This window comes from Staphylococcus sp. Marseille-Q1834 (assembly GCF_916858875.1).
Lineage (GTDB): Bacteria > Bacillota > Bacilli > Staphylococcales > Staphylococcaceae > Staphylococcus > Staphylococcus pragensis.
Genome location: NZ_CAKASN010000001.1, coordinates 1,557,129 through 1,787,814, shown reverse-complemented (window position 1 = coordinate 1,787,814; position 230,686 = coordinate 1,557,129). Strand labels below are relative to the sequence as shown.

242 protein-coding genes, 8 tRNA genes, 6 rRNA genes, 1 pseudogene and 1 riboswitch (2 of these 258 only partly in view) are annotated in these 230,686 nt (G+C 33.7%); of the genes and pseudogenes, 49 read left to right on the top strand and 208 right to left on the bottom strand.

Features of this window, described 5'->3' with window-relative positions; all coding sequences use genetic code 11:
* On the top strand, positions 1 to 690 hold the 3' portion of the coding sequence (locus LIX58_RS08895) for a C45 family autoproteolytic acyltransferase/hydolase (RefSeq protein ID WP_154838297.1). The gene continues 351 nt to the left of window position 1, outside the view; only the last 690 of its 1,041 coding nucleotides appear in the window; its start codon lies beyond the left edge, outside the window; its stop codon occupies positions 688 to 690.
* 53 nt (positions 691 to 743) lie between these two features.
* Here LIX58_RS08895 and LIX58_RS08890 read toward each other — a convergent pair whose 3' ends face one another.
* Genes LIX58_RS08890 through LIX58_RS08880 form a run of 3 tightly spaced genes read right to left on the bottom strand, consistent with a single transcriptional unit; the run spans position 744 to position 2,683 of the window.
* Positions 744 to 1,586, bottom strand: coding sequence for a DUF4097 family beta strand repeat-containing protein (locus tag LIX58_RS08890; protein WP_226386260.1), 843 nt, complete (start codon positions 1,584 to 1,586; stop codon positions 744 to 746).
* A complete protein-coding gene (locus LIX58_RS08885; protein WP_126565891.1) occupies positions 1,583 to 2,140 on the bottom strand; it encodes an HAAS signaling domain-containing protein in 558 nt (185 codons plus the stop codon). The genes LIX58_RS08890 and LIX58_RS08885 overlap by 4 nt, the downstream gene beginning before the upstream one ends.
* Positions 2,141 to 2,197: 57 nt before the next feature.
* A complete protein-coding gene (locus LIX58_RS08880; RefSeq protein WP_126565892.1) occupies positions 2,198 to 2,683 on the bottom strand; it encodes a hypothetical protein in 486 nt (161 codons plus the stop codon).
* A 199-nt stretch (positions 2,684 to 2,882) separates the two neighbouring features.
* Here LIX58_RS08880 and LIX58_RS08875 point away from each other — a divergent pair, with 199 nt between their 5' ends.
* Complete coding sequence (locus tag LIX58_RS08875) at positions 2,883 to 3,443, top strand: thioredoxin family protein (protein ID WP_154838356.1); 561 nt, start codon at positions 2,883 to 2,885, stop codon at positions 3,441 to 3,443.
* A gap of 44 nt (positions 3,444 to 3,487) precedes the next feature.
* On the opposite strand, the gene pmtD is transcribed toward LIX58_RS08875, so the two are convergent.
* The 7 genes from pmtD to LIX58_RS08840 form a co-directional block, all read right to left on the bottom strand.
* Complete coding sequence (pmtD, locus tag LIX58_RS08870; protein ID WP_154838357.1) at positions 3,488 to 4,216, bottom strand: phenol-soluble modulin export ABC transporter permease subunit PmtD; 729 nt, start codon at positions 4,214 to 4,216, stop codon at positions 3,488 to 3,490.
* On the bottom strand, positions 4,217 to 5,089 hold the full coding sequence (gene pmtC, locus LIX58_RS08865) for a phenol-soluble modulin export ABC transporter ATP-binding protein PmtC (protein ID WP_126565895.1): 873 nt from the start codon (positions 5,087 to 5,089) through the stop codon (positions 4,217 to 4,219).
* Complete coding sequence (pmtB, locus tag LIX58_RS08860; protein WP_154838358.1) at positions 5,067 to 5,768, bottom strand: phenol-soluble modulin export ABC transporter permease subunit PmtB; 702 nt, start codon at positions 5,766 to 5,768, stop codon at positions 5,067 to 5,069. The genes pmtC and pmtB overlap by 23 nt, the downstream gene beginning before the upstream one ends.
* Positions 5,765 to 6,664, bottom strand: a complete 900-nt coding sequence (gene pmtA, locus LIX58_RS08855; RefSeq protein ID WP_154838359.1) for a phenol-soluble modulin export ABC transporter ATP-binding protein PmtA — start codon at positions 6,662 to 6,664, stop codon at positions 5,765 to 5,767. Before pmtA ends, pmtB begins: the two co-directional genes overlap by 4 nt.
* Complete coding sequence (gene pmtR / locus LIX58_RS08850; RefSeq protein ID WP_103328231.1) at positions 6,661 to 7,041, bottom strand: PSM export ABC transporter transcriptional regulator PmtR; 381 nt, start codon at positions 7,039 to 7,041, stop codon at positions 6,661 to 6,663. Before pmtR ends, pmtA begins: the two co-directional genes overlap by 4 nt.
* A gap of 241 nt (positions 7,042 to 7,282) precedes the next feature.
* Entirely contained in the window at positions 7,283 to 7,459 is a 177-nt protein-coding gene (locus tag LIX58_RS08845) for an SE1626 family protein (RefSeq protein ID WP_154838360.1), read from the bottom strand.
* A 178-nt stretch (positions 7,460 to 7,637) separates the two neighbouring features.
* Positions 7,638 to 7,733 carry a Trp-rich small protein gene (locus LIX58_RS08840; RefSeq protein WP_226386259.1) on the bottom strand — a complete coding sequence of 32 codons (96 nt, stop codon included), beginning with the start codon at positions 7,731 to 7,733 and terminating at the stop codon, positions 7,638 to 7,640.
* Positions 7,734 to 7,928: 195 nt separating this feature from the next.
* Between LIX58_RS08840 and LIX58_RS08835 the strand changes: the two genes are divergently transcribed.
* Positions 7,929 to 9,215 carry an aminotransferase class I/II-fold pyridoxal phosphate-dependent enzyme gene (locus tag LIX58_RS08835; RefSeq protein WP_154838361.1) on the top strand — a complete coding sequence of 429 codons (1,287 nt, stop codon included), beginning with the start codon at positions 7,929 to 7,931 and terminating at the stop codon, positions 9,213 to 9,215.
* A gap of 603 nt (positions 9,216 to 9,818) precedes the next feature.
* Here LIX58_RS08835 and groL read toward each other — a convergent pair.
* Both groL and groES read right to left on the bottom strand, forming a co-directional pair.
* Positions 9,819 to 11,435 (bottom strand): chaperonin GroEL, encoded by a 1,617-nt coding sequence (gene groL, locus LIX58_RS08830; RefSeq protein WP_226386258.1) that lies wholly within the window; start codon positions 11,433 to 11,435, stop codon positions 9,819 to 9,821.
* A 49-nt stretch (positions 11,436 to 11,484) separates the two neighbouring features.
* Positions 11,485 to 11,772, bottom strand: coding sequence for a co-chaperone GroES (gene groES, locus LIX58_RS08825; protein WP_126565901.1), 288 nt, complete (start codon positions 11,770 to 11,772; stop codon positions 11,485 to 11,487).
* A 176-nt stretch (positions 11,773 to 11,948) separates the two neighbouring features.
* On the opposite strand from groES, the gene mroQ reads away from it, so the two are divergent.
* Positions 11,949 to 12,689: an intramembrane glutamic endopeptidase MroQ gene (gene mroQ / locus LIX58_RS08820; RefSeq protein WP_154838373.1), complete on the top strand. Its 741-nt coding sequence runs from the start codon at positions 11,949 to 11,951 to the stop codon at positions 12,687 to 12,689.
* Between the two features lie 78 nt (positions 12,690 to 12,767).
* Here mroQ and LIX58_RS08815 read toward each other — a convergent pair whose 3' ends face one another.
* Positions 12,768 to 14,621 carry an SdrH family protein gene (locus LIX58_RS08815; RefSeq protein ID WP_226386257.1) on the bottom strand — a complete coding sequence of 618 codons (1,854 nt, stop codon included), beginning with the start codon at positions 14,619 to 14,621 and terminating at the stop codon, positions 12,768 to 12,770.
* Positions 14,622 to 14,806: 185 nt separating this feature from the next.
* On the opposite strand from LIX58_RS08815, the gene LIX58_RS08810 reads away from it, so the two are divergent.
* From LIX58_RS08810 to agrA, 6 genes are all read left to right on the top strand, one after another.
* The gene (locus LIX58_RS08810) at positions 14,807 to 15,430 is read left to right on the top strand and encodes a nitroreductase family protein (protein ID WP_126565904.1); all 624 of its coding nucleotides are present in this window, start codon (positions 14,807 to 14,809) and stop codon (positions 15,428 to 15,430) included.
* A gap of 109 nt (positions 15,431 to 15,539) precedes the next feature.
* Positions 15,540 to 16,325: a carbon-nitrogen family hydrolase gene (locus tag LIX58_RS08805; RefSeq protein ID WP_154838375.1), complete on the top strand. Its 786-nt coding sequence runs from the start codon at positions 15,540 to 15,542 to the stop codon at positions 16,323 to 16,325.
* 739 nt (positions 16,326 to 17,064) lie between these two features.
* Complete coding sequence (locus tag LIX58_RS08800) at positions 17,065 to 17,637, top strand: accessory gene regulator AgrB (RefSeq protein WP_154838376.1); 573 nt, start codon at positions 17,065 to 17,067, stop codon at positions 17,635 to 17,637.
* The gene (gene agrD, locus LIX58_RS08795; RefSeq protein WP_126565907.1) at positions 17,634 to 17,774 is read left to right on the top strand and encodes a cyclic lactone autoinducer peptide AgrD; all 141 of its coding nucleotides are present in this window, start codon (positions 17,634 to 17,636) and stop codon (positions 17,772 to 17,774) included. Before LIX58_RS08800 ends, agrD begins: the two co-directional genes overlap by 4 nt.
* 53 nt (positions 17,775 to 17,827) lie before the next feature.
* Positions 17,828 to 19,117 carry a quorum-sensing sensor histidine kinase AgrC gene (gene agrC, locus LIX58_RS08790; protein WP_154838377.1) on the top strand — a complete coding sequence of 430 codons (1,290 nt, stop codon included), beginning with the start codon at positions 17,828 to 17,830 and terminating at the stop codon, positions 19,115 to 19,117.
* Between the two features lie 12 nt (positions 19,118 to 19,129).
* The gene (gene agrA / locus LIX58_RS08785) at positions 19,130 to 19,846 is read left to right on the top strand and encodes a quorum-sensing response regulator AgrA (protein WP_126565909.1); all 717 of its coding nucleotides are present in this window, start codon (positions 19,130 to 19,132) and stop codon (positions 19,844 to 19,846) included.
* Between the two features lie 54 nt (positions 19,847 to 19,900).
* Here the strand turns inward: agrA and LIX58_RS08780 are convergent, their stop codons facing one another.
* From LIX58_RS08780 to LIX58_RS08750, 7 genes are all read right to left on the bottom strand, one after another.
* Positions 19,901 to 20,863, bottom strand: coding sequence for a carbohydrate kinase family protein (locus LIX58_RS08780; protein WP_154838378.1), 963 nt, complete (start codon positions 20,861 to 20,863; stop codon positions 19,901 to 19,903).
* Positions 20,864 to 22,351: a sucrose-6-phosphate hydrolase gene (locus LIX58_RS08775; protein ID WP_154838379.1), complete on the bottom strand. Its 1,488-nt coding sequence runs from the start codon at positions 22,349 to 22,351 to the stop codon at positions 20,864 to 20,866. It lies immediately after the preceding gene.
* A gap of 82 nt (positions 22,352 to 22,433) precedes the next feature.
* The gene (locus LIX58_RS08770; protein ID WP_154838380.1) at positions 22,434 to 23,384 is read right to left on the bottom strand and encodes a LacI family DNA-binding transcriptional regulator; all 951 of its coding nucleotides are present in this window, start codon (positions 23,382 to 23,384) and stop codon (positions 22,434 to 22,436) included.
* A 107-nt stretch (positions 23,385 to 23,491) separates the two neighbouring features.
* Positions 23,492 to 24,736, bottom strand: coding sequence for an ammonium transporter (locus tag LIX58_RS08765; protein ID WP_154838381.1), 1,245 nt, complete (start codon positions 24,734 to 24,736; stop codon positions 23,492 to 23,494).
* Positions 24,737 to 24,879: 143 nt separating this feature from the next.
* Positions 24,880 to 25,104 (bottom strand): sulfurtransferase TusA family protein, encoded by a 225-nt coding sequence (locus LIX58_RS08760; protein ID WP_103296997.1) that lies wholly within the window; start codon positions 25,102 to 25,104, stop codon positions 24,880 to 24,882.
* 24 nt (positions 25,105 to 25,128) lie between these two features.
* Positions 25,129 to 26,223: a YeeE/YedE family protein gene (locus tag LIX58_RS08755; RefSeq protein WP_186805212.1), complete on the bottom strand. Its 1,095-nt coding sequence runs from the start codon at positions 26,221 to 26,223 to the stop codon at positions 25,129 to 25,131.
* Positions 26,224 to 26,375: 152 nt separating this feature from the next.
* Positions 26,376 to 27,017 (bottom strand): redox-sensing transcriptional repressor Rex, encoded by a 642-nt coding sequence (locus LIX58_RS08750; RefSeq protein ID WP_154838383.1) that lies wholly within the window; start codon positions 27,015 to 27,017, stop codon positions 26,376 to 26,378.
* A 245-nt stretch (positions 27,018 to 27,262) separates the two neighbouring features.
* Between LIX58_RS08750 and abc-f the strand changes: the two genes are divergently transcribed.
* Positions 27,263 to 29,200: a ribosomal protection-like ABC-F family protein gene (gene abc-f / locus LIX58_RS08745; protein WP_154838384.1), complete on the top strand. Its 1,938-nt coding sequence runs from the start codon at positions 27,263 to 27,265 to the stop codon at positions 29,198 to 29,200.
* Positions 29,201 to 29,557: 357 nt separating this feature from the next.
* Here abc-f and tsaD read toward each other — a convergent pair whose 3' ends face one another.
* Genes tsaD through tsaE form a run of 4 tightly spaced genes read right to left on the bottom strand, consistent with a single transcriptional unit; the run spans position 29,558 to position 32,126 of the window.
* On the bottom strand, positions 29,558 to 30,583 hold the full coding sequence (tsaD, locus tag LIX58_RS08740) for a tRNA (adenosine(37)-N6)-threonylcarbamoyltransferase complex transferase subunit TsaD (protein WP_154838385.1): 1,026 nt from the start codon (positions 30,581 to 30,583) through the stop codon (positions 29,558 to 29,560).
* Positions 30,576 to 31,040 carry a ribosomal protein S18-alanine N-acetyltransferase gene (gene rimI / locus LIX58_RS08735; protein ID WP_154838386.1) on the bottom strand — a complete coding sequence of 155 codons (465 nt, stop codon included), beginning with the start codon at positions 31,038 to 31,040 and terminating at the stop codon, positions 30,576 to 30,578. Before rimI ends, tsaD begins: the two co-directional genes overlap by 8 nt.
* A complete protein-coding gene (gene tsaB, locus LIX58_RS08730; protein ID WP_154838387.1) occupies positions 31,013 to 31,684 on the bottom strand; it encodes a tRNA (adenosine(37)-N6)-threonylcarbamoyltransferase complex dimerization subunit type 1 TsaB in 672 nt (223 codons plus the stop codon). Before tsaB ends, rimI begins: the two co-directional genes overlap by 28 nt.
* Positions 31,665 to 32,126: a tRNA (adenosine(37)-N6)-threonylcarbamoyltransferase complex ATPase subunit type 1 TsaE gene (gene tsaE, locus LIX58_RS08725; RefSeq protein WP_154838388.1), complete on the bottom strand. Its 462-nt coding sequence runs from the start codon at positions 32,124 to 32,126 to the stop codon at positions 31,665 to 31,667. The genes tsaB and tsaE overlap by 20 nt, the downstream gene beginning before the upstream one ends.
* A 488-nt stretch (positions 32,127 to 32,614) precedes the next feature.
* On the opposite strand from tsaE, the pseudogene ilvD reads away from it, so the two are divergent.
* The 9 genes and pseudogenes from ilvD to ilvA all read left to right on the top strand — a co-directional run bounded on the left by ilvD (position 32,615) and on the right by ilvA (position 43,287).
* A pseudogene (gene ilvD, locus LIX58_RS08720) lies at positions 32,615 to 34,302 on the top strand (dihydroxy-acid dehydratase).
* 18 nt (positions 34,303 to 34,320) lie between these two features.
* Positions 34,321 to 36,063 carry a biosynthetic-type acetolactate synthase large subunit gene (gene ilvB, locus LIX58_RS08715; RefSeq protein WP_226386256.1) on the top strand — a complete coding sequence of 581 codons (1,743 nt, stop codon included), beginning with the start codon at positions 34,321 to 34,323 and terminating at the stop codon, positions 36,061 to 36,063.
* Positions 36,060 to 36,299: an ACT domain-containing protein gene (locus LIX58_RS08710; protein ID WP_126565939.1), complete on the top strand. Its 240-nt coding sequence runs from the start codon at positions 36,060 to 36,062 to the stop codon at positions 36,297 to 36,299. Before ilvB ends, LIX58_RS08710 begins: the two co-directional genes overlap by 4 nt.
* Positions 36,300 to 36,444: 145 nt before the next feature.
* Positions 36,445 to 37,449 (top strand): ketol-acid reductoisomerase, encoded by a 1,005-nt coding sequence (gene ilvC / locus LIX58_RS08705; RefSeq protein WP_226386255.1) that lies wholly within the window; start codon positions 36,445 to 36,447, stop codon positions 37,447 to 37,449.
* A gap of 20 nt (positions 37,450 to 37,469) precedes the next feature.
* On the top strand, positions 37,470 to 39,005 hold the full coding sequence (locus LIX58_RS08700) for a 2-isopropylmalate synthase (protein ID WP_154838390.1): 1,536 nt from the start codon (positions 37,470 to 37,472) through the stop codon (positions 39,003 to 39,005).
* Positions 39,002 to 40,045, top strand: a complete 1,044-nt coding sequence (leuB, locus tag LIX58_RS08695; protein WP_226386254.1) for a 3-isopropylmalate dehydrogenase — start codon at positions 39,002 to 39,004, stop codon at positions 40,043 to 40,045. The genes LIX58_RS08700 and leuB overlap by 4 nt, the downstream gene beginning before the upstream one ends.
* An 18-nt stretch (positions 40,046 to 40,063) precedes the next feature.
* Positions 40,064 to 41,434 (top strand): 3-isopropylmalate dehydratase large subunit, encoded by a 1,371-nt coding sequence (gene leuC / locus LIX58_RS08690; protein ID WP_226386253.1) that lies wholly within the window; start codon positions 40,064 to 40,066, stop codon positions 41,432 to 41,434.
* 2 nt (positions 41,435 to 41,436) lie between these two features.
* A complete protein-coding gene (gene leuD / locus LIX58_RS08685) occupies positions 41,437 to 42,012 on the top strand; it encodes a 3-isopropylmalate dehydratase small subunit (RefSeq protein ID WP_413470807.1) in 576 nt (191 codons plus the stop codon).
* A gap of 6 nt (positions 42,013 to 42,018) precedes the next feature.
* Positions 42,019 to 43,287 carry a threonine ammonia-lyase IlvA gene (gene ilvA / locus LIX58_RS08680; protein WP_154838394.1) on the top strand — a complete coding sequence of 423 codons (1,269 nt, stop codon included), beginning with the start codon at positions 42,019 to 42,021 and terminating at the stop codon, positions 43,285 to 43,287.
* 423 nt (positions 43,288 to 43,710) lie between these two features.
* Here the strand turns inward: ilvA and LIX58_RS08675 are convergent, their stop codons facing one another.
* The 22 genes from LIX58_RS08675 to LIX58_RS08570 all read right to left on the bottom strand — a co-directional run bounded on the left by LIX58_RS08675 (position 43,711) and on the right by LIX58_RS08570 (position 64,513).
* Positions 43,711 to 43,866 carry a hypothetical protein gene (locus LIX58_RS08675; RefSeq protein WP_226386252.1) on the bottom strand — a complete coding sequence of 52 codons (156 nt, stop codon included), beginning with the start codon at positions 43,864 to 43,866 and terminating at the stop codon, positions 43,711 to 43,713.
* A 166-nt stretch (positions 43,867 to 44,032) separates the two neighbouring features.
* Positions 44,033 to 44,147, bottom strand: a 5S ribosomal RNA gene (gene rrf / locus LIX58_RS08670).
* A 71-nt stretch (positions 44,148 to 44,218) separates the two neighbouring features.
* Positions 44,219 to 47,140 (bottom strand): 23S ribosomal RNA (locus tag LIX58_RS08665).
* A gap of 419 nt (positions 47,141 to 47,559) precedes the next feature.
* A 16S ribosomal RNA gene (locus LIX58_RS08660) occupies positions 47,560 to 49,110 on the bottom strand.
* The 16S, 23S and 5S rRNA genes sit together here with 2 tRNA genes alongside, the layout of an rRNA operon.
* A 120-nt stretch (positions 49,111 to 49,230) precedes the next feature.
* Positions 49,231 to 49,304 (bottom strand) — tRNA-Gly (locus tag LIX58_RS08655).
* A gap of 17 nt (positions 49,305 to 49,321) precedes the next feature.
* Positions 49,322 to 49,407 (bottom strand) — tRNA-Leu (locus LIX58_RS08650).
* 304 nt (positions 49,408 to 49,711) lie between these two features.
* Positions 49,712 to 50,170: a SprT family protein gene (locus LIX58_RS08645; protein ID WP_154838253.1), complete on the bottom strand. Its 459-nt coding sequence runs from the start codon at positions 50,168 to 50,170 to the stop codon at positions 49,712 to 49,714.
* On the bottom strand, positions 50,163 to 52,310 hold the full coding sequence (locus LIX58_RS08640; protein ID WP_154838252.1) for a Tex family protein: 2,148 nt from the start codon (positions 52,308 to 52,310) through the stop codon (positions 50,163 to 50,165). The genes LIX58_RS08645 and LIX58_RS08640 overlap by 8 nt, the downstream gene beginning before the upstream one ends.
* A gap of 159 nt (positions 52,311 to 52,469) precedes the next feature.
* Positions 52,470 to 53,240, bottom strand: a complete 771-nt coding sequence (sigB, locus tag LIX58_RS08635) for an RNA polymerase sigma factor SigB (RefSeq protein ID WP_126564905.1) — start codon at positions 53,238 to 53,240, stop codon at positions 52,470 to 52,472.
* Complete coding sequence (rsbW, locus tag LIX58_RS08630) at positions 53,215 to 53,667, bottom strand: anti-sigma B factor RsbW (RefSeq protein WP_229716423.1); 453 nt, start codon at positions 53,665 to 53,667, stop codon at positions 53,215 to 53,217. The genes sigB and rsbW overlap by 26 nt, the downstream gene beginning before the upstream one ends.
* A gap of 25 nt (positions 53,668 to 53,692) precedes the next feature.
* Positions 53,693 to 54,019, bottom strand: a complete 327-nt coding sequence (locus tag LIX58_RS08625) for an anti-sigma factor antagonist (RefSeq protein WP_126564904.1) — start codon at positions 54,017 to 54,019, stop codon at positions 53,693 to 53,695.
* Positions 54,020 to 54,110: 91 nt separating this feature from the next.
* On the bottom strand, positions 54,111 to 55,112 hold the full coding sequence (locus tag LIX58_RS08620) for a SpoIIE family protein phosphatase (protein WP_126564903.1): 1,002 nt from the start codon (positions 55,110 to 55,112) through the stop codon (positions 54,111 to 54,113).
* A gap of 313 nt (positions 55,113 to 55,425) precedes the next feature.
* Positions 55,426 to 55,788 carry a type II toxin-antitoxin system PemK/MazF family toxin gene (locus tag LIX58_RS08615; RefSeq protein ID WP_103298027.1) on the bottom strand — a complete coding sequence of 121 codons (363 nt, stop codon included), beginning with the start codon at positions 55,786 to 55,788 and terminating at the stop codon, positions 55,426 to 55,428.
* Positions 55,785 to 55,955, bottom strand: a complete 171-nt coding sequence (mazE, locus tag LIX58_RS08610; RefSeq protein WP_126564902.1) for a type II toxin-antitoxin system antitoxin MazE — start codon at positions 55,953 to 55,955, stop codon at positions 55,785 to 55,787. Before mazE ends, LIX58_RS08615 begins: the two co-directional genes overlap by 4 nt.
* A gap of 86 nt (positions 55,956 to 56,041) precedes the next feature.
* On the bottom strand, positions 56,042 to 57,190 hold the full coding sequence (alr, locus tag LIX58_RS08605; RefSeq protein WP_226386251.1) for an alanine racemase: 1,149 nt from the start codon (positions 57,188 to 57,190) through the stop codon (positions 56,042 to 56,044).
* 94 nt (positions 57,191 to 57,284) lie between these two features.
* Positions 57,285 to 57,644 (bottom strand): holo-ACP synthase, encoded by a 360-nt coding sequence (acpS, locus tag LIX58_RS08600; RefSeq protein ID WP_126564900.1) that lies wholly within the window; start codon positions 57,642 to 57,644, stop codon positions 57,285 to 57,287.
* Positions 57,645 to 57,665: 21 nt separating this feature from the next.
* A complete protein-coding gene (locus tag LIX58_RS08595; RefSeq protein WP_154838250.1) occupies positions 57,666 to 58,169 on the bottom strand; it encodes a PH domain-containing protein in 504 nt (167 codons plus the stop codon).
* On the bottom strand, positions 58,162 to 59,688 hold the full coding sequence (locus LIX58_RS08590) for a PH domain-containing protein (RefSeq protein ID WP_154838249.1): 1,527 nt from the start codon (positions 59,686 to 59,688) through the stop codon (positions 58,162 to 58,164). The genes LIX58_RS08595 and LIX58_RS08590 overlap by 8 nt, the downstream gene beginning before the upstream one ends.
* Positions 59,681 to 60,160: a PH domain-containing protein gene (locus LIX58_RS08585; protein WP_126564897.1), complete on the bottom strand. Its 480-nt coding sequence runs from the start codon at positions 60,158 to 60,160 to the stop codon at positions 59,681 to 59,683. Before LIX58_RS08585 ends, LIX58_RS08590 begins: the two co-directional genes overlap by 8 nt.
* A 131-nt stretch (positions 60,161 to 60,291) precedes the next feature.
* A complete protein-coding gene (gene cshA, locus LIX58_RS08580) occupies positions 60,292 to 61,803 on the bottom strand; it encodes a degradosome RNA helicase CshA (protein ID WP_126564896.1) in 1,512 nt (503 codons plus the stop codon).
* A gap of 268 nt (positions 61,804 to 62,071) precedes the next feature.
* Entirely contained in the window at positions 62,072 to 63,427 is a 1,356-nt protein-coding gene (locus LIX58_RS08575) for a UDP-N-acetylmuramoyl-tripeptide--D-alanyl-D-alanine ligase (protein WP_154838248.1), read from the bottom strand.
* A 15-nt stretch (positions 63,428 to 63,442) separates the two neighbouring features.
* Complete coding sequence (locus LIX58_RS08570) at positions 63,443 to 64,513, bottom strand: D-alanine--D-alanine ligase (protein ID WP_226386250.1); 1,071 nt, start codon at positions 64,511 to 64,513, stop codon at positions 63,443 to 63,445.
* Between the two features lie 469 nt (positions 64,514 to 64,982).
* Here LIX58_RS08570 and rodA point away from each other — a divergent pair, with 469 nt between their 5' ends.
* On the top strand, positions 64,983 to 66,167 hold the full coding sequence (rodA, locus tag LIX58_RS08565) for a rod shape-determining protein RodA (RefSeq protein ID WP_226386249.1): 1,185 nt from the start codon (positions 64,983 to 64,985) through the stop codon (positions 66,165 to 66,167).
* 59 nt (positions 66,168 to 66,226) lie between these two features.
* Here the strand turns inward: rodA and LIX58_RS08560 are convergent, their stop codons facing one another.
* The 3 genes from LIX58_RS08560 to csoR all read right to left on the bottom strand — a co-directional run bounded on the left by LIX58_RS08560 (position 66,227) and on the right by csoR (position 66,972).
* Positions 66,227 to 66,364: an Lmo0850 family protein gene (locus LIX58_RS08560; RefSeq protein ID WP_103298016.1), complete on the bottom strand. Its 138-nt coding sequence runs from the start codon at positions 66,362 to 66,364 to the stop codon at positions 66,227 to 66,229.
* Positions 66,365 to 66,473: 109 nt separating this feature from the next.
* Complete coding sequence (csoZ, locus tag LIX58_RS08555; protein ID WP_154838246.1) at positions 66,474 to 66,680, bottom strand: putative copper chaperone CsoZ; 207 nt, start codon at positions 66,678 to 66,680, stop codon at positions 66,474 to 66,476.
* A 10-nt stretch (positions 66,681 to 66,690) separates the two neighbouring features.
* Entirely contained in the window at positions 66,691 to 66,972 is a 282-nt protein-coding gene (gene csoR / locus LIX58_RS08550; protein WP_380493284.1) for a copper-sensing transcriptional repressor CsoR, read from the bottom strand.
* Between the two features lie 201 nt (positions 66,973 to 67,173).
* Here csoR and cls point away from each other — a divergent pair, with 201 nt between their 5' ends.
* Both cls and LIX58_RS08540 read left to right on the top strand, forming a co-directional pair.
* A complete protein-coding gene (cls, locus tag LIX58_RS08545; protein ID WP_226386248.1) occupies positions 67,174 to 68,658 on the top strand; it encodes a cardiolipin synthase in 1,485 nt (494 codons plus the stop codon).
* Positions 68,659 to 68,724: 66 nt separating this feature from the next.
* Positions 68,725 to 69,375, top strand: a complete 651-nt coding sequence (locus LIX58_RS08540) for an HD domain-containing protein (RefSeq protein ID WP_154838244.1) — start codon at positions 68,725 to 68,727, stop codon at positions 69,373 to 69,375.
* 61 nt (positions 69,376 to 69,436) lie between these two features.
* Here the strand turns inward: LIX58_RS08540 and yidC are convergent, their stop codons facing one another.
* The 7 genes from yidC to LIX58_RS08505 form a co-directional block, all read right to left on the bottom strand.
* The gene (yidC, locus tag LIX58_RS08535) at positions 69,437 to 70,309 is read right to left on the bottom strand and encodes a membrane protein insertase YidC (RefSeq protein ID WP_154838243.1); all 873 of its coding nucleotides are present in this window, start codon (positions 70,307 to 70,309) and stop codon (positions 69,437 to 69,439) included.
* Between the two features lie 88 nt (positions 70,310 to 70,397).
* Positions 70,398 to 71,036 (bottom strand): thiamine phosphate synthase, encoded by a 639-nt coding sequence (thiE, locus tag LIX58_RS08530; RefSeq protein WP_154838242.1) that lies wholly within the window; start codon positions 71,034 to 71,036, stop codon positions 70,398 to 70,400.
* Positions 71,037 to 71,828, bottom strand: a complete 792-nt coding sequence (gene thiM, locus LIX58_RS08525) for a hydroxyethylthiazole kinase (RefSeq protein ID WP_126564886.1) — start codon at positions 71,826 to 71,828, stop codon at positions 71,037 to 71,039. It abuts the gene before it with no gap.
* Complete coding sequence (gene thiD, locus LIX58_RS08520) at positions 71,821 to 72,642, bottom strand: bifunctional hydroxymethylpyrimidine kinase/phosphomethylpyrimidine kinase (protein WP_154838240.1); 822 nt, start codon at positions 72,640 to 72,642, stop codon at positions 71,821 to 71,823. Before thiD ends, thiM begins: the two co-directional genes overlap by 8 nt.
* Positions 72,635 to 73,324 (bottom strand): thiaminase II, encoded by a 690-nt coding sequence (gene tenA / locus LIX58_RS08515; RefSeq protein WP_154838239.1) that lies wholly within the window; start codon positions 73,322 to 73,324, stop codon positions 72,635 to 72,637. Before tenA ends, thiD begins: the two co-directional genes overlap by 8 nt.
* Positions 73,325 to 73,404: 80 nt before the next feature.
* Positions 73,405 to 73,507: riboswitch (TPP riboswitch) on the bottom strand.
* Positions 73,508 to 73,599: 92 nt separating this feature from the next.
* Positions 73,600 to 74,343, bottom strand: coding sequence for a transglycosylase family protein (locus LIX58_RS08510; protein WP_226386247.1), 744 nt, complete (start codon positions 74,341 to 74,343; stop codon positions 73,600 to 73,602).
* A 370-nt stretch (positions 74,344 to 74,713) separates the two neighbouring features.
* The gene (locus LIX58_RS08505) at positions 74,714 to 75,112 is read right to left on the bottom strand and encodes a single-stranded DNA-binding protein (protein ID WP_103366337.1); all 399 of its coding nucleotides are present in this window, start codon (positions 75,110 to 75,112) and stop codon (positions 74,714 to 74,716) included.
* 185 nt (positions 75,113 to 75,297) lie between these two features.
* Between LIX58_RS08505 and LIX58_RS08500 the strand changes: the two genes are divergently transcribed.
* Positions 75,298 to 75,744: a YwpF-like family protein gene (locus tag LIX58_RS08500; protein ID WP_126564882.1), complete on the top strand. Its 447-nt coding sequence runs from the start codon at positions 75,298 to 75,300 to the stop codon at positions 75,742 to 75,744.
* Between the two features lie 439 nt (positions 75,745 to 76,183).
* On the opposite strand, the gene fabZ is transcribed toward LIX58_RS08500, so the two are convergent.
* The 27 genes from fabZ to fdaB all read right to left on the bottom strand — a co-directional run bounded on the left by fabZ (position 76,184) and on the right by fdaB (position 99,770).
* Positions 76,184 to 76,621, bottom strand: a complete 438-nt coding sequence (fabZ, locus tag LIX58_RS08495; protein ID WP_103298003.1) for a 3-hydroxyacyl-ACP dehydratase FabZ — start codon at positions 76,619 to 76,621, stop codon at positions 76,184 to 76,186.
* A gap of 43 nt (positions 76,622 to 76,664) precedes the next feature.
* The gene (murA, locus tag LIX58_RS08490) at positions 76,665 to 77,930 is read right to left on the bottom strand and encodes a UDP-N-acetylglucosamine 1-carboxyvinyltransferase (RefSeq protein WP_126564881.1); all 1,266 of its coding nucleotides are present in this window, start codon (positions 77,928 to 77,930) and stop codon (positions 76,665 to 76,667) included.
* 108 nt (positions 77,931 to 78,038) lie between these two features.
* Positions 78,039 to 78,269: a DUF1146 family protein gene (locus LIX58_RS08485; RefSeq protein ID WP_126564880.1), complete on the bottom strand. Its 231-nt coding sequence runs from the start codon at positions 78,267 to 78,269 to the stop codon at positions 78,039 to 78,041.
* Between the two features lie 128 nt (positions 78,270 to 78,397).
* A complete protein-coding gene (locus tag LIX58_RS08480; protein ID WP_103298000.1) occupies positions 78,398 to 78,799 on the bottom strand; it encodes a F0F1 ATP synthase subunit epsilon in 402 nt (133 codons plus the stop codon).
* A 21-nt stretch (positions 78,800 to 78,820) separates the two neighbouring features.
* Positions 78,821 to 80,233, bottom strand: a complete 1,413-nt coding sequence (gene atpD, locus LIX58_RS08475; protein ID WP_154838237.1) for a F0F1 ATP synthase subunit beta — start codon at positions 80,231 to 80,233, stop codon at positions 78,821 to 78,823.
* 21 nt (positions 80,234 to 80,254) lie between these two features.
* Positions 80,255 to 81,121: an ATP synthase F1 subunit gamma gene (gene atpG / locus LIX58_RS08470; protein WP_126564878.1), complete on the bottom strand. Its 867-nt coding sequence runs from the start codon at positions 81,119 to 81,121 to the stop codon at positions 80,255 to 80,257.
* 31 nt (positions 81,122 to 81,152) lie between these two features.
* Positions 81,153 to 82,661 carry a F0F1 ATP synthase subunit alpha gene (atpA, locus tag LIX58_RS08465; protein WP_126564877.1) on the bottom strand — a complete coding sequence of 503 codons (1,509 nt, stop codon included), beginning with the start codon at positions 82,659 to 82,661 and terminating at the stop codon, positions 81,153 to 81,155.
* A gap of 19 nt (positions 82,662 to 82,680) precedes the next feature.
* On the bottom strand, positions 82,681 to 83,220 hold the full coding sequence (locus LIX58_RS08460) for a F0F1 ATP synthase subunit delta (protein ID WP_126564876.1): 540 nt from the start codon (positions 83,218 to 83,220) through the stop codon (positions 82,681 to 82,683).
* A complete protein-coding gene (locus LIX58_RS08455; protein WP_371869282.1) occupies positions 83,220 to 83,750 on the bottom strand; it encodes a F0F1 ATP synthase subunit B in 531 nt (176 codons plus the stop codon). The genes LIX58_RS08460 and LIX58_RS08455 overlap by 1 nt, the downstream gene beginning before the upstream one ends.
* 87 nt (positions 83,751 to 83,837) lie before the next feature.
* Entirely contained in the window at positions 83,838 to 84,050 is a 213-nt protein-coding gene (gene atpE, locus LIX58_RS08450; RefSeq protein ID WP_002448651.1) for a F0F1 ATP synthase subunit C, read from the bottom strand.
* A 32-nt stretch (positions 84,051 to 84,082) separates the two neighbouring features.
* Entirely contained in the window at positions 84,083 to 84,808 is a 726-nt protein-coding gene (atpB, locus tag LIX58_RS08445; protein ID WP_154838235.1) for a F0F1 ATP synthase subunit A, read from the bottom strand.
* Positions 84,809 to 84,835: 27 nt separating this feature from the next.
* Complete coding sequence (locus tag LIX58_RS08440) at positions 84,836 to 85,186, bottom strand: ATP synthase subunit I (RefSeq protein ID WP_126564874.1); 351 nt, start codon at positions 85,184 to 85,186, stop codon at positions 84,836 to 84,838.
* Positions 85,187 to 85,325: 139 nt separating this feature from the next.
* Positions 85,326 to 86,459, bottom strand: a complete 1,134-nt coding sequence (wecB, locus tag LIX58_RS08435) for a non-hydrolyzing UDP-N-acetylglucosamine 2-epimerase (protein ID WP_154838234.1) — start codon at positions 86,457 to 86,459, stop codon at positions 85,326 to 85,328.
* A 40-nt stretch (positions 86,460 to 86,499) separates the two neighbouring features.
* A complete protein-coding gene (gene upp / locus LIX58_RS08430) occupies positions 86,500 to 87,129 on the bottom strand; it encodes a uracil phosphoribosyltransferase (RefSeq protein ID WP_154838233.1) in 630 nt (209 codons plus the stop codon).
* A 28-nt stretch (positions 87,130 to 87,157) separates the two neighbouring features.
* Entirely contained in the window at positions 87,158 to 88,396 is a 1,239-nt protein-coding gene (gene glyA / locus LIX58_RS08425) for a serine hydroxymethyltransferase (RefSeq protein ID WP_126564871.1), read from the bottom strand.
* A 24-nt stretch (positions 88,397 to 88,420) separates the two neighbouring features.
* Positions 88,421 to 88,945 carry a TIGR01440 family protein gene (locus LIX58_RS08420; protein WP_126564870.1) on the bottom strand — a complete coding sequence of 175 codons (525 nt, stop codon included), beginning with the start codon at positions 88,943 to 88,945 and terminating at the stop codon, positions 88,421 to 88,423.
* A gap of 109 nt (positions 88,946 to 89,054) precedes the next feature.
* Positions 89,055 to 89,471, bottom strand: coding sequence for a low molecular weight protein arginine phosphatase (locus tag LIX58_RS08415; RefSeq protein ID WP_126564869.1), 417 nt, complete (start codon positions 89,469 to 89,471; stop codon positions 89,055 to 89,057).
* Positions 89,468 to 90,511: an L-threonylcarbamoyladenylate synthase gene (locus LIX58_RS08410; protein WP_126564868.1), complete on the bottom strand. Its 1,044-nt coding sequence runs from the start codon at positions 90,509 to 90,511 to the stop codon at positions 89,468 to 89,470. The genes LIX58_RS08415 and LIX58_RS08410 overlap by 4 nt, the downstream gene beginning before the upstream one ends.
* An 86-nt stretch (positions 90,512 to 90,597) precedes the next feature.
* The gene (gene prmC, locus LIX58_RS08405) at positions 90,598 to 91,437 is read right to left on the bottom strand and encodes a peptide chain release factor N(5)-glutamine methyltransferase (RefSeq protein WP_154838232.1); all 840 of its coding nucleotides are present in this window, start codon (positions 91,435 to 91,437) and stop codon (positions 90,598 to 90,600) included.
* Positions 91,424 to 92,500, bottom strand: coding sequence for a peptide chain release factor 1 (gene prfA / locus LIX58_RS08400; RefSeq protein ID WP_126564866.1), 1,077 nt, complete (start codon positions 92,498 to 92,500; stop codon positions 91,424 to 91,426). The genes prmC and prfA overlap by 14 nt, the downstream gene beginning before the upstream one ends.
* Positions 92,500 to 93,099 (bottom strand): thymidine kinase, encoded by a 600-nt coding sequence (locus LIX58_RS08395; protein WP_126564865.1) that lies wholly within the window; start codon positions 93,097 to 93,099, stop codon positions 92,500 to 92,502. Before LIX58_RS08395 ends, prfA begins: the two co-directional genes overlap by 1 nt.
* A 214-nt stretch (positions 93,100 to 93,313) precedes the next feature.
* Positions 93,314 to 93,574: a type B 50S ribosomal protein L31 gene (locus LIX58_RS08390; protein ID WP_103298956.1), complete on the bottom strand. Its 261-nt coding sequence runs from the start codon at positions 93,572 to 93,574 to the stop codon at positions 93,314 to 93,316.
* 117 nt (positions 93,575 to 93,691) lie between these two features.
* The gene (gene rho, locus LIX58_RS08385; protein WP_126564864.1) at positions 93,692 to 95,008 is read right to left on the bottom strand and encodes a transcription termination factor Rho; all 1,317 of its coding nucleotides are present in this window, start codon (positions 95,006 to 95,008) and stop codon (positions 93,692 to 93,694) included.
* Between the two features lie 271 nt (positions 95,009 to 95,279).
* Complete coding sequence (locus LIX58_RS08380; protein WP_226386246.1) at positions 95,280 to 96,707, bottom strand: aldehyde dehydrogenase family protein; 1,428 nt, start codon at positions 96,705 to 96,707, stop codon at positions 95,280 to 95,282.
* 146 nt (positions 96,708 to 96,853) lie between these two features.
* Positions 96,854 to 97,189: a winged helix-turn-helix transcriptional regulator gene (locus LIX58_RS08375; protein ID WP_126564862.1), complete on the bottom strand. Its 336-nt coding sequence runs from the start codon at positions 97,187 to 97,189 to the stop codon at positions 96,854 to 96,856.
* A 147-nt stretch (positions 97,190 to 97,336) separates the two neighbouring features.
* Positions 97,337 to 98,608, bottom strand: coding sequence for a UDP-N-acetylglucosamine 1-carboxyvinyltransferase (locus LIX58_RS08370; RefSeq protein WP_226386245.1), 1,272 nt, complete (start codon positions 98,606 to 98,608; stop codon positions 97,337 to 97,339).
* Between the two features lie 304 nt (positions 98,609 to 98,912).
* Positions 98,913 to 99,770, bottom strand: a complete 858-nt coding sequence (fdaB, locus tag LIX58_RS08365; RefSeq protein ID WP_126564860.1) for a class IIb fructose-bisphosphate aldolase FdaB — start codon at positions 99,768 to 99,770, stop codon at positions 98,913 to 98,915.
* Between the two features lie 194 nt (positions 99,771 to 99,964).
* On the opposite strand from fdaB, the gene LIX58_RS08360 reads away from it, so the two are divergent.
* Positions 99,965 to 100,486: a DUF2529 family protein gene (locus LIX58_RS08360; RefSeq protein WP_154838229.1), complete on the top strand. Its 522-nt coding sequence runs from the start codon at positions 99,965 to 99,967 to the stop codon at positions 100,484 to 100,486.
* A 64-nt stretch (positions 100,487 to 100,550) separates the two neighbouring features.
* Here the strand turns inward: LIX58_RS08360 and LIX58_RS08355 are convergent, their stop codons facing one another.
* The 3 genes from LIX58_RS08355 to LIX58_RS08345 all read right to left on the bottom strand — a co-directional run bounded on the left by LIX58_RS08355 (position 100,551) and on the right by LIX58_RS08345 (position 103,868).
* Positions 100,551 to 102,161 carry a CTP synthase gene (locus tag LIX58_RS08355; RefSeq protein ID WP_126564858.1) on the bottom strand — a complete coding sequence of 537 codons (1,611 nt, stop codon included), beginning with the start codon at positions 102,159 to 102,161 and terminating at the stop codon, positions 100,551 to 100,553.
* Between the two features lie 196 nt (positions 102,162 to 102,357).
* Positions 102,358 to 102,894, bottom strand: coding sequence for a DNA-directed RNA polymerase subunit delta (gene rpoE / locus LIX58_RS08350; protein ID WP_126564857.1), 537 nt, complete (start codon positions 102,892 to 102,894; stop codon positions 102,358 to 102,360).
* Positions 102,895 to 103,007: 113 nt separating this feature from the next.
* Positions 103,008 to 103,868, bottom strand: coding sequence for a GNAT family N-acetyltransferase (locus LIX58_RS08345; RefSeq protein WP_154838228.1), 861 nt, complete (start codon positions 103,866 to 103,868; stop codon positions 103,008 to 103,010).
* Between the two features lie 187 nt (positions 103,869 to 104,055).
* On the opposite strand from LIX58_RS08345, the gene coaW reads away from it, so the two are divergent.
* On the top strand, positions 104,056 to 104,859 hold the full coding sequence (gene coaW / locus LIX58_RS08340) for a type II pantothenate kinase (RefSeq protein ID WP_154838227.1): 804 nt from the start codon (positions 104,056 to 104,058) through the stop codon (positions 104,857 to 104,859).
* A gap of 71 nt (positions 104,860 to 104,930) precedes the next feature.
* Here the strand turns inward: coaW and ldmS are convergent, their stop codons facing one another.
* Positions 104,931 to 106,130: an L-aspartate--L-methionine ligase LdmS gene (gene ldmS, locus LIX58_RS08335; RefSeq protein WP_226386244.1), complete on the bottom strand. Its 1,200-nt coding sequence runs from the start codon at positions 106,128 to 106,130 to the stop codon at positions 104,931 to 104,933.
* On the bottom strand, positions 106,130 to 107,314 hold the full coding sequence (locus LIX58_RS08330; RefSeq protein ID WP_226386243.1) for a M20 family metallopeptidase: 1,185 nt from the start codon (positions 107,312 to 107,314) through the stop codon (positions 106,130 to 106,132). The genes ldmS and LIX58_RS08330 overlap by 1 nt, the downstream gene beginning before the upstream one ends.
* Before the next feature lie 276 nt (positions 107,315 to 107,590).
* Between LIX58_RS08330 and LIX58_RS08325 the strand changes: the two genes are divergently transcribed.
* Positions 107,591 to 108,061, top strand: a complete 471-nt coding sequence (locus LIX58_RS08325) for an S-ribosylhomocysteine lyase (RefSeq protein ID WP_126564852.1) — start codon at positions 107,591 to 107,593, stop codon at positions 108,059 to 108,061.
* Between the two features lie 417 nt (positions 108,062 to 108,478).
* On the opposite strand, the gene LIX58_RS08320 is transcribed toward LIX58_RS08325, so the two are convergent.
* The 4 genes from LIX58_RS08320 to deoC are packed head-to-tail and all read right to left on the bottom strand — an operon-like array spanning position 108,479 to position 112,051.
* A complete protein-coding gene (locus LIX58_RS08320; RefSeq protein WP_126564851.1) occupies positions 108,479 to 108,829 on the bottom strand; it encodes a hypothetical protein in 351 nt (116 codons plus the stop codon).
* Positions 108,829 to 110,016, bottom strand: coding sequence for a phosphopentomutase (deoB, locus tag LIX58_RS08315; protein WP_126564850.1), 1,188 nt, complete (start codon positions 110,014 to 110,016; stop codon positions 108,829 to 108,831). The genes LIX58_RS08320 and deoB overlap by 1 nt, the downstream gene beginning before the upstream one ends.
* A 12-nt stretch (positions 110,017 to 110,028) precedes the next feature.
* Positions 110,029 to 111,330 (bottom strand): pyrimidine-nucleoside phosphorylase, encoded by a 1,302-nt coding sequence (locus LIX58_RS08310; RefSeq protein WP_154838223.1) that lies wholly within the window; start codon positions 111,328 to 111,330, stop codon positions 110,029 to 110,031.
* Between the two features lie 58 nt (positions 111,331 to 111,388).
* Positions 111,389 to 112,051 (bottom strand): deoxyribose-phosphate aldolase, encoded by a 663-nt coding sequence (deoC, locus tag LIX58_RS08305; RefSeq protein WP_126564848.1) that lies wholly within the window; start codon positions 112,049 to 112,051, stop codon positions 111,389 to 111,391.
* Between the two features lie 146 nt (positions 112,052 to 112,197).
* On the opposite strand from deoC, the gene deoD reads away from it, so the two are divergent.
* Positions 112,198 to 112,908: a purine-nucleoside phosphorylase gene (gene deoD, locus LIX58_RS08300; RefSeq protein ID WP_126564847.1), complete on the top strand. Its 711-nt coding sequence runs from the start codon at positions 112,198 to 112,200 to the stop codon at positions 112,906 to 112,908.
* Positions 112,909 to 113,154: 246 nt separating this feature from the next.
* On the opposite strand, the gene LIX58_RS08295 is transcribed toward deoD, so the two are convergent.
* The 6 genes from LIX58_RS08295 to LIX58_RS08270 all read right to left on the bottom strand — a co-directional run bounded on the left by LIX58_RS08295 (position 113,155) and on the right by LIX58_RS08270 (position 118,175).
* A complete protein-coding gene (locus tag LIX58_RS08295) occupies positions 113,155 to 113,595 on the bottom strand; it encodes a Dps family protein (protein WP_226386242.1) in 441 nt (146 codons plus the stop codon).
* A gap of 227 nt (positions 113,596 to 113,822) precedes the next feature.
* Positions 113,823 to 114,218, bottom strand: a complete 396-nt coding sequence (locus LIX58_RS08290; RefSeq protein WP_126565737.1) for a thiol-disulfide oxidoreductase DCC family protein — start codon at positions 114,216 to 114,218, stop codon at positions 113,823 to 113,825.
* Positions 114,219 to 114,337: 119 nt separating this feature from the next.
* Complete coding sequence (locus LIX58_RS08285) at positions 114,338 to 115,711, bottom strand: EVE domain-containing protein (RefSeq protein WP_154838222.1); 1,374 nt, start codon at positions 115,709 to 115,711, stop codon at positions 114,338 to 114,340.
* A gap of 307 nt (positions 115,712 to 116,018) precedes the next feature.
* The gene (locus tag LIX58_RS08280; RefSeq protein ID WP_126565739.1) at positions 116,019 to 116,249 is read right to left on the bottom strand and encodes a hypothetical protein; all 231 of its coding nucleotides are present in this window, start codon (positions 116,247 to 116,249) and stop codon (positions 116,019 to 116,021) included.
* Positions 116,250 to 116,273: 24 nt separating this feature from the next.
* Complete coding sequence (locus tag LIX58_RS08275; protein ID WP_126565740.1) at positions 116,274 to 117,206, bottom strand: type I phosphomannose isomerase catalytic subunit; 933 nt, start codon at positions 117,204 to 117,206, stop codon at positions 116,274 to 116,276.
* A gap of 312 nt (positions 117,207 to 117,518) precedes the next feature.
* The gene (locus LIX58_RS08270) at positions 117,519 to 118,175 is read right to left on the bottom strand and encodes an SDR family oxidoreductase (RefSeq protein ID WP_154838220.1); all 657 of its coding nucleotides are present in this window, start codon (positions 118,173 to 118,175) and stop codon (positions 117,519 to 117,521) included.
* A 156-nt stretch (positions 118,176 to 118,331) separates the two neighbouring features.
* Between LIX58_RS08270 and LIX58_RS08265 the strand changes: the two genes are divergently transcribed.
* Complete coding sequence (locus tag LIX58_RS08265; RefSeq protein ID WP_154838219.1) at positions 118,332 to 118,667, top strand: ArsR/SmtB family transcription factor; 336 nt, start codon at positions 118,332 to 118,334, stop codon at positions 118,665 to 118,667.
* Positions 118,667 to 119,635: a CDF family zinc efflux transporter CzrB gene (gene czrB, locus LIX58_RS08260; protein ID WP_154838218.1), complete on the top strand. Its 969-nt coding sequence runs from the start codon at positions 118,667 to 118,669 to the stop codon at positions 119,633 to 119,635. The genes LIX58_RS08265 and czrB overlap by 1 nt, the downstream gene beginning before the upstream one ends.
* Before the next feature lie 63 nt (positions 119,636 to 119,698).
* Here czrB and LIX58_RS08255 read toward each other — a convergent pair whose 3' ends face one another.
* Positions 119,699 to 120,430 carry a metallophosphoesterase family protein gene (locus tag LIX58_RS08255; RefSeq protein ID WP_126565744.1) on the bottom strand — a complete coding sequence of 244 codons (732 nt, stop codon included), beginning with the start codon at positions 120,428 to 120,430 and terminating at the stop codon, positions 119,699 to 119,701.
* Between the two features lie 129 nt (positions 120,431 to 120,559).
* On the opposite strand from LIX58_RS08255, the gene LIX58_RS08250 reads away from it, so the two are divergent.
* On the top strand, positions 120,560 to 121,630 hold the full coding sequence (locus LIX58_RS08250) for an EscU/YscU/HrcU family type III secretion system export apparatus switch protein (protein WP_226386241.1): 1,071 nt from the start codon (positions 120,560 to 120,562) through the stop codon (positions 121,628 to 121,630).
* A 54-nt stretch (positions 121,631 to 121,684) separates the two neighbouring features.
* Here LIX58_RS08250 and LIX58_RS08245 read toward each other — a convergent pair whose 3' ends face one another.
* From LIX58_RS08245 to LIX58_RS08135, 23 genes are all read right to left on the bottom strand, one after another.
* Positions 121,685 to 122,542, bottom strand: coding sequence for an HAD family hydrolase (locus LIX58_RS08245; protein WP_154838216.1), 858 nt, complete (start codon positions 122,540 to 122,542; stop codon positions 121,685 to 121,687).
* 26 nt (positions 122,543 to 122,568) lie between these two features.
* Positions 122,569 to 123,357 (bottom strand): ABC transporter ATP-binding protein, encoded by a 789-nt coding sequence (locus tag LIX58_RS08240; RefSeq protein ID WP_154838215.1) that lies wholly within the window; start codon positions 123,355 to 123,357, stop codon positions 122,569 to 122,571.
* Positions 123,358 to 123,513: 156 nt separating this feature from the next.
* Positions 123,514 to 125,319, bottom strand: a complete 1,806-nt coding sequence (gene glmS, locus LIX58_RS08235; RefSeq protein ID WP_226386240.1) for a glutamine--fructose-6-phosphate transaminase (isomerizing) — start codon at positions 125,317 to 125,319, stop codon at positions 123,514 to 123,516.
* Between the two features lie 796 nt (positions 125,320 to 126,115).
* On the bottom strand, positions 126,116 to 127,471 hold the full coding sequence (glmM, locus tag LIX58_RS08230) for a phosphoglucosamine mutase (protein WP_126566078.1): 1,356 nt from the start codon (positions 127,469 to 127,471) through the stop codon (positions 126,116 to 126,118).
* A 33-nt stretch (positions 127,472 to 127,504) separates the two neighbouring features.
* The gene (locus LIX58_RS08225) at positions 127,505 to 128,437 is read right to left on the bottom strand and encodes a YbbR-like domain-containing protein (protein WP_154838214.1); all 933 of its coding nucleotides are present in this window, start codon (positions 128,435 to 128,437) and stop codon (positions 127,505 to 127,507) included.
* Position 128,438: 1 nt separating this feature from the next.
* On the bottom strand, positions 128,439 to 129,245 hold the full coding sequence (gene cdaA, locus LIX58_RS08220) for a diadenylate cyclase CdaA (protein WP_126566073.1): 807 nt from the start codon (positions 129,243 to 129,245) through the stop codon (positions 128,439 to 128,441).
* Between the two features lie 125 nt (positions 129,246 to 129,370).
* A complete protein-coding gene (locus LIX58_RS08215) occupies positions 129,371 to 130,687 on the bottom strand; it encodes an ISL3 family transposase (protein ID WP_226386239.1) in 1,317 nt (438 codons plus the stop codon).
* A gap of 201 nt (positions 130,688 to 130,888) precedes the next feature.
* Positions 130,889 to 130,961 (bottom strand) — tRNA-Lys (locus tag LIX58_RS08210).
* A 3-nt stretch (positions 130,962 to 130,964) separates the two neighbouring features.
* A tRNA-Gln gene (locus tag LIX58_RS08205) sits at positions 130,965 to 131,039 on the bottom strand.
* 6 nt (positions 131,040 to 131,045) lie between these two features.
* Positions 131,046 to 131,129 (bottom strand) — tRNA-Tyr (locus LIX58_RS08200).
* 10 nt (positions 131,130 to 131,139) lie between these two features.
* Positions 131,140 to 131,215: transfer RNA gene (locus LIX58_RS08195), tRNA-Val, on the bottom strand.
* 7 nt (positions 131,216 to 131,222) lie between these two features.
* Positions 131,223 to 131,297 (bottom strand) — tRNA-Glu (locus tag LIX58_RS08190).
* A 1-nt stretch (position 131,298) separates the two neighbouring features.
* Positions 131,299 to 131,373, bottom strand: a tRNA-Asn gene (locus LIX58_RS08185).
* 12 nt (positions 131,374 to 131,385) lie between these two features.
* Positions 131,386 to 131,500: ribosomal RNA gene (rrf, locus tag LIX58_RS08180) — 5S ribosomal RNA — on the bottom strand.
* Between the two features lie 69 nt (positions 131,501 to 131,569).
* A 23S ribosomal RNA gene (locus LIX58_RS08175) occupies positions 131,570 to 134,491 on the bottom strand.
* 419 nt (positions 134,492 to 134,910) lie between these two features.
* Positions 134,911 to 136,460, bottom strand: a 16S ribosomal RNA gene (locus LIX58_RS08170).
* 449 nt (positions 136,461 to 136,909) lie between these two features.
* Positions 136,910 to 137,977: an Mrp/NBP35 family ATP-binding protein gene (locus tag LIX58_RS08165; RefSeq protein WP_126565749.1), complete on the bottom strand. Its 1,068-nt coding sequence runs from the start codon at positions 137,975 to 137,977 to the stop codon at positions 136,910 to 136,912.
* A 145-nt stretch (positions 137,978 to 138,122) separates the two neighbouring features.
* The gene (locus LIX58_RS08160; RefSeq protein ID WP_226386238.1) at positions 138,123 to 139,574 is read right to left on the bottom strand and encodes an MDR family MFS transporter; all 1,452 of its coding nucleotides are present in this window, start codon (positions 139,572 to 139,574) and stop codon (positions 138,123 to 138,125) included.
* 81 nt (positions 139,575 to 139,655) lie between these two features.
* A complete protein-coding gene (locus LIX58_RS08155; protein ID WP_154838490.1) occupies positions 139,656 to 140,123 on the bottom strand; it encodes a SepA family multidrug efflux transporter in 468 nt (155 codons plus the stop codon).
* Between the two features lie 256 nt (positions 140,124 to 140,379).
* A complete protein-coding gene (gene sdrM / locus LIX58_RS08150) occupies positions 140,380 to 141,720 on the bottom strand; it encodes a multidrug efflux MFS transporter SdrM (RefSeq protein ID WP_126565752.1) in 1,341 nt (446 codons plus the stop codon).
* A gap of 194 nt (positions 141,721 to 141,914) precedes the next feature.
* Positions 141,915 to 142,598: a PAQR family membrane homeostasis protein TrhA gene (gene trhA / locus LIX58_RS08145; RefSeq protein ID WP_154838492.1), complete on the bottom strand. Its 684-nt coding sequence runs from the start codon at positions 142,596 to 142,598 to the stop codon at positions 141,915 to 141,917.
* A gap of 18 nt (positions 142,599 to 142,616) precedes the next feature.
* A complete protein-coding gene (locus tag LIX58_RS08140; protein WP_126565754.1) occupies positions 142,617 to 143,804 on the bottom strand; it encodes a UTP--glucose-1-phosphate uridylyltransferase in 1,188 nt (395 codons plus the stop codon).
* A 157-nt stretch (positions 143,805 to 143,961) separates the two neighbouring features.
* A complete protein-coding gene (locus tag LIX58_RS08135) occupies positions 143,962 to 144,480 on the bottom strand; it encodes a metal-dependent hydrolase (protein ID WP_154838493.1) in 519 nt (172 codons plus the stop codon).
* Between the two features lie 175 nt (positions 144,481 to 144,655).
* On the opposite strand from LIX58_RS08135, the gene LIX58_RS08130 reads away from it, so the two are divergent.
* Together LIX58_RS08130 and LIX58_RS08125 are read left to right on the top strand one after the other, a co-directional pair.
* Positions 144,656 to 144,916 carry a hypothetical protein gene (locus tag LIX58_RS08130; protein ID WP_126565756.1) on the top strand — a complete coding sequence of 87 codons (261 nt, stop codon included), beginning with the start codon at positions 144,656 to 144,658 and terminating at the stop codon, positions 144,914 to 144,916.
* 157 nt (positions 144,917 to 145,073) lie between these two features.
* Complete coding sequence (locus LIX58_RS08125) at positions 145,074 to 145,388, top strand: heme oxygenase (protein ID WP_154838494.1); 315 nt, start codon at positions 145,074 to 145,076, stop codon at positions 145,386 to 145,388.
* Positions 145,389 to 145,441: 53 nt separating this feature from the next.
* Here the strand turns inward: LIX58_RS08125 and LIX58_RS08120 are convergent, their stop codons facing one another.
* The 7 genes from LIX58_RS08120 to LIX58_RS08090 form a co-directional block, all read right to left on the bottom strand.
* Positions 145,442 to 146,758, bottom strand: coding sequence for a YjiH family protein (locus LIX58_RS08120; RefSeq protein WP_371869273.1), 1,317 nt, complete (start codon positions 146,756 to 146,758; stop codon positions 145,442 to 145,444).
* 267 nt (positions 146,759 to 147,025) lie between these two features.
* Positions 147,026 to 147,991 (bottom strand): FecCD family ABC transporter permease, encoded by a 966-nt coding sequence (locus LIX58_RS08115; protein WP_126565759.1) that lies wholly within the window; start codon positions 147,989 to 147,991, stop codon positions 147,026 to 147,028.
* Positions 147,988 to 149,019 carry a FecCD family ABC transporter permease gene (locus LIX58_RS08110; RefSeq protein WP_154837620.1) on the bottom strand — a complete coding sequence of 344 codons (1,032 nt, stop codon included), beginning with the start codon at positions 149,017 to 149,019 and terminating at the stop codon, positions 147,988 to 147,990. Before LIX58_RS08110 ends, LIX58_RS08115 begins: the two co-directional genes overlap by 4 nt.
* 12 nt (positions 149,020 to 149,031) lie before the next feature.
* On the bottom strand, positions 149,032 to 150,033 hold the full coding sequence (locus LIX58_RS08105; protein WP_154837622.1) for an ABC transporter substrate-binding protein: 1,002 nt from the start codon (positions 150,031 to 150,033) through the stop codon (positions 149,032 to 149,034).
* 250 nt (positions 150,034 to 150,283) lie between these two features.
* Positions 150,284 to 151,342, bottom strand: a complete 1,059-nt coding sequence (locus LIX58_RS08100) for an alanine racemase (RefSeq protein ID WP_126565762.1) — start codon at positions 151,340 to 151,342, stop codon at positions 150,284 to 150,286.
* Positions 151,343 to 153,100, bottom strand: a complete 1,758-nt coding sequence (locus LIX58_RS08095; RefSeq protein ID WP_154837624.1) for an IucA/IucC family protein — start codon at positions 153,098 to 153,100, stop codon at positions 151,343 to 151,345.
* Entirely contained in the window at positions 153,087 to 154,271 is a 1,185-nt protein-coding gene (locus tag LIX58_RS08090) for an MFS transporter (RefSeq protein WP_154837626.1), read from the bottom strand. Before LIX58_RS08090 ends, LIX58_RS08095 begins: the two co-directional genes overlap by 14 nt.
* Before the next feature lie 114 nt (positions 154,272 to 154,385).
* Here LIX58_RS08090 and LIX58_RS08085 point away from each other — a divergent pair, with 114 nt between their 5' ends.
* Positions 154,386 to 156,323: an IucA/IucC family protein gene (locus LIX58_RS08085; protein ID WP_413470817.1), complete on the top strand. Its 1,938-nt coding sequence runs from the start codon at positions 154,386 to 154,388 to the stop codon at positions 156,321 to 156,323.
* Positions 156,324 to 156,423: 100 nt separating this feature from the next.
* Here LIX58_RS08085 and LIX58_RS08080 read toward each other — a convergent pair whose 3' ends face one another.
* The 6 genes from LIX58_RS08080 to LIX58_RS08055 form a co-directional block, all read right to left on the bottom strand.
* Positions 156,424 to 156,954, bottom strand: a complete 531-nt coding sequence (locus tag LIX58_RS08080; protein ID WP_126565766.1) for an Asp23/Gls24 family envelope stress response protein — start codon at positions 156,952 to 156,954, stop codon at positions 156,424 to 156,426.
* Between the two features lie 84 nt (positions 156,955 to 157,038).
* Positions 157,039 to 157,278: a DUF2273 domain-containing protein gene (locus tag LIX58_RS08075; RefSeq protein WP_103329012.1), complete on the bottom strand. Its 240-nt coding sequence runs from the start codon at positions 157,276 to 157,278 to the stop codon at positions 157,039 to 157,041.
* Positions 157,279 to 157,290: 12 nt separating this feature from the next.
* Complete coding sequence (gene amaP / locus LIX58_RS08070; protein ID WP_126565767.1) at positions 157,291 to 157,827, bottom strand: alkaline shock response membrane anchor protein AmaP; 537 nt, start codon at positions 157,825 to 157,827, stop codon at positions 157,291 to 157,293.
* A gap of 183 nt (positions 157,828 to 158,010) precedes the next feature.
* On the bottom strand, positions 158,011 to 159,555 hold the full coding sequence (locus LIX58_RS08065) for a BCCT family transporter (protein ID WP_154837630.1): 1,545 nt from the start codon (positions 159,553 to 159,555) through the stop codon (positions 158,011 to 158,013).
* A gap of 142 nt (positions 159,556 to 159,697) precedes the next feature.
* Positions 159,698 to 160,711 carry a zinc-binding alcohol dehydrogenase family protein gene (locus LIX58_RS08060; protein WP_154837632.1) on the bottom strand — a complete coding sequence of 338 codons (1,014 nt, stop codon included), beginning with the start codon at positions 160,709 to 160,711 and terminating at the stop codon, positions 159,698 to 159,700.
* 57 nt (positions 160,712 to 160,768) lie between these two features.
* Positions 160,769 to 161,776: an NADP-dependent oxidoreductase gene (locus tag LIX58_RS08055; protein ID WP_226386237.1), complete on the bottom strand. Its 1,008-nt coding sequence runs from the start codon at positions 161,774 to 161,776 to the stop codon at positions 160,769 to 160,771.
* Positions 161,777 to 161,906: 130 nt separating this feature from the next.
* On the opposite strand from LIX58_RS08055, the gene LIX58_RS08050 reads away from it, so the two are divergent.
* Positions 161,907 to 162,908 carry an LLM class flavin-dependent oxidoreductase gene (locus tag LIX58_RS08050; protein ID WP_154837636.1) on the top strand — a complete coding sequence of 334 codons (1,002 nt, stop codon included), beginning with the start codon at positions 161,907 to 161,909 and terminating at the stop codon, positions 162,906 to 162,908.
* A gap of 69 nt (positions 162,909 to 162,977) precedes the next feature.
* Here LIX58_RS08050 and LIX58_RS08045 read toward each other — a convergent pair whose 3' ends face one another.
* From LIX58_RS08045 to LIX58_RS08005, 9 genes are all read right to left on the bottom strand, one after another.
* Positions 162,978 to 163,832 carry an alpha/beta hydrolase gene (locus LIX58_RS08045; RefSeq protein WP_413470806.1) on the bottom strand — a complete coding sequence of 285 codons (855 nt, stop codon included), beginning with the start codon at positions 163,830 to 163,832 and terminating at the stop codon, positions 162,978 to 162,980.
* A 127-nt stretch (positions 163,833 to 163,959) separates the two neighbouring features.
* A complete protein-coding gene (gene lacG, locus LIX58_RS08040; protein WP_154837829.1) occupies positions 163,960 to 165,372 on the bottom strand; it encodes a 6-phospho-beta-galactosidase in 1,413 nt (470 codons plus the stop codon).
* A 16-nt stretch (positions 165,373 to 165,388) separates the two neighbouring features.
* On the bottom strand, positions 165,389 to 167,128 hold the full coding sequence (locus LIX58_RS08035) for a lactose-specific PTS transporter subunit EIIC (protein ID WP_226386280.1): 1,740 nt from the start codon (positions 167,126 to 167,128) through the stop codon (positions 165,389 to 165,391).
* 2 nt (positions 167,129 to 167,130) lie between these two features.
* Positions 167,131 to 167,445: a PTS lactose/cellobiose transporter subunit IIA gene (locus LIX58_RS08030; RefSeq protein ID WP_103297703.1), complete on the bottom strand. Its 315-nt coding sequence runs from the start codon at positions 167,443 to 167,445 to the stop codon at positions 167,131 to 167,133.
* A gap of 18 nt (positions 167,446 to 167,463) precedes the next feature.
* Positions 167,464 to 168,441 carry a tagatose-bisphosphate aldolase gene (gene lacD, locus LIX58_RS08025; protein WP_126565787.1) on the bottom strand — a complete coding sequence of 326 codons (978 nt, stop codon included), beginning with the start codon at positions 168,439 to 168,441 and terminating at the stop codon, positions 167,464 to 167,466.
* A 3-nt stretch (positions 168,442 to 168,444) separates the two neighbouring features.
* The gene (locus LIX58_RS08020) at positions 168,445 to 169,377 is read right to left on the bottom strand and encodes a tagatose-6-phosphate kinase (RefSeq protein ID WP_154837663.1); all 933 of its coding nucleotides are present in this window, start codon (positions 169,375 to 169,377) and stop codon (positions 168,445 to 168,447) included.
* Positions 169,378 to 169,389: 12 nt separating this feature from the next.
* The gene (gene lacB / locus LIX58_RS08015) at positions 169,390 to 169,905 is read right to left on the bottom strand and encodes a galactose-6-phosphate isomerase subunit LacB (RefSeq protein WP_103329023.1); all 516 of its coding nucleotides are present in this window, start codon (positions 169,903 to 169,905) and stop codon (positions 169,390 to 169,392) included.
* Between the two features lie 16 nt (positions 169,906 to 169,921).
* Positions 169,922 to 170,350, bottom strand: a complete 429-nt coding sequence (gene lacA, locus LIX58_RS08010) for a galactose-6-phosphate isomerase subunit LacA (protein ID WP_154837665.1) — start codon at positions 170,348 to 170,350, stop codon at positions 169,922 to 169,924.
* Between the two features lie 246 nt (positions 170,351 to 170,596).
* Positions 170,597 to 171,352: a DeoR/GlpR family DNA-binding transcription regulator gene (locus tag LIX58_RS08005; protein ID WP_154837667.1), complete on the bottom strand. Its 756-nt coding sequence runs from the start codon at positions 171,350 to 171,352 to the stop codon at positions 170,597 to 170,599.
* A gap of 248 nt (positions 171,353 to 171,600) precedes the next feature.
* Between LIX58_RS08005 and LIX58_RS08000 the strand changes: the two genes are divergently transcribed.
* Entirely contained in the window at positions 171,601 to 172,332 is a 732-nt protein-coding gene (locus LIX58_RS08000; protein ID WP_154837669.1) for an NAD-dependent protein deacylase, read from the top strand.
* Between the two features lie 108 nt (positions 172,333 to 172,440).
* Here the strand turns inward: LIX58_RS08000 and rpsI are convergent, their stop codons facing one another.
* From rpsI to rpsJ, 35 genes are all read right to left on the bottom strand, one after another.
* Positions 172,441 to 172,833 carry a 30S ribosomal protein S9 gene (rpsI, locus tag LIX58_RS07995; RefSeq protein ID WP_011275150.1) on the bottom strand — a complete coding sequence of 131 codons (393 nt, stop codon included), beginning with the start codon at positions 172,831 to 172,833 and terminating at the stop codon, positions 172,441 to 172,443.
* Between the two features lie 19 nt (positions 172,834 to 172,852).
* The gene (gene rplM / locus LIX58_RS07990; protein WP_103329027.1) at positions 172,853 to 173,290 is read right to left on the bottom strand and encodes a 50S ribosomal protein L13; all 438 of its coding nucleotides are present in this window, start codon (positions 173,288 to 173,290) and stop codon (positions 172,853 to 172,855) included.
* Between the two features lie 250 nt (positions 173,291 to 173,540).
* Positions 173,541 to 174,344 (bottom strand): tRNA pseudouridine(38-40) synthase TruA, encoded by an 804-nt coding sequence (gene truA, locus LIX58_RS07985; RefSeq protein WP_154837671.1) that lies wholly within the window; start codon positions 174,342 to 174,344, stop codon positions 173,541 to 173,543.
* 4 nt (positions 174,345 to 174,348) lie between these two features.
* Entirely contained in the window at positions 174,349 to 175,155 is an 807-nt protein-coding gene (locus tag LIX58_RS07980) for an energy-coupling factor transporter transmembrane component T family protein (protein WP_154837673.1), read from the bottom strand.
* Positions 175,145 to 176,008 carry an energy-coupling factor transporter ATPase gene (locus LIX58_RS07975; protein WP_154837675.1) on the bottom strand — a complete coding sequence of 288 codons (864 nt, stop codon included), beginning with the start codon at positions 176,006 to 176,008 and terminating at the stop codon, positions 175,145 to 175,147. Before LIX58_RS07975 ends, LIX58_RS07980 begins: the two co-directional genes overlap by 11 nt.
* A complete protein-coding gene (locus tag LIX58_RS07970) occupies positions 176,005 to 176,817 on the bottom strand; it encodes an energy-coupling factor transporter ATPase (RefSeq protein ID WP_154837677.1) in 813 nt (270 codons plus the stop codon). The genes LIX58_RS07975 and LIX58_RS07970 overlap by 4 nt, the downstream gene beginning before the upstream one ends.
* A gap of 296 nt (positions 176,818 to 177,113) precedes the next feature.
* A complete protein-coding gene (rplQ, locus tag LIX58_RS07965) occupies positions 177,114 to 177,485 on the bottom strand; it encodes a 50S ribosomal protein L17 (RefSeq protein WP_011275144.1) in 372 nt (123 codons plus the stop codon).
* Between the two features lie 21 nt (positions 177,486 to 177,506).
* The gene (locus LIX58_RS07960; RefSeq protein WP_002448356.1) at positions 177,507 to 178,451 is read right to left on the bottom strand and encodes a DNA-directed RNA polymerase subunit alpha; all 945 of its coding nucleotides are present in this window, start codon (positions 178,449 to 178,451) and stop codon (positions 177,507 to 177,509) included.
* Between the two features lie 83 nt (positions 178,452 to 178,534).
* Positions 178,535 to 178,924: a 30S ribosomal protein S11 gene (gene rpsK / locus LIX58_RS07955; protein ID WP_000101625.1), complete on the bottom strand. Its 390-nt coding sequence runs from the start codon at positions 178,922 to 178,924 to the stop codon at positions 178,535 to 178,537.
* 23 nt (positions 178,925 to 178,947) lie between these two features.
* Complete coding sequence (rpsM, locus tag LIX58_RS07950) at positions 178,948 to 179,313, bottom strand: 30S ribosomal protein S13 (protein ID WP_126565798.1); 366 nt, start codon at positions 179,311 to 179,313, stop codon at positions 178,948 to 178,950.
* Between the two features lie 22 nt (positions 179,314 to 179,335).
* Positions 179,336 to 179,449, bottom strand: coding sequence for a 50S ribosomal protein L36 (rpmJ, locus tag LIX58_RS07945; RefSeq protein WP_001829709.1), 114 nt, complete (start codon positions 179,447 to 179,449; stop codon positions 179,336 to 179,338).
* Between the two features lie 31 nt (positions 179,450 to 179,480).
* Positions 179,481 to 179,699, bottom strand: coding sequence for a translation initiation factor IF-1 (infA, locus tag LIX58_RS07940; RefSeq protein WP_001829792.1), 219 nt, complete (start codon positions 179,697 to 179,699; stop codon positions 179,481 to 179,483).
* Positions 179,700 to 179,897: 198 nt separating this feature from the next.
* Positions 179,898 to 180,548 (bottom strand): adenylate kinase, encoded by a 651-nt coding sequence (locus tag LIX58_RS07935; RefSeq protein ID WP_154837679.1) that lies wholly within the window; start codon positions 180,546 to 180,548, stop codon positions 179,898 to 179,900.
* 18 nt (positions 180,549 to 180,566) lie between these two features.
* On the bottom strand, positions 180,567 to 181,859 hold the full coding sequence (gene secY, locus LIX58_RS07930; protein ID WP_126565800.1) for a preprotein translocase subunit SecY: 1,293 nt from the start codon (positions 181,857 to 181,859) through the stop codon (positions 180,567 to 180,569).
* Positions 181,859 to 182,299 (bottom strand): 50S ribosomal protein L15, encoded by a 441-nt coding sequence (gene rplO, locus LIX58_RS07925; RefSeq protein ID WP_126565801.1) that lies wholly within the window; start codon positions 182,297 to 182,299, stop codon positions 181,859 to 181,861. The genes secY and rplO overlap by 1 nt, the downstream gene beginning before the upstream one ends.
* Positions 182,300 to 182,318: 19 nt before the next feature.
* Positions 182,319 to 182,498: a 50S ribosomal protein L30 gene (gene rpmD / locus LIX58_RS07920; RefSeq protein WP_001096576.1), complete on the bottom strand. Its 180-nt coding sequence runs from the start codon at positions 182,496 to 182,498 to the stop codon at positions 182,319 to 182,321.
* A gap of 16 nt (positions 182,499 to 182,514) precedes the next feature.
* Positions 182,515 to 183,015 carry a 30S ribosomal protein S5 gene (gene rpsE / locus LIX58_RS07915; RefSeq protein ID WP_011275137.1) on the bottom strand — a complete coding sequence of 167 codons (501 nt, stop codon included), beginning with the start codon at positions 183,013 to 183,015 and terminating at the stop codon, positions 182,515 to 182,517.
* A 20-nt stretch (positions 183,016 to 183,035) separates the two neighbouring features.
* Positions 183,036 to 183,398 carry a 50S ribosomal protein L18 gene (gene rplR / locus LIX58_RS07910; protein WP_103297690.1) on the bottom strand — a complete coding sequence of 121 codons (363 nt, stop codon included), beginning with the start codon at positions 183,396 to 183,398 and terminating at the stop codon, positions 183,036 to 183,038.
* A gap of 31 nt (positions 183,399 to 183,429) precedes the next feature.
* On the bottom strand, positions 183,430 to 183,966 hold the full coding sequence (gene rplF / locus LIX58_RS07905; protein WP_126565802.1) for a 50S ribosomal protein L6: 537 nt from the start codon (positions 183,964 to 183,966) through the stop codon (positions 183,430 to 183,432).
* A gap of 24 nt (positions 183,967 to 183,990) precedes the next feature.
* A complete protein-coding gene (rpsH, locus tag LIX58_RS07900; RefSeq protein ID WP_002448514.1) occupies positions 183,991 to 184,389 on the bottom strand; it encodes a 30S ribosomal protein S8 in 399 nt (132 codons plus the stop codon).
* Between the two features lie 30 nt (positions 184,390 to 184,419).
* The gene (locus LIX58_RS07895; protein WP_001140799.1) at positions 184,420 to 184,605 is read right to left on the bottom strand and encodes a type Z 30S ribosomal protein S14; all 186 of its coding nucleotides are present in this window, start codon (positions 184,603 to 184,605) and stop codon (positions 184,420 to 184,422) included.
* 23 nt (positions 184,606 to 184,628) lie between these two features.
* Complete coding sequence (gene rplE, locus LIX58_RS07890) at positions 184,629 to 185,168, bottom strand: 50S ribosomal protein L5 (RefSeq protein ID WP_103329033.1); 540 nt, start codon at positions 185,166 to 185,168, stop codon at positions 184,629 to 184,631.
* A gap of 25 nt (positions 185,169 to 185,193) precedes the next feature.
* Positions 185,194 to 185,511: a 50S ribosomal protein L24 gene (rplX, locus tag LIX58_RS07885; protein ID WP_033079619.1), complete on the bottom strand. Its 318-nt coding sequence runs from the start codon at positions 185,509 to 185,511 to the stop codon at positions 185,194 to 185,196.
* Positions 185,512 to 185,546: 35 nt separating this feature from the next.
* Entirely contained in the window at positions 185,547 to 185,915 is a 369-nt protein-coding gene (gene rplN, locus LIX58_RS07880; RefSeq protein ID WP_002466492.1) for a 50S ribosomal protein L14, read from the bottom strand.
* A 31-nt stretch (positions 185,916 to 185,946) separates the two neighbouring features.
* Entirely contained in the window at positions 185,947 to 186,210 is a 264-nt protein-coding gene (rpsQ, locus tag LIX58_RS07875; RefSeq protein WP_011275131.1) for a 30S ribosomal protein S17, read from the bottom strand.
* A gap of 26 nt (positions 186,211 to 186,236) precedes the next feature.
* Positions 186,237 to 186,446, bottom strand: coding sequence for a 50S ribosomal protein L29 (gene rpmC / locus LIX58_RS07870; protein ID WP_000644737.1), 210 nt, complete (start codon positions 186,444 to 186,446; stop codon positions 186,237 to 186,239).
* Positions 186,436 to 186,870 carry a 50S ribosomal protein L16 gene (gene rplP / locus LIX58_RS07865; protein WP_103329034.1) on the bottom strand — a complete coding sequence of 145 codons (435 nt, stop codon included), beginning with the start codon at positions 186,868 to 186,870 and terminating at the stop codon, positions 186,436 to 186,438. The genes rpmC and rplP overlap by 11 nt, the downstream gene beginning before the upstream one ends.
* 2 nt (positions 186,871 to 186,872) lie before the next feature.
* The gene (gene rpsC, locus LIX58_RS07860) at positions 186,873 to 187,526 is read right to left on the bottom strand and encodes a 30S ribosomal protein S3 (RefSeq protein ID WP_103297686.1); all 654 of its coding nucleotides are present in this window, start codon (positions 187,524 to 187,526) and stop codon (positions 186,873 to 186,875) included.
* Positions 187,527 to 187,549: 23 nt separating this feature from the next.
* Entirely contained in the window at positions 187,550 to 187,903 is a 354-nt protein-coding gene (rplV, locus tag LIX58_RS07855) for a 50S ribosomal protein L22 (RefSeq protein ID WP_103297685.1), read from the bottom strand.
* Positions 187,904 to 187,930: 27 nt separating this feature from the next.
* Complete coding sequence (gene rpsS, locus LIX58_RS07850) at positions 187,931 to 188,209, bottom strand: 30S ribosomal protein S19 (RefSeq protein ID WP_001829710.1); 279 nt, start codon at positions 188,207 to 188,209, stop codon at positions 187,931 to 187,933.
* A 64-nt stretch (positions 188,210 to 188,273) separates the two neighbouring features.
* Positions 188,274 to 189,107 carry a 50S ribosomal protein L2 gene (rplB, locus tag LIX58_RS07845; RefSeq protein WP_103297684.1) on the bottom strand — a complete coding sequence of 278 codons (834 nt, stop codon included), beginning with the start codon at positions 189,105 to 189,107 and terminating at the stop codon, positions 188,274 to 188,276.
* A gap of 39 nt (positions 189,108 to 189,146) precedes the next feature.
* A complete protein-coding gene (gene rplW / locus LIX58_RS07840; RefSeq protein WP_002448403.1) occupies positions 189,147 to 189,422 on the bottom strand; it encodes a 50S ribosomal protein L23 in 276 nt (91 codons plus the stop codon).
* A complete protein-coding gene (rplD, locus tag LIX58_RS07835) occupies positions 189,422 to 190,045 on the bottom strand; it encodes a 50S ribosomal protein L4 (protein ID WP_126565803.1) in 624 nt (207 codons plus the stop codon). Before rplD ends, rplW begins: the two co-directional genes overlap by 1 nt.
* A gap of 26 nt (positions 190,046 to 190,071) precedes the next feature.
* Positions 190,072 to 190,734, bottom strand: coding sequence for a 50S ribosomal protein L3 (gene rplC, locus LIX58_RS07830; protein WP_053028556.1), 663 nt, complete (start codon positions 190,732 to 190,734; stop codon positions 190,072 to 190,074).
* Between the two features lie 28 nt (positions 190,735 to 190,762).
* Complete coding sequence (rpsJ, locus tag LIX58_RS07825) at positions 190,763 to 191,071, bottom strand: 30S ribosomal protein S10 (RefSeq protein ID WP_001118667.1); 309 nt, start codon at positions 191,069 to 191,071, stop codon at positions 190,763 to 190,765.
* A gap of 397 nt (positions 191,072 to 191,468) precedes the next feature.
* Between rpsJ and LIX58_RS07820 the strand changes: the two genes are divergently transcribed.
* Complete coding sequence (locus tag LIX58_RS07820) at positions 191,469 to 191,864, top strand: hypothetical protein (RefSeq protein ID WP_226386236.1); 396 nt, start codon at positions 191,469 to 191,471, stop codon at positions 191,862 to 191,864.
* A gap of 60 nt (positions 191,865 to 191,924) precedes the next feature.
* Here LIX58_RS07820 and LIX58_RS07815 read toward each other — a convergent pair whose 3' ends face one another.
* Together LIX58_RS07815 and LIX58_RS07810 are read right to left on the bottom strand one after the other, a co-directional pair.
* The gene (locus LIX58_RS07815; RefSeq protein WP_226386235.1) at positions 191,925 to 193,259 is read right to left on the bottom strand and encodes an NCS2 family permease; all 1,335 of its coding nucleotides are present in this window, start codon (positions 193,257 to 193,259) and stop codon (positions 191,925 to 191,927) included.
* 112 nt (positions 193,260 to 193,371) lie between these two features.
* Positions 193,372 to 195,507, bottom strand: coding sequence for a DNA topoisomerase III (locus LIX58_RS07810; RefSeq protein WP_226386234.1), 2,136 nt, complete (start codon positions 195,505 to 195,507; stop codon positions 193,372 to 193,374).
* A gap of 151 nt (positions 195,508 to 195,658) precedes the next feature.
* Between LIX58_RS07810 and LIX58_RS07805 the strand changes: the two genes are divergently transcribed.
* The 3 genes from LIX58_RS07805 (at position 195,659) to LIX58_RS07795 (ending at position 198,398) form a co-directional block, all read left to right on the top strand.
* Positions 195,659 to 196,528 carry a GNAT family N-acetyltransferase gene (locus LIX58_RS07805; RefSeq protein ID WP_154837687.1) on the top strand — a complete coding sequence of 290 codons (870 nt, stop codon included), beginning with the start codon at positions 195,659 to 195,661 and terminating at the stop codon, positions 196,526 to 196,528.
* Between the two features lie 185 nt (positions 196,529 to 196,713).
* Positions 196,714 to 197,577: a GRP family sugar transporter gene (locus LIX58_RS07800; protein WP_226386233.1), complete on the top strand. Its 864-nt coding sequence runs from the start codon at positions 196,714 to 196,716 to the stop codon at positions 197,575 to 197,577.
* 29 nt (positions 197,578 to 197,606) lie between these two features.
* Complete coding sequence (locus LIX58_RS07795) at positions 197,607 to 198,398, top strand: glucose 1-dehydrogenase (RefSeq protein WP_126565809.1); 792 nt, start codon at positions 197,607 to 197,609, stop codon at positions 198,396 to 198,398.
* 124 nt (positions 198,399 to 198,522) lie between these two features.
* On the opposite strand, the gene LIX58_RS07790 is transcribed toward LIX58_RS07795, so the two are convergent.
* The gene (locus tag LIX58_RS07790) at positions 198,523 to 199,431 is read right to left on the bottom strand and encodes an AEC family transporter (protein WP_154837689.1); all 909 of its coding nucleotides are present in this window, start codon (positions 199,429 to 199,431) and stop codon (positions 198,523 to 198,525) included.
* A 139-nt stretch (positions 199,432 to 199,570) separates the two neighbouring features.
* On the opposite strand from LIX58_RS07790, the gene LIX58_RS07785 reads away from it, so the two are divergent.
* Positions 199,571 to 199,738, top strand: coding sequence for an SE1832 family protein (locus LIX58_RS07785; protein WP_126565811.1), 168 nt, complete (start codon positions 199,571 to 199,573; stop codon positions 199,736 to 199,738).
* 72 nt (positions 199,739 to 199,810) lie between these two features.
* Entirely contained in the window at positions 199,811 to 200,128 is a 318-nt protein-coding gene (gene mspA / locus LIX58_RS07780) for a membrane stabilizing protein MspA (RefSeq protein ID WP_126565812.1), read from the top strand.
* Positions 200,129 to 200,213: 85 nt separating this feature from the next.
* Here mspA and LIX58_RS07775 read toward each other — a convergent pair whose 3' ends face one another.
* Complete coding sequence (locus LIX58_RS07775) at positions 200,214 to 203,408, bottom strand: efflux RND transporter permease subunit (protein ID WP_226386232.1); 3,195 nt, start codon at positions 203,406 to 203,408, stop codon at positions 200,214 to 200,216.
* Positions 203,409 to 203,533: 125 nt separating this feature from the next.
* Positions 203,534 to 204,796: a lipid II:glycine glycyltransferase FemX gene (locus LIX58_RS07770; RefSeq protein WP_126565814.1), complete on the bottom strand. Its 1,263-nt coding sequence runs from the start codon at positions 204,794 to 204,796 to the stop codon at positions 203,534 to 203,536.
* A 174-nt stretch (positions 204,797 to 204,970) separates the two neighbouring features.
* Between LIX58_RS07770 and LIX58_RS07765 the strand changes: the two genes are divergently transcribed.
* Positions 204,971 to 205,222, top strand: a complete 252-nt coding sequence (locus LIX58_RS07765) for a hypothetical protein (protein WP_126565815.1) — start codon at positions 204,971 to 204,973, stop codon at positions 205,220 to 205,222.
* Positions 205,223 to 205,225: 3 nt separating this feature from the next.
* On the opposite strand, the gene LIX58_RS07760 is transcribed toward LIX58_RS07765, so the two are convergent.
* Positions 205,226 to 205,987 (bottom strand): VOC family protein, encoded by a 762-nt coding sequence (locus tag LIX58_RS07760; RefSeq protein WP_126565816.1) that lies wholly within the window; start codon positions 205,985 to 205,987, stop codon positions 205,226 to 205,228.
* 173 nt (positions 205,988 to 206,160) lie between these two features.
* Here LIX58_RS07760 and LIX58_RS07755 point away from each other — a divergent pair, with 173 nt between their 5' ends.
* Positions 206,161 to 206,598, top strand: a complete 438-nt coding sequence (locus LIX58_RS07755) for a MarR family winged helix-turn-helix transcriptional regulator (RefSeq protein WP_154837693.1) — start codon at positions 206,161 to 206,163, stop codon at positions 206,596 to 206,598.
* Positions 206,595 to 207,800 (top strand): MFS transporter, encoded by a 1,206-nt coding sequence (locus tag LIX58_RS07750; RefSeq protein ID WP_126565818.1) that lies wholly within the window; start codon positions 206,595 to 206,597, stop codon positions 207,798 to 207,800. The genes LIX58_RS07755 and LIX58_RS07750 overlap by 4 nt, the downstream gene beginning before the upstream one ends.
* Positions 207,801 to 207,862: 62 nt before the next feature.
* On the opposite strand, the gene LIX58_RS07745 is transcribed toward LIX58_RS07750, so the two are convergent.
* From LIX58_RS07745 to glp, 7 genes are all read right to left on the bottom strand, one after another.
* A complete protein-coding gene (locus LIX58_RS07745) occupies positions 207,863 to 208,213 on the bottom strand; it encodes a SarA family transcriptional regulator (RefSeq protein ID WP_103329052.1) in 351 nt (116 codons plus the stop codon).
* Positions 208,214 to 208,499: 286 nt separating this feature from the next.
* Positions 208,500 to 209,522, bottom strand: coding sequence for a GTP 3',8-cyclase MoaA (gene moaA, locus LIX58_RS07740; RefSeq protein ID WP_154837695.1), 1,023 nt, complete (start codon positions 209,520 to 209,522; stop codon positions 208,500 to 208,502).
* Between the two features lie 13 nt (positions 209,523 to 209,535).
* Positions 209,536 to 210,141: a molybdenum cofactor guanylyltransferase MobA gene (gene mobA, locus LIX58_RS07735; protein WP_154837697.1), complete on the bottom strand. Its 606-nt coding sequence runs from the start codon at positions 210,139 to 210,141 to the stop codon at positions 209,536 to 209,538.
* Positions 210,142 to 210,147: 6 nt separating this feature from the next.
* The gene (gene moaD, locus LIX58_RS07730) at positions 210,148 to 210,381 is read right to left on the bottom strand and encodes a molybdopterin converting factor subunit 1 (RefSeq protein ID WP_154837699.1); all 234 of its coding nucleotides are present in this window, start codon (positions 210,379 to 210,381) and stop codon (positions 210,148 to 210,150) included.
* A 1-nt stretch (position 210,382) separates the two neighbouring features.
* Positions 210,383 to 210,832 carry a molybdenum cofactor biosynthesis protein MoaE gene (locus LIX58_RS07725; RefSeq protein ID WP_126565822.1) on the bottom strand — a complete coding sequence of 150 codons (450 nt, stop codon included), beginning with the start codon at positions 210,830 to 210,832 and terminating at the stop codon, positions 210,383 to 210,385.
* Between the two features lie 8 nt (positions 210,833 to 210,840).
* Positions 210,841 to 211,311 (bottom strand): molybdopterin-guanine dinucleotide biosynthesis protein B, encoded by a 471-nt coding sequence (mobB, locus tag LIX58_RS07720; protein ID WP_126565823.1) that lies wholly within the window; start codon positions 211,309 to 211,311, stop codon positions 210,841 to 210,843.
* Entirely contained in the window at positions 211,308 to 212,567 is a 1,260-nt protein-coding gene (gene glp / locus LIX58_RS07715) for a gephyrin-like molybdotransferase Glp (RefSeq protein ID WP_154837701.1), read from the bottom strand. The genes mobB and glp overlap by 4 nt, the downstream gene beginning before the upstream one ends.
* Before the next feature lie 61 nt (positions 212,568 to 212,628).
* Here glp and moaC point away from each other — a divergent pair, with 61 nt between their 5' ends.
* Positions 212,629 to 213,111, top strand: coding sequence for a cyclic pyranopterin monophosphate synthase MoaC (gene moaC / locus LIX58_RS07710; RefSeq protein ID WP_126565825.1), 483 nt, complete (start codon positions 212,629 to 212,631; stop codon positions 213,109 to 213,111).
* A 79-nt stretch (positions 213,112 to 213,190) separates the two neighbouring features.
* Here the strand turns inward: moaC and LIX58_RS07705 are convergent, their stop codons facing one another.
* The 5 genes from LIX58_RS07705 to modA all read right to left on the bottom strand — a co-directional run bounded on the left by LIX58_RS07705 (position 213,191) and on the right by modA (position 216,878).
* Complete coding sequence (locus LIX58_RS07705; RefSeq protein ID WP_126565826.1) at positions 213,191 to 213,697, bottom strand: molybdenum cofactor biosynthesis protein B; 507 nt, start codon at positions 213,695 to 213,697, stop codon at positions 213,191 to 213,193.
* Positions 213,698 to 213,710: 13 nt separating this feature from the next.
* Positions 213,711 to 214,715 (bottom strand): ThiF family adenylyltransferase, encoded by a 1,005-nt coding sequence (locus LIX58_RS07700; RefSeq protein ID WP_154837703.1) that lies wholly within the window; start codon positions 214,713 to 214,715, stop codon positions 213,711 to 213,713.
* 83 nt (positions 214,716 to 214,798) lie between these two features.
* Complete coding sequence (locus LIX58_RS07695) at positions 214,799 to 215,404, bottom strand: ATP-binding cassette domain-containing protein (RefSeq protein WP_126565828.1); 606 nt, start codon at positions 215,402 to 215,404, stop codon at positions 214,799 to 214,801.
* Positions 215,405 to 216,076, bottom strand: a complete 672-nt coding sequence (modB, locus tag LIX58_RS07690) for a molybdate ABC transporter permease subunit (protein ID WP_126565829.1) — start codon at positions 216,074 to 216,076, stop codon at positions 215,405 to 215,407.
* Positions 216,077 to 216,089: 13 nt separating this feature from the next.
* Positions 216,090 to 216,878, bottom strand: coding sequence for a molybdate ABC transporter substrate-binding protein (gene modA, locus LIX58_RS07685; RefSeq protein WP_154837705.1), 789 nt, complete (start codon positions 216,876 to 216,878; stop codon positions 216,090 to 216,092).
* Positions 216,879 to 217,086: 208 nt separating this feature from the next.
* Between modA and fdhD the strand changes: the two genes are divergently transcribed.
* On the top strand, positions 217,087 to 217,887 hold the full coding sequence (fdhD, locus tag LIX58_RS07680; RefSeq protein WP_154837707.1) for a formate dehydrogenase accessory sulfurtransferase FdhD: 801 nt from the start codon (positions 217,087 to 217,089) through the stop codon (positions 217,885 to 217,887).
* Positions 217,888 to 217,916: 29 nt separating this feature from the next.
* Here fdhD and LIX58_RS07675 read toward each other — a convergent pair whose 3' ends face one another.
* The 9 genes from LIX58_RS07675 to LIX58_RS07635 all read right to left on the bottom strand — a co-directional run bounded on the left by LIX58_RS07675 (position 217,917) and on the right by LIX58_RS07635 (position 225,630).
* The gene (locus LIX58_RS07675) at positions 217,917 to 218,681 is read right to left on the bottom strand and encodes a GNAT family N-acetyltransferase (RefSeq protein WP_154837709.1); all 765 of its coding nucleotides are present in this window, start codon (positions 218,679 to 218,681) and stop codon (positions 217,917 to 217,919) included.
* 38 nt (positions 218,682 to 218,719) lie between these two features.
* Positions 218,720 to 219,268, bottom strand: coding sequence for a biotin transporter BioY (locus LIX58_RS07670; RefSeq protein WP_154837711.1), 549 nt, complete (start codon positions 219,266 to 219,268; stop codon positions 218,720 to 218,722).
* A 73-nt stretch (positions 219,269 to 219,341) separates the two neighbouring features.
* Positions 219,342 to 220,286 carry a nucleoside hydrolase gene (locus LIX58_RS07665; protein ID WP_226386231.1) on the bottom strand — a complete coding sequence of 315 codons (945 nt, stop codon included), beginning with the start codon at positions 220,284 to 220,286 and terminating at the stop codon, positions 219,342 to 219,344.
* Between the two features lie 296 nt (positions 220,287 to 220,582).
* Positions 220,583 to 221,506: an ABC transporter substrate-binding protein gene (locus tag LIX58_RS07660; protein ID WP_154837715.1), complete on the bottom strand. Its 924-nt coding sequence runs from the start codon at positions 221,504 to 221,506 to the stop codon at positions 220,583 to 220,585.
* A gap of 156 nt (positions 221,507 to 221,662) precedes the next feature.
* On the bottom strand, positions 221,663 to 222,808 hold the full coding sequence (locus LIX58_RS07655) for an acyl-CoA dehydrogenase family protein (RefSeq protein ID WP_226386230.1): 1,146 nt from the start codon (positions 222,806 to 222,808) through the stop codon (positions 221,663 to 221,665).
* A gap of 171 nt (positions 222,809 to 222,979) precedes the next feature.
* On the bottom strand, positions 222,980 to 223,324 hold the full coding sequence (locus tag LIX58_RS07650; RefSeq protein WP_103298870.1) for a transcriptional regulator, SarA/Rot family: 345 nt from the start codon (positions 223,322 to 223,324) through the stop codon (positions 222,980 to 222,982).
* Positions 223,325 to 223,608: 284 nt separating this feature from the next.
* Positions 223,609 to 223,932 (bottom strand): PH domain-containing protein, encoded by a 324-nt coding sequence (locus tag LIX58_RS07645; RefSeq protein ID WP_126565837.1) that lies wholly within the window; start codon positions 223,930 to 223,932, stop codon positions 223,609 to 223,611.
* Between the two features lie 21 nt (positions 223,933 to 223,953).
* Positions 223,954 to 224,694, bottom strand: coding sequence for a transcriptional regulator, SarA/Rot family (locus LIX58_RS07640; RefSeq protein ID WP_226386229.1), 741 nt, complete (start codon positions 224,692 to 224,694; stop codon positions 223,954 to 223,956).
* Positions 224,695 to 224,907: 213 nt separating this feature from the next.
* Positions 224,908 to 225,630, bottom strand: a complete 723-nt coding sequence (locus LIX58_RS07635) for an AraC family transcriptional regulator (protein ID WP_226386228.1) — start codon at positions 225,628 to 225,630, stop codon at positions 224,908 to 224,910.
* A gap of 809 nt (positions 225,631 to 226,439) precedes the next feature.
* On the opposite strand from LIX58_RS07635, the gene LIX58_RS07630 reads away from it, so the two are divergent.
* A complete protein-coding gene (locus tag LIX58_RS07630; RefSeq protein WP_154837721.1) occupies positions 226,440 to 227,279 on the top strand; it encodes a CHAP domain-containing protein in 840 nt (279 codons plus the stop codon).
* A gap of 320 nt (positions 227,280 to 227,599) precedes the next feature.
* Here LIX58_RS07630 and nhaC read toward each other — a convergent pair whose 3' ends face one another.
* Together nhaC and LIX58_RS07620 are read right to left on the bottom strand one after the other, a co-directional pair.
* On the bottom strand, positions 227,600 to 229,009 hold the full coding sequence (gene nhaC / locus LIX58_RS07625; protein ID WP_186805198.1) for a Na+/H+ antiporter NhaC: 1,410 nt from the start codon (positions 229,007 to 229,009) through the stop codon (positions 227,600 to 227,602).
* A gap of 67 nt (positions 229,010 to 229,076) precedes the next feature.
* Positions 229,077 to 230,147: an NAD/NADP-dependent octopine/nopaline dehydrogenase family protein gene (locus tag LIX58_RS07620; RefSeq protein WP_154837725.1), complete on the bottom strand. Its 1,071-nt coding sequence runs from the start codon at positions 230,145 to 230,147 to the stop codon at positions 229,077 to 229,079.
* 250 nt (positions 230,148 to 230,397) lie between these two features.
* Here LIX58_RS07620 and LIX58_RS07615 point away from each other — a divergent pair, with 250 nt between their 5' ends.
* A protein-coding gene (locus LIX58_RS07615) for a DUF4870 domain-containing protein (protein ID WP_126565843.1) crosses the window boundary here: on the top strand, positions 230,398 to 230,686 show its 5' portion. Its footprint extends 140 nt past the window's final position; the window shows 289 of its 429 coding nt (coding positions 1-289); it begins with the start codon at positions 230,398 to 230,400; its stop codon lies off the right edge, out of view.

Below are 230,686 nucleotides of genomic sequence, written 5' to 3'. Positions count from 1 at the left end.
ACCTATGATGGTAGATATTTGTTATACCAACCTAATGATGGCGGATTAGCGCAAATTGGTCCTACTTCCCGTGTTACAGGTCGTATGGATGGGATGAATGAAGCTGGACTTTGTATGGGCTATAATTTTATGCATCGTAAAAAACCTGCTAATGGGTTTGTCTGTTATATGATTGGTCGTTTAGTCTTAGAACATTGTAAAGATGTTGAAGAAGCGATTCAGTTTTTAAAAGAATTGCCTCATAGAAGTTCATTTAGTTATATTTTAATGGATAAATCTTTAAATCACGCTATTGTAGAAGTCACACCTCATTCATTCGATGTTAGATACAATAAAGTGTGTACCAATCATTTTGAATTGTTAACACATGAGAATCGTAATTATACGACAGAATCACGCGAGCGTTTAGAACGCACCGTTAATCAAGTGTCACAAGACTTAGATAAATTCACTGCTTTTAAACTTTTCAATAATCCTCAGTATGAAATTTATAGTAAATTGTTTAGAAGTTGGTCAGGTACGATACATACTTCTATGTACGAACCGCAAAGTTTAACGGCTTGGATGACGTTAGGTGAAAATCAAGCACCAGCCTCAATTGATTTTCAATCATGGCTTGATGGTAATGAATTAGAGATGCAACAATTTACTGGCCAAATTGATACAGACTTAACATTCGCTAATTATTAAACAAAAAAGTCGACGAACTTTTGAATAGTTCGTCGACACTTTTATGTACACTATTATTTTATTATAATATCTTTTTTTACAGTATAAATTTCAACAATGTTCTTACTTTTTCCAACTTTTCCATCTTGGAAAGCTTTATTTTTCACTTTAACTTCTCCTGTTCCAGGATGTAATTTTAAAAGTGTGTTTTTAGGTTTATCTTTATAACTCATAGTGATAGATCTATGTCTACTTGATGCTTTCAAATCTGATTCACTATCCATATCTGTAAATTTAGGCGCTCCACCATCACAGATAAATACAGAATCTTTAACTTTCGAATTACTTACTATAACGTTACCAAGATGCGTTTTTGATTTGATATTACTAGTCAGACTATTTTCAATAAATATATCACTAGAGTCGCCCTCTATATTAAAGTTTTTTAGTTCTGACTGATTAATATAAACATTTTCACCCTCTTTATGTATGGAACCCTCATTTATTTTTAGGTCATCAAGTCTTACTTTACCCATTTCTGCATCAATCTCGAGTTTATTCAACCCTTTTTCAGGAATAGTAATATAAATGATAGATTTACTTGAATTAAAAGGATTAACATTAAAACTATAGCCTCTATTTTTTGCACGACGTTCTTTAATGTTGATTCCATTCTTTTCAGGGAAAACTTTAATATCATTATCGCCATAATATTTCACTCTAAATTGTTTACCTTTTTGGATAACTATGTCAGAAGAATTGCTATCAATATTAAGGGAATTTAGGTTCTTATTAGTCAATTCTTTATTATATTTTAATTTCTTATACACGTCCTTATCATGGACGAACCATACTAATGTTCCAGCTATGAAAAAACCTATAAAAATAACTAGACCTGTAATTATCGTCTTCTTCATTGTTTAACTCTTCCTTTAATCGTTTGAATATACCATGATAAATACTTTAATACGAGTTTATATAGATTTCGTGTGATAATCATTGTTATCGCGAAAAGTAAGATTCCTATGCCACAATAAGAAACACTAAAAAGGAAGTTACTAAAAGAATCTTGAATACCTTTTAAAATGCTTGAAATAATTAATATTAATGGAAGAAATATTAGAAAGATTGAAAATAAGAATACTAAAAATAAAATTCCTAGAAAGATTATGATTGGAATTACAACAAAAACAAATGAAATGACGCCCAAACTTAAGGACGCCATGATTGCTCTAATAATGTTACGTAAATTTGGCGTAACTTTCGCATGTGTGATTGCTTCTTTAGCTTTTAATTCTTTGCCAATTGCATGTGGTTCTCTTAAATGAGATATGATTTCCTTTTCTGATTTACCTTGCGTTTCTTGCTTAAAAAAATGGTTTTCATAGTCATCCATCAATTTATCTTTTTCTTTTGTTGGTAATTCTTTTAGTTCCATTTCTAATTCAGTTAAAAAAGTAATTTTATCCATTTTTTCTTTCACATACTTTCTTAATTTGTTTATCTTTTTATTAATATTATGCAAAAGTTAGCGACTAAAGAATTCAATACGTTTCACAATATCATCTTTATAAAGTATAGATAATTTCATATGATTTTCCTTATCTACATAAATAATCGCGTCATACCCTTTACCAACTTTATCTTTACGATAATTATCGCCTAAATAGTTAATGGCCTCGTCTACATGATCGCCTATATGAACACCAAAGTTTGTATCAACTTTTGTATCATTCACTACGACAATACCTTTAACTTTATTATGTTTCTTTTTAACTTTAACTGTCACATTTTTATGATTTTTATCATTATAAAATTCATATCTGTCTAATTTAATATGATGATTCACAGTATAATTAGATTTATCGAATTGTTGATTGAGTTGTATATTATTTATCTTCACATCTGTTAAATCCACTGTCTTCTCATTTTTATAAATGGTAAGACCAACGACTACCGCAAACGCTAAAATAGCAAAGATAACTGATACAACCCATCTATTCTGAATGCGCAAAATAATCACCACTCTAATAGTATTAAATTAAATATATCATAATAATTCATTTTCCTACAAAGATATCCCAGGAATTATAAGGATAAATTTTTTTAATTTTAAAATTATTATATTTTTATCAAAAGTATTAAAAATATCAATTTTTCAAAAAACTTGATATAATTATAATAATGTAAATTTATTTTAGGAGGTTTTACTTATGTCTAATTTAGAAACGTATTACAAAAAAAGCCAACCACTTGAAGATTATATTGCAGACATGACAACAAATAAAAATAATGTCTTAGCAATATACGATGCATTTAGTATTCCTTCCAATGACAGTAAAATCGAGAGCTTAAAAAATGCTTCATTCTCAAAGGTCTTAGTGATTACAGAAGACTGGTGCGGTGATGCAATGATGAATCTTCCTATATTAACGCGTATTAGTGAATATTTAAATCTTGAAGTGCGCGTATTTCACAGAGATGAAGACACTGATTTGATTGATCGTTATTTAACTAATGGTACAGCTCGTTCAATTCCTATCTTTATCTTCTTAAATGATAACTTTGAACAAGTTAACGTTTGGGGACCAAGAGCGCGTGAAGCTCAAGAGTTCGTCACTAATTTAAGAGCAGAGAAATTACCTGCGAAAGACGATCCAACTTACGAAGAGAAAGAAAAAGAAGTACATCAAGAGATTGTGTCAAAATATATCAATGACACTGAATTGTGGAATCGAGTGTATGATTCAATTGTTACTAAGCTGTCATTATAGATATTAAAAAAAGTCTGGGTGATTGCCCAGACTTTTTCACTAGCTTAAATATCTCGTTTTGCAGCGTAAACCACATTAGCAATGAATAAAACAACAATTGACGCAATTGAAATGAACCATTGCCAATTTGAAAACTTAATTTTATCAGAATTTGATTTCTCTGTTAAATAGCTGAATGGGATATATTTAAGTGATTTCTGGATGTTATCGCCCCACTCTGGAATTAAACCAATGAATGGTTGAACGAAAGGTACAATAAATACTAAGAAGATACCTAAAGTAAAGATGACTGCTGGTTTTTGTACGATTAATGTTACTAAGAATAGTAATAAACCAAAGAATAGTAAGAAGATAAGATAGAACCAAATATTTGTTAAGAATTTATCTCCATCTAAATTTTTACCATCTGTAGCTGCTTCGATAATTAACATTGTTAAATACGTAATTAAAGTGAAAATGAATGAAATAATAATGATAGAAATTGTTTTCGCAACGACATAACCAATTCTATTTTTTACTTTATTCATGTAAAGCTGTATTGTGCCTTGAGAATAGTCACGTGTAATTGTTTTGATGACTACTAATAAACCAAAGAATAAGAACATCCAATTGGCCATTGGTAAAATCATTGTGTAATCTACTTTATCGTTATTACGAGCCATTAATATTGTAATTAACCCTAATACTGCCCAAATAAGTAATAAAGCAATATATGTTAAATAGCTTTTAAAGATACTAATAATATCATATTTTACTAATTGTAAACTTCTCATTTATTTGTCACCTCTCTGATTAATATTAAAGTACGTATCTCGAAGCGAACTTTTGCGTGTTTCAATAAACTTAGGATAAATATTCTTCTCAGCAAGTGCTTTAATTAATGCTTGATAATCTTGTTGCGCTTTAATATTAATTTCGCCACTCTCTTTATGAGATTGTAAAACATTGAAGTGCGTAGTTAAGTATTCAAGCGCCGTATTGAAATCATCGGGACTCACTTTAACTGATGTATGATCTTGTGGACCGCCATCTTTCATATTTACGTCTTGTACGAAATGGCCATCTCTTAAGAAGACTGCTCTATCACAAATCAATTCAATATCTTCCAATTTGTGACTTGAAATTAAAATCTTCATACCTAAATCATTCACTAATGCTTGAATAGTTTCTAAGACATCGATTGAACCATCAGGGTCCATACCATTTGTAGGTTCATCAAGAATTAAGTATTTAGGTTTATTCATTAGTGATACTGCAATGGCTAGCTTTTGTTTCATACCCATTGAATATTTTTTAACTTTTTTCTTAATGTAAGGTCTCATACCGAATGCATCGATAATCTTATCTGAATACTCCTTATCGAAACCTTTACCTAACACTTGTGCGAATAACTTTAGATTATATAATCCACTTTTATTATCATAAAGTTTAGGATGTTCGATTAAGTAGCCAACGTTTTCGTCGTCTTTTAGACCTACTTTTCCTTTAAAATTAATTATATTACCGTTCATTACTTTCATTAATGTTGTTTTACCAACACCATTTTTACCTATTAAACCAACAATTTGGCTATCTCCAAAATCAAAGTCAATATTATCTAAAACGTTGTTAGAACCATACGTTTTAGTGATATTCTCTAGCTTCATAAAAGCCCTCCTTTTTAATACGACGATTAATATGTCTCCATTGGATAATGTAATTAATTATCATCCATATCACACTTAATAGTAGTAAGCCATAATTGATATATTTCGCATATAGCTGTGTATTTAATGCATTATTTAATAAAAATGTATTTGATGCTGTAAACACCAATGCAATCGTAAACGGTATCACTAACATCATTGAAATAATGTAAACTGCATATGATATATGTTCACGTTTTCGTTCAGTATTTTTCTGAAAAGCAATTGGAATACTGAAGAAATTGACATATACAAATGAAATAGCGGTTGAATAGCGTAAATCATTAATATCAATATTCGTAGCTTGAAAATTATATAATCCTATAATAAGTGCCCCAAATAATGTTAAGACAATACATGTAATATAGTTTGCATTTAACATATCTTTTTTAGAAACTGGTAAGCTTTCATAAAATAGATAAGATGATTTCCCACCTATTCTTCTATGAATTCTAAATAAATGTCCTGAATCTAAGATACTGACTAACATTAGGACTATAGCAACAGGAATGTATATCATAAAGCTCCACGTTGTATTAGCCATTATGATGGCATAAATAGGATTAATCACAAGCAATAGAATGTATAAAGCAATTGTCCAACTACGTAATTTGAGATTTCTAATTAATAGCTGTTTCATTGTATCAACTCACTTTGATGTTGTTCTTGATGTAAATGCATGCGATCAGATTTTTCTAAGTAAATCATCAACTCTTCTATGGAAGGCTGTTTAATATCTACTTTGTTACCAAACAATTCTTTAAATACATGTGCTTGTTGGGTAAACCCTAGATAACCCGTAGACTTTTCTTCCTTATATAGAAATAATTGATTCAATTCCTCATCTAAATCTTCAGTATCGCCTCTTACAATGAAATAATGCTCTTGCAACTCATTACGATAGCCTTGAATTTTTACTTGACCATCTTTTAAATAAACAAGATAATCTGCAATTTTTTCTAAATCTGAAATGATGTGCGTTGAGATAAACACCGTTTTATTCTCATCAATTAATTCTTGCTGTAAAATTTCAAGCACTTCATTGCGAACGATAGGATCTAAACCCGCTGTTGGCTCATCGAATATGAATAACTCGGCGTGATGACTTAATGCGATAGCAAGTGAGAGTTTCATCTTCATCCCAGTTGAAAAGTGTTTAATTTTACCTTTATATGGCAAGTTAAATCTTGCTAAATAATCGTGAAACTTTTTGGTATCCCAGTCGGTATAAAAAGGAGAAATAAAACTTTCTAACTTTTTGACTGACCACTGCTGATTAAAATAAATTTCAGAATAAACAAAACCTATTTTATTTTTAATCCATTGTGGTTCGTGAATCATCTTTTTATCGAAAACTTTAATCTCACCATTATTAGCTTCTAATAAATCCATAATCAATCGAATGACTGTTGTTTTTCCTGCGCCGTTACCGCCAATGAACCCTGTAACAAAACCTTGAGGAACATCGAATGAAATATCTCTAAGCTCAAAAGACTTATTACTATAATTTACATTTCTAAGTTCGATTGCATTCATTCTTCTTCCTCCTCATAAATTAAAGTTAATATTTCCTTTAATTCTTTTAGAGGCATGCCAATAGTCTTAGCTTCTTTAATCATTGAACGGGCTAGATTCTCAATTACAAAGAATTGTTTCTCCTTTAAAATTGAACTATCTTGTTCTTTCACAAATGTTCCTTTACCTCTAATCGTTGTGACGAAGCCTTCTTTTTCTAAATCTTCATAAGCACGTTTGGTAGTAATTAAACTCACTTGCAAATCTTTAGCTAATTCTCTCATCGATGGTAAATGACTACCCGCTTCAACATATCCTTTTAAAATATTCTCTTTAATTTGTTGCTTAATTTGTTCATAAATGGGTTGTTCACTGGTGTTTTTTAAAATTATCTTCATCGCTGTCCCCCTTTAATAACTGTATATACATAATATATACAGTATATACAGATTTGTAAAGTGTTTTTACTGATTTTCTTGAAAATTAAGGATTCTTTAAGGTTTAAGTGTATATATTGTATAGATACACTTTGTGTATAAAAAAGTAGCAAGACTGAAATCGCTTTGATAAAAAGTGAATTTCATCATCTTGCTTCTAATTTAAATTAACTAATTTGATTGTTACTATTTAGAAAATAATTCATTTACGATTTTTACGTCTATCATTACTTCTATTAATAAAAGCACATATCATAAACATAATAGCTGCTAATAATAGTTTAACACCTTGACTTTCATGTCCTGTAGCTTGTAAATAATAGCCAACAACAAATAAGACGATGGCTAAACCAACAAATATTTTGGTTAAGTGTTTCATCATTTTGTGTCACCTCATTAACACAATTATAACAAATTCAATGTTTTATATGTAAACCTTCATAGAGATTGTAAATTGAAATTTATTTATCATATGTTAAAATTATATTGTATCCACGTATTACATTACACAACCCCTAACTTGTACCGGCAAGTTAGGGGTTTCTGTGTAAGGTCATCTATTTATTCTTCCACTTTGATTCCAACCAAACTCGAAAAATAACTAGTATGCCTCCTGTAATTAGAGTCACCATACCTTCTAATAACCACGACATTACACTACACCTCCACAATGAAAAGTGTCATATCTTATGATGACCTGTCATCATTTTAACATAAAAAGCGAACAAATGTTCCCTTTCGAAGAAATAACTAAAAATTCCAGTCCTCTTCCCATAACTAGGCTTTATCTTTATTTAAAATCAAGTTAATATAAGAATGAATGATAAAATTAAAGCGAGGTTATAACTATGAACCCTTTAGCACAAAATTTAAATGATCAACTCGTAGATGAACGTCCTGAAATTTTAAGTATGCTTTCAAATTTAGGCCAAGCAATGTACTATCCTAAAGGTATTCTGTCTCAATCAGCAGAAGCGAAATCAACAAAGTATAATGCAACTATTGGTATGGCTACAAATAAAGATGGCAAAATGTATGCCCAAGCTTTATATGACGTCTATAACCATTTATCTCCAGACGAAGTCTTTCCATATGCTCCACCACAAGGTATCGAAAGCTTAAGAGACTTATGGCAACAAAAAATGTTAAAAGAAAATCCTGATTTAACTGAAGAATCTATTAGTCGTCCTATCGTAACTAATGCGTTAACTCATGGATTGTCATTAGTAGCTGATCTATTTGTAGATAGTGGTGACACTTTATTATTACCGACACACAACTGGGGTAACTATAAATTAATTTTTGATACAAAACATGGCGCTAATATTGAGACTTATTCAATCTTTGATCAAGACGGTCACTATACAACAAACTCATTAGTTTCTACATTAGAAAATTGTAATCAAGATAAAGTGTTATTAATTTTAAATTATCCGAACAACCCTACTGGTTATACGCCTACTAAAGAAGAAGTAAAAACTATTGTTTCAGCTATTGAACAATTAGCTAATAAAGGTACAAAAGTCATTGTCGTTGTTGATGATGCTTACTATGGATTATTCTATGAAGATGTTTATACACAATCTGTTTTCACAGCAATTACGCAATTAGATTCTAAAAACATTTTACCTATCCGTTTAGATGGTGCTACTAAAGAATTCTTTGCATGGGGCTTACGTGTAGGATTTATTACATTCGGTTTAAATAATGACACTGCTAAAGAAGTGATTGAGGCTAAAGTGAAAGGTTTAATTAGAAGTAATATTTCAAGTGGGCCAATGCCTTCTCAAAGCGCGATTCAATATGTACTTGAACATCATGAGCAATTTGATAAAGAGATTCAAGAAAATATTGATACTTTACAAGCACGTTATGAAGTGACTAAAGAAGTCGTTTATGATGATAAATATAAAGATCACTGGACACCATATGACTTCAATTCTGGATATTTCATGGCAGTTAAAGTGAAAGACGTCAACCCAGAAGAATTACGTAAACATTTAATCGATAAATATTCAATCGGTATTATTGCACTAAATGATACAGATATTCGTATTGCTTTTAGTTGCGTTGAAAAAGAAGATATTCCACATGTCTTCGATTCAATTGCACAAGCAATTGACGATTTAAAATAATATATTAAGAGGAACTAAGCTAGTTTAGTTCCTCTTTTTTACTGTTCTACTCATACAAATATATAGGAGTGATAGTATGATTTTTATTTTCTCACTTTTACTAGTAATATCATTTATATCTGCAATTTATCATCTATATTTATATGCGTTTACTACCCCAGGCCATGTGACTAAAAATTTGTACTGGTTTATTGGTTCTCTGGTGGTATTCATTTTAATGGGGGTCTGGTTGATAGAATTGCTTTAAAATGTAGTATTAGTAAATACATAAAAACGCTTTTCTAAAGAATTATCTCTAGAAAAGCGTTTTTTAATTATTTTACAATTTGTTATTTTTACTTTTACTATTTTTTATATCTCTGAATAAATCACTACTACCTAACCAATTAGAAATTGTTTCCATAATGAAACTTATCATTTTCCCTATTAACTCCATAATAAAGACCTCCATTGGCTTTACTTTATATTTACCCCTAATTGAATCTCATTAACTTATTATTGCTTCAACTTTTAATATGAAAATAAAAAGGTCTGTTTCCTATTTTTAAATAGAAAACAAACCTTCGATTTAATCAATAAATATACAAGTTGATAATGATGATTTTACATCATGCCTGGCATGCCGCCCATACCTGGATCATTTTTCTCAGGTTCTGGGATTGTCGCAACAACCGCTTCAGTTGTTAAGAACATAGCAGCTACACTTGCCGCATGTTGTAATGCTGAACGTGTTACTTTAGTAGGGTCTACGATACCTTCTTCAAGCATATTTACCCATTCGTTTGTAGCAGCGTTGAAACCAACACCAGTATCAGCATTTTTAAGTCTTTCCACAATTACTGAACCTTCAAGTCCAGCATTTTCAGCGATTTGACGAACTGGCGCTGATAAAGCTTTAAGCACAATGTTGACACCTGTAGCAACATCGCCTTCAGCTTCAATTTCTTCTACTTTATTATAAATGTTTACTAAAGCAGTACCACCACCTGCTACGATACCTTCTTCTACAGCGGCACGTGTAGAGTTTAATGCATCTTCAATGCGTAATTTACGCTCTTTTAATTCAGTTTCAGAAGCTGCGCCTACTTTAATGACAGCAACACCACCAGCTAATTTAGCTAAGCGTTCTTGTAATTTCTCTCTATCAAAGTCTGAATCAGTTTCTTCAATTTGTGCTTTAATTTGGCTGACACGTGCATCGATGCTGTTATCATCACCGTCACCATCAACAACAGTTGTGTTATCTTTAGTCACTTCAACTTTATTTGCACTACCTAACATATCGATAGAAGCATCTTTTAATTCTAAACCTAAGTCGTCAGTAATAACTGTAGCACCAGTTAAAATGGCTAAGTCTTCTAACATTGCTTTACGACGATCACCGAAACCAGGTGCTTTAACTGCCACTGCAGTAAATGTACCACGCATACGGTTTAATACGATATTAGTTAACGCATCGCCTTCTACTTCATCAGCAACGATTAAAATTGGGCGACTTGATTGAACTACTTGTTCTAATAAAGGTAAAATGTCTTGGAATGATGAGATCTTTTTATCAGTCACTAAGATATATGGTCTTTCTAATTCAGCAATCATTTTATCTGAATCAGTTACCATGTATGGAGATTGATAACCTCTATCAAATTGCATACCTTCTACTACTTCTAATTCAGTGTCTAAACCATTTGATTCTTCAATAGTGATAACACCATCGTTACCTACTTTATCCATTGCTTCAGAAATGTATTTACCAATTTCTTCATCAGCTGCTGAAATAGCACCTACTTGCGCAATTTCATTTTTATTTTCAACTTTTTGAGAAATATCATGTAACGCTTCAACAGCTACTCTAACTGCTTTATCAATACCTTCACGTAAACCTACAGGGTTAGCGCCGCTTGTCACGTTTTTAAGTCCTTCTTGAATCATCGCTTGTGCTAGAACAGTTGCTGTAGTCGTACCGTCACCAGCAATTTCATTTGTTTTATTCGCTACTTCTTGTACTAATTTAGCACCCATATTTTCATAAGGATCTTCTAATTCAATTTCTTTAGCGATTGTCACACCATCATTTGTAATTAAAGGTGCTACATATTCTTTATCTAATACAACGTTACGGCCTTTTGGACCAATAGTTACTTTAACTGCGTTTGCTAATTTATCTACACCACGTAACATTGCTTGACGTGCGTCTTCTGAGAATTTAAGATCTTTAGCCATTATTTGACCTCCGTAAAATTTTAATTTTTATCATTAATATTATTGATTTTTATTTTTCAATGATTGCTAGTAAATCTTCTTCATTTAAAATTAAATATGTTTCGTCTCCACGTTTAACTTCTGTGCCAGTATATTCTTGGAATACAACTGTGTCGCCTTCTTTAACCTCTGGAGCAATCTTTTCACCATTGTCAAGGACACGGCCTGAGCCTACAGCGATTACTACGCCTTCATTTGACTTTTCTTTTGCGCTATCTGTTAACACAATTCCACTTTTAGTTGTTTGTTCTTGTTCTTTTCTTTCGATAATCACACGACTTCCTAATGGTTTAAGCATGATTGTTCCTCCCTTAATAGGTCTCTTTTTAGCACTTAAATAAGCTGAGTGCTAATCTAATTTTTATAATAATCAAAGTTGGTCAATTTTTCAAGTAATATGATTTTTCTAATTTTTGTACATCCCTTATATTTACGATAGAATAGTAATTACTGATAATTATATGGAGGTTTAACATGGCAAGAATTTGGGTGGCATTTTTAACACTACTGATTTATGCATTGGCACAGTTTTTACCACTTTTCTTGGAAAAGACGCCAATGTTTAGTCATCTATCTGGAATGGCTTTAGCCAGAGCAGGCGTATATACACAAGTCATTCTATTTATCATAGCAGCCGTGCTAATTATATGGTTAAATTCAATCATTAAAAATCCTAACACGATAGAACAAGGTCATAAAGAATATAAACGCTATATTATTCCTTGGGCGCTATTAGGATTCTGTATCGTAATGATTTATCAAGTTATTGCTGGCATCATCAATATGTGGATCTTCGGCAAACCACAACAAAGCCCTAACACAGAGAGAATAATGGCGATTGCTAAACAACTTCCTGTGTTTATCGTATTGATTTCTATTGTCGGACCTATCCTCGAAGAATACGTATTCCGTAAAGTTATATTTGGAGAACTATATAGTAAAATTAAAGGTAACCGTATCGTTGCCTTTCTAATAGCATCTATTATAAGTTCATTATTATTTGCAATTGCACATAATGACATTAAATTTTTATTAATATACTTTGGTATGGGTATGATTTTTTCATTAGCTTATGTATTCACTAAGCGTATTGCTGTACCAATCATTATTCATATGATGCAAAATGGCTTTGTTGTATTCATGCAATTCTTCTTTAGTGATGCAGTTAAAGACATACAACATCAAACTAATTTTATTTTACAGTTTTTATTTTAATCTAATTTAAAACGCATCTAATACTCAAATCTTTATTTAATTAAAAGACGAGTGATTAGATGCGTTAATTTGTATTATTTAATTTTTTAGAAGCTTAAATAAATAGCGACCTATTACGCCTAAAAAAATAACAATGATACTACTAATTAAAGTAATATTTATTTTATCAAAATTATATTTCTCTTTTGTTTCACTTTTTTCATCGTCATTAGATTCAATTATCTTTTTATGACTATGAATATCCGCTTCATCTTCATTTGAATGTTTATCACTTGGTTTTTTCAAATCAGGCATTGAACCAATTTCACCTGTAATTAATGCTAATACTTGTTCATCTAGATTTTTATAATAATCTTTGGCATTAAGAGGATTAAAATATTCAAATCTAAAATAATTTGATTTTCGTTGCAAGTTATTTAAATATTCATTGTTAAATGTTTGTTTTCGAAAGAGCCTATAAAAATCTTGATCCGTGACGGTCCCCTCATTTTCACCTAAGCGATTAACACGATTAATAATAAATGGATTATATTTATATGAACCTGTCGCAAGGGTATCGAATCTGTGTAACAATGATGTCCACTTATTATTTCGACTAGTATAATTATTATCATCGTTTACATATTGCTCATCGAAATGATGCTCATTATAGTGGCGGTCATTAATCGTAGACTCGCCGTAATGCCATTGACGATGCATATTCGACTGACTAGATGAAGTATAGTGATCATCTGTTTGAGAACTATGCTTAGTATTCTTATTAGGATATATCTGGTGAATCATCGCATCAGAGACATTTTGATGATTAGGTTCTCCTTTGCGCTTATCATTGTCTTGATAGTTATAGCCCTCATTTCTATTAGACGATTGATGCGGTTTTGATTGTGAATCATTACTATTACTAGACGATTGATGAGACGCATTTTGAGTAGACTGTCCCGAATGTGCCTGATTATTATTCCAGTTTGAATCATGTTTATGACTATTGCCATAGTCCCCTTTATGTTGACCATTCGTTTCGCGAGATGAGTCTGAAGAATCCGATTGACCTTTATCATTATTATTAGAAGGTTTCGATTGATGTTGGTTTTCTTGCGAATCGTCATCTTGATTTGACGGTGTTACATGTGAATTCTCGTTGTGATTTGATGGTGAGTCCTGTGAGTCTTCATCTTGATGTGAGGGCGCTTCGCTTTGATCTTCATTATTAGAATCCTCATTAGAATCGTCCGTTTGATCATGTTCTGATGAAGAGTGAGAGGAATCATCTTTATCCTCATTATCATCTTTACTAGAATTATCTTCAGAACTTTCGCTATCATTATCTTCATCGTGAGGTTTTTCAGTGCTTCCATTATCACCGTCATCATCATGAGGTTTCTCATCGCTACCATCCTCATCGGTATCTGGAATATCCTCTTTTGAATCCTCACTTTGATTATCTTGATTATTCCCATCGTTTACATCATTATTACCATCATCGGCCTCTGAATGTTCATTAGTATTCGCTGTTTCATCTTCATTAGATTGATCAACATTTTCTTCTGATGATGACTGATTTGAATCATCTTCAGATTTAGGGGGCTCCTCAGACGATTCCGAATGAGATGATGACTCTTCTTTTGAATCCACTTCATCCGACTTCTCTTCGACTGGAACTTCTTCACTTTCTGTATGATTTAATTCATCATGATTTTTAGCTTCATCAGTTTCTTTTTCTTGAAAAGGCGGTTCCGAATGACTACCACTATTATCATTATTTGAAGCATTTCCATTTTTAGAATCTGCATCTGATTGTGAAGTGTTTACATCTTCTTGTGTATTCTCGGTTTCTACTGTTTCATTAGATGTTTCCTCTGCATGAACGTGCGGGCCAACTAACGACGTCCCTAAAGTTAGAAGTATAGTTACATGGGCTAATTTCTTTTTCACCAATCGTCACCTCCTTCTTTCTCTTATCACTTCTAGTATAAGGAATATGATTGTCTTATGCATGGAAATAAGAAGAATGATAAAGAATATTAATACTTTTGAAATTTTTTGTTATATTTATTTTACTTATTGAAGTATAATATTTATACTAAACTTGTATTACTTAAAACAAAGGAGACATGGATATGGGTTTATTTGATAAAGAAAATACAAAGCCATTTTTAAAAGAAATCGAAAACCGACGTACAATTTATAAAACAGAAACGTCAATTTCTATTAGCGACGAAGAATTAGAAGAATTAATTGAACATATTATTAAATATATGCCTTCAGCATTTAACTCTCAATCAACTCGTATTGTATTATTATTAAACGATAATCACAGAAAATTCTGGGATAATACAAAAACTGTATTAAAAGATACTATGGGTCCAGACCGTGACTTTGAACCTACAAATCAAAGAATTGAAGGTTTCAAACATTCTTACGGCACAATTCTTTATTTCGAAGATGAAGATGTAGTTAAAGCATTACAAGAAAAAATGCCAAGTTACGCTGATAACTTTGCAAACTGGTCAGTACAAACTAATGCCATGCATCAATTCGCAATTTGGACTGCATTAAGTTCAAAAGGTATCGGCGCATCATTACAACACTATAATCCATTAGTTGATCAAATTACTACACAAGAATTTGATATCCCAGCTTCATGGAAATTAGTTGCTCAAATGCCATTTGGCGATATTCGTGAAGAAGCAGCTGATAAAGAAATACAACCAACTGATCAACGTTTTATCGTTAAAAAATAATTACCATTTTGGGAGCAAGTTAGACAATATTATTCTAACTTGCTCTTTTTTGATTTTCCTTAATTATTTTAGTACATTAAAAATAATCACAGGGATGAGGAGCGATATAATGAAAATTCAATTATTTCAATTTTATGTTGAATACGGAAATGCTGAGAAAAATGAACAGAAAATAAAACAATGGTTCGAGAAAGAATTAAACGAAGATACCGAAGTCGTTGTCTTACCTGAAATGTGGAATAATGGATATGCTTTAGATGAATTATCAAATAAAGCGGATAAAGAATTAGCTAGAAGTTTCCCTTTTATTCAAACACTTGCTAAAACCTATAATGTAGATATTGTAGCTGGGTCAGTATCAAATAGTCGAAATGGCAAAGTATATAACACAGCTTTCACAGTTTCAAAAGAAGGTCAAAGAATTAATAAATACGACAAAGTTCATCTAGTACCTATGTTAAATGAACCAGAATTCTTAGAAAGCGGAAAAACAGTTCCTGAACCATTCACACTTTCTTCAGGTGTTATCGCAACTCAAATCATTTGTTATGATTTACGCTTTCCTGAACTGCTTAGATACCCAGCACGTGAAGGCGCACAAATTGGCTTTTATGTAGCACAATGGCCTACTCCACGTTTAAATCATTGGAGAGCTTTATTACAAGCACGCGCTATTGAAAATGATATGTTTATTATTGCCTGCAATGGTACGGGTAATGATGGAAACACAGACTATGCCGGTCACTCAATAGTAATTAATCCTAATGGAGAAATACTAGCAGAACTTGGTCAAGAAGAAGAAAGTATTGAAATAGATATTGATTTAGATGAAGTAGAACAACAACGTAAGAATATTCCAGTCTTTGGAAATTTAAGATTAGAACTATATAAATAATTTTGTGTTATAACAACATAAAAAGCCGTGAGCTTGGGAGAGACTCACGGCTTATGTTTTATTAAGGGAATGTTTTTTACAGTTATTTTTCAATCTTTTTGGGGATGTTATTAATTATGAAAAATTATCATTTTATACAAATGATGTTACGATAGCTTTTATCGTTGAGAATCATTACCTTCTATTACATTTAATAGCTAAGTTAATCATTCTCGACTGAGTCTAACACTTCAGTCACTTTTTAATAAATATTCATTAATAAGTTGGGATGGCTTACTAATGAATAAATTAACTACACGAAGAAAACAAAGTTAAATTACTTCTACTAAGAGAATTTACTAAATTGACAATGTAGATTCTGCCATTATCAATTATGAAGCTTAACTACAGCTACACAAACACTCCTTCCAACTTGGGGCAAGATAAATGATTTCGCAACTACAAACAAAATCATCATCCTTTACTGCCAATAAAACAATAACTATTAAATTTAAAGACTAAGATTATTAAGTTGTTATCACATCTCTGTGATATGACTATATTAAAACACATACTCCACACATTTTTTCGAAAACTTCTTAACTTGCAATTTTTTATACTAAACTGTATCTTTTTATATGTTAAAATATTACATGTATTTTAAATACAACAGTTAAGTATTAATTTTGAACAGTTAAGCAATGAATTACAGACTGGTTGCACAAAATTGTATAATTGATTTAAGGAGAGTGGCACAATATTGAAAGCAATTGACAAACAAATTGAGCGCTTTGCTTCATACTTACAACGAAAGAATAACCTTGATCATATACAGTTTTTAAAAGTACGATTAGGGTTACAAGTTGTAGTAAGTAATCTAGCAAAGACAATTGTGACATATGGTGCTGCAATCATATTCCATACATTTCTATACACTTTAATTACACACGTTAGTTATTTTTTAATTAGACATTATGCACATGGTGCACATGCTAAATCATCATTGCTGTGTCATGTTCAAAATTTAATTTTATTTGTTGGTTTACCTTGGCTCGTTGTCTATTTTTCAATAAATTTGGGTATAATGTATACGGTTGCCTTAATTGCACTTTTACTGATTATTTATTATGCTCCAGCTGCAACTAAGAAACAACCTATACCATCTCATCTAATAAAACGAAAAAAATTATTATCAATCTTTCTTACAATACTATTGATAATTATTTCGTTAATAGTTTCTGAGCCATATAAGCAACTTATTTTATTAGGTGTAACACTTGAAAGTCTTACCCTATTACCATTCTTTTTTCCTAAGGAGGACAAAAAATTATGACATTGATTACTAGTTTAGTTATTAAACTCTTCACAATCATTTTAGAAACAATCGGTACTATTGCAACATATACACCATGTGCTTCATATTTTGATGAACCTGAAGTTCCTGAAGAATTAACTAAAATAAATGACTAAATTTATCTTTTGAAGTGTGTTAGTTTATTTCTTTTTAGAAAGTGTGAAATGAAATGGATATATTAACTAATGTACCCTTAGCATTTTTTCAGGGATTTCTTTTATTTTTGACAGCTAAAATAATTTTAAATATTAAATTTACTTTAAGGGATTATTCCATTATTTTATTGGTTATGATCCCTTCGAGTTTTTTATTTTACTTTTTTGGAAGTATATCAATATTATATTTACTAATCGGTTGCGGAATTTTTTTATATACTAAAGTAAAACTTTATTCACTTATAACTGTTTTAAGTAGTGCTATTTTAATGTTTTTAAGTAATTTTATAGGCTTTTTCCTAGTTGTTGTAGTTGAGAATTTGACTAATAATTCTTTAATTATTTCTTTTTCATATTTATTGATATTTCTTCTTATCACATTAATATTAGCTTATTCAGTTAGGTTTTTAATTAATAAGTTGATGCAATCATACTTATCAATAAATAAGACTTATTTAACAGTAATTTCAATAGTACTCATACTTTCATGTATAATCTTATATATTTATTCGCACACTTCTAATCTAAGCGATGCTTCTTTAAAAATGTATGGTTTGATATTTATCGGTATTATATTCTTTTTCTCATTATTAATAGTGTTAATATCAAATTACACTATCAAAGAACTTCGCTACAAGCGTAATATGGAGGAAATTGAAACGTATTATGAATACACGTTACAAATTGAATCGATTAACAATGAGATGCGTAAGTTTCGACATGATTACGTTAATATTTTAACGACGATGTCTGAGTATATTCGTGAAGATGATATGACTGGTTTACGACAATACTTTAATGAAAATATTGTGCCAATGAAGGATAATCTTCAAATGAAATCGATTAAAATTAATGGCACAGAGAACTTAAAGGTTCGTGCTATTAAAGGTTTAGTAACTACTAAAATTCTTCAAGCTCAAGAGAAGAATATTCCTATTAGTATTGAAGTGCCTGAATTAGTAGAACATATTGAAATGAATACGATTGATTTAAGCCGAATTATTGGAATTATTATTGATAATGCCATTGAAGCTTCTGAGGATTTAGAGGATGCTTTAATTCGAATTGCTTTCATAAACACTGAAAGTTCGGTTATGTTTATTGTGATGAATAAATGTAAAGAAGATATGCCTCGTATTCATGAATTGTTCCAAGAACGCTTTTCAACTAAGGGAGAGAATCGAGGTTTAGGTTTATCAACATTAAAAGAAATTACGGATTCTACTGAAAATGTGTTACTTGATACAACCATTGAAAATGGCTACTTCATTCAAAAAGTAGAAATTATAAATAATATGTCATAAGGATGTGTAATGATGAAAATATTCATTTGTGAAGATGATGAAAAACAACGTGAAAATATGGTTTCAATTATTAACAATTATATAATGATTGAGGAAAAACCAATGGAAATTGCGTTAGCTACAGATGATCCTTATGAGGTTATAGAGCAATCGAAAGAAATGAATGATGTAGGTTGCTATTTCTTAGATATTCAATTAGAAGCCGATATGAACGGTATTAAATTAGGTAGTGAAATCCGTAAATATGACCCGATTGGCAATATCATTTTTGTGACAAGTCATAGCGAATTAACCTATTTAACATTTGTTTATAAAGTATCTGCGATGGATTTTATTTTCAAAGATGACCCTAGTCAGTTAAAAACAAGAATTATCGATTGTTTAGAAACTGCGCATACACGCTTAAAGTTACTTTCAAAAGAAAGTAATGTAGAAACGATCGAATTAAAACGTGGTAGCAATTCTATTTATGTACAATATGATGATGTGATGTTCTTTGAATCATCAACTAAGTCACATCGCTTAATTGCACATCTAGATAACCGTCAAATTGAATTTTATGGCAATCTTAAAGAACTTGCTCAGTTAGATGACCGCTTCTTTAGATGTCATAACAGTTTTGTCGTCAATCGCCACAATATCGAATCAATCGATTCAAAAGAACGTATCGTTAACTTTAAAAATGGTGAACATTGTTACGCTTCCGTTCGTAATGTAAAAAAAATATAGACATACAAAAGCACCAACTGATGACATTTGTCATAGTTGGTGCTTATATATTATCTACTTAAGATCTTTCGTTACTTCTTCTAGTGTAGGGATACTTTCAATCGCACCATATTGAGTCGTCACTTTAGCTGCTACTAAGTTACTGAATTTAAGTATGTTGTGACCTTCCTGTTCAAATAGTGCCGTAATATCAGTTGTTGAACTATTTAACATTCTACTAATTACCGCTCCTATAAAGGCATCTCCTGCACCAGTTGTATCAATTGCTTTCACTTTATAACCGTCGTGATGAATAGTTTCCCCATTTTTCAAGAAAATGGTAGCTCCTTTAGGACCTTGTGTATAAATGACTGCTTCAACATTACCTGTAAATAATGATTGAATCGCTTCTGATTCATCTGCTTTACCAGTAATGAACTCGATTTCTTCATCAGAGACTTTAATAACGTGTGCTTTAGGAATAAATTCTTGAATCGCCGCTTTACATGCCTCTGCACTATCCCATAATGGTAATCTTACGTTTGGATCAAAAACAACGATACCATTGGCAGCTTCGAATTTATCAATCATTACTTTGTGAGACGCTTTCATCTCACTTTCTACTAAATCGACTGAACAAAAATGTAAAATATCATGTTCTGAAATTGTAATTTCGTCTAAGTAAGATGGTTGATATAACATATCTGCTGAGGGCTTACGATAAAATGAAAAATCACGTTGCCCGTCTTCTTTTAGACTTACAAATGCTAGTGCCGTATTCGCCTCGTTAGTTCTTCTAATATACTGTGTACCTACGCCAAGTTGGTCTAACGTTTCTACAATAATATCGCCAAATGCATCGTGACCAAGTTGTGTTACCATTTCAGCATTAGCGCCTAGTTTTTGAGTCACACTCGCAACATTCGCGGGTGCGCCCCCTACTTGACGACTAAATTGAGTGACGTCTTTCAATTCAGAGTTAGTGACATTAGGAATAAAATCTATTAATGCTTCGCCTAGTGCATATAATTTTCTCATTTATCTCTCACCTTTAAGTTCATATTTCGTAAATTGTAAATATACTTGTCCTGACATAGTAGATGTTTTAATTCCTGTTGCTGCTTCATCTGGAAAAATTCGCGATGTAAGTACACGTTCGCCATCGTTACAGAATATTTCTACACTCGATGTGTCTACAAAAATTTGTAAATTTGTAAGTGGCGTATCTAAAATAGTGCTACGCGTCATATCTGTTACATTATCCGGTAACAAACCACTTTCTGAACGATCTAATGTGATTTTTTGTTCTCTCGTATTGTATGTAATCAGAGTTGAACATTTTTTGGAAGTACGTAATTCAAAATAGATTTCTGATGCTTCATTTTCCAAAATTTCAATATTTAATTCATAATGCGTGCCTTCATAAGGATGTAACATACGGGAAAATTTATCAGCATAACCTAATGCAGTTTCTTTGTTCGTGCGTAACTTCTCAAGCGCTTGATGAGGACGTTGTCTCAACTTACCCTCTTCAACAGATAATTCACGAGGAATCGTTAAACAATGTGCCCATCCTTCTGAATCAGTTGGATAATTAATTTCTGGCAAGCCCATCCATCCAATTAATATGCGTTTGCCATGTTCATCAACAAATGTTTGTGGCGCATAAAAATCAAATCCATTATCTAATTCAATAAATTCATTATGTTCAAAACTTAGAGAATCAAAATCTAATTCGCCAATCATATAACCGGACTGATAAATATTTCTAAATTTATCTCCTTTGGCATCTAGACCTTGAGGACTAAATAAAATGACATCTTCCCCATCTAATTTGAAGTAATCAGGGCATTCCCACATGTAGCCGAAATCTTCCAAACTAGTGTGAAGCTCACCTACAAATTCCCAATGCTCCAGTTGACGTTCTACTGTTCTATATAGTAAAAACCGACCTAATTCATTGTTATTTTGGACGCCAATGATAGCATAGAACTCACCATCATGTTCAAATACTTTAGGGTCTCTAAAATGACTTGTATAGCCCTCAGGTTGGTGTGCAATGACAGGCTTTTCAAATTTGTGAACTGTACCATCCTTATCTACTTTGGCTATCATTTGACTAGCATAGCGCTCCCAATGCTCATCGCGATGATTACCAGTATACATATAATATAACTGCCCCTCATGTTCAAAGGCACTCCCACTATAAACACCATGACTATCATATACCGTATCAGGCTTAAGTACTGGGCCTTGAGGCTCGAAAGTTACTAGGTCATTACTAGTATAATTAAACCAGTATTTCAAACCATGAACAGCACCTAAAGGAAACCACTGATGAGAAATATAATACTTGCCATCCAAATAGATTAAACCGTTTGGATCGTTAAGCAGTCCTGTCTCAGGTTGAATATGAAATGTTTGACGGTATTTAGATGATGCGACTTGATGTTTTAAGTCTTCTAATTGTGTTGATTCAACGTCCTCTAAACGACGATAACGTTCTTCTCTTGACCATTCAGCCATGTTATCCCTCCAATGATAGAGATTATTGTTTATTTCATTTTATCATTTCTATTGGTATCGGTCCCACATTTAAATATTTATTTTATAATTCGACAGAAATGAGCGTTTTTGATGCTTCCTTTTCCGAAAAAATTAAATCATGTAACTGTTTCATAGCTTGTGTTCCCGCTTCAAAATAATTAAATTTAACTGTGATAATCTCTGGGGATACCAATTGCGTCATCGGATCACCACCAAATCCATAGATAGATGGCATTTGTTTAGCATAATCGGTTTGGACACAATAATTATGTATCGCTAAAGCAATCGAATCAGTCGCACCAATAAGTGCATCCATCCGAGGCATAGTTTGAAGCATTTCTGCAACATCACGTTTCGCTTCTTCATACTTAAATGAAGTCTCAAATATTTGAGGATGAATATGATATTGCTTAAGCGCCTCAATTAAGCCCTGTTTACGTTCTATCCCCACAGCAATATCATCTTCCGTAACACCAAAGAAACAAAGATTTTGAAGTTGCTGTTGACCAATCATTTCCCCCACTAAGTATCCTGCTTGATAATCATCGTGAACGATACTATGCATGTGTTTATGCGACTGTCCCACAAGAATAATAGGCACATCGATTTTTTGTATTACTTCAAGATGTTGAGCAGTTAACGTTGTAGCCATGAGTATAATGCCATCCACCTTGCTTCTTGAAAAGGTTTCAAGTGCTGCAATCTCAGCATTAATATCTAATCCTGTATAATTTAACAGTAATTGATACTGGTGCTGCTGACACACACTTACAATGCCTTTAACGGTTTCATCTACTGCATGAGAGTTCATGCGTGGAATGATTGCTCCAATAATATTTGTATGTTTCGCACGTAAACTTTGAGCGAATTGATTAGGTTGATAATCATGTTCTGCAATAATACGACTCAATTTATCTTTTGTTTTTGCACTTACAGACCCATTATTTAAAAAGCGGGAGACTGTGCTTTTAGAGACTCCCGCTAATTTTGCGATATCTGATATATTTTTCATTAATTTAATCACCTAAATTTGTAGCCATTTAAGATATATTTTATCACAATTGTAATCGCTTAAAATACTAATTTTCAACTTAGGGATAGGCTGTTTCAAAATATATATTAATATCTTTTATTTAATTTATTAAGCTCACCGTAAAAGTATGCTTTCTCACCGTGAACAATTTCATCTAATCCTGTTTCGTCTTCTTCTTCAGTAGTTGCTAATGGCATCAGGTGTTGTAACACTTTTCCAATAACCCAAGTTACAAAAATGGTATAAATAACAACCACTACTACTGCAATAAATTGCACGAACACTGCATGGATATTACCAGTGTATACAAGACCATTGTCTATATCTCCATTAACAGCGTGAGATTGGAATACGCCGGTAAGCACTGCTCCAACTACACCGCCTACACCGTGAATACCAAACGCATCTAATGTGTCATTATATTTGAACTTCTCTTTAATAATGTTAATAACAAAGTAGCATGCGATACCACCGCAATTTGAAATGATATATGCATTTAAATAGCTTACATATCCTGCCGCAGGAGTAATAGCTACTAATCCTGCAAGGACCCCTGATAATAATCCAAGGAGGCTAAGTTTTTTCGTTACTATGTATTCTAGAACTAACCAACTGAAAGCACCGCCGCTAGCTGCAATTACAGTGTTTACAAATGAAGCTAATGCAACATCATTAAATGCATAGGCACTACCAGTATTGAATCCATACCATCCCATCCAAACGAGAATACCACCAATTAATGTGATTAATAAATTATGGGGCTGAATTTTTTCGATTTTTTTACCATTACCAATCATAATGGCTAAGATAAGTCCTGATACCCCTGAAGTAATATGTACAACAGTTCCTCCGGCGTAATCTAATGCGCCTAACTTACCTATCCAACCGCCACCCCAAACCCAGTGTGCCACTGGACTATAAATAACGATAACCCATATAATGATGAAAATTGTAAACGGAATAAATCTCATACGTTCCGCAATGGAACCAGATAAAATTGAGACCGCAATAGTACAAAACATCATTTGAAATAACATAAATAAGGCAAACGGAACATGCGGACTTAAATCTTGATTAATCGCAAAACCTACATGTTGTAAACCTATAAAATCAAAGTTTCCTATTAAGTCATTTCCAGATCCAAAACTTAATGTAAAACCGAATGTTATCCATGTGAAAGTTACGATAATCATCGCTGCCATACTTTGCATTACTGTGTTCAGTACGTTTTTAGATTGTACGAGACCACCGTAGAATAAACTTAATCCCGGTGTCATTACCCACACGAGTAAAGTACAAAGAAATAAAAAAATTGTGTCATCCATCTTCATAATTACCACTTCCTTTGAAAACATCATAATGTTAGTTTTTCAATATGGCAAAAATTCGTAAGATAAAATGACACAATATGTTACATAATATAACAAAAGAGGTTGATCTGTATGAGTTAAAAGCCTATTCTATTTGAATTTACTTATGCTTTTTGTACTGTAATTGTCCATGAAGCATCATCCAATTGTTCATAGTTTGTTACTGGATAACCTTGTTCTGCTGCCCAGTTTGGAATGGCTTCAGTCGCTTGGGTACAATCGAAATCTATTTTTAATTCATCACCATTTTCAAGTGTTTGCATTTTCTTTTGAGCTTCAATTAATGGGAATGGACATACCATGCCCACTGTACCTAATTCGTATAACATTATTATTCCTCCAATCCATTCTTTTTACGTTGTTTGAGGCTGTTTAGAAGTAGAAGCAGATTTTGTTTGCTTCGGTGTAGTTTGTTGTTGTAATTTCTTCATCGGTCTTACAAAAATGAAATAACTCATGAACCATACACCAAAGATCATAGATGCTAATGCTATCCAGCCTTTCCAAGACATAACTGCAGTTTCTACTAAGCCGTTACCAATTGAGCAACCGCCTGCAACTGAGGCACCGAATCCCATGCAAATACCACCAATTGCACTATTTCTGATAGTACGTTTATCTGGTAAACGCCATTTAAATTCATGGGAACCTCTTGCAGCAATATATGATCCTAAGAAGATACCTAATATTAATAGAACGCCCCAATCTACTAATTTTGTATCACCTGTAATTAAGAATGTAATTAAATTAGCAGAAGGTGTTGTAATGCCTAATCCATGATTACGTCCCGTTGACATACTCATTGGCCAAGCGATAAATGCTATAAGACCAACCGCGATACCCGCTACAAACGGATGGTAACGTTTCTCAAATAAATAGTGTCTAATACCTGTATATTTTTGTTTAAGTTTCGGTACAGCCATTTTAGGTTTAGGCTTACGTAACGTTTTCACTACGACAAATAATGTAATACCAGTTAAAACAATCGTTAACACCCACATTGGAATACCTGTAGTTTGAGCCATACTTGTATTCACTTTCGTAGGTTTGTTAATCCAATTCATCACTGGAAGTAAGACACCTGTTTTAGTGACTGCAGCAGTAACTGCGTACATAACGAGAGCAATCCAGCTTCCAATTAATCCTTCTCCAGCTCGGTACCAAGTTCCAGTTGCACATCCGCCTGCTAGAACGATACCTATTCCAAAAATGAAGGAACCAATAATAGTCCCTAAAATAGGAAATGTATCATAAGGAATTGCGATTAATCCTAAACTTGTTAATATTACAAGTCCAATACTTTGGACAGTGATTGCTACTAATAAAGCATAAAACATTTTATTATTTTTTTGCACATACATATCTCTAAAACCACCTGTTAAGCAGAAACGTGTACGTTGCATGACAAAGCCTAATAAAATCCCAACGATTAGGCCACTAATAATCATCCAAACCAAATTCAATTACATCCTTTCCCGATTGATTTACTAAGGTATTATAATAGATTAACAATTAATTATCAATAACATTTTTTTGAAATTAATTTTATTGAAATTAAAAAATCATTCTTCTGCACAAAAGAATGATTTCTGAATAATATTTATTGATTTGAATAGTTTTTCATGAAGAATAAAAGTGATTGTAATTCAATACCTAAATCAATGTGATGGACTTGAACGGTATTTGGCACATCTACTCTAGCAGGCGTGAAATTTAATATTCCTTTGACGTTAGCCTCAACTAGTTGATCTACGACGCTTTGGGCTACCTTTTCAGGTGTAGTAAGAATAACAACATTGATATCTTGTGTTTCAAGTACTTGTTGTAATTCATTCATATGATGCACTTTAACTTCACCGACTTGTTGACCCACAATTTCTTTATCAATATCGAACGCTTCAGTAATAGTCATTTCATCATGAATCGAAAAGTTATATGTTAAAAGTGCTCTTCCTAAGTTCCCTACTCCGACTATAGCAATATGGATGTCTTCACTATCGCTAAGTTCAGATTTAAAAAATTCAAATAAACTATCAATATTGTAGCCATAACCTTTTTTCCCTAACTCACCAAAGTATGAAAAATCCCTTCTAATAGTGGCTGATTCAATATTTAGCGCCTCACTGATAGTTTTTGAATTAACGCGATCAATTCCTTTTGTCTTCAAGGTGTTAACGAATCTATAATATAATGGTAATCGTTTCAATGTTGCACGAGGAATTTTAGCTTGATTTTGAGCCATTAAAGTTGTCCCCCTCTTGTTTGAACTTTTTAATCTATGTATCCAAACTAATTAGCGTGCAATTAGTCATTTATTTAAAATCATATTATGTCCCATAATGAATACTGACATATTATACCCTAACACTTTTTAAAAATAAATATCTTAGTTTCATGTAACTTTATTATACGGTAAAATAAAGAGTAATGTATAAGGCTATTTTGTGATAAATACTTTTGTTAAAACAATAGAAAGGTGAAACCTGAATGATACTGTTGCAATTAAATGACATTTCGAAGTCATTCGATGGTGAAGATATATTTACTAACGTCAATTTCGAAGTTAAAACTGGCGAACGTATTGGCGTCGTTGGTCGAAATGGTACTGGCAAATCCACTTTAATGAAGATTATTGCTGGTGCTGAAGATTATGATAGTGGCCATATTTCTAAAATCAAAAATTTACGAGTGGGTTATTTAACTCAACAAATGACACTTAATTCTTCATCTACTGTGTTTGAAGAAATGTCTAAACCTTTTGAACACATTAAAAATATGGAAGGTTTAATTAAAGAAGAAACAGATTGGTTAGCAACGCATGCCAATGATTATGATACTGAAGATTATCAACGTCATATGGAACGCTATGAATCGCTATCTAATCAATTTGAACAACTTGAGGGCTATCAATACGAAAGTAAGATTAAAACTGTATTGCATGGTCTTAATTTTAAAGAAGAAGATTTCAGCAAACCTATTAACGACTTTAGTGGAGGCCAAAAAACACGTTTATCTCTAGCACAAATGTTGTTAAGTGAGCCTGATTTATTATTACTAGATGAACCGACGAACCATCTTGATTTAGAAACGACTAAATGGTTAGAAGATTATTTAAAATACTTTAAAGGTGCCATCGTCATTATCAGTCACGACCGTTACTTCTTAGATAAAATAGTGACACAAATTTATGATGTAGCACTTGGAGATATTAAACGTTACGTAGGTAATTATGAACAATTCATTGAACAACGAGATAAATATTATGAACAGCGCATGCAAGAATATGAAAAACAACAAGACGAAATTAAGCGTCTCGAAACGTTTGTAGAGAAAAATATTACTCGTGCATCTACAAGTGGAATGGCTAAAAGTCGTCGTAAAACGTTAGAAAAAATGGAGCGCATTGATAAACCTATGTTGGATGCGAGAAGCGCCAATATTCAATTTGGTTTTGATCGCAACACTGGTAATGATGTGATGCATATTCGCAATTTAGAAATTGGTTATGAAACACCTATTACCAAACCTATAAATATCGAAGTCACTAAAGGCGATCATATCGCTATTATTGGCCCAAATGGTGTAGGGAAAACAACACTCATTAAAACAATTGCTAACCGCCAAGCTAAATTAGGTGGCGAGGTCATCTTCGGTGCTAATCTTCAAATTGGGTACTATGATCAAAAACAAGCTGAATTTAAATCTAATAAGACCATTTTAGATTATGTTTGGGATCAATATCCTAATATGAATGAAAAAGATGTCCGAGCAGTATTAGGACGATTTTTATTTGTACAAGATGACGTCAAGAAAATCATCAACGATTTATCTGGGGGCGAAAAAGCACGCCTTCAATTAGCACTATTAATGTTACAAAGAGATAATGTTTTAATCCTTGATGAACCTACCAACCATTTGGACATTGATTCTAAAGAAATGTTAGAACAGGCTTTACAACACTTTGAAGGTACGATTCTATTTGTTTCTCACGATCGTTACTTTATCAATCAATTAGCGAATAAAGTATTTGATTTAAATAAAGATGGTGGCCAAATGTATCTAGGTGATTATCAATACTATATTGAAAAAACTGAAGAAGCTGCTGCCTTACAAGCATTTGAAGCGGAACGTACTGATGTTAGTACAGGTGCAGATGAAACTTCTAACAATAAACAAATCAGTAGTTATGATAATCAAAAACAACAACGTAGAGAGCAACGTAAATTAGAACGTCAAATCGAGCAATGTGAAGAGAAAATAGAACAATATGAGAACGATATAACCCATATTGACGAACAACTTACACAACCTGAAATATTTAATGATCCCATCAAAGCAGCAGAACTTGCTAATGAAAAAACTGAGACCGAACAGAAATTAGAACAAGTTATGATAGAATGGGAAGAATTACAAGAAATGTTATAAAGTATCCCTAAGATTAAATAACTAGAAAATAACTTAAAATTTTCTAGTTATTTTTTTGTATTTTTTAATCACAATATTATAAACACTTAAAACTCTGATATATCAAGTATCCACAGACTTATCCTAGTTATCCACAATTCAAATTTTCTGTATTTACATTTCTTTTACACAAAATTAATATCATATCCACATTGTTAAGCACTACTTACCCACAGTTTATTCACATTTTGTTGATAAGTACGCATGTTCCCTATTGACTTACTCATTTTCAAATCATTTCTATTTAGTATTTGATAATAAAAAAAGTGCTAAGTACACATGAATCTATCATTCATCATACTTAACACTAAGCTATAATTATTCTACTGTCGCTTCTTCAATATCCATATTATTTTGACCATTTAAATCTAAATCTGCTGTAATACCAGCTTTATAGTAATAGTATGCTGCAGCACCAATCATTGCCGCATTATCTGTACATAATTTAGGGCTTGGTATAGATAGTTTGATATCATGGTCTTCACATAATTCTTGTAAACGTTGACGTAAACCTTTATTACTCGCAACGCCTCCTGCTACGATTAAACGATTGACATGATATTCCTCACAAGCATGAATTGCTTTCGTACTTAGTACTTCGACCACACTATTTTGGAAACTAGTAGCCACATTTGCTTTATTGATTTCTTCATTCTTTTGTTTTAAATTATGCAATTTATTTATCACAGCACTTTTCAAACCACTAAAACTAAAATCATAGCTATCTTTCTCTAACCATACTCTTGGAAAATCGTACGTATCTTCTCCTAAAGCCGCTAATCTATCTACTTCTGGACCACCTGGATATGGTAAGCCAATCGTTCTAGCGACTTTGTCATAGGCTTCACCCACTGCATCATCACGAGTTTCACCAATCACTTCGAAATTCATATGATCTTTCATATAAACTAATTCAGTATGACCACCAGAAACGATAAGTGCCATTAAAGGAAACGTTAAAGGTTCTTCTAAGTGATTCGCATAAATATGACCAGCAATATGATGAACCGGAATAAGTGGTTTGTCATAAGCAAATGCTAAAGCTTTCGCAGCATTAATACCAATTAACAATGCTCCAATTAAACCAGGACCCTGTGTTACAGCAATAGCATCAATCTCATTCATTGTAACATCAGCAGTTACAAGCGCTTCTTCAATCGTAGCAGTGATGCCTTCTACATGATGTCTGCTTGCCACTTCAGGTACGACGCCACCGAAACGTTTATGACTTTCGATTTGGCTTAACACTGTATTTGATAATATGGTATCGCCATTTTTGATAACACTGACACTTGTTTCATCACAACTTGTTTCCACTGCTAATATTAAAGTTTCATTATTCATTTAAATTCACCCACATAACTAACGCATCCTCGCCTTCTCCATAATAATTTTTACGTTTACCTCCAAATTGGAACCCTAAGTTTGTGTAGACATGTTGCGCTACAACGTTCGTTACTCTGACTTCTAGACTCATTATGTCACACGTTGTACTCGCGAAATCCATCACATATTTAAGTAATAATTGTCCTAATCCATAACCTCTGTAATCTTTTCGAATGGCTACGGTAGTAATCTGTGCTTGATCAATCACTACCCAAAGCCCTAAATAACCAATAATCTCACCCTCGAAAATGATAACAAAATACTTTGCGAAGTTATTTTCATTCAGTTCATGATAAAACGCATCAATTGTCCAAGAACTGTCATTAAAACTTTCACGTTCAATATCAAATACACTTGGGACATCATCAACTTGCATTGCTCGTATCGTTAATTCTGATTCTGTTGGTTTAACCAATTGCGTTCCGCCTCTGACATTTTAATATAATTGGGTACAAATGTATGGATATTTTCAGGTTCCGCTATCAATGAATACATTATAGCTGCACGCGGTAAATTAGCCTGGATATCACCATTTAATTGTTCTGCTAACTTTTCAGCATCTGTTCCAATAAATAAATACGATTGCTGATGTTTGTTTAACCAGTCTAATAATTCTTTAATTGAAATATATTGATCTTCTAAAATGGTTCTTAATTGTCCATCAACGTATTGATAAACACCCGTATAGACCGCTTCACGACGAGCATCAAACACTGGTACTAATAAACGTTCTTGAGCTTTAGTTTCTTCTACTGTCGCTGCTAAAGCCTGTAATGAAGATACGCCATATAAGTCAGTATTTAAAGCATACGCTAATGTTTTAGCAGTAGTCACACCGATTCTAACACCTGTATAAGAACCAGGACCTTTAGCTACTACAATCGCATCTAATTCTTCTTTATTTAAATTCGCTTGTTCAAATAACGCTTTAATACCTGGCATCAATTGACTGGAGTGATCTTTATTACTTTCAACAGTCTGCTCTGCCAAAACTTGGTCATTAGCCATTAAAGCAATTGACATCGGACGATTAGACGTATCAATAAGTAGTGAATTCACGTTCTACTTCCTCCTTAACTTTAGAATAGTGATCGCCTTTTGCAATCAATTCAATCTCACGTTCTGTTTCACTCACAGTTTTAATATTAACAATTAACTGCGTAGCGGGTAATAAATCTTCGATAAATTGACTCCATTCAATCACGGTAATTGCTTCATCTTCAAAATATTCATTAAATCCTAAATCTTCATCAGAATCTTCAAGACGATAACAATCCATATGATGTAACTTTAGCGATTGACCTTTATACGATTTGATAATATTAAAGGTAGGAGAATTAATATTTCGTTTTACGCCAAGATGTTTACCTATAAATTGTGTTAATGTTGTTTTACCTGCGCCTAAATCTCCATTTAATAAAATTAAATCTCCTGATTCAAGATGTTTAACTAATATGCCAGCAAAACGATTCATGTCATTTAAATGTTTTATACTTATCATTTGCTTTGCTCTCTCCTATTTTGAAAATTCCTTCTACAAACATATTCATTATTTCTTACAATTAAAAAATTTAGCTATGTTGGTCTCAATTTTAACTTACTAATTGTAACAAATTTTAGCGGAAATTTCTCTCTATTCAGTTGAAATACATATCTGTGAATTGTTAGAAAATTCAAAAAAGAGTATTGACTTAAAAAACGCATTGTAGTAAATTTAATTTATCGAATTTTAAAACAATTCTAACAATTTAAATAACCGACCATTCACTAGAAAGGAGTATATTAAAATGACTCAATTTAATACGCAACCACACGCTGTAATACATAATTTAATTATTTTATTATACTCCGAAGGGCTGGAACTTTAGTATTTAATAATATGCTAAAAGTTTAAGTCCTATTTCTCATTGAATGGGACTTATAAACGTCCCAATCACATTGGGGCGTTTTTTTATTTTTATAATTTACAACATGACGGGGGAATTTTTAATGAGAAGCGACATGATAAAAAAAGGTGATCATCAAGCACCTGCTAGAAGTCTTTTACATGCCACGGGCGCACTCAAAAATCCAACAGATATGGACAAACCATTTGTAGCAATTTGTAATTCTTATATCGATATTGTGCCAGGACATGTCCACTTGCGAGAATTAGCTGATATTGCCAAGGAAGCCATACGCGAGGCAGGAGCTATTCCATTTGAATTTAATACAATCGGCGTTGATGATGGCATAGCTATGGGCCATATTGGTATGCGCTATTCACTTCCTTCCCGAGAAATTATTGCAGACGCTGCTGAAACAGTCATTAATGCACACTGGTTTGATGGCGTATTCTATATTCCAAATTGTGATAAAATCACACCGGGTATGATATTAGCTGCTGTTAGAACCAATGTACCAGCCATTTTTGCTCTGGAGGACCAATGAAAGCTGGTCTCTCTGCTCAAGGTAAAGCACTTACTTTATCTTCAATGTTTGAAGCTGTCGGGGCTTTTAAAGAAGGTAGCATTACTAAAGAAGAATTTCTAGATATGGAACAGAACGCCTGTCCTACTTGTGGTTCATGCGCAGGTATGTTTACCGCTAATTCAATGAACTGTTTAATGGAGGTTCTTGGTTTAGCTCTACCTTATAATGGCACAGCTTTGGCTGTTAGTGATCAACGACGTGAAATGATTCGCGAAGCTGCTTTTAAATTAGTAGAGAATATTAAAAAGGATATCAAACCTCGAGATATTGTCACTAGAGAAGCAATTGATGATGCTTTCACTTTAGACATGGCAATGGGTGGTTCAACAAATACTGTCTTACATACATTAGCAATTGCTAATGAAGCTGGAATTGATTATGACCTAGAACGTATCAATGAAATTGCGAAACGTACCCCTTACTTATCCAAAATAGCACCAAGCTCTGCTTATTCAATGCATGATGTGCATGAAGCTGGAGGTTGCCCGGCTATTATTAATGAATTAATGAAAAAAGAAGGCACGTTACACCCTGATCGTATTACAGTCACAGGCAAGACATTGAGAGAAAATAACGAAGGTAAAGAAATTAAAAACTTCGAAGTGATTCACCCACTTGATGCACCTTACGATAAAGAAGGCGGTCTATCCGTACTATTTGGTAATTTAGCGCCAAAAGGTGCAGTTATTAAGGTAGGTGGTGTAGATCCATCTATTAAAGTATTCACTGGTAAAGCCATTTGCTTTGATTCACATGATGCAGCTGTTGAAGCAATTGACAATAAAACAGTACGCGAAGGCCATGTCGTCGTTATTCGTTATGAAGGCCCTAAAGGTGGTCCAGGTATGCCAGAAATGTTAGCCCCTACTTCTTCAATCGTAGGTAGAGGTTTAGGTAAAGATGTAGCATTGATTACTGACGGACGTTTTTCAGGAGCTACAAGAGGTATCGCTGTTGGACATATTTCTCCTGAAGCCGCTTCAGGTGGGCCAATAGGATTAATTAACGATGGCGATGAAATTACCATTGATTTAATACATCGCACACTTAACGTTAATCAACCTGATGAAGTACTTGAGCAACGTAGACAAGTTTTACCCCCTTTTAAAGCGAAAGTTAAAACAGGTTATTTAACGCGATACACTGCTTTGGTTACTAGCGCAAATACAGGTGGCATAATGCAAGTGCCTGAGAATCTTATTTAATATTAAGGAGTGTTAGCAATGACGAATAAAAAGGAAAGTAACGTAATCGAATCTCAATCTTCAGAGTCACAATCTCATTCGAATGAACCCCTTTCTGGTTCAGAATTACTAGTTGAAACATTATTACATGAAGGCGTAGATTTCATCTTTGGTTACCCAGGAGGTGCCGTATTACCCCTATACGACACATTTTATGATGGCAAGATTAAACATATTTTAGCTCGTCACGAACAAGGTGCTACACATGCTGCTGAAGGATACGCTCGTGTTTCCGGTAAAACAGGCGTCGTGGTCGTTACTAGTGGTCCAGGTGCAACAAACGCTATCACTGGTATTACTGATGCTTATAGTGATTCACTACCCCTTGTAGTATTTACTGGTCAAGTAGCAACACCAGGTATTGGTAAAGATGCTTTCCAAGAAGCAGATTTACTTTCAATGACTACACCAATTACTAAAGCTAATTACCAAGTAAAACATGTGGATGATATTCCAAGAATTGTCCACGAAGCATTTTATGTTGCTAACTCGGGACGTAAAGGACCTGTAGTCATTGACTTCCCTAAAGACATGGGTGTGTTAACATCTTCTGCTCCCCTTGAAAATGAAGTTCATTTACCTGCATATAAAGTTGTTGAAGAACCAAATAAAACTGATATTCAGCAATTATGCGAGTATTTATCTAAAGCTAAAAAACCACTTATTTTAGCTGGAGCAGGTATCAATCATTCAAAATCGAATAGCTTGTTAACAGCGTTTGTCACTCAACATCAAATACCCGTAGCCACTACATTATTAGGCTTAGGTGCTGTACCTTATGAGAATCCTCTCTTCTTAGGTATGGGCGGTATGCATGGATCATATGCGAGTAATATGGCATTGACTGAATGTGATTTACTCATTAACTTAGGTAGTCGTTTTGATGACCGTTTAGCAAGTAATCCTAATGAATTTGCTCCAAATACGACAATTGTACATGTAGACATTGATGAATCAGAAATCAATAAAGTTATTTCAACTAATTTAGGCATCGTTGCTGATTGTAAGAAAGTGCTCGAAGCGTTAGCGCAGACCTTTTCAAATACAGTAGAACACTCTGAATGGGTTAAACATTGTTTAGCGAATAAAGATAAACATCCGTTTAAATATCAGCCAGCCGACGAGACGTTCTGTAGACCTCAAGAAGCCATTGAATATATCGGCAAGATTACTCATGGCGATGCAATTGTAACGACTGATGTAGGTCAACATCAAATGTGGGCAGCTCAATTCTATCCATTCAAAAACTATGGCCAATGGGTTACGAGTGGTGGTTTAGGTACGATGGGCTTTGGTATCCCTTCTGCAGTCAGAGCACAATTAGCTGCGCCAGATAAGACAGTCATTTGTTTCGTCGGTGACGGTGGTTTCCAAATGACTAACCAAGAAATTGCTTTATTGCCTGAATACAACCTTAATGTAAAAATCGTCCTTATTAATAATGGAACGTTAGGCATGGTTAAACAATGGCAAGATAAATTCTTTAATAAACGTTTTTCTCATTCCGTATTTAATGACCAACCTGATTTTATGAAAATGGCTGAAGCATACGGTATCAAAGGTTTCTTAATTGATAATCCTAAACATTTACACGCAACATTGGACGAAGCTTTTACATACGAAGGACCTGCATTAATTGAAGTTAGAGTATCCCCTGTTGAACCAGTTAATCCTATGATTCCTAGTGGTAAAGCGAATCATGAAATGGAGGGTCTAGAATGAAAAGAACGTTACATTTAAAAGTTACAGATCAAGTGAGTACGTTAAATCGAATTACAAGTGCTTTTGTAAGGTTACAATATAATATTAGTGAATTAATCGTTAAACCTTCTTCAGAGGAAGGCATTTCAGATATGTTAATCACCGCAAATATTGAAGATGAAGCTATACTTAAAATTTTAATTGCAAAGTTAAATAAACAAATTAGCGTCATCGATATTGAAGAAGTTAAAGCTTAATATTTATATTTAATGAAATGATGCGCTAGCATTTACAAATAATTTAATAACATAATGCCTATCATCAATAATTGTAGATAATTTATATCTATAATTTTAAGAATATTCAAAATTTTATGCAAGTTACAAATTGGAGGAACATATTATGACAAAAGTTTATTATGATCAATCAGTAGAAAAAGATGCTTTACAAGGTAAAAAAATTGCAGTAATTGGTTACGGTTCACAAGGACATGCGCATGCACAAAACTTAAAAGACAATGGTTATGATGTAGTCGTTGGTATCCGCCCTGGACATTCTTTCGATAAAGCTAAAGAAGATGGCTTTGACGTATATCCTGTTAATGAAGCAGTCAAACAAGCAGATGTCGTTATGGTGTTATTACCAGATGAAATCCAAAGTAACGTATACAAAAATGAAATTGAACCTAATTTAGAAGCGGGCAATGCATTAGCTTTCGCACACGGATTTAACATTCACTTTGGTGTTATTCAACCCCCTGCTGACGTAGATGTATTCTTAGTTGCACCTAAAGGTCCTGGTCATTTAGTAAGACGTACGTTTGTAGAAGGTACTGCTGTACCAGCATTATTCGGTGTACAACAAGATGCTTCAGGTCATGCACGTGATATCGCATTAAGTTATGCAAAAGGTATTGGTGCAACACGTGCTGGTGTTATTGAAACTACATTCAAAGAAGAAACTGAAACTGATTTATTCGGTGAACAAGCTGTACTTTGCGGTGGTATCCATAAATTAATTCAAAGTGGTTTTGAAACTTTAGTTGAAGCTGGATATCAAAAAGAATTAGCATACTTTGAAGTATTACATGAAATGAAATTAATCGTTGATTTAATGTACGAAGGCGGAATGGAAAACGTTCGTTATTCTATTTCAAATACAGCTGAATTTGGTGACTATGTATCTGGACCACGTGTTATCACTCCAGAAGTTAAAAATAACATGAAAACTGTATTAGAAGATATTCAAAACGGTAACTTTGCTAATCGTTTTGTTAAAGATAATGAAAATGGCTTTAAAGAATTCTATCAATTACGTGAACAACAACATGGTCATGAAATCGAAGCGGTTGGTCGTGAATTAAGAAAAATGATGCCATTTATTAAATCTAAAAGTATCCAAAAATAAATAACAAGGAGATGTTAAAAATGGAAAGCCATATTCAAATTTTTGATACTACATTAAGAGATGGAGAACAAACACCTGGTGTTAACTTTTCTTTTGATGAACGTTTAAAGATAGCTAAACAGCTTGAAAAATGGGGTGTAGATGTACTTGAAGCAGGATTTCCCGCTTCGAGTACAGGAAGCTTCAAGTCTGTTCAAGCCATTTCAAAAGCTTTGACTACTACTGCCGTATGTGGATTGGCACGTTGTAAAAAATCTGATATTGACGCAGTATACGAAGCAACTAAAGATGCAGTCAAACCAGTAGTGCACGTATTTATAGCAACCTCCCCTATTCACTTAAAACACAAACTGAAAATGACACAAGAAGAAGTGCTTGCATCTATCAAAGAACACGTAACTTATGCTAAGCAATTCTTTGATGTGGTTCAATTCTCACCTGAAGATGCATCTAGAACAGACATGGCATTTCTCATTCGATCTGTGCAAACTGCAGTTGATGCTGGAGCAAGTATAATCAACATTCCAGATACTGTTGGATATAGCTATCCTACTGAATATGGTCAAATTTTTAAATCTTTAATTGAAAATGTTAAATCAGAACATAACGTAGTTTATAGTGCACATTGTCATGATGATTTAGGTATGGCAGTTGCGAATAGTTTAGCTGCTATTGAAAATGGCGCTAAACGTATTGAAGGTACTGTGAATGGTATTGGTGAACGTGCAGGTAATACAGCACTTGAGGAATTGGCATTAGCATTATATGTTCGTCGCGATCATTACGGCATTGAATCAAACTTAGTCCTTTCTGAAACTAAAAACACTTCTGACCTTATTTCTAGATATGCAGGAATTCGTGTTCCTAGAAATAAAGCTATCGTTGGACAAAATGCATTTAGTCATGAGTCAGGTATTCATCAAGATGGCGTGCTTAAAAATCCTGAAACGTATGAAATTATGACACCTCAATTAGTCGGTATTCGTCAAAACGAATTACCATTAGGCAAACTTTCAGGGAAACATGCCTTTGCGGAAAAACTTAAAACACTAGGCTATGATATTAGTCCTGATGAACAAGTAGAGTTATTTAAACAATTTAAAGCCGTAGCCGACAAGAAAAAATCAGTTTCAGATAAAGATATTCATGCAATTATTCAAGGTTCTGAACATGAGCAGAATGCTATTTATCAACTTGAAACATTACAACTTCAATTTGTATCTAATGGCCTACAAAGTGCTGTCGTTGTTATTAAAGATAAACATGGTCATTTATATCAAGATTCAAGTATTGGCACAGGTTCTATCGTTGCTATTTACAATGCTGTTGACCGCATTTTCCAAAAAGAAAGTAAACTGATCGATTATCGTATTGAATCTGTTACAGAAGGTACGGATGCTCAAGCGGAAGTTCGCGTTGAACTTGTTATTGAAGGTCAACCAGTAAATGGTATTGGTATCGATCATGACGTTTTACAAGCCTCATGTAAAGCTTATGTGGAAGCTCACGCTAAATATGCAGCTGAAACTACTGAGAAGGAAGGTAATAAGTCATGACGTATTCTATTGTTGCTTTACCAGGCGATGGTATTGGTCCAGAAATTTTAAACGGAAGTTTAGAACTATTGAAATTAATTAGTAAGAAATATCATTTCACTTATACTTTAGAAAATTCTGATTTTGGAGGAGCTGCCATTGATTCACATGGCACTCCCCTTCCTCATGATACGCTAGTTGCTTGTGAAAAAGCTGATGCAATTTTGTTGGGTGCTGTAGGCGGACCTAAATGGACTGACCCTAACAATCGTCCTGAACAAGGTTTATTAAAGTTACGTAAGTCTCTAGGATTATTTGCGAATATCCGCCCTACTAAAGTTACAGAAGGTACGACACCATTTTCTCCTTTAAAAGAAGAACGCGTTAAAGGTACTGATTTAGTCATCGTACGCGAATTAACAAGCGGTATTTATTTCGGTGAACCAAGACATATTAATGAACATGAAGCACTTGATTCCTTAACCTATACGAAACAAGAAGTAGAACGCATTGCTAGGGTTGCATTTGAATTAGCTTCTCATCGTAAAAAGAAAGTAACTTCAGTGGATAAAGAAAATGTACTTGCTTCAAGTAAGCTTTGGCGTCAAACAGTAATTGAAGTTAGCAAGGATTATCCTGAAGTTGAACTTAATCATTTACTTGTCGATGCGTGTAGTATGCACTTAATCACAAACCCATCTCAATTTGATGTAATTGTGACTGAAAATTTATTTGGAGATATTTTAAGCGATGAAGCTTCAGTTATACCAGGGTCTTTAGGTCTGTCTCCTTCAGCTAGTTTTAGTTTAGAAGGTCCAAGATTATACGAACCTATTCATGGTTCAGCCCCAGATATTGCAAATCAAAATATTGCTAATCCTGTTGGTATGATACTCTCTTTAGCAATGTGTCTTAGAGAAAGTTTAAATCAAGAAAAAGCCGCTACCGAATTAGAAGACTATGTGTATACATTAATTAAAGAAGGTAGAACGACACCTGATTTAGATGGTCATTATAAAACATCTGATATTTTTAATTTATTAAAAGAAAAATATAACTAAAAGGAGGAGTACTTAAATATGGGACAAACACTATTTGACAAAGTTTGGGATAAGCATGTCTTAACTGGTAAAGAAGGCGAACCTCAACTCTTATATATCGATTTGCATCTTATACATGAAGTAACTTCTCCTCAAGCATTTGAAGGTTTAAGATTACAAAATCGTCAATTAAGACGCCCTGATTTAACATTTGCAACGCTTGATCACAATGTACCCACTATTGATATTTTTAATATTAAAGATGAAATTGCTAATAAACAAATTACTACTCTTCAAAAAAATGCTAAAGATTTTGGTGTTCACATCTTTGACATGGGCTCTGATGAACAAGGTATCGTTCATATGGTGGGACCAGAAACTGGTTTAACACAACCTGGAAAGACGATTGTATGTGGTGATTCTCATACTGCCACACATGGTGCATTTGGAGCTATTGCCTTTGGTATTGGGACAAGTGAAGTTGAACATGTCTTTGCTACTCAAACGCTATGGCAAACGAAACCTAAGAATTTGAAGATAGACATTAATGGCACACTACCCTCTGGTGTTTATGCAAAGGATATTATTTTATATCTAATTAGCAAGTATGGTGTCGACTTTGGAACTGGATATGCATTGGAATTTACTGGTGAAACGATTAAGTCACTATCTATGGAAGCAAGAATGACGATTTGTAATATGGCTATCGAGGGTGGCGCAAAATATGGACTTATGCAACCTGATGATATTACTTTCGAATATGTTAAAGGACGTCCATATGCTCAAAACTTTGAGAATAGTATAGATGATTGGCGTACACTTTATACTGATAACGATGCGCATTTTGATAAAGTGATTGAATTAGACGTCAGCAATTTAGAACCTCAAGTCACTTGGGGAACTAATCCAGAAATGGGTGTAGGTTTCGATACTCCTTTTCCAGAAATAAAAAATATTAATGATGAACGTGCATATCAATATATGGGTCTATCTCCTGGTCAAAAAGCAGAAGATATAGATTTAGGATATGTCTTCTTAGGCTCTTGTACAAATGCAAGATTATCTGATTTGATTGAAGCTAGTAAGATTGTTAAAGGTAAGCAAGTACATCCTAAAATTACAGCTATCGTTGTCCCTGGATCTCGCACTGTCAAAAAAGAAGCAGAGGCTATGGGCTTAGATACAATCTTTAAAGAAGCTGGATTTGAATGGAGAGAACCAGGTTGCTCAATGTGTCTAGGCATGAATCCAGACCAAGTTCCTGAAGGTGTACATTGTGCGTCTACAAGCAATCGTAACTTTGAAGGTAGACAAGGTAAAGGCGCAAGAACACATCTTGTATCTCCAGCAATGGCTGCAGCTGCTGCGATTAATGGGAAATTTGTAGATGTTCGAAAGGTGGTTGTTTAATTATGGAAATGCAACCTATTACGACTTATACAGGTAAAATAGTTCCTTTATTTAATGATAATATCGATACCGATCAAATCATACCTAAAGTACATCTAAAGAGAATTACTAAAATTGGATTTGGACCTTTCGCCTTTGACGAGTGGCGTTACTTACCTGATGGTTCTGATAATCCAGATTTTAATCCTAATAAACCTGAATATAAAGGTGCTTCTATATTAATTACAGGTGACAACTTTGGTTGTGGTTCTAGTCGTGAGCATGCTGCATGGGCATTAAAAGATTATGGCTTTAATATCATTATTGCCAGAGGATTTAGCGATATCTTTTATATGAATTGTACTAAAAATGGTATGTTACCAATTGTCCTTGATAAAGATGTTAGAGATTATTTAGCAACTCATACTGAAATTACAATAGACCTCCCTAATCAAACAGTTTCAACGCAAGAAAAGTCATTTCACTTTGATATTGATGAAACTTGGAAGAATAAATTGGTCAATGGTTTAGATGATATTGCTATTACGCTTCAATATGAAGATTTAATAGAAAAATATGAAAAACAAAGTAAGGGTTGATAGAATATGACATTAAAGACGACAGTGACATCAAAAGATATAGATGAAGCTTATTTACGTATTAAAAATATTGTTAAAGCAACGCCTTTACAATATGACCACTATCTTTCTCAAAAATATGATTGTAACGTCTATTTAAAAAGAGAAGATTTACAGTGGGTTCGTTCTTTTAAATTACGAGGTGCGTATAATGCCATTTCTATACTAGATCATAAAGCTCAAGCAAAAGGTATCACTTGTGCTAGTGCAGGCAATCATGCACAAGGGGTAGCTTATACTGCCAAAGCATTAGGATTAAATGCAGTTATCTTCATGCCAGTCACTACTCCACTCCAAAAGGTAAATCAAGTAAAGTTTTTTGGAGCTGAAAATGTCGAAATAGTACTTACTGGAGATACTTTTGATGATTGTCTTAAAGAAGCATTACAATATACTGAATTACATCAAATGACGTTTATAGATCCATTCAATAACATCCATACTATTGCAGGCCAAGGCACATTAGCTAAAGAAATTTTAGAACAATCTAAAGAAGATGATATTGTATTTGATTATTTATTTGCTGCTATTGGCGGGGGCGGATTAATTTCAGGAATAAGTACTTATATGGATGATTTCAGCCCTCATACTCAAATCATTGGGGTAGAACCTACAGGAGCAAGTAGTATGTATGAATCTGTAGTTGTTAACAATAAAATTGTCACTTTAGAGCATATTGATAAGTTTGTCGATGGTGCTTCAGTGGCTCGCGTTGGTGACATCACATTTGAAATTGCTAAACAGCATGTCGATGATTATGTCCAAATCGATGAAGGCGCTGTGTGTTCAACTATTCTTGATATGTATTCGAAACAAGCAATTGTAGCTGAACCAGCTGGTGCTTTAAGCGTTTCTGCTTTAGAAGCTTATAAGGATAACATTAAAAGAAAAAACGTGGTATGTATTGTAAGTGGAGGCAACAATGATATTAATCGTATGAAAGAAATTGAAGAACGTTCATTGTTATATGAAGAAATGAAACATTACTTTATCCTAAACTTTCCACAACGTCCTGGCGCGCTTAAAGAGTTTGTGAATGAGGTGCTAGGGCCACAAGATGATATTACTAAGTTTGAATATCTGAAAAAATCATCTCAAAATACTGGTACAGTTATTATTGGCATTCAACTTAAGAATCATGATGATCTTAATCAATTAAAAACAAATGTGCATGATTTCGATCCTTCGAATATTTATATCAATGAAAATAAAATGTTATATTCATTGTTGATTTAAGAGCAAAGTTAAATAGAAGTGTGCTAAGGTAGATATTCACTCGTTTAAGTTGTTTCGCTTTCCTGGGGCGCTGTCTCTAAAGTAGTTCTTAAATAGATTATCATTTCACTTAAGTTGAGATGCTTGCCTAGGGGGCTGGGTTGAGCCTTGGTCTTGTAAAGCAGTTCTTAGATAGATGTTCACTCGTTTAAGTTGTTGCGCTTTCCTGGGGTGCTGTCTCAGCCTGTAGTCTTCGACTAGCACTGCTCCCCTAGGAGTCTTCACAACTACACTTCGTAATCTATCTTAGAACTACTTACACAAGTGTTAAAGAAGCTGTGTTCATTTTTCTTTCTAGAACACTTTTTATAATTATAATAATTCTTTTATTTTATTAGACAGTGTGGTAGTTTCTCTACTTCACTGTCTTTTTTCTATATAGTCTCAATTTAATGACCTGCAACGTCCTACTCTAGCGGAACGTAAATCTGCTACCATCGGCGCTAAGGAACTTACTTTACTTTGAGGCAAGCGCTCGCATCTTTCTTCATTATCGTCTTTCGTTTGCTCATTTAGCTCAACTAAACTCGCTGCTCTCATTCCTCAATTCATCAGCTTCAATCGCTTTCTCTTCGTAAAGCTAAATAAACTCTTTCAAAATCTCTTCGAAATTTATATTTTTTTATTGCTCAGAAATTCTTTCTTTTCACCTACGGCTTTATAATTTTTTTAAGCATAAAAAAAGAGACCTTACGGTCTCGAAATTGCCTGGCAACGTCCTACTCTAGCGGAACGTAAATCCAACTACCATCGGCGCTAAGGAGCTTAACTTCTGTGTTCGGCATGGGAACAGGTGTGACCTCCTTGCCATTGTCACCAGACAAGTGAATGATTATACATTCAAAACTAGATAGTAAGTAAAGATTTTGCGTCGCAAAACTTTGAAAAAAAATTGATTAAGTCTTCGATCGATTAGTATTCGTCAGCTCCACGTGTCGCCACGCTTCCACCTCGAACCTATTAACCTCATCATCTTTGAGGGATCTTATAACCGAAGTTGGGAAATCTCATCTTGAGGGGGGCTTCATGCTTAGATGCTTTCAGCACTTATCCCGTCCATACATAGCTACCCAGCTATGCCGTTGGCACGACAACTGGTACACCAGAGGTATGTCCATCCCGGTCCTCTCGTACTAAGGACAGCTCCTCTCAAATTTCCTACGCCCACGACGGATAGGGACCGAACTGTCTCACGACGTTCTGAACCCAGCTCGCGTACCGCTTTAATGGGCGAACAGCCCAACCCTTGGGACCGACTACAGCCCCAGGATGCGATGAGCCGACATCGAGGTGCCAAACCTCCCCGTCGATGTGAACTCTTGGGGGAGATAAGCCTGTTATCCCCGGGGTAGCTTTTATCCGTTGAGCGATGGCCCTTCCATGCGGAACCACCGGATCACTAAGTCCGTCTTTCGACCCTGCTCGACTTGTAGGTCTCGCAGTCAAGCTCCCTTATGCCTTTACACTCTATGAATGATTTCCAACCATTCTGAGGGAACCTTTGAGCGCCTCCGTTACCTTTTAGGAGGCGACCGCCCCAGTCAAACTGCCCGCCTGACACTGTCTCCCACCACGATAAGTGGTGCGGGTTAGAAAGCCAACACAGCTAGGGTAGTATCCCACCAGCGCCTCCACGTAAGCTAGCGCTCACGCTTCAAAGGCTCCTACCTATCCTGTACAAGCTGTGCCGAATTTCAATATCAGGCTACAGTAAAGCTCCACGGGGTCTTTCCGTCCTGTCGCGGGTAACCTGCATCTTCACAGGTACTATGATTTCACCGAGTCTCTCGTTGAGACAGTGCCCAAATCGTTACGCCTTTCGTGCGGGTCGGAACTTACCCGACAAGGAATTTCGCTACCTTAGGACCGTTATAGTTACGGCCGCCGTTTACTGGGGCTTCGATTCGTAGCTTCGCAGAAGCTAACCACTCCTCTTAACCTTCCAGCACCGGGCAGGCGTCAGCCCCTATACATCACCTTACGGTTTAGCAGAGACCTGTGTTTTTGATAAACAGTCGCTTGGGCCTATTCACTGCGGCTCTTCTGGGCTTGCACCCTAAAGAGCACCCCTTCTCCCGAAGTTACGGGGTCATTTTGCCGAGTTCCTTAACGAGAGTTCGCTCGCTCACCTTAGAATTCTCATCTTGACTACCTGTGTCGGTTTGCGGTACGGGCACCTATTATCTATCTAGAGGCTTTTCTCGGCAGTGTGAAATCAACGACTCGAGGAAACAATTTCCTCTCCCCATCACAGCTCAATCTTAAGAGTGCCGGATTTGCCTAACACTCAATCTCACTGCTTGGACGTGCACTCCAACAGCACGCTTCGCCTATCCTACTGCGTCCCCCCATCGATTAAAACGATGTTAGGTGGTACAGGAATATCAACCTGTTATCCATCGCCTACGCCTGTCGGCCTCAGCTTAGGACCCGACTAACCCAGAGCGGACGAGCCTTCCTCTGGAAACCTTAGTCAATCGGTGGACGGGATTCTCACCCGTCTTTCGCTACTCACACCGGCATTCTCACTTCTAAGCGCTCCACATGTCCTTGCGATCATGCTTCAACGCCCTTAGAACGCTCTCCTACCATTGTCCAAAGGACAATCCACAGCTTCGGTAATATGTTTAGCCCCGGTACATTTTCGGCGCAGTGTCACTCGACTAGTGAGCTATTACGCACTCTTTAAATGATGGCTGCTTCTAAGCCAACATCCTAGTTGTCTGGGCAACGCCACATCCTTTTCCACTTAACATATATTTTGGGACCTTAGCTGGTGGTCTGGGCTGTTTCCCTTTCGAACACGGACCTTATCACCCATGTTCTGACTCCCAAGTTAAATTAATTGGCATTCGGAGTTTGTCTGAATTCGGTAACCCGAGAGGGGCCCCTCGTCCAAACAGTGCTCTACCTCCAATAATCATCACTTGAGGCTAGCCCTAAAGCTATTTCGGAGAGAACCAGCTATCTCCAAGTTCGATTGGAATTTCTCCGCTACCCACAGTTCATCCGCTCACTTTTCAACGTAAGTCGGTTCGGTCCTCCATTCAGTGTTACCTGAACTTCAACCTGACCATGGGTAGATCACCTGGTTTCGGGTCTACGACCAAATACTAAACGCCCTATTCAGACTCGCTTTCGCTACGGCTCCACATTTCCTGCTTAACCTTGCATCAGATCGTAACTCGCCGGTTCATTCTACAAAAGGCACGCCATCACCCATTAACGGGCTCTGACTACTTGTAAGCACACGGTTTCAAGTTCTCTTTCACTCCCCTTCCGGGGTACTTTTCACCTTTCCCTCACGGTACTGGTTCACTATCGGTCACTAGAGAGTATTTAGCCTTAGGAGATGGTCCTCCCAGATTCCGACGGAATTTCACGTGCTCCGTCGTACTCAGGATCCACTCAAGAGAGAATACGTTTTCAACTACAGGATTATTACCTTCTTTGATTCAACTTTCCAGATGATTCGTCTAACATATTCCTTTGTAACTCCGTATAGAGTGTCCTACAACCCCAATAAGCAAGCTTATTGGTTTGGGCTCTTCCCGTTTCGCTCGCCGCTACTCAGGGAATCGAATTTTCTTTCTCTTCCTCCGGGTACTAAGATGTTTCAGTTCTCCGGGTCTGCCTTCTGACAAGCTATGAATTCACTTGTCGATAACACGACATAACTCGTGCTGGGTTCCCCCATTCGGAAATCTCTGGATCAACGCTTACTTACAGCTACCCAAAGCATATCGTCGTTAGTAACGTCCTTCATCGGCTTCTAGTGCCAAGGCATCCACCGTGCGCCCTTAATAACTTAATCTAAATATAGTTATTAATCTGTGAGTGTTCTTTCGAACACTAGCGATTATTTTTTATGAATTCAAGCTTATTTAAAACTCTATTCACTCGGTTTTGCTTGGTAAAATCTATTTACTTACTTATCTAGTTTTCAATGTACAATTTAAATTATTTAGTCAATCGTTTTCATACTTCTTCGTTATCACAAATTTAAATGCTCATTTACGAAAGTAAACTGCGCTTTAAATTCATTCAACTCATTGTCTGAGAAACGATTTCTTTAAATAATATTTTCAACAATCACAATTAAATATTATATCAAATTATAATGTTTAATGCAATCATCATTTAATTTGAATGTTTGAAATAAACATTCAAAACTGAATACAATATGTCACGTTAATTCATCATCTCTACGAGATGTTCCGAATATATCCTTAGAAAGGAGGTGATCCAGCCGCACCTTCCGATACGGCTACCTTGTTACGACTTCACCCCAATCATTTGTCCCACCTTCGACGGCTAGCTCCAAATGGTTACTCCACCGGCTTCGGGTGTTACAAACTCTCGTGGTGTGACGGGCGGTGTGTACAAGACCCGGGAACGTATTCACCGTAGCATGCTGATCTACGATTACTAGCGATTCCAGCTTCATGTAGTCGAGTTGCAGACTACAATCCGAACTGAGAACAACTTTATGGGATTTGCTTGACCTCGCGGTTTCGCTACCCTTTGTATTGTCCATTGTAGCACGTGTGTAGCCCAAATCATAAGGGGCATGATGATTTGACGTCATCCCCACCTTCCTCCGGTTTGTCACCGGCAGTCAACTTAGAGTGCCCAACTAAATGATGGCAACTAAGCTTAAGGGTTGCGCTCGTTGCGGGACTTAACCCAACATCTCACGACACGAGCTGACGACAACCATGCACCACCTGTCACTTTGTCCCCCGAAGGGGAAAGCTCTATCTCTAGAGTTGTCAAAGGATGTCAAGATTTGGTAAGGTTCTTCGCGTTGCTTCGAATTAAACCACATGCTCCACCGCTTGTGCGGGTCCCCGTCAATTCCTTTGAGTTTCAACCTTGCGGTCGTACTCCCCAGGCGGAGTGCTTAATGCGTTAGCTGCAGCACTAAGGGGCGGAAACCCCCTAACACTTAGCACTCATCGTTTACGGCGTGGACTACCAGGGTATCTAATCCTGTTTGATCCCCACGCTTTCGCACATCAGCGTCAGTTACAGACCAGAAAGTCGCCTTCGCCACTGGTGTTCCTCCATATCTCTGCGCATTTCACCGCTACACATGGAATTCCACTTTCCTCTTCTGCACTCAAGTTTTCCAGTTTCCAATGACCCTCCACGGTTGAGCCGTGGGCTTTCACATCAGACTTAAAAAACCGCCTACGCGCGCTTTACGCCCAATAATTCCGGATAACGCTTGCCACCTACGTATTACCGCGGCTGCTGGCACGTAGTTAGCCGCGGCTTTCTGATTAGGTACCGTCAAGACGTGCACAGTTACTTACACGTATGTTCTTCCCTAATAACAGAGTTTTACGATCCGAAGACCTTCATCACTCACGCGGCGTTGCTCCGTCAGGCTTTCGCCCATTGCGGAAGATTCCCTACTGCTGCCTCCCGTAGGAGTCTGGACCGTCTCTCAGTTCCAGTGTGGCCGATCACCCTCTCAGGTCGGCTACGTATCGTCGCCTTGGTAAGCCGTTACCTTACCAACTAGCTAATACGGCGCGGGTCCATCTATAAGTGATAGCAAAACCATCTTTCACTTTTGAACCATGCGGTTCAAAATATTATCCGGTATTAGCTCCGGTTTCCCGGAGTTATCCCAGTCTTATAGGTAGGTTACCCACGTGTTACTCACCCGTCCGCCGCTAACGTCAGAGGAGCAAGCTCCTCGTCTGTTCGCTCGACTTGCATGTATTAGGCACGCCGCCAGCGTTCATCCTGAGCCAGGATCAAACTCTCCATAAAAAATTTATGATGTTTGATTAGCTCATAAAACTAAATAGTGTTTGTAACTTATAGTTACATTTATTGGAATTAACGTTGACATATTGTCATTCAGTTTTCAATGTTCATTTTTCATTTTAATGGAGCGGGTGATGGGAATCGAACCCACAACATCAGCTTGGAAGGCTGAGGTTTTGCCATTAAACTACACCCGCATATTTAATTTATTATTTGGTGCGGCCGAGAGGACTTGAACCTCCACGGGATTTCTCCCACTAGGCCCTCAACCTAGCGCGTCTGCCATTCCGCCACGACCGCTGGCAAAACGCATAATTAATATTTATTAATTATCGAGAACAATATTTATTGTAAATCTTTTGTAATCAAAAGTCAATACTTTTTTAATATTAATTTAAACAAATTTACTAACTTTTAATGTTTAGCGCTTTTATTAAAGCAACGATATATATAATACACGCCTATTACATTAAAGTCAATACTTATCTCATAAAAAATTTAAAAAGCACTTTATCTACAACTGTTACTAATGATAAAGTGCTTTCCTTGCTATTCGATTATTTTCCAATCATTATCTTTTGATCTTCAATTAATGATATAACATTTACTTTTTTAGAAGTTTCTTTAGTTTTAATTCCCCCCTGCATTTGCCACATCTCATCTTGCTAATATTTACTTTTTTAATTCTTAAATATTCTTTTTTACAAGACGTACACTTGTAAATATAATTTGCACGTTGTTCATAGCTTTCTAGTGCTTTGCAATAACGAGGTGCTTCAACTTTTTTACTTAGTCTTTTAAAATCCTCATCTCGATGTTGATATCCCTTACCTAATAAATGTAAATGGTAATGACATAATTCATGTTTAATAATGTTAATAAGTGCATCTCGTCCATAAGTTATATATTGTTGAGGATTAATTTCGATATTATGAGATGCTAATAAATACCTGCCGCCTGTAGTTCTTAATCTTTTATTAAAGTAGGCATCATGGTTAAATTTCATATTAAAATTTTCAAGAGAGATTGTCTCAACTAATTGTTGTAATTCATTATTATTCATTAGGATTAATCATAGTTAATGCAACTTTGTCTTTATTTTTATCAATATTTAATATCCACACATCAACTATATCTCCTACGCTTACAATGTCCATAGGATTCTTAACAAACTTCTTAGATAGTTTTGAAACATGGACTAAGCCATCTTGTTTTACACCTATATCTACAAACGCTCCAAAGTCTACTACATTTCTAACAGTACCGCTTAATTTCATACCCTCTGTTAAATCTTCAATTGATAGCACATCGGATTTTAAAATTGGTGTTTCATATTCATCACGTGGATCACGGTTTGGTGCCATTAATGATTGAATAATATCTTCTAATGTTGGAATTCCTAATTCTAGTTTAGTAGCAGTATTTTCTATATTGATATTAGCTAGTTCTTGTTTTAACTTTTCAGAACCTAAATCTGATATAGACAAATTCATACTTTCTAATAAGCTATATGTTGCTGCGTAGCTTTCTGGATGAATTGATGTATTATCCAAAGGCTCTGTACCATTTACTATTCTTAAGAAACCAATACTTTGTTCAAATGTCTTAGCACCTAATCGTTTAACTTTACTAATTTCTTTATTATGTTTAATAGCCCCATTTTCTTCACGATAATCAATAATATTTTGAGCTATAGTACCTGATAAGCCAGAAACATATTGAAGTAATGATTTAGAAGCAGTATTAACATCTACGCCAACTTGGTTAACCGCCGTTTCAACAACAAATGTTAATGCGTTTTCTAATTCTTTTTGATTCACATCATGTTGATATTGGCCTACCCCAATGGATTTAGGATCTATTTTAACTAATTCACTTAATGGGTCTTGCACACGTCTACTGATTGAAACAGCACTTCTCTCTTCTACTTGGAAATCAGGAAACTCTGATCTAGCAATTTCAGAAGCAGAATAAACAGAAGCACCCGCTTCATTTACTATAATAAACTGTGCATCTAATTTATATTTTTGGATAACATTTGCTACAAATTGTTCTGTTTCACGACTTGCTGTTCCATTACCAATTGCAATTAATTCTACATTATTCTCTTTAATGATGCGTGTTAATTCATTTTCAGCTTCTTGAACTTTAGCTTTTGGAGGATGTGGATATATAACACTTTTAGCCACAAATGTTCCAAATGGATTGATAACTGCAAGTTTACATCCAGTTCTGAAAGCCGGGTCAACGCCTAAAATTTGTTTTCCTTTCATAGGAGGTTGTAATAATAAATTCTTTAAATTTTCGCTAAAAACTTCAATTGCATGATTTTCAGCTTTTGCAGTTAAATCTCCTCGTATTTCACGTTCTATTGAAGGCATAATTAAACGTTTCAAACTATCTTGAATGGCTTCTTTAATATATTGTAATTGAGAATTTGCAGATTTAATTTCATTTTTTTCAATAAAAGTTTCAATATGAGCCGTATCAAATTCAATTTTTACTGATAATACTTTCTCTTTTTCACCACGGTTCATAGCTAAAACTCTGTGATTAGCTACACGCTTGATTGGTTCAGAGTAATCATAGTACATGGCATACGTTTCTTTTTCGTCTTCAGCTTTTTTCTTTTTAGCAGTAGTAATTTGCCCTTGATGATAGACATCTTTTAAAATTCGATTTCGATACTTAGGGTTATCTGAAATATGTTCGGCAATAATATCTTGCGCGCCTGCTATTGCATCTTGGATTGTTTCAACTTCGTCGGTTAAGTATTGCGTGGCTTGTTGTTCGATATCAGAGCCTTTTCCTTCAAGAATCCATTGAGCAAGAGGTTCAAGACCTTTACGTTTTGCTTCTGTTGCTCTTGTTTTCTTTTTCTGTTTATAAGGTCTATATAAATCTTCTACCCTTTGCAATTTAGTTTGCTTTAAAATGTCTTGTTTAAGCTCATCTGTTAATAGACCTTGTTGCTCAATATTATGAATAACTTCTTCTTTTCTTTTTTGTAAATTTGCAACATATTGATATTCATCAGAAATTTGCTTTATTTGTACTTCATCTAGTCCACCAGTAGCCTCTTTTCTATATCTGGCAATGAAGGGAACTGTATTATTTTCTTCTAATAGATTTAAGACTGCTTTAACTTGTTTCTCTGAAAATTGATATTTTGCTACTATTTCATCAATTAAATTTTTATCCATTATATAACCACACTTTTTCAAAATTTCATTTTCAATTTTAGCATATAATAATAAATCATTTTATTTAAACTACATTCAACAATTACTCTTTCACTAACACCATAATTAAAAGACTATCAAGATAGATGTCTGATAGTCTTTTATAATATTAATATTTAGTTATTGTTTAGCAGCTTGTTGTAATTTTTTAATTGCCGTTCGCTGTAACCTTGAAACGTGCATTTGGCTTAGACCAATACGCTCGCCAGTTTCTTTTTGGCTTAATCCTTCAATAAATGTGCATTGAATAATTTCTCGTTCTCTATCAGATAAAATTGGTAAAATACGTTCAAGAATCATACGTTTTTCAGTTAAATCGTAATTATCATCTTGTTGACCCATAATATCCAATAGCGTTACAGTCGATCCATCTTTATCTGCTTCTATAGAATGATCTACACTTAATGCATTATAACTTTGGCCCATTTCCATAGCCTCTAGAACTTCTTCTTCAGAAACTTCTAGACGTTGAGCGATTTCAGAAATTGAGGGAGAACGTTCAAGTTCATTTGTAAGTTCATCACTCACTTTTTTAATTCTTGGCCCAATTTCTTTAATTCTACGTGGAACATGGACGCTCCAAGTTTTATCTCTTAAATACCTTTTTATCTCACCAATAACAGTTGGTACTAAGAATGCTTCAAATTTGCGATCAAAAGATAAATCAAATCTGTTAATAGCACCTATTAAACCAACCATACCAACTTGAACTAAATCTTCGTGATGTGATTGTCCTTTTGAATATTTATAAGCTAAAGACTCAATTAACTTGCGATAATGTGTTACAAGTCTATCTTGAGCATTTGTATTTGCGTTTTCTTGGTGTTCTTTAATCCATTGGTTAATTTGTTCAGGTGATACATCATTAACTGATTTCGACTCTTTCGTCATTATTTGGCACCTGCTCTTTTTTTATATACTTAATCATGCTGATAGTCACACCAGATTCTTTGAAAACTTTTACTTCGTCCATCAACGATTCGATTAAGAATAATCCTAAACCGCCTTCACGTAAAAAGTCTATATTTTCATTTTCGGTATAAGGCCCTAATTGAGACTTAGTAGTTTCGTAATCAAAACTTTCACCTTGATCAGAAATGATGATTTTAATTTTATCATCAAATACTTCAAAACATATATTAATCATACCATTAGTTTCATCATTTTTGTATGCATGTTTAACTGCATTCGTAACCGCTTCACTTACTGCAATTTTTGAATCTTCAATATCATCATATGAAGCTCCGGCTCTTGAAAATACACCTGATAATGTTAAGCGAATTAAACTAACATATTCTGCAGAGGCAGGTAGTTTCATTTCAATATAATCATTTTTAGGCAAGTTAATCTACCTCCGTTCCTTCATTAACGTGCATTAAGTCTTTTAAGCCAGTGATATCAAATAATCTATTAATTCTATCTGAAGCTCCAAAGATATATAATTCCTTACCATTTTGATTTAACGCTTTTAATGTTCCTACAAATAAACCTAAACCTGTTGAATCCATATAACTTACATTAGTTAAATTAACATGAATATCATGTGTACCTTCTTGACGCATTGGAACTAGCACCTCTTCAAGTTCTGGCACTGTATAAACGTCTAATTCTCCTGCTACGATAACTTCATAATATTCATCATGTGTTATCGACTCTATATTAAGGTTCATAGTTTGACACTCCTACTCTTTATCTTTACAAATATGTATACTCTACTAAGTATACCCATTACTATTATAATATAACCAAAAAATTTAATATCTAATTTACTCTTTTTATAATTAGAATTGTCATATCATCACGTTTATTAGGATTTTGCACTTTTAGTATCGCTTCATACAAGATTTGTACAATATCTTGCGGGTGCATATGTTTATATTTACGGATTAAATTGAGCAACGTTTCTTTCGTAATAAATTCTCCATCGGAATTACGTGCTTCTGTAACACCATCTGTAAATATAATAACAAGATCATCGAGACAAATTTGAATCTCTTGTTGACTATAACGCGTATGTTGACTAACGCCTAAAACACGTCCTCTTACATCAATTTCTTCAAATGTTTCAGTTTCCGCACGATAGACATACCCAGGTTCATGCCCAGCTGAACTACAATAAAGTAGATGATTCATTTCTTCATATAATCCATAAAACATAGTAACGAACATATTTTGATTTACGTTCTTTTCAACTACTCTATTTAACCTTTTAAGTCCATCGCTTGGTAATTGTGAGTGTCCGTATGAGTCCATTCCGAATTTAATCATACTCATGGCTAAAGCCGCAGGAATTCCTTTTCCAATAACGTCAGCTACTGCAAAGCTCATCGTCCCATCTCTATGATCAATTAAATTGAAATAATCTCCACTTACTTTTTGTGCTGCTACTGAAATAACGCCAATTTGAATGCTATCGAATTGAGGAATATCTGTTTTCAACATTGTTTGTTGAAGTCTAGAGGCTAAATCAATTTCTTTATCGTGGAATTGCATTTTATCAACTAATTTTTGGTAATCTCTATAGCTATACCCAAACCCTTTAACTACCTCTTGTAAGATATCAAGTGTTTCAAGTAATTGAGATTCTTCGAGTTGCAAAGAAGAAACATACGATTTATGTATTTTAACTACATCTTCAGGCAGAATATCTTTTTTGATTACTTCATCCGTAAAATCGTGACACTTTTCTAAAAATCGTTTTTTATCTTTTGTAACCAAGCTTTCATCTATAAGTTGTTTATAGTGTTTTTTAAATTCTTCCACGAATCTGCCTCCTTACTTCATAGTTGCATAACTTAAATTTAAATGTCGTTATTATTAATAGTATTTATTCACAAATTTTATTAATGAATTATTTAATATATTCCAAAAAAATACTACTATTTAAAAAAGACTTTAGGAATTACCTAAAGTCAACAACTTAAGTCATCAATTTAATAGTATCGATTTGAATGTACTATTTTGTAGGTAATGATAACCTATAATTGCAATTTTGAAAAAAATCAATTAATCATTATGCTAATGCTTTTTTCTTTAATTATTTGTTAAATATATACTTGGTATATGCATAAAAAACTCAAGTTTTTTGAGGTCGAACCTCATGTAACCCTAAACTAATATCTAGCGCTTCATCTACTTCTTTCATTTTTTCCTCAGATAAATAAGTTAATTTTTCTTTTAACCTTTTTTTATCTAAAGTACGAATTTGTTCAAGTAGAATGACTGAATCTCTATCCAATCGATATTTTTGTTTCTCAATTTCTACATGTGTTGGTATTTTGGCTTTATTAATCCTCCCCGTAATTGCAGCGACAATTACGGTAGGACTATATTTATTACCAGTGTCATTTTGAATGATGACTACAGGTCTTACTCCCCCTTGTTCAGATCCCTGTACTGGTGACAAATCAGCTAAATATACATCGCCTCTTTTAATCATTCACTTTTATAATTCGAAATGATGTACGATTCGTTGCAATCACAAGCTTCACATTCTAAAGGAAAAGCTTCTGTTGCTAGGGAGAGGTTTAAATCGGCCATTTGTGAGTAGCCTTCTTTTAAAGATTGTTCAAGACTGTGGCTTCTATTCTGATTAAAAGTTAACATACTATGAACCTCCATCGGATACCAAATAAGACATTGTAAACCTTTATTTAATTTTATAATAACAAATTTTATATCTAGTGACTATACTATTTTAATAATTCATTTGTTACATATTTCTGATTATTTATATAATATATGCGAGGTACACGTCTTCCAAAATTACATAAGACTTCATAACTTATCGTATTTTGCTTATTTGCTAAAGCTTCGACAGATTGAGGTGTATCAAATTGGTTATCTAGTAAAACCACTTTATCTCCTTCTTGAACATCTTCTGGCACTTTAACTATCGTTTGATCCATACATACTCTACCAATAATTTCACATTGGTGATTATTAATATTTACGGTTGTACCTTGCATTGCTCTTAAATATCCATCAGCATATCCGATTGGTAAGATAGCTATTTTAATATTTTCTGTGGCAGTATATGTACTACCGTAGCTTACTGATTCACCTGGATTTAAATATTTTGTTTGCACAACTTCAGTAGTTAATTTAGCACTAGGTTTTAGCTTAGTTTGAACAATATTTTTCACGTAATCTGATGGGTAATAACCATAAAGCGATATACCTAGTCGTAGTGCATTACATAATTCACAGTTTCTAAGTAGTGAACCCGCTGAATTTTGTGCGTGAATATACTTAGGTTTAGGTGCGTTGTTAACCAACTTTTCAAATGAAGCGTATTGTTCGTCCATTGAATCTCCTGGTTCATCCGCATTAGCAAAATGAGTATACACACCTTCGAACACTAGATTTTCAGATGATTCTATAGTATCTATAACATCTTGATATTCTTCTTGAGTTTTAATTCCTAATCTTCCCATGCCTGTATCTAATTTTACATGTAACCATAAACGTTTTTGATTATCCTCATTGATTGAATGCATCGCACTTATTAACCATTTTTTAGATGGAACTGTCAGAGCAACACGGTGTTGAATCGCTTTATTAATATCTTCTAAAGGAATAACGCCTAAGATTAATATTTGAGCATTAACACCATGCATGCGCAATTCAATCGCCTCATCTAATGTTGCCACTGCAAAGAAATTAGCACCTTGCTGCATTAAGAATTGAGCGATTTTAACGCTACCTAATCCATAGCTATTTGCTTTTACGACCGGTATCACCGTTTTATTCGGATGCATTTCAGAAATAGTATGATAATTTTCTTGAATAGCGTCTAAATCTACGTTTAAATAGGTTGCTCTATAAAATTTGTCTGACATAAGAAGTCCTCCTCAACACTTTAGATTTATTCCTCAATAAAATTTGATTATTTAAATCTATATAACTTAATTTGTACTATTCATTATAGTACTGTTAATCTTGCTTTTCTAATATAACTTGGCTCATTGCATAATTTTCAGTATGTGTAATAGAAACATGCACGATAAAGTCAGGATATTCGATACATGGTTTTCCTTTTTCATCGTTATAACAGTTAATATCATTGAAGGCTACAGTTTTACCTAATCCTGTGCCAAGCGCTTTGCTAAATGCTTCTTTTGTAGCAAAACGGCCTGCTAAAAATTCTATTTTTCTTTTTTCATTTTTAAATGAATTAAATTTTTCTTGCTCTTGAGTCGTCAATATACGTTCAACTAACTTATTTTGTTGTTTTTGATAGACTTTTTCAATGCGATCTATTTCAATTAAATCGACACCCAGGCCATAAATCATTTCAAATCCTCACTTCACTTTTTATATTTCCTCATCCAATTCTTCGACTTCTTCATTTTCATTAGCTTTTTTTAGCTGAAGAATTTCTTTTAATTTTGAAGCTTCTTCTTTATTAATTAATTCAATTTCAGCATTTCCACCAGCAGTTGATAAATGTAGGCTGGCTAAGCTATATTTCCTCATGAAGTACCCTTCTTCAATATCAATATTTTGTATTCTATAGAATGGGATGATGGTCGTTTGAATAAAGATAATACCTTTTCTTATGTAAATTTCGTTATCTTTATAATAGTAACGAAAGTTTTTATATTTTAAAAATGGTCCCACTAATATAAAACATATGACAAATAATATTAAAACACTCATTGCTAATACTATTGTCCAAAGCGGACGCATCAAATGCATATAAGCAATATCTACATAAGTTCCAACACTTATTATTAGTAAAAACACGAAAAATGTAATTAACGCGGCTATTCGCATAACTTTAGGGCCATGCTCATGCATATATTTATATTCATTCATTGTACTCACCTCGTAAATAGCCATTTACATATTGATTTACTTTATTGTCATCTACAAATTTTAAATTTATATCTTCAAATACTGATCCTTTAGCAATTAGAAAACTAATATTTCTTAAATGTGCTCTCTCAAGGAATGGATGTTGTTTAGTTTCCATGCCAATAATCTTATCCGTTTTAAAATAATATGTATTGAAACTAAATGTATTTACTTCACGAAGTGCAATTTCGTCATTTTTAAAATTTAATCCTGCAGCATGAATATAAATATAAGCCTCCAATACCATGATGCCAATAATTAAAATAGCAATCATAAAGCTCCAAGCGCTCCAGAAATAAGTCCCAATGCCTGCTCCTATTATTAAAACTATGCTTGGAATTAAGAAATGTCTATGATAACCACGCCATGGCATATCGCTTTTTATATCATTAAACTGCATTTCTGGAACAAGTGATTTTATAATTTGATATGCCTCTTTTTGTTTAATAAACGGTAAGATCATAATTTTACCATTATCACTAGCATCTTCATCTGAAGTAATATCTAAATCACTGGTAATAATAAAGTGTATTGATGTATAACCGAACATTTTTCTAATATAAGATTGCTTTTCAAGAACAGCTTGTAATCTATCTGTAGGCACAGTAATATTTTTTACATTTAATAACCCATAACTGATTTTAAGTTGACTGTCTTGTTGCGTAACCGTGTAATTATAATAACGAACGATTGTAATTAATGTTCCTATGATGTAACTAACTAATAACACCACTCCAACTATAAACAGTACAATAAAAAATACTGAATTAATCCAGTGCCAAAGGTTAGATGTCCATTTATCCCATGGTATCATGTGTTGAAATGCCCCTAGTATAGGTGACACAGTTGCTAAAGCTACCCCAATAGCACCACTCGTCATAGCCATAAGCAATAATGAACGCCATGACATTTTATAAATGGTAGACTCGCTTTGAATTGTGCTAGAAGCACTATTATCAGTGTTTTGAATAAGCTGTTCATCAACTTCATTTTGTTCACTTGTTATAACTTCTTCCTTCTGCTCTTCATTTAATTGCAATTGATGTTCGCGAATAGTTTGTTCAATTAAGTCACTCTGTTTTTTTGAAATAGAAGCTAACTCTACTCCATCACTTGGGGTTTTGATTTGTAAACTCACGCCACCCACTATTTGATTAATTAATCCTTGAGTAGTATCTAGTGACTGAATTCTGCTAATATTTAATTCTTTACGCTTCTTGTTTATCCATCCAGATGTCACTATAAAATGCTCATCTTCTATCCAATATCGTGTTACATATACTTCTAAAAAATGATGAATAAAAGTAACTAGAAAGATAAGTAAAAATATAGCTGGGCTAATGTAATTTCTTATATTTGTAAAATCAAAGTTCCAACTATTAAACACTACAAATATAATAAATGGAAAAATATTTTGTTTAATAACTTTAATTAAGCCTTCTACATATGAAATAGGATGCAATTTTTGAGGATTATACATCAGAATCTGCACCTCTCAATGTTTCTAGAATATGTTGTGATAAACGGTCTGCTTGTAAGTCAGACATCAATGGTAATTTTACTTCGTGTCCTGCTGTTACAAACACGACAGTATTAAGGTGAAAAGCTTTTAACAATGGATTGGTTTTGATTTGAAGATATTGTAATCTTTCAATTTTAGTCATCTGATGATGCTTAATGATAAATGTAGATTTAACTTCTACATTTTTAGTATCAACGCTATAAAAACGGAAACGATAACGTGCATACGGTTGTATAACTAGACGAAGACAACTCAAAATGAGTAAGAAGATTAAAATGTAGAAAATAAAATGATACCAATTAAAATAGTTCCACATTGAATACAAAGCACCTACTATAACTAACTCGATTAAGAATGTAATACTGCTCGATATCCAATGAAAAGCGTATGCATTTTTAGGGCTTTTATGAAATGAATCTTCTAATTGCATCATAAACTCCTTTGTATTTTTTTCTTAATTATAGCATACTGATTTAATTAAACATGATAGGTTCAGTATACATATGCTAAATACAAAAAAACACCTCAACTCATTGAGGTGTTTAAGCTTATCTTTAAATTCTATTTTTGTAAGTCTGCGAACGTACGAGCTTTCATAGATGATTTACCTTTATCTTGTCTATCACGACGATCTGATTTTTTGCCTTTTTTCTTATTGAAGTTACCTTTTGAACGTTTATTTTTATTATCGAATTTATTATTACGTTTACCACCACGGCGTGAATTATTTCCTTTACCTTGACGGCTTTTACGTGCTAAAGGCTTTTCGAAAGTTAATTGAACTTCAACTTCATCATTTGCTTCAACTAATTCCTGTAATAATGATGCAACTAATTCAGTGCTATCATATTCATCTAATAATTCACTTGAAATACGTTTTAGACGCGCTTCACTTTCACGTGACATCCAGTTTTTAACTTTATCTTTGATATCTTCTTCACGTGCTTTAAGTACTTCTTTACGATGAGGAGGTCTTAAAGCATTCATTCTTCTACCATTTACTTCTTCAATTTGGCGAATATAATCCATTTCAATTGGGTTAACAAATGTAACGGCAATACCTTCTTTACCTGCACGACCCGTACGGCCTATTCTGTGCGTATAACTTTCAGTATCTTGAGGAATATCGAAGTTATATACGTGACTTACGCCTGAAATATCAAGTCCACGTGCAGCTACATCTGTCGCAACTAAAATATCAATTTGATCATTTTTAAATTTCTTTAATACTTCTAAACGTTTTGCTTGAGTGATATCTCCGTGTAAACCTTCAGCTTTATAACCTTTAGATAATAAAGCACTTGTTAACTCATCAACACGGCGTTTTGTTCTACCGAAGACAATTGCTAATTCAGGTTGGTGAACATCTAAGAAGTTTGTAAAAGTATCGAATTTCTCAAGTTCTTTTACGATTGTGTAGTATTCATCAATTTGTGGATCAGACATTTCATTATTCATTGTCTTAACAATTTGCGGAGATTTCATAAATTGTTGTACTAAAGTTTGGATTGCTTTAGGCATAGTAGCTGAGAATAACATAGTTTGACGTTGCTCAGCTGGAATTTTATCCATAATAAATCTCATATCATCAATGAAGCCCATGTTCATCATTTCATCCGCTTCATCTAAGATTAATGTATGAATATCATTTGTTTTAAGAGTACGACGATTTAAATGGTCAATGACACGACCAGGCGTACCTACTACGATTTGTGGTCCGCGTTTTAATGCTTTAATTTGTCTATCGATTGGCATACCACCAAATACTGTAACGACCTGTACATTTTGTCCACGACTGAATTCGCGTAACTGTTCTGCTACTTGCATAGCTAATTCTCTAGTTGGTGCTAAGATCAAAGCTTGCACGCCTGATTTACCAACTACTTTTTCAATTAAAGGAATCCCGAAAGCGCCTGTTTTACCTGTACCAGTTTGAGCTTGTCCAAGGATGTCTCTTCCTTCTAATGTGTAAGGGATACTTTCTTTTTGAATCGGTGTAGGTTCCTTAAACCCCATTGCTTCAAGGGTTTCTACCGTTTTATCCGAAATCCCTAATTCTTTAAAATTTTGCAATATAATTCTCCTTTAAACTAACTTTTTTATCAATATACGTCTGTGTATATAAGGTCCTCTTATTACGTCAACTTCTATATAGTACCACCTAAAAATATATATCGCAATAAAGCAATTTCTTACTTTTCTCCAATATCCAGCTAATTACTATATAATAGCGTTTACATTATTTAGCTTCTCTTTTGGGAAAAGGGCATAAAAAAACAAACCATTGTGCGATTTAAACATACACAATGGCTTGCAAGTTAATTTATATATATAGCGTTGATTAAATAATTTGATTTACAACTTCTTCAAGTTTATTTCCTCTTGAGCCTTTAACTAAGACTTTGTCTTGAGAAACTAAATGAGATTTTAAATACGTTGTCAATTCATCTTTGTTTGAGAAGTGTGCCACACTTTCAACAAACTGCCCACCTACGTCACTAATATATTGCGCATCTGTGCCGTAAGTAAGTAAAGTATGGATACCTTTATCTTTAAGGTGCGCACCAACCTCTTCATGCATACGTTGGCTATTCTCACCTAATTCTAATGAATCAGCAAGCACTAAGATTTTACGTCCATCCATATTACTCAATGTATCAATGGCAGCTTTCATACTTGTAGGGCTCGCATTGTAAGCGTCATTAATTACTGTGATATCATTATCTGTCACGTGACGTTCCATACGCATACCAGTAAGTTGAACGTTATTAATATTACGTTGAATCGTTTCGTAATTTAATCCAAGTTCATGCCCTATTGCAATGGCGATTGCAGCATTCTTCATATTATGGATACCTAGAATAGGTAGTTCGTAATGTTCATCTCCATTAATATCAAATGCGATACCATCATTTTTGCTATTTTTCACTTCGCACACTAATACATTATCCGAATTTAAGCCGATACTAATTAATTTTGCATTTTTAACTTTCTCAACATGAGGCGCTAACAGTGGTTCATCACCGTCATAGATAAATGTACCGCCTTCTTTTAAGCCAATCGTGATTTCTGATTTAGCTTGAGCAATACCTTCGCGTGATCCTAAATCTTGCATATGTGATTCTCCAATATTAGTAATCACAGCGATATCTGGCTCTGCTATCGTAGATAACAATTCGATTTCGTGAAAACCTGACATACCCATCTCTAGAATTGAAATTTCTGTATCTTTATCTAATTCTAAGATAGTTAATGGTAAACCAATTTCGTTATTATAATTACCTTGTGTCTTTTTAACTTTAAATTCAGTATGCAACACACTTTCAATCATATCTTTAGTAGTTGTTTTACCATTTGAACCTGTAACTCCGATAACTTTAGGATTAACATGTTTCAAATAAGCTTTCGCTAATTGTTGTAACGCAGTTAATGTATCTTCCACCCAAATAATTGGTCCACTAATGTTGGCGTCAATGTCATGCCCTTTTTCATAAAAAGAAGCTCCGGCACCATCTTGCAACGCTTGTGCAACAAAACGATGGCCGTCAACGTTCTCTCCTTTAAATGGGATAAATAGCATATCTTCTTTAATCGCACGTGAATCGATTGTGACACCTTTGATAGTTTGATTTAAATATTGGTCATCAATATCACAAGGTATCCAGTTTTGAATATCTTTTAATGAAACTTCTATCATAAGTGAATTCCTCTCTTAATCGATTGTGTATTTATTTTTCTTTTTATCTTCATAACGCTCTTTAGCTAGGTCGATTAATTTAGTGATTAAGTCTGAGTAAGATAAGCCCATATTCTCCCAAAGACTTGGATACATACTAAATGCTGTGAAACCTGGCATTGCATTTGTTTCATTGATGAAAATTTGATTATCTTCAGTAACAAAGAAATCTGCACGCACTAGACCAGAGCAATCTGTAGCTTTGAAAGCTTCAAGTGCCATATTTCGTAAAGTTGTTTGAACTTCTTCATCTAATTCTGCAGGAATCTGTAATGAAATTTTGCCATCTTTATATTTAGATTTATAGTCATAGAAAGCGACATCTTTTATCACTTCTCCAGGCCATGTTGTTTCTGGATAATCGTTACCTAAAACGGCTACTTCAACTTCACGTGCATTGATACCTTGTTCAATGACTAATTTACGGTCAAATTGGAATGCTTCAGCAATACCTGCTTTTAACTCTTCTTCATTATTACATTTGCTAATACCTACACTTGAACCAAGGTTAGCTGGTTTAACGAAGACAGGATATGTAAGTTTATCATTAACAAGTTTGATAATATTACCTTGATATTTTTCATACTCACTTCTTAAGAAGCTAATGTAAGGTAATTGAGGTAAACCGCGATGTTCAAATAATTGTTTCATTACTAATTTATCCATAGAACTTGAAGCGGCTAATACACCATTTCCTACATAAGGTAAGTCAAGCACTTCGAATAAACCTTGAATTGTACCATCTTCACCGTTAGGACCATGTAATAATGGGAATACAGCGTCATAGTCGTTGCCATTACTACTTTCTTTTAGTAATAATGGGATTTCTCCAGCATCTACATCTGATAAATGAAGCTCTTCTACCGATTCAATTTTTTCAACTATATTATCTTTTTTCTTCCATTGTCCATCATTAGTGATATAAATAATATCTACTAAATATTTATCTTTATCTATCGCATTTAATACATTTTGCGCAGTTAAAATCGAAACATCATGTTCAGCACTTTTACCACCATATACGATACAAATATTTTCTTTTACCATATTCAATTTCCTCCATTGAGAAAGATTAGAACAAAAGCGTTATAAATTTAAATAATACTTTTATTCTCAAGAATTTTAATTTCTCAAAAATTCAAAGTTTCTTAATATATAAATTGTTAATGCCTTAGTCTCTTTCATCATATTATAATATGATTAATCACTGATTTTAAGTTTTAGATTAAACATTTATTATTTTTATGTAGTTTATTTAGTTCTTCCTAAAAATCAATATTATCACAGTATGTGCTATTTTTGCATTTCTCAACAAGTAAAATACCGACTTCTTTTTTGCTGATTTTCATTACTTTATATTTGGTTTTAGAAAATTCAAATTAGTTAACTCCCTAGTTATTCTCTAGAAAATTCAAATTAGTTAACTCCCTAGTTATTCTCTAGCAAATTCACATAAAGTCATGTAAAATCGATATATATTAAGAATCGTGATATTACAGTTTTTAAGGAGTTTTTTATGAAATATTCATCCCGTCAACAGCCTTCAAAACATTGGCTACGAAAAATCGACTGGGTACTCATAGCATTATTGACTATCTTAGCTATTATAAGCGTTATAACTATTAGTTCAGCTATGGGTGGCGGCCAATATAGTGCCAATTTTAGCATTCGCCAAATTATTTACTACATATTAGGCGCTATCATTGCTTTAATCATCATGTTGTTTTCACCTAAAAAAATTAAAAATAACACATACATATTATATATCTTTTTATGTATCTTACTCGTAGGATTATTAATCCTTCCTGAATCTTCTTTTACGCCAATTATTAACGGTGCTAAAAGTTGGTATTCCTTTGGTCCAGTAAGTATTCAACCATCTGAGTTTATGAAAGTAATATTAATACTTGCGCTTGCTAAGACTGTAGCAAATCATAATCGTTTTACTTTTAATAAGTCACTTCAAACTGATCTAATGTTAATCCTAAAAATTATTGGTGTCTCTATCTTACCTATGGCATTAATTTTATTACAAAATGACTTAGGTACTACATTAGTCATCTGTGCCATTATCTTAGGGATTATGTTAGTAAGTGGTATCACTTGGCGTTTACTTGCTCCGATGCTAATTGCTGCAGCAGTGATTGGTGGTAGCATTATTTTAGCTATTATTTATAAACCTAGCTTAATTGAAAGTTTATTAGGCGTTAAAATGTATCAAATGGGTCGTATTAATTCGTGGTTAGATCCATATTCATATAGTAATGGAGATGGCTATCACTTAACAGAATCATTAAAAGCGATTGGTTCTGGACAATTATTTGGTAAAGGATATAACCACGGTGAAGTCTATATACCAGAGAATCATACAGACTTTATTTTCTCTGTTATCGGAGAAGAAATGGGATTCCTAGGCGCAGTTGTCTTATTGCTCATCTTTTTAGCTTTAATCTTCCATCTTATAAGACTAGCTACTAAAGTGGACTCACCATTCAGTAAAATTTTTATCGTTGGCTATATCTCATTGCTTGTCTTCCATATTCTTCAAAATATTGGTATGACCATTCAACTTTTACCGATTACAGGTATTCCACTTCCATTTATAAGTTATGGTGGGAGTTCATTATGGAGTTTAATGGTAGGTATAGGTATCGTACTTTCTATTCACTATCATCAACGTCAAACCTTACCTAATAAATAATATAAAAATTAAAGACGCTTAATCATGTCATTTTATGATTAAGCGTCTTTTAGTTTAAACTATTTTAGTTCGTGTCGTACTTGTGATGATGTAGGCAAAGTGTTGATGATGTCTAAACGAGATTTTGTTTTTTTAATATTCACACCTAAAGATGATAATAATTTGACTACATTTTGTATCTTATCCGATTTACTCATTGGTAATCACCTCGTTTTTTGACTTTCAAGGTTATACTACCCCAATTAAATTAAGTTTACCATACAATTTTAAAAATAATTTTTAATTTTTTATTAAGAAATTCGTAAATTAATTTAACACTTTAAATCCATCATCATAAATTTCTTTTTCAATAGTATTTAAATTTGTAGGTGTTTCATATTCAATTATTACAGATTTATGTTTTGCACTTACTTCAACTTCTTTCACACCAATCATTTGAGATAAGCGGTGGTGTAATTGAGAAGCTTGTTCATTTGTTTCTAATCCCTCAATATTTATAGTACTTTTAGCCATTTTAATTCTCCTAATCTTTCATTAACTTTTGAAAAGTCACTAATAATTCTTCCATTGCTTCTTCTTGCGCGCCATTGTTAACTTTATCCATAATACAACTTTTCATATGATAATCTAACAATTTCGTCGCAACACTATTAAGTGCTGATCTTGTAGCTCTTATTTGAGTCAGCACATCATCACAATATACATCGTCTTCAATCATGCGATTGATTGCTCTCACTTGCCCTTCGATGCGATTGAGTCTTGATTTTAAATTCAATTTCATCTGTTCAGAATGGTGTGCATGCATTTCACTCGACAAGGTCGTTCACCCTTTCTTTTATTCTATAATATCGTATAGTTTAACGATACTTTTCGTCAAATGCATTAACTTATATACCTTAAAATTGATTGTGTCATTTTGAATTCTGCATGATACAATACTTATTAAGAAAAGTAATAAAAAACTTATACTTTTTACAAGAATAGAAATGATAAAGGGAGGCACATAATGTTAGAACTTTTTTCAATGGCTTTTGCACATTCAACTTTTATTATTAATATAATTTTAATTTCTGCCTTTCTTTTAAACTTAATTTTCGCGTTCATTATCATCTTTATGGAACGCCGTACTGCTGGTTCTATCTGGGCATGGCTTCTAGTTTTAGTATTTCTGCCAATTATCGGCTTCATATTATACTTATTATTAGGACGTCAAATTCAAAAAAAACAAATTTTCAAATTGGATAAAGAAGACCGCAAAGGATTAGCAATGATTGTTGATGAACAAATCGACGCTTTAGAAAAAGCTGATTTTTCAAAAGGTAATCATCAAATTGTTAAGTTTAAAGAAATGGTGCGCATGCTATTATTTAATAATGCAGCATTCTTAACGACAGATAATCACGTTAAAATTTTTACAGATGGAAATGACAAATTCGATGCACTAATTGATGATATTAAAAATGCCAAAGATTATATACATATTCAGTACTATATTTTTAAAAGTGATGGTTTAGGTCGTCGTGTACTTTCTGCGCTTGAAGCAAAACTTGACGAAGGCCTTGAAGTTAAAATGTTGTACGATGATATGGGATCTCGAACATTACGTAAGAAAGATATCAAACATTTTAGAGCAAAGGGTGCGCATGTGGAATCTTTCTTCCCTTCTAAGTTGCCTTTAATCAATTTACGAATGAACAACCGTAATCACAGAAAAATCGTGATTATTGACGGTAAAATTGGATACGTCGGTGGATTTAACGTAGGTGACGAATATCTTGGGAAAGATAAGAAATTTGGATATTGGAGAGACACACATTTACGTCTTGAAGGTGACTCAGTCAACGCGCTTGAGTTAAGATTTATTTTAGATTGGAATTCACAATCAAGTCGTGACTCTATTGAATATGAGGATCGTTATTTCCCTGATATGGATTCAGGTGGCTCTATTGGGGTGCAAATTGCATCAAGTGGCCCTGATGAAGATTGGGAACAAATTAAATATGGATATCTAAAAATGATTTCATCTGCTAGAGAATCCATTTATATTCAATCTCCTTATTTCATTCCTGACCAAGCTTTCCTTGACGCAATTAAGATTGCAGCGTTAGGTGGCGTAGAAGTTAATTTAATGATTCCTAGTATGCCCGACCACCCATTTGTCTATTGGGCTACATTAAAGAATGCAGCTTCTTTATTAGATGCGGGCGTTAAGATTTATCAATATGATAATGGTTTCTTACATTCTAAGACGCTCATTATTGATGATGAAATAGCTTCAGTAGGAACTGCAAATATGGATAATCGTAGTTTCGTTTTAAACTTTGAAGTTAATGCTTTTGTTTACGATGATGAAGTAGCACGTCAATTAAAAGAAGCGTTTATACAAGATATGAAAGTATCTTATCGCTTAACTAAAGAACTTTATGCTAAACGAAGTACTTGGATTAAGTTTAAAGAAGGTATTTCTCAATTACTTTCTCCAATACTTTAGTATTTATATTTTAGAGGCTTAGGTTTCCTAGCCTCTTATTTTATTATTTTTGAAAAGAGGTCAATTATGGATTATCATCAATCAGTTACCCTAGCCCGAAAATATATGCAAAACTTTCATAAGGATGACTATTCAGGTCATGATATTGCTCATGTAGAAAGAGTAACACTACTTGCCCAACGTATCAGAGAACAAGAACAACAAGGTGATGAATTAACGATTACATTAGCTGCTCTTCTACATGATGTTATAGATGATAAATTAACTAATAAAGATGAAGCGGTTCAACAGTTGTTAGAATTCTTGAACACACTGGAATTAGATGAGAATACTCAAAATCACATTCTATATATCATTCAAAACTTAAGTTACCGCAATGGTAAAAATAATAATATTGAATTATCTATTGAAGGTCAGATCGTTCGTGATGCTGATCGCTTAGATGCCATTGGTGCAATAGGTATTGCACGAGCATTTCAATTTGCTGGTCATTTCGATGAGCCAATGTGGACAGAATCTCCAATAGATAATGCACCAGCAATAGAAACAATCCCTTCGCTACCTCCATCAGCGATTCGTCATTTTTATGATAAATTATTAAAGTTAAAAAATTTAATGCATACTGCTACTGGTAGAGAACTTGCACAACAACGCCATGATATTATGGAACAATTTTTAAATCAGTTTTATAGTGAATGGCATATTTCAAATCAATAACATCTAAAAAGAGGTTGAACAATATTTTTGTTCAACCTCTTTTGATTAAATGCTAGTATATTTATTTTTTCTTTTTGCTGTTTTTAGAAACAACTTGAGTATTTTTGCCTTTTTTGTTTGAGTCATTTTTTTGTTCAAATTTCTCAATCATTGGCGCAACTTCTCTTTTTGCTACCTTTTCATAATGCATGTTCGCAAAGAACGTTTGGACAATTAAGAACGCCGCACTGACTGACCAGTATAAACCTAATGCTGAAGCTGAACTTAATGAAATCCAAATAATCATAATTGGTGAAATAATCATCATCATGTACGTCATTTGACGTTGTTCTTGTGGCATTTGTTTACTTGAAACCCATGCTTGGATAAAGTATAAAATACCGGCAATAATCGTAATCCAAATATCAGGATGTATTAAGTTAAACCATAAGAAGTGAGGATGTTCGGCAATTCCGCCTCCAATACGATATCTCAATACAAAGTATAATCCCATTACGACTGGCATTTGAATTAGTACAGGTAAACAACCTAAAGCACTCTTCATAGGATTGATATCATATTTTTTATAAACTTCCATCATTTCTTGGTTAGCTGCCATTTTTTCTTCTTGAGTACGCGCACGTTTAACTTTTTCTTGTACGCCATCTACTTCAGGTTTAGCAACTTTCATTTTTTCACGCATCATATGACTATTTTTGTAGTTTGAAAGCATGAAAGGTAATAAGATAATACGGATAATTAATACTAACACGATGATGGCAATACCATAATCATCATTAAATACTGAATGGCCTAACCAATGTAACACTTTAGACATTGGTTCTACGAATGTGTTATAGAAAAATCCATCTCTATTACTAGATTTAGAATAATCACATCCAGCTAAAAAGACCATTACCCCTAATAACAAAGGTAGTAACGCTTTCTTCTTCATTTTTACACCTCTATTGATATATTCACATAGGGCTTATTTTATCATAATCAGAGTGTACTAGAAAACAAAAAAAGAAAAAAACTAATATTTATTTGAAATAACTCTTAAATTTGGTAACAGTCTTGTCAATATTATGACTTCGTGCAATTGCCGAAATAACAGAGATACCATCTGCGCCTGCTTCTGCGATTTCACCCACGTTATCTTCAGTAATACCACCGATAGCCACCATAGGTAACGATGGATTTAGCTCTTTTAATGTTTTAATCATTTCTGGTCCTACAGGCTCACTAGCATCTACTTTAGAAGGTGTAGCATACATAGGACCTACACCAATATAATCTACATGAGGTAAATCTGAATGGTTGTATTCTTCCTCATCCCCTACGCTTAAACCAATAATCTTTTTATTAAAGCGTTGAGCAAATGTAGCAACTTTAGCATCATCTTGACCGACATGTATGCCATCAGCGTCAATTTGTTCTGCTAGATCAACATCATCATTAACTAAAAATGGCACGTTATATTCACGACATAATGCGTGTAATTGTTGTGCTAATTTGACTTTATCTTCACCTATTAGTGCATTTGGCCCCTTTTCACGAAATTGGAATAAAGTAATTCCCGCTTCAAGTGCCTCTTTTAAAATCGTTTGAATATCATTATCTTCTGGCACATCTTGTGTTCCACATATAAAGTAAACATTTAAATCACTAGCTTTAAACATTTATTTCACCTCTAAACGTTTAACGTGTTGTTCATAAGTTGAATACTCTAATTGATACATTTCATCTAATAAATGAGGTAAAAATGTGCCTGGCCCTTTAACTTGTTCATCCTTTTCAGCAATTTCTGCAGCAATATTATAGAAACTTACTGCTTCTTCAAGAACTTGTAGTGAAGGATGTGTTTCTCGGAATAAGAAACTTGCTACTAAACCACCCAATAAGCATCCTGCTCCAGTTATCTTCGCTAAAAGCGGTGACCCATTTGATAACTGTACAACTTTATTATCTTGGACAATGATATCTTCTTTGCCGGTTAATACAATCGCTGTGTTTAGCTTCTCATATGCTTTCTTAGCGATAGTAATAGAATCTAGATTTGCGTCTCCATCTGTACCTTTCATTGTTGTATTCGCATCAACTAACGTTAAAATTTCTGAAGCGTTTCCTTTAATTACTGCCACTTCAACTTCAGATAAGAATTTTTGACAAAATTGTTTACGATAAGTTGAAGCTCCAACTGCTACTGGATCAAATACAATTGGCGTACCTTGTTGGTTAGCGATTTTCCCAATTTCTAGAATATCTTCTTCATTAGCTTTAGTTAATGTACCAATATTTATTAATAATGCACCTGCCACTTTATAAAACTCTTCAGCCTCTTCAGGTGCTTCACTCATTGCTGGGCTTGCGCCAATACTCAATAGACCATTAGCAGTAAAGTTTTTTACGACATCGTTGGTATAACAAACAACTAATGGATTTTCATTTCTTAATTTCTCTAAATTATTCATCATCTAATCCTACTTTCTTCATATAAGCAAAGTGGTTCACTGGACCACGACCTTGACCAATTTCAGGTGTATATTCAATACTTAGTGAAATAAATTCCTTAGCCTTTTTAACCGCTTCATAAATTGATTTACCTTTAGCAAGTTCTGCAGTTATTACTGCTGAAAATGTACAACCAGTACCGTGCGTATGTGGTGTATCAAAGCGTTTATTTTCAAATGTATAAACGTCGTCTTTAGTAAATAAGAAGTCTTTAGCGTTATTTAAATCAGCTGAATGTCCACCTTTAATCACTACACCCTTACTACCAATTTCATTAATAAAGATGTGCCCTGCTTTACGAATACTTTCTTCAGTATCAATTTTTAGACCAGTAATTTCTTCTGCTTCAGGAATATTAGGTGTTACAACGTCAGCTAATGGCAATAACGTGCTTTGTAAATGTTTTTTAGTAGCATCATCCATTAATGAATCACCACTTTTAGCTAACATAACAGGGTCTATCACGTATGGAATATCAGAATGTTGTTTTAAATATTCTTGTACAAGTTCCATTGTCTCATGCGTAGCAATCATACCTGTTTTAATTGCATGTGGTAATTCATCATCAAATACACTATCAAGTTGTTCCTTGACCCAACTTGTTTCTAAATTATGAATGTGTTGAACACCTTTAGTGTTTTGAGCCACAATACTCGTGATAGCAGCCATGCCATAGACACCACAAGCGTGAAATGATTTTAAATCTGCCATTACTCCAGCACCGCCTGATGGATCAGTGCCTGCTATTGTTAATGCAATTTTTGGTTTATTCATGTTCTTCTCCTCCAAAGTTCCATTGCTCATCTATGTAAGCCATATTAAAGAAATTACGTTCATGAATCGTACTTTGTAAGAAACTTTCTTTAATTTCTTGTTTCTCTTGATCGCTACAATTTTCAGTTAATTCATCTAACATACGATCAAAGACTTCGATTAAAGGACGCATTTCAGTACTATAAAAATCAAACCATCTAGCCGTAATGACATCTCTATTTAAATTTTGGTCTTCTAATGCCATTTTTGCTATGACTTCATAGACATATGGGCAAGGTGCCATAGCGGCAATTGTATAGGCTGCATTTTCATGAGCATAAGCATGATAATACATATGTTTGATGTAATGATCTCCACTCGGAGGCCATACTTTCTCACGAACAATTTCTTCGTACGGTTCGTTTATATAATCTGCTAAAATTTCATGTGCTTCTACTTCACCGTCTAACATAAATTCGATTTGCTCTACTAAAAATTTAACATCTGTCATAGAAGGCGCTTTAGGAATTAATAGTGCATACAAATTAGTAAATTCTTTTAGATATGAAGCATCCGCGCGTAAATATTGACGCACAGCTTGTTTAGGTAATTGACCTTTTAATAAATCTTGAATGAAACCATCTTTGTAAATTTGTTCAATAATAGGTTGTGCTGCTTCTTTTAACTCAGTTGAAAAGCTCATTATAATTCCTCCCTTAAATTAAAAAACTACATTTCAACGTATCAACGCAGAAATGTAGTCATCTTCAATAGAAGGTATGTAAAATTACATAACTACTTTCCTACGTTGGTACTAACCAAATCAGGTTATAAGGGTCTGAAAAAATCATCTCAGCCATAGTTTTTGGCTCCCCTAGTAGTTTTATTTTATTAATTTTACATTATCAAACAGTATATTATTTTTCAAATAAAAAACTGAGATGTTTCATTAATCGAAACATCTCAGTAAATATTAATTTATGCAGTTACCCATTGTGATGGGCCAGCAGTGTTGTAAAGTTTTACAGCTGCAGCATCTTGAACGTGTTCAGGTACTTGCGCTGGTGATACACCTTTATATTGAGCAGGTGCTACTGAATCCCATGTAGATTGTAAGAATTGGTATTTACCAGCTGCGCCTGAGCTTGGGTTGATAGCGTGAATATCGCCACCTGATTCACGTTGAGCAATTTGTTGTAAATGACCATTTACGTGTACTGAAGAACCATTTGAAGCTGTGTTGTTGCTTGTTGATGCTTGTTGTGGTTGTTGAGTTTGCTCAGTTTGTGGTGCTTGTTGAGTTTGAACTGGTTGTTGTTGATTAGATTGTTGTTGTGAAGCTACTGTTTCAGCTGATGTTTGGTTGTTAGAAGCTGAAGCTTGTTCACTAACATTTTGTTGTTGTGGTTGCTCAGTTTGAGTTGCTTGTGATGTTTGAGCTACTGGTGTAGATTGACCAGTTGTTTGACCTGTTTGAGCATAGTTCCAAACCCAATGCGTACCATTTGATTCAAAATGGTAAGTGAAACCATCATAATCAAATGTTATGTTATAAGCGCCTTCTTGGATAGGGCTATTATTTAATGATTGATCATTTGATTGAGCTAATTGTGCTAATTCAGCTTTATTAATTTGTGACTCACTTGCATCTGCGTGACCTGCATTACCAGCTGCTACTCCTAAGCCTACTGCTAATGTTGAAGCAATAATAGTCTTTTTCATAGTTTAAAAGTCCTCCTGTTTAATTTTTTTCCTAATCAAATTAATTACAGGTAATACTCTAACATCTGAAAAAGCGTCGCAGGTTACAGCCAAATAAAAAAAGAAGCCTCTTTTTTACATGGAAATTACAAGAAATGAGACCTTAAATTACTTCAAAATATTCATTCAACCCTTTCATGGCAGTTTTAAAGTGTTTACGTTAGCTTGTTATGTATGTAATATTCTTGAAATCTTTCAGATATTTATCTTAAAAATTAAGAACCTCTCCCCATTAATTTGAATTAATAAAGAGAGATTCTGAGTATAATTGAAAGATGTTATATATAAAATAGAGAAGATTGGAGTTAAAGTTTAGAAAGTTGATTTAATTTTAATTGATATTAATAATGTCTAAATTATCTAGGGGATAAGTGTCTTCCATAAATGAGCTATTTGAGAGAATTTCGTTGTTTTTTGATTGTGGGGACATAAATTTAATTGTTTCTACATATAATTCTGTTACAAAATGCGTTTGTCCCTCTTTTTCATACTTACGTGAACGCATTTGTCCTGTTATACCTACCAATGAACCTTGACTAGTATATTTTTCAATATTCGTTGCTGTTTTGCCAAAAGCTTTACAAAAAATATAATCACAAGCGATTTCATTATTGTCGTCTTTATAATTACGTTCAGTAGCAACACTAAAGGTAGCAATTTTCACCTCCTCTTTTTCATAGATTTGTGCATCTTTAGTCATACGACCTACGATAACTATCTTATTTAGCATGTGTCACCTCCTTCAAAAACTATCTTAATCACATTTCATATGTACGTCAAAACGCCATTTTTAATAAAAATTTACTATTTATAATCAAAATTTGTTATATTTAAAGAAAATAGTTAAAACTTGAATGTTCAATTAAATAATTTCTAATTTATTGCATATTTTCAAAATTTTTAGGATGTGATTAGGTGAAGACTTTTAAAGCGGTGCGTTTTCAAATTGTGAATGAAAATGGTGGAATTACAGAATTTGAATTAGAAGACGGCGTTATTATTAATAAAGAAAATAGTGGAACAGGTTGGTTATTAGAAGTCGTTATTTCTAATGCTCATCATGAGACTATGAAAAAATATTATGATGATCAAACGTTATTAGATATTCGTGTCGTAATTACTAGACCTTCGAATGATCCTGCTCTATTTGATGCGACAATCAAAAGTATTAAAACGTTTGATACTACCATGTCTATTGTATTCGAATGCCATATTTATACTTTACGCCAAGTATATGCCGAAAGTTTATTGGAACAATTAATTGATGAAGGCTTGTCTGGTGAAGAATTAAAAGTTACATTTAATCGTATGATGCAATCTAAACCTAAATTAAAGGAAGAAAAATTTGACAGAGACGAATAAAGATTAAGAAACTTTGAGCCTACTTTAATAGTTAAATTGAAGGTTAGTAGTAATGAGTCAAAGAAGTTCTAAAAATGGTAGCGGTTGTCTAATGGGATGTTTATCTACGATTTTTATAGTCATTTTTCTACCTATTCTATTATTACTATTACTTTAATTATGAACTACGTTTCCTTCATAGATGAATATATATTAAAAGAGGCTGAGACAAATTAAAATGTCTCAGCCTTTACTAATATATTGGCAGTAGCTGACTGGTTTGAAAATGCGCTTAAATCAAGCTTTTTCAAATCTAGTCATCCTTGCCGGGGAGCGGGGCCCCAGCACAGAGAATTTCATTAAGAAATTCCACTAATAAAGCAAGCTGGGGTTGGACGACGAAATTTATTTAATTTCTGTCCCACTCCCTTTTAACACATTTTATCTCTATCGATTATTGCTATGCATCTTGAATTGCGAAAGTAAGTTCACAACTACAAGCAAGTTGACCATCAACAGTTGCTTTCGCTGTACCTTTTCCGATTGGCCCTTTAATTTTAGTGATTTCAACTTCTAATAATAAAGTATCACCAGGTGTCACTTGTTTTTTAAAGCGACATTTATCAATACCTGCGAATAAGGCAATTTTACCTTTATTCTCTTCACTATTAAGCATAGCTACTGCGCCTGTTTGAGCTAATGCTTCAGTAATTAATACACCAGGCATTACAGCGTAGTCTGGAAAATGTCCTTGGAAAAATGGTTCATTTCCTGAAACTTGTTTTAAACCTACACAACGTTTACCTTCTTCATATTCAACCACTCGGTCAATTAATAAGAACGGTTGTCTGTGTGGGATAATTTGTTTAATTTGATTGTAATCAAAGATTGTTTCCATTTGAAACTACCTCCAGCAATAATTTATCATTTGATGTTAAAAATTAATCATTGATACGTTCAATATCTGCACCAAGTGATTTTAACTTTTCATGGAAATTAACATAACCACGATCTAAGTGTTTTAATTCAGTCACTTGAGTCGTACCATCAGCTACTAAGCCTGCTAAAATCAATGCAGCTGCTGCTCTTAAGTCAGTTGCTTTAACTTGCGCACCTTGTAATTGACTCTTACCAGCAATTTTAGCGCTTCTACCTTCTACAGTGATATTAGCATTCATTCTTCTAAATTCTGCTACGTGCATGAATCTATTTTCAAAGACAGTTTCAGTAACGACTTTATGACCTTCAGCTGTTAATAATAAAGCCATCATTTGAGATTGCATGTCAGTTGGGAAACCAGGATGAGGTAAAGTCTTAACATCTACTGGTTTTAATTCACCTTCTGCAGTTACGCGTACACCATCTTCTTGGAAATCAAGATTGACACCCATTTCTTCTAATTTGTAGATTAAGCTTGTCATGTGTTCTTTAACTGCATCACGCACAAAGACATCCCCTCTTGTAATCGCCGCAGCAATGATTAATGTACCTGCTTCGATTCTATCAGGGATAATTGAGTGTTCTACACCTTTAAGTTTTTCAACACCGTGAATAGTAATAGTATCTGTACCAGCGCCAGTAACTTTACCACCCATTTCATTAATGTAATTAGCTAAATCTACGATCTCAGGTTCTTTAGCAACATTCTCAATAACAGTCTTCCCTTTAGCTAGTGAAGCCGCCATAATAATGTTTTGAGTTGCACCTACACTTGGGAAATCTAAGTGAATATCGGCACCTTTTAACCCATCTTTAGTACTAGCATAGATATTACCGTTTTCAAGATGGATTTCTGCTCCTAACGCTTCAAATCCTTTAATATGTTGTTCAATAGGGCGTGCTCCAATTGCACAACCACCAGGTAGCGCTACAATAGCATGACCTAGACGAGCTAATAAAGGTCCCATAACTAAGACACTAGCTCTCATTTTACTTACATATTCATAAGGTGCTTCCTCATTCAATGTAGATGACGCATCTACTGTTACTGCGCCTTCTTCTTTATTGTAGTCAACTTTAGCATTTAATGTTGATAAGACATTGTTAATTGTAACGACATCGCTTAGATCTGGAACGTTAACTAGTTTACTTTGTCCTTCAGAAGCTAATAATGAAGCAGTAAGTACAGGTAATACTGCATTTTTTGCTCCTTCTACTTTAACTTCTCCAGTTAGGCGATTGCCTCCATTTATAACTATTTTATCCATTTTAATCCTCCACTTTAAACTCCAACTATTTTCATCATTTCCCTATTTCAAATTGTTTTATTTATTAATTATATCTACTTTTCAAATTAATTAACAGATATTGATTTATTAAAACAAATATTTTACTTGTGTTGAATACTGTAATAAATCAATTAAAAAGTTGCTTACTGCAGTTCCTAATAAAATTGCCATAAATATCAGGCAAACTTGAACTTGAGTAGCATAACCTTTTTTAAATAGGTTATCTAATCTAAGAGAGTTTAATGCCCAATAAGCAATACAAATACAAATGACATGTAATATTAAATGTATAACTGCAAATTGACCTATATAGTCCATAACTAACTCTCCTTAAAGATTACTGTATTATATTGTACATTAAATATGTATAGAATGATACTCAAGATAATCATTATAAACATAAAAAAAGGTTTGGAAACCAAGTCAGTTTCCAAACCTTTATCATTTTATTTTAATTCAGCTACGCGTAAGCGGTTTTCTGCTCTTGCTAATGCACGTTTAGCTCGGTTAATATCACTATTATCCTCATCTTCTAAATGTGATTGCGCTCTTTGACGAGCTAATTTAGCTCTTTCAACGTCAATTTCACTAGCAGCTTCAGCTGTTTGTACAATTACAGATACTTTTTGTTGTCTAATTTCAACAAAGCCACCACTAACAGCTATATACTCAGAACCATTTTTATAATTTACTTTAACATGGCCTGTTTTTAATGCGGCAACTGTCGGAATATGTCCACTCATGACACCCATTTCCCCAGCTGTCGTTTGAAAAACAACCAGTTCAACGTCATCTTTTTCGTAGACTGAACCATTAGGAGTGACAATATCAAGATTTAAAGTACTCATTATCTATTCCCCCTAATTAGTTTAGACTTCAACACCCATATCTTTAGCTTTAGCAATTACATCTTCCATGCTTCCTACTAAACGGAAAGCATCTTCAGGAATGTGATCATATTTACCATCTAAGATATCTTTGAAATCAGATACTGTTGTTTTAACAGGTACATAAGAACCTTTTTGACCAGTAAATTGTTCAGCTACATGGAAGTTTTGAGATAAGAAGAATTGAATTCTACGTGCACGTTCTACAGTAAGTTTATCTTCTTCAGATAACTCATCCATACCAAGAATAGCAATGATATCTTGTAATTCTCTATATTTTTGAAGTGTTGATTGAACATCACGCGCAACTTCATAGTGTTCTTGACCAACGATTGATGGTTCTAACGCTCTAGAAGTTGATGCTAATGGATCTACCGCTGGATAGATACCCATTTCTGTTAATTTACGTTCTAAGTTTGTTGTCGCATCTAAGTGTGCGAAAGCAGTTGCTGGAGCTGGGTCAGTATAGTCATCGGCTGGTACGAATACGGCTTGAATAGATGTTACAGAACCTTTATTCGTAGATGTAATACGTTCTTGTAATTGACCCATCTCAGTTGCTAATGTTGGTTGGTAACCAACGGCTGAAGGCATGCGTCCTAATAACGCTGACACTTCAGAACCAGCTTGTGTAAATCTGAAGATATTATCAATGAATAAAAGTACGTCTTGACCTTGTTCATCACGGAAATATTCCGCCATTGTTAATGCTGATAAAGCTACACGCATACGTGCACCAGGTGGCTCATTCATTTGACCGAATACCATTGCAGTCTTTTTAATTACGCCACTATCGCTCATTTCATAGTATAAGTCGTTACCTTCACGTGTACGTTCACCAACGCCCGCGAATACTGAGATACCACCATGTTCTTGAGCAATGTTGTTAATTAACTCTTGGATTAAAACGGTTTTACCTACACCGGCACCACCAAATAGACCAATTTTACCACCTTTAATGTAAGGTGCTAATAAGTCTACTACTTTAATACCAGTTTCTAAAATTTCTACTTCAGTAGATAATTCGTCAAAGTTTGGTGCTTCACGGTGAATAGGATCTCTTCTAACTGAGCTATCTAATTTATCTTCTAAATCGATAGTATCACCTAAAACATTGAATACGCGTCCTAATGTTTGTTCACCAACTGGAACACTAATGTCTTTGCCAGTATTTTGTACTTCCATACCACGTTGCACACCATCAGTTGAATCCATAGCAATTGTACGTACGACGTCATCGCCTAATTGTAAAGCAACTTCAAGTGTTAATTCAAAAGTTCCATCTTCTTTAGGGACTTCAATGATAAGGGCGTTATTAATTTCAGGTACTTCATTATGTTCAAAACGAACGTCGATTACAGGACCCATAACCTGAGTTACACGGCCATTACCCATGTTGTTTCCTCCTTTAAAATATTATTCTAACGCTGCAGAACCACCAACAATTTCAGTGATTTGTTGAGTGATTTCAGCTTGTCTTGCTCTATTGTATTGTAATGATAAATCATCAATAAGTTCAGTTGCATTATCAGAAGCATTTTTCATTGCAGTCATACGAGCTGCATGTTCACTAGCTTTAGCATCAAGAATCGTTCCGTAAATTAAACTTTCAACGTATTGTGGAAGTATAACGCTTAGGATAGATTCTTTATCTGGTTCAAATTCATATGAAGACATTTGGCCTTGGCCTTGGCTAGAATCTTCTTGAGATAATGGAAGAACTTGTTTAGTCGTCGGATTATTTTCAAGAACACTAACATAGTGACTATAATAAATCTTCAATTCATCAATATGTTCTTCACTAAATAAGTCAATGGCATATTTTGCAATAGCTTGTATTGATTTAAATGAAGGTTGATCAGGAACATCAACAAGTGAATTCTCTATTTCATAACCTCTATTTTTAAGGAAATCAACACCAGTTTGACCTAATACTATAATACTGTAATCGTCGTTACTAGAGTGTTTCTCTTTAATGTCATTGATTAATTTTTTAAGCACATTAGAACTATATGCGCCAGCTAAACCTTTATCACTTGTAATAACTAAATAACCACTACGTTGAACTTGTCTTGGTCTTAACATAGGATGGCTTGAATTTTTACTAGCACCTGCAATTGCTGTAATAGCATCTTGCATTTTTTCCATATAAGGTTCGAATTGCTTAGTATTCTTTTCAGCACGACGTAATTTTGAACTAGATACCATGTTCATTGCTTTGGTAATCTGTTTCATCTTTTTCGTCGATTTTATACGACCATCTATTTCCTTTAGAGAAGCCATTATCTCACCACCTTTTCGATTTAAAGTTTAATTATTCAGATTTACTGAAACTTTTCTTGAATTCGTTAATTACGCTATCAAATTTGTCATCAGAAGGTAAACCACCAGTTTCTCTGATTTCACCTAATAATTCAGAAGCATTTGATTTAGCCCAACTATTTAATTCATCTTCGAAACGAGTGATGTCTACTACAGGAATATCATCTAAGTATCCTTTAGTTAATGCGTAAATGATTAATACTTGGTTTTCAACTGGTAACGGTTTGTTTTGGTCTTGTTTTAAAACTTCAACAGTACGTTTACCACGTTCTAATTTTCTAGCTGTGAATTCATCTAAATCAGAACCAAATTGCGCAAATGATTCTAATTCTCTATATGAAGCAAGGTCTAAACGAAGTGTACCAGCAACTTTCTTCATAGCTTTAATTTGAGCTGAACCACCTACACGTGATACAGATTGTCCTGCATTAATCGCTGGTCGAACACCTGAGAAGAATAAATCAGATTGTAAGAAAATTTGTCCATCTGTAATTGAAATTACGTTAGTTGGAACGTAAGCTGAAATATCTCCCGCTTGTGTTTCGATGATTGGTAAGGCAGTAATAGATCCGCCACCTAATGAATCGTTTAATTTCGCTGCTCTTTCTAATAATCTACTATGTAAGTAGAATACGTCACCAGGATAAGCTTCACGGCCTGGAGGTCTACGTAATAATAATGATAATTCACGATAAGCGGCAGCTTGTTTAGTTAAATCATCATAAATAATAAGTACATGTTTACCATTAAACATGAATTCTTCACCCATTGTTACACCTGAGTATGGTGCAATATATAACAATGGTGATGGTTCAGACGCTGACGCTGATACTACGATTGTATAATCTAATGCACCAGCTTGACGTAATTTTTCTACATTAGCACGTACTGTTGATTCTTTTTGACCAATAGCTACGTAGATACAAATAGTGTCTAAACCTTTTTGGTTTAAGATTGTATCGATACCAATTGTAGTTTTACCTGTTTGTCTATCACCGATAATTAACTCACGTTGTCCACGTCCAATTGGTACTAAGGCATCAATCGCTTTAATACCAGTTTGTAATGGTTCATCAACTGATTTACGAGCCATTACACCTGTAGCTTTTTGTTCAACAGGACGTGTTTTAGTCGTATTAATTGGACCTTGACCATCAATAGGTTGGCCTAGTGGGTTAACCACACGTCCAATAAGTTCTTCACCTACTGGAACTTCCATAATACGACCAGTACGTTTTACTTCGTCACCTTCAGTAATTTCACTGTAAGGTCCTAAAATAACTACACCCACATTTGATTCTTCAAGGTTTTGTGCTAAACCAAGAACACCATTAGGGAACTCTACAAGCTCACCAGCCATACAGTCATTTAATCCGTGAATTAATGCGATACCATCACCGATTTGAAGTACAGTACCAACATCAGTTACAGACATCTCAGACTCATAATTTTCAATTTGTGAGCGAAGTAATGCACTGATTTCTTCAGCTTTTATGGCCATCTATGTCACTCCTCTTATTTTAGTTAACTCTTCTAAATTTACGTTCAATTTGTTCTAAGTCGTTCTTAACACTGCCATCTAATACAGTTGTGCCTACTTTAACTCTGAAACCACCAATTAAATCAGGGTTAATTTTCGTAATAATATGTACATTTGACAACTTAGTTTGGTTAATAATTAGATTTCTAATTCTTTCTAGTTCTTCTTCAGTTAATTGATATACTGACTCTACTATTGCCGTATCTTGATTATAATGGGCATTATAAAAGTCATTAAATTCTTTGAAGATAGAATTAATTAACGCTAAATGACGGTTATTTGCTAAAATCATTAACATATTTTTTAAGTAATAATTTGCCTCACCGAATACAATTCCTACAAATTTACGTCTTTCAGAAGCAGGTTTGCTAGGATTTGAATCAATAGCTTTTAATTCTTGTTGATATTGTTGTGTAGCATCATTTACTACTTTTAACTCTTCATACATTAAATCTAATCTATCTTTATCAATAGAAACATCAAATAATGCTTTAGCATATTTTTTTGCTACATCTGCCATTATTTATCGCCTGCCTCTTTAAGATACTTATCAACTAATGCTTTCTGATCTTGTTCAGAAATTTCTTTTTGAAGTACTTTAGAAGCAATCAATACTGATAGTTCAGAAACTTGATTATTAATATCTGCAAGTGCGCGTTCTTTTTCACTATTAATTTCACTTTGAGCAGTTTCAATCATACCATTTGCACGAACGTTAGCTTCATGAATGATTTCTTCATGTTGTTTACGAGCTTGAACTCTAGCGTCTTCAAGGATACGTTGAACTTCATCTTGTGTTTCTTTAAGTGTCTTTCTATTTTCTTCTTCAAGTTTTTGTGCATTAAGTTTTGCTTCTTCCGCTTCGTCGATATCTCTATTAATATCTCTTTCACGTTGATCCATTACTTCTTTTAATGGACCCCAAGCAAATTTTTTCAATAATGCTAAGAGGATAACAAATGTTACTACAGTAACAATAACTGTTCCCCACTCAACACCACCGGCTGCTGCACCCAAAACATATGAATTGGCTAATGCATTCACTGGCATTCGACACTCCTTTCATTATTAATCATCATATTTGCATTAAATAAAACGAACGGCGAAGATCAAAGAGACTTCGCCTCAAAACATTTCTTATCTGAAAAGAGTCATGAATGAAATTACAACACCGATGATTGGTAATGCCTCAACTAAACCAATACCAATGAACATAATACTCATTAATTGACCACGTGCTTCTGGTTGACGTGCTACACCTTCAACTGTTCTAGAAACGATAAGACCGTTACCGATACCTGCACCTAGTGCTGATAAACCGATTGCAATTGCTGCTGCGATTAAACCCATATTAATATTTCCTCCTAAAATTTTTATTTAAATTAATGTGCGTCCGTTACTTTATGGGACATATAAACCATTGAAAGCATAATAAAGATATATGCTTGGATAGAACCAACAAAGATTGAGAAACCTTGCCATACAATTAAACCTGGAATACTAATTATCCAGCCCCATCCATTTTGGAAGAACAGACCAGCTAATAGTGATAATAATAGTTCACCGGCAAATATATTACCGTATAAACGTAGACCAAGCGTTAATGTAGAAGAGAATTCCTCAAATACATTAATGATAGCTAATGGCCAGAACGGTTTAAAGTAATTACCTATGTAAGCTTTCGTACCGCGCATTTTCACACCATAGTAATGTGTTAATAAAATCATTGTTGTTGACAATGTTAATGTCACAGTAGCATCAGCTGTTGGTGATTTCCACCATAAGTAATGATCTTTTGTCACTATAGCAAATGGTAAGCCTAGCATATTGGCTACAAAGATAAATAAAATCAATGTTACTGCTAAGAAGTGAAATTGACCACCTTTATTCCAAGCCATGTTACTCTCAATGATGCTTCTTACAAAATCAAAGACCCATTCAATAAAGTTCTGTTTACCTGTAGGTCTTTTCTTTAGATTACGCGTACAAATAATAGCTATTAAAAAAACAATAATTGCAGTAATAACTAACATCAAGATACTTGATAAGTTGAAAACGATATCAAAACCAAATACATTCCAACTTCTGAGTGGGGATTTGTGATCCATGTACTCACCTCTTTCTTTTCGAAAATTTTACTCCCTTTGTAATAAAGGACGTATGATGATTAGTACATAAGAAATCATAAGGCCTATCATTATTCCTATAATGTTTACATACTCTTTAAAGAAAAACCAAATCAAGCACGCAACAATAGCGACTAAATACCTCCAGATATTGCCCGTAGAAATATGTATATTATCTGGTTGCTTTGCCCGAGATAAATAAAATTCAAAGATATATGTATTAATTAAAGCGCCAAACGTTCCTATTATTAATCCTAAAGTAAAAGGATTAGGTTTAATAATGTACAAAACACTTAACAAAATTAAAAAATAGATATAATATTGAATGAATTGTTTGAAAATAATACTAAAACGCTTCATTCATAGTGCCTCCAAAATTACTTATGAGTATCATGTAAACCGTTCCACTCATACAATTTTAATAATAATATAGCGTATATATCGTGTCAATTCTATTCAAATTGTTGTAAAAAATCCATACAATTTTGTCACAAAATATTCACATTTTAAATTCTTTTGGTTTTTCAATAATTAAACCAAAATAGTATTTTATACTTTCACATATTCTTAATGACGCCATTCCATCTCCATAAGGATTTTGTATTGATGCCATTTTTTTATATGCTGTTGAGTCATCTAAAAGCGTTTTTATTTCAGTATAAACATTATCTTCTTCCGTGCCTATCACTTTTAACGTTCCAGCTGCCACCCCTTCAGGTCGCTCTGTAACATCTCTTAGTACTAAGACCGGTTTATTTAACGAAGGTGCTTCCTCTTGAACACCGCCAGAATCCGTTAATATGAAATGTGCCTTATTGGCAAAGTTGTGGAAATCTATCACATCTAAGGGCTCTATTCTTTCCACTTGCGTTTGGTCACTAAAATATTCACTAGCTAAATCTCTAACTTTTGGATTCAAATGCTGAGGATAAACTACTACTACATCCTCATATTCACTAACAATTCTATTTATCGCTTTGAAAACATTTCTCATAGGAAGACCTATATTTTCTCTACGATGCATTGTTAATAAAATTATTTTTTTATTCTCGTGCTTATTTAAAATATCTGACATGTAGTCATTTTTAATCGTAAGATTCAACGTATCAATAGCTGTATTTCCAGTTACAACGATAGAATCTCTATCTTTTTGTTCTTTGATTAAATTTTCAGCCGCATTTATTGTAGGTGCAAAATGCAAGTCGGCAATATTACTTACCATTTGTCGATTAATTTCTTCGGGAAATGGCGCATATTTATCGCCAGTTCTCAACCCTGCTTCTACATGACCTACAGCTATTTGATTATAAAAAGCAGCTAAAGCACCAGAAAATGTAGTAGTAGTATCTCCATGCACAAGTACCATATCTGGTTGTTCATCTTTGATGATATTTTCAAGTTGTATCATAGCGCTAGACGTAATTTCAGATAATGTTTGATTTTCTTTCATGATATTCAAATCATAGTGTGGTTGGATGTTAAATGTTTTTAAAACTGAATCTAACATTTCTCGATGTTGAGCAGTTACAACAATCATTGGCTCTAATTCGTCGTCATTTTCAAGTGCTTTAACTAAGGGTGCCATTTTAATCGCTTCTGGTCTTGTACCAAAGACTGTCATAATTTTTTTCATATTATTTACTCCTACAACGAACTAACTTTAAACTTCTCAACTACTTAGTACCAAATAGTCTATCCCCAGCATCACCTAAACCAGGTGTGATGTATGCTTTATCATTTAATTTTTCATCTAAAGCAGCTATAAAAATATCTACATCATCGTGCGCTTCTTGCATTTTTTCAACGCCTTCAGGAGCTGCGATTAAACACATAAATCTAATATTTTTAGCGCCACGTTTTTTCAATGAATTAATTGCTTCGATAGCAGATGCCCCTGTTGCTAACATAGGATCTACAACTATAATTTGTCTTTCATCAATATCTTGAGGTAACTTCACGAAATATTCAACAGCTTTTAATGTTTCAGGATCACGGTATAATCCGATGTGACCTACACGTGCTGCTGGAACTAAGCTTAATACACCATCAGTCATTCCTAAACCTGCTCTTAAAATAGGTACGATAGCTAATTTTTTACCTGCTAATCTTTTCGCTGTCATTTTAGTAACTGGTGTTTGAATTTCGACATCTTGAAGTTCTAAATCTCTTGTTACTTCATAAGCCATTAACATACCTACTTCATCAACAAGCTCTCTAAATTCTTTTGTTCCTGTATTCATATCACGAATATAACTTAATTTGTGTTGAATTAAAGGGTGATCAAATACGTGTACTTTACTCATTATCTATTTCCTCCAGTTTAATTAAAAATTACTCATATAGTGGATACTTTGTTGTTAATTTACTTACTCTTTCACTTGCTTCTTTTAATTTAGCTTGATCTTTAGGATTTTTAAGCGCTAAGCTAATAATTTTCCCTACTTCTTTGAATGCTTCTTCATCAAAGCCTCTAGTAGTGGCTGCAGGTGTACCTAAACGAATACCACTTGTAACGAATGGTTTTTCCTGGTCGAAAGGAATAGTGTTTTTATTACAAGTAATGCCAATTGAATCTAGTGTAGATTCGGCTTCTTTACCTGTCACATTCACTGAGTTTTTAACGTCAACAGCTATTAAATGATTGTCTGTACCACCAGAAACGATTCTAAAGCCTTCTTCTTGTAGCGTCTCTGCTAAAACTTTAGCATTTTTAACTACTTGTTCTTGGTACGCTCTAAATTCTGGTTCTAAGGCTTCACCAAAAGCAACGGCTTTAGCAGCAATCACATGTTCTAATGGACCACCTTGAATGCCTGGGAAGATTGTTTTGTCTATATCTTTTTTATATTCTTCTTTGCACAGGATTAATCCACCACGTGGTCCTCTCAAAGTTTTATGAGTTGTACTTGTAACGAAGTCTGCATATTCTACTGGATTAGGATGTAAACCTGCTGCTACCAAACCAGCGATATGCGCCATATCTACCATTAATTTTGCGCCTACTTCATCAGCGATTTCTTTGAACTTTTTAAAATCAAGTTCTCTTGAATATGCAGAAGTACCAGCCACAATTAATTTAGGTTTATGCTCAAGTGCTAATTTACGAACTGCTTCATAGTCAATCTTCTCTGTTTCTTTATCCACTTCATAATCAACAAAATTATAAAATTTACCACTAAAGTTAACAGGCGAACCATGCGTTAAATGACCACCATGGCTTAAATTCATTCCTAATACAGTATCACCCATTTCAAGTGCTACTAAATAAACAGCCATGTTAGCTTGTGAACCAGAATGAGGTTGAACATTAGCATGTTCAGCACCAAATAATGCTTTAACACGTTCGATAGCAATTGTCTCAGTCACATCTACATAATCACATCCACCATAATAACGACGTCCAGGATAACCTTCCGCATACTTATTCGTCATTACAGAACCTTGAGCTTCCATAACAGCTTCAGAAACAAAATTCTCAGATGCAATTAATTCGATGTTATTATTTTGTCTATTATATTCATTTTGAATCGCTTCATAGACAGCTTTATCTTGATTTTGGATATATGACATTAAAATCCCCTCTTCCTTTCAAACCTATTCGTATTTAGCTCGTTCACCACCGATTTTTTTAGGTCTTGAAGTAGCAATTGTTACTATTGCTTCTCCAACTTTTTTGACACTAGTTCTAATCGGTACACAAACATGTTTAATATGCATGCCAATTAATGTTTGGCCAATATCAATACCTTTAGGAACAGTAATATGCTCTACAACTACTGGATCTTTCATGTGTCGATAAGCATAAGTTGCTAGACTCCCACCTGCATGAACATCTGGTACGACTGTCACTTCTTCCATTGTTAAAGGATTAAATTGTTCTCTTTCAATTGTGACCGCTCTATTAATATGTTCACAACCTTGAAATGCAAATGATACACCTGTTTCTTGTTGTACCTTTTCTAAGGTAGTGAAAATATCTTTAGCTACGTCCATTGAACCTACAGAACCTATTTTTTCTCCTATAACTTCAGATGTTGAACAACCAATGATGCATATTTCACCTTTTTTAAAGAATGATTGTGCTTTCAATTCATCTAATAAAGTTGTAAGTTCTTGCATAGAAATCTCCACCTTACTTACATAATTAAAAGAAGCATAGCAAACTAGCTATACTTCTTCATTATAACGTATTTAATTCATAACTTATACTAAATGTAATATTTTCGTTTTATGAAAAGCCTTGCAATTTGTGGATGAGACTATAAAGTTGATTAAAAGTATATCGGTACGTATCAATACTGCCACCAAATGGATCGTCCACTTCTTCATTTTCCCCAACATATTCACTTAAAGTATAAACAGGAATGTTTTCACCGTATGCATTGATAAGTTGTGCTTTATGAGACTGCGTCATTGTTAAAATTAAATCACTGTCAAGATCACTCTCACTGAATTGCTGTGCTGAAGTTGGCTCTGGTAAATCATGTTCTAAAATAACTTCTAGAGACTCTGGTGTCACTGATTGGCCATTTACAGCAAATAACCCTCTCGATTCAATCGTATCGTTTGGAAGTATTGTTTTACCTATGCTTTCTGCAATAGGACTACGACATGTATTACCCGTACATACAAATATTATTTTCATAACTCTTCACCTCTAATGATACGATTAGCAGTTGCTTTGGACATTCGATTCATCACGGCTTCCGCGGATTCTGCATTTTCAAAAGCATAGATATATGCTTCATTAATCATTTCATTCTTGTCAATATCATGCAAAATGGCATATAAATTATGATTTGCTCCTTTAATATCATCTTCATCTTGACATAAAGGAATAAACCATGAGCTATCAGGAACAAGTGACTGTAAACTTTCTGGCACAATAAAAGCAGCATTTGACCAATCTTTATGATTTGCAATAGGATTGGTTAAATCTTTTAGCATCGTTACTGGTGTTTCTGGTGAATAATGTTTATATTTCATACCCGGAGCAATGGGTTTTTCGACATTATTATAATTAAAATGCTCGACACTACCAGGAAGCACCTCATTCAACATGGTTTGAGTAATGGCGCCTGGACGAGCGATTCTAAAGGGATATTGCGTACAATCAAGCACGGTACTTTCTAAGCCTTCTTCACTTTGATCCCCGTTGACAATGCCGTCAATTTTACCATTTAAATCATGATAGACATGTTGAAACGTTGTAGGTGATGGACGTCCACTTAAATTTGCACTTGGTGCAGCTATAGGTAAGTTTACATATTGTAAAATAGCGCGTCCTAACGTGTGACTCGGCATACGCACTGCAATTGAATCTAGACCACCGCTCACTTTATCACACAGGTAACCTTTTTTTAGAGGTAAGATAAATGAAATCGGTCCAGGCCAAAAGGCATTCATTAGTACTTTGGCTTCATTAGGTATATGAGTAACAAACTCATTTAATTGTTCTAAACTATGAATATGCACGATTAAAGGATTGTCAGAGGGACGTCCTTTGGCTTTATAAATATTAGAAACCGCTTCTTCATCTTTTGCATTTGCACCAAGACCATATACAGTTTCAGTAGGAATAGCGATTAAGCCACCTTGTTCAAATATTGTTTTTATTTCATTCATTTTAGGAAATGATAGTGGCGCTTCACTATAGTTGCGCATATCCCATATTTTACTCTCCATTCACCTCACACCTTTCCTTTAATTATCGTGATGATGAGTGATAAAGAGGCTGGGACAAAATAATATGTCTCAGCCTCCCCCATCGCTTATTGCCATTCAAATGACACGATCCTATCTATTCCATTAATATCTTTGATTACATTAACTAATAAATTCGGATATTTTTTTAAAATTAGTTCCTTTAATATCTCGCCTTGATTATACCCTATTTCAAATGTAACATATGCATTTTCATTAAGGACTTTTGGCAAATCATTTAATATAGATTCATATATTGCATAGCCCTTATTTTTCGCAAACAGGGCAACATGAGGCTCATATTTCACGACTGTATCCGCCATACTATGAACCTCTTCATAGTCTATATAAGGTGGATTGGAAATGAGACCATCTACTTTAATATTATTTTTAATCAATGGTTTTAAAGCATCTCCATGCATAAATTCAATATTAGCATTATGATGATAGGCATTATCCTTAGCTAAATCTAGGGTTTCTTGAACGACATCAGTCGCAATAATGTTCAATTTAGGATTTAATTTCTTAAGTGATACAGCAAGCGCACCACTTCCTGTACCAATGTCTACAACTGTCGCTCCCTCTTTCACATGTTCCAAGAAATGAAGCATTACTTCTTCGGTTTCTGGACGAGGAATTAGACAATGTGAATTGACTTGAAACTGAAGACCATAGAACATTTGAAAACCTACAATGTACTGAATAGGTTCTCCTAGTAGCATGCGTTCAACAGCCAATGAAAATCTAGCTTCCTCAGCTTCATTCATTTCATCATACATATGCATAAGGTAATCCGTTCTAGACCAACCAAATAAATCTAGCATTAACCATTCTGCACGAGATTGTTCGAAACCTTTATTCTTTGCTAGTTGAATGGCTTCAGTTAATTTATCCTTAAAGCTCGCCATTATTTAATTCTTTCAGTTTTTCAGTTTGTTCAGAAAGTGTAAGTGCATCGATAATCTCGTCTAATTTACCTTCCATGATTTGATCTAACTTTTGTAATGTTAGACCAATACGGTGGTCTGTTACACGGCTTTGTGGATAATTGTATGTTCTTACACGCTCAGAGCGGTCACCTGTACCGACAGCTGATTTACGTTGTGCAGCATACTTTTGTTGTTCTTCTTGTAATTTCATATCATATAAACGTGCTTTCAACACTTTTAATGCTTTCTCACGGTTTTGAATTTGAGACTTTTCAGAAGATGTAGCAATTACACCTGTTGGCAAGTGAGTAATACGTACAGCTGAGTCTGTAGTATTGACGTGCTGACCACCAGCACCACTTGAACGGTACGTATCAATTTTTAAGTCTTCATTGCGAATTTCAATTTCAACATCTTCAACTTCTGGTAATACAGCTACTGTAGCAGTTGAAGTATGAATACGACCACCTGATTCTGTTTCAGGCACTCGTTGGACACGGTGTGCACCATTTTCAAATTTTAATTTACTATATGCGCCGCTACCTGAAACTGAAAAGCTGATTTCTTTATAACCACCATGGTCACTTTCAGCTGCTTCTACAATTTCAGTTTTAAAGTTTTGAGATTCTGCATATTTGGTATACATTCTTAATAAATCGCCTGCAAAAATTGCAGCTTCATCTCCACCTGCTGCTGCTCTGATTTCAACGATAACGTCTTTTTCATCATTAGGATCTTTAGGGATAAGCAAGAATTTAAGTTGTTCTTCTAATTCAGGAATAGCACTTTTAAGACTAGTACTTTCCTCTTTCAACATTTCAATTTCTTCTTTATCATCTGTTTCATTTAACATTTCATCGATTTCATCGATTTCTTCTTTTTTACTTTTATAATCTCTATAAACATCTACTGTTTTTTGTAAATCAGCTTGTTCTTTAGAATATTTACGTAATTTATCTGAATCATTAACAACCTCAGGGTCACTTAACATTTCATTTAATTGTTCATATCTTTCTTCAACAATATCTAATTGATCAAACACTACATTTCCTCCTTCTCATTATTACTCGGTGCAACAATGTGATGTGCTCTACATCTAGGTTCATAACTTTCATTCGCTCCGACTAAAATAATAGGATCATCTATTTTAGCTGGTTGTCCATTAATTAATCGTTGGGTTCTACTTGAAGATGAACCACAAACAGCACATACCGCTTGTAACTTAGTTACTTGCTCACTGACTGCCAAAAGTTGAGGCATAGGTTCGAACGGTTCTCCACGAAAGTCCATATCCAATCCAGCAACTACAACTCTATGGCCCTCTTCAGCAAGTTTTTCAACGATATTAACAATTTCTTTATCAAAGAATTGAATTTCATCAATGCCAATCACATCTACATGTGATAAATCTTGTAATAAAATATCTCGTGCTGTGGTAATATTAATGGCTTCTAATTCATTTCCATCATGAGATACAACTTTTTCATCATGGTAACGATTGTCTATAGCCGGTTTAAACACTACTATTTTTTGTTTAGCATACAGACCTCGGCGCAATCGACGAATTAATTCTTCTGATTTGCCACTAAACATACTTCCAGTAATGCATTCAATCCAACCAGAATGGTAAGTTTCATACATTATAAGTTCCACCTTTTTCAAAACATAATCGCTTAATTATATCATATTTTAATTGTTTATAAACGACTTTATGTATATCTAGAATGTTCATAATTTTTAAGTATTTATGCCACCATACTTTATTTAGTATGACACTTACTCGATTTAATAATATAAAAAAACTGCCTACTTAACTCTATATAGCATAGATTAGGCAGACAGTTTAAACTTACAATTAGTTGTTGTTGTTTGATTTGAGACCAAACTTTTTGTTGAAACGTTCCACACGACCATCCGCAGCAGCGAATTTTTGACGTCCAGTATAGAATGGGTGTGAATCAGAAGATACATCTAAACGAATAACTGGGTATTCATTTCCATCTTCCCATTCCATAGTTTCTGAAGATGTTTTTGTAGAACCACTTAAGAATTTAAAGTTTGTTGTAGTATCTAAAAAGATAACTTTGTGGTAATCAGGATGAATTCCTTGTTTCATTATTTTCAGCTCCTTTGCCCTGAACCATCTGGAACAGAGTTATTTGTGAGTTTTTACCCAATACCTAGCAATTATAATAGTTATAACTATAAAACGCAACCCTAAAACTGATATTCATTAAATTATCGGTTTACCAGTTTTAGTACTCTCTTCGGCTGCTTTTTGAAGTTGTTGGAAAAACTCTTTGTTATTTTTAGATTTTTTCAATTTTCTAATGAAGCGTTCCGTAAAGTCTGTTGAATCTGTAAACATATTTCTCAGTTGCCATAATGAATCTAACTCAGATTTACTAATTAATAATTCTTCTTTACGTGTTGAGCTTCTACCAATATCAATTGCTGGGAAGATACGACGCTCAGATAACTTACGATCTAAGTGTAACTCCATATTTCCTGTTCCTTTGAACTCTTCATAAATCATATCGTCCATACGTGAACCTGTTTCAACTAACGCTGTCGCAAGGATTGTAAGACTTCCGCCCGCTTCAATATTACGTGCTGCCCCAAAGAATGCTTTCGGTTTATGTAATGAGGCTGGATCTAACCCACCTGATAACGTTCTACCACTAGGAGGGATCACTAAGTTATATGCACGTGCTAATCGCGTAATAGAATCCATTAAGATAATCACATCTTGTCCAATCTCAACTAATCGTTTCGCTCTTTCAAGTAATAATTCCGCCACTTTTACATGATGTTCAGGTGGCTCATCAAACGTTGAATGTACCACTTCTGCAGATTCAACTGAACGTTCTATATCTGTGACTTCTTCTGGTCGCTCACCAATTAATAAAATAAATAATTTTGCATCAGGTTTATTTATACTAATTGCATTAGCGATTTCTTTAAGTAATGAAGTTTTACCAGCCTTTGGAGGAGCTACGATAAGTCCACGTTGACCTAAACCGATTGGGGTAACTAAATCCATAATACGCGTTGAGTAGTTTTGAGGATCTGTTTCTAATATAATTCTTTCCTCAGGGTAAAGAGGTGTTAAAGCTTGGAAGTGAGGGCGTTTTTTGACTACTTCAGCATTTTCATCATTTACAAAGTCTACTTGTAATAAACCATAATATTTTTCGTTATCCTTAGGCTTACGTACCTTACCAGTGACCTTGTCACCTCGTTTAATTTCGAAACGTCGAATTTGACTAGCAGAGATGTAAATATCTTTTTCACCTTTAGAATAGTTAACAGTTCTTAAGAAACCGTAACCATCTGGCTGAATATCATCTAATACACCTTCCATGTAATAATTGCCATCTTTTTCCATTTGAGCTTCCATGATGGCTAAGACTAATTCACTTTTATTCAATTTACTATAATTAGTAAGTTTTAAAGATTTAGCTTTTTGCGTTAACTCTTTGGTTGTGTAATTCTTATATAATTCATGAAAAGATTCATATTGCGGTGATGTACGTTCTCTTTCAGGCATAAACTGCACCCATTTCTTATATTTTTATGAAGACTCATTTTTAACATAGTTTATTAATTTGTTTTATTTTCTGCTTTTCTGAAAATGCAGCACCAAATAAATCATAAATGATTTTATCAAAAAAATGTGAGTCTTAAATACTAGAATTAATATAGCAAATTTTCATTTTAATTACAAAATGATTTTATTAAATTTCAAAAATTAAAACAGCACATGGAACTATAAAAGTCCCATGCACTGTTATAAATCATAATTAAATTAATTTTTTAAATTAAATGAAATAACCAGCGATTGATTTAACTTCTAAGAATTCTTCAATTCCGTAATCGCCCCATTCACGACCGATACCAGATTGTTTATAACCACCGAATGGTAAGTCTGGTGTGTTTGCTGCTTCGTTAATTTGGATACGTCCAGCTTCGATTGAGCGCGCTACTTTTTGAAGCGTATCTTTATCTTTACCAATGACATAACCAGCTAAGCCGTATTCTGTATCATTAGCAATTTTAATCGCTTCATCTACATCATTATAAGTGATAACTGATGCTACTGGACCAAAGATTTCTTCACGAGCGATTGTCATATTATTATCTACATTAATAAAGATAGTTGGTCTTGCAAAATAACCAGTGTCTAATCCTTCTGGTTTACCTGGGCCACCATAGAATAATTCAGCGCCTTCTTCAATACCTTTATCAATATATGATTGCACTGTATCGAATTGTTTTTTACTAATAATTGGTCCAACTTGTGTACCTTCTTCACGTGGATCGCCCACTTTAACATTACTGAATTCTTCTTTTAATGCTGTTAGGAATTCTTCTTTAATGCTTTCTGGTACTAAGATACGAGTACCTGCAGTACAAACTTGACCAGTATTGTTAACTACTTTACCTGTTGTAGCTTTTGCTGCTTCTTTAATATCTACATCATCTAATACGATGTAAGGTGATTTACCACCTAATTCAAGTGATACTTTTTTGAAATCTTTAGAAGCTTTTTCCATGATTTTAGAACCAGTGCGTCCTGAACCAGTAAATGACATCATTCTCACTTTAGGATGTTCACTTAATGGATTACCTACACCTTCACCATCGCCGTTAACTAAGTTGAATACACCTTTAGGTACGCCAACTTTATCAAAGATTTCAGCTAAGATAATTGCAGCAAATGGTGTTTCTTCAGATGGTTTAAGTACTACTGGACTACCAGCTGCAAATGCGGCTGCAAGTTTTAATGAAGTTTGGTTAGTTGGAAAGTTCCAAGGTGTGACTAAACCAGTGACACCAATTGCTTCTTTTGTTACTAGTGAATCTCCACGGCGTTCTTCAAACTCAAATGAATCTAATGCTTTAATAGCTTCTTGGAAATGTTGTAAGCCCATTTCATAGTGAACATTTTCAGAAATAGTAAGTGGTGCACCTAATTCATCTGTAATAGCTTCGATGATATCTTGTTTTCTATTTTTATATTCTTCAACGATTTTATCTAATAATTCTTTTCTTTCTTTTACTGAGCTATGGCGAAATTCTAAATATACGTCATTAGCAGCTTCTACAGCTTTATCTACGTCTTTTTCGTTACCTTTAGCTACTTTACCGATAACTTCTTCAGTTGCAGGATTAATTACATCAATTGTTTCGTTACTTTCACTATCAATCCATTCGCCATTGATATATTGTTGAGTATAATTTCTCATCAATGATTCACTCCTTAATCATCGTTATTACATCTGTCTACTGTTTATCCTTTTTAGAAAAATTTAAACATAGCCTTTTTAACATAAAAAAAGTTCTGCTTTACATTATTTACGTCATAATGCATTATCGCAGAACCTTGTCTTTATTATTTAGCTTTAACTTCATTTTCAAGCTCTATATAAGTTCTAGCCCAATCTTCCATTGGTTTTAAAGCTTCAGCTAGAGCTCTTCCTTTTTCTGTCAATTCATAAATAATTGAAACCGGACTAGTTGAAACTATCTTTTTTTCTACTAATCCCCATTCACCTAAATCTGTTAATTTAATACTCAAAGCACGAGGGGTAATCGTTTTTAAATCCCTTTTCATATCGGAAAAGTGTGCAGTATAATCAGTGCATCGAGATAGGTAGTTAATGATTAAACCGTTCCAACTTCTACCAACAATTTTAAAGGTTTCTTCAAGATATGGACAGATTTCCATTGTCTTCACCTCTAATCCAAACATCTTTTACAAAAAGAGAGAGCCTGTAGCCTTATCTATGGAATGCTACAGGCTATGAAGTAGCTTGAATTTACACTATACTTCATTTACTTTTTGTCTTTAATATAATTATTATACCAAATATTTTTACGCTTGTTCAGTCCAAATATCTGCACCTAAGTCTTTTAAGTGTTTGACGATATCAGTATATCCACGATAAATGTGTTTAACGTTATAAATTGTTGTTACACCTTCAGCAATTAATCCAGCAATGATTAAACATGCCCCTGCACGCAAGTCACTTGCATAAACATCAGCACCTTGTAATGAAGATGGTTTGATAGTAGCTGTACCAGTCGACATGTCTGCCTCAATATCAGCACCCATATTTTTTAATTCATCTACATGTTTGAAACGAGCTGGGTAAATTGTTTCAGTAACAAATGAAGGACCATCTGCCATAAATAATAATGGTGTAATTGGCTGTTGTAAGTCTGTGGCAAAGCCAGGATATACTAATGTTTTAATATCTACATTTTTATAATCTTTATGACCTCTAATTGTCGCTTTTTCTGCATCGTCATTTATATAGATATCTACGCCTAATTCTTTTAATTTTACAGTTAATGCTTCTACGTGTTTAGGTACGATATTATTAATCGTTACTTCTTTACCACAAGCAGCAGCTATACACATATAAGTGCCTGCTTCAATACGGTCAGGAATAATTTGGTATTCAGAACCATGTAATGTTTCTACACCGTTAATCTTTAGTGTGCTTGTACCTGCGCCCTTAACATCTGCTCCTAAACTATTTAAGAAGTTGGCCACATCTACAACTTCAGGTTCTTTTGCGGCATTTTCAATAATCGTTTGGCCTTTAGCATGCACAGCTGCTAACATAATATTAATAGTTGCTCCTACACTTACCATATCAAGGAAGATATTAGCACCATGAAGTTCTTTAGTTTCGATCTTCATAGATGTTTCACTAGACTCATCGATTTCAGCACCAAGTGCTTTAAATCCTTTAATGTGTTGATCAATTGGTCGAGGCCCTAGTGGACAACCGCCTGGTAAACCAATGACACATTTTTTAAAGCGACCTAACATCGCTCCCATCATATAATAAGACGCACGAAGAGATTCTACTTTATTATTTGGTAATGGTGCATTTTGTATATCAGTAGTATCAACATCTAGACATTTACCATCCAAATTTGTTTTAATATTTAAATCTTCTAATAAACTTACTAATGTTTCGACGTCAGAAATCTGTGGCAGCCCATCTAGCTTTACTTGGCCTTGAGCTAATAACGTAGCTGGAATAATAGCTACTGCACTATTTTTAGCACCACTTATTGTGACTTCACCGTTAAGCGTTTGACCACCACGGATTTTTATTACCTCTTGAGTCATAAGTTTTATCTCCTTTGTTTGTCATTTTTCAAATTGTACATTATGAGTATTATAAATTACATTTTATTTATTTGTAAAACGTTAATTACTTAGTTATTTAAGTAAAAATAATTTTCAAAAATAATATCCGGTAATCGTATAAAACCTTTAAAAGATATTATGTATAATAGTATTATAAATCATTTTCAAAAAATTATTAATTCATAATTGCTATAAATAAAAAATGGAGTGGATTTGAATTCGAAATTGAATTCAAGTCCACTCCATTTAAATTATTTATTTAGTCAACGCATTAAAAGTTTAATTATTTAGCACGGTTTGATGTACCAAATTCTCTAATTTTACCTTTAACTGTTTCTTTGATTGCTTCACGAGCAGGTCCTAAATATTTACGTGGATCGTAAACATCTTGGTCGTTATTTAAAACTTCTCTTACTGCTTTTGCAGAAGAAATTTGGTTTTCTGTATTTACGTTAATTTTAGCAGTACCATAAGGAATTGCTTTTTGGATATCTTTCGTAGGGATACCAGTACCACCATGTAATACTAATGGTAAACCAGTTGAAGCACCGATTTCTTCCATTTCTTTGAAACCTAATTTAGGTTCGCCTTTGTAAGGACCGTGTACTGAACCTAATGCAGGTGCTAATGCATCGATACCAGTTCTTTCTACTAATTCTTGACATTCTTTAGGGTCAGCATAGATGATTCCGCCAACAACGTCATCTTCTTGTCCACCTACTGTACCTAACTCAGCTTCTACTGATACGCCGTGTTGATGTGCATATTCAACTACTTTAGAAGTAATTTCAACGTTTTCTTCAAATGGGCTATGTGAAGCATCAATCATTACAGATGTGAAACCTGCATCGATAGCTTCTTTACATTTGTCGAAACTTGAACCATGGTCTAAGTGAATTGCTACTGGTACAGTAATATTTAAGTCGTGCATTAAACCTTCAACCATTTTTACTACTGTATAGAAACCACTCATGTAACGAGCAGCACCTTCTGATACACCTAAAATTACTGGAGCATTTTCTTCTTGTGAAGCTTCTAAAATTGCTTGTGTAAATTCTAAGTTATTTAGGTTGTATTGACCAACCGCATAACCATTTTCTTTTGCATCTATTAACATTTCTTTCATTGAAACTAATGGCATGAAAGTTCCTCCTTGGGTGCAATTGCACTAATTTTTCAAAATCATTATATCAGAAAAGAATTTTAAATGCATGTTTATACTCGTTCAAATATATAAATCATTAAACAACACTATTTAGTTAGCAAAATTGTCATTTCAGACAATTGCATAACCTCACTCATTTCATTACAATACTTATGAAATGGAGGATAAACATGTCTAAAATATTACATACACAATTAACTGGTATATTTAATCGTTTAGAAGATCAAGCATTAGATATTCAAATGGCAGCACAATGTTTAATACAAGCAATTGGCGGTGAAGGCTATGTTTATATTAAAGGTTATGGAGATTTAAAATTCTTTGAGCCCTTTATCTTAGAAAGTGAAGAACACTTAAAATCTTCAAAGCGACTATCTAGTATAAATTCTATTTCTGACATTGATTCTACAGATCGTGTTTTACTCTTTTCTCCTTTTTATACAGAGGAAGTCGCTAAAGATGTGCATGAATTACTCGCTCAAGATATTGATTTTGTTTTAATTTGTAATCGTCCTAAACAAGAAGATTTCCCTGAACATCTTCTGCACTTTGTTAATTTAGCTACACCTCGTCCAATTGTCTATACAGAAGATTATGATAAGATCGTTCAACCTCATACTATGGCTTTTAATTACATTTATTATGAGATTTATACGCAAATGATTGAAATGACACGCGATTTAGAACTATAACTTTAACGAAAAAAGCACCTCCTTTCTCACGTTTAAGAAAGGAGGTGCTTTTTAAATCTAAATATTACTTTTGATTTTGATGTTGATAAGCCGCTTCTACAAATGCTTTAAAGATTGGTTGCGGTCTATTAGGTCTTGATAAGAACTCAGGATGGAATTGACAAGCTACGAAGAAATCATTTTCAGGAATTTCTACCATTTCTACTAAACGACCATCTGGGCTAGTTCCTGAGAATACCATACCTTTCTCTTCAAGTTGCTCTCTGTATTCATTGTTAAATTCATAACGATGACGATGTCTTTCTTCAATATTAGTAGCATCATAAATACGATGTGCTAAAGTGCCTTCTTTAATAGCACATGGATATAATCCTAAACGTAATGTACCGCCTAAATCTTCAATGTCTTTTTGCTCAGGAAGTAAGTCAATAATAGGATAAGGTGTATTTGGATCTAACTCTGCTGAATGTGCTCCTTTTAAGCCTAATACATTTCTTGCATACTCAACTGTTGCTAATTGCATACCTAAGCAAATACCGAAGTAAGGTACGTTGTTTTCACGCGCATATTTAATCGCTGAAATTTTCCCTTCACTTGCTCTAAATCCGAAACCACCAGGCACTAAGATACCGTCTACATCGCTTAAGTAGCTTTCTACATTTTCATCTGTAACTTCACTAGAATCAATCCATTTAACGACAACATCTTTCTTCAATGGATAACCTGCATGTTTTAATGATTCTACGACAGATAAATAAGCATCTTGTAAGCTTACGTATTTACCTACTAAACCAATTGTAATTGTGCCATCTAATGAGTTGACTGTATCTAATAAATATTGCCATTCATCTAATTGTGTTTCGTATTTAGCATCTAAATCTAAACGGTTGATAACAATGTCATCCATATCTTGTGCACTTAATTGTAATGGAATTTCATATAATGAAGAAGCGTCTCTACATTCAATAACACTTTCTTTATTGATATCACAGAATAAAGCAATTTTATCTTTTAAGTCTTGCGTCATTTCATATTCTGTACGTACGACAATTAGGTCTGGTTGAATACCTAATCCACGTAATTCTTTTACACTATGTTGTGTAGGTTTCGTTTTCATTTCGCCTGCTGCTTTAATGTATGGTAATAATGTACAATGCACGTACATAACATTTTCACGACCTAAGTCACTTCTAATTTGACGAATCGCTTCAATGAAAGGTAATGATTCGATATCACCAGTTGTACCACCGATTTCAGTGATTACTACATCAGCATTTGTACTTTCTCCAGCTAATAATAATCTTTCTTTAATTTCATTAGTAATATGTGGGATAACTTGTACAGTACCACCTAAGTAGTCACCGCGACGTTCTTTCTTCAATACGTGAGAGTAAACTTTACCAGCTGTTACATTTGAATATTTATTTAAATTAATGTCTATGAAACGTTCATAATGTCCTAAGTCTAAGTCAGTTTCAGCGCCATCGTCTGTAACAAATACCTCTCCGTGTTGATAAGGACTCATTGTACCTGGGTCTACGTTTAAATATGGATCAAACTTTTGAATCGTTACTTTAAGACCTCTATCTTTTAACAATCTTCCTAGAGAAGCGGCTGTGATACCTTTACCTAATGATGACACTACTCCGCCTGTTACAAAAATAAATTTTGTCATTTCCTGACCTCCTAATTAATAAAGGGATGCTTCCTTACTAAACAATTACTCATACTTAAAAGTTAATAAAATAAAAAAATCGCTCCCTCTCACATAGATGCAAGGGGAGCGTATAAAATTTATACACGTGTCCTATTTAAAGGAGCCCGAATAAAATTTTAACATCTTTTTAATAAAAGTCAATCAAAACTAAAATTTAGTCGTTGAAATCTTCTTCCTCTTCAAATGCTTCTTCCTCTTCTTCATCGAGGTCTTCATCATCGTCTTCTTCAATCACGATATCAGAGTCATTGATTTCATCTTCAACTTCTTCATCTTCTGGATCATTTAACGTTTCTTGATCATCCGTTTGAGCTGGAATATCATCGTCATCATCCATTTCGTCATCGCCTAATAATTTAAGATTTTTATCTTCTTCATCGTCATCATCAAGGATGTCGAATTTTTGAATTGTTGGCGCGATTTTTTCTTCAATGTCATCTACTGAATACCAGTCACGAAGACCCCATTGATTTTCACCAACATTTAAGAAACGTCCGTCAGTATTTAAATCAGTGTAGAATTGTACTACACGATTTTCGATTTCTTCATATTCATAATCGCCTAAGTTTTTAAATTCATCAATGATATCATATAAGTTCATTGTTGAACCTTTGTCATGTAACAAAGTATAAGCCATATCGATAAATGATTTTTCGTCAACCATTTCTTTAGTATAATCTTGAATTTTCATTATAACTTAACTTCCTTTCGAAGGATTTTATAATAACTCGTTAATTTTCATTAATTAATAGTAACAAAGATAAATTATAAATGACAACAAGTGATTTCGCAATTGCTATTATCTTAGTAATTAATATATTTTTCAAAAATCACTAAATCCTCACATTGATTCATTTCAACAAATCCACTATTAATACATAAAGATTTTAATTCATTATTTTCACCGAACAATGTGATGACAATTGTCTTAATACCTTTAAAATGTTTACGTATATATGTAGGTAATTGACGCAGTGCACTCTCAGCTATTCCCTCTTTACGCTGATCTTTGTTAACTTCAATTGCCGCAATATTTACCCGATCTTCATGTTGTTCAAGCGCAATGAATCCTGCTTTTTGGTTGTCTTTTAATAAATCTACAACTTTATAAGAAGCAATACTTGAATCTTTATTCTCAGCTAATCGTAGTGATGAGACATGCTTTGAATCTAAATCTAAGTAATATAACCTTTCTTTTCCGATAGGTCCTTCTTCTTTCGTAGCGGCATGCATAAATCCTGCACGCTCATAAACATTCCACGCGCCTTTATTTTCAGCATCTACCACTAAATATAAATGATTGAAATTTGGAAACAGCGCTTGAACGTATTGAGGTAAATACATCATCATTGTTGTACCATAGCCATGTCCTTGGAACTTTTCATTAATTGATAATGAACGCACATAAACGACATTTTCCGGTGTATCATAGCCTTCATGTTGATAGTGTTGATGTAACACAAAAAACCCTACTACATCCCCCTCTTCGTTTATCGCAATATTCGCAATTCTATTGTCATCATTTAATGCTTCTTCTAATACTGTTTTAGGTAATGATGAATAAATTTGTTGACGTTCGCTTAATTCAAAGTTCACAACATCTTCTCGATATTTCTCTTCAAATTCTTGAATTATAATATTTTCAAATTGCTTTTTGATAGTCATGTCTTCTCCCCTAAATCTTCCAATTAAGTTACATATTATTATAGATGTTTTCCTTTGTTATTCCAATTTTTATCATATTCTATTTAGATATAACTTTTTGAACTATTATTTTTTTAAATTAAGCTATTGTAATTCGGCAAATTTCATTTACTATTAGTATGACATATAAAATCACGAGGTGAATGAAATGAAAGTAGGTATTGATGCAGGAGGTACGTTAATAAAAATCGTTCAAGAACAAGATAATGAACGTACTTACCATACTGAACTTACTACTGATATACATAAAGTTATCACATGGTTAAATAATGAAACGTTTGAAGCAATTAGTTTAACTGGCGGAAACGCAGGCGTGATTGCTGAAAATTTAAATACTTCCTCTAATACTTTTGTGGAATTTGATGCTTCATCTAAAGGCCTTGGCATATTACTTAAAGAACAAGGTCACAATATTACAAAATATATCTTCGCGAATGTTGGTACGGGAACCTCTTTACACTATTTTGATGGTCAACAGCAACAACGTGTTGGTGGTATTGGTACTGGCGGAGGTATGATTCAAGGTTTAGGCTATCTTTTAACTCAAATTTCAGATTATGAGCAGTTAACAAATCTTGCTCAAGCTGGTGATCGAGATACGATAGATCTTAAAGTTAAACATATTTATAAAGACACTGAACCTCCTATTTCTGGAGAACTTACAGCAGCTAACTTTGGTAACGTACTTCATAATATGGATGTAGATTTCACTGCGTCTAATAAATTAGCATCCGTTGTCGGCGTAGTAGGAGAAGTTATTACAACAATGGCGATTACAGTAGCACGTGAATATAAAACTGAGAACGTAGTTTACATTGGTTCCTCGTTCAATAACAATTCTTTATTACGTGAAGTAATTGAAGATTATACTGTTTTAAGAGGATGCAAACCTTTTTATATTGAACATGGGGCATTTTCAGGTGCATTAGGGGCCTTATATTTAGGAGAATAAATATAAAACGTTCTAGAAAAGTAAATTTTTTCTAGAACGTTTTTATTATAAATCTACAAGTGAGAATATTCTTATAATTCTGATTTATCAAGTTCTGCTATAAATGCTTTTTCTAATTCTTCCACTTCTTCTTTTGAATCACCATGCCAAATACAACCAAAACGTGATTTTACTTTATCTGCAGTGAACCATTCTCCATCATAATAAGATAATGGATAAAGCACACCTTTTTTCACATATTTAAGAATGACATTAAAGAAGTGTTCATTATCTCCTCGAGAGAAATAACTATAAAACTTCTGATAATTAGGGTTTAACTCATGTTGTAGTAAGAGCATGCTTGTAGAACCATTTTGTCTAAAATTCAAGTCGATAGCAAAGACATCGCCACTTTTATCTAATAATAAATCAAACCCTGCTACACCAAAGAACCCTAGTTCTACACCTTTTTCCATAATCTCCCGACCAGCATCAATCACATTTTGGGGTACATCATGAACATTTTCATTCCCTGCATAAAAACCATATTCATTTGTAATTTGATGTGCTGTACCAAGATATTTAATCCCTAATTCTTTTGAATAAGCAAATTGCACACAGTAATTTTTAACCGCTTCAATTTTTTGTTCAATAATTAAATTATCCGTTGCATCAGTCGCATCAAAAATGCGTTTTGTTGCTTTTTCTAAATCCTCTTCGTTATAACAAATCATTACGCCATATCCACCAGCAGTCGGTAACTCATCCCCTGGTTTAATAACAAACGGAAATGACCAATCTTTGATACGTGCTTTAAAATCGTTAATAGCTACAATTTCACGATCTGGTAAATATTTATTGTTTGTCCATTCTGGTATACGCGCTTTGTTATTTAATGCGATAAATACCTCTTTATTCACAGCATACTTCTCTTCATCAATCACATCATCACTATGAACATATTGGAAATAAATCTTTTTATCTTTATCTTCAGCAATTTCGTTTAATAAATGTTCATAAGTTTCACGATTATGAAACTTATATATATGTTTAGGAATAGATTTCCCAATAAGATCAAACAATTGTTGTAATTTATCCGTAACACTTGCTTCATGAACAATCATCGGCATCTTATTCGCAATAATCATTTCTCTTCCCGTTAAAAAATTAGATTGATGTTCTTCAGGCTTAAGCCATGGATTTGCTATATACGAAGGTCTTGAATTATACACAACCTTTTCATCATATAAATCACTTAACGCCAACATAGGTCTTTTAGTGTTCTCTGTCATTATTTGATTTGCCCCTTTATATGAGAGTGCTGTTGAACAATATCATCAAACAATCCCTTATTTTCAATTAATTCTAAGCCCATTAAAGCTATTATTTTAGCACCTCTAATTAATGCTTGATCACCATGAACACTCGCAGCTGCTTCTCTAAATCGATGCGTGTGACCAACTAAATTTCTAGACCCAATCTTCACGTGAGGGTGAATCGTAGGTACTATATGACTGACATTACCCGTATCTGTAGAACCGAAACCAAAATCATCATGACTTACATCTTCGCCTACTTCATTCGCATATTTTTCGAAAAGTTGATCGAGTTTAGGCGTCTTAATAAACTCATTCACACCATTTTGTATAGGTCCAAATTCATAATCACATCCTGTTTGAATCGCAGCACCTCTAGCAATTTGATTGACTTTTTCAGTTAACACATCTAACTCTTTACGCGTTCTCGCACGTGTATAGAATCGTGCATGTGTAAAGTCAGGTATAATATTTGCCGCTTTACCTCCATCAAGAATGACACCATGCACACGTTGACCTTTCTTAATGTGTTGTCTCAGTTGCGCAACACCATTAAAGTAAGAAATCATAGCATTCAAAGCGTTCAATGCCTCGTCTGCATTTTCAGAAGCATGTGCGCTCTTACCATAAAATTTAATATCTAATACATCAACGGCTAATGTATTAATAGTTGGATATGTTTCATTACCAGGATGAATCATTAACGCTATGTCTATATCATTAATAACGCCTGCTTTCACATAGGAAGCTTTAGCACTACCATTCTCGCCACCTTCTTCAGCTGGACACCCTAGAACAACCACTTTACCCCCAACATTGTCGACAACTTGTTTCAACGCTGAACCTGCTAATACGCTTGATGTACCTATAATATTATGACCACATGCGTGACCTAATCCAGGTAACGCGTCATATTCAGCTAAATAACCAATTGTTGGTCCCTCTTTCTCCGAATCATAATTAGCAATAAAACCTGTAGCATGCCCAGCGATATCCGTCTCTATGTCAAATCCATTCTCTTTTAATTTATCAATCAATGTTCTTGAGGCAAATATTTCCTCATTACCTAATTCAGGGCGTTCATGGATTCGATGACTAATTTCAACATAATCATATTTTTTATTCTCTATATAATCTAAAATTTCTTGTTTATTACTCATAAAATCATAACTCCCTTTTATAGCCGAAATTAACCTCATATTAAAAGCTATATTTAAGTATTGGTTTAATCGTATTCAAATGAATTATTACCTATTTTATCGGATTTAATATCTATTGTCATTATATTTACAAAATTTTCTCACAATATTTTTTAAGGAAAATTTAAGCATTGGGAGTACGGGTTCAGTTAGCAAAAATTGTAAATACTGGACGCTCTTGTTACAATCAATTTATTGATGAAACTAAAATGATTGTCTTATTTAGGAGGAACATATATGCCAAAAATGAACGTTGAAAGCTTTAACTTAGATCACACTAAAGTCGTTGCACCATTTGTACGCTTAGCAGGTACAATGGAAGGTTTAAATGGTGATGTTATTAAAAAATATGATATCCGCTTCAAACAACCTAATAAAGAACATATGGAAATGCCTGGTTTACATTCTTTAGAACATTTAATGGCTGAAAATATTAGAAATCACACTGATAAAGTCGTTGATTTAAGTCCAATGGGTTGTCAAACAGGTTTCTACGTATCATTTATTAACCATGATGATTACGATGATGTTTTAAATATTATTGAAAAAACATTACACGATGTTTTAAAAGCTACTGAAGTACCTGCTTGTAATGAAGTACAATGCGGATGGGCTGCAAGCCACTCATTAGAAGGTGCTAAAGAAATTGCTCAAGCATTCTTAGACAAACGTGATCAGTGGAACGACGTATTCGGAGAAGGTAAATAATTAAATTAATTAAAGAAAACACCGCTTCTTAATGATTAAAGAAGCGGTGATTTTTTAGGTTTTGCATACATTTTTAATTTAAAATTGCATAAAATTCTCATATTTTAGTAAAAACCTTATGCTAATGATTAATGAACTTAAGCGTTCACACACTTAATTAAGCAGTTCTAAAATGGATAATAGAGTATTTCTAAGTTGTGTATTAATAATGAGCCTAAGCGCTAAAGCACTTATGTAAGGCGTTCTAAGATAGATAACGAACCGTAGTTGCGAAGACTCCTAGGGGAACAGTGCCAGTCGAAGACCGAGGCTGAGACGACACCCCAGGAACGCGTAGCAACTTAAGTGAGTGACTATCTATCTTAGAACGCCTTTAAATGAGTATCCATTTATATTTATATGAATTTAAAGTTCTACTTATAATTTTTTAATAAGCCCCATTAATACAAATTGGAATGGTAATCTTAAATATAATGCCCATGTAGGTACTTGTTTATCGCCTAAAGGCAATTTTTTACGTGCCATATAAATATTAGCAGGAAGAACTGATAATAAGAATAAGTTCATACCTTTCTTCAACCAATCTGCTGGACGCTTAATTAATAACATAATGCCAAAGAAAATTTCAAAGACACCTGTGACTAACACTGCTGTTTTTTGTAATGGCAAATAGTCTGGCACGATATTTCTAAATTGACGTTCATTAGTAAAATGTAAAACGCCAGCCGTACCAAACGCTAAACCAAGTAAATATCGAAAGAATTTCATTAACGTTCAACTCCCATTTCTTTCAAATAACTTTTACCGAATTCTGGTAATTCTACGTTGAAATTATCTGCGATAGTTGCCCCAATAGAACTAAATGTAGTATCACCTGATAATTCATGATATTCCTTAATTTTAGGGCTAAACATTAATACTGGAATATATTCACGCGTATGATCCGTACCATCAGCAATTGGATCATTACCATGGTCAGCAGTAATGATGACTAAATCATCTTCTTGTAAGTTTTCAATTAATTCTGGTAAGCGTTCATCGAAATCTTTAATCGCTTGCGCATACCCTTCTTTATCACGACGGTGACCATATAATGCATCAAAGTCAACTAAGTTTAAGAAACTAATACCATTGAAGTCTTTCTTAACTACTTCAATCAGTTGGTCCATGCCGTCCATATTATTTTTTGTACGTATCGCTTCAGTAACACCTTCACCATCATAAATGTCATTAATTTTACCAATTGCAATAACATCATAATCATTGTCTTTAAGACTATTCATAACTGTTTTACCAAATGGTTTTAATGCATAATCATGACGATTAGATGTACGCGTGAAGTTACCTGGTTCACCAATGTATGGGCGAGCAATGACACGTCCAATTAAATATTTAGGATCTTTCGTTAACTCACGAACCTTTTCGCAAATATCGTAAAGTTCTTCTAATGGAATAATATCTTCATGCGCTGCAATTTGTAGCACAGGATCGGCGCTCGTGTAAACGATTAAATCGCCAGTCTTCATTTGATGTTCACCAAGTTCATCAATAATTGCAGTACCTGAAGCAGGTTTATTTGCTACAACTTTGCGTCCAGTCATTGATTCAATTTCTTGAATTAATTCATCAGGGAAGCCATTAGGATATACTTTAAATGGTTGCATAATGTTAAGCCCCATAATCTCCCAGTGACCTGTCATTGTATCTTTACCTACTGAAGCTTCACTTAATTTAGTGTAGAACGCTCCTGATTGTTCTACTTTATTTACAACGGGTAGATCATCAATATTACCTAAACCTAAACGCTGTAAATTAGGCAACTCTTGATTGAAACCTTCTAGTGTATGTTTAAGTGTATGTGATCCTTCATCGTTAAATGCTGCAGCATCAGGTCCTTCACCAATACCTACTGAGTCCATAACTATTAAGTGTACTCGTTTAAAAGGTGTCGTCATAATGAAACACTCCTACTCTGTAATAATTTTATGAATTAAATTTGGTGCAGTCGCTTGGTCTTTAATTGTAATGCTTTCATCAAGTTTAGCAATCACGTCATCAATATTTTCTTTATTACTATGAATCGTTAATAATGAGTCACCTTTATTGACACTGTCGCCTACTTTTTTATTTAATACAATACCTACACTTAAGTCGATATCGTCTTCTTTAGTCTGTCTACCAGCACCTAACATCATTGATGCTACACCAATTTCATTAGCAATTAATTCTGCCACTACACCACTCGTTTTTGCTTTATAATCAATTTGATATGTCGCAGTTGGTAACTTTTCAGGCGCATCTGCTACTGATGCATTGCCACCTTGATTCTCTAAAAATGTCTTAAATTTAGCTAATGCCGAACCATCTTTAATTGCATCCAATAATAGTTGACGTGCTTGTTCAAGCGAGTCAGCTTTACCCGCAAGTACTACCATTTGTGAACCTAAAGTTAATACTAATTCAGTTAAGTCTTCAGGACCTTCGCCTTTTAGTGTATCAATGGATTCTTTTAATTCTAAAGCGTTACCAATTGCACGACCTAAAGGTTGGCTCATATCTGAAATAATTGCCATTGTATTTCTACCAACATTATTACCGATACTTACCATAGCATGTGCTAAATTCTCAGCATCAGCAATTGTCTTCATAAATGCACCATTACCCGTTTTAACGTCTAATACAATAGCGTCAGCACCTGCAGCAATCTTTTTACTCATAATAGAAGAAGCGATTAATGGAATAGAATTTACTGTACCAGTGACATCTCTTAAAGCATATAATTTTTTATCTGCTGGAGTTAAGTTACCAGATTGTCCGATAACAGCAACTTGATTATCATTTACGAGTTTAATAAATTCCTCTTCTGAAATTTCTACGTGGAAACCTTCAATCGATTCAAGTTTATCTATCGTACCACCCGTATGACCTAAGCCACGTCCACTCATTTTAGCAACTGGCACGCCTACTGCTGCAACTAACGGTGCTAGTACGAGTGTTGTGGTATCACCAACACCGCCTGTTGAATGTTTATCTACTTTCACACCATTAATTTGAGATAAATCTATAACGTCTCCTGAATTAACCATCGCCATTGTTAAAGCTGCACGTTCTTCATCATCCATATCTTGGAAGTAAATTGCCATCGCTAGACTTGAGGCTTGATAGTCTGGAATATCCCCTTTAGTATATCCCTCTACGAAGAATTCAATTTCTTCTTTTGTTAAAGCTTTCCCATCACGTTTTTTCTCAATGATATCTACCATTCTCATCGTTCTGAACCCCTTTCTATAATGTTGTTTACTCTAATTGCTGTCTTTTTCCTGAAAATTAATAATCAGAATCAGATTCTAAACCTTTGATAATTTGTACACCTGCACTAGCACCAATACGTGTAGCACCAGCATCAATCATCTTATTGAAATCTTCAAGGTTACGTACACCGCCAGAAGCTTTAACTTCTAAATCATCACCCACTGTATCTTTCATCAATTTCACATCTTCAGGTGTAGCACCGCCTCCAGCGAAACCTGTTGATGTTTTAACAAAGTGAGCGCCTGCTTCTTTAGCTAATTCAGAAGCTTTTACTTTCTCTTCATCCGTTAATAAAACTGTTTCGATAATGACTTTAACTGTTTTACCACTAGCAGCGTTAACAACTTCTTGAATATCTTTTTTAACATCATCGTAACGTTTATCTTTAAGCGCGCCTACATTGATAACCATGTCAATTTCTGATGCACCGTTATCAATAGCATTCTTAGTTTCGAACACTTTAGTTTCTGTAGTTGTAGCACCTAAAGGGAAACCAATCACTGTACAAACTAATACATCAGAACCGTTTAATTGTTCAGCTGAGTATTTAACATGTGTTGGGTTAACACAAATTGATTTAAAACCATATTCCTTAGCTTCTTTAATGATGTTATCAATTTGTTCACGTGTAGACTCAGGCTTTAATAATGTGTGATCGATATATTTTGCGTAATTCATAATTTAGTCCTCCAATATGTTGTTAATAGTTATCTTTGTGCCTATTTTTTCAAAATAGCCCTTCACTTATATAGTACAAAAATTCGCAAAAAAGTTAAACAAATGTTATCTTAATCTTAACTATGGATATTAAGGAGAAGATAGGAATGACAAATGGTACACCTCATATTCAACCTAAAGGAACTAAAATTGCAAAAACAGTTTTAATGCCTGGCGACCCTTTACGCGCAAAATATATTGCTGACAACTTCTTAGAAAATGTTGAACAATTTAACGAAGTTCGTAATATGTTTGGCTACACTGGCACATATAAAGGTAAAGAAATTTCAGTTATGGGTTCAGGTATGGGTATTCCTAGTATCGGAATTTACTCTTATGAGCTATATAACTTCTTTGATGTAGAAACAATTATTCGCGTAGGTTCATGTGGCGCATTACAAGAAGACGTCAATTTATACGATGTCATTATTGCACAAGCCGCTTCAACAAACTCAAACTATGTGGATCAATTTAATATTCCAGGCCACTTTGCACCAATTGCAGACTTTGAATTAGTTACAAAAGCTAAAAAAGCTGCAGATGATATTGGCGCAACAACTCATGTAGGTAATGTTCTTTCATCAGATACTTTCTATAACGCTGATGCTACATTTAATGATAGTTGGCACAAAATGGGTATTCTAGGTATTGAAATGGAATCAGCTGGCTTATATTTAAATGCTATCAGTGCTGGTAAAAAAGCATTAGGTATTTTCACAGTAAGTGACCATATTTTAAGAGATGAAGCCACTACTGCTGAAGAGCGTCAAACTTCATTCACTCAAATGATGGAAATCGCTTTAGAAATTGCTGAATAAACTTTTTAATATAAAAATGGAAGTGGGACAGAAATTAATTAAATTTCGTCGTCCAACCCCAGCTTGCTTTATTAGTGGAATTTCTTAATGAAATTCTCTGTGCTGGGGCCCCGCTCCCCGGCAAGGCTGACTAGATTTGAAAAAACTTGATTTAAGCGCATTTTCAAACCAGTCAGCCTTTGCCAATATATTAGCAAAGGCTGAGACATTTTAATTTGTCTCAGCCTCATTTATTTATATCCCTATTTATACTAAATATGATTTTAACATCCAGTTGCGTTTGTCTACTGATGTTTGCATACCGATAAACATATCTTCAGATACGTCGTCGCCTGCGTCACCAGCGACTTTAATAGCTGTTTCTAATTGCTTAGAAATATTAGTTAAATCTTTTGAGAATTCTTCAACCATTTCTTCAGCTTTATAGCCTTTTCCAGCTTCTTCAACAATTGAAAGTTCTAAACTTTCTTTTAATGTACCTACTGGATTACCACCAATTGCTAAAATACGTTCAGCTAAATCATCTACATATTGACTAGCTTCATTGTATAATTCTTCAAATTTAGCATGTAATGAGAAGAAATTAGGTCCTTTTACATACCAATGGAAGTTATGCAATTTAGTATAAGCTACTGTCCAGTTAGCAACTTGTTGATTTAATTCTTTTACGACATCTTGTTGAGCCATTGAAATCTCTCCTTTAATTTAATATTTTCTCTCTATCTCAATAAACATTATATTATAATAATTCTAATCTGTAAATAGAAAAGTGTCTTCTAATTTATAATAATTATAATTTGTATTATTGTTTATTCAATGTTTTATAAATAAATAGCAAAGAAAAGTTATCAATTAATCAACTGTATTATCAATTATGTTTTTACAAATTATCAATTAAATTGAGATTTTATCAACTATTTCCTTTCATCGTTAATGAAGAAAGATTTTTCATATTCATTTGGTTGATGCCAATGCGTCTTCCACATTCTTTTACGATTATTAGCAAATAAGTTATAACCAAAGTTTCTAATTGGAAGTGGCACTACCCTAATTAAAAAACCTAGCCATCTATAATTAGGTAATTTCGTAATTAAAGTAGCAATTGCTGTAGATTTATATTCTAAATGATCGCCTTGTTGTAATATGACGCTATTTCTATTTTTAGCTTCAGGATGTTGTTCGAATAAATTTTTACCCGCTTCACTATTTAAAGTTGTAAATTCATAACTTTTTGGCAAGCCGTGTTGAATTAACCAAATGCAATAGTTATAGCAGTATACACATTTTCCATCATAATAAATGATTGGCATGTTATTTCACCTTCCTCTAAGTCTTAATATTTATATTCCTTTAATAAAGTTTTTTAAAACACAAAAAACACCATCTAATAGTTACAGAACTTTGACTATTAGATAGTGTTACATAAAATTTAATCGTGATTTACTTTGACAATTCTTGTATATTTAAGAAATTGTGAAGAATATTTAAGTTTAATATCTTCAAGACGCTCATAAGTGACACCTATAATATGCCAATTTGGATTGAAGTGATAAAATGAATCTTTATTACGAGACCACTTCACCATATTTCCATCTTTATTATATCTAGGCAATGTTACTTCATAACCTTCTAAGACATTAATGTATGTTTGGAATATATCAGGATCTATTCTATTAAAGTTATCGATTACTAAATAACTTTTATCATTTTTAGGCATCAATTGAGTGATAAATCCTTCACGATAATATAAAGCGCCTGCTTCATTAGGTAAATATTTACCGTATAGCATATCTTCAGTAAAATCAGGATGCCCACTAGTAATTACCGGATTCGCATTTGTTTTTTGTAGTAAATTGTTTGCTGCTTTTAATCCTTCCTCACGTTTATCTACTACTAACAGAATAAACGGTTTAATCTTTTCTTCATTCGCATCTGTAGCAAATTCAGTTTTTCTTATTGTTTCAAATGGGGATTTAATACCGTCATTCTCACTCATTTCCAATATGGCATCATATTGAGTTTGACTCATACTAGCGATTGCTTGTTTAGCATTTTCTTGTAGAAAATAAAGATTTTTTAATTTAGGATGCTTGTTTAACGCACCTAAAGTAACAGGAGTGATATTCTTATCATAATAAATTTCGATAGCTGTACTATTTGTACGACCGGCAATTGGCGGCTTCTCATGTATATGGCGAGAAACTTCACCTATCCCAACTACAGATTGTTCTTTGTCTTTATTATAAAAGATAAGGTTATCCCCAACTTCTAACTGATTATAAAAATGATAACCATTACGTTTGATACCATTATATGTATGCGTATAAATAGTATAATGTTCGCCCGGTTCAAATGTTTCAGTTTCAGATAAGAAGAAATAACGCGGAAGTTTTTCTTGTCCTTTACCTAAAGCGATGATTAACTCATATTCATCTTTTGTTAATTGATTGATTAAAGTTTCGCGCATGTTATTCATTCGAAATTCTAATACTTCACTACGTTTTAAATAGTCTGTAGTTAATGGTTTTAATTCTTCATTAAACTCAAATTCTACTCTTATTTTATTTTGTGCTCCTGTTTGAACACTAATGATTTCTCCAATTCCTAATAATCCTGTATCTGTTTGGACTTGATAAAAAATCACTTGGTCCCCTGGTTTCGCCTTTTTGAATGCACGAAAACCTTGAGTGGGATTAAATTGTGCCCCCGATTCAAATAAAGTGGTTTGCCCTACTAAAGGCTCATTATGATTCCATCTCGTATAACCACAATTAAGCCAAAAGTAATTTACTTCTTCTGCCATCTAGAATCTCCTTTATTTTAGTTTTATTAACTCATTAGTTGTATATTAAATCATTAAACTTTTATTAAAGTTACTTTATTTTTGAAAAAATTAAATATTGATAGTTGCATAGTGAGCTTTTTATTAAATTATTCTATCATATTTTAGTTATTTAATAATCTGTTTACCAACAAGTTTTATCATTTTCAATAAATGAATATCATTCTTTGGAAAGTTATCTTACTGTAACTATTTTATAACAAAAAAATAGAACAAGAATCTATAATTTCACAGCTCTGACGCAAATTATAAACTCTTGTTCTCATAATTATCGGACAACTAACAAACTGCCTAAAAGTGGCATAATATTAATCATAATACCACCTAATTTTAACATTGCGCTTAAATTCTTATCTTTAAAGGTTAAAATAGCACTGATGATTCCTACAATTGATACTAATCTAGGAATGACCAGTGATGGATAATTAGGTAAATTGAAGAATATACCTACACCTGATATTACGCCACAAATTAAAGATATGTATAGAAATTGTTTCATAAAAACGCTCCTAGACTAATTTCACTATATATAACTGATAATTAACGTAAAATTACCTTCAAACACACTATCTAAATCTTCAGAAGTTAAAATGAAATTGGAACCTTTTTCTAACTTAAAGATTTCTCCATCTGTAATTATACTTCCTTCGCCTTCTAACACTGATACTAAACAAAATTCTCTAGGCTTCATATAATTTAACGTCCCGCTAACTTCCCATTTCACCATGGTAAAGAAGTCGTTTGATACAATATGACTACATTTATGATTTTCAATTATTTCGTTTTCTGGAATAACACTAGGTATTTCAGCTAAAAACTGTGTTACATCCAATGCTTTTTGAATTTCAAGTTGTGTAGCATCATTACGTTTTCTATCATAGTCATATAAACGGTAAGAAATGTCGGAAGATTGCATTGTTTCATAAGCTATAATTCCTGACCCAATAGAATGTATCGTTCCCGCTGGAATAAAATAAAATTCACCAGGTTTCACTTTAACTTTTCTTAAATTATCTAATAATGTATCACTTTCAATTGCCTGTTGAAGTGCCTCTTTAGTTTCCAATGTTGTTCCAAGTATAATTTCTGCATCTTCCTCAGCATCAATAATATACCAACATTCTGATTTACCATATTGTCCATTTTCAAATTCATATGCATACGCATCATCAGGATGCACATGAATAGATAACGGTGCTTTCGCATCTACAAACTTGCATAAAAGTGGAAAATCTTTACTCGGAAATTCCCCAAACAATTCTCTATGATCCTTCCACAATTGGTCTAATGTTTGACCAGCATAAGGACCATTAAGAATAATATTACGTCCATTGGGATGTGCTGAAATCCCCCAACACTCTCCTGTATGGTCACTCGGTATGTCATAGTTAAATTGACTTAATTGGTTACCGCCCCATACTTTTTCAAGAAAAATTGGCTTTAAAAATAATGGCATCGTTACACCCCCCTAAAAACCTAATTGTTATGTAGTATAGTTATTTATCAATTCTTATTCAATATTCGGTATGTATAATAAATATTTCCGTAAATATTATAGAAAAACATTTAATTTAAGCTAATGAATAAACCTTTTTTAATATAAATTATGCTGAATAATTTATATTAAATGATGTTGTTTAAAAAGTCACTTATGTATTTATTATATCAATTTTGAAGTATTTTTAATAGAAGTTATTTAAACATGAAAAGTAAGAGGCCGAAGTATCAGCCTCTTAACTCGATAAAAAACTTATTTAGAAGGACTTATTTATTGAAAACGAGATAATGCGTCTTGGATAGATTGATTACCAGTTATAATTTGGAATTCTTGATTTTGATATTTATCTTCAGAAGTCACAACTTCTTTTAACACTGTTGCTACATCTTCACGCGGAATGACGCCTCTGCCATCAAAGTATAAGTCCGCTTCAATTTGTCCAGTTCCCTCTTCGTCTTGTAAACCGCCTGGATGTACAATAGTATAAGTAACACCAGAATCTCTTAAGTGATTATCTGCATAATGTTTAGCAATAGTATATGGTTTCAAATCACCACTAGGATCAAATGCTTCACGTCTTGAGTCATAAGTAGAAACCATTACAAAATGTTTAACATTTGCTTTTTTACTAGCTTCAATAGCTTTAACAGCACCATCTAGATCAACAATAATTGTGTTATCAGCGCCAGTACTACCACCAGAACCAACTGAAAAGATCACTTTATCAAATTCATTAAATTTTTCTGTTAATTCTTCAATGCTATCTTTTTCAACATCTACTAAGATAGCTTCAATATTTTGTTCTTTTAATGATGACACTTGCTCTTCTTTACGCACACCAGCTGTGAAAGTAATATTATCATCTTTTAATTGTTGAACTAATTTAGACCCTACGCCACCATTTGCACCAATAACTAAAATACTCATAAAAAATTCATCCTCCTTCGTGAAATGTTTATAATTCATGCATACCACTCTAAGTGATTAATAAAACTTCCCTATTCAATTTGACATTTTAATCGGGTGATAATAATATTAATATATGAAGATATTTTCATATATTAATATTTAAGGCGTGATATTATGACTGCTCATTTTCCAGAGCATGCAACAGAAAATAAAGATAATGAGGTAACTTTAACTAAAGTAACTGAAATATTTAAAGCGTTGAGTGATTATAATAGATTAAGAATTATGGAATTACTACAAGAAGGTGAATCAAGCGTGGGACACATTACACATACTTTAAATTTATCACAATCAAATGTGTCACATCAGTTAAAGATTTTAAAACAAGCACATCTTGTTAAATCTTCGAGACAGGGACAATCTATGATTTACTCAATTGATGATCAACATGTTTCTACTTTATTAAAACAAGCAATCCATCATGCTCAACATCCAAGAGGTGAACATTAATGGCAAATCATTCTCATTCTCATGCACATGCGCATAACCACGTGCATACAAACAATAAAAAAATATTAGCAATTTCATTTATTATTATTGGTCTCTTTATGGTTATCGAAATTATAGGAGGCTTTTTTGCTAATAGTTTAGCTCTACTCTCTGACGGACTACATATGTTTAGTGATACCGTGTCGCTCGGCGTAGCTTTAGTCGCTTTTATTTACGCAGAGAAAAATGCTACTACAACTAAAACATTTGGTTATAAACGTTTCGAAGTCCTAGCTGCTCTTTTCAATGGAATTACATTATTTGTAATTAGTATTATCATCATTGTTGAAGCGATAAAACGATTTTTCACACCGCCAGAAGTCCAATCAACTGAAATGTTTATTATTAGTGTCGTTGGTTTAATTGTAAATATTGTGGTAGCTATCATTATGTTTAAAGGTGGCGATACGTCACATAATTTAAATATGCGAGGCGCATTTATACATGTCCTAGGTGACCTATTAGGTTCAGTGGGTGCCATTATTGCCGCTATACTTATTTGGGCTTTTAATTTCACTATTGCAGACCCTATTGCAAGTATACTTGTATCTCTATTAATTTTAAAAAGTGCCTACGGTATCACCCTTTCATCTTTAAATATTCTAATGGAAGGTACACCAAATGATGTAGATTTAGAGAAAGTGATTTCAACAATTACATCACACAAAGATATTCAAAATGTTCACGACTATCACGTATGGACAATTTCAAATGATATGAATGCTTTAAGTTGCCACGCTGTAGTTAGCGAATCTCTCACTGTTGAAAAATGTGAACAAATACTTGAAAAGATAGAACATGATTTGAGTCATTTAAATATTCAGCATATGACTATTCAACTTGAAACACCTAAACATAAACACGATGATTCTATTCTATGCTCAGGTTTACACCATGAACATGATCATCATGATTCTCATGAACATTAATTAACAAAATAATAGCCGAGTGGCGATACATATCGTATAGTCGTCACTCGGCTTAATTTATACTTATAAAAATTGATCAAAAATCAATTGTTTTGCTGGTACTTTCTTTTCATCAAACCCTTGTAGAAATTCTTCATTATCATATGATAGTTTTACTCTTTCTACTGAGCATTTATTTTCCGTAATCGTTACAATCCCATAAACTGTATGAGCGCCATTATTAAGCCCAACTGAACCTGGATTAAAATAAATAGTTTGATTGTCATCATATAAATGTAATTGATGATTATGACCAAATGCTATAAAATCTGCTTCTTTATCTTTAAATAGCGCTTTGATGCTCTCTTTTTCATTATTTACAATAGGACTGAAAGGTTGTTCATCGATTCTTGATTCAAATTTATCATTTTCAATTTCATAATGGATGAATAGTAATTTTCTCCCACAAATTGTAGTTTCAATTCTTCTAGGAAGTAAATTTAATTGGTCAAAGTAGTCTTCATCCATATGACTTTCAATCCACTGATGATGTTCAAAAAATTTATCTTTTAAATCCTCAGGGTAAGGCGTATTATTTACTAACGACATGACCGCTTCGTCATGATTTCCAGCAATAATTTCCATATCATCACGATCAAATATTGCATCTAATACTTTATTCGTTTCATGCCCAATCCCGATATTGTCACCTAAGTTATAAATCTTATCAATATCTCCTCTATTATCAATATCATCTAAAACCGTTTGTAACGCATCAAAGTTGCCATGTACATCAGTAATAATCGCAAATTTCATAGTTCATTCTCCCTTCAAATTTAATCATTAGGACATTTTAACACTTAATATTTAATTTTGTTAGATATTAATTTAAAAAACTCGTAAATTTTGATATTGTGTTTATATTACAGTAAAGGAGTGCTTATATTGTTTAACTATCATAGTTTGGCATTTAAAAATGCTAAATCGCAAATTTTAAAAACTATCCTATTTAGTATAGTTAGTTTTCTAATTGTATTTGCGATTTTTGTTGTTGCTAGAACATTCTTTATTCAATCATTTATGCAAATGCAAATAGCAGCACAATTTCAACAATCAACTGGTTCATCATTATTTATAATGATTCTAACACTTGTTTTAGGATTGCTTTTCTTTATATTAGTAGGTTATCAATTACTTGCTGGTGCTTTTAATGTAATGGCTAAAGCAATAAAAAGAGAAAAAGTTAGTTTTTCAGATTTATTTTTTGCTTTTAAGAAAGGAAAATATAGCAAAAGTATTGTTTTAGCTCTACTTTCAATGGTGTTATACATCATTATGTATCTAATCACAATGGGTTTAAACTTCTTATTTAATAAAGCTTTAACCCCAATATTTACTTCATTGCAACAATCAGTAAGTACTTCTGATCATGCAATAGGAATTTTATTAACTGTACAAATTATATTTGTAATTATTATGGGCCTAATCTTATCATTAGTTTATTGGTTCTTCTTTATTTGGATGATTAACTATACAGTATCATTATCTCAAAATAATGATTTAAGTGCGATGAATCATTTTAAAGAAGGCTTTAAAGGCATTAAAAATGGTAATAAAACTTGGTTAAAATTCTTTATTGCAATTATTTTAATCAACTTAGTAATTATCATTATTACTCAGCCATTAGGCACTCTAATCTCAGTATCAACTGCCAATATGTCACAAAAAGCGGCACAAGTGATTATGATTATTGCTGAAGTTATCATTTTAGTTTTACGATTTGTTCTTTATTTCGTTATTCTCATGGGAATTGTTCAATATTTCTTAAAACGTGGAGAAAAACAAAACAAACCTCGTAAAAATAAAAAATTAGATAAAAATGAGAAAACAAAAGGCACTACTAATGATGATTCACATCATAAAGAAAGACAAGAATCTACAAGTGTTAACGATAAACTTAAAAATCAATCTGAAGTGGTAACAGACAAAGTTAAACATCACTCAGATAAAAAATAAAATATATGTCTAATAAAAATCATCGGCTTATCGTTGCCGATGATTTTTTTATCATTATTTTAAGAATTTTTCTTCTAAATATAATGCCGCACCATCTTCTTCATTCGTAAATGACGTCACATCATCTGTTAATTCTTTAATTTCTGGACGAGCATTCTTCATAGCAACACAATATCCACCAAAAGCAAACATAGCTCTGTCATTATCGCTATCCCCAATAACAAGTGTTTCCTCTTGTTTAATTTTAAAATGTTCAATCATCTCTTTAATCCCTGTACCTTTATCAATTTTATAAGCCATCGTCTCAGCATTAAATCTCGATGAATTAGAAACGCTAATATTTAATAACACTTTATTTTGTATTAATTCATCTCTAAAGTTTGTAATTTTATTTAAGTTATCACTGAATAAGTAAATTTTAGCGAATTGATCTTCTACAATTTCTTCTTCCCAATTAATCTTCCCTGCCATTGCATCTCGTCGTGATTTCCATTCACTTTCACTTACATTATTAGGAGGTGTTTCTCCTTGAATCATTTCATCCATCCACTGTTTATCTTCTTTTAAAGCAATACGCATTTTATCAAATGGAAATACTTCATAATAAATATGTTGTTGCTGAGCTAAACTAACAATCTTCTTAACACTATCTGTTAATAAACTATGTTGGAATAAGTTTTCTCCATCTATTTCTCCACTAGTGCCGTTTGAACTGATAATACCGTCCACTTTGAATCCTTGAGGTACTAAGTTTTCAATTTCAGAATATGAACGACCTGTAGCTAAAAATACCTTTAATCCCTTATCTCTTAATGCATCGATAACTTCTTTTGTTTTAAAAGAAGCTTGGTTATTTTCATGTAAAATTGTGCCATCCATATCTAAAAATATAGCTTTAGTTTTTTCTGTCATTATGTATGTACCCTCCGTATAATTTTTCAATTATTATTTTTCAAAAACAGACTCCAACGTTGATGATATTTTACAACTTCTACGTTTGTCTTAAACATTAGAGACATAATATCACTATTAAGAATATCGTTAATATCTCCTTGTTTAAAGCATTTCCCTTCTTTTAGTAAAAATATTTTATCAAATAATGGAATAATTTCTTCTATGAAATGTGTTACGTAAATGATAGAAAGTGTGGGATATTCTTGATTTAATTGTTCTAAGGTAGCAAATAGTGTCTCTCGTGCAATAAAATCCAGACCTGAAGCAGGTTCATCTAAAATAAGTATTTTAGGATTATTCATCAATGCCCGTGCAATCATGACTTTTTGTCGTTGTCCTGTAGAGAGATATCCTAAAAATTGATGTTGGAAGTCATGCATACCAACTATTTGTAACAATGATTCAGCTTCTTTAACTAACGTTTCATTTACTTCTTTATAAATGCCTATAGATTTAAATGCACCACTTATAACAACATCTATTACCGTTTCACCTTCTTGAAACTTTTCTAATAAACTAGAGGAAACATAACCTATTTGCTCCCTTACCTTAGAAGCAGAATAGCCATAACATCCTGGTTTCATACCAAAAAGATTAAGGGTACCTTCAGAAATTGATTCATATCCATTTAATATATTGAGTGGCGTAGTCTTACCTGCGCCATTTAAGCCGTATAATACCCATTTATCGCCTTCCTTGATATTCCACGATAATTGATTAAGAATTAATCTACCTTGTTTCATTTTACAAACGTTTTCTAACGAAATTAACATCACAACACCCCATCTCACAATAATCTTATTGTAAGACAATTCAGATAATTATTCAAAATCAATTTCTTCTTTTAAAGCAGTAAGACTATATAGAAAAAACAGCCTAACGAGATAACTCATTAGACTGTTAAATAGTTAAAGTTATTGAAAAAATGATTATTCTACTGTAACTGATTTAGCTAAGTTACGTGGTTTATCAACATCTAAATCTCTGTGTAATGCAGCATAGTAAGAAATTAATTGTAATGTAACTACTGATACTAATGGTGTTAATAATTCATGTACATGAGGGATAACATACGTATCGCCTTCTTTTTCTAAACCTTCCATAGAAATGATACATGGATTTGCACCACGAGCTACAACTTCTTTCACATTACCACGAATTGATAAGTTAACTTTTTCTTGAGTTGCTAAAGCAATAACAGGTGTACCTTCTTCAATTAATGCGATTGTACCGTGTTTTAATTCACCACCAGCAAATCCTTCAGCTTGAATATATGAAATTTCTTTAAGTTTTAATGCGCCTTCTAAACTTACATTATAATCCATTGTACGTCCAATGAAGAAAGCGTTACGAGTTGTTTCTAAGAAATCTTTCGCAATTTGTTCCATTTTAGGTGTATCATCTACAATTGTTTCGATTGCAGTTGTTACTTTTGCTAATTCTCTTAATAAATCGATATCATTATTGCGGCCATGTTCTTTAGCTACTACTTGTGAAAGGATAGATAATACAGCAATTTGAGCTGTATAAGCTTTAGTAGATGCTACAGCAATTTCAGGACCTGCATGTAATAATAATGTATGGTCTGCTTCACGTGATAATGTTGAACCAGCTACATTTGTTACTGTTAATGATTTATGACCAAGTTTATTCGTTTCAACTAATACAGCACGGCTATCTGCTGTTTCACCTGATTGAGAAATATAAATGAATAAAGGTTTTTCAGAAAGTAAAGGCATATTGTAAACGAATTCTGAAGCAACGTGTACTTCAGTAGGTACGCCAGCCCATTTTTCTAAATATTCTTTACCTACTAAACCAGCGTGGTAACTTGTACCTGCTGCAATAATATAAATACGGTCAGCAGCTGTAACATCTTTAACGATTTCAGGATCAATTTTAAGATCACCATTTTCATCTTCATATTCTTGAATAATACGACGCATTACAGCTGGTTGTTCGTTAATTTCTTTTAACATGTAGTGATCATAAATACCTTTTTCTGCATCTGAAGCATCAATTTGTGCAGTATAAGTTTCACGATCTTGTACATTACCTTCTTGATCTTTAATAGTTACGCTATCTTTTTTAACGATAACAATTTCATGGTCATGGATTTCTTTATATTGATTTGTAATTTTAATCATTGCTAAAGCATCAGATGCAATAACGTTAAATCCTTCACCTACACCTACTAATAAAGGTGATTTGTTTTTAGCAACGAAAATTGTATCTTCATCTTGGTTGTCTAATAAACCTAAAGCATAAGAACCGTGTAATAAAGATACTACTTTAGTAAATGCTTCTTCAGTTGCTAAACCTTCATTTGAGAAGAATTCAACTAATTGAACGATAACTTCAGTATCTGTTTCAGATTTGAAATCAACATTTTTTAAGTATTCATTTTTTAATTCTTCATAGTTTTCAATTACACCATTATGCACTAGTGTAAAACGTTCATTATTTGATTGATGTGGATGAGAGTTTACTGTACTTGGTACACCGTGTGTAGCCCAACGAGTATGACCAATACCAACATGGCCATCGATATCGTTGCTGTCTGCTACTTTTCTTAATTCTGCAATACGACCTTTTTCTTTAAATACAGTTGTACCCTCTTCATTAGCAACTGCAATTCCTGCAGAGTCATAACCTCTGTATTCTAATTTTTCTATACCTGATAATAATAATTCCTTAGCATTATCATAACCAATATAACCTACAATTCCGCACATAAAAAATTTCCTCCGTCAATTAATGGCAAATCATTTTATCTGTTTTATAAAATGTATCTATCTAGAGGCAAGTAATATCATTAATCTTCATTATTTCTCAATATTTACTTAACCTTTTTGCCATTTTTTATTTCTATTTTTGTTTGATAAAGATAGACATTCTTATTATTTTTGTGCATTTAGTTGCCTAAATGTTTTAATAATAAGCTCACGAATGTGTCGCATCCGGAATAGCATCCGCCGATTTACTCGATGACTATTCTCCTCGTCTACAAAGTGATTGATTTATCTATAAGAATTCTCATATTTAATTCTTAATCATTAATAAATAATACTTTGTCCTGGCGCTTTAGTTTGTTACTATACTTTCCTCCTTCCAATATTATTTATTTTACACTGTATAAACAAATTATTGCAAATAATTTCACAACAAAAATGTATTCTTTTAAAGAATATAAGTTTTATAACTTATTGAACCATTTAACTAATTTAATTTTTTATACTTTTATTTATTAAAAAGATTGCTTATTAATATATGTAAGCGTTTTAATTTCCTAGAAATTAAATAGAGGCTGAGACAAATTAAAATGTCTCAGCCTTTGCTAATATATTGGCAGTAGCTGACTGGTTTGAAAATGCGCTTAAATCAAGCTTTTTTCAAATCTAGTCACCCTTGCCGGGGAGCGGGGCCCCAGCACAGAGAATTTCATTAAGAAATTCCACTAATAAAGCAAGCTGGGGTTGGACGACGAAATTTATTTAATTTCTGTCCCTCCCCTTTTTTTCTAATACAATATTATTTATCTAAACCCATTTTCTCTTCAACAACATCTGCAATTCGTTGAGCAAAACGTTGAGCATCTTCATCTGTAGCTGCTTCAACCATTACACGCACTAATGGTTCAGTACCAGAAGGTCTAACTAAAATTCTACCTTCTCCATTCATTTCCTCTTCAACTTCAGTCATTACTTGTTTGACATCTGCATTTTCTTCAACGTGATGTTTGTCAGTAACTTTAACATTGATTAAAGATTGTGGATATTTTTTCATTTGAGCTGCTAATTCACTTAAAGGTTTGCCACTCATTTTAATTACTGCTGCTAATTGTACACCAGTTAATAAGCCATCACCAGTTGTATTATGATCCATAAGAACGATATGGCCAGATTGTTCTCCGCCTAAGTTGTAATTGCCACGTCGCATTTCTTCAACTACATATCTATCTCCAACTTTAGTTTTATTTGAAGCGATACCTTCTTGTTCTAAAGCTTTATAGAAGCCTAAATTACTCATTACTGTAGAAACAATCATATTATTGTTCAGCTCATTATTTTTATGCATTGCTTGACCAATAATAAACATGATTTGATCTCCGTCGATAATATTACCTTTTTCATCTACAGCAATTAAGCGATCTCCATCACCATCAAATGCTAAACCGAAGTCACTTTCAGTTTCTACAACTTTTTCAGCTAATTGCTCTGGATGAGTAGAGCCACATGCTTCATTAATATTATAACCATCCGGGCTGCAACCAATTGTTTCCGTATTAGCTTCTAAATCTCCAAATAAAAATGGTGCTAATGCAGATGTTGATCCGTTTGCGCCATCTAAGACAATTTTCAAACCATCTAAATCAACATCAATTGTAGATTTTAAATAACTTAAATACTTTTGAGCCCCTTCAAAGTAATCAGAAAAATGTACAATATCTTTTCCTACAGGTCTAGGTAATTCAGGATTTTCTTGATCAAGTAAAGCTTCAATTTCATTTTCTTGATCATCTGATAATTTAAATCCATCTGCACCAAAGAATTTAATACCATTGTCTGCTACAGGGTTGTGTGAAGCAGAAATCATTACACCTAATTCAGCGCCCATTTCACGAGTAAGATAAGCTACACCTGGAGTTGAAATAATGCCCAATCGCATAACTTCTGCACCGATAGAAGCTAAGCCAGCGATTAATGCTGATTCTAACATTTCACCAGAGACACGTGTATCTCTACCTACTAGTACTTTAGGGTGTGCTTCACCTTTATTATGTGCTAAAACATAGCCCCCATAACGTCCTAATTTAAATGCTAATTCAGGAGTTAATTCTTTATTTGCTATTCCTCTTACTCCATCAGTACCAAAATATTTTCCCATTGTTAAATTCTCCTTTATTTATAAAAATTTAAATTATTTCAAATTAATATGTGCCGTTACTTCCTCTGTTTCAGCTTTTTTAACTTTGTCAGGTAGATTGATTTTAACCTTTTTATCTGTAGAATTAGATATATCATCTAAATTCACTACAGCGTCAACTTCATTAATATCTTGCAATGTCTCTCTATTACCATAAATTTCAATTTCATTTTTATCTAATGAAATATCATCAAGTTCTTCATCATCTGGTAAGTTACCTTCAGTGTGTACATGAACTTTGACTTTCTTACTATAAGGCTCTACCTCTGTTGTTAATTTCACTTGATCAGGTTTAATATGCACATTTAACTTGTTGAGTTGTTTATCAAAAGCAGTTACATCTGCTACATCAGAAGTGTCTTTATTTATCTTGTCTACGTCACGATAAGTAGCCTTGAGATAAGCAATTTTAGATAGTTGTTGTTTACCTCCTGTTACTTTCACAGTGTCAGGCTCTACTCTGCTATCTTTTACTTTATAATTAGCATCAATATCATTCTGACCTATATCAGGTTGTACATGCATTGTTTTAGAATCTTTATTTTCAAGAGTGATATAGGCTTGTTTAGGCTTGACATTATAATTGATGTCATTACTTAATCCTTTAACTATATAATCTTCTTTATAGTTCCCTGCTTTTGCATTAGATAAGTCAACTGTCACTTTAATATCATCCGAATTCTCTATTTTAAGTAGTTTGGACTGCGGTCCAGAAATCGTTACATTTACTGTATCTGGAGCTTTAGTAACATGTAAATCTTTTGAATTATAAAGAACTTCCACAGGTACATCTTCAATAGTTTTAGAAGAATTTTGAGATAAATTATTATTATTAAAAACATTACCAAAGACATTATTTACAGATAAGTAAAAGAATATAGCTAAAACTAAAGCTACAAATCGTAAACCCCATTTACTTTCTAACATCTTATTTCACACCTTTCTTTTGAAAGTGTGTACCAAACCAATGTTCAGCTAATAACTCTTCGAAAACTTCCTCTGAAATATCTCTACGTAATTTGCCATCAAATGTAACGGATATTGATCCAGTTTCTTCAGACACCACAACTGTAAAGGCGTCTGAAACCTCTGATATACCTACGGCTGCTCTATGACGCGTACCTAAACTTTTAGAAATTTTAGCACTGTCAGATAACGGTAGATAACTCGCAGAACTAGCAATTCTAGAATTTTGAATAATCATAGCTCCATCATGTAAAGGTGTATTTGGTATAAAAACATTGATAAGCAATTCTTGCGATATTTCAGAATTCATTGCAATACCAGTTTCAATATAGTCTTGTAAACCGGTTTCTTTCTCAAAAACGACTAATGCACCTATACGTCTTTTAGCCATATATTGTACAGCTTTAGAAACTGCTTCAACTAATTTTTCTTCATCATGACTGTAGGTATTTGTATATCGTTTGAATAAACTTCCTCGACCTAACTGTTCTAAAGCACGTCTAATTTCAGGTTGGAATATCACTATTAATGCTAGTACTCCCCATTGAATCACAATATCAAACAGCTTAGAAGTAGCAGTTAAATTAAGGATTTTACTGACTTGCTGACCAATAACTATAAATAAAATACCTTTAAGTAGCTGAATAGCCTTAGTACCCTTAAATACAGTAATGAGAAGATAAAGGACATACCATACGATAAGTAAATCAAGTACACTTGTAATTATTTTTAATGTACTTAGATTATCAAAAAAGTTGGAAAAATCCATAGCATCTCCTCCGAATATATTTTTCCATAGTCCTAATTATACCAATGAAAATACTAACTGTCATATGAACAATTAAAAATTTATGGCTCTACGTCAAATCGGACTGATGAGTCCTAATATTGAGATTAAGCAACCTTAGGTTGTTTAATCTCTTTTTTTGTTGTTGAGGCAAATAGTCGCGAAGTTATAATAATTCGATTACGTAAATTATCATAATTTCTATAACCAAAAGATACCCTTTTAATGAGTTTGATTTTATTATTAATTCCTTCTAACGGACCGTTGGTCAGGTTAGAATATATCATGGAGTTTTCAATGAAAGCTGTTAATCTTCTTAAAGTTCTAATGACTGGGCGTAATCTAGGACACACATCTGAAAGATGAATAGAAAAGAGTTTATGAGTAAATTTCTCTATTTGGTTTTCTTTTAATAATCGTCTTAGCTCATGAACGTAGTGATATGTATTAAATAATTCAACGTCTACACTTAATAAGTAATTCATAATTCCTTTTTCGGTTTTCCACTCTTTAAATAAACGGACTTTACGATAATTAAATGCCTCTAGCGTTTCAAAAGGTTTAAGAAATAGTTTCCAATAACTTTTATATTTATTGTAAAGCGGTCTATTAGAGGTTCTATAACAATTCATTATATGAACTCTAGACATATTTAACGCTCGATTTAAAGATTGAACAATATGGAAACGATCAATAATAATCTTCGCATTAGGAAATAATTGTTTGATTAGCGACATATAGGGTTCATACATATCAATCGTTACAGTTTTGACTTTTTGTCTTAGTTTCAAAGAATAACGATAAAAATGATCTTTCAGCGATTTTAACTTACGATCCGCTACCACATCTACGATGCGGTGTGATACAGCATCTGCATAAATAAAACTCATTTTTCCAATTACATTTTTAACACTTTTAAATTCGTCCATCATTAAGTGTTCAGGTAAAGCATCAAAAGAAGACTGACCTACGTCGCTTGCCGCTTGATTAATCACTCTAGATACAGTCATTGATGATACTAAGCATGACTTAGCGATAGATTTTTGAGAGCGGTATTCTTGTACTTTATCTAAAACTGCAAGTTTTGTTTTGTTAGAAATAAAACAATAATCGTCGACAATATTAGATTTAGCAGTAAAATAACTATCACATGTTTTACAATAAAATCTTTGTTTTTGAAGCTTTAAATAAGCAGGTATTTCCATAATTTTAAGTAAAGTAATCGTTGAAGTTTTCTTCCCATTTTTCACTATAGAGAAATTTTCGTTTTTAGTTAAACAGTTTTCACAATGTGTAGGTTGATAAGTAAGCTCTGCATAGTAAAACAAACTCTTTCGTCCTTTATATTTTTTCTCAGTCACTTCATCTGAAAAATTTAGATTTTTATCTTTAATTCTTAATGTATTTAATATAGACTTACACATAGGCGCATTACCTTTCTTTTTTATTTGGTGTGGTAGCTAATAATTATAGAGGTAATTGCGCTATTTTTGTATTCAAAACATAAAAATTTGACTGATGATTTTTAGTCATCAGTCCAATTTATTATAGAGCCAAATTTATTTATATTGTTGTCAAAACCTTTAGATAACAAAAAAAGCATCCCAAATTGGGATGCTTGTGAGTGAGCCATAGAGGATTCGAACCTCTGACCCTCTGATTAAAAGTCAGATGCTCTACCAACTGAGCTAATGGCTCTAATGGCTGGGCTAGCTGGATTCGAACCAGCGCGTGACGGAGTCAAAGTCCGTTGCCTTACCGCTTGGCTATAGCCCATTAAGATGGTGGAGGGGGGCAGATTCGAACTGCCGAACCCGAAGGAGCGGATTTACAGTCCGCCGCGTTTAGCCACTTCGCTACCCCTCCGACTTATAAATGGTGGAGAATGACGGGTTCGAACCGCCGACCCTCTGCTTGTAAGGCAGATGCTCTCCCAGCTGAGCTAATTCTCCAACAAAATGGTGACTCCTACGGGACTCGAACCCGTGTTACCGCCGTGAAAGGGCGGTGTCTTAACCGCTTGACCAAGGAGCCATGGCTCCGCAGGTAGGATTCGAACCTACGACCGATCGGTTAACAGCCGATAGCTCTACCACTGAGCTACTGCGGAATAATATGATATGCCTGGCAACGTCCTACTCTAGCGGAACGTAAATCCAACTACCATCGGCGCTAAGGAGCTTAACTTCTGTGTTCGGCATGGGAACAGGTGTGACCACCTTGCTATTGTCACCAGACAAGTGAATGATTATACATTCAAAACTAGATAGTAAGTAAAGATTTTGCGTCGCAAAATTTTGAAAAAATTGATTAAGTCTTCGATCGATTAGTATTCGTCAGCTCCACGTGTCGCCACGCTTCCACCTCGAACCTATTAACCTCATCATCTTTGAGGGATCTTATAACCGAAGTTGGGAAATCTCATCTTGAGGGGGGCTTCATGCTTAGATGCTTTCAGCACTTATCCCGTCCATACATAGCTACCCAGCTATGCCGTTGGCACGACAACTGGTACACCAGAGGTATGTCCATCCCGGTCCTCTCGTACTAAGGACAGCTCCTCTCAAATTTCCTACGCCCACGACGGATAGGGACCGAACTGTCTCACGACGTTCTGAACCCAGCTCGCGTACCGCTTTAATGGGCGAACAGCCCAACCCTTGGGACCGACTACAGCCCCAGGATGCGATGAGCCGACATCGAGGTGCCAAACCTCCCCGTCGATGTGAACTCTTGGGGGAGATAAGCCTGTTATCCCCGGGGTAGCTTTTATCCGTTGAGCGATGGCCCTTCCATGCGGAACCACCGGATCACTAAGTCCGTCTTTCGACCCTGCTCGACTTGTAGGTCTCGCAGTCAAGCTCCCTTATGCCTTTACACTCTATGAATGATTTCCAACCATTCTGAGGGAACCTTTGAGCGCCTCCGTTACCTTTTAGGAGGCGACCGCCCCAGTCAAACTGCCCGCCTGACACTGTCTCCCACCACGATAAGTGGTGCGGGTTAGAAAGCCAACACAGCTAGGGTAGTATCCCACCAGCGCCTCCACGTAAGCTAGCGCTCACGCTTCAAAGGCTCCTACCTATCCTGTACAAGCTGTGCCGAATTTCAATATCAGGCTACAGTAAAGCTCCACGGGGTCTTTCCGTCCTGTCGCGGGTAACCTGCATCTTCACAGGTACTATGATTTCACCGAGTCTCTCGTTGAGACAGTGCCCAAATCGTTACGCCTTTCGTGCGGGTCGGAACTTACCCGACAAGGAATTTCGCTACCTTAGGACCGTTATAGTTACGGCCGCCGTTTACTGGGGCTTCGATTCGTAGCTTCGCAGAAGCTAACCACTCCTCTTAACCTTCCAGCACCGGGCAGGCGTCAGCCCCTATACATCACCTTACGGTTTAGCAGAGACCTGTGTTTTTGATAAACAGTCGCTTGGGCCTATTCACTGCGGCTCTTCTGGGCTTGCACCCTAAAGAGCACCCCTTCTCCCGAAGTTACGGGGTCATTTTGCCGAGTTCCTTAACGAGAGTTCGCTCGCTCACCTTAGAATTCTCATCTTGACTACCTGTGTCGGTTTGCGGTACGGGCACCTATTATCTATCTAGAGGCTTTTCTCGGCAGTGTGAAATCAACGACTCGAGGAAACAATTTCCTCTCCCCATCACAGCTCAATCTTAAGAGTGCCGGATTTGCCTAACACTCAATCTCACTGCTTGGACGTGCACTCCAACAGCACGCTTCGCCTATCCTACTGCGTCCCCCCATCGATTAAAACGATGTTAGGTGGTACAGGAATATCAACCTGTTATCCATCGCCTACGCCTGTCGGCCTCAGCTTAGGACCCGACTAACCCAGAGCGGACGAGCCTTCCTCTGGAAACCTTAGTCAATCGGTGGACGGGATTCTCACCCGTCTTTCGCTACTCACACCGGCATTCTCACTTCTAAGCGCTCCACATGTCCTTGCGATCATGCTTCAACGCCCTTAGAACGCTCTCCTACCATTGTCCAAAGGACAATCCACAGCTTCGGTAATATGTTTAGCCCCGGTACATTTTCGGCGCAGTGTCACTCGACTAGTGAGCTATTACGCACTCTTTAAATGATGGCTGCTTCTAAGCCAACATCCTAGTTGTCTGGGCAACGCCACATCCTTTTCCACTTAACATATATTTTGGGACCTTAGCTGGTGGTCTGGGCTGTTTCCCTTTCGAACACGGACCTTATCACCCATGTTCTGACTCCCAAGTTAAATTAATTGGCATTCGGAGTTTGTCTGAATTCGGTAACCCGAGAGGGGCCCCTCGTCCAAACAGTGCTCTACCTCCAATAATCATCACTTGAGGCTAGCCCTAAAGCTATTTCGGAGAGAACCAGCTATCTCCAAGTTCGATTGGAATTTCTCCGCTACCCACAGTTCATCCGCTCACTTTTCAACGTAAGTCGGTTCGGTCCTCCATTCAGTGTTACCTGAACTTCAACCTGACCATGGGTAGATCACCTGGTTTCGGGTCTACGACCAAATACTAAACGCCCTATTCAGACTCGCTTTCGCTACGGCTCCACATTTCCTGCTTAACCTTGCATCAGATCGTAACTCGCCGGTTCATTCTACAAAAGGCACGCCATCACCCATTAACGGGCTCTGACTACTTGTAAGCACACGGTTTCAAGTTCTCTTTCACTCCCCTTCCGGGGTACTTTTCACCTTTCCCTCACGGTACTGGTTCACTATCGGTCACTAGAGAGTATTTAGCCTTAGGAGATGGTCCTCCCAGATTCCGACGGAATTTCACGTGCTCCGTCGTACTCAGGATCCACTCAAGAGAGAATACGTTTTCAACTACAGGATTATTACCTTCTTTGATTCAACTTTCCAGATGATTCGTCTAACATATTCCTTTGTAACTCCGTATAGAGTGTCCTACAACCCCAATAAGCAAGCTTATTGGTTTGGGCTCTTCCCGTTTCGCTCGCCGCTACTCAGGGAATCGAATTTTCTTTCTCTTCCTCCGGGTACTAAGATGTTTCAGTTCTCCGGGTCTGCCTTCTGACAAGCTATGAATTCACTTGTCGATAACACGACATAACTCGTGCTGGGTTCCCCCATTCGGAAATCTCTGGATCAACGCTTACTTACAGCTACCCAAAGCATATCGTCGTTAGTAACGTCCTTCATCGGCTTCTAGTGCCAAGGCATCCACCGTGCGCCCTTAATAACTTAATCTAAATATAGTTATTAATCTGTGAGTGTTCTTTCGAACACTAGCGATTATTTTTTATGAATTCAAGCTTATTTAAAACTCTATTCACTCGGTTTTGCTTGGTAAAATCTATTTACTTACTTATCTAGTTTTCAATGTACAATTTAAATTATTTAGTCAATCGTTTTCATACTTCTTCGTTATCACAAATTTAAATGCTCATTTACGAAAGTAAACTGCGCTTTAAATTCATTCAACTCATTGTCTGAGAAACGATTTCTTTAAATAATATTTTCAACAATCACAATTAAATATTATATCAAATTATAATGTTTAATGCAATCATCATTTAATTTGAATGTTTGAAATAAACATTCAAAACTGAATACAATATGTCACGTTAATTCATCATCTCTACGAGATGTTCCGAATATATCCTTAGAAAGGAGGTGATCCAGCCGCACCTTCCGATACGGCTACCTTGTTACGACTTCACCCCAATCATTTGTCCCACCTTCGACGGCTAGCTCCAAATGGTTACTCCACCGGCTTCGGGTGTTACAAACTCTCGTGGTGTGACGGGCGGTGTGTACAAGACCCGGGAACGTATTCACCGTAGCATGCTGATCTACGATTACTAGCGATTCCAGCTTCATGTAGTCGAGTTGCAGACTACAATCCGAACTGAGAACAACTTTATGGGATTTGCTTGACCTCGCGGTTTCGCTACCCTTTGTATTGTCCATTGTAGCACGTGTGTAGCCCAAATCATAAGGGGCATGATGATTTGACGTCATCCCCACCTTCCTCCGGTTTGTCACCGGCAGTCAACTTAGAGTGCCCAACTAAATGATGGCAACTAAGCTTAAGGGTTGCGCTCGTTGCGGGACTTAACCCAACATCTCACGACACGAGCTGACGACAACCATGCACCACCTGTCACTTTGTCCCCCGAAGGGGAAAGCTCTATCTCTAGAGTTGTCAAAGGATGTCAAGATTTGGTAAGGTTCTTCGCGTTGCTTCGAATTAAACCACATGCTCCACCGCTTGTGCGGGTCCCCGTCAATTCCTTTGAGTTTCAACCTTGCGGTCGTACTCCCCAGGCGGAGTGCTTAATGCGTTAGCTGCAGCACTAAGGGGCGGAAACCCCCTAACACTTAGCACTCATCGTTTACGGCGTGGACTACCAGGGTATCTAATCCTGTTTGATCCCCACGCTTTCGCACATCAGCGTCAGTTACAGACCAGAAAGTCGCCTTCGCCACTGGTGTTCCTCCATATCTCTGCGCATTTCACCGCTACACATGGAATTCCACTTTCCTCTTCTGCACTCAAGTTTTCCAGTTTCCAATGACCCTCCACGGTTGAGCCGTGGGCTTTCACATCAGACTTAAAAAACCGCCTACGCGCGCTTTACGCCCAATAATTCCGGATAACGCTTGCCACCTACGTATTACCGCGGCTGCTGGCACGTAGTTAGCCGTGGCTTTCTGATTAGGTACCGTCAAGACGTGCACAGTTACTTACACGTATGTTCTTCCTAATAACAGAGTTTTACGATCCGAAGACCTTCATCACTCACGCGGCGTTGCTCCGTCAGGCTTTCGCCCATTGCGGAAGATTCCCTACTGCTGCCTCCCGTAGGAGTCTGGACCGTGTCTCAGTTCCAGTGTGGCCGATCACCCTCTCAGGCCGGCTACGTATCGTCGCCTTGGTAAGCCGTTACCTTACCAACTAGCTAATACGGCGCGGGTCCATCTATAAGTGATAGCAAAACCATCTTTCACTTTTGAACCATGCGGTTCAAAATATTATCCGGTATTAGCTCCGGTTTCCCGGAGTTATCCCAGTCTTATAGGTAGGTTACCCACGTGTTACTCACCCGTCCGCCGCTAACGTCAGAGGAGCAAGCTCCTCGTCTGTTCGCTCGACTTGCATGTATTAGGCACGCCGCCAGCGTTCATCCTGAGCCAGGATCAAACTCTCCATAAAAAAATTATGATGTTTGATTAGCTCATAAAACTAAATAGTGTTTGTAACTTAAAGTTACATTTATTGGAATTAACGTTGACATATTGTCATTCAGTTTTCAATGTTCATTTAAAAACAATCTCTTTAATTATATAACTTTTATTTTCAAAAGTCAATAACTTTTTCGATTACTTTTATTATTTTAAATCATCATTTTAATGTTTGCAATGGTAAGTTTTACACCTTTTTAACAAACTCTTAAAAGAATTTACATTCTTTTTGACGACTTTTATATCATATCAAATTGAAAGATATAAGTCAATAATAATTTTTATTATTTTTTATTGTTGAACAACTGTAGTACTTCTGTTGCTCACAAAAAAATATTCTAACAGGTTTTAAAAAAATTGCAATAGAAAAAACGCATAAAATTAAATATTTTATGCGTTTAAATTACACTTTTTTAGTTTTTATTTCTTAATAGTAGATGCAATTACTTTTTGAGCTATTTGTTTATATATTTTTCCTAAACGATCATCTTCTTGATATATAGATGGTGAAAAGTCAACAGGATTCCAAGTAGGCTGTTCAAGAGGTAATTCTCCTAATAGTTGCGTATTTAATTCATCCGCTAATTTACGTCCTCCGCCTTTGCCAAATACATATTCTTTATTGCCTGTTTCTTTGCTTTCAAAGTAACTCATGTTCTCAATAACACCTAAGATTGAATGTTCAGTATGTTTAGCCATAGCGCCAGCTCTCGCTGCAACAAATGCTGCTGTTGGATGTGGTGTTGTTACAATGATTTCCTTACTACTTGGTAACATTGAATGAACATCTAATGCTACATCCCCAGTTCCTGGAGGTAAATCAAGTAATAAATAGTCAAGTTCTCCCCACTTCACTTCTACAAAGAAATTAGTCAGCATTTTACCTAGCATTGGACCACGCCAAATAACTGGAGCATTTTCCTCTACAAAGAAAGCCATAGAAATTACTTTTACTCCATGACGTTCTACTGGAATAATTGTTTTACCTTCAACTCCTGGTTTTTCATCAATTCCCATCATATCTGGAACACTGAAGCCATAAATGTCAGCATCCACTAAACCTACTCTTTTACCTTCACGTGCTAAAGCAACTGCTAAATTAACAGCAACAGTTGATTTACCGACGCCACCTTTACCAGATGCTATAGCTATAAATTCAACTGGATTATCTTGTGATAATAATCCTTCAATTGTTTTAGGTTGTTCTTTCTTTTTGCCTGTATATTGTTCAACCTTTTCAGCAGGGAGTTCTTCAAAACGTATACCTACTGTTTTTGCTCCATTCTCTTTAAGTGCTTTAACAATTGCCATTTGTAAATCTAATTGAGGCTGTCCTCCTAATTGAGCAATCGCAACCTTAACACTTGCATGTTCAATTTCATCTTTAATTTTAACTTCGACAATACCATCTGTTTCTTTAAGAGGTACATCGATAATTGGATCTTTTAATTCTCCAACTATTTCTTTTACTTGATCTACCGTTAACAATGTAAATCCCCCTTAGTGTTCTTTATATGTATATTTTAACAAATATGCACATTCCTTGTGACTATCTCATTCAGTATATTATTTTTAATTAAACAAAAAAAGAAGTTAGCTCATCATTTCATACTAACTTCTTTTAACATTAACGTTACAAATCACGTGTATTTTTATTTTTTTGAGATAAATGTCTATCTTCTTTAATAAATAATGAAAATACAAATCCTATTATCACTAATACAGAAACAATAGCAAATGATAAATCAACCCCTGCTGCAACACTTTGACGTTGAAGTACTTCTTTACTTACATGTTGAGTTGAATCAGGACTTAATAACTTAGCACCCATACTCATAAATGTCACCATTAATGCAGTACCTAATGAACCTGCCATTACTCGTGCAAAGTTCATAATTGCAGTACCATGTGAGATGTCTTTATTTTCCAAAGCATTAATACCTGCCGTATTAATAGGCATCATTAAAAGTGATACTGCAAACATTCTAATAGCATACACAACTACTAATAATGTATAAGATGTATCATATTTTAAGAAAGCTAAGAAAATGGTAGTAATAGTTAATATAGTAAAGCCGGTTAAAATTAATATTCTAGGTCCATATTTATCATAAATTTTGCCGGTATAAACTGACATTAAACCATTTAATAAAGCACCAGGCATAATAACCATACCGGACATAAAGGCTGAGAGCCCTAAACCATTTTGTACAAATAATGGTATCAGGAGAGCTGGTCCAACCATTGACATCATTACTATCATTGAAGTAATGGTACTAAATGTAAATATTTTACTTCTGAATACCCATAAATTTAATAAAGGGTTAGAAATTGTTAATTGTCTTCTTATAAATATGCCTACGATAATCATTCCTATGATAAATGAAATAATTACAATTGGATTTGTAAATCCAATATTTCCTGCACTACTAAAGGCATATAACATTAATCCAAAACCTAACGTAGAATAGATGACAGAACGTTTATCCAATTCTGTTTGTTTTGTTTCATTATAACTTGTTAAGGAAATAGCACCGAAGATAAATCCAACTAAGGAGATGCCGACAACTACTATAAATGGTACTCTCCAACTGGCATTATCTATGATTAATCCTGAAAATGTAGGACCAATTGCTGGAGCAAATTGAATAACTAAACCTGCAAGTCCCATTGCAAAGCCACGTTTTTCTTTAGTGAACAAAGTAAATAATGTGAATTGCATAAGGGGCATGATAATACCAGCGCCCATTGCTTGAATCACTCTAGCAACCATTAATGTACCAAAGTTAGGCGCAATCGCTGCAATAATAGAACCTATTAAGAACGTGCCCATTGAAACTAAATAAAGTGGTTTAGTTTTAACTCTATCCATTAAAAATGCCGTTAAAGGAATCATAGTTCCGTTAACCAACATAAAACCCGTCACTAACCATTGAGCCGTATTCTCCGAAGTGTGCAACTCTCTCATTATATGAGGTAACGCTGTATTCAATAGCGTTTGATTTAAAATGGCTATAAATGCACTTAAAAGCATAACGGCAACGATTAAATTTCTTTTATGCTTCGATATTTCAATATTTGCCATTACTCATAATCTCCTTTTTATTAATCAGTGATTAAATATTCAAACAAACATTCTTTCTCTTCGCAAATTAAATGCTTATATTTATTTATTTTCATTTAAATTCTCACTATCAGGATAAAATATAATTTTATAAATATATAATACGCCAATGATTACTGCAATTACCCAAAATTCAATTTTTATATATACATAATGTATATGGATAATAAAGTAAAACATTACTGTAGTCACAATATAAGATATCAAATGATACGTTGCACCGTTAAAATAAGGATTGTTTGGTAATTGTTTTCTGAAATAATCCATTAAATGTTCAATCGCAAATAAAATAAAATATCCAAAAACGATGTAACTGCCATAATAGAGTAAATTATCAAAAAAGCTTTTATTATAAGTGAAATATCCTAACTTTAAAAAAATAAGGATTCGACTTATACCAAATAAACCAAATCCTAAAAACGTTAAAAATATTCCACCTGAAATTATAAATATAGCGAGGACAACAATCGTCACAACAATATTATTAAACTTATTTTTTAAAAAACGCATTAATATTGCCCTCCTATTTTAGTTTTACACGCATATTTTATCACTTATGATGGCTAATATAAAATTTAAAGAGTTTAAACTTATGGTATATAAAACATAATATATTACTTAATTTTCCAGTAAAATAATTCATTTTCATACATAAGAAGCTTGATTTCAAAATAAAAAAGCAACCAGAAGTGAATTCATAATGAACGAATTCACTGGTTGCCTCAATATCAAATACTAATTAATTTTAATTTAACATCACTACGCATTATTGCGTGCTTTGTAGATTATTCTTGTATAATGTAGTCCAAATAATAATTAATACTATTGATACTACTGATACTGCACCAAGTATATTGTGTAAGTTACCATCTATTAATCCAGTAGACATAGCATATAAATATCCCATAATAGTAGAACCTACAGATGAGCCTAAATTTTTAGTTAACGCGTAAAATGACATCATTTTCTTCATATGTTTTGAACTTGTTTCTTCTTGTACGATGACACTGTCTTTTGTATAAACAAATCCAAAGCTTAAACCTGCTAATATAACTGTGGCTGCTATTAAAAGCGGTACTTTTGAACCAAAGATTAAAATAATACTACTAATGAGTAATAAAGTAAACGCGCCGATATATAATGCTTTTCTAGATAATTTATCTTCTACCCTAGCTAGGTTGAAGTTTAAAGTAAGCCATGCTACCGAGAGAGGAAAGATCACTAAACCACTTTGTAATGGAGATAATTTCAAATGATCTTGAAGATAAACAGGAATATATAAGTTATATCCCATTAAACACATCGCAATTAGTAAATCAGTTATAAATACTAATGAGACTGAACGATTAAATTCAGCTATAGGAATAAATGGATGAGCAGTCTTACTTTCAAGTTTAAATAACGCAATAGCTACAATTACAGCTAAAATGAATGCGACTAAATTTAGAGTAAGCATAGATTTATTTAAAATACTAAACATTAATAAACCGATAAAGATATAGAACAGAGACAATCCTTTCACATCAAAGCGACCTGTTTGAACTTCCGTTTCATCTGAAAAGTGAAATGTAAGGAATGCTAAAACAATGGCAATGATTGCAATTGGAATATTGATAAAGAATAACCAATGCCATGTTGCAAATTCTAAAATACCTCCTCCGAGTAATGGACCAATTATACTCGAAATACCCCATACACTACCTACAATGCCCATAATTTTATAGCGGAAAGGAATTTCAAAAGCGAGTTTCGGTACGATTTGCGTTAATGACATCATGACACCTGCGCCTATACCTTGAACAGCTCTTGAAACTATAAGCATGTAAAATGTGCCACTCATACCTGACATTAAACTACCAATACCAAATAAAAGTAATCCTACCATTGCAATATATAAAATTTTAAATCGAGTTAATAGTTCTCCTACAATAGGATTCGCTACTACTAAAGCGATGAAATAAACAGTGAATACTAAAGATATTTCAGGTCCTGCATGTAAGTCTTTACGTATCGTTGGCATAGCTAATGATATAATTGAACTTTCAATCGCAGCCATAAACATTGTCAATACTAACGTAACTACTATGCCTATAGATTTAACATTCATCTATTCAACCTCCTTAATTTTAGAGACATTTTTTTAAAGTCATGTAATAGCATAATCTTAGATAGTAGCTAAACGCAATGAAAATTGAACGTCTCGCATAAAAATAAGACTGATGGCCTATGCTCATCAGTCTTATAACATATATTTAATTTTTAACTAAACTCAAATTCACGCATTTGAGTTACTCACCCATTTTACATGAAATAGAGAATAGCAATTAAATGTAAAAATGAGGCGATTACAATAAATATATGCCAAATCATATGGAAATATGGACGATTCTTCTGAGCGTAAAACCATGCCCCAATTGTATAGGCAATCCCACCAAGTACAATAAATAATAAAAAGAGCCATGATGTACGCATAATAATGATTGGTAAAAAGATAATGCCAACCCATCCCATTACTAAGTACACAATTAAACTAAGTTTTTGATTAACTCTGACGGAGATAGATTTATATAATATCCCCCATATAGTAGTGCCCCATAATAATAGAAATACGAGCCATCCTATCCATCCACCTACTATAGTTAAAAGCACTGGTGTATAAGTTCCTGCAATAGCTACATAAATCATACTATGATCTATAATTCTCAATATGTATTTATGCGCAGAATAGTTTTGCATGGAGTGATAAATAGTTGAAGAGATAAACATCATAAATATACAAATCACATATATCGAAACACTAACTGAGCTTAGTGTGCCATGTTCGTTATAACTATGTACCGCCGCATATGGCAATATAAATAATGTTAATAAGGCAGCAGCTCCATGTGAAGCTGCGTTACCTATTTCTTCTCCAAAAGATAGAGGAATGATGTCTTTAAATGATTCAACAACGGTATCTTTTGTACTCTTAGATGTATTAGACATCTGCTTCCACCATCCTTATTAAATCAAATTCATTCGTTCTAAATCAGCAGTAGCTGTTTCAACACTATCTTTACCTTCTTTATTTTTTAAAGGTGAAAATTCTTCTTCACGAGGAACTTGTAGTGTTATGAAATCTTTCGCATATCTGAAAATATCAAAGTAAAATAATTCAAATTTTAATGTAGGTTGTTCAATTACGCCGAAATCATCATCTAATTGTTTTAGTTTTTTAATAGCTAAATGGTATGGTAAATCCTCATTTACCGCTTCCTTGATGAACGATAATTTAAACGCATGAATACCAATATTAGCGTTATCAAATGTATTAGCTACTTCTTCATCTAACTCAGAATATTCTAATACAGTATCTTTATTATCTTTATTAACTAGTCGTCCTACACTTTCTCCATCCTTAGGCTGTATTGATTTAGATGTCACATCTTTATCATTTACAATTGTATAGCCCGCAAATAATGGATCTAGAACTTTTACTAAGACATTATCTATATTATTTAAGAAGATAAACTTAACACCATCTGATTTCATTTTATCTAGATAGCCTTGTTTCTCTAGAGATTTGAATACACCACCATTACCATTAGGTGTTTCCATAATATAACCTTGTTCATTAAATACAAGACGTCCTTGCTCACTTAATGCCACAATATTATCTTGTTTGAAAAAGTGAATATTATCTGGATTATATCCGAAATAATTATGTTCTTCGAAATACTTTAGCGTTTCATCATGATTAATGTCACTAGTCATGATATACCAATTTAATAAATGACCAGTTTCTTGTTTTAAATTTAATAATTGTCTGGCTTGAAGTTCAAATAAGCTTACGCCTTTAATTTCGAAAGAACCTTTAGGACCTTTATATCCTAAGCGCGTACCTTGACCGCCAGCCATTAATAATACTGCAAACTCACCATTTCTTATTGCTTCAATACCTTTGCGTTCGTATTTTTCACGTTCTTGTTCTGTTAATTCTGCTTTACGCATAAATTCAACTTCTGATACTGATGAAACATCAGAAATTGTTTTACGATTAACATAAAGATCTTGATAAAGGTTTTGAATAAATTCTAAATCTAATGTTTCAACTTTGCTTTCTAGCTGTTCTTTTTCATTATTGCTCATTAACTTTTCATATTCACTTAAATGTTCCTGATTATATTTCTCTAATTTACTTTGGTCTAACATTTTTACTCTCCTTATAGGCAATTCAATGATTTTAGATTTTAAACAAGTATGATAAACATTTAAAATACTCGATAAAACTTAACCCTGTTAGTCATCCTAACCCAATTTCTAATAATATAGTCATTATAAATTAAACTATGTTATCACACTATTTTAATTACCCTAAAAATGAGTGGCTAATATGCTTTAAGATGTCATTTAGAAACGTTTGAAAAAATATGTATAGCGATCCAATACTCAAAGCGGTTGCTAATGATGCATCTAAAAGTCCACCCGTCTTAAAAGTAAAAGGGAATTTAATAGTTAATGGAATAGGATAAAGTAATTTAACTCCTCTAGGTGTTAACATATCAAGTATAACATGAGATGCAATTGCACCGATAATCGAAACTAAATAGTATGGGGGAGTTTGTATAAGAATAAGTAAAAAACCTATCATTCCCATAAATAATAAAGAATGTGTAAAGGTTCGATGACCAAAGATAAGATTTATAAAAAAGCTCAATAGTTTAAATTGTCTCCCTATTTTACTTCTAGTATGACATATATCAGGAAATAGACTTGAAACTATTGCTAGGCATATGACTGTTACAGTTGAAAAAAGATCGGTTTGAAAATGTTCAGTTGTTAAAGCACCCACTAATAAACCAGCAGACATATGTGTTTTACCTGTCATGTATCTTCTCCTTTATTAACGATATTTTAACATAAAATCAATAAAAATACGAACATATTTTCGGGGTACCAATATAGTGTGTCATAAATAAAATAAAGTATCACATAAATACTTGAAAACGATTTCAATTTGGTTTATTATAGAGACATAACTTACATAAAGGATGTGTTCTTTAATGGCAATGACTGTTAAGAAAGATGATAATGAAGTTAGAATTCAATGGAGAGTAGCAGATATTAAAATTCCTACTAATGAAATTAAAAATATTTCTCAAGACCAAGACATTCATGCAGTGCCAGATCTAGAGTCTAAAAATATTTCTCGAATTGGTTCTACATTTGGTAAAACAAATCGAGTAATCATTGACACTGATGATCACGAATACATTATTTATACTCATAATGACCAAAAAGTTTATAACGAATTAACTAAATAACCCAAACTATAATTTATTTCTTTCGCAAAGTTATCAATTAATGGTATGAAAACTGTCGACTCATTATCTTAAGTCGACAGTTTTTTCATAGTGCTAAGTTTTTTATTTTTAGTAAACAAAGCTAGAATAAGACCAAATACTTAAGGAGGTAATCAATATGTTTGTAGTTACTAATAGAATTACTGTAAAAAAAGGCTTCGCTGAAAAAATGGCTCCCCGCTTCACTAAAGGTGGCAAAATTGAAGCGTTAAAAGGATTTCATAAAATTGAAGTATGGCAAGTAAATACTGATGAAGATAGTGAAGATATGTATGTTAATACTTGGTGGGAAACTGAGGAAGATTTTAAAGCTTGGACACAGAGCGATGCATTTAAAGAAGCACATAAAAATAGAGGACAATCATCTTCTGAATCATCTCCAGTTATTAAAAGTGAAATTGTAAAAGCCAACGTTTTATCTACACTAAATTAATAAAAGCATTGAAGTTAATCATCTTTACCCGATTAACTTCAATGCTTTTTATTTTAAAGTAATAAATGCGCCATAAGCGCAATAATTGGTAACGTAATTGCTGTTCGAATAAGGAAGATTGCGAAGAGCTTACCTAAACTTACTGGGATTTTTGAACCTAAAATAACGCCCCCTACTTCTGATAAGTAAATCAGTTGAGAGATACTCAAAGCACCTATAACAAATCTTGTAATTTCACTATGGGCATTTGCTATTAAAATTGAAGGTAAAAACATATCAGCAAACCCAATTAATAATGTTTCAGAAGCTTTTGTAGCTTCAGGAATTTGAAGTAACTCTAAAATAGGAATAAATGGCTTACCTACTATTTCAAACACAGGCGTATAATTAGCTATAATAGTTGCTAACGTTCCGATACTCATCACTACCGGTAAAATAACAAACCACATGTCTATCACTGTCTTACATCCAGATTTCATAAATTCTTTGAAACCTGGCGCATTCAATCCAACGATTGTCGCTTCATCAAAACCATGTCTAAGCGCACTTTTCCCTTCAGGTAACTTCTCAAGACGCGTCTCTTCAGACACTTCTTTAGTAAACTCATCCGGTATTTTATTTAAAGGCCAGATTCTAGGCATAATGATAGCGGCCACAAAACAAGATACGATTACTGTTAAATAAAATGCGAAGAACTTATGTTGTAATCCAACTGTTTCAGCAATAACAATTGCAAATGTAATCGACACTACACTAAACGTCGTAGAAATAACGATTGACTCTCTTTTAGAATAGATACCACGTTCATATTGACGACTTGTTATAAGCACACCAACTGTGCCATCTCCAATAAAAGAAGCTAAATTATCTACAGTGGAACGACCTGGTAATGTGAATAATGGTCGCATAATTGGTCTGAAAAGTGGTCCTAAAAATTCTAATAGACCATATTCCATTAGAAATGGTAGGAATAATGCTGCAAATAAGAACACAGCAACTAATGTAGGTAATAAATCATTAAATACAAGACCGCCTGTATCTTCAGAATAAATGACTTTAGACCCTAGTTTGAGATACGTCATCCATGCTAAAAATACAGCTAGTATACGCAACGATAACCACACTGGTCCTACTTTAAATGCACTTTCAATTAAACTCCCTGGTTTAACTTTGTTTCTTAAAATTAAAGAAAATAATAAAGTCAATATTCCTGAAAGCGTAATAATAAAAAGAATGATAAGTGGCATTGCATTACCTAATACGTTCTTAAGCATATATGCTAAAAAGGCTACCGGTAATGTTGTTTGTTTTTCACCATCTTGCACTGTAGGTACAGGAATTAGAAATAAGATAATCCCTATGATGGACATTACTATAAACTTAGTTCGACCTTTAACAATCTCTTGTTTTGAGTATCCCTTCAATTTTGTCCCTTCTTTCTTTATATAGAAAATGTTTATATATTCATAATTTATGAATAAAAGCTAAATTATACTGTATAAATTATATAAATATGTCTTTATTTGTATTTTTATAAACAATATGTTCTATACTATATCTCATTTTCAAAAAGCGTGCAATATAAAAAAGCTAATTCCTCTAAATTTATAAAGGAATTAGCTATATGAAAGACAATATTAAATTCTTCTAAGTAAAAATAAGAAATAAGGAACACCTATAATAGCGATAATCACTCCTACAGGAATATCTAATGGCGGATGGATGCCTCTAGCTAATCCATCACTGACTAAGATAAGTACTGAACCTATTAAACCAGACATGATAACAACATGGAAATAACGTTGCCCTACAAGTGATCTAGCGATATGAGGAGAAATGAGTCCTAAGAAACTAATGCCACCAACTACTGAAATAGATGCCCCGGCTAACATGACAGATAATATAAGTAAAATCATCTTAAGATGTTGAACTTTAGCTCCTAATGCGACTGCAATATTATCTCCCAAATTTAGGATATCCAATTGATAACTTAAACCAAGTACTAATGGTAATGTAATAATAAACCAAGGAATAATAGAATAAAAGTTCTCAATTGTATGACCGTATAAGCTACCAGTTAACCAAATTAATGCATTATTTGCATCCATAGGATTACGAATTAATAAAAATTGTACTACTGCAGTACAAATCGCACCTATAGCTAATCCAATCAATGCAAGTGTAGAGCCTTTGATATTAAATTTTGAAATTAAAAATGACAAAATTAAGCTAATGACTAATGCACCAATGAATGAGCCTATGGGTAGCACAATAAGTGGAGCAGTTGGAAATACCATTATGACGATAATAGCAGCTAAACTGGCACCTTTAGTAATACCGATAACGTCTGGTGAAGCTAATGGATTTCTCACTACACCTTGAATTACCGCACCAGAAATAGCTAAACTACTACCTACTACTAATCCTAATAATGTCCGAGGTATACGGTATTCATTTAATATAAAGTCATCAAGCGTGAATATACCTTTTAATGCTTTCATTGGGCTATACATAGTAGAGCCAACGCATAAACTTATAAAAATACTAATAATTAGACAAATAATAACAATGGCGTAACGAATAGATAAATTTCGTCTTGTCATATTCGTTTCACCCCTCTAAGTGTAATTAATAAGAAATAAATAGCCCCTACAAATGACGTTACAATACCTACTGGAGATTCGTATGGGAAGGTAATGAGGCGACTAAGCATATCAGATAAAAGTAATAAATCTGCACCTATTAGAAAAGTTAGTGGCACCATAATAAAGTAATCTTTGCTTACGTAACGTTTAACTATATGAGGAACAATTAAACCAACAAAACCAATCGGCCCTGCTATTGAAACTGAAGCACCTGCTAACACAATAACAAGAAGACCTATGATGATACGAATAAGTTGCGTTTTTTGTCCTAAACCTTTAGCAATATCGTCCCCTAATTCCATAATGGTTAATTGACGTCCCATTAATAATGTAATGATAAATGCTATAAGTAGCCATGGCATAATTGATAGTACTGACGTCCATTTTAATCCATTTAATGAGCCCACTAGCCAAAACATCACTGTAGTATTAGAATCTTCATTTAAAATAATAATCCCTTGCGTTAAACTACTGAAGAATAAATGAATGGCCATACCTGCTAATGCTAATTTAACCGGCGTAATCTTTTTTGTTGAACCGGATAGTAAATATACTGTTAGTCCACCAATAAATGAACCTATAAAAGCAAATAAAGTAGCGTATTTCCCTAAAGATGGAATTAAAATAGTTACTAAAACGATAACAAAAGAGGCACCTGAGTTGACGCCAAATATTTGAGGAGAGGCCAATGGATTTCTAGTTATAGCTTGCATTAATAATCCTGCAAGCGCAAGTGCACCACCTATGATTAACCCACCAATCATTCTTGGCATTCTTACGTTATGAATAAGAAATGTTTGTTTATTATTTACTGAAGTAAAAAAGTAATCATAAATATCTTTAGCATGAATGTCTGAAGAACCAATCGCTAAATTAAAGTAAGCAAAAATAAAAAGAAAGCACACACTCACAATAAACGTGAGTGTAGTGCGTTTCTTAGTTGCTCTTTCATTAGCGGATTGACTATCAGTTGATCTCATAGTCATTGTTCATCCACCTTACTTCTCTTTATCTTTTTTAGAAATTTCAACAAGTTCTTTAGCCATCTCTTCTGAAGATATTAAACCACGTGCACGCGCCCAAGTGTCACGGTTTACGATACTTACACGATCATGTTTAACTGCATCTAAAGTATTCCAAACTGGATCTTTTTTCATTTCTTGATAAGATGGTTCTTTTGGACTTGCACCGTCAGTCATAATAAACATACGTTTAGGATTTACGTCTTTTAATGTTTCAGCATTTAACTGTAAGTATGGTCCTTGTAAATATTTACTTAAACCTTTAGTTACATCTTTAGTTAATGCTTCTTTAAAGCCAAGTTCAGTTAAGAATTGACCAACATAAGATTCACTTGGGTGAGCAAGCAATCCTGATTTAGAAGCTACAGCTGGTAAGACTTTTTCATTTTTATCAAATTGAATTTCATCTTTATATTCAGCTAATTTTTTCTTATGTTCATCTAAACGTTTTTTACCTTCATCTTCTTTATTTAAAGCTTTAGCTACAGTTTTGAAGGCATCGATGTTTTCTTTATAGTCTCCATCGAAACTTTTTAGCTCAATAGTTGGAGCAATTTTACTTAGCTCTTTATAAATACCTTTATGTCTATTACTATCTGCAATAATTAAATCTGGTTTTAACTTGCTGATTTCTTCTAAGTTTGGTTGTTTACGCGCACCTACAGATGTATAGTTACCTATTTTATCTTTTAAAGGTTTGATAATACGATTTGGTTTATTATCATCAGCTATCCCAACAGGTTTTACATTTAAAGCTGCTAATGCGTCTACAAATGAGAATTCTAAAGCTACTACTTTTTTAGCATCTTTAGGGACTTTAGTTGTACCTAATTCATGCTTAATTTCAATCGAATCTTTCGATGATGAGGATTTGCTATCAGAATCCTTAGAACCATTATTACTTACATTACCACATGCAGTGACAAGCACTAATGCAAATAACAATGCGGCAATTCCGGCAATTTTGAAGCCTTTCATTACTCCCACTCCTTAATATGTATAGGTTTACAATAACTAGTTTATTGATAACGATTATCAATGTCAACATCATTTGAAAGATTTTTTAATTTTTTTATATAAATCATTTATTTTTTATCTTTGAAAAGTGTTAAATAATATTACGGATAAATTCAAAAAAGCCATTAATCAGTATTGAAAACTGACTAATGACTAAATGTATCAAATATGAAAATATTTTCAAATTGATATATTGCATGACATCATTTTTTTAATAAATAGCTAATGAAGCACTACTTACTTGCTCGATCAAAGACTGAATGTGTTGATCTTTCACATATGTTTTAGATATTTTTTGATGATACATGATTTGAGATAATGCTTCATATTCAAGGCTAAAAGAAATTGTATCTCCAACTTGATAAAAATCTTGGTTTCCTAAATCAATCATTAAATGATCACTTGTAGCTCCAATGATTTTAACTTTATCATTAAGTGGGATGATTTTATTAATCACTGTATCAATATAGCCTATATCCAATATGGCTTGTAAATAACATTGACTTCCCTCTAATAAACGAGGTTTAATCTCAATTATTTCCGCTTCAAGCGTAATTGCGTTTTGAAATAATCGTGGAATGGGTTGATACGTCGTTGTATCTACGCCTCTAAATAATGCTTCACCTATTCTTAATTCATTAATACGACCTAAATCATTATACATTAATTGCGGTAGCATACTTGAATTGCCGCCAGATATAATTTTCAAACGGAAGCCTATTTCATTCTCAATAGCTTGCACAAATTGATTAATCGCAAAAATATCATCTTCTGTAGGTGCTAAGGATTTAAAACACATAAAATTAAAAGCGATACCTATAAATTGGATGTGTTTCATTGCAATTATTTCTTTTATGTAATCAAGCATATCATAAGTTAAGACACCTTCTCGGCCATCTTTCCAATCTATCATTATTATAATTTGATGTTTTTTATTAAGTTGACCAGCAATGTCATTGATATCGCGAATTGCTTGAATTTCAGTTTGAATACTCATTTTTACGTTTTCAACTAATTCTAAATATCGTTTTTTAGGTGTCGGTCTTAATAATAAATAACTACATCTATTCTGAAGTTCCGAATTGATATTTTCTAATCTTGATTCCGCGAAATGATTAAATCCTAAGTCAATCAATGTTTCTAATATTTTCGTATCACCAGCAATACATTTTACGACTGGCGTCAAATGAATATCTTGTTCTGCTAGTATACTGTGCAAGACTTCAGCATTATATGCAATTTTAGATAAATTAATTGAGATATCTGCCACTTAATTCACCTCTTTTTTTATCGGGTTATCAAGTTCTATATTAAGATATTTTTTAACTTTATTTTCCATTCTCATACGAAGCAACGCTTTAACCGTGATAGTTGATCCAAATAAGATTTGTCTTAACGTTTCAGCATGTGGCTTATCATCACTTATTGCAAGCTCAATTTCTTCTTGTACAATATTAAATAATTCGACTTCGCTTATACTTTCGTTTTTTGAAAAGTGATGAATTAATTCCGCAAGCTGATTTTGTACTACAGCATGTTGGAATTTCGCTATAACTTCATCAATGGAGGACGCTATTAAACTAGTATTCGTCACATTAATATCCTTTAATTTCTTATACAAGGTATCTAAATCAATACGAGAGCCTCCTAAATCACGAACGACAAAGTTCATTTGAAATTGAGGTCCAAGATTTACAATTGTATTTTGCATATGAGCCTCTAAAGCAATACCGTAATCTTGAATTAAAGCAATTAACGGTGTGACTAATTGGCGACAGTATGTTCTCATAAATTGAGAAATGTTCTGACTTATTTCTCCACTTACCCATTCAATGTAGCTATCAACGGTAATATTTCCATCAACCGGATTAGGATTTACTAATGCCCCTGTAACGATTGTTGCACCATTATTAGCAATATAGGGTTTCTCTCTAATAATACATGCCAATTGTCGTGCGCGATCATCTTCGGTATTAGCATATATACCAAAAGGTTCAAGTGCTACTTTGAGTTGTGGATATTGATTAAGTGTTTCTTGCAATGCCATACTTAAATTTGGACCATCGACTGTCGTTACACTTGATACCGTTCTTACAGCACTAGTCGCTTGTACATTGACTGGTAATTTTATATGATACGGTTTATTGGTCAGCGACATTGTTCTAAATGATAACGTTGCTTTCGATTCTATATCAAATGGTGTAGCAATTAAAATTTGATCTTTAATCCACTGTTCGAATTGATGATAAATAGTATGTTGATATTGCCAAGGATGAACAAATATAACTTGGTAATCATCAAGCGAAAGATGAAAGGTTTGAATAAATTTTCTTAGTTTAGAATGATATTCTGGAATCACTTCTTCCAATACAAATGAGCTATTTCCATCTATAGACGTTACTTTTGCATAATCTTTATGTAATAACATGATTTTTAATGGAATAATTTTTTCAAATTCAGGTGAATATTGTTTAACTTCCTCCATTGATAGAGGTAATTTTGTTTTTGTCAACGGATGTGTTGGATGACCTTCAATCACTAAGCTTTCAGAATACATTAAGTCATTGAAGTCATTCGAATCACTTAAATGTTGTAACCAAGCAAAGAAATTAATCGTGATCGGCATACGTGAAAATTTCAAACTATCTTGGATATGTTTTTTGCGATTATTGAAATGTCTGTACACTTCAATAAAGCTATCTCTACTATGTAATAATTCTGCACGTAAACGCTCGCTTATCTCAACTTCAAAATGTTGCTCTAAAACATCTAATAAATTCTCTAACGACGTTATTTCTACTTTATTTTTTCCACAGCTATAAGTTATTGGTCCCTCAAAAGTATATCGAACCATTTCGCTTAAATGTTTATAATAAATTGTCAGTACGCATCCATAAAGTTGTATTTCAAGCTGATGATCTTGAGTTGTAATTCTTGTTGAGGATGCCCATATCTTTTCTTTAACTAATGCATTTAAGACGCGGTATTGTAAATTTTTATCTGCTAATTCCCAATCACTTTGCATTATTCGACTCCTCCACTTTAGTTGTTCTTTGTAGTAAATGAACGGTTAAGGCTACAACAGTTGTAAATAAGCCCATGACGATAAAGGTAGTTAAGACACCCATCCAATCCGAGAGCGCTGTCATCAATAGACTTCCCAAAGGAATCATACCTCTATCCATCATAACGATACTTAATATTTTCCCACGATTTTCAGGAGACACTTGTTCTTGAAAATAAATTCTATTTGACGTACGCGCCCATTGGCTAAATAATCCTACAAGTGCCATGCTAATAAACATTACTACTACATTTTGTATGACTACACCTAATAATGCTAAACCAAATAAACATGAACTTAAATAATACATATTTACAGTATTTATCTTTTTCAAAATAATGGGTAATAAAAGTGTAGCAATCATACCACCGATTGCACAAAAAGTCATGGAAATACCAAATATTTCAGATTTACCAGGAAATATTCGATGAACGAGTACGGGTACCAAGGTCGTATAAGAAAATCCAGTTGCCATTATAATTAATGAAGTTATAAAAATCCTGGATGCTTGCGCATTTGTTTTAAAATACTGCCATACGAACTTCAATGAATATTCTTTAGTCTTACTGACATCGTTATTAACCCGTTCAAAATGAAGCGGTATACAAAATAACACAGCCATTAAATAACAAATCGCTTGTGCTAAGAATGTTGCTGGGGCATGATACGCAGCAAGAATAATTCCTGCAATTGCTGGACCTATCGAGCGACAAATATTAATTATAAATGAATGATAAGAAACGGCTTGGCTCGTATTCAATCTTTCAGACAAATCAGGCAACAATGCTTGTCTTACTGGCGTTTCTACCGCGTTCAATATGCCACGTAAATTAGCATAAATTAATATCACTATAATTGAAATATGGGAGATAGTAAAGGTACAAACACACAATAGTGTAGTCACTAAAAAAGAAGAAGATATTGTAATTCTAAGCAATAATCCCCTATCATATTTATCAGCAATTGTACCTGCCCATACACTTAGTATTAAAATAGGTACGAGTCGGCAAAAATTAACTAAACCTAAATAAACTGCGTTATGATAACTAGTAAGTACATACCAGTTTAAACCAATTTGTCCTATCCAATTTCCCAGAAATAATAAAAAGGAACTGGAAAAGAAAAATTTTGCCACAGTGTGTCACCTACTCCTTTATAATTGATAATGAATATCATTATCGATAATATGGATTATACAAATCTTTTTGATTTTTGTAAAATAATTTTGAGGTGTTTTATGACTAACATAATTAATATCAATAACTTTAATATTCAATTAACTGAGGAGGAGCAAGCTGCTTATGCATTCTTAAAACAAAATTATCCTCAATTATTAGGTGATTTTAAAGATAACTTGTTGGCAAGTCGTGATAAGATTTCACAACGTTTAATTATTTCTTTATACCGTGAGAATTTAGTGAATGCTAAAGATAATAGTGAAATCGTGTCAGCTAGTAAGTTTGCTCGTTTATCAATTGATAAAGCGGAAGACGTATTGTGCATTCATTTTCCAAAAGCAAAAAAATACATATATGGAAAAGTTGAAGGTCGACATGCATTCGGTCGAGTAGATGTGGTAGGACCTTTCTTTGAATCAAAGGAGGAACAAAGCGAATTTACGCGAGTGATGCATCCACTTGAAGTTTTAGATAATATCTTAATCGAAGACCCAACGCTCAATAATGAGGCTAGTGACCAATTTAAAGATGATTTAGATAATAGTGTGGCGAATATGGCACTTGCATTAGCTTATCAAGCCTATCATATGCGTGACATGAACAAACCACTTCTAGATATCATTTCTACGCATGAAGACAGTTACTTGCGTTCTGAACAAGCTGTAATTGAAGGTCATCCGCTTCATCCTGGTGCAAAATTACGTAAAGGGTTAAGCGCTCAAGAAAATATTTATTATAGCTCTGAATACGGTAAAGAAATTCATTTAAAATGTGTATTAATTCATGAAAGTATCGCAAATACTCAAGCGTTATCTAATAGCTATAATAATGAGATAGAATCTATCTTACCTGAATTATACGCTCAAATTTCTAAGGAACTAGATGAAAGTATCAATTTATCACAATATCATTTAATGATTGTTCATCCTTGGCAATATGATTATATTTTAAAGGTTCAATATCAATCAGAACTTAAGCAACAACTCATTATTCCTTTAAATATGAGGTTGCCATATTATGCCGGTTTATCATTCAGAACATTGATGCCTAAATATCCAAATCAATTACCTCATATTAAACTATCAACGAATGTACATATTACTGGGGAAATTAGAACATTATCGGAGCAAACAACACATAACGGTCCTTTAGTAACAAAGATATTAAATGACATTTTAAATAATGATAGTGTATTTCATGAATATCGCATTGAAATATTAGATGAGTTAGCAGGTATACATTTCTATAACATAAATGACCCTGAGTACATTCAAACTGATCGTAGTGAACAGTTAGGCACCCTTTTCCGAGAAAATATTTATCAATTAATTGCTAATGACAGTATTCCTATGATTCCATCAAGTTTAGTTGCGAATTATAAATATAACGAAGAAACGCCTATTGTGAGTCTTATTCAATTATTCCGACAAAGTGAAGGGATAGACAGTTTTGAAGAAGCAGCTCAATTATGGCTACGTGACTATTCAACACAATTATTGGGCATTGTGCTTCCTTTATACATTAAATACGGAATTGCACTTGAAGCGCATTTACAGAATTCAATTGCTTCATTTAATAAAGATGGTAGTTTAAATACAATATATATTCGTGATTTTGAAGGCTTACGTATTGATGAAGCTCAACTTAATGCAAGCGGCTATGCTACGGATGACTTCCATGAAAAATCTAGAATTCTTACTGATTCTAAAACTTCAGTATTTAATAAAGCATTTTATTCTACTGTGCAAAATCATTTAGGTGAACTTGTATTAACCGTAGCTAAAGTAATTGAAGATACATCATTTGAGGAGACTATGTGGCGTCAAATTAGTGATATCATTCAGCAAATTTTAGTAGATTTAAATGATGTTGAAGAGGAACGTTTAAATACAATATCCTCTACTTTATTCGCTGAAACGATTGATTATAAATGTGTGACAACGATGCGTTTAGAAGACGAAGCACACCATTATACTTATATTAAAGTAGACAACCCATTACATCGTTAAGCAAATACAAACAGGAACGAAGGTATCTTCGTTCCTGTTTTTTCATACCTAAAAAAACCTTAAGACGATGAACGCCTTAAGGTTTAAAGGTTATTACTTATTATTGTAAACCTGATCTTTCAGAGTTGTTGTTATTGTTGTTGTCTCTGTTTTTATCATTTTTTTGAGCCCATTCTTTTTTAGTCATTACATCGTCAACTTGCATGTTAACTTCAACAACATCTAAACCAGTAATGTATTTAACTTGTTCTTTAACTAAGTCAGTTACTTTACGGAAGATTTTTGGAGCTGATTCGCCGTATTCTAAGATTACTTTTAAGTCTACAGCTGCTTGTTTTTCGCCAACTTCAACAGAAACACCTTGAGTTACGTTGTTACCGCTTGAGAAAGCGTTAGTGAAATTATCAGCGAAACCGCCTTTCATGTCTAAGATTCCTCTTACTTCGCGAGCTGCGATACCAGCGATTTTTTCGATAACTTCATCAGAGAAAGTTAATTTGTTTTCGAAACGTTGATCGTTACGTTCTTCTCTACGTTCTTGAGCTTCTCTTTGACGTTCTTCTCTTTCTTGTTCGTTAACTCCAGTTTGGTTATTGTATGCTTGTTTAGCTTTATTGTTATCTACTGCCATGATAAACATTCTCCTTTTTATTAAGAAATTTTTATTAATTTAAAACTTTGTTTTTTATTTATATGAATTCTTAACTAGATAAATCTAACTCCATCTATTTAAGAAGTTCATGAAATCTTGTGTACGGTCTTTAATATACCCAACGCCAATTCCAATTAAACATAAAACAATGATTAAAATTGTTTTCCAGAATCCTAAAGTTAGGAATAAGATTGCTATAATTAAAAATGCGAAGAAACCGATGATACGCCATTTATAAGCTTTAATGAAGTCAATAACTTGTTGACCAGCATCTTGTCCATTTTGATTATTATTATCAGCCATGTTATCCCTCCCTTACAGTACGCGTTGTCCTGCAGATTTTTGATCTCTGACATTAACTTCTAATTTTCTAACTGGCATTTCAGTAAAATGCTCAACATTATGTTTAATGTCAGCTCTAATACTTTCAGTTAAAGACTTAACTTGTACACTATTTGGTACTAAGAAGTCTGCTTTAATATCGATATAAGAATTATTTTTCTTATTGTAAAGCTTAGTAACTACATTAGGTTGTCTTACATCTTCATATTTAGTTAACGTATCATATGCAGTTTTTTCGACTGCTTTACGTGATACATAAATATGTCCATCATTGTAGTCTTTGTATAAACCTGGTTTTCTATATGTTGGTTTGAAAATGCTGAGTACTAATATTAAACCGATCAATATAAGTAGAGCAGCTAAACCAATTAATAGTGGTTGGAACCAATTGAATTGTAAGAAGTAGTGTTGGTATTGAGAAATACGACTATCTTTTATGTACATAAACAATAGGAATCCAACAATAGCAACTATTAATAGGCCGAGGATAAAGTTTTTTAATCTTTTCACCTCGTCATGCACCTCCTTAGTTATTGTTGAACTATTAAATGAATTATAGAGATTAAGTACCCTTTAAATGTTTTTTAAAACACTAAATTTAAATTATTTTATTCTTTTTTTAAAATTCATTAAAGTTTACTGTCTAAAAATGATATTCCCAAATTTAGCACAATAAAAACATAAAATTTATAATTATTTTTTATTTAATTTTTCTTCAGAATTTTTATACTGTAAAAAGTGTTGTTTTGAATGCCGTGGATGATCATTCGATAAAGATTTAAAGAGTGACCAAATCATAAATATAATTACAAGTGAGAACGGTAATGCTGCAATGATAAGTAAATTTTGAATGGCTTGTGTACCACCTGTATAAATCATAATCATCGCAAATAGAGCAAGTATGATACCCCAGCTTACTTTTACAAAAGAAGCAGGATTAATATCACCTTTACAACTTAGCATGCCTAGTACATAAGTAGCTGAGTCAGCTGAAGTAACAAAGAATATCATGATGACTATTAAAGTAATAATACTTAAAACAAATCCTAGTGAATAATGTTCCAACGTCGCAAATGTTGCTGTTTCTGTCGCTTCTTTCGCTATATTCGCAATCCCCTTGTCTTGCAGATAAACAGCTGAAGCACCAAATACTGCAAAGAAGAAGAAACATACAAGTGCTGGCACGAACAATACCCCTAATATAAATTCTTTAATCGTACGGCCCCTAGACACACGTGCGATGAAGATACCAACGAATGGTGCCCATGAGACCCACCATGCCCAATAGAAGATTGTCCAATTTTGTAACCACTGAAATTTCTCTCCCCCATTCATAGGGATACGTAAACTCATACTAAAGAAATTAAAGATATAGTTACCCAATCCATTAGTAAAGGTATTTAATATATATAAAGTAGGTCCTACAATAAATAAACCGATTAAGACAATAAATGCTAATAACATATTAATATTACTTAATGTTTTAATTCCTTTATCAATACCAGACCAAGCCGACCATGTAAATAAAATAGTGGCTATAATAATTAAAATGACTTGAGTACCAAAATTATTTGGTAAGCCAAATAAGAAGTTGAGCCCTTCGTTAATTTGAAGTGCGCCAAATCCTAACGTAGCCGCTACCCCTGTAACAGTTGCTATAACCGCTAGTACGTCTATAGCGCCTCCAATTGGCCCTTTCATTCGCTTCTCACCAAAGATAGGAACTAATGTGGCACTCACTAATCCAGGATACCCTTTGTGGAAACTAAAATAAGCGAAGACTAAAGCAACAATGCCATAGACAGCCCACGCATGGACGCCCCAGTGGAAAAATGCAAATTGAAATGCATCGTTAATAGCAGCTTGAGTGCCTGCTTTATGTATCGGTGTCAATGTAAATGCATGACTGAGCGGTTCGGCTGTCGTCCAAAATACTAAGCCTATTCCCATTCCTGCACTAAACAGCATTGCAAACCATGAAGGTAAAGAGAATTCAGGATCTTCTCCTTCTTTCCCAAGAGTAATTGACGCATATCTAGAAAATAATAGATACACACATATAAAGAAAATCATTAAAACGAGTAATAAGTAGTACCATGAAAAGTTGACGGCTATAAATGACGTAATATTTTGAGTTACCGTTTCTAACTGTTTCGGTAATAATGCACCATATAAGACAAACAATGTACAAATACCTAATGCCGTCCAGAATACAACACTAATGGATTTATTTTTCATCCATCATAAACTCCTTTCTTTAAGTTGTTATTTAATTTTTAATGCCATCTATCATTAAAAAATGACGTTTATTATTATTGCCTAATTGCATAATAATAAACGCCATATTTAAGATAATTCTATATAGATTGTTACTTCCCTTTTACTCTTCTATATTAATAACTAATTTTCCAATCATTGAATTAGATTCTAACGCTTTATGAGCATTATATAAGTTCTCCACTGTAAGCCCTGAAACCGTGTTAGTAGTTGTAGGCTGATACGTACCTTGTTCTACCTTTTCAGCAATATCTTTCAAATATTCATGTTGCTGAATCATATCTGCTGTTTGATGTATGGGTCTTGCAAACATAAATTCATGCGTGAAACTAATATTCTTCGCTTTCAATGCATTTAAATCTTGTTTCTCTTTAAAAGCAACAATCGTCGCAATGTGGCCGAGCGGTTTCACAACCTCAATCATCGTGTCATAATACATATCTGTATCGAAAGTACAAAATACATAATCTACCGCTTCAATATCATGTTGCTTTAATTGCGTTGCTAAATCATGCTTATGATTTAATACAATATCAGCACCCATCTTTTTACTCCACTCTACCGTTTCGTCACGTGAAGCAGTAGTAATGACTTGTAAACCGTATGCTTTAGCAATTTGTGTTGCGATACTTCCGACACCACCAGCACCATTAATTATTAATAGTGATTTCCCTTCATTCTCTTTAGCATGAGTTGAAATACCAAACGCGTCGAATAGCGTTTCCGAAGCGGTAAGCCCGGTTAAAGGTAAACTAGCCACTTGTTCAGCCGATAAATTACTTGGGGCTTTCGCCACAATGCGTTCATCAACAACTTGATAAGTCGCATTAGACCCATGTCGATTAGGTGTGCCAGCATAGAATACTCGGTCTCCTACTTCAAATAATTCTACTTCAGAACCGACCGCTTCAACTATTCCAACTGCGTCGAATCCCAACACTCTTGGCACATCTTCAACAGGGGTGATACGCTGTTTTGTATCTACCGGATTGACACTAATACTTTGAATTTTTACGAGTATGTCGCGTGCTTTCAGTTGAGGCGTTTCAAGTTCATATTCTTTAAATAAATTACCTTCTTCTAATTTAAATGGTTGTTCAAATCCAATTACTTTCATTACTTCTTAGCCACCTTTTATTCAATCTACTGTTGCTTTTTGAAAAGGGAAACCAAATTACTCAGCGTCTGAAACTTTGACCACTTGCTTACCAAAATTATCTCCAGTAAACAAGTTACGAAAGGCGTGCGGTAATTTATTGAATCCTTCTTCAATTGATACTTCAGTTTTAATTTTACCTTCTTGAATCCACTGTGCAAGTTCTTTACCAGCTTGTTCAAAATCATCAGCAAATTCTGCTACTAAAAATCCTCGCATCATCGCTTGTTTTTTAATCAGGGTACTTTGAATACGTGGCCCTTGATCATCTTCCGGATGATTATAATTTGAAATCGTTCCACATACTGGAATACGCGCATGACGGTTAAGATGTTTAAATACTTCGTCGCCAATTTCTCCGCCTACATTTTCATAATAAACATCCACACCATTTGGCACTGCCTTAGCTAAAGCTTCAGCAAAATCGTCTTTCTTATAATCTACACCAGCATCAAAGCCAAGTTCTTCCGTAAGATAATTCACTTTCTCATCTCCGCCAGCAATGCCTACAGCATGGGCACCTTTCAATTTAGCAATCTGTCCTACAACTGCACCTACAGCACCAGAAGCAGCAGAAACCACTACCGTTTCATCTGGCTGAGGTTGTCCGATATTAAGTAAACCATGGTAAGCTGTCTGGCCAGTTAAACCTAGCGTGCTTAAATATAAATGTAATGGTATATCTGTATTTGAAACTTTATCGACTTTATCTTCATTTATAGTATTGATGCGTTTCCATGGTAACATTCCTACAACAATGTCATCTTCTTGAAATTGATTAGAGTTAGAGTTGATTACTTTGCCCACGATATGACTTTCAATAGGTTGACCTATTTCGAATGGTTCTACATATGAATCAGCTTGAGACATTCTGCCTCGCATATAAGGATCTACTGAAATATAAATCGATTCTACTTGAACTTCATCGTTCCCTAATTCAGCTACATCGATATCTTCGTATTTAAATGTATCATCTTGTGGCATACCTTCTGGATATTGAGCGAGTAATACTTGTTCATTCTTCATCACCTAAAACTCCTTTCAATATTTGCTTACAGTATAGTACTTCAAACAATCTAATCGCAATCATCATGCTTTCCACTTATAATGACACATGATGTGAGATTTATATTTTTAAAAAGGGAGCCTGCTTAATATGAAATTAGGAATCTTAGATTATGTGCCTATATTCGAAGGTCGTTCAGCGCAAGATGCTTTTAATCATACAGTCGAGTTAGCCACTTTAGCTGATGAGCTAGGCTATGAGCGCTATTGGATTGCTGAACATCATCAAGTACCTTCTGTAGCCTCAAGTGCGCCTGAAATGGTGATGATGATGTTATTAGAACATACGCATCGTATCCATATTGGCAGTGGAGGCGTGATGTTGCCCCACTACAGCGCTTATAAAGTTGCTGAACAATTTAAGATTATGGAAGCACGTCATCCCTATCGTATTGATATGGGACTTGGTCGTTCTCCTAGCTTTAAAAATGTGAACGAAGCACTGAATGAATTTAAAACTAAGAAGCCAGAGTTATCTCAACAAATAGATGACTTAATCAAATATTTTACTGATGATACAAAGCAGCCTCACCGCTTCATGTCACTACAAGCTACGCCATTTATTGAAAGTTATCCGCAATTATATATTCTAGGTATGAGTGAACGAAGTGCTGAACTCGCTGCTAGAAAAGGATTACCCTTAGTCATTGCTCATATGGGACAGGCTTTGACACAAATAAACAAAGTCATCGCTCACTATCGTAAACAATTCGAATTATATAATGATAAATTAAGTGGCAAAAAGCCTTACGTTATTATGGCAACCTTTGTTGTAACTGCAGAAAAGTTAGAAATAGTTGATAATTTACTCGATGCGCTTCATTTATGGTTAATGCGTATCAATTATTTAAAACAACCTATGTTTTATCCTTCTATTGAATCTGCACATCAACGTCAATATTCTGACAGAGAACTTGCTAAAATTGAGAAAAATAAAAATAGAATTGTGAGTGGTTTACCTCACGAAGTTGCTAAGCAATTGCATAATATGCAACAAACTTATGATGCAGATGAAATGATGATACTGCCACATGTATTTGGTGAAGAAAATAGACTAGAGTTACTTAAACAATTAGCTAATGCTTGCTTTTAAGAGAAGAATAAAAAAGTAGACAATGCCTTGATTTTAATTTCTCGCGCTGTCTACTCTTTTTTTATTTCCTTATTTATTCCATAAGAACTTGATGATTTCATTCGCTACTTCTTTATTGTCGTGTAATTGACTATGTTGTGCTGATGGACCAGTATATTTAGATTCTTTATATGATTTAGGACTATCTTGTAATAAATACTTTAATGACTTAGATGAACTATTTGAGACACGTCCATCTGAATGTGTGCCATCTTGTAGGTCGCCATATATATTTAAAACATCGATATTTTTTCCTTTATAAATTTTTTTCAATCCTAATAATTCTTTATAGTTATCATTCAACTTATTAGGCTTACCATTTTTATCTACACTAATTTCATTAACCTTTTCATTAAGATTAAGTACACCATTATATGTACCTGCAATGTTAACTTCTTTTTGAAGTTGGGGTAATTGTTTATTATTACCATAATCTTTCATAAAATATGCAAATGATAAATTGCCCATTGAATGTGCGACAAAGTTATATTTAGTGAAACCGTATTGCACTTTTAACTCAGATAAGACATTCTTAATATTCGTTGCATTTTGATTAACATCGCCATTTTTATTATCTTCGAACACTACTTTAACAATTGGGTTTTGAGCATCGTTCGAAATAGTACCCTTGAAATGTACCTTACCTTGACTGTTCACTGTGGCAACAATGGCGTCTTTAGTCACATCTTTATCTATTGCTTGTTTCACCATATATTTTTCAGAGTTTTCACTACCTCCATATCCATGCATAAATAATGTCACTGTTTGATTTGTAAGCGCTGACGATTTTTGTGATTGTTGTTTCTCAGTTTGGCTACATCCTGCTACTAAAGCAGTCATTATAAACATTGTAAATATGAAATAAATCATTTTTCTTCTTGTCATTAACTTTAACGCCACCTGTTTATTTTTATTAATAAGTATAAACTAGCTTCTAGATATTGCCATCAATATATATAAAAAAGCCCCCTCTAATATCTGCTTGATATTAAAGGGAGATTATAATTAAAAATTATTTAATTTCTTTAGTTTTAGCTAATTCTTTATACCAATATGCGCTTTTCTTAGGATAGCGTTCTTGTGTATCAAAGTCGACATAGAATAAACCATAACGTTTTTCATAACCATTTGACCATGAGAAGACGTCCATTAATGACCAGATGAAGTAACCTTTTACGTTCGCACCATCACGAATAGCATCAGCGATTACTTCTAGATGTTTTTTCACATAATCGATACGTGCATCATCATCAACTGTTTTACGTTCAGTATCAAATTCATCTTTATATCCAAGACCATTTTCAGTGATATAAATTTTGTGATAGTTAGGATAATCTTTAACTACACGCATAATTTGATCGTATAAACCTTGAGGATAAATCATCCAGTCCCAATCAGTACGTGGTACATCAACATCAAATTCACGTTGACCTACGCCTTTAAGTTGATATTTAGAACCACCTTTGTCACCAGTAGCGTTATGAGTAATTTCAGATTCGCCATCATAGCCTTTCATCCAGTCACTCATGTAGTAATTGATACCTAAGAAGTCATTTAAATCTTTAGCTGCATCAAGAATTTGATAATCTTCTTCAGTTATATCTAATTTACCGCCGTTTACTGATAAAATGTGTTGAACACCTTCCATTGTTTCGCGAGAGTATTTACCTAAATATGTCGCATCTAGAATAAATTTGTTATGAATAATATCTTCTAGTTCTGCTGCTCTAACATCTTCAGGGTTAGAAGGATCGAATGGATATTTAGTAGGTAATGCGTGAACTACCCCTACTTCACCACTATATCCATTATCTTTAAATAATTTAACTGCACGTGCATGTGCTACCATCATATTATGATGAGATTGGAATACTTTTTCGAAATCATATTTAATTCCAGGAGGGAATTTACCAACTAAATATTGCCCATCTCCAATTGGTCCAATTTCATTAAAAGTAGTCCAATAGTTAACTTCTGAGAATTCTTCAAAACAGAATTTAGCATAATCTACGAAGTAATCAATTGTTTTACGATTTAAGAAATCGCCATCACTATGCAACGTTTCTGGAGTATCAAAGTGATGTAATGTTACAAATGGTTCAACATGACGTTTATGACACTCTTTAAATAAATTGTGGTAATATTCTACACCTTTAGGATTGACTTCGCCATATCCTTTAGGGAAAATACGTGACCAGGCAATTGAAATACGAATGCCATTCACACCAAATTGTTCACTTAATTCTAAATCTACTGGATATCTGTTATAGAAATCACTAGCTGGTTCAGCTGTATACCAATAATTTTCTTCAAGATAAGTGTCCCATGCTACACGACCTTTTCCGTCTGTTTGAGTCGCACCTTCAGCTTGATAGGCTGCTGTCGCACCACCAAAAATAAAATCTTCTGGTAATTTTTTCATTATACTTTCATCTCCTAAATTATTTTTCAAATTGTTGTTGAACGAAGTCTAATGCTGCTTTGCCATCTCGTGTTAAGTTGATGTATTCAACACCTTGAGTTTTAGCTAATTTAATACCTAAACGATCAGTATCTTGTTTAATGTCCTCGTAGTTTGAAGCCACTTGAGGCGCCAAGATAATTAAATGGTAATCTTTCATAATATCCATATGCGCACCGTAACCACCAGCTGCTGCTTTAACAGGTACATTATATTCTTCTGCTGCTTTATTAAGTGCGTTAGCTAATAAACCACTAGTTCCACCACCAGCACATAATACTAATACATTTGTTTGTTCAGTAATATTGTTTGAAGGTGAAGCTTCTTTTCCATTATCTGCTTGTAATGTTGCATCGTCTGCGCCAGCTGTTGCTAAAATTGCATCTGCTTTTTTAGTATCAAAATTAGCTGCCACTTTTTCTTTTAAATCATTATTTGTTACTTTTTTACCTAGTTCTTCTTCTAAAATTTGTTCATCATATACTTTGACGAATGGGTAATAAATAATGACGTCTACTACAATTAACACAATCGCTAATACGAATGACCAGAATGCAAAACCAGTACCCATCACGATACCTAATGGACCTGGAGTAGTCCAAGGTAAGAAGATACTAAAACTGTTCATTCCTAGTACATCTACGAAGAATTTAAAGATCCATACGTTTGCGATTGGCGCAAAGATAAATGGAATAAAGAATACTGGGTTTAATACTAATGGTGCACCGAATAAGATTGGTTCGTTTACACCAAAGAATGTAGGTACTACAGATGCTCTACCAATTGCTTTATTACGTTTCGATTTAGTTAACCACATGAACATAAAAGGCACAACTAAAGTTGCACCAGTACCACCCATAGTTACAACGAACATTTGTGTACCAGGTGTGATTACTTTATCTGCATGTTCACCTGCTTGAATTAAATGTAAGTTGGCTTCAAGGTTAGCATAAGTAATAGCTGCGATTGCAGGTTCAACAATAGATGGACCGTGAATACCTACAAACCAGAAGAATGCAAAGGCACCAAAGATGATAGTTACCCCAACCCATCCATCTGCTGCAGTAAATAATGGTTCAAATATTTTTAAAATACCATTTGCTACGTTAGTATTTACTGTGCCTCTCACAATTAAATCAAGTGCATAAAGAATAATCATAACCGCTGATAACGGGAAGATGTCTTTAAATACTTGTGAAATGTTTGGTGGAACTTCTTTTGGCATTTTGATTGTAATATCACGTTTAATAAAGAAGTTATATACAATTACAGTGACAAATGCTGCAAGAAAGGCTGTTAATAAACCTTTAGTTCCCATAAAGCCACTTAAGAATCCACCTTCTTTAGCTGGATCAGCAGCTAAGAATAAGAATCCACACATTGCTGCCATCATTGTTGAAATAAAGTTAATTTGATTTGTTTTTTCGAGTTTTCGGTTAAACGAATCGGTCAATGACTTGGCAGTCGTACCGGCGACAATGAAACCTACAATTCCCATCGTATAGTTATAAGGTTTCATTAAGATTCCTTCCATTGTTTTACTCCATGTAAAGCCAAATACATTCGGTACGTAAGTTACTAAGATAAAGATACTTGAGAACAAGATAATTGGAATTGCTGCTATAAATCCATCACGAATCGCTCTTAAATAAATATTACGAGATATTTTTTCAAAGAACGGCTTCCCTTTTTCTATCCATGCTATTAACTTATTCATCAGGGTCAACTCCCTCTTCTATATAATTCTATTAGGTGTTTGATTAAATCTTTTAATAATAATGTTGTCATTAAATGGTCTTGACCGTGCATCATAGTTACGCTATATGCAATGTCATCACCTTGCGCTTCTTTAGCTAATAAACTAGTTTGTGCTTTGTGCGCATTTGCGATACATTCATTAGCTTCTTCAGCAAGTTGCTCAGCTTTATCTAATTCACCATTTTTAGCAGCAGTTAAAGCTTCTAACAATTTAGAACGTGCATCGCCAGCATAAGCTACGATTTCAAAACCAAGTAATTGTACCTCTTCTCTATTCATATAGTTAACCTCCTTTAATTATTTAGATTTCCAAGATGTTGCTGTTGTTTCTAATACTTTATTTAAATCATCGATATTTTTAAATCCAGTAGTGCGTAACCATTCACGTGCTGCTTCTTCACCTTGTTCGATATAAACTTTTACCGCACCTGACCAAGTTGCACGTCCACAAAGTACACCATTGAATTTAGCGCCAGCTTCATGAGCAAATTTAAGTGTTTCTTGGAATAGTTCAGCAGTAACACCCGCACTTAAATAGATATATGGTAAATGTGTAGAAGCTTCTTGATCACGGAAGTGTTGTGCCGCTTCTTCTTTGCTATAAACCACTTCACCATCAGCAAAGCCTTCAACATAGTTCATATTGACTGGTACTTCAACTTTAAGTACATCAACATTGAATCTTTCTTCTGAGAATAACTTCATCGCTTCATTAACTTTACGAGGTTTTACTTTCGCAAATTCAGCACTTTTATTATCCGGAATGTTGTCATCATATGTTAAAACTTCTAAGAAGAATGGAATGTCTTCTGCTACACACTCAGATCCAATTCTTTCAATATATGCTTTCTTTTGAACATTGATTTCTTCTGAATCATCAACATCATAATAAAGTAAGAATTTAACAGCATTAGCGCCTTGTTCTTTTAAACGTTTTGCTGACCATTCAACTAAACAGTCAGGTAAACGACCTTTAGCATTTACGTCATAACCTGTTTTTTCATAAGCAAGTAATAAACCACATTCTTTATTACGTGCATCAGAAGCAGGTAATCCATATTCTGGATCTAAAAGAATTGATGATGCATATTGTGTTAATTCTTCAGATACAAGAACTTTTAATTGTTCGATTTGTTCAACAGTTGGTTCTTCAGTTTGATGTTCAGCCATCATTCTTTTTAAAGCACCACGTTGGTCAAATGCTAAAGCTGAGATAACCCCTTCTTTATTACTTAATTGCTCAATTGATGATAATTTTTGTTGTGATTTAGTCATGAATTACACCTCTATAACTTCAATTTGTTGGAATATTTCGTCAAATTTACTTACATTGATATGACCAGTTTGGCTTTCCATTGCATTTAACATGCCAAATGTATTTGCTTTTCTTAATAAATCCTTATCAGAATCTTGATGAATTAATCCTGACGTAATTCCTGCTACAGTTGAGTCACCAGAACCAACAGGATTTACTACTTTAATATTTGGAATGTTAACTTTATAGAACGTTTGATGATGTTTTGCGAAAGCACCGTCGCCACCTAAAGAAACGATAATCCATTCAATACCTTCAAAGATGGGTTGAGTGACTGCTTCTTTTAGACTATTTATATCTGTAGTAACAGTGGTTTGTAACAATTGTGATAATTCATCAATATTAGGTTTTATCACTGTAGGCTTACTATCGCTTAACAATACATCCATTAATGACTGACCTGAACTATCTAGGACAGTTGGTATGTGTTGTTGATTAGCTAATTGAATAATTTCTGCATAATAATCTGAGTTCAATCCTTTAGGTAAACTTCCTGACATAGCAATTGCATTAGCTTTGCTAAATAAATGACTTAAATGTGATTTGAAACCTTTAGCTTCTTCTTCACTAATTGAAGGGCCTTGTTCTAATATTTCAGTTTGTTGACCTTCATGTAAGATAGCAATACAGTTTCTTGTTTCACCTTTAATTTGGAAAAATGAATGTTGTATTTGGTTCTCATCAAGTTGATGTTCAATAAACTCACCTAACTGACCACCTAAAAATCCACTTGCTAAAACATCTTCACCAAATTCTGATAAAACACGTGTTACATTTAAACCTTTGCCTCCAGCAGTTTTACTTGTATTTGTCACTCTATTGACTGTATCAAGATTAAAGTGTTCCAAAGGATATGAAATATCTACAGAAGGATTAAGTGTTAATGTTAAAATCATGATAGTCCACCTTTAATCGTGATATTCACCTTTGTTCCATTTTTCTAAAAATTCATCAAAGAAGTGAGGATCAGCTTGTTTATCATTATGTGCTTCTAAATGTTCGATTTTAGCGATTAATTTTTTATTTTCCTCAGTAGGTTTATATTCCGCTTTAATGAATGCGTCTACGATATCGAAGATAAATAATTCTCCTACGACTTTACCGCCGAAGCTTACAACGTTTGCATTTAATTCTTCTTTAGAATATAAAGCTGTAGTCATATCACGAACTAATGCAGTTCTTACGCCTGGCACTTTGTTCGCAGCATTACTAATACCTACACCTGTTCCACAGATACATACACCTAAATCCGCTTCTCCACTTGTTACAGCTTCGCCAACTTTTTTACCAAAGATTGGATAGTGTGTTCTTGTAAAATCGTATGTACCTACATCAATTACTTCATGTCCTTGTTCTTTTAAATGTTTAGAAACTGCCATTTTTGTATCTGTTACAATATGATCGCAACCAATAGCTATTTTCATTTTATTATCCTCCCAATTAACACATTTTATTTAACATATCTACTCTGATTTGATGACGTCCGCCGTCATAGTGACCTTCAACAAATTCTTTTGCGACATTTTGAGCTAATGTATCCCCAACAATTTGTTCACCCATGGTAATCATACGTGCATTATTATGACCACGTGTCATATATGCAGAACGTTCATCAGACACTTGTGCAGCAATCATGCCTTTAACTTTAGTAGCAACCATGAAACTTCCTGCACCATAGGCATCAATTGCAATTCCTAAGTTCTCATCATTTTTTTGAACTTCATGTACAACTGCTAGTGTTGAATCCACAAAATCTAATTCTTTACCTTCAGTTACATCAAGCACATCATGATTGTTTTCTTTTAAAAATGTTTTAACAACACCTTTCAATCTTTTGCCATCTACATCTGAACCAATAATAATTGTCATAGTAATTCTCCTTTTTAAGATGATATCTTTCCACAGCATTATGTTTATTTGTTGTGTGAAAAAGCGCTTTCAAATCTTTACGATTAAATTATAAACATAAACAAATAATCAACAATAAATGTTTGAATATTGTTTGATATTTAGTTGTTTTAAACAAAATAATGTATTTCTGTGTTTAATTAAACTTTTATAAACTAAAAAAATCCTAAGATTGTTTACTTTCAAACAATCTTAGGATTTCTTTATTTAATAAATTACTTCTGTATGTAATTGTAATTTCGAAACACTTTCTTCATCATCGGTATCAAGGACAACTGCAGTTAAGTCTTCTAATTTACACAACTGCGTAAAGTCTTCTTTTCCAATTTTTGAAGAATCAATAAGTAAATATTTTTCTACCGATCGTTCTAATGCGATTTGTTGTGTATAAGCTTCATCAATAGTAGAGGTAAGTACATCTGCCTCTTTAATACCATTACAACTAAAGAACATCTTGCTAAAGCGTTTCGTTTTAAGTAAGGTATTCGTCATTTCTCCAACAAACGATTCCGTAAGTTCTCGCATTTCCCCGCCAAGCAAATACACTTTGAAATCTATCGAACGCTTTTTAAACAATATTTTAAATACCGGGAAACAGTTTGTAATAACCGTCAGCGATTGATGTTCCATCACCTCAGCTAGAAATTCTATCGTTGTTCCTGGCCCTAAGAATATTGTGTCACCTTCTTCAATGAGTTTAGCAGCTTTTCGAGCTACAACTCGTTTTTCTTCTTTATTCTGTGTATGTTTTTCTTGATGTGATTTCTCCTTAAATTGAAAGACTGAATTACTTCTCGCCCCGCCATGAATTTTAGTTAATAGTCCTTTTTCTTCTAATTCAGCTAAATCACGTCGAACTGTCATATCAGACACATTAAGTTCCTCAACGATTTCGTTAGTTCTAACCGTTCCTTTTTGATTTACGAGTTTAGTAATTTCATCTAAACGATCGTATTTATTCATTCAATTCCTCACTTCCCCCAATTACTATTAATTTTTATTTTGAAAATGCCTAATCGTTTTAGACATGTAGTTTAAAGATTTTCAGCGCATACTAATTTTATACCATTGAGCGATTGAACTCTAATATTTTTATATCATAACTTTTAATTATGGCAGAATTTAATAAAATGTTATTTTGAAATGTGTGTACTATAATATATAAAGTGAAGGTTATTCAGTAAATTAATACTTTTAATGAGGTGACAACTTTGGCTAATAAAATTGAAAAACTCAAAAAAATTATAGATAACTCAAATAAAATTGTCTTCTTTACTGGTGCAGGCGTGTCAGTAGCGAGCGGTATTCCCGATTTCCGTTCAATGGGAGGATTGTTTGACGAAATTTCAAAAGATGGCTATTCACCAGAATATTTATTAAGTATAGATCATCTTAATGATAATAAAGAAAGTTTCATTGATTTCTATCATAAACGCCTACTCGTTGCAGATAAGAAACCCAACATCGTTCATGAATGGATTGCCGAACTTGAAAAAGAAGGAAAGTCATTAGGTGTAATCACTCAAAATATCGATGGCTTACATGAAGATGCTGGAAGTCAAAATATTGATGAAATCCATGGTACATTGAATCGATTTTATTGTATTAAATGTGGTGAAGAATATTCTAAATCACATGTAATGGATCATCATTTAAGATACTGTGAAAAATGTGGTGAAGTCATTCGTCCAGATATCGTATTATATGGCGAAATGTTAGATCAACCTACTGTGTTTAAAGCACTTGATAAAATTCAAAAAGCAGATACTGTCATTGTATTAGGATCATCACTTGTAGTACAACCAGCTGCTGGATTTATTTCAAACTTTACCGGAGATAATTTAGTCATTATAAATCGAGATAAAACACCATATGATAGAAAAGCAGATTTAGTCATTCATAATGATATGACAGAAGTAGTCGAAGAAGTATTTAAAAGGTAAAATGTTATTCAAAGGCTAGAGGTTTTAAGAATCTCTAGCTTTTTTGTATACAAAAAAGCACTTCTCGAAATTGAGAAGTGCTTGATAAAAACATGTTCGTTTCCAATCTTAACGTTTTGAGAATTGTGGAGAACGACGTGCTTTTTTAAGACCTGGTTTTTTACGTTCTTTCATACGTGGGTCACGAGTTAATAAACCTGCACGTTTTAAAGAACCTCTGTATTCAGGATCTGCTTCTAATAATGCACGAGCGATTCCGTGACGGATAGCTTGAGCTTGTCCAGTGAAACCACCACCGTGTACGTTAACTAATACATCATAGTTACCTTTAGTTTCAGTAACATCGAATGGTTGGTTTAAGTCTAAGATTAATGATTCGAATGGTAAGTACTCACGTACGTCACGTTCGTTTACTGTGATATTACCTTCACCTGGTACTAAACGTACACGTGCTACTGAGTTTTTACGACGGCCTGTACCTCTATATTCAACTTGTGCCAATGTAATTTCCTCCTTTTAATTAACCACGTAACTCGTAGTTTTCTGGTTGTTGTGCAGCGTGTGGGTGTTCAGCGCCACGATATACAAATAATTTTTTACCTTGTTTTTCACCTAAACGTGAACTTGGTAACATACCTTTGATAGAAGTTTCAAGTAAACGTTCTGGGTTATTACGTTTTAACTCACCAGCAGTAACTGATTTGATACCGCCTGGGTGGTTAGAGTGACGATAGTAAATTTTATCTGATTCTTTTTTACCAGTTAATTCGATTTTTTCAGCGTTGATGATGATTACATAGTCACCTGTGTCAACGTGTGGTGTATAAGTTACTTTATTTTTACCGCGTAAGATAGATGCTACTTCTGATGATAAACGACCTAATGTTTGGCCTTCAGCATCAATAACATACCATTTGCGCTCAATGTTTGATTCATTTGCCATAAATGTTTGACGCATAATAATTGTCCTCCTAAAAATAAATGCTTCGTCTTAGATTGCAGGTACTCATCGCAGTCGAACCTACGAACGAGGCCTGCAACCTAGTAAATTCTGTTACGATTTTAAAGCGTAAATGTTCATTTATTTTATCCTGTATAATCTGCTTATATATCTTGTAACACAATAAGTTTCCGGGGCTTATCGTGGGATGATATAAAACAATACCGTTAACTATGTTATATTTTTTACTCTTGTTTGTCAATGCAAATTAGTGATTTTGTAACGATTTTTTATAATGAATTTTTATATCGTTTCCAAAGTCGCTAATAAGCTCTTCTGGAGCTAAATAAATCTTTTCTAAGTACAGTCCTTCTGCCGGTGCTGTAAATGGTACGTTATTACGATTTTTTTCTTTTAAAAGTGTTGGCACCTCGTCAGGTTGGCGTTTACCTTTTCCAACTTCAATAAGAAATGCTACTAATACGCGCACCATATTATATAAAAAGCCCGATCCTGTAACGATGTAGTCAAAGCCTTCAGCAGTCTTCACTATTTCGCTTTGATACAATGTACGTTCTTTACTTTCTACTTCTGTCTTTTGAGAACAAAATCCTGTGAAATCATGTGTGCCAATAAAGTGTTGTGCCGCTTCGTTCATCTTTTCAAAATCTAAATCATCTTTAATGAAAGTCTTTAATCCACTTTCGAATGGATTGCGATGTTCGGCTTGATAGACTTTATAACGATATCGTTTGCCAACGCAGTCATAACGGCAATGAAATTCTTCATCGACTTGTTGCACCTCTTTAACATAAATATCGTCAGGTAACGCACTATTCATGGCATACTTCCACTGCTGAGGCGCAATATTTAATTCAGTATCGAAGTGGAAATACTGTTCATAGGCATGTACACCACGGTCTGTACGGCTCGAAGGATGAATGCGTACATGACGACGGTGCATACGTTTTAATATTTTTTCAAATTGTTGCTGGACTGTTCGTCCTTGCTGTTGAATTTGAAAGCCTAAAAATTGACTTCCTTGGTACGAAATATTGACTAGAATTCGCACGATATTACACTCCAATATATTTTAATATAAATAGTACAATAGCTATCGGAACGATGCTTAATAAACAAATCGTATCTCTTAAGCTCCATTGTAATTTTCTATAGCTTGTTCTTTTAATATTAGCGTCATACCCACGCACTTCCATTGCAATTGCGAGTTCCTCTGCTCTTTGAAAAGCCGAAATAAATAATGGAATCATTAAAGGTATAAATGCTTTAATACGCATTGTAAGACTACCTGAACTAATTTCAGAGCCACGTGACTTCTGAGCTAGGATAATTTTATCTAATTCATCCATTAACGTTGGAATAAATCTTAGAGCAATAGACATAATCATGCTTAGTTGATGCACAGGTACTTTAAACCACTTGAGTGGGGTTAATAACTTTTCAAAAGCATCGGTTAAATCAATTGGACTTGTAGAAAGTGTCATAATTGTCGCAATCATAACAATAGTGATTAAACGTAAAGAGATAAAAATACCTTCTAGTACACCTTCACTATCAATCTTAATAAACCCAAAGTCTATTAACCTCGTACCGCCATGGGTAAAGAAGATGTGCATTAAAAAAGTAAATATTAAAAAAATAAAAATAGGTGTTAATCCTTTAATTAAGAACCAAAGTTTAATTTTTGATAGCATCATAATAAGTAATATTAATAATATAATCCAACCGAATGTCGCAAACGAATGAGCGAAGAAGATGAGCACAATGAACAAGAAAGCAAATATTATCTTTGCTCTTGGATCTAAGTGATGTACCCATGAATCTAGAGGAAGATAGCGTCCAATAATTAGTTTATTTTTCATGTTGATGCCACTCCTGATATAGTTTTACAAATTCTTCTTCAGTTAAAGCTACGTCACTTAACTCTGTTTGATACTTACTTTCAAGGTCTTTTTGTAAGCGAACGATATCTGGTAACGCAATATGCCATTCATTAAGTTGCGCTTCGTGCTTAAATAACTTTCTTGGAGATACTTGTTCCGCTATGCTTCCTTCTTTCATCACAATGATTTCATCAGCATATTTAGCCACATCATTCATATCATGAGAAACAAGAATAATCGTCTTATTATGTTCAAGTTGTATTTTTTTAAATAATTCCATCACTTGGTGACGACTTTTAGGATCTAGCCCTGCTGTGGGCTCATCCAATACAATAACATCTGGATTCATTGCTAAAATAGAAACAATTGCAATCTTACGCATTTGTCCTCCTGACATTTGGAATGGAGACAAAGCCATGACATCTCTAGAAAAGCCAAGTTCTAATAATAAATCATATGCACGTGCTTTAACTTGTTCTATGTCCATTTTAAAGTTACGTGGACCAAACTCAATCTCTCGTTCTACGTTGTCCTCGAAAAGTTGAGATTCAGGAAATTGAAACACTAATCCTACCTTTTGGCGTAGCGCTCTAATATATTTATCTTTAGTTTTATGGGTGATAGTAAAATCGTTAAATTCTATAGACCCTGTTGTTGGTTTTAGTAAGCCATTAAAGTGTTGAATCAGAGTAGATTTCCCACTTCCAGTTTGACCTACAATCGCATAATATTTCCCTTGTTCTAAAGTCAGATTGATATCTTTTAATGCTGGATATTCATAAGGGGTCCCAATTTGATAAGTATAAGTCACATCATTAAATGTAATCGTCATAATTTATCTACCAACCCTTCATAGGTAGTATACTCATCTTTAAATCCTAATAGTTGATTCATTTTCATAGAGAAAGGTAAATCTAATCCAATCTCTTTCAATTCATGAACATCTTTAAAGATAGATTGAGGCGTACCTTCTTTATACACTTGCCCTTGATTCATTACTACCATATAGTCACCTTCCATGGCTTCTGTTAAGTCATGGGTAATTGAAATAATTGTCACATCTTTTTCTTGCTTCACTTTATGAATGAGTTTAAGGAGTGATTGTTTAGCGGAAGGATCTAACATCGATGTGGCTTCATCAAGAATAATTACTGAAGGACTTAATGCTAAAACGCCAGCAATCGCTACTCTTTGCTTTTGTCCACCTGATAAAGATTGAGGTTCATAATCTTCATAGTCTAACATCCCAACATCTTCCAATGCCTGGTTTACAATTTCATGCATTGCTTCATGAGGAATTGAATGATTCTCAAGACCAAATGCAACATCATATTTCACAATTGATCCTACAAATTGATTCTCAGGGTTTTGAAAAACAATTCCAATATGATTTCTTATGTCTCTGAGATTGTCTTCTGTCAACTTCTGGTTGTTGAAATAAATATTTCCCTCAGTAGCTGTTTCAATGCCAACGATAAGTTTAGCAAGTGTTGATTTACCAGATCCATTATGTCCTACAATTGACGTCCACTTATTTTTAGGGATAGTGAAGGAAACATCTTTTAGTGTGAAGGATGAATCTCCTTGATATCGAAAGTCAACATGCTTAAGCTCAATTATATTCTGTCGTTGTACCTCCACTGTGTTTGTCCTCCTAAAAATATATTTATTATCATATTTTACATGATTACTTGCATTCTGTATATGAGCGAATCACAAAGCATAAATAAAAGAGAGACATGGAAATATCTATGTCTCTCTTTAGGGATTATATAAAATAAAAAAGCGCGCACCCCATCATATTTTAGTTGAGTTCACGCTTTAAAATAATATTTAATTGATGGGGCACTCTGAGCTAGACAATATTTGTATGTGGCAAACATTATCGTTGCACTCATTTGCTTTAATATAAGTAGTTAGTGTATTTATATATAGAATTAATCTACTAATTCGATAATAACTGATTCAGCACCGTCACCACGACGAGGGCCTACTTTAAGGATGCGAGTGTAACCACCTTGACGTTCTGTATAACGTTCAGCAATTTCACCAAATAATTTTTGAAGTGCAGTTTGTGTAGTTTCATCTTCGTTTAAGATTTCAACATTACGTAATGTTTTAGCAGCATTACGACGAGAAGCTAAATCTCCTTTTTTACCTAAAGTGATTAATTTCTCAACAACACTACGAACTTCTTTTGCACGAGCTTCTGTAGTTTCAATGCGTTCACTAACGATAAGTGAAGTAGCTAAGTCACGTAACATAGCTTTACGTTGATCAGAAGTACGACCTAATTTTCTGTAACCCATGAGTTGACCTCCTTTAACTTATTAATCTTCTTTTCTTAAACCTAATCCTAAATCTTCTAATTTGTATTTAACTTCTTCAAGAGATTTACGACCTAAATTACGCACTTTCATCATATCAGCTTCTGATTTGTCAGCTAATTCTTGTACAGAATTGATTCCTGCGCGTTTTAAACAGTTATATGAACGTACTGATAAGTCTAATTCTTCGATAGACATTTCAAGTACTTTTTCTTTTTGGTCTTCTTCTTTTTCAATCATGATTTCAGCATTTTGAGCTTCATCAGTAAGACCAACGAAAATATTTAAATGTTCAGTCATAATTTTAGCAGCTAATGATACTGACTCTTGTGGAGTGATTGAACCATTAGTCCAAACATCTAAAGTTAATTTATCAAAATCACTACTTTGACCTACACGTGTATTTTCAACTGTATAGTTAACACGTTCAACAGGTGAATATAGTGAATCAACAGGAATTACACCAATTGGTAAATCACTAGTATTATTTTGTTCTGCTAATGCGTAACCTCTACCCTTATTAGCAACAAGACGAATTTTTAAATGTCCACCTTTAGACACTGTTGCGATTTTAAGTTCTGGGTTTAGAACTTCAACATCACTATCATGCGTAATGTCACTTGCAGTTACTTCGCCTTCATCTCTAACATCGATTTCTAATGTTTTATCTTCTTCAGAATAGATTTTAAGCGCTAATTTTTTGATGTTCATAATAATAGTTGAAACATCTTCAACGACATTATCTATAGCTGAGAATTCGTGTAAAACACCTTCGATCTCAATGTACTTAACGGCAGCACCTGGTAATGAAGATAGTAGGATACGACGTAAGGAGTTTCCTAGTGTAGTACCGTAGCCACGTTCAAGTGGTTCAACAACGAACTTACCGAATTTAGCATCTTCACTAATTTCAATTGTCTCAATTCTAGGTTTTTCAATTTCTATCATTTACAAAAATCCTCCTTAAATACGTCGACTTATTTTTTAAACTGTTTCGCTCAGTGACCTGTAACAATAACAATCATTAAAAATTAGACGCGACGACGTTTTGGTGGACGACAACCGTTGTGTGGTACTGGAGTAACGTCTCTGATTGCAGTTACTTCTAAACCAGCTGATTGTAATGCACGGATAGCTGATTCACGACCAGGTCCAGGTCCTTTTACTGTAACTTCTACAGTTTTTAAACCATGTTCCATTGCTGATTTTGAAGCAGTTTCAGATGCCATTTGAGCTGCGAATGGTGTTGATTTTTTAGATCCTTTGAAACCTAATGCACCAGCTGATGACCAAGATAAAGCATTACCAAATTCATCAGTGATAGTTACGATTGTATTATTGAATGTTGAACGGATGTGAGCTACACCATTTTCAATATTCTTTTTAACTCTACGTTTACGAGATACTTGTTTACGTGCCATTTATATTTTGCCTCCTTTACCTATTATTTTTTCTTGTTAGCTACAGTTTTAACTGGGCCTTTACGAGTACGAGCGTTGTTTTTAGTTTTTTGTCCACGAACTGGTAAACCACGACGGTGACGGATACCACGGTATGATGAAATTTCCATCAAACGTTTGATATTTAAGTTTTGTTCACGACGTAAGTCACCTTCAACTTTATAACCGTCTACAACTTCACGGATACGACCTAATTCGTCATCTGTTAAATCTTTTACGCGTGTGTCAGCTGATACGTTAGCATCTTCAACGATTTTTTTAGCTGTTGAAGTACCGATACCGTATACATAAGTTAATGAAATAACAACGCGTTTTTCACGTGGAATATCTACTCCTGCAATACGTGCCATATATATTTACACCTCTCTTTTATTAACCTTGTCTTTGTTTGTGCTTAGGATTGTCACAAATTACCATTACTTTACCTTTACGTTTAATGACTTTACATTTTTCGCAAATTGGTTTAACTGATGGTCTTACTTTCATTTTTATACCTCCCTATATTATGGAGTGACGATTATTTATAACGATAAGTAATTCTACCGCGTGATAAATCATACGGAGACATTTCTACAGTTACTTTGTCGCCAGGTAGAATTCGAATATAATTCATTCTAATTTTACCACTAACATGCGCTAAAATTTCATGACCATTTTCTAATTCTACTTTAAACATAGCATTTGGTAAAGTATCAAGTACTGTACCTTCTAATTCAATTACATCTTGTTTCGCCATTGATTAACTTCCCCCTTTTTACAATAGTAAGGTAATCGTCAATAGACAACTTCAACGATACGAATCTAATATAGTGACTAGTTATTATAAGTTTAACAAAATGCGGGAATTATTATCGTCTTTCGACACTCAGAAAATTAATTCTTGCCAGAGAAACCTAATCAAAATTCACTTACACATAGACCGTACTAAGTTGATCTATTTTAATTGATCTAAGATATCAATGACATCTTTGGTTACTTGATCAATATCTTTCGCACCGTCAATGTTTTTCAATACACCTTTTTCTTCATAGTACTCTAAAATAGGTTTAGATTGTTTAACATTCACGCTTAAACGATTAGATACTGTTTCTGGATTATCATCTTCACGTTGATAAAGCTTTCCACCATCGATATCACATACACCATCAACCTTTGGAGGATTAAATACAAGATGATAAGTTGTACCACATTTCTCACAGATACGACGACCTGTAAGACGATTCATTAATTCTTCCTCAGGAACTTCGATGTTAATTACAGCATCAATGTTTCTACCAAGCTCAGACATAATATTATTTAATGCCTCAGCTTGATCGATTGTTCTAGGGAAACCATCTAATAAGAATCCTTTTTTTGCATCGTCTTCAGAGATTCTTTCTTTAACGATACCTACAGTAACTTCATCAGGGACTAATTCTCCACGATCCATGTAAGATTTAGCTTCTTTTCCTAAATCTGTTTCATCTTTAATCGCTTTTCTGAACATGTCACCAGTAGATATATGTGGTATTGGGAATTTCTTAACAATTTCACTCGCTTGAGTTCCTTTACCTGCGCCAGGTAAACCCATTAAAATGATATTCATAAATTGCCCTCCTACAAATTATCTACCACCAAAGCCTTTATATTCTTTCTGACTCACTTGGGCTTCAAGTGATTTCATAGTTTCAATTGCTACACCAATAACGATTAATAAACTTGTACCACCAATTTGAATCGATTGAGGTAAGTTCATAAACTTAGTAGCTAAAATTGGTAAGATAGCAATAACAGCTAAGAAAATAGAGCCTACAAAAGTTAAGCGATAAAGTACTTTAGTAATATATTTTTTCGTTTGGTCACCAGGTCTAATTCCTGGTACATAGCTACCTTGTTTCTTCAAGTTATCTGCCATTTTTTCAGGATTAACTTGAACAAAGGCATAGAAATAAGTAAATGCAATAATTAAAATTACATAAACTATCATGCCGTAAGTGTTTGAAGGGTTAGCATATTCAGATATTGTTTGCGCCCAGTCAGCTTTAGGGAAGAACAGTGTTAATGTTCTTGGCAATAGGAAAAATGCCATCGCAAAGATTACTGGGATAACCCCTGCTGAGTTAACTTTTAAAGGTAGATAAGTTGCCTGTGAACCTAATCTTTGACCTGTTTGTTTTTTTGCATATTGAATCGGAATTTTACGTTTAGCTTCTAATACGTAAATTGCTCCCATTGTTAGCAAAATTAAACCGACAATTAACCCAATTACTTTTAACCATGCCAACGTTGTATCATCATTACCAACAAATGCCTGTTGTGCAAATTGGATAATTGATGATGGTAATGTTGACAAGATACCAGCGAAGATAATAATTGAAATACCATTACCAACGCCAAATTGAGTGATTTGGTCACCAAGCCAAATTAAAAATGCAGTTCCTGCTGTTAATACAATAGCAATCAATAAATAACTCATGACAGATTGATGAATAATTAATCGACCGCCAAGATAGTTATTAAATTGAAATGCCATACCAATTGACTGAATAAAAGCCAATATGATAGCGAAATAACGTGTTACATTGCTAAGTTTTCTTTTACCTACTTCACCTTGTTTTGCCCATTCAGAGAACTTAGGCACAATATCCATCTGTAACAATTGCATTACGATAGATGCTGTGATGTAGGGCATAATACCCATAGCAAATATTGAAAAGTTCTTTAAGGCTCCGCCACCAAACGTGTTAAGAAGAGCAGCGACACCTTGATCAGAACCTTGTTGTTCAAAAGGCTCTGGATTTACACCAGGAGCCGGAATATAAGTTCCTATTTTGAATATAACTAACATTGCTAAGGTAAAGAAAATCTTATTTCGAACTTCTTTAGTTTTAAAGAAGCTCACTAGCGTTTGGAACATTAGATCACCTCGTGTGCTCCACCTTTAGCATCGATAGCTTCAACTGCTGAAGCTGAGAATTTGTGAGCTTTCACTGTTAACTTTTTGTCAAGTGAACCATTACCTAGTACTTTAATACCAGATTTTTCATTCTTAACTACACCAGTTTCTACTAATAAAGCTGGAGTTACTTCAGTACCATCTTCAAATTTATTAAGTTGGTCTAAGTTAACAATAGCATATTCTTTACGGTTGATGTTAGTGAAACCTCGTTTTGGTAAACGACGGAATAAAGGTAATTGACCACCTTCGAATCCAGGTCTTACGCCACCACCTGAACGTGCTTTTTGACCTTTTTGACCGCGACCACTAGTTTTACCATTACCTGTACCAGCACCACGACCAACACGGTTACGTACACGACGTGAACCTTCAGCTGCTTTTAACTCATGTAATTTCATTTTATAGGCACCTCCTTAATTATTTTTCTTCAACTGTTAATAAGTGTTTAACTTTGTTGATTTGCCCACGGATTGCAGGGTTATCTTCAACAACTACTGAGCTATTAGTCTTTTTAAGACCTAAAGCTTCAACAGTTTTACGTTGTGTTTCAGGACGACCAATAACACTACGAGTGAGGGTAATTTGTAATTTAGCCATTATTTATTTTCCCTCCTTAATTATATAATTCTTCAACTGATTTGCCGCGTAATTTAGCAACATCTTCAGCGTTTTTAAGGTTTTGTAAACCATTGATTGTAGCACGAACCATGTTAATTGGTGTGTTAGATCCTAATGATTTACTTAAGATATCAGTGATACCTGCTAATTCTAATACGGCACGTACTGGACCACCAGCGATAACTCCTGTACCAGGTGCAGCTGGTTTCATGAATACGCTACCTGAACCATAACGACCAGTAATTGTATGAGGAGTAGTTCCTTCAACACGTGGAACGACTACTAAATCTTTTTTAGCTGCTTCTACAGCTTTTTTGATAGCTTCTGGTACCTCTTGTGCTTTACCAGTACCGAAACCTACACGACCATTTTTATCTCCAACTACTACTAATGCAGTGAAACGGAAACGACGTCCACCTTTAACAACTTTAGCAACACGGTTGATTGTAACAACGCGTTCTTCAAATTCTTTCGTTTCTTCTTCTCTACGAGCCATGTGTTTGTCCCTCCTTTAAATTAAAATTCTAATCCGCTTTCTCTAGCAGCTTCTGCTAATGCTTTCACACGACCATGGTATAAGTAACCGCCACGATCAAATACGATTTCTTTAATACCTTTGTCAGATGCTTTTTTAGCAATTGCTTCTCCTACTTTAGTTGATAAATCAACTTTTGAAGAAGATTCGTTAGCAATGTCTTTATCTTTTGATGAAGCTTGAGCTAATGTTTGACCATTAACGTCATCAATAATTTGAGCATAAATGTGTTTGTTTGAACGATATACATTTAAACGTGGTTTTTCAGCTGTACCTGATAATTTAGTACGCACACGAGCATGTCTTTTCAAACGCACTTTGTTTTTATCAATTTTACTGATCATATTATTACTCCTTTCTTGAGAGAGTTATCTATTATTTACCAGTTTTACCTTCTTTACGGCGAACATATTCACCTTGGTAACGGATACCTTTTCCTTTATAAGGTTCTGGAGGTCTTATTGAACGGATGTTAGAAGCGATAGCTCCAACTTGTTCTTTAGATACACCAGATACGCGTACTGTTGTGTTTTTCTCTACTGCGAAAGTAATGCCATTTTCAGCTTTAATTTCAACAGGATGAGAGTAACCAACGTTTAATACTAAGTCATTACCTTGCATTTGAGCACGGTAACCTACACCAACAAGTTCAAGTGTTTTTTCAAAACCTTGAGAAACACCTTGTACCATATTGTTTAATAAAGCACGAGTTGTACCGTGAACTGTTCTGTCTTCTTTAGAATCAGTAGGTCTTACAACTTCTAATGTGTTTTCTTCTTGTTTGAAAGTCATTCTTTCATTAAATGTTCTAGTTAATTCACCTTTAGGACCTTTTACAGTAGCAGTATGACCATCAAAAGTTACTGTAACGTCGCTAGGAATGTCAATAATTTTCTTACCAACACGACTCATGTTATGGCACCTCCTTATTTATTATTACCAAACGTATGCGATAATTTCTCCACCAACATTACGTTTTCTAGCTTCTTTATCAGTGATAACACCTTCAGAAGTTGAAACTAATGCAATACCTAAACCGTTTAATACTTTAGGTACTTCGTTTGCTTTAGCATAAACACGTAAACCTGGTTTAGAGATACGTTTTAATCCTGTGATAACACGTTCATTGTTTTGTCCATATTTTAAGAATAAACGAATAACACCTTGTTTATCATCTTCAACATATTCTACGTTTTTAATGAAACCTTCATTTTTTAAGATTTCAGCAATTTGTTTTTTAATGTTAGACGCAGGTAATTCTAATTTCTCGTGACGCACCATGTTTGCGTTTCTTACACGAGTAAGCATATCTGCGATTGGATCTGTCATTGTCATTGATTGTTGCCTCCTTTCAGACTCTTTATATTACCAGCTAGCTTTGCGTACGCCAGGAATTTGGCCTTTGTAAGCTAATTCACGGAAACAAATACGGCATAATTTGAATTTACGATATACAGAATGTGGACGACCACAACGTTCACAACGAGTATATTCACGTACTGCATATTTTTGTTTTTTCTGTTGCTTAGCAACCATAGAAGTTTTAGCCACTTAATTAGCCTCCTTTTTAGAGATTATTTACGAAATGGCATACCGAAGTTTGTTAACAATTCACGAGCTTCCTCGTCAGTGTTAGCAGTTGTTACGATAACAATATCCATTCCTCTTACTTTACTTACTTTATCATAATCGATTTCTGGGAAAATTAATTGTTCTTTAACTCCTAGAGTGTAGTTACCACGACCATCGAATGCTGTTTTAGAAACACCTTGGAAGTCACGTACACGAGGTAATGAAACTGCGATTAATTTATCTAAGAATTCATACATTCTTTCTCCGCGAAGAGTAACTTTTGCACCGATTGGCATACCTTCACGTAAACGGAATGTTGCAACTGATTTTTTAGCTTTTGTGATTAATGGTTTTTGACCAGTGATTAATTCTAACTCTTCTACAGCATTATCTAATACTTTAGAGTTTTGAACTGCATCACCTACACCCATATTTACAACGATTTTTTCGATTTTTGGTACTTCCATTACAGAACTATAGTTAAATTTTTTCACTAAGTTTTCAGTAACTTCAGTATTATATCTTTCTTTTAAACGGTTCAAAGTGGATCCTCCTTTCAACTAGTTATTAATTATTAGTTTTGATTTCTTCGCCTGATTTTTTAGCGATACGAACTTTTTTACCATCAACAAATTTGTAACCAACACGAGTAGGTTCATTTGTTTTAGGGTCTAATAATTGTACGTTAGAAACATGGATAGCTGCCTCTGTTTCTAAGATTCCACCTTCAGGATTTAATTGAGTTGGTTTTTGGTGTTTTTTAATAACGTTAACACCTTCCACAACGACACGGTCTTTTTTAGGTTCAGTAGCGATAACTTTACCTTCTTTACCTTTGTCTTTACCTGCGATAACTTTTACGTTGTCACCTTTTTTGATATGCATGTGGGCACCTCCTTAAATGATTTGGTTTTTATATATTAAAGTACTTCTGGTGCTAATGATACGATTTTCATGAAGTTACCTTCACGTAATTCACGAGCAACAGGACCAAAGATACGAGTACCACGTGGGCCTTTGTCATCACGAATGATAACACATGCATTTTCATCAAATTTGATATAAGAACCATCATTACGACGTACGCCTGATTTAGTTCTAACTACAACAGCTTTGACTACGTCACCTTTTTTAACAACGCCACCTGGTGTTGCATTTTTAACAGTACATACGATAACATCGCCGATGTTCGCTGTTTTGCGACCAGATCCACCTAATACTTTAATTGTAAGAACTTCACGAGCACCAGAGTTGTCTGCTACTTTTAAACGTGTTTCTTGTTGGATCATTAGTTAAACCTCCCTTATCTCTAATCTTGTATTAAATAATTACTGATTCTTCAACAATTTCTACTAAACGGAAACGTTTAGATGCTGATAAAGGACGAGTTTCTTGAATTTTAACAATGTCCCCTAATTTAGCTGAGTTGTTTTCATCATGAGTTTTATATTTTTTAGAGTATTTTACTCGTTTGCCGTATAATTTGTGTGTTTTGTAAGTTTCAACAAGTACAGTAATAGTTTTGTCCATTTTATCTGAAACAACTTTACCTACATAAACTTTACGATCGTTTCTTTCACTCACTTTTGTAACCTCCTCTTTCATATAAATTATTGATTAGCTTTACTTTGTTCGATTTCTCTTTCACGAGCAACAGTTTTTAGACGTGCAATCGTTTTTCTAACTGTACGAATACGTGCAGTTTCCTCTAATTGACCTGTAGCTAACTGAAAGCGTAGGTTAAAAAGCTCTTCTTTTGAAGATTTGATTTGTTCTTCGATTTCTGAAGTGGTTAAGTCTCTAATTTCCTTAGCTTTCATTTGTTTCACCACCCAATTCTTCACGTTTTACAAACTTAGTTTTTACAGGAAGTTTGTGACTTGCTAAACGTAATGCTTCACGAGCTACTTCTTCAGATACACCCGCAACTTCAAATAAAATTCTACCTGGTTTCACAACTGCGATCCAGCCTTCAACAGCACCTTTACCGGCACCCATACGTACTTCTAAAGGTTTTTTAGTATATGGTGTATGAGGGAAGATTTTGATCCAAACTTTCCCGCCACGTTTCATGTAACGTGTCATAGCAATACGAGCAGATTCGATTTGACGAGAAGTGATCCAAGACGTTGTAGTTGCTTGTAAACCAAACTCACCAAATGTTACAAAGTTACCGCCTTTTGAACGACCAGTTGTTTTTGGACGATGTTGACGACGATATTTAACACGTTTTGGTAGTAACATTATTATTTTCCTCCTTCACTAGTATTCTTAGTAGGAAGAACTTCACCACGATAAATCCATACTTTGACACCTAATTTACCGTAAGTAGTGTCAGCTTCAGCGTGTGCATAATCAATGTCAGCACGTAAAGTATGAAGTGGAACAGTTCCTTCTGAATATTGTTCAGCACGAGCGATGTCAGCTCCGCCTAAACGACCTGATACTTGAGTTTTGATACCTTTAGCACCAAGTTTCATAGCTCTTGAAATAGCTTGTTTTTGTACACGACGGAATGAAGCACGGTTTTCTAATTGACGTGCGATGTTCTCAGCAACTAAACGAGCATCGATATCAACTTTTTTGATTTCGATAACGTTGATGTGTACTTTTTTATCAGTTAATGTGTTTAATTTGTTACGAAGTTTTTCAATTTCAGAACCGCCTTTACCAATTACCATACCTGGTTTACCAGTGTGGATAGCAATGTTAATACGGTTAGCAGCACGTTCGATTTCAACGTGAGAAACTGATGCTTCTTTTAATTCGTTATCAATAAATTTACGGATTCTTAAATCTTCGTGTAAAAGTGAAGCGAAGTCTTTTTCAGCATACCATTTAGCTTCCCAGTCACGGATGACTCCGACACGAAGTCCGATAGGATTAATTTTTTGACCCACAGTATTCCCTCCTTAAATAATTATTAAGCTTCTTTAGCTTCTTCTTTACCGTCACTTACGACGATTGTAATGTGGCTTGTACGTTTGTTGATTGCACTTGCACGACCTTGTGCACGTGGACGGAAACGTTTTAAAGTTGGTCCTTCATTTGCATATGCTTCTTTAACAACTAACTCATCAGTGTTCATATCATAGTTGTGTTCAGCATTTGCTAAAGCGGACATTAATACTTTTTCGATTACTGGTGATGAAGCTTTGTTAGTTAATTTTAAAATTGCAATAGCTTCTCCAGCGCTTTTTCCTCTAATTAAGTCAAGAACTAATCTTACTTTACGAGGTGCGATTCTGATTGTTCTAGCAACCGCTTTTGCTTCCATTAGGATTTCCTCCTCTACTTCTATTTATTATCTTCTAGTTTTTTTATCGTCTGCAGCATGTCCTTTGAATGTACGAGTTGGAGCAAATTCACCTAATTTGTGACCTACCATATCCTCAGTTACATATACAGGTACATGTTTACGACCATCGTATACTGCAAAAGTATGACCGATGAAATTTGGGAAAATTGTAGAACGACGTGACCATGTTTTGATTACTTGTTTCTTTTCACTTCCGTCTTGAGCTTCTACTTTTTTCATTAAATGATCATCGACGAAAGGTCCTTTTTTAATACTACGAGCCATTTGGGCGCCTCCCTTCTTATTGTGTGCGTGCAGCTGTTACGCCGCACACCCAAATAAGTTGTTATTATTTTTTCTTACGTCCACGAACGATAAGTTTGTCTGATGATTTTTTACCACGACGAGTTTTCTTACCAAGCGTTGGTTTACCCCATGGTGACATTGGAGATGGTCTACCGATAGGAGCACGACCTTCACCACCACCGTGTGGGTGATCGTTAGGGTTCATTACAGAACCACGAACTGTAGGACGGATACCTTTCCATCTTGAACGTCCGGCTTTACCAACGTTAACTAATTCATGTTGTAAGTTACCAACTTGACCGATTGTAGCACGGCATGTTGATAAAATCATACGAACTTCACCAGAGCGTAATCTGATTAATACGTATTTACCTTCTTTACCAAGTACTTGTGAACTTGCACCTGCTGAACGAGCAAGTTGTCCACCTTTACCAGGTTTTAATTCGATATTGTGAATTACAGTACCAACTGGAATGTTTTGTAATGGTAATGCATTACCAACTTTGATATCTGCATTTTCACCACTTTCAACTGTTTGGCCTACTTGTAATCCTTTAGGAGCGATGATGTAACGTTTTTCACCATCTGCATATACTAATAATGCAATGTTTGCTGAACGGTTTGGATCATATTGAATTGAATCAACTTTTGCAGTGATTCCATCTTTATTACGTTTAAAATCGATAACACGGTATTGACGTTTGTGTCCTCCACCATGATGGCGAACAGTCAATTTACCTTGGTTGTTACGGCCCGCTCTTTTCGGTAGCGGTTGTAATAATGACTTTTCAGGTGTTGATTTCGTAATTTCTGCGAAATCTAAGCTAGTCATATTACGACGACCATTTGTTATTGGCTTATATTTTTTAAGAGCCATTGTCGCTTACCTCCTTAATGGTAACATTTATTTTATTTTTTAGTTGAATAAATCGATTGAACCTTCTTTTAGTTTAACAATCGCTTTTCTTCTTTTATTTGTATAGCCTTGGTAACGGCCCATACGTTTTTTCTTAGGTTTGTAGTTGATGATGTTAACACTTTCAACTTTTACGTCGAAAATTTCTTCAACTGCAATTTTAACTTGTGTTTTATTAGCACGAGTATCTACGTCAAAAGTATATTTATCTTCAGCCATAGCTTCAGAAGATTTTTCAGTGATTACGGGGCGCTTAAGAACATCTCTTGCTTCCATTATCCGAGCACCTCCTCAACTTTTTTCGCAGCTGATTCAGTGATAATAACACTATCAGCGCTAGTAATATCTAATACGTTTAAACCTTGTGCAGTGCTTACTTGTACACCAGGGATGTTACGTGCAGATAATTCAACATTTACATCATCATTTTCAGTAACAACTAAAACTTTTTTAGGTTGTTCAAGTGTAGTTAATACATTTTTGAATTCTTTTGTTTTTGGAGCATCAAAACCAAAAGTATCAACGATTGTAAAGCTATTTTCTTGAACTTTGAATGATAATGCTGAACGTAATGCTAAACGACGCATTTTCTTAGGCATTTTGTATGCGTAACTTCTTGGAGTTGGTCCGAATACGATACCACCACCGCGCCATTGTGGAGCACGAATAGTACCTTGACGCGCACGTCCTGTACCTTTTTGTCTCCAAGGTTTACGTCCACCGCCGCGAACTGCTGAGCGATTTTTAACTGCGTGAGTTCCTTGGCGTAATGAAGCACGTTGTAAATTAATTGCTTCGAAAAGAACACTGTTGTTTGGTTCAATAGCGAATACTGAATCGCTTAATTCAACTGAACCTGATTTAGATCCGTCTACTTTTAATACATCATAATTAGCCATTATGCTTTTCCTCCTTTCGCTACTTATTATTTATTACCTTTTTTAATTGAAGTTTGGATTTCTAAGAAACCTTTTTTAGGTCCAGGTACATTACCTTTTACTAAAATAACGTTGTTATCAGTGTCAACTTGAACTACTTCTAAGTTTTGAACTGTAACTGTGTTACCACCCATACGTCCAGGCATTTTTTGGCCTTTGAATACTCTTGAAGCATCTGAAGCCATACCTACTGAACCTGGCGCTCTGTGGAAATGAGAACCGTGAGCCATTGGTCCACGTGCTTGGCCATGACGTTTAATTGCACCTTGGAAACCTTTACCTTTTGAAGTACCTGTTACATCAATGATGTCTCCAGCTTCAAAAGTATCAACTGTGACTTCTTGACCTACTTCGTATTCATCAACGTTAACGTTTCTGAATTCACGAATGAAGCGCTTAGGTGCTGTGCCTGCTTTTTTAGCGTGACCTTCAGCTGGTTTGTTAGCATATTTATTTGATTTAGCATCTTTTTTATATGCTTTTTTGTCTTCAAAACCTACTTGGATAGCGTTATAACCATCAACTTCTTCAGTTTTCTTTTGTAATACTACGTTTTGGCTTGCTTCTACTACTGTAACTGGGATTAATTCACCGTTTTCTCCGAATACTTGAGTCATCCCAATTTTTCTTCCTAAGATTCCTTTGGTCATCGAAAGTCCACCTCCTAAAATTTATCTATTATAATTTAATTTCGATGTCTACACCAGATGGTAAGTTTAAGCCCATTAAAGCATCAACTGTTTTTGGTGTTGGGTTAACAATATCGATTAAACGTTTATGTGTACGTTGTTCGAATTGTTCACGAGAATCTTTGTACTTGTGTACCGCACGAATGATTGTATAAACTGATTTCTCAGTTGGTAATGGAATTGGTCCAGAAACATCTGCACCAGAACGTTTTGCAGTTTCAACAATTTTCTCTGCTGATTGATCAATCACTCGGTGATCATAAGCTTTTAATCTGATTCTGATTTTTTGTTTTGCCATAATTTTCCCTCCTTGTTCGTCTACATTTAAGTGATAGACTTCTCCACGAAAACTATCTCACACAACGCCATGGCAAAGCGGCCGGGTGTGTCAGTAACCTTTCGCTTCATCGCTTTCTTCAAGTCCAACATTAGATATGATACATGAAAAACATTGATAAATCAAGGTTTTTCTGTAACTTTTTATGTTCTTGTCTAACACATACTTTAGTATTGTACTGGAAATGTTTATGTAGTTCAACCATTTTGGGTAAATTTTTTCCCTTTTTTCTAAATTTCATTATAATAGGTATATAAAGTAATGAGATGAAAGCAATTTAATACTTTAATGAAAGTTTTTAGTATTTAAATTATTTAGTTTCTTTCGTACTCATGAATCATATGGAGGTGAATAATGAATGAAAAGCAGTGTTAAAGTAACATTAGCGATTTTAAGTATCTTTTTATTAGCATGTGAATTTTTCTACGGCATTCCATTTTTAGGAGGCAGTGTCATTTTAAGTTTTGGCTGGCATCCTCTCTTACTGAATGCTTTCTTATATTTAATAGTAGGAATTGTTTTACTAGTTGATTCTCAGAACGCTATTAAGCCAATGGCAGTTATTCCTTTAATAGGTATAATTGGTTCTTTTATTGCGTTTATCCCTGTAGTCGGTATGTTTACACACTGGGTGCTCTTCTTTTTAATGGTATTTTTCGTATTTATCGTTTTAAGCGCACCAACTTATCTTCCTAATAAAGACGCTCGCGTAATCTATACTCAACATAAAAACAGAGATGAACGTCATAGATAATGTTTAAATAATAGATAAAAGACGAGGTAGCCTTCTTTCAAGGCTACCTCGTCTTTAATTTTAACCGTGTACAAATACAAAGTATAAAATGAATAGTACCATTAATACATACATAATCGGATGTACTTCTTTATGTTTTTTAGTAATTAACATTGTAATAGGATAAAATACGAATCCACATGCAATACCAGTCGCAATTGAATACGATAATGGCATCATAATGATTGTGATAAATGCTGGTACAGCTACTTCAAATTTTTTCCAATTAATTTCTGCAAAGTTAGCAGCCATTAAAATACCAACTACTACTAATGCTGGCGTAGTTACAGCACTTGTAACCACTTCAATTAATGGACTAAAGAATAAAGCTAATAAGAAACAGAAACCTGTAACTACACTCGCAAAGCCAGTACGTGCGCCTACAGCCACACCTGAAGTTGATTCAATATATGATGTAGTAGTTGTTGTACCGAAGATAGCCCCTACAATCGTTGCTAATGAATCGGCAAATAACGCTCTACCTGCTCTTGGTAATTTGTTATCTTTCATCATTCCTGCTTGTGTTGCAACGGCAACTAGTGTTCCTGCAGTATCAAAGAAATCAATAAAGAAGAATGTTAAGATAACGATTAAAAATTGAATCGTAAATAATTGGCTTGGATCTTTGAATGCTTCAAATGCAGCACCAAATGTTGGTGTAATACTTGGAATCTTCCCTACCACGCCTGATGGTGGATGAATTAAACCAGTTAACATACCTGTAACTGCAGTAATAATCATACCAATGAAGATTGAACCAGGTACTTTTTTAGCATAAAGAATAATTGTTACAACGATACCAAAGATTGCTAATAATACTGGTCCTTTAGTTAAATGTCCAAGTGTTACTAATGTAGAATCATTTTTCACAATAATTCCAGCACTTTGTAAACCTACAAATGTAATAAATAACCCGATACCTGCTGAGACAGCCATTTTCATCTGATAAGGAATCGCATTAATAATTGTCTCTCGCCACCCAGTAGCAGTTAGGATAGCGAAGAATATTCCTGAACAGAGCACACCAGTTAAACCAATTTGCCAAGGAATGCCCATTGTTAAAACAACAGTAAAGGCGAAGAATGCGTTAAGTCCCATACCTGGTGCTAAAGCAATTGGATATCTAGCAATAAGACCCATGAATAATGAACCAACGAATGCGGCTAATGCTGTCGCCACAAAAATTGCGCCTTGATCCATTCTCATATCCGCAGAAACGCCTTTTACTCCAGCTAAACTTAGAACTTGTGGGTTAACGGCTAAGATATATGCCATTGATAAGAAAGTTGTGATACCACCGATGATTTCTTTCTTGTAGTTAGTACCATACTTGTTGAATTGGAAGTATTTTTTCACGGCTTTAAACTCCTTTTTTTGAAATACTTTAATATTTTAATATTACTTTTCGAAAAATACAATACTAAAAACGAACTTTTATCAAAAGATAACGCTTTAAGTTCGATTTTATCTAAAGTTTTAAATTTTTCAGTGCATCTTTAAACGGATTATTATCGATTGTTTCCTCTTTGTTCATATACTTCTTCATATCTTTTTTAGAAACTTTGCCGTTTGATTTATTTTTTAATCGTTGATCCATATGCGCTTGCGTCTCTGTATGACCACAGACACAACGATAGACCGCATCTTTCCCTCTACCGAATAATGTCATTTTCTTTTTACAGTTTGGACAGCGCGCATTGGTTTTACGTTGTACATTCTTCTTCGTATTACATGACGGATCTTGACAGACAAGCATCTGACCATTTTTCGTTTTTACTTTTATCATGAATTTCCCACATGTTGGGCATTCTGTTGTCGTTAAGTTATCATGCTTATACTTTTGTTCACTGTTTTTAATTTTATTGACGATATCTTTCGTAAAACCTTTCATTTCATTGATAAATTGTTGGGCATTATATTTTCCCTTTTCAATCATCAATAACTTCTCTTCCCATTCAGCCGTTAGTAATGGTGAAGTTAGTTCTTGAGGTGCTAACTCTAATATTTGTTTACCTTTTGAAGTGACTTTAATTTTGCCATCTCTTGATTCAATCGCATTGATATTAAACAGTTTTTCAATAATGTCCGCTCGAGTCGCCACAGTCCCAATACCACCAGTTTGCTTAAGCGTATTGGCATGTTTTTTATTATTTAACTGAATATAGTTTTGAGGATTCTCCATCGCTTTAAGTAATGTACCTTCATTAAAGTACTCTGGAGGTGTCGTTTCATGTTCACTCACTTTAGTGCTTTGAATTTTATACGTTTCCCCTTTTTGAAAATGAAGTTCTTGTACTTGATGATCTGAATCTTTTCTAAGTGCTTTAAATCCTAATTGACGTGTCACCTTGTCATTAAACTCAAACGTATCATTGTTTACGTTTAAAGTGACTTTAACCGCTTCGTATTCATGTGGCATCATCAATGATTCTAAAAATCTTTCGGCTACCATTAAATAAATTTTCTCTTCTCTATTACTCAAGCTTTGCATATCTGGACGGACTTCTGTTGGAATAATAGCATGGTGATCCGATACTTTCTGATTGTTAAAGATACGCATTTTAGATGAATACGATTTATTAATTAACGGACGGATATTCTCTTTATAGTCAGTAGCTAATAATGCTTGTAAACGTTCCTTAATAGTGTCAGCCATGTCTTCAGATAAATAGTTAGAATCTGTACGTGGATACGTTAATATTTTATGACGTTCATATAAATTTTGAATAGTGTTTAACGTCTCTTTAGGACCCATTTTATATCGTTGATAGGCTTCTTGTTGTAAATCAGTTAAATTATAAAGTGGTCTAGGATAACTTTTCTTCACTTTAGACTCTACATAATCAATGCGTCCTTGAGCATGTTTAACCTTTTCAGCAATCATTTCAATGTCGTCTTTATTTACTATTCGCTTGTCTGTTTTTAATTGGAAAGTAACACCATTAACTTGTACACCCAATGTATAATATTTCTGTGGTTTGAAATGATTAATGTCTTGTTGACGAGATTGCACAAGTTGAATCGTTGGTGTTTGTACTCTACCTAATGATAATTGAGCATCATATTTCGTAGTTAACGCGCGTGTCGCGTTGATACCCACAATCCAATCCGCTTCACTACGTGCTAACGCAGCACGGTATAAATCATTGTAGGCTCTACCATCTTTTAAATGTTTGAAGCCTTGTTGAATCGCCTTTTTAGTCACCGAACTAATCCATAAACGTTTAATCGGTTTTTTATTTCTTACTTTGTCCAATATAAGACGTGCTACTAGTTCTCCTTCTCGACCAGCGTCTGTCGCAATAATGATGTCTTTTACTTCATTTTTTAAAATGAGGGATTTAACTGTTTTAAATTGCTTACTCGTCTTTCCAATAACAATTGTTTGCATATGTTTTGGAATAATAGGTAAATCTTCAAGTTTCCATTCTTTATACGCTTTATCGTAATGTTCTGGTTGCGCATTGGTCACAAGATGCCCTAATGCCCAAGTCACAATGTAACGCTCATTTTCAATAAAGCCATTACGTTTTCCGCTTATATTTAAAGCCTCGGCAATATCACGTGCTACTGAGGGCTTTTCTGCTAAGATAAGTGATTTCATAAAACTTTCCTTTCAATATAACAATTGGTTATAGACAAATTTCATTCATATGTCTCTCATTGTAACATGTAAAGCAATAGACATAACTTTCATTTAAATGTAAATAAATTTATAATTAATTTAGAAAATCAGACCGAAATGGAGGTACGCTATGGATATCATTAAATTAAGCGATTTAAACCAAATTCTGTCTTTTTTAGAAACATCGTCAAACGAATTCGCCTCTTATGTATACAAATTACCTACAGATCAAGTTGAAATGAAAGTTTTATTGGAACAGTCTCTTACATCTCCTGGTATATTCTCATTAAGTGAAAATGATACTACTTATGCCATGATAACTGCTATTGAATATGAAAAGCATAAATTTAAAGTAGTGGGACCATTCGTAAACTCTGAAGTGTCCTTTAGTCAAAATGACTATCAATCATTGTTTAATGCACTTCGTGATTCTCAAGATACTAAGGCGGTATTTAACTTTTCATATAATGAATGTATTCAAACTTCCAAGCCTTTAATGAAAAATATAGATGCCAGTTACAATTTTACCGATTACTATCTCAATGTAGCGTCACCTATACAACGTTCTGATCACCTCCAAAATATTATTGAATATCAGCCAGGTTTTCAACGCGCTTTTACTAAATTACATCAACAAACTTTTAAACATAACGTACTATCAGGTCAAGAAATTATAAATTCCCTTGATGAGAATAATCATTTATTCTTATTTGTAAGTGAAGGATTATTAAAAGGTTACTTATATTTACAAGTGTCTCCTCAAATTTCAGTCGCTGAAATTCGTTATTTTAGTTCGCACACAGATTATCGTTTAATGGGGATTGCCTTTGATCTATTATCCTTCGCTATTGATTATGCATTTAACCATTATGATTTAGAAAAAGTATATTTTAAAATTCGCAGTAAAAATGCTACATTAGTTGAACGCTTTAATGAATTAGGTTTTAAAATAGACACTGAATACAAGAAATACAAATATCTCTCTTCAAACGTTCATTAAGAATAAACTGAATATAATATGCCTACGATTTTCAAAAATTCGAAATCGTAGGCATTTTTTATTTTCAAAAAGTTTGGATATTCGTGAGCAATTCAATTCTCACATAATATAATTTCAGATACACTAATTTCAAGTGTTATAAGAAAGGAACACTGTAATAAATACATAAGGAGAGTGAGTCAATAATGCAATTTATTGATTTCTTAATCGCATTATTACCAGCGTTATTTTGGGGGAGCGTTGTCTTAATCAATGTGTTCGTAGGCGGCGGACCTTACAACCAAATTCGTGGTACTACGCTAGGTACTTTAATCGTTGGGATTATATTACTACTATGCGGTAAAGCTGAATTTAATAACATCACTGTTATTATTGTTGGTTTAATTTCTGGTGCGCTTTGGGCATTTGGTCAAGGTAACCAGTTACGTTCTGTACAACTCATTGGTGTATCTAAAACGATGCCTATTTCAACAGGAATGCAATTAGTAGGTACAACATTATTTAGTGCCATTTTCTTAGGAGAATGGAGTACAGGCACGCAAGTAACTATGGGACTTATCGCTATGGTATTACTTGTTACTGGTATCGCCCTAACCTCATTAAAAGCTAAGAATGAAAGAAAATCGAATGACCCTGAATTTAAAAAAGCGATGATGATATTAATCATTTCTACAATTGGCTATGTCGGTTATGTAGTTATTGGTGATATCTTTGGTGTCAGTGGTACGGACGCTTTATTCTTCCAATCAATCGGTATGGCTATTGGTGGTTTCTTACTATCTATGAAACACGAAACAAATATCAAATCAACTGCATTAAACCTTATCCCTGGTATAGTGTGGGCTGTTGGTAACCTGTTTATGTTCTATTCACAACCTAAAGTCGGTGTTGCTACAAGTTTCTCATTATCACAATTACTTGTTATTGTTTCTACACTTGGTGGTATATTCCTATTAGGTGAGAGAAAAGATAAACGCCAAATGATTGGTATTTGGTCAGGTATCGTATTAATCATTGTTGCTGTAGTGATCTTAGGTAACTTAAAATAATTACATTTAAATATTAAGGAGGAATTAAGATGTTTCCAGATTTAGAAAATAAAGTAGTTGTTATTACAGGTGCAAGTAGCGGTATTGGTAAATCATTCGCCGAAAACTTTGGTAAAGCAAAAGCAAAAGTCGTTTTAAATTATCGTTCTGATCGTAATTTAGATGAGATTGAAGACCTTAAAAAGACGATTACTAATGCAGGTGGACAAGCGATTGCTGTTCAGGGCGATGTATCTGTAGAAGATGATGTTAAAAATTTAGTTCAATCAGCTGTAAATGAATTTGGTACGTTAGACATTATGATTAATAATGCTGGTTTTGAGAAACCTATCCCTTCTCATAAAATGCCATTAGATGAATGGCAAAAAGTGATTGATATAAATTTAACAGGTGCTTTCATTGGTTCACGTGAAGCGGTTAACCAATTCTTAAAAGAAGATAAAAAAGGTGTCATTATTAATACATCAAGTGTTCATGATACAATCCCATGGCCAAACTATGTTAACTATGCTGCCAGTAAAGGCGGTTTGAAATTAATGATGGAAACAATGTCTATGGAATATGCTCAATACGGCATTCGCATTAATAACATCTCACCAGGTGCAATTGTTACTGAACATACGAAAGAAAAATTCTCTGATCCTGACACTAGAGCTGAAACACTAGAAATGATTCCAGCTAGAGAAATTGGTGAAGCACAAGACATTTCAAACGTAGCATTATTCTTAGCTTCTGATTTGGCAAGCTATATCCACGGTACAACTATCTATGTGGATGGTGGAATGATGAATTATCCTGCCTTTATGGGTGGAAAAGGATAATCAAACTACTTATGTGTCCAATTCACCTAAGAGTGCAACTTCCATTTTAAAAAGTTTCATACTTATAAAAAAGCAAGCAACTCGCCCCTTGAGTTGCTTGCTTTTTACATATTTAAATAATTCATTATACAAATAATGCTTGATATACATACAAGATAATAATACTTATTACGATAGAAATGTTGGTTACCATACCTACAAGTGGTAGCGTCTTATATTTAAATTGAATAGAATATGGAATAATAGCTACCCCTACTGGTAATAACCAAGCAATGAGTAATGTCGTTTTAATCATATTATCTGAAACTGGTAAGAAGTAGTGTACCATCAGACCGGCAAATAGTCCTAGACCGTAATGTGCGACTAAATACTTGATTGCGATTGGTAAAAAGTGACGTTCAATATTAAAGTTAAGCATCACGCCTAGTAATATCATAGATAAAGGCATGTTAGCTTTTGAAATAATAGTAAAGAAATCAATAGCTACGTGCGGTAAGTGAAGATTAGACATATTTAATATAAACATGACGATATATGTCACTAATGGCACAGAGGTAATTAACTTTTTCCCTAAAAATTTAAAATTGAATTGGTCGGCCCCTTCACTAAAGTAACTTCCTACAAAGTACGTAATACCAAACATGATAATGGCACCGCCTATATCCGCCATACCAAAATAAACCATACCATTCTTAGGCCAAATCGTATTGACTAATGGATAGGCAAATAAACCAATATTCAATGAAGCTGTCATCATTCCTACTGAACCTTTAATATGGTTATCATATTTCCTAAATAGCATAATAACGATTAACTTAGCAATTACACCATAAACAATCATCATAATGGGTAGAATTGAAAAAGAAAAATCTAAATCAGCACTATTTAGATTAACGATAACTAAAGAAGGTAATGTGACATTTAATACGAGTGTGGAAAGTACTTGACTGTCTGCTGCTTTTAAGAAATTAATTTTCTTTAAGAGATATCCTAATGCAATTAATAAAATGATCATTACAAATTGCTCTGTCACATCAATTCCTTCTTTCTTATTTACTGTTATATTACAGTTAATAACTGTAACACAACTTCCATAATTTTTAGAAGTGTCTTGTTCATGCTATAATTCAACTAAATTATAAAGCCAAAAATAAAAAGGAGTGCCATACATAATGGATTTAGAATCTCAATTAGATGAACTCAAATATGATTACACGCGTTTGCAAAATGATTTAGAGAAACGTGAATCATTAAATCAAAATATAGACCCTTTATTGAAACAACTTGAAGATATCGAGAAAGAAATTGCTAACATTCGTTCAAAATTACGTCAGAAATAAGAGATATAAGCCTCTAGTCAGAAAGATATCAGAATGCTATGATATTAGTCATGATAGAAAGGATGTTATCAGGTGAAACTCTACCTACTTTTATTACCTATATTATATCTTATCGTTAGTTATATCACTATTTTTAAAATGCACTCTGTATTCACGCGTATTTTAAGAATCGTGATGGGCATATTATTATTATTTGTAGTAGCCATTACTACTTTAAAATTCCCTGCAGAGAATTGGTGGGTCTTCGTCGTTCTAGTTCTTTTAGTAGGTAATGTAGAAGTTACTGCATTCAAAGCCTTAAAGAATGATCACAAAGGTGTTTCAATTCTAAATATATTATCATTAATTTTATTCGTGATATACATTATTTTAACTTTTGTAATGTATTAATATTTGAATGATACAACATTTTTAAATTAAAAAATAGAGAGGGTGTGCGCCTGTTTTAGAAACAGGCGCCACCCTCTTTTTTTATTTATCTACGTGTTAATTTATTTTTCAAAGTAAATAAAATTTCATAAATAACTGGTACTACAATTAATGTGAGTAATGTTGATGATATTAAACCACCAATAACCGTAGCTGCCATACCTTTAGAAATAAGGATTGAACTGTCTTGTCCGAATAGAAGCGGTAATAATGCACCGATTGTAGCAATCGCAGTCATTAAGATAGGTCGAATACGTGTGCCACCCGCTTCGAGTAACGCCTCTTTCATAGGCATACCTTGCTTCTCATTCGTAATTACTCTATCAATCAACACAATTGCATTGGTTACTACGATACCAATTAACATTAATAAACCAATTAAACTTGGTACTGAAATCGTTTCACCTGTAATGAGTAATGCAAGCACTACACCGATGATTGTAAATGGTAATGAGAATAGTATTGTAAATGGTGCTAAACCACCTTTAAATGTAATAACTAATACCAAGTATACAATCACGATAGCAACTAACATCGCAAAGGCCAATTGACTAATAGCTTGATTGATATCATCTGTCGCGCCACCAACATTAATCTTCACATTATCTGGTTTATCGATATGATTCACTTTTTGCATGACTTTACTTGATGTGCCACCTACGTCAGAAGCAATGACTTTACCTGAAACAGTAGTTGAATAATCGCCATCTTCTTGATTAAGTTGACTTGGTGTTGTCGTATGTTCAAGTTTAGCAATATCTTTGAGTTTTACTTTCTCACCAGTTGGCGACTGTAATTCGATATTATTGATCTTATCGCGTGACCAGTCTGTTTGTTTATTTTGTTTTACTTTAACATCTACTTTATTACCAGCTTCTTTGACAGTGGTAATTGTTTTCTCTGGTAAATTTTCATTTAAATTTAATGCCAATTGTCCAGCTGAAATACCTTTGTCTGTCGCTTTGTTTTGATCAACCTTAATTTCATATTGATCATAAGTTTGAGATAAATCTGATTTAACATTTGCTACGCCATCGACAGATTTCATTTTATCTTCAACTTTAGCAACTGTATCTTTAATTGCATCAGGCGACGGACCTTTGACGGTTACTTCTATTGAGTTATTACCAGCACCCGTACCCATATCTAGATTTTTCCATTCTCCTGGGTCCTTCATTTTCGCTAAATGAGAAACAACTTTGTCAGGTTCCTCATCAAAGTTAGGCGTATCTTTATCGTATTCAACCATAATAGCCATACTATTAGTACTACCTGTTGGATCCGCTGGAGAAGGTCCTCCTACTGAATATTGCACGGTTTTAACTTTTTTCTTACTTTGTAAGTATTGTTGTGCTTCTTTCGCGTGATCAAGTACCGCTTCTTTCGTTTCACCAGGTTTAGGTGTATACGTTACAGCTAAGAATTTATCTTCTCCTGCTGAAATGAAACTTGTACCTAATTTTGCACCGCCGAGCACGACACTTCCAACTAAGATGACTAAACTGATAATAATAACAATCCATTTATGATTCAGTGACCAACTTAATACGCTTCGATAGCCTCTACTAATCGCCCCAAGACCTTTAGTCTCATTCGTACTAGTCGGACGTTGTTTTGTTTTAATTCCTTTTTTGAAAAATGTAGAAGCCAACGCCGGCACCACGGTAATAGAAACTAATAATGAAGCTAATAAACTGAAAGCAATCGCTAATGCAAATGGTCTAAACATCTCACCCACTGAACCCGATACAAAGGCAAGCGGTAAGAATACAATGATTGTAACGATAGTTGAAGATAAAATAGGTTTAAATACTTCACGAGTCGCACTAATTACTAAATGATTGCCTTTTAATGATTCATCAGGGTCAGATAAGCGTCGATAAATATTTTCTACTACAACAATCGAGTCGTCTATCACACGTCCAATTGCGATAGTTAACGCACCCAACGTTAAAATATTTAACGATACGTTACTTAATTTTAAAGCAATCAACGCGATTAAAATAGACAATGGAATTGAAACAATAGAAATCGCAGTAGTTTTAATATTTCTTAAGAATAATAGGATAACGATAATTGCTACTATTGTACCTAATGCTGCTTTTTCAACCATTGTATACAGTGAATCTTGAATTGGTTTAGCAGTATCCATTGTTTTAGTGGCTTTAATATCACTATTATTTTTTACAAACTCATCAATTTTTTTCTGCGTTTCGCGAGCGACTTGAACTGTATTTGCATCTTGCGCTTTCATCACTTGAACGTTCACTGCATCTTTACCATTTGTTTTAGAAATAGATGAGCGTTCATCTCCAACAGTGACTTTAGCCAGCTCTTTTAATGGTACGCTTGGCATCTTGCCACTATCGCCCATTGACATTGAACTACTTTGAGATTTTTGACCGCTACTTGAGGTAGAAGCATCGTCTCCTGTACTACTCATGCTATTACTATCAGAATCATCGTCTCCACTACTTGATTGACCTTGCCCACCTATAGTTAGTGGTATTTTTAAATCTTTCAGTGCATCAACGGATTTAAATTGTCCGTCAACGACTAGTGATTTTTCATTATTACCAAATTGGAATAAACCAAGTGGTGTTTCACGAGTAGCTGTTTTAATATAATTCTCAACATCATCGGCAGTTAATCCTGCTTCATCAAGTTTATCTTGCTTAAATTTCAATGTCACTTGACGTGTTGTTTGACCATTTAATTGTGCATTTTGTACTCCATCTACAGTTTGTAGTTTGGGAATTAATTGCTCATTAATTTCTTTAGTTGTTTTTTTCAAATCATTTTTACTATTAGTAAATGAATAAGCGACAATCGGGAATGCATCCATTGAATTACGTGTTAATTCTGGTTCACTGATACCATCTTTAAAATCTATTTTATCAATTTCTTTTTTCAAGACTTCTTCAGCTTTGTCCATGTCAGTGTTATTGTCATATTCTACGCTTACAATCGAAGCATTTTGAATCGATTGCGTTTTAACACTTTTAACATAAGCCAAAGACCTTACCTGTTGATCTATCTTTGAACTTATTTCATCCTGTGTGGTCTGTGGGGTGGCACCAGGCATTGTTGTCTGTACAGATATCACTGGATTTTCCACATCAGGTAATAATTCAAGTTTTAATTTTGCACTTGAATAGACGCCACCTAAAATAATTAATACTACCATTAAGAAGATAGCGAACTTATTACCTAATGAGAATTGAAGCATTTTCTTAATCATTACGTCACTTCCCTAAACGTTTTTAAAACTCATTGCTTAGTTTGAGTTTTCATTTTATCTAAAAAAATCTGAACGTTTCTGTCATTATAGAATCGTTCAGATGTCATTACTTGAGTACTGTGTTATTATTTACGTTTTAATTTGCGAGAAAGCTTAATTTTAGCTTTAGTTAATCGAGGTTTAACTTGTTCAATTAACTGATAAAGCGGTTGATTTAATACATAATCAAACTCACCAATTTTTTCACTTAAATAAGTTCCCCATACTTTTTTAAATGCCCATAGGCCATAGTGTTCTGAACCTTTAGGCGGATTGTTATCAGTGCCTCCGAAATCATAAGTCGTAGCGCCGTGTTCTCTTGCATAACGCATCATTTCATATTGCATATGGTGATTTGGTAAAAAGTCGCGATAATCATTTGATGATGCACCATATAAGTAATATGATTTTTTACCTGCAAACATAAGTAAAGCACCTGATAAATATACGCCTTCTGGGTGTTTTTGTTTTAAATCTTCCATATCATTTTTTAATTCAGTTGTTTTAGATATTTTGTTCTCAACATCGTTAAGTTTGTTTGCATTTTTCTTATCATTTGGTTTATTTTCTAATTTAGTTTGAAGTTTTTCTTTTTCAGCCTCTTGTTCTGCTAAATCTTTATTAATTTGTTCTAAAACTGGTTTAGGTTCTAATTTAACCAAGAATAATTCTGCATCGCCATCTTCATGTAATGAATCATAAATATTTTCAAAGTAACTAATATCACGCGTTAAGAAGCCATCACGTTCACCAGTAATCTTCATTAAATTAGCAAATGTTTTTAACCCTTCACGGTCTGAGTGTTCTACTTTCGTACCACGTTTTAAAGCTAGACGTACTTTTGAACGGTTACGACGTTCATAACTTTTAAAGATTTCATCATCTGATTTATCAATAGGCGTAATCATTGTCATACGTGGTTGAATGTAATCTTTTGATAAGCCTTCTTTAAAGCCTTTATGTTTAAAGCCTAATGCTCTTAAGTTTTTAAGTGCTTCCGTTCCATGTTCCACTTCAACATCTGGATCGATTTTAATAGCATATGCTTTTTCAGCTTTAGCCACTTTTTTTGTTTCTTCTAAAAGTGTTTCAAGTGCAGCTTTGTTACTATAATCCGTTACAAATCCACGAGATACATAGCATAATGTAAACGGTAATTTCGGTACTTTCTTAAATAATAATTGAGCTACACCTTTTATCTCACCATTTTCTCCAACGGCAACGCGTTTTGAATACCATCCTGTTAAACGTTTTGTTTCTGCCCATTTCGTAAGTTGTAATAAGTCGCCGTTAGGATGGTTTTTTACAAATGCGTCATGTTCTTGATTAGTGATATTCATCTTTTCCATGCTATAAAAAACTCCTTTATTTTCACATTAATTATCATTATACAGTCTACAATAGTGAGTGTCGACAAACATACTATTGAAGTTTGATATTATTTAATTTCTTTAAAATCTGCTATACTATATAGACTCTAAAATTAAAATTTCCAATTTTTTATATAAAAGAGGTAATGGACATTGAGAAATATATTATTAGCTATCTTTATCATTATTAATCTCATTGCTATTATAATCACGTTAAGCCAACCACTTTCAATTGCATACTTTAGTCTAAGAGTGATGTTTGTTGGCTTAAGTTTAGTATTAACTGTGCTATTTCTATTGCTTAGAACCACACGTCTTTCGACAATGTTAAGCATCCTATCATTATTATTAGCAATAGTGCATATCGCCCTAATTGCACATAGCACTTATATTTATTTATATTAGATTTCAGTCTACTGGTTCGAAGCGATATTTAGCACCTTTCACAATGATGGAATAAGGTGCAGTCGCTTCTTTATCTTTAAATACGACTGTTTTATAGCCAGATGTCTGGCCATCTTGAACACGATAAATGATGTTGTCATCAGTGAGTTGTAAATCCGTGTAATCTTCTCCTTCATCTATAATGCGCATTTTAAACCATTTCTGCCATTTTGATAGTGTCTTCGAACGCTTAGAACTATGAATAATAATGCGATCAATAGTAAAATGCTTTTGATATAAATCTGCTAATTTTTCATTGCGTTGTTCCTCACTATCTTCCCACTCTATAAAGAACGGAGGTTTAACCATATAATCAGGGTCAGCAATATACAATAATTTCCAGCCCGTTTTATCTCCCTTTTTATTTTCTCTATGCATTTCAATAGGTCCAATTGTATCTACATTATGTTCATGAAGTGTTTGTTTTAGCGCTTCTATATCTGTTGTTCTAAAAGCCATTGTTTTAAAACCTTGTTGGAAATGATCATGAACAATCTTCGTAGCAAATGCCACTCGACCTTCTTCCGTTTTAGCTTCTTTTTTTAACTTTTCAACATCTTCTACATCTAATAATTCAATGTAATTTTCATTAATATATGCTAAACGATTAAATGTACCAAACTTATGATGTTTCCCCCCACCACTTAATTTCAAAATATTACCAGGATATTTAAAGTTATTTAATTGATCAACATAATGAATAATATGGTCAAATCTCAATTCCATCAGTTTTTCCCCTTTTTTATATTTCAATTCAATTTTATTTTATCAAAATGTAGGTAATATTACTTCCATTTATCTTATTATCTTGCTATTGCAAATTTTACAGCTTAGTCGTATAATATTATTTGTCATTCCAATAGTTAGCTTGGCTAACCATTTATAAAAGGAGTTATTTTATGCTTACAAATGAATTCTTTAATAGTTTTATTGGTATTTATCGCCCTTATATTAAACGTACGCAACCTATATTAGATGAATTTGATTTGCATACTGGTCAGTGGTTAGTACTAAGAGATATAGCAAATAGTGCTCCTACTACACTAGTTCAAATTTCTAAGCGCCGTTTTATTGAAAAACCTACCACTCGAAAGATTATTAAAGCGTTATCTGAAAAAGAATTGCTCACTATTACAACAGGTCAAGATAAAAGAGAGAAGATTTTGAATCTATCTGAAAAAGGCCAACAGTTATTTACAGAGGTGAATTATCGAATTACCCCTATTCAAAATCATTTGATTGAAAAATCAAATTTAACTACTGAAGATTTAGAACATGTTATTTCAACTATGGCTAAATTACATCAAACATTATCTGAGGAGGAAGAGAAAGAATGAACCAAGCTCAAAATTTAAAACAACCTATTTTTACGAAGAGTTTCACTGTGAACTTTACGATTAACTTCTTTGTGTATTTATGCATGTATTTATTACTTGTTATTATCGCTGATTATAGTAAAACATCGTTTCATGCTTCTGACAGCCTTTCAGGTCTAGTTGTAGGTCTCTTTATCGTTGGCTCATTAATTGGACGTTTTGCTACTGGGAAGTATGTCAATAAATTTGGTCCTAAAAAGATATTAATTACTGGACTTATCTTCTTAGTTATTACGCAATTACTTTATTTTATTCCTGGATCAATTGGCTTTCTTATGTTTGTACGTTTAATTAATGGTATTGCTACTGCAGTAGCCACAACAGCAACTGGTACAATTGCTGCACATGTAACGCCTGTATCACGTAAAAGTGAAGGCATCAGTTTATTTTCTTTAAGTTTAGTATTAGGAACAGCAGTTGGCCCATTTTTCGGGATTTTATTAATGAAATCTTTTTCAATTAATCTATTATTTGTAATCTGTGTTATTCTTGGCGTGATTAGCTTACTTATTTCAATCTTTATTAAAATTGACTTTAACCCTGTTACGAATGATACAGATAAAAAAATTTCAAAAGCTTCAAGTTTCAGTATTCACAATTTTGTTGCTAAAGAAGCCGTGCCAGTAGCTATTGTGATGATGGTTATCGGTTTGAATTACGCTTCAATTCTAACGTTCTTAAAATTCTTCGCTGAACAACGTCACTTAGTAGAAGCGTCTAGTTATTTCTTTATTTGTTATGCTGTTGCTTCGTTAATTACTCGTCCGATAGCTGGTCGTTTAATTGATGCTAAAAATGAAAATGTGGTAGTCTATCCGGCATTTGTAGCCTTAATCATTTCTTTCGTTTTATTAGTAATAAGTCATAGTAGCTGGATGTTGTTACTTTCAGGTGTATTTTTAGGTGTTGGATATGGTAACTTATCATCTTCAATGCAAGCCATTGCTATTAAAGTTTCACCTTCAAGTAAATATGGTATCGCTACTTCTACTTACTTCATCGGTTTAGATATAGGTATTGGATTCGGACCTTCATTACTAGGCTTGTTCACTAATTCAATTACTTATACTCAAGTTTATATTATTATGGCTGTAGTAGCTGTTTTATGTACTGCCCTTTACTTCTTTGTACATGGACGAAAAGTTAAAAGCACAACAAATTAAATTATAAAAAAATACCGCAATACGTTATTAATTTAACGTCATTGCGGTATTTTAATTATTTATTAGTTAGCAATACCAATTGCTTCAATTTCACTTTTCATTTTATCTAATAATTGTTGTTGCTTTGCATTAAAGAAATAAAATACTTGTCTTTCATCTGTTTCAGAACGTAATTTTGAAATAAGTTCTTTTTTATAAATTTTACGAATAATTACATCTATTTTACTTGTATCCCATAACATTTCAAAATGTAATGTATCACGTAATTCTTTACCACTAATTTTTTTACCTTCGTAGACTTTAAAAAGTACGACAAATTCTTCTATTGAAATTTTATATGATGATTTTAACCAGTGTTTCAATTGACTTAATTCTCTTTCAGCTGCTATAAAACGTTGTACTTTGTTATTCATAAAAATGCCTCCAATGTTGATTCTCTGTTGTAGTAATTGCATTACATAATTAAAATTGCTTAATTTAATTATATAACATATACACAATTTAATCTATTACAAATTTTATTTTAATATCATTACTTATTTAATATAAAACTTGATTTTCATGAGGTCTTTTCTACTCATACATTCCATACTTAAACCATATTTTTTCCATCTAACTATTTAATCGAGAGCGAATCATTACTTAATTAAAAAGCTATAGCAATTGATATTAATTAATCACTTTGCTATAGCTTAACATTTAACCACCGATATAATTCATATTAATTTTTTTACGTTGACGATTCTTCACTGTTTGCTCTGTTCGTTCATCTGAATAGCGGTCATCACGTACATTCCATAAACGAATCAATTGTTCTCTTAATTCATCATCTGTAACGCCTGAGCGAATAAACGATTTAATATTAAAACCTTCTACTGTACTGAATAAGCATCCATAAAATTTTCCATCTGAAGATAGACGTGCTCGCGTGCAAGTAGAACAGAATGAAGCTGATACACTTGTAATGAGCCCAAATTTCGCTCCATTATCTTTATGTCTATAATATTTAGCCACTTCTCCATAATATTTAGGAGGTAAAGGTTCTATATCAAATTGTTCTTTAATCATTTCTAACATTTCATTTTTAGTAACCACTTTACTAAAGTCCCAACCATTATCGTTACCGACATCCATAAATTCTATAAATCTGATTTCGATGTTTTTATCTTTGAAATACTTAATCATTGGAATAATTTGATCATCATTAATACCTTTTTGAATGACCACATTAACTTTTACATGGAAACCGATCGATACAGCATAATCAATTTGATCTAGTATCGTAGAAGCTTTAATATTACGATTATTAATAGCTTGAAAGACTTCATCATCAATCGCGTCTAAACTCACGTTAATACGGCGTAAACCAGCATCATAGAGTTTTTGACCATGTTTCTTTAATAATAAGCCATTCGTCGTCATTCCAATATCTTCAATACCATCTATACGCGTAAGTTCTTCAATCAATTGATATAAATTGCGTCTTAGTAGCGGTTCTCCACCGGTAATACGTAGTTTCTTCACACCCAATTCAGCATAAACTTTAGCAATTCTGACCATTTCTTCGAACGTTAATAATTCATCTTTCGGTAAGAATACGAAGTCATCCCCAAAGATTTCTTTCGGCATACAGTAATCACATCTAAAGTTGCAACGATCAGTTACTGATATACGCAAATCTCGAATAGGGCGTCCTAGTTTATCCTTAATTTGAGCTACCATAACACGGACCTCCTTAATAATTTATTTGTTGTTTTAAAGTGTCCAAGTCATGTTGATAGTTAATGTTTTTATACCAATAGTCTGGTGAGTTAATTTCGTTTACGTCTAACGTCTTAATATTCACCTGTTGATAGACATGTCGTAAGCTATAATCATCTGATTTCAAGGCTTGTTCCATAATATTTAAGATGTCTGGACTATAGAATGCGATAGTTGGTATAATTTTTTCATTTTCAGAGAAAGCAGCAATATCAATTTGATCTTCAATTAATTTAGAAACCATAAATTGATATAACACGCTAATCGCTTTCCCAGTAATCATCGGTGTATCTACAGATACGACAAAGAATAATTCTTCGTCACTATACGCTTTCATTACGGTATAGATACCTGCAAGTGGACCTTTATCTTTCTCTTCTGAATCATCGACAATAATATTGTCATGTTTAAATTGGTTAGCAAGCTGATCATTCGTGCTAATAATAATCTCATTAAACATGTTCGTTTCTTCTAGCACATGAATAATACGTTGATAGAACATTTGGCCATCAATCTCAGCAAAGGCTTTTGCTTTGCCGAAACGTTCTGAATGACCGCCTGCTAATATAATTGCTTTCATTCCCTTTTAACCCCCACTAACTGGTGGAATCAATGCCACAACATCTGTTGGCTGTATGATATCCTCTTTTTTTACAAATTCTTCGTTGACTGCAACTTGAAATTTTTTATCTTTGATAGAGGGGTGACGTTCAAATAACATTTGTTCAAAGCGCTCTACGCTAAGCTCCTCATTAATATCTATCATTTCAGAGTCAGTCTGTAATATCTCTTTTATTTCTGCGAAGTATAACACCTTCACGCTAGACATCTCCTTTAGTTGCTTCTTCGTGACTACCACGTTGATGGCCTTGCCATTCAGCGCCATCTTCCCAAATTTCTTTTTTCCAAATAGGCACAACTTCTTTAATACGTTCAATCGCATATTCATTCGCTCGATACGCATCTTTACGATGAGGTGATGATACCGCGATAAGTACCGCTATATCAGAAATTTGAAGTGGCCCAATACGATGCACTATCGTAGCAATCGTCCCAGGCCAACGCTCATTTATCTCATCACCAATTTGTGCAAGTTTCTTCTCTGCCATTGGGACATATGCCTCATATTCTAGGTATTCTGTTTTAACACCTTTCGTCCATTCACGTACATGCCCTGTAAAGACTACAACCGCACCTTGATGTTCATTTAAAGTAAAGTCTCGATACTGTTCAGTTTCAATTGGCTCAGTAACGACTTCAAATTGTTTCATTATATATGTCAGTCCTTTTGTTTAATCCAATCTAATAACCATTCTTCATAATGTTCTAGTGCATTCTCTTCTTGAAAATGATAACGATAACGCACACGACTTAAATTTGATAATTCATTAAGTTCTTCTTGGTTACGATACACAATCACCTTATCAAAGTCTTCATTTTTAAAGCCTTCAACTAAAATGATATTACAACTTATTGTAACAGATTCGTCAATAATTTGAGTAAGGTTTTGTTTATGCGCACGTGTAACTGTTTGTTGATATTCGCTACCTTGCACGATACTTTGATCGGCACCCGCTTCAAAATGTTTCATATGATCAACTTGACTGTCTTGTAGGGTGATATCTTCTCCTTCATGTCCATGATGTTTAATAGTAGCTACGGTATAGCCATGTGATTTTAAAAATTTGATAGTATGTTGCATAAGCGTTGTTTTCCCAGAATTTTTAAAACCTACTATTTGAAAAATCATAACGTCATATCCTCTTCGAAAACATTTGATTCAGTAAGTATGACATCGACTGTATGGCCAGCTTTAAATCCACGTGTTCCTCCTGGCAACATTATCATTGCGTTACTGTGCGCAATCGCTACTACTGCGCCTGATTTATTAAACCCTGATGGTACAACTGTCGCGCCACTTCGAGAGAAAGATGCATGAGCACGAATAAAACGTGTAAATGGATTAGCTTTTGAAAAATCTTCCATTAAAGTTGCTTTAACGACTTGCGGGTAATAAGCTGTAGCCCCCATCATATGTTGAACAGCTGGTTTCACAAAGAGTTCAAATCCAGTAAAACAAGCTGATGGGTTACCTGATAAACCAAATAAATATTGACCATTCGCTACGGCAACAGTAGTTACACTACCAGGACGCATTCCTACCTTATTAAATAATACTTCCGCATCTACTGCTTTGTATATTTCAGGCAAGTAATCGAAATCTCCAACTGATACGCCACCAGTTGTAATGACAATATCATGTTTAGCCATTGCATCTTTGACAACTTCAATACTACTTTGTAAATCATCTTGTTGAATTTTATAAGTCTCTACTTTTAAGCCGAATTTTTCAGCTAATGCTTGAATCATTGGACCATTAGAGTTACGAATTTTACCAGGTTGTAACTCTTCATGTACATCTAACAATTCACTTCCTGTAGCAATAATTGCTACGCTTGGTTTTTGAGTAACAGGTACTTCAGTATAACCATAAGTAGCTAACACAGCTATAGAACCCGGATTAATCACCTGTCCTTTTTTCAGAACAACATCGCCAGTTGTTGTTTCCTCACCTTTTAGTGACACATTTTCATATTCTTCAAAAGGTTTACGAATAGTAAATGTATCACCATCTTCAACCGTTTGTTCGAACATCACTACTGCATCAGCGCCTTCAGGTAATTGTGCGCCTGTCATAATACGTACAGCTTCATTTTGTCCTATTTTTTTTTCAGATACGGCGCCCGCACCAATATGATCAATCACTTTAAATTGTTTACGGTTCTCAGAATAAGCCCCTGCTGAATCTTCACTTCTAATCGCAAAGCCATCGTAAGGTGATTTATTAAAACGTGGGATATCATAAGTTGCCACGATATCTTCAGATAATATATGACCTAAGCTATCTTCTAAAGCTACAGTAGTATGCTTCGTAAAAATATCTTGTTGTACTACTCGATGAATTGCTTCTTTTACAGGTATTGGATTTCTTTTTTCTACAGCCATTCTTCTCATCTCCATAAAATAATAAAATTCGTGATATACTAACTCTACTAGGAGGGTTATTATGTCAGAATTCACGCATATTAACGAACAAGGTAATGCTAAAATGGTAGACGTTTCAGATAAAAACATTACAAAGCGTACTGCGCAAGCCCATTCAAGCATTACAGTTAATCAAACTATTTATCAACAAATCATTGATAATACAAATAAAAAAGGTAACGTGTTAAATACTGCACAAATTGCAGGTATTATGGCTGCTAAAAATACAGCCACTATTATTCCAATGTGCCACCCACTACCTTTAACTGGTATTGATGTCAACTTCTCATGGCAAGTTAATGAAGATCATACTTACACATTAAATATCACAACCATCGTATCTACTACTGGTAAAACTGGCGTTGAAATGGAAGCATTAACGGCAGCTTCAGCAACTGCTTTAACTATTTATGACATGACGAAAGCAGTAGATAAAGGTATGATTATTGGCGAAACTTATCTTGAATCTAAATCTGGTGGCAAATCAGGAGATTATCAACGTTAAGTTCTTTTTAATTATAATAGTCATGAGCTTGTAATTAAATTAGGGAAACCTATCATTTTTACTCGCTCATGACTTTTTATTATTTATTCAATTCATATACCATATGATTTAATTCAGGCTTAATTAATTTCTCAATTGCTAGTTTAACTGCCCCAGTTGAACCAGGAAGTGTAAAGATTAATTTATTTAATACAGTACCAGCAATCGCTCTTGAAAGAAGTGATTTCGTGCCAACATCTTCTGTATAACTTAAATATCTAAACAATTCGCCAAAGCCTTCAATTTCTTTATCCAGTAATGGGCGTATCGCTTCTATAGTGATATCTTTTTGAGAAATACCCGTGCCTCCGGTAGTGATAATAACATCGATATCAGAAGCCAACCAACTGTCTATTTGAGATTGAATATCTTCTTTATTATCTTTGACAATAGCATAATGTTCCTCATCCACTTCTACATTCATATCTTGTAATAAAGATTGGACTAATTGTCCGCCTTTATCACTTTCTTTATCACGTGTATCCGAAATTGTTAAAACTGCACAACGAATATTTCTTTCTACTTTTTCATGTTCATGTTGGTGCATCTTAAACACTCCTTTATCCAAATAATTGATTAATTAAATTGATCGCCTCTGAAGTCTTTGTTGTACCGTGTACAAGTATGCGTCCACCTTGAAAGCTTACGAATCGATGTCCTTTAAACTCAAACATTACCATGTATTGGTTCGATTTATATTTTAATTGATGATTATCAAGAAACTGCGTTATCATCTCTTGAGTAATATCCGGATTTTCATACTGTACTGTATCTCTACCACATAAAGTAGCATATAATGTGTGATTTTGATTTAAATACGGAAAAGTTGGTTCATTGCCACAAGTAGGACAATCTTCACGGTGCATACGACTAAAACCAATCGTATAATGACTAGCGTCCCAAATATCACCATAGGTAAGTTTCGTTGGTATGTCATTACTAGTTAATAATTTAAGTGCATCCCTTAGTTGAAAACTTGTTGTCATAGTTACAGCAGGTTGAATCACACCCACAGTATCGCATGTTAAATTAATAGATGGTAACTGTGGCATCACACAATTAAAACATGGCGTTGTTCCAGGAATAAAGGTTGCTTGTGCATACGTACTTTGCACTACCCCTCCGTATATCCACGGGATATTCATCTTATAAGCATAATCATTTATTAACTGTCGTGTGTCAAAATTATCTGTTGCATCTATAATTAAGTCGATATCCTTAGCATGGGTATCTAAAAAATAATAATCTACATGTTGAATATATTCGTTAATGTGAATATCTGAATTAATTTGTTCAAGGTGGTGTTTAGCAGCCACGACTTTAGGTAGCATATTTTCAGCATCTTTTTCAGTGAAAAGCGTCTGACGCTGTAAATTACTAAATTCAATATAATCTCTATCAACAATCGTTAGCGCTTTAACACCTGCACGAGTTAAACCTTCAGCCACATGTGTACCTAATGCACCCATCCCAACAATTAAAACGTGTTTATTAGCAATCATCTCTTGACCCTTTTCACCGATTGCTTTAAATAATATTTGTCTTGAATAACGCTCGTGTGTCATTCATTAAACCCTCTCTAATTTGAAGTCAATTTATTATATAATTATAAACTAAAAAAGCACCTCAATAAAAAAAGGTGCTTGTTTTAGTCAATCTTAACTATTTTATCAGCCAATACTTCGGCTTCGAAATTGGAGTGTGTAACAAAGATAATTGGAATCTTCCACTCTTTAAACACACGTTTCACAAGTTTAATTCCTTCATCTCTCGTATTTTCATCTAAACTAGAAAAAGGTTCATCTAGTAAAACTAAATCTGGTTTAGTACTTAACGTACGTGCTAAAGCAACACGTTGAGCCTCACCACCAGAAAGTGTAGCTGGATACTGATCCATCAAATGACGTATATTTAATTGATTTGTTAGGTCCTCAATATGTACAGAAGGTTTTGCCATAAATGTAATATTCTTCCTTACTGTCATATTAGGAAATAACTGATAATCCTGAAACAAGTAACCGATACGTCTATCTTGAATCTTAACATTGACGTTTTTATTTGTATCTAAAATCACATGATCATTGATTTTTATATAAGCACTATCTGGTTTACGCAAACCTGCAATCATATTAAGTACTGTCGTTTTACCAATACCTGAAGGTCCACGTATAGCATAAATTTTAGGAGCAGCATCATTAATATTGATATCGATAAATGTCTTTTTTAATTGATACTGTAATTTCAGTTTTAACATTTATTCTACCTCCTCTGGAAGGTCTCGGCTTGCAAAGTTTAATATACCAATAACTGTAATTGAAAAAGCCACTAGCACAAGCACCCATAACCAAGCTTGATTTTCTCTTCCTTGTTCTACTAAGAAATAAATCTCAAGCGGTAGCGTATTTGTGTGATTAGGGATATAACCTGCAACCATTAATGTCGCACCAAATTCACCAATAGCACGTGCAAAGCTCATCATAACACCAGCAATAATAGAACGTTTAGATAAAGGCAGAATGAGACGAAAGAAGATTTTATTCTCACTAGCTCCCATAGTACGTGCCGTATTGAGCATTTTAGGGTTGATACTTCTAAATCCTTGAATCGTATGTTGATACATCAATGGAAAACTAACAATGACAGACGCAATTACTGCCCCTGTCATTGTAAATACTACTGGAAGATGTAGTACATTTGTAAAAAATTGTCCTACTGCACTTCTAGGAGAAAATATAATTAATAAAATAAACCCTAGCACTGTGGGAGGTAAAACAATAGGTAATAGAATAAAACTTTCAAGGAGTTTAGTAAAATGCCCTCTTTTTTTATAAAGTAGCCGACAAATAACTATACCTATGATTGTGACAATAATAGTACTTATCGCAGCCACTTCAATGGATATCCAAAAAGGTGTTAAATCAGGCATACTTTATACCTCCTTAAACTTCGAAATGATAATCTTTTAAGATGTCTTTCGCTTTATCAGATTTTAAGAAATCCATCCATTCTTTAGCAAGTTTATTATCTGAAGTTGCACCCGCTTCGTAAGTAATCGGTTTCTTAAGGTCTGCTTTTTTAATTTCGTTTACTTTATCTGTTTTTTTATTATTAGTGTATAAATCAGTTTCATAAACAAAGCCCATTTGAGCATTACCTTTTTCAACGTAATTTAGAACCTGTTTTACATCTTTCGCGAATACTAATTTATCTTTAACTTGATTATATAAACCTTGATCTTCTAAATATTGTTTCGCATATTTACCAGCTGGTACTGTTTTCACTTCACCAATTGCTAATTTTTCGTTACCTTTTAAATCTTTAACAGACGCATCATCACTATTTTTATCGCCGATTAAAACAAGCTGATTATGTGCATATTTATATGTATCATGCGCTTTATTTTCATCTTTAAGCTTATCAACATCTTTAGTGTTTGCAGACATAAATACATCCGCAGGTGCACCTTTTTCAATTTGTTCTCTTAAAGCACCAGAACCGCCATAATTAAATGTTACATCCGCATTTTTATGATCTTTTTTGAATTCTTTTTCTAGTTCTTTACTCACGTCACCTAGACTAGCTGCTGCTGAAATTTTTAATTCTTGTTTTTGTCCATCATTGCTTGACTCTGATGATTTCTTGTTATCATCACTACTTCCAGAATTTGAACAACCTGCTAATACAACTGCAAATGTAGCACTTGCAGCAACAAAATGTTTTATATTCATTCCTTCAGCCTCCTAATAAATTGTTCTAATTTTAATTATACTCTTTTTTTATTTATTGAAAAGTTCAATAACAAATATTTTAAAATTATATTTTAAATATTTATAACTTATTCTGATATAGATACAATCATCATTATAAACATAATCTTTTAGAAATATTGGAAAAAGTTTTATTATAGAACTATCTATCGATAAAGGAGATCCGTAAATGGATAAAGATGTACTTCAAGGGCAATCTATTGTTCGCTATGAACAAGGACAATTAATTGAAACGACCGATAGCTATGTGACTGAATTCCCGTTAACTATTATGGTTAACGGCACTGAATTTGCGACTGTCATATGTAGTCCTACTCATATGGAAGAATTAGTCATTGGTTTCTTAGCTTCTGAGGGCGCCATTTTCAAAAAAGAAGAAATAAAATCATTACAAATTGATGATAGTAAAGGATTTGCGCATGTAGAGTTGACGAAAGATTTAGGCGATCGTTTCGAATACTCCACTAAACGAATGATTGCGTCCTGTTGTGGGAAAAGTCGTGAGTTTTACTTTCATAATGATGCAGCTGTTGCTAAAACATCTATGTCTAAAATCACTTTAACGCCTAAACAAGTGTTGAACATGATGACTGCGCTACAAAGTGCAAGTACCTTATTTAAGAAAACAGGTGGTTTACACAACGCGGCTATTAGTGATGGCAATGAATTTTTCGAACATAGACAAGATATTGGTCGTCATAATGCATTAGATAAACTTTATGGCTTTTGTTTGCAACGTCATATTCCTGTGAGAAATAAAGTACTTATCTTTAGTGGTCGTATTTCATCAGAAATATTGCTAAAAGCAGCTAAAATTGGCGTAGGTATGATTTTATCTAAATCAGCGCCTACCACTTTAGCAGTTACACTCGCAAATGATCTTAATATTACAGCGATTGGTTTTATAAGAGACGGTAACTTTAACGTCTATAGTCATCCGGAGAGAATAAAAGTGACGTCGTCAAATTAAATATTTGATGACGTCACTTCTTTTTATTTTTATTCTACATTTTCCTTAACGATATGATAAATGAAACTTTGATAGATGTAGCCTTGTTTAATATACATATCTTTCGCGGTATCTTCTCCATCTGCTACGAGTATAACAGGACGTGCACCTGCTATGTCACCAATATAAGATTGCATTGTTGTACCTATACCTTGGCGTTGGTGACCTTCTAGTACACCGAAGCTATCAATTTCTACCGTTTCTTCAGTTTCAATAACATCTACAGTTCCTACTGCTATTCCCTCTAAATAGGCAACACATCTTGAAACTGTATCTTCATTGTTTAAGATAGTTTCTCTTGTAGTATTAACACTCTCATTCGCGAAGGCTTCTCCGTATGGTAAAGCAAACGAACGATAGATAGCTAAATAATCTTCTATATTATTATCATCTACTCGATGTATTGTTATATCAGGTCGTCGTTTAAATCGAGCTAACTCTGTTCCATCTATTATATATAGTTCTAATACACCTAATTGAAAGCCTGCTTTTTTAATTTCAGAAAGCCATGTTGGATTGAGTGATTCATTCTCCGGAAAAGTAAATGCTAAGTGATTAGATGATTGTTGCTTATGTAATTTAAATTGTTGTGCCATATCTTGATGCCATTGTTCTAAAGTTGGAAGTGTTTTATAAACCCATTTGTTTGTATCATATTTCAGTGGTTGAGAAGGTGTTAAATAGATAAGTTTTTGCTTATCTTCCAAATAAAGTTGACCTTCTTGAGCAATGTTTTTCATAGATATTGTGCCCATATCGTTCATCCCCTACGTATTTAAACAATTTAATACGCTTATTGTATCAAATTTTTAAAACGAGAGTGGTTTAACATTGTTGTACCGATTAAACAAGCTATGATAGCTTTAATTAAATCTCCAGGCATAAATGTTAATGAGAAGACAATCGCTTTACCTACGGGCATTCCAATAATGAAGCCCATGATAATTGTCCCTACAATGTCTAATAATAAAATGCCACATACAATTGTTGGAATGAATAACACGATAAAATTAATTTTTTGAATATAGCGATCTCTTACTAATCCTATTAAAAATGCTACTACTGGATACAAGAATAAGAAACCGGCTGATGGTCCTGCAAATACACCAATACCACCACGACCTCCAGATAAGACTGGTAAACCCGCAGCTGCTAGTAATAAAAATACAATGACACTTAGTGCGCCATATTTTCTACCTAAAATAATACCTGCTAAAAATATCCCAATATTTTGTAAAACAATGGGTACAGGCATTAATGGAAGTGGAATCCCAGGAACTAATCCTAAAACACATATAATTGCTGTCATTAATGCTGTATATACTAAATTCTTTGTACTCATCATACATCCTCCTTTTACGAAGATGATTATACCACTAATGTAAACTTATTTGTATAAAAAGTTTACATTTGATTTACATTTCTATTTTTTTAGCTAAATTAGTAATGTAATTAAAGAATTCATCATGTTGTACTTCAGTAATTACATAGATTGGGCGTCCTTGTTTTGTAAGATATGTACGTCCTTGACTCGGTCCATGACTTTCTACATCAACGTTAACTTCTGTTGAGCGCACTAAATCCGCTTTACCTACATAAGCTGTCGTTAAGACGTCCCATAAAAAATAAGTTGAATTGGTCACAAAATGTGTGAGTGGCGGTACTGCTGCGTAACTAACGCCTAAGAAATCTACGCCTATATATGAACGTTCGTTTGCCCACATTTGTCGTATAGCTGGTGTAAGTGGTACCTGATTTGTACTTTCTAAGGCCACCATATCTATTTCAATGTCGCTGTCGAATACAATTTTTACTGCTTCTGGATCCCAAAATGCATTCCATTCGGCTGTGCCATCATGTTCAGGTTCTTCTACATTTCCTTTTTCAAGAAAAGTCCCACCCATCCAAACAAGTTTAGCGATATTGTTAGTAATGTCTGGATTCGTTTTTAATGCTTTTGCTAAATCTGTAAGTGGACCAGTGAACAGTAAGGTCACCTGCTCTTCAGAATGTGTTAACGTTTCGATGATATCTTGATAAGCCTCTAAATGACTCATAGTAGATTGTGTATTGGACGTTGGTTCATTTAATATAGGTAAGGCATCCATAAAGAAAGCATGCATGCGCCATTCTTTTGGAAAAGGATTAGCTCCACGTTCATAAGATGGTGCAACTTTTAATGAAGAATTAGAGAAACGGTTAATAATCTTACAAGACGCACTGAGCGAGGGTTCTAAGTAACAATCTGCTCCAATGGTACTCACACCAATAAGTTCAATGTTCTCCATTTGTAAGAGTAAAAAGAGAGAAATTAAATCGTCTACGCCTCCATCATGATCGAAATATACTTTAGTCATCATAACAACTCCTTTAATTTATAAAATAAAGGGAGTGGGACAGAAGTTAAATAAATTTCGTCGTCCAACCCCCGCTTGCTTTATTAGTGGAATTTCTTAATGAAATTCTCTGTGCTGGGGCCCCGCTCCCCGGCAAGGCTGACTAGATTTGAAAAAAGCTTGATTTAAGCGTATTTTCAAACCAGTCAGCTACTGCCAATATATTAGCAAAGGCTGAGACATTTTAATTTGTCTCAGCCTCTCATTACATAACCATAACTAAATATCACTAAAATTGATAGTCGCTATTAAATATATTTTTATTTACTTGCTTTGATTAATTTATCTTTTAAATCTTTTCTCATGAATTCAAGTGTATATGGATCATTATACCAATACGTTTCCGCTTTCACTTCAACTACATGACCTTTTTGAACAGCTGGTAAGTTTTTCCAAATATTTGTATTTTCATAACTTGGTTTAGATTTACCTTCACCTGTTGAAACGATGTAATCTCCTGCTACATTTTCAATTTTTTCTTGGCTTACTTCAGCCCAACCTTCTTTTTTAACGAGTTCTTGTTGTCCTTTAGGCATTTTTAAACCAAACGCTTGATACATTACTTCGCCACCACGACCCCAGTTGTCGCCGTATGTGTATAATTTTTTATCAAACTCATCGAAGATAGAAACAGTTGAATCTTTACCGATGGCGTCTTTGATTTCTTTACCATCTTTGTCAGTTTGTTCTTTCCATTTATCTTCCCATTTTTCAACTTCATCTTCTTTGCCAACGATTTTACCTAACATTTCTTGTTGTTCTAAATATTTATGTTTACCATAATCTACAACAATTGTTGGTGCGATTTTTTCATATTTTTTAATATTTTTATCAGTAGAGTAAACGATAATTAAATCTGGTTTTTGTTTAGCAACTTTTTCTACATCTTGATCACCAATTTTAGTCACATCTTTAAATTTATCTTTTAAAATCGGACTTTGATCTACTTGATTACTAACAGCAACGATATTAGCCCCTAATTTATGTAAACCACCAGCAAACGTTGGAGCAACAACAGCAATACGTTGTGGGTCTTTAGGAATTTTAATTGTTTTACCACTATCCAACTTATACGACTTTGTTTCTTCTTTAGAACCTGATTTACTTGAATCGTTTGAACCACCATTCCCACATGCAGCTAAAACGATAATTAACGCGATTAATGGAAAAATTAACTTTTTCATATTCCCTCCTAATGAAAACGATTATCAATTTCATTAAAATTATACAAGAAGCCTTACTAAATTACAATAAATTATTTCAATATTTAAATAAAAAATAATTAGATAAATCAATAATTGTTGATTTAAACTAATTATTTTAATTAATATTTAAAAACTTTAAAATAAATCGAGTACTGATTTCGCTATATTAGTATATGCTGCATCTTCCATAGGTGGATTATGCAAACCGGCACGCATATCACGGTAATAACGCTGCAATGGTCTCTCCATTTCTAAACTTTTAGCGCCTACAATTCTCATCGCTAAATCAATAACCTCTAGCCCTTGATTCATTACCAAAATCTTACTTGCTGACGTTTCATTCCATACATTTGGATTTTGTTCAATAGTTTGGTAGCCCTTAGCAGTACTCCATAAAAAATGTCTTGCTGAAAGTAATAAAGATTCCATTTTGCCGACATTTTGTTGTACGGTTGGTAATTCTGCGATTGTGCCTTTAATACTATTAGGTGAATGATGTTTGGCAAATTCAATGGCATAATCTCTTGCAGCTTGTGCGATGCCTAAATACGTACTTGGAATGTGTAAAATCCATCCGTTAGGTTGTGGTTTACGTCTTCCTTCAACAAAATTCTCGAATGGAACATAAACATCATTGAGTACTAAGTCATGACTTTCTGTAGCTCTCATTCCTACCATATCCCAATTATCAGCGATTTCAACGCCTTCCATTTCACGAGGAACTAAAAAGAAACCGACTTGATCGATGTCATCTACATATGCAGCAACTATATAATGTGTAAGTGCTTTACTCATTGAAGTGAACGTCTTTACTCCATTTAATTTATAACCACTTTCAGTTTTAGTGGCATGCGTCGCTAGACGTCCACCACGTGTAGGGCTACCTGTATCCGCTTCACTGACCGCTCTATTCACTAATGCACCATTTCTAATGTCACCCGCAAACTGTTTTAACATCGCTTCTTCCCACATATGTTGTTCATATAACTGGCCTACAACACTTAAATGCCATCCTATTGAGAGTGCAGTAGCGCCATCAATCGATCCTAAATAACTTTGTAGTACGACCATATCTTCAATTGTGGCGCCCTCTCCACCATATTCAACTGGTAAAGTAAGCAAACTATATCCTTCATTTACTAACCATTCAATATTTTTAAAGGGGAAACTTGAATGTATATCATTATATGCCGCTCTTTCTTTAAAAGTATCTTCTATCGTTTGGAATTTCTTAATCCACTTTCTCTGAATTTCAGAATTTATTAAAAATGAATCTTTCATCTTACCTCACCTATTCATTATATAAAGTATCGTTTAATCTTAGTTTAACACTCGACTTTAACAAATTAAAGATAACTGGTAAGACGACAAAAACAATGAACATAAAAAAGACTAAGATATGGCCCCCATATCTTAGTCTACATACAAACTTATTATATTAATGCCGACATTTTATTTAATGTATTTTTCTAATTCAGCAATTAATTTGTTAATCTTTTCGCGTTGTTCGTCTGTTACATAAACAATAACTGTTCTTTCATCTTGTATGCTACGTTTTTTTGATAATAATTGTAAATCTTTTAATTTTTGTAATGCTTTAGTTAAGTAATAAGGTTTAAACTCTGAATAAGTCGCAATTTCTTTAGAAGTTATTTCATTGGTCTTACTTTTAACAATATAATTTAAAATATAAATTTCTTCATAATTTAAGTTATATTTCTTTTTAGTATCCTTAAAAAATTTTTTCACTTGAAATGTTGCGTTAACTAAATCGTTGATGTCTTTAATTTGTCCCATATTCTAAATCACTCCTCTGATGTACATCTCGTTGCTACAAGGTTCATTTGTACTATTACTACTAAACTAAACATTTCTTATGCTATAAAATTTATTTTATAACATTTAAGTATAATATTTCAATATTTTTATGAACTTAAAATGATATTATATATTAATTTCTAATTCACTCAATTAGATTATGCTTAATCAATTAAGTACTATACTCCGAAATAAAAAAATACTAGGATAGTTCTTACATAAAAATTTTAAGAACTATCCTAGATATTATCACTTTGTTTTATTTAATTTATCTTCTCTTTAACGTAATTCACGAAAGATTGAACATCTTCAGTTTGAATTTGTGTCATCGGCACTTTGCCAATATTAAATGTGAAAATAATATTTTCACCATCGTATTCAATATGTTGCACTTCATTATATGGAATATTTCTATAATAAAATTGGCCATTCATATCTACATTCATAATCAATCGTTCAGATGTGGCTATAAATGCGCCTTCAAACTCAGTTTGCCCTTGCACTTTATATTCAATCATACCTAACACTGAAGGTCCCTTTTTTTCAGTAGGGAATAAATCATTAGGATTTACATTATCTAATATCATAAAAATAAACTCCTTCTTGTTTCATATTAAATCATTAATTTTCATTTCCATTTGAAGTTTATTGTAACATTGAATGAATAAGGTTTCTGTTTCATATGCTCGTGATTCTACTATTTTAATATTAACTAAACGTTCATCTTTATTATTCCTACATTTAGTGATGTAACCTTTTTGTGATAAATGGTTAATGGTATTAGGAATACCTATTAGGCAATGATGAGAGAAATCACATACTGATTTTAAGGAAATAGTATCATGATAGTAGATTAATTTCCCTAAAACAAATAACTCATCTAATGTTAAATTAAATTGTTGGGCAATTTGTTCCACTTGATTTAAAGCACTATAAATAATGATGACATAGGATAGTTTTAAAGAATGATGATGTTTCAAATTCGGACTGAAATATTTTAATTTAATTACTTCTTCAACTTCTATAAATAAAATGTCTAGTTTTTTATGATATAAGTCAGTTGGTAGAATTAATAAACGTCGCTGATCCGCATCATCTCGCACTTTAATAATCCAATTCAAATGATACAAATGTTCTAAATAATATCTAATATTTCGTTTAGACATATGCATAGTCTTGATTAAATCTTCTATATATACCCCACGTTCGTGAGTTTCATTATAAATAATAATTTCATTTAATAACTTTAGTTGTTCTAAAGTTAAGTTTCTTGAATACTTTAAAACTTCGCTTATTGCTTTAATATAGATTAAATAAAATAACAACAGCTCTAATTTTCTTTTCTCCATGATACATGTCACCTCATGATTTTACATATAAACCCAATTTTAAAATCATTGGAAAAGAAGATAGACTTTTATATTTCTATCCTCAATTGAGATATCAATATCTTCATATATCATGTTCATGTTTTAAAAATTAGATAAGCATTAATTTTCTAGTAATATTTATTCAGTACACATTTACCACTTATAGTTATATAGAAGTAATTATTATCGTAATTAATGATAATGACTTTTTGCCTCGGCAATGAGTAGTTGGGCTTCCTCATCAAAAGGCATTTCTTTTGTTTTTAAATTGTTTAAATTTAAGGGCTGTTTATTTTTTCTTACTTGTCCAGGCGTGGCGCCATACTTTTCATTAAATAACGCAATAAAACGTGGAAAATGATTAAAACCATGTTCAAATGCGATATCTTGAATAAGTGTTTTACTCTTTAAAATATCTATTAAACATAACTTTAACCTAACATCATTAATATACTGAGTAATATTATTGTAGGGCGTATGATATTTAATGACCTGACTTAATTCTTTATTTGACATATTTAGAGAATTCGCAAGGTCCTGTCTATTAATCTTTTGATTATGATGTTCGATGATATATTCATGGACTTCATCAACTAATGCATTCTCTAACTTAGAATTCTGACGATGCTTGCGTTGAATATATCCTAGTTCTACACATAAGTGCTTCACTAGTTTATCTTTTATATGAAGAATTCTGGGCTTCCGACATTCAAATTCAAGTAAATTAATAATGAAAGGTTCCATTTGTTTTCTTTCGATCGATGAAAATTTATAACCGTGTAATTTAATATAATCATCTGCAAATCTTAAATAATCTTTAAAAGCAATTTCCATTACTACAACGACTGAATCTTCTTTACTTTCAATAGAATAAAGATCATTTAACATAATAAACATCAAATCACGTTTTTTCATTTTAAACTTATCCAAATTTAACGTAATCTGCCCTGTTCCTTTTAACCAATAGATTAATTTTATATTCGATTCCTTTTGCCTACTTATCTTTATATTTTTTAATAGCTTTACCGAAAAGTTATTAATCATACATATGTCCTCTCACTTTATAATATATAAAGACACGACATAAATAGAAATTAAGTTAACTTCCCCTATAACTCACTTTCCTATCAACGATTACTTAATACGACGTATCATTTAATCGTTCTTCATCGAATGTCTATCTTCATATATAATTGTATGTTTTATTTCGGTACTACCAGTAGCAAACTTTTGACTAATTATATCACTTTATTATCTTATTTTTAGTTTATTTCATATATAGCGTTCTTAAAGTATCATTTTTCATACAAATACTATCCATTTTTTTCATTTTTTCCCTTAAACTAAATTGTTCAATAAACAAATAATCATTAACCAAATGTTAAAATACAGTTCAAAAATTATAAAATTTATTGTTTTTAAAGAAAAATAAATTTTGCTATTTTTTTACAGTAAGATTACAACAAAATGAGTTTTCTTTTAATAAAGTCTTTTAAAAACTGATATGACAGTATTTTTAAATATTACAAAAATTTTCAGCTATTATTCATACAACTAATATATATTAGCAAAAAATTACAAAACGGTAACAACGCCCACAAATCTACTTTTTTCTGCTAAAGTATTCCTTGTCGAAAAGAAACAAGTTAATAATCGGACTTAAAGTCAACCAATGACTATTAAATAAATAAAAATTAATTTAATTCTCAGGAGGATATTTAACAATGAAAAAAATCGCTACAGCTACAATCGCTACTGCAGGAGTTGCTACTATCGCTATCGCTGGACATGGTCACGAAGCTCAAGCAGCTGAACAAGGTTACAATCCAAACGATCCAACTTCATACAGCTACTCTTACACTATCGACCAACAAGGTAATTATCATTACACTTGGAAAGGTAACTGGAGCCCAGATCGTTTAAATCATTCTAACCAAACATATACTTCAAATAACAACAATAACTATAACAATAATAACTCTAATCAATACAACTATAACTACAACTACAACTACAATTACAGCTATAATAACAACAATAATAGCAGTAACTACAACTACAATAGCTACAATCACTATGCTAGCAATAACTATAGCCGTACTAGCACTCAATCTTATAATGCAAGTACTCAAACTACTGGAAACACAACTACTAGTTACTCAACTTCAAATAGTAACGTTAAAGTAACTACTACAGCTGCACCATCATCTAACGGCGTTTCAATTTCTAACTCTGCAAGCGCTGGAAGTAACTTATACACTGCAGGTCAATGTACTTATTATGTATATGACAGAGTTGGCGGTAAAATCGGCTCAACTTGGGGCAACGCTAATAACTGGGCAAATGCCGCTTCAGCAGCTGGTTACACAGTAAATAACACACCTTCTACAGGTGCAATTATGCAATCTACTGCAGGTGCTTATGGTCACGTTGCTTACGTTGAAAGCGTTGGTAACGACGGTTCAGTAACTGTATCTGAAATGAACTATGGTTATGGTCCTGGTGTTGTAACTTCACGTACATTATCAGCTAGCCAAGCTGCTGCATTCAGCTACATTCACTAATTATAGATATACTCATTAAAGGATTGTCGCTCTCGACAATCCTTTTTTAATGCTAAAAAAAGGTTAAGCAGAAACTCATACAAGTCTCTGCTTAACCTTTTTCATTTTACATATAACATATAACAATAATACTAATTCATTTGAATAGTTTCACGTTCATGGATTCAATTCTCGCTACAAAAATTGAATCCACTACTTACTTATACTTTGAGGATATTGTTAGTTAAAACAAATATATAAGATATCATCGCTATAAAATATCTATGTACTGTTCTAACATACTTATTTATATCCGTTAGACAAGAATTTAAACATTTAATTTACGAATTATTTACATTTTCACTTGAACTTTTTTTACGAATACCTATACCAGTAAAACCATAAATAATTGCTAACACAGCACATAGATAACATGGTACTGTCCAAATAAAGAATTGATCAACTGAAACGTCTAGCTGTTGAGCATAGTATATACCTGATGTTCCCCAAGGTATTAAAGGAAGCACCATAGTACTTGAATCTTCCAATGTTCTTGATAAATTACTTCTATCCAAGTTCATATCTTCAAACATGTCTTTCATTAACACGCCGACCATAATAATAACGATAGAAGCTACCCCTGCAGCGAACACCATCATTAAACAGCATACAACCGTAATCAGTATTAACGTACCAACTGATTTTACGCCTTTAGCTACAGTTTGTAACATCACATCTAAACAACCTGATTTTTCTACAATTCCTGCAAATGCATAACCACAGAAGATGGTAACAATAATTTCCGTCATACTCATCATTCCGCCTTGTTCCATCAAGGTCTTAGCATTATCAGAAAAATGACTCATCCCAGTCATTTCAGGTTTGAAACCATCAAACGTTGCTTTAAAACCATCAATAATATTGAAATGATTATTCAATGTGCCTACAATAAGTGCACTTAAACTAGAAGCTAGCATTGATGGTACTGTAGATACTTTACACAATAAGCATATAATAATGACTATTAAAGGTACCCACACCCAAATATTTATATTATAGGCTGTTGATAGTTCATTTAATAATTCCTTAATTTGTTTAGAATTGGCACTGCTTTTAGAGTTTAAACCTGCGAAAAACCATACCACCATACCGATAATCGAAGCTGGAATAGTAGTCCACATCATTGCTCTAATATGTGAAAAGATATTAACTTTAGTGACTAATGCAGCTAAGTTAGTAGTATCTGATAATGGCGACATTTTATCACCAAAAACAGCGCCTGCAATAATAGCACCTGCTGTCATTCCTAAATTTATATCTAATTGACCAGCTATTGAAATTAAAGCGATACCAGCTGTTGAAGCTGAACCCCATGCCGTACCTGTAGCAATACTACAAATTGCTGAAATAATAAATGCAGATATTAAGAAATAGTTAGGATTAAGAAATTTTAAACCATAATAAATTAATGCTGGAACTGTACCTGAGTACATCCAACTCCCCACGATGATTCCTACTGCTAATATAATAAAAATTGCAGGCATCGCAGTCGTTAATCTGTGAGTAATCCCTTCTTCTAAATCATCCCATCTAAGACCTACACGAAAAGCAATTAATGCTGCATAGGCTGAAGAGATTAATAATAAAACTTGAATAGGTATATCAAATAAAATAAAGCCTGTAGTGACAACAATCACCATTACAATAATTGTTGATATTGCTTCAAAAAATGTTGGTTTCCTTTTCATAATATTTCCCCTTTAACTATGTTTTAAAAAACCTCTTTTCTGTTTGATTTCAATTTATTCTTTTCTCGTACTATTCTAGTCCAAGTTTATCTAAACCTAATTCTTCTACAGTTAACCCTTCTTTGAAGAAATCTCTTTCTAAAATAGTAGAAGCAATCACGATAACGGCATCAATGTTAGGAGTATCTACATCAATAGCACGTCCTAAACTTGACCATAAAACAAGACCATAAGCGATATCTTCAGTTAAATAACGATTTTCCACTGAATTTGGCCCTGGTATTTGAGAGAACACTGGACTTGTATTAAATAAACGATTTAATGGTTCGTCTTCATCTTTTCTTTCTAAATAACCGCGTTGAATACGTGCTTCTTTGGCAGTTAGTAATTCGAAGCCTAATTTACGTCCTAATGTTAAACGTTCTAATTCAATTGCATGTAGCAATCTAACTGTATGTTTTGTGATACCTTCTTTATATAATGCAAATGAATCAGCATAGTCTATACGACCTACATTAAGTAAAGTTGGTCCCGGATGTACTTCTGGGTTACCATTTTCTAAGTTAGTCTTCCATAAATTTTCTTCTTTAACTAAATAAGGATAAATCTGACTTACTTTTTCGAAGCTTTCACTTAGTTCATCTTTTTTATAAGTAGAGAAGAAGACTTTACGTACTTTAAGAGATAAATCTACGCGTGCCTCTTCGAAATCTACACGTGTACCATATGTTAATGTATTAGCTTCTGCAAATTTAGGTTGCACATCAATATGACGATCTTCAAGTACATTCATAAATCGAATTGATGCCATTGCAGCAGCGATATTAAAGAATATTAATTGATCATTGGTTACATGTTCTGCCATAATCTTCGCGTAATATTCTATATATGAAGAAGGAATAACAACTTGAATGATTTCAGCGTCTTTCAATACATAAGAAATATCATCACTTATATCAGTAAATGGAATGAATTTCTCTTCTCCTTCATCGTTATAATCAAATCCACCTTTATCTATCGCATTTTTGAATTTTTTTATCGATGAATTTCGACAATACAACTTCACATCATGTCCTTGGTCTACCATGTCTACCGCAGCAGTAACTGCGCCATTACCTGATCCTACAACTGCTATTTTCATTTATTAACCCTCTTTTCTATTTATTTATTGAAAATTAAAATATGTAAGAATATCTCTTGAAAGTCGCATTCAAAAAATAAAGATGCGCATTAAGAAACGCATCTTTTATCTATAGTATCGTTATATATAACCGTCTTGGAAAAATTTTAAACAAGTCCATAAATTATAATTTAAAATTCACTAAAATATAATTTAAAACTTTGTTATATTTAATATGAGAAATAAATTTTAGATAAAAAGGAGTTTTCTTATGACAGAAAATTATAATCATCAAGCTCATCAGCAAATCATCAACGATAACAATGATGACGCGCGTTTAATGTCTATGCTCATTTTCTTATTAGGATTTTTCACATCTATCATTGGTCCTATTATTCTATGGGCTATTAAACGCAACGATGCCCGTCTTATTGATCAAGCTGGTAAAAATTACTTCAACATGGTCATTTCTTATTTTATTTGGAATGTCATTATAGGGCTTCTATTTATTCCTGTTTTTGCTGGTTTTGCAGTAAATAATGATACATTATCTATCATTT

Coding starts and splice junctions, on each gene's coding strand:
- LIX58_RS08890 (WP_226386260.1), bottom strand. CDS start 1,586: ATGAAGAAGACGATAATTACAGGTCTAGTTATTTTTATAGGTTTTTTC.
- LIX58_RS08885 (WP_126565891.1), bottom strand. CDS start 2,140: ATGGATAAAATTACTTTTTTAACTGAATTAGAAATGGAACTAAAAGAA.
- LIX58_RS08875 (WP_154838356.1), top strand. CDS start 2,883: ATGTCTAATTTAGAAACGTATTACAAAAAAAGCCAACCACTTGAAGAT.
- pmtD (WP_154838357.1), bottom strand. CDS start 4,216: ATGAGAAGTTTACAATTAGTAAAATATGATATTATTAGTATCTTTAAA.
- pmtC (WP_126565895.1), bottom strand. CDS start 5,089: ATGAAGCTAGAGAATATCACTAAAACGTATGGTTCTAACAACGTTTTA.
- pmtB (WP_154838358.1), bottom strand. CDS start 5,768: ATGAAACAGCTATTAATTAGAAATCTCAAATTACGTAGTTGGACAATT.
- pmtA (WP_154838359.1), bottom strand. CDS start 6,664: ATGAATGCAATCGAACTTAGAAATGTAAATTATAGTAATAAGTCTTTT.
- pmtR (WP_103328231.1), bottom strand. CDS start 7,041: ATGAAGATAATTTTAAAAAACACCAGTGAACAACCCATTTATGAACAA.
- LIX58_RS08845 (WP_154838360.1), bottom strand. CDS start 7,459: ATGAAACACTTAACCAAAATATTTGTTGGTTTAGCCATCGTCTTATTT.
- LIX58_RS08840 (WP_226386259.1), bottom strand. CDS start 7,733: ATGTCGTGGTTATTAGAAGGTATGGTGACTCTAATTACAGGAGGCATA.
- LIX58_RS08835 (WP_154838361.1), top strand. CDS start 7,929: ATGAACCCTTTAGCACAAAATTTAAATGATCAACTCGTAGATGAACGT.
- groL (WP_226386258.1), bottom strand. CDS start 11,435: ATGGCTAAAGATCTTAAATTCTCAGAAGACGCACGTCAAGCAATGTTA.
- groES (WP_126565901.1), bottom strand. CDS start 11,772: ATGCTTAAACCATTAGGAAGTCGTGTGATTATCGAAAGAAAAGAACAA.
- mroQ (WP_154838373.1), top strand. CDS start 11,949: ATGGCAAGAATTTGGGTGGCATTTTTAACACTACTGATTTATGCATTG.
- LIX58_RS08810 (WP_126565904.1), top strand. CDS start 14,807: ATGGGTTTATTTGATAAAGAAAATACAAAGCCATTTTTAAAAGAAATC.
- LIX58_RS08805 (WP_154838375.1), top strand. CDS start 15,540: ATGAAAATTCAATTATTTCAATTTTATGTTGAATACGGAAATGCTGAG.
- agrD (WP_126565907.1), top strand. CDS start 17,634: ATGACATTGATTACTAGTTTAGTTATTAAACTCTTCACAATCATTTTA.
- agrC (WP_154838377.1), top strand. CDS start 17,828: ATGGATATATTAACTAATGTACCCTTAGCATTTTTTCAGGGATTTCTT.
- agrA (WP_126565909.1), top strand. CDS start 19,130: ATGAAAATATTCATTTGTGAAGATGATGAAAAACAACGTGAAAATATG.
- LIX58_RS08780 (WP_154838378.1), bottom strand. CDS start 20,863: ATGAGAAAATTATATGCACTAGGCGAAGCATTAATAGATTTTATTCCT.
- LIX58_RS08775 (WP_154838379.1), bottom strand. CDS start 22,351: ATGGCTGAATGGTCAAGAGAAGAACGTTATCGTCGTTTAGAGGACGTT.
- LIX58_RS08770 (WP_154838380.1), bottom strand. CDS start 23,384: ATGAAAAATATATCAGATATCGCAAAATTAGCGGGAGTCTCTAAAAGC.
- LIX58_RS08765 (WP_154838381.1), bottom strand. CDS start 24,736: ATGAAGATGGATGACACAATTTTTTTATTTCTTTGTACTTTACTCGTG.
- LIX58_RS08760 (WP_103296997.1), bottom strand. CDS start 25,104: ATGTTATACGAATTAGGTACAGTGGGCATGGTATGTCCATTCCCATTA.
- LIX58_RS08755 (WP_186805212.1), bottom strand. CDS start 26,223: ATGATTATTAGTGGCCTAATCGTTGGGATTTTATTAGGCTTTGTCATG.
- LIX58_RS08750 (WP_154838383.1), bottom strand. CDS start 27,017: ATGGCTCAAAATCAAGCTAAAATTCCTCGTGCAACATTGAAACGATTA.
- abc-f (WP_154838384.1), top strand. CDS start 27,263: ATGATACTGTTGCAATTAAATGACATTTCGAAGTCATTCGATGGTGAA.
- tsaD (WP_154838385.1), bottom strand. CDS start 30,583: ATGAATAATGAAACTTTAATATTAGCAGTGGAAACAAGTTGTGATGAA.
- tsaE (WP_154838388.1), bottom strand. CDS start 32,126: ATGATAAGTATAAAACATTTAAATGACATGAATCGTTTTGCTGGCATA.
- ilvB (WP_226386256.1), top strand. CDS start 34,321: ATGACGAATAAAAAGGAAAGTAACGTAATCGAATCTCAATCTTCAGAG.
- LIX58_RS08710 (WP_126565939.1), top strand. CDS start 36,060: ATGAAAAGAACGTTACATTTAAAAGTTACAGATCAAGTGAGTACGTTA.
- ilvC (WP_226386255.1), top strand. CDS start 36,445: ATGACAAAAGTTTATTATGATCAATCAGTAGAAAAAGATGCTTTACAA.
- LIX58_RS08700 (WP_154838390.1), top strand. CDS start 37,470: ATGGAAAGCCATATTCAAATTTTTGATACTACATTAAGAGATGGAGAA.
- leuB (WP_226386254.1), top strand. CDS start 39,002: ATGACGTATTCTATTGTTGCTTTACCAGGCGATGGTATTGGTCCAGAA.
- leuC (WP_226386253.1), top strand. CDS start 40,064: ATGGGACAAACACTATTTGACAAAGTTTGGGATAAGCATGTCTTAACT.
- leuD (WP_413470807.1), top strand. CDS start 41,437: ATGGAAATGCAACCTATTACGACTTATACAGGTAAAATAGTTCCTTTA.
- ilvA (WP_154838394.1), top strand. CDS start 42,019: ATGACATTAAAGACGACAGTGACATCAAAAGATATAGATGAAGCTTAT.
- LIX58_RS08675 (WP_226386252.1), bottom strand. CDS start 43,866: ATGAGAGCAGCGAGTTTAGTTGAGCTAAATGAGCAAACGAAAGACGAT.
- LIX58_RS08645 (WP_154838253.1), bottom strand. CDS start 50,170: ATGAATAATAATGAATTACAACAATTAGTTGAGACAATCTCTCTTGAA.
- LIX58_RS08640 (WP_154838252.1), bottom strand. CDS start 52,310: ATGGATAAAAATTTAATTGATGAAATAGTAGCAAAATATCAATTTTCA.
- sigB (WP_126564905.1), bottom strand. CDS start 53,240: ATGACGAAAGAGTCGAAATCAGTTAATGATGTATCACCTGAACAAATT.
- rsbW (WP_229716423.1), bottom strand. CDS start 53,667: ATGAAACTACCTGCCTCTGCAGAATATGTTAGTTTAATTCGCTTAACA.
- LIX58_RS08625 (WP_126564904.1), bottom strand. CDS start 54,019: ATGAACCTTAATATAGAGTCGATAACACATGATGAATATTATGAAGTT.
- LIX58_RS08615 (WP_103298027.1), bottom strand. CDS start 55,788: ATGATTAAAAGAGGCGATGTATATTTAGCTGATTTGTCACCAGTACAG.
- mazE (WP_126564902.1), bottom strand. CDS start 55,955: ATGTTAACTTTTAATCAGAATAGAAGCCACAGTCTTGAACAATCTTTA.
- alr (WP_226386251.1), bottom strand. CDS start 57,190: ATGTCAGACAAATTTTATAGAGCAACCTATTTAAACGTAGATTTAGAC.
- acpS (WP_126564900.1), bottom strand. CDS start 57,644: ATGATTTATGGCCTGGGTGTCGATTTAATTGAAATAGATCGCATTGAA.
- LIX58_RS08595 (WP_154838250.1), bottom strand. CDS start 58,169: ATGAATGAATATAAATATATGCATGAGCATGGCCCTAAAGTTATGCGA.
- LIX58_RS08590 (WP_154838249.1), bottom strand. CDS start 59,688: ATGTATAATCCTCAAAAATTGCATCCTATTTCATATGTAGAAGGCTTA.
- LIX58_RS08585 (WP_126564897.1), bottom strand. CDS start 60,160: ATGCAATTAGAAGATTCATTTCATAAAAGCCCTAAAAATGCATACGCT.
- LIX58_RS08575 (WP_154838248.1), bottom strand. CDS start 63,427: ATGATAGAAGTTTCATTAAAAGATATTCAAAACTGGATACCTTGTGAT.
- LIX58_RS08570 (WP_226386250.1), bottom strand. CDS start 64,513: ATGGTAAAAGAAAATATTTGTATCGTATATGGTGGTAAAAGTGCTGAA.
- rodA (WP_226386249.1), top strand. CDS start 64,983: ATGAAATATTCATCCCGTCAACAGCCTTCAAAACATTGGCTACGAAAA.
- LIX58_RS08560 (WP_103298016.1), bottom strand. CDS start 66,364: ATGAGTAAATCGGATAAGATACAAAATGTAGTCAAATTATTATCATCT.
- csoZ (WP_154838246.1), bottom strand. CDS start 66,680: ATGGCTAAAAGTACTATAAATATTGAGGGATTAGAAACAAATGAACAA.
- csoR (WP_380493284.1), bottom strand. CDS start 66,972: ATGCATGCACACCATTCTGAACAGATGAAATTGAATTTAAAATCAAGA.
- cls (WP_226386248.1), top strand. CDS start 67,174: ATGTTAGAACTTTTTTCAATGGCTTTTGCACATTCAACTTTTATTATT.
- LIX58_RS08540 (WP_154838244.1), top strand. CDS start 68,725: ATGGATTATCATCAATCAGTTACCCTAGCCCGAAAATATATGCAAAAC.
- yidC (WP_154838243.1), bottom strand. CDS start 70,309: ATGAAGAAGAAAGCGTTACTACCTTTGTTATTAGGGGTAATGGTCTTT.
- thiE (WP_154838242.1), bottom strand. CDS start 71,036: ATGTTTAAAGCTAGTGATTTAAATGTTTACTTTATATGTGGAACACAA.
- thiM (WP_126564886.1), bottom strand. CDS start 71,828: ATGAATAATTTAGAGAAATTAAGAAATGAAAATCCATTAGTTGTTTGT.
- thiD (WP_154838240.1), bottom strand. CDS start 72,642: ATGAATAAACCAAAAATTGCATTAACAATAGCAGGCACTGATCCATCA.
- tenA (WP_154838239.1), bottom strand. CDS start 73,324: ATGAGCTTTTCAACTGAGTTAAAAGAAGCAGCACAACCTATTATTGAA.
- LIX58_RS08510 (WP_226386247.1), bottom strand. CDS start 74,343: ATGAAAAAGACTATTATTGCTTCAACATTAGCAGTAGGCTTAGGAGTA.
- LIX58_RS08505 (WP_103366337.1), bottom strand. CDS start 75,112: ATGCTAAATAAGATAGTTATCGTAGGTCGTATGACTAAAGATGCACAA.
- fabZ (WP_103298003.1), bottom strand. CDS start 76,621: ATGGAAACAATCTTTGATTACAATCAAATTAAACAAATTATCCCACAC.
- murA (WP_126564881.1), bottom strand. CDS start 77,930: ATGGATAAAATAGTTATAAATGGAGGCAATCGCCTAACTGGAGAAGTT.
- LIX58_RS08485 (WP_126564880.1), bottom strand. CDS start 78,269: ATGGACTATATAGGTCAATTTGCAGTTATACATTTAATATTACATGTC.
- LIX58_RS08480 (WP_103298000.1), bottom strand. CDS start 78,799: ATGAGTACTTTAAATCTTGATATTGTCACTCCTAATGGTTCAGTCTAC.
- atpD (WP_154838237.1), bottom strand. CDS start 80,233: ATGGGTAATGGCCGTGTAACTCAGGTTATGGGTCCTGTAATCGACGTT.
- atpG (WP_126564878.1), bottom strand. CDS start 81,121: ATGGCTTCTCTAAAGGAAATAGATGGTCGTATAAAATCGACGAAAAAG.
- atpA (WP_126564877.1), bottom strand. CDS start 82,661: ATGGCCATAAAAGCTGAAGAAATCAGTGCATTACTTCGCTCACAAATT.
- LIX58_RS08460 (WP_126564876.1), bottom strand. CDS start 83,220: ATGGCAGATGTAGCAAAAAAATATGCTAAAGCATTATTTGATGTTTCT.
- LIX58_RS08455 (WP_371869282.1), bottom strand. CDS start 83,750: ATGCCAGTGAATGCATTAGCCAATTCATATGTTTTGGGTGCAGCAGCC.
- atpE (WP_002448651.1), bottom strand. CDS start 84,050: ATGGGTTTAATCGCAGCAGCAATTGCAATCGGTTTATCAGCACTAGGT.
- atpB (WP_154838235.1), bottom strand. CDS start 84,808: ATGGATCACAAATCCCCACTCAGAAGTTGGAATGTATTTGGTTTTGAT.
- LIX58_RS08440 (WP_126564874.1), bottom strand. CDS start 85,186: ATGAAGCGTTTTAGTATTATTTTCAAACAATTCATTCAATATTATATC.
- wecB (WP_154838234.1), bottom strand. CDS start 86,459: ATGAAAAAAATTATGACAGTCTTTGGTACAAGACCAGAAGCGATTAAA.
- upp (WP_154838233.1), bottom strand. CDS start 87,129: ATGAGTAAAGTACACGTATTTGATCACCCTTTAATTCAACACAAATTA.
- glyA (WP_126564871.1), bottom strand. CDS start 88,396: ATGTCATATATCCAAAATCAAGATAAAGCTGTCTATGAAGCGATTCAA.
- LIX58_RS08420 (WP_126564870.1), bottom strand. CDS start 88,945: ATGCAAGAACTTACAACTTTATTAGATGAATTGAAAGCACAATCATTC.
- LIX58_RS08415 (WP_126564869.1), bottom strand. CDS start 89,471: ATGAAAATAATATTTGTATGTACGGGTAATACATGTCGTAGTCCTATT.
- LIX58_RS08410 (WP_126564868.1), bottom strand. CDS start 90,511: ATGGAGAGTAAAATATGGGATATGCGCAACTATAGTGAAGCGCCACTA.
- prmC (WP_154838232.1), bottom strand. CDS start 91,437: ATGGCGAGCTTTAAGGATAAATTAACTGAAGCCATTCAACTAGCAAAG.
- LIX58_RS08395 (WP_126564865.1), bottom strand. CDS start 93,099: ATGTATGAAACTTACCATTCTGGTTGGATTGAATGCATTACTGGAAGT.
- LIX58_RS08390 (WP_103298956.1), bottom strand. CDS start 93,574: ATGAAACAAGGAATTCATCCTGATTACCACAAAGTTATCTTTTTAGAT.
- rho (WP_126564864.1), bottom strand. CDS start 95,008: ATGCCTGAAAGAGAACGTACATCACCGCAATATGAATCTTTTCATGAA.
- LIX58_RS08380 (WP_226386246.1), bottom strand. CDS start 96,707: ATGAGAAATTATACTCAACAATATATCAATGGCGAATGGATTGATAGT.
- LIX58_RS08375 (WP_126564862.1), bottom strand. CDS start 97,189: ATGGAAATCTGTCCATATCTTGAAGAAACCTTTAAAATTGTTGGTAGA.
- LIX58_RS08370 (WP_226386245.1), bottom strand. CDS start 98,608: ATGACTCAAGAGGTAATAAAAATCCGTGGTGGTCAAACGCTTAACGGT.
- fdaB (WP_126564860.1), bottom strand. CDS start 99,770: ATGCCATTAGTTTCAATGAAAGAAATGTTAATAGATGCAAAAGAAAAT.
- LIX58_RS08360 (WP_154838229.1), top strand. CDS start 99,965: ATGTCTAAAATATTACATACACAATTAACTGGTATATTTAATCGTTTA.
- LIX58_RS08355 (WP_126564858.1), bottom strand. CDS start 102,161: ATGACAAAATTTATTTTTGTAACAGGCGGAGTAGTGTCATCATTAGGT.
- rpoE (WP_126564857.1), bottom strand. CDS start 102,894: ATGAAAATTCAAGATTATACTAAAGAAATGGTTGACGAAAAATCATTT.
- LIX58_RS08345 (WP_154838228.1), bottom strand. CDS start 103,868: ATGACTATCAAAAAGCAATTTGAAAATATTATAATTCAAGAATTTGAA.
- coaW (WP_154838227.1), top strand. CDS start 104,056: ATGAAAGTAGGTATTGATGCAGGAGGTACGTTAATAAAAATCGTTCAA.
- ldmS (WP_226386244.1), bottom strand. CDS start 106,130: ATGACAGAGAACACTAAAAGACCTATGTTGGCGTTAAGTGATTTATAT.
- LIX58_RS08330 (WP_226386243.1), bottom strand. CDS start 107,314: ATGAGTAATAAACAAGAAATTTTAGATTATATAGAGAATAAAAAATAT.
- LIX58_RS08325 (WP_126564852.1), top strand. CDS start 107,591: ATGCCAAAAATGAACGTTGAAAGCTTTAACTTAGATCACACTAAAGTC.
- LIX58_RS08320 (WP_126564851.1), bottom strand. CDS start 108,829: ATGAAATTCTTTCGATATTTACTTGGTTTAGCGTTTGGTACGGCTGGC.
- deoB (WP_126564850.1), bottom strand. CDS start 110,016: ATGACGACACCTTTTAAACGAGTACACTTAATAGTTATGGACTCAGTA.
- LIX58_RS08310 (WP_154838223.1), bottom strand. CDS start 111,330: ATGAGAATGGTAGATATCATTGAGAAAAAACGTGATGGGAAAGCTTTA.
- deoC (WP_126564848.1), bottom strand. CDS start 112,051: ATGAATTACGCAAAATATATCGATCACACATTATTAAAGCCTGAGTCT.
- deoD (WP_126564847.1), top strand. CDS start 112,198: ATGACAAATGGTACACCTCATATTCAACCTAAAGGAACTAAAATTGCA.
- LIX58_RS08295 (WP_226386242.1), bottom strand. CDS start 113,595: ATGGCTCAACAAGATGTCGTAAAAGAATTAAATCAACAAGTTGCTAAC.
- LIX58_RS08290 (WP_126565737.1), bottom strand. CDS start 114,218: ATGCCAATCATTTATTATGATGGAAAATGTGTATACTGCTATAACTAT.
- LIX58_RS08285 (WP_154838222.1), bottom strand. CDS start 115,711: ATGGCAGAAGAAGTAAATTACTTTTGGCTTAATTGTGGTTATACGAGA.
- LIX58_RS08280 (WP_126565739.1), bottom strand. CDS start 116,249: ATGAAACAATTTCTATACATATCTTTAATTTGTGGCGTAATATCAGGT.
- LIX58_RS08275 (WP_126565740.1), bottom strand. CDS start 117,206: ATGCCATTATTTTTAAAGCCAATTTTTCTTGAAAAAGTATGGGGCGGT.
- LIX58_RS08270 (WP_154838220.1), bottom strand. CDS start 118,175: ATGAGTATTTTAGTTATTGGTGCAAATGGTGGCGTAGGGTCTAAATTA.
- LIX58_RS08265 (WP_154838219.1), top strand. CDS start 118,332: ATGACTGCTCATTTTCCAGAGCATGCAACAGAAAATAAAGATAATGAG.
- czrB (WP_154838218.1), top strand. CDS start 118,667: ATGGCAAATCATTCTCATTCTCATGCACATGCGCATAACCACGTGCAT.
- LIX58_RS08255 (WP_126565744.1), bottom strand. CDS start 120,430: ATGAAATTTGCGATTATTACTGATGTACATGGCAACTTTGATGCGTTA.
- LIX58_RS08245 (WP_154838216.1), bottom strand. CDS start 122,542: ATGACAGAAAAAACTAAAGCTATATTTTTAGATATGGATGGCACAATT.
- LIX58_RS08240 (WP_154838215.1), bottom strand. CDS start 123,357: ATGTTAATTTCGTTAGAAAACGTTTGTAAAATGAAACAAGGTAGATTA.
- glmS (WP_226386240.1), bottom strand. CDS start 125,319: ATGTGCGGAATTGTAGGTTATATTGGTTATGATAATGCTAAGGAATTA.
- glmM (WP_126566078.1), bottom strand. CDS start 127,471: ATGGGAAAATATTTTGGTACTGATGGAGTAAGAGGAATAGCAAATAAA.
- LIX58_RS08225 (WP_154838214.1), bottom strand. CDS start 128,437: ATGTTAGAAAGTAAATGGGGTTTACGATTTGTAGCTTTAGTTTTAGCT.
- cdaA (WP_126566073.1), bottom strand. CDS start 129,245: ATGGATTTTTCCAACTTTTTTGATAATCTAAGTACATTAAAAATAATT.
- LIX58_RS08215 (WP_226386239.1), bottom strand. CDS start 130,687: ATGTGTAAGTCTATATTAAATACATTAAGAATTAAAGATAAAAATCTA.
- LIX58_RS08160 (WP_226386238.1), bottom strand. CDS start 139,574: ATGGCAAATATTGAAATATCGAAGCATAAAAGAAATTTAATCGTTGCC.
- LIX58_RS08155 (WP_154838490.1), bottom strand. CDS start 140,123: ATGCGTTTTTTAAAAAATAAGTTTAATAATATTGTTGTGACGATTGTT.
- sdrM (WP_126565752.1), bottom strand. CDS start 141,720: ATGAATGTTAAATCTATAGGCATAGTAGTTACGTTAGTATTGACAATG.
- trhA (WP_154838492.1), bottom strand. CDS start 142,598: ATGTCTAATACATCTAAGAGTACAAAAGATACCGTTGTTGAATCATTT.
- LIX58_RS08140 (WP_126565754.1), bottom strand. CDS start 143,804: ATGTTAGACCAAAGTAAATTAGAGAAATATAATCAGGAACATTTAAGT.
- LIX58_RS08135 (WP_154838493.1), bottom strand. CDS start 144,480: ATGACAGGTAAAACACATATGTCTGCTGGTTTATTAGTGGGTGCTTTA.
- LIX58_RS08130 (WP_126565756.1), top strand. CDS start 144,656: ATGGCAATGACTGTTAAGAAAGATGATAATGAAGTTAGAATTCAATGG.
- LIX58_RS08125 (WP_154838494.1), top strand. CDS start 145,074: ATGTTTGTAGTTACTAATAGAATTACTGTAAAAAAAGGCTTCGCTGAA.
- LIX58_RS08120 (WP_371869273.1), bottom strand. CDS start 146,758: ATGTCCATCATAGGGATTATCTTATTTCTAATTCCTGTACCTACAGTG.
- LIX58_RS08115 (WP_126565759.1), bottom strand. CDS start 147,991: ATGACAAGACGAAATTTATCTATTCGTTACGCCATTGTTATTATTTGT.
- LIX58_RS08110 (WP_154837620.1), bottom strand. CDS start 149,019: ATGACTATGAGATCAACTGATAGTCAATCCGCTAATGAAAGAGCAACT.
- LIX58_RS08105 (WP_154837622.1), bottom strand. CDS start 150,033: ATGAAAGGCTTCAAAATTGCCGGAATTGCCGCATTGTTATTTGCATTA.
- LIX58_RS08080 (WP_126565766.1), bottom strand. CDS start 156,954: ATGGCAGTAGATAACAATAAAGCTAAACAAGCATACAATAACCAAACT.
- LIX58_RS08075 (WP_103329012.1), bottom strand. CDS start 157,278: ATGGCTGATAATAATAATCAAAATGGACAAGATGCTGGTCAACAAGTT.
- LIX58_RS08065 (WP_154837630.1), bottom strand. CDS start 159,555: ATGAAAAATAAATCCATTAGTGTTGTATTCTGGACGGCATTAGGTATT.
- LIX58_RS08060 (WP_154837632.1), bottom strand. CDS start 160,711: ATGAAAGTAATTGGATTTGAACAACCATTTAAATTAGAAGAAGGTAAT.
- LIX58_RS08055 (WP_226386237.1), bottom strand. CDS start 161,776: ATGAAGAATGAACAAGTATTACTCGCTCAATATCCAGAAGGTATGCCA.
- LIX58_RS08050 (WP_154837636.1), top strand. CDS start 161,907: ATGAAATTAGGAATCTTAGATTATGTGCCTATATTCGAAGGTCGTTCA.
- LIX58_RS08045 (WP_413470806.1), bottom strand. CDS start 163,832: ATGACAAGAAGAAAAATGATTTATTTCATATTTACAATGTTTATAATG.
- LIX58_RS08030 (WP_103297703.1), bottom strand. CDS start 167,445: ATGAATAGAGAAGAGGTACAATTACTTGGTTTTGAAATCGTAGCTTAT.
- lacD (WP_126565787.1), bottom strand. CDS start 168,441: ATGACTAAATCACAACAAAAATTATCATCAATTGAGCAATTAAGTAAT.
- LIX58_RS08020 (WP_154837663.1), bottom strand. CDS start 169,377: ATGATTTTAACATTAACACTTAATCCTTCTGTAGATATTTCATATCCT.
- lacB (WP_103329023.1), bottom strand. CDS start 169,905: ATGAAAATAGCTATTGGTTGCGATCATATTGTAACAGATACAAAAATG.
- lacA (WP_154837665.1), bottom strand. CDS start 170,350: ATGACAATTATTATTGGTTCAGATGTAGATGGCAAAAGATTGAAAGGT.
- LIX58_RS08005 (WP_154837667.1), bottom strand. CDS start 171,352: ATGAATAAATACGATCGTTTAGATGAAATTACTAAACTCGTAAATCAA.
- rplM (WP_103329027.1), bottom strand. CDS start 173,290: ATGCGTCAAACATTTATGGCAAATGAATCAAACATTGAGCGCAAATGG.
- LIX58_RS07980 (WP_154837673.1), bottom strand. CDS start 175,155: ATGAAAAATAAACTAATTATTGGACGCTATCTTCCTCTAGATTCATGG.
- LIX58_RS07975 (WP_154837675.1), bottom strand. CDS start 176,008: ATGACGATTACATTTAATGATGTGACTTATACTTATCAAATTGGGACC.
- rplQ (WP_011275144.1), bottom strand. CDS start 177,485: ATGGGTTACAGAAAATTAGGTCGTACTTCTGATCAACGTAAAGCTATG.
- LIX58_RS07960 (WP_002448356.1), bottom strand. CDS start 178,451: ATGATAGAAATTGAAAAACCTAGAATTGAGACAATTGAAATTAGTGAA.
- rpsK (WP_000101625.1), bottom strand. CDS start 178,924: ATGGCACGTAAACAAGTATCTCGTAAACGTAGAGTTAAAAAGAATATT.
- rpsM (WP_126565798.1), bottom strand. CDS start 179,313: ATGGCACGTATTGCAGGAGTAGATATTCCACGTGAAAAACGCGTTGTT.
- rpmJ (WP_001829709.1), bottom strand. CDS start 179,449: ATGAAAGTAAGACCATCAGTTAAACCAATTTGCGAAAAATGTAAAGTC.
- infA (WP_001829792.1), bottom strand. CDS start 179,699: ATGGCGAAACAAGATGTAATTGAATTAGAAGGTACAGTACTTGATACT.
- LIX58_RS07935 (WP_154837679.1), bottom strand. CDS start 180,548: ATGAATATCATTTTAATGGGTTTACCTGGCGCAGGTAAAGGAACTCAA.
- secY (WP_126565800.1), bottom strand. CDS start 181,859: ATGTTCCAAACGCTAGTGAGCTTCTTTAAAACTAAAGAAGTTCGAAAT.
- rplO (WP_126565801.1), bottom strand. CDS start 182,299: ATGAAATTACATGAGTTAAAAGCAGCTGAAGGTTCACGTCGTGTACGT.
- rpmD (WP_001096576.1), bottom strand. CDS start 182,498: ATGGCTAAATTACAAATTACCCTCACTCGTAGTGTTATTGGTCGTCCT.
- rpsE (WP_011275137.1), bottom strand. CDS start 183,015: ATGGCTCGTAGAGAAGAAGAAACGAAAGAATTTGAAGAACGCGTTGTT.
- rplR (WP_103297690.1), bottom strand. CDS start 183,398: ATGATCAGTAAAATTGATAAAAACAAAGTGCGTTTGAAAAGACATGCT.
- rplF (WP_126565802.1), bottom strand. CDS start 183,966: ATGAGTCGTGTTGGTAAGAAAATTATTGACATTCCTAGCGACGTTACA.
- rpsH (WP_002448514.1), bottom strand. CDS start 184,389: ATGACAATGACAGATCCAATCGCAGATATGCTTACTCGTGTAAGAAAC.
- rplX (WP_033079619.1), bottom strand. CDS start 185,511: ATGCATATCAAAAAAGGTGACAACGTAAAAGTTATCGCAGGTAAAGAC.
- rplN (WP_002466492.1), bottom strand. CDS start 185,915: ATGATCCAACAAGAAACACGTTTAAAAGTAGCAGACAACTCTGGTGCT.
- rpmC (WP_000644737.1), bottom strand. CDS start 186,446: ATGAAAGCTAAGGAAATTAGAGACTTAACCACTTCAGAAATCGAAGAA.
- rplP (WP_103329034.1), bottom strand. CDS start 186,870: ATGTTACTACCAAAACGTGTTAAATATCGTCGTCAACATCGTCCAAAA.
- rplV (WP_103297685.1), bottom strand. CDS start 187,903: ATGGAAGCAAAAGCGGTTGCTAGAACAATCAGAATCGCACCTCGTAAA.
- rpsS (WP_001829710.1), bottom strand. CDS start 188,209: ATGGCTCGTAGTATTAAAAAAGGACCTTTCGTCGATGATCATTTAATG.
- rplB (WP_103297684.1), bottom strand. CDS start 189,107: ATGGCTCTTAAAAAATATAAGCCAATAACAAATGGTCGTCGTAATATG.
- rplW (WP_002448403.1), bottom strand. CDS start 189,422: ATGGAAGCAAGAGATGTTCTTAAGCGCCCCGTAATCACTGAAAAATCT.
- rplD (WP_126565803.1), bottom strand. CDS start 190,045: ATGGCTAATTATGATGTATTAAAAGTAGACGGATCTAAATCAGGTTCA.
- rplC (WP_053028556.1), bottom strand. CDS start 190,734: ATGACCAAAGGAATCTTAGGAAGAAAAATTGGGATGACTCAAGTATTC.
- rpsJ (WP_001118667.1), bottom strand. CDS start 191,071: ATGGCAAAACAAAAAATCAGAATCAGATTAAAAGCTTATGATCACCGA.
- LIX58_RS07820 (WP_226386236.1), top strand. CDS start 191,469: ATGAAAAGCAGTGTTAAAGTAACATTAGCGATTTTAAGTATCTTTTTA.
- LIX58_RS07810 (WP_226386234.1), bottom strand. CDS start 195,507: ATGAAATCACTTATCTTAGCAGAAAAGCCCTCAGTAGCACGTGATATT.
- LIX58_RS07805 (WP_154837687.1), top strand. CDS start 195,659: ATGGATATCATTAAATTAAGCGATTTAAACCAAATTCTGTCTTTTTTA.
- LIX58_RS07800 (WP_226386233.1), top strand. CDS start 196,714: ATGCAATTTATTGATTTCTTAATCGCATTATTACCAGCGTTATTTTGG.
- LIX58_RS07795 (WP_126565809.1), top strand. CDS start 197,607: ATGTTTCCAGATTTAGAAAATAAAGTAGTTGTTATTACAGGTGCAAGT.
- LIX58_RS07785 (WP_126565811.1), top strand. CDS start 199,571: ATGGATTTAGAATCTCAATTAGATGAACTCAAATATGATTACACGCGT.
- LIX58_RS07775 (WP_226386232.1), bottom strand. CDS start 203,408: ATGATTAAGAAAATGCTTCAATTCTCATTAGGTAATAAGTTCGCTATC.
- LIX58_RS07770 (WP_126565814.1), bottom strand. CDS start 204,796: ATGGAAAAGATGAATATCACTAATCAAGAACATGACGCATTTGTAAAA.
- LIX58_RS07760 (WP_126565816.1), bottom strand. CDS start 205,987: ATGGAATTGAGATTTGACCATATTATTCATTATGTTGATCAATTAAAT.
- LIX58_RS07755 (WP_154837693.1), top strand. CDS start 206,161: ATGCTTACAAATGAATTCTTTAATAGTTTTATTGGTATTTATCGCCCT.
- LIX58_RS07750 (WP_126565818.1), top strand. CDS start 206,595: ATGAACCAAGCTCAAAATTTAAAACAACCTATTTTTACGAAGAGTTTC.
- LIX58_RS07745 (WP_103329052.1), bottom strand. CDS start 208,213: ATGAATAACAAAGTACAACGTTTTATAGCAGCTGAAAGAGAATTAAGT.
- moaA (WP_154837695.1), bottom strand. CDS start 209,522: ATGGTAGCTCAAATTAAGGATAAACTAGGACGCCCTATTCGAGATTTG.
- mobA (WP_154837697.1), bottom strand. CDS start 210,141: ATGAAAGCAATTATATTAGCAGGCGGTCATTCAGAACGTTTCGGCAAA.
- LIX58_RS07725 (WP_126565822.1), bottom strand. CDS start 210,832: ATGAAACAATTTGAAGTCGTTACTGAGCCAATTGAAACTGAACAGTAT.
- mobB (WP_126565823.1), bottom strand. CDS start 211,311: ATGATTTTTCAAATAGTAGGTTTTAAAAATTCTGGGAAAACAACGCTT.
- glp (WP_154837701.1), bottom strand. CDS start 212,567: ATGGCTGTAGAAAAAAGAAATCCAATACCTGTAAAAGAAGCAATTCAT.
- moaC (WP_126565825.1), top strand. CDS start 212,629: ATGTCAGAATTCACGCATATTAACGAACAAGGTAATGCTAAAATGGTA.
- LIX58_RS07705 (WP_126565826.1), bottom strand. CDS start 213,697: ATGCACCAACATGAACATGAAAAAGTAGAAAGAAATATTCGTTGTGCA.
- LIX58_RS07700 (WP_154837703.1), bottom strand. CDS start 214,715: ATGACACACGAGCGTTATTCAAGACAAATATTATTTAAAGCAATCGGT.
- LIX58_RS07695 (WP_126565828.1), bottom strand. CDS start 215,404: ATGTTAAAACTGAAATTACAGTATCAATTAAAAAAGACATTTATCGAT.
- modB (WP_126565829.1), bottom strand. CDS start 216,076: ATGCCTGATTTAACACCTTTTTGGATATCCATTGAAGTGGCTGCGATA.
- modA (WP_154837705.1), bottom strand. CDS start 216,878: ATGAATATAAAACATTTTGTTGCTGCAAGTGCTACATTTGCAGTTGTA.
- fdhD (WP_154837707.1), top strand. CDS start 217,087: ATGGATAAAGATGTACTTCAAGGGCAATCTATTGTTCGCTATGAACAA.
- LIX58_RS07675 (WP_154837709.1), bottom strand. CDS start 218,681: ATGGGCACAATATCTATGAAAAACATTGCTCAAGAAGGTCAACTTTAT.
- LIX58_RS07670 (WP_154837711.1), bottom strand. CDS start 219,268: ATGAGTACAAAGAATTTAGTATATACAGCATTAATGACAGCAATTATA.
- LIX58_RS07665 (WP_226386231.1), bottom strand. CDS start 220,286: ATGATGACTAAAGTATATTTCGATCATGATGGAGGCGTAGACGATTTA.
- LIX58_RS07660 (WP_154837715.1), bottom strand. CDS start 221,506: ATGAAAAAGTTAATTTTTCCATTAATCGCGTTAATTATCGTTTTAGCT.
- LIX58_RS07655 (WP_226386230.1), bottom strand. CDS start 222,808: ATGAAAGATTCATTTTTAATAAATTCTGAAATTCAGAGAAAGTGGATT.
- LIX58_RS07650 (WP_103298870.1), bottom strand. CDS start 223,324: ATGGGACAAATTAAAGACATCAACGATTTAGTTAACGCAACATTTCAA.
- LIX58_RS07645 (WP_126565837.1), bottom strand. CDS start 223,932: ATGATATTAGATAATGTAAATCCTAATGATTTATTCCCTACTGAAAAA.
- LIX58_RS07640 (WP_226386229.1), bottom strand. CDS start 224,694: ATGGAGAAAAGAAAATTAGAGCTGTTGTTATTTTATTTAATCTATATT.
- LIX58_RS07635 (WP_226386228.1), bottom strand. CDS start 225,630: ATGAAAAAACGTGATTTGATGTTTATTATGTTAAATGATCTTTATTCT.
- LIX58_RS07630 (WP_154837721.1), top strand. CDS start 226,440: ATGAAAAAAATCGCTACAGCTACAATCGCTACTGCAGGAGTTGCTACT.
- LIX58_RS07620 (WP_154837725.1), bottom strand. CDS start 230,147: ATGAAAATAGCAGTTGTAGGATCAGGTAATGGCGCAGTTACTGCTGCG.